General features: G+C 33.0%; 225 protein-coding genes (2 of these 225 running past the window's edge). 127 read left to right on the top strand and 98 right to left on the bottom strand.

From position 1 onward, the window contains the following. The 5 genes from priA to nadC form a co-directional block, all read right to left on the bottom strand. A protein-coding gene (gene priA, locus DMA14_RS08505; RefSeq protein WP_111424305.1) for a replication restart helicase PriA crosses the window boundary here: on the bottom strand, window positions 1-1,267 show its 5' portion. Its footprint begins 1,184 nt before the window's first position; 1,267 of the gene's 2,451 nt are visible here — the first part of the coding sequence; the start codon lies at window positions 1,265-1,267; its stop codon lies beyond the left edge, outside the window. Window positions 1,268-1,287: 20 nt separating this feature from the next. Continuing rightward, on the bottom strand, window positions 1,288-2,046 hold the full coding sequence (gene bla-B1-FLAV / locus DMA14_RS08500; RefSeq protein WP_111424304.1) for a subclass B1 metallo-beta-lactamase: 759 nt from the start codon (window positions 2,044-2,046) through the stop codon (window positions 1,288-1,290). A 10-nt stretch (window positions 2,047-2,056) separates the two neighbouring features. Then, complete coding sequence (locus DMA14_RS08495; RefSeq protein WP_111424303.1) at window positions 2,057-2,485, bottom strand: DUF2147 domain-containing protein; 429 nt, start codon at window positions 2,483-2,485, stop codon at window positions 2,057-2,059. A 1-nt stretch (window position 2,486) separates the two neighbouring features. Next, entirely contained in the window at window positions 2,487-3,410 is a 924-nt protein-coding gene (locus DMA14_RS08490; protein WP_111424302.1) for a YihY/virulence factor BrkB family protein, read from the bottom strand. Window positions 3,411-3,508: 98 nt separating this feature from the next. Further along, on the bottom strand, window positions 3,509-4,366 hold the full coding sequence (gene nadC, locus DMA14_RS08485) for a carboxylating nicotinate-nucleotide diphosphorylase (RefSeq protein WP_111424301.1): 858 nt from the start codon (window positions 4,364-4,366) through the stop codon (window positions 3,509-3,511). 204 nt (window positions 4,367-4,570) lie between these two features. On the opposite strand from nadC, the gene DMA14_RS08480 reads away from it, so the two are divergent. The 8 genes from DMA14_RS08480 (at window position 4,571) to DMA14_RS08445 (ending at window position 11,026) form a co-directional block, all read left to right on the top strand. After that, window positions 4,571-5,671 carry a DNA alkylation repair protein gene (locus tag DMA14_RS08480; protein ID WP_111424300.1) on the top strand — a complete coding sequence of 367 codons (1,101 nt, stop codon included), beginning with the start codon at window positions 4,571-4,573 and terminating at the stop codon, window positions 5,669-5,671. A 287-nt stretch (window positions 5,672-5,958) separates the two neighbouring features. Then, complete coding sequence (locus DMA14_RS08475) at window positions 5,959-6,840, top strand: pirin family protein (protein ID WP_111424299.1); 882 nt, start codon at window positions 5,959-5,961, stop codon at window positions 6,838-6,840. A 2-nt stretch (window positions 6,841-6,842) separates the two neighbouring features. After that, window positions 6,843-7,238 (top strand): OsmC family protein, encoded by a 396-nt coding sequence (locus DMA14_RS08470; RefSeq protein WP_111424298.1) that lies wholly within the window; start codon window positions 6,843-6,845, stop codon window positions 7,236-7,238. Window positions 7,239-7,243: 5 nt separating this feature from the next. After that, window positions 7,244-7,528 (top strand): GNAT family N-acetyltransferase, encoded by a 285-nt coding sequence (locus DMA14_RS08465; RefSeq protein WP_111424297.1) that lies wholly within the window; start codon window positions 7,244-7,246, stop codon window positions 7,526-7,528. Between the two features lie 343 nt (window positions 7,529-7,871). Further along, window positions 7,872-9,287, top strand: coding sequence for an amidohydrolase family protein (locus DMA14_RS08460; protein WP_111424296.1), 1,416 nt, complete (start codon window positions 7,872-7,874; stop codon window positions 9,285-9,287). A 173-nt stretch (window positions 9,288-9,460) separates the two neighbouring features. Further along, window positions 9,461-9,763 (top strand): antibiotic biosynthesis monooxygenase family protein, encoded by a 303-nt coding sequence (locus DMA14_RS08455; protein ID WP_111424295.1) that lies wholly within the window; start codon window positions 9,461-9,463, stop codon window positions 9,761-9,763. A 129-nt stretch (window positions 9,764-9,892) separates the two neighbouring features. Continuing rightward, on the top strand, window positions 9,893-10,366 hold the full coding sequence (gene rlmH / locus DMA14_RS08450; RefSeq protein WP_111283719.1) for a 23S rRNA (pseudouridine(1915)-N(3))-methyltransferase RlmH: 474 nt from the start codon (window positions 9,893-9,895) through the stop codon (window positions 10,364-10,366). A 189-nt stretch (window positions 10,367-10,555) separates the two neighbouring features. After that, window positions 10,556-11,026 (top strand): CHRD domain-containing protein, encoded by a 471-nt coding sequence (locus DMA14_RS08445; RefSeq protein ID WP_111424294.1) that lies wholly within the window; start codon window positions 10,556-10,558, stop codon window positions 11,024-11,026. A gap of 77 nt (window positions 11,027-11,103) precedes the next feature. On the opposite strand, the gene DMA14_RS08440 is transcribed toward DMA14_RS08445, so the two are convergent. Both DMA14_RS08440 and folP read right to left on the bottom strand, forming a co-directional pair. Next, window positions 11,104-11,736, bottom strand: coding sequence for a hypothetical protein (locus tag DMA14_RS08440; RefSeq protein ID WP_111424323.1), 633 nt, complete (start codon window positions 11,734-11,736; stop codon window positions 11,104-11,106). A gap of 165 nt (window positions 11,737-11,901) precedes the next feature. Next, window positions 11,902-12,726 (bottom strand): dihydropteroate synthase, encoded by an 825-nt coding sequence (gene folP, locus DMA14_RS08435; protein ID WP_111424293.1) that lies wholly within the window; start codon window positions 12,724-12,726, stop codon window positions 11,902-11,904. A 224-nt stretch (window positions 12,727-12,950) separates the two neighbouring features. Between folP and DMA14_RS08430 the strand changes: the two genes are divergently transcribed. The 6 genes from DMA14_RS08430 to tpiA all read left to right on the top strand — a co-directional run bounded on the left by DMA14_RS08430 (window position 12,951) and on the right by tpiA (window position 17,710). Continuing rightward, window positions 12,951-13,493: a DUF1599 domain-containing protein gene (locus DMA14_RS08430; protein WP_111283711.1), complete on the top strand. Its 543-nt coding sequence runs from the start codon at window positions 12,951-12,953 to the stop codon at window positions 13,491-13,493. Window positions 13,494-13,517: 24 nt separating this feature from the next. Continuing rightward, window positions 13,518-14,618 carry a BT_3928 family protein gene (locus tag DMA14_RS08425; RefSeq protein WP_111424292.1) on the top strand — a complete coding sequence of 367 codons (1,101 nt, stop codon included), beginning with the start codon at window positions 13,518-13,520 and terminating at the stop codon, window positions 14,616-14,618. A gap of 145 nt (window positions 14,619-14,763) precedes the next feature. Continuing rightward, on the top strand, window positions 14,764-15,216 hold the full coding sequence (locus DMA14_RS08420; RefSeq protein ID WP_111424291.1) for a hypothetical protein: 453 nt from the start codon (window positions 14,764-14,766) through the stop codon (window positions 15,214-15,216). A 194-nt stretch (window positions 15,217-15,410) separates the two neighbouring features. Further along, window positions 15,411-16,079 (top strand): alpha/beta hydrolase, encoded by a 669-nt coding sequence (locus DMA14_RS08415; RefSeq protein WP_111424290.1) that lies wholly within the window; start codon window positions 15,411-15,413, stop codon window positions 16,077-16,079. Window positions 16,080-16,395: 316 nt separating this feature from the next. Beyond that, window positions 16,396-16,905, top strand: coding sequence for a TlpA family protein disulfide reductase (locus DMA14_RS08410; RefSeq protein ID WP_111424289.1), 510 nt, complete (start codon window positions 16,396-16,398; stop codon window positions 16,903-16,905). Between the two features lie 52 nt (window positions 16,906-16,957). Beyond that, a complete protein-coding gene (tpiA, locus tag DMA14_RS08405; protein WP_111424288.1) occupies window positions 16,958-17,710 on the top strand; it encodes a triose-phosphate isomerase in 753 nt (250 codons plus the stop codon). Window positions 17,711-17,765: 55 nt separating this feature from the next. On the opposite strand, the gene DMA14_RS08400 is transcribed toward tpiA, so the two are convergent. Beyond that, window positions 17,766-20,102 carry a hypothetical protein gene (locus tag DMA14_RS08400; RefSeq protein WP_111424287.1) on the bottom strand — a complete coding sequence of 779 codons (2,337 nt, stop codon included), beginning with the start codon at window positions 20,100-20,102 and terminating at the stop codon, window positions 17,766-17,768. Further along, complete coding sequence (locus DMA14_RS08395) at window positions 20,089-21,114, bottom strand: hypothetical protein (protein ID WP_111424286.1); 1,026 nt, start codon at window positions 21,112-21,114, stop codon at window positions 20,089-20,091. Before DMA14_RS08395 ends, DMA14_RS08400 begins: the two co-directional genes overlap by 14 nt. 134 nt (window positions 21,115-21,248) lie before the next feature. Here DMA14_RS08395 and prmA point away from each other — a divergent pair, with 134 nt between their 5' ends. The 11 genes from prmA (at window position 21,249) to DMA14_RS08335 (ending at window position 30,481) form a co-directional block, all read left to right on the top strand. Continuing rightward, the gene (gene prmA, locus DMA14_RS08390) at window positions 21,249-22,082 is read left to right on the top strand and encodes a 50S ribosomal protein L11 methyltransferase (protein WP_111424285.1); all 834 of its coding nucleotides are present in this window, start codon (window positions 21,249-21,251) and stop codon (window positions 22,080-22,082) included. A 37-nt stretch (window positions 22,083-22,119) separates the two neighbouring features. Then, a complete protein-coding gene (locus DMA14_RS08385) occupies window positions 22,120-22,395 on the top strand; it encodes an ATP-dependent Clp protease adaptor ClpS (RefSeq protein WP_111376979.1) in 276 nt (91 codons plus the stop codon). An 85-nt stretch (window positions 22,396-22,480) separates the two neighbouring features. Further along, on the top strand, window positions 22,481-23,992 hold the full coding sequence (locus tag DMA14_RS08380) for a WG repeat-containing protein (RefSeq protein ID WP_111424284.1): 1,512 nt from the start codon (window positions 22,481-22,483) through the stop codon (window positions 23,990-23,992). Between the two features lie 109 nt (window positions 23,993-24,101). Then, window positions 24,102-25,373 carry a sterol desaturase family protein gene (locus DMA14_RS08375; protein WP_111424283.1) on the top strand — a complete coding sequence of 424 codons (1,272 nt, stop codon included), beginning with the start codon at window positions 24,102-24,104 and terminating at the stop codon, window positions 25,371-25,373. Between the two features lie 8 nt (window positions 25,374-25,381). Further along, a complete protein-coding gene (locus DMA14_RS08370; RefSeq protein ID WP_111424282.1) occupies window positions 25,382-26,068 on the top strand; it encodes a lysoplasmalogenase in 687 nt (228 codons plus the stop codon). Window positions 26,069-26,082: 14 nt separating this feature from the next. After that, window positions 26,083-26,529, top strand: a complete 447-nt coding sequence (locus tag DMA14_RS08365) for a 2-dehydro-3-deoxyphosphooctonate aldolase (RefSeq protein ID WP_111424281.1) — start codon at window positions 26,083-26,085, stop codon at window positions 26,527-26,529. Window positions 26,530-27,107: 578 nt separating this feature from the next. Continuing rightward, window positions 27,108-27,926: a 3-deoxy-8-phosphooctulonate synthase gene (kdsA, locus tag DMA14_RS08355; protein ID WP_111376987.1), complete on the top strand. Its 819-nt coding sequence runs from the start codon at window positions 27,108-27,110 to the stop codon at window positions 27,924-27,926. A gap of 21 nt (window positions 27,927-27,947) precedes the next feature. After that, window positions 27,948-28,853 (top strand): hypothetical protein, encoded by a 906-nt coding sequence (locus DMA14_RS08350; RefSeq protein ID WP_111424279.1) that lies wholly within the window; start codon window positions 27,948-27,950, stop codon window positions 28,851-28,853. 99 nt (window positions 28,854-28,952) lie between these two features. Next, complete coding sequence (locus tag DMA14_RS08345) at window positions 28,953-29,633, top strand: YiiX family permuted papain-like enzyme (protein WP_111424278.1); 681 nt, start codon at window positions 28,953-28,955, stop codon at window positions 29,631-29,633. Window positions 29,634-29,721: 88 nt separating this feature from the next. Continuing rightward, on the top strand, window positions 29,722-30,174 hold the full coding sequence (locus DMA14_RS08340; RefSeq protein WP_111424277.1) for a hypothetical protein: 453 nt from the start codon (window positions 29,722-29,724) through the stop codon (window positions 30,172-30,174). A 4-nt stretch (window positions 30,175-30,178) separates the two neighbouring features. Next, on the top strand, window positions 30,179-30,481 hold the full coding sequence (locus tag DMA14_RS08335) for a hypothetical protein (RefSeq protein ID WP_111424276.1): 303 nt from the start codon (window positions 30,179-30,181) through the stop codon (window positions 30,479-30,481). Window positions 30,482-30,732: 251 nt separating this feature from the next. On the opposite strand, the gene DMA14_RS08330 is transcribed toward DMA14_RS08335, so the two are convergent. The 13 genes from DMA14_RS08330 to dnaK all read right to left on the bottom strand — a co-directional run bounded on the left by DMA14_RS08330 (window position 30,733) and on the right by dnaK (window position 53,806). After that, window positions 30,733-32,124 carry a M20/M25/M40 family metallo-hydrolase gene (locus DMA14_RS08330; protein ID WP_111424322.1) on the bottom strand — a complete coding sequence of 464 codons (1,392 nt, stop codon included), beginning with the start codon at window positions 32,122-32,124 and terminating at the stop codon, window positions 30,733-30,735. A 165-nt stretch (window positions 32,125-32,289) separates the two neighbouring features. Next, the gene (locus DMA14_RS08325) at window positions 32,290-34,206 is read right to left on the bottom strand and encodes a discoidin domain-containing protein (protein ID WP_111424275.1); all 1,917 of its coding nucleotides are present in this window, start codon (window positions 34,204-34,206) and stop codon (window positions 32,290-32,292) included. A gap of 31 nt (window positions 34,207-34,237) precedes the next feature. Then, window positions 34,238-35,011 carry a glycerophosphodiester phosphodiesterase family protein gene (locus DMA14_RS08320; protein ID WP_111424274.1) on the bottom strand — a complete coding sequence of 258 codons (774 nt, stop codon included), beginning with the start codon at window positions 35,009-35,011 and terminating at the stop codon, window positions 34,238-34,240. A gap of 90 nt (window positions 35,012-35,101) precedes the next feature. After that, a complete protein-coding gene (bglX, locus tag DMA14_RS08315; RefSeq protein WP_111424273.1) occupies window positions 35,102-37,402 on the bottom strand; it encodes a beta-glucosidase BglX in 2,301 nt (766 codons plus the stop codon). A gap of 10 nt (window positions 37,403-37,412) precedes the next feature. Beyond that, window positions 37,413-38,036 (bottom strand): carboxylesterase family protein, encoded by a 624-nt coding sequence (locus tag DMA14_RS08310; RefSeq protein WP_238989931.1) that lies wholly within the window; start codon window positions 38,034-38,036, stop codon window positions 37,413-37,415. A 95-nt stretch (window positions 38,037-38,131) separates the two neighbouring features. Continuing rightward, on the bottom strand, window positions 38,132-39,508 hold the full coding sequence (locus tag DMA14_RS08305; RefSeq protein WP_111424271.1) for a glucoamylase family protein: 1,377 nt from the start codon (window positions 39,506-39,508) through the stop codon (window positions 38,132-38,134). Window positions 39,509-39,583: 75 nt separating this feature from the next. Further along, a complete protein-coding gene (locus DMA14_RS08300; protein ID WP_111424270.1) occupies window positions 39,584-41,044 on the bottom strand; it encodes a RagB/SusD family nutrient uptake outer membrane protein in 1,461 nt (486 codons plus the stop codon). Between the two features lie 4 nt (window positions 41,045-41,048). Next, complete coding sequence (locus DMA14_RS08295) at window positions 41,049-44,057, bottom strand: SusC/RagA family TonB-linked outer membrane protein (protein WP_111424269.1); 3,009 nt, start codon at window positions 44,055-44,057, stop codon at window positions 41,049-41,051. A gap of 244 nt (window positions 44,058-44,301) precedes the next feature. Next, window positions 44,302-47,046, bottom strand: coding sequence for a helix-turn-helix and ligand-binding sensor domain-containing protein (locus DMA14_RS08290; protein WP_111424321.1), 2,745 nt, complete (start codon window positions 47,044-47,046; stop codon window positions 44,302-44,304). Between the two features lie 104 nt (window positions 47,047-47,150). Beyond that, on the bottom strand, window positions 47,151-48,335 hold the full coding sequence (locus tag DMA14_RS08285; protein WP_111424268.1) for an acetate/propionate family kinase: 1,185 nt from the start codon (window positions 48,333-48,335) through the stop codon (window positions 47,151-47,153). Between the two features lie 163 nt (window positions 48,336-48,498). Then, the gene (pta, locus tag DMA14_RS08280) at window positions 48,499-50,592 is read right to left on the bottom strand and encodes a phosphate acetyltransferase (protein WP_111424267.1); all 2,094 of its coding nucleotides are present in this window, start codon (window positions 50,590-50,592) and stop codon (window positions 48,499-48,501) included. Between the two features lie 64 nt (window positions 50,593-50,656). Next, the gene (gene corA / locus DMA14_RS08275) at window positions 50,657-51,730 is read right to left on the bottom strand and encodes a magnesium/cobalt transporter CorA (protein ID WP_111424266.1); all 1,074 of its coding nucleotides are present in this window, start codon (window positions 51,728-51,730) and stop codon (window positions 50,657-50,659) included. A gap of 192 nt (window positions 51,731-51,922) precedes the next feature. Beyond that, window positions 51,923-53,806, bottom strand: a complete 1,884-nt coding sequence (dnaK, locus tag DMA14_RS08270) for a molecular chaperone DnaK (RefSeq protein ID WP_111377066.1) — start codon at window positions 53,804-53,806, stop codon at window positions 51,923-51,925. 475 nt (window positions 53,807-54,281) lie between these two features. Between dnaK and DMA14_RS08265 the strand changes: the two genes are divergently transcribed. The 7 genes from DMA14_RS08265 (at window position 54,282) to DMA14_RS08235 (ending at window position 59,340) form a co-directional block, all read left to right on the top strand. Further along, window positions 54,282-55,325 carry a hypothetical protein gene (locus DMA14_RS08265; protein WP_111424265.1) on the top strand — a complete coding sequence of 348 codons (1,044 nt, stop codon included), beginning with the start codon at window positions 54,282-54,284 and terminating at the stop codon, window positions 55,323-55,325. Window positions 55,326-55,328: 3 nt separating this feature from the next. Beyond that, complete coding sequence (locus DMA14_RS08260; RefSeq protein ID WP_111424264.1) at window positions 55,329-55,832, top strand: rhomboid family intramembrane serine protease; 504 nt, start codon at window positions 55,329-55,331, stop codon at window positions 55,830-55,832. Between the two features lie 95 nt (window positions 55,833-55,927). Continuing rightward, window positions 55,928-57,205 carry a Na+/H+ antiporter gene (locus tag DMA14_RS08255; protein ID WP_111424263.1) on the top strand — a complete coding sequence of 426 codons (1,278 nt, stop codon included), beginning with the start codon at window positions 55,928-55,930 and terminating at the stop codon, window positions 57,203-57,205. A 44-nt stretch (window positions 57,206-57,249) separates the two neighbouring features. Continuing rightward, complete coding sequence (locus tag DMA14_RS08250; protein WP_111424262.1) at window positions 57,250-57,717, top strand: hypothetical protein; 468 nt, start codon at window positions 57,250-57,252, stop codon at window positions 57,715-57,717. 54 nt (window positions 57,718-57,771) lie between these two features. Further along, window positions 57,772-58,233, top strand: coding sequence for an SRPBCC family protein (locus tag DMA14_RS08245; RefSeq protein ID WP_111424261.1), 462 nt, complete (start codon window positions 57,772-57,774; stop codon window positions 58,231-58,233). Window positions 58,234-58,307: 74 nt separating this feature from the next. Next, window positions 58,308-58,781: a DUF1203 domain-containing protein gene (locus tag DMA14_RS08240; protein WP_111424260.1), complete on the top strand. Its 474-nt coding sequence runs from the start codon at window positions 58,308-58,310 to the stop codon at window positions 58,779-58,781. Window positions 58,782-58,902: 121 nt separating this feature from the next. Continuing rightward, window positions 58,903-59,340 (top strand): acyl-CoA thioesterase, encoded by a 438-nt coding sequence (locus DMA14_RS08235; RefSeq protein ID WP_073409155.1) that lies wholly within the window; start codon window positions 58,903-58,905, stop codon window positions 59,338-59,340. 90 nt (window positions 59,341-59,430) lie between these two features. On the opposite strand, the gene DMA14_RS08230 is transcribed toward DMA14_RS08235, so the two are convergent. Further along, window positions 59,431-60,123 (bottom strand): hypothetical protein, encoded by a 693-nt coding sequence (locus DMA14_RS08230; RefSeq protein WP_111424259.1) that lies wholly within the window; start codon window positions 60,121-60,123, stop codon window positions 59,431-59,433. A 281-nt stretch (window positions 60,124-60,404) separates the two neighbouring features. Between DMA14_RS08230 and DMA14_RS08225 the strand changes: the two genes are divergently transcribed. The 7 genes from DMA14_RS08225 (at window position 60,405) to DMA14_RS08195 (ending at window position 66,557) form a co-directional block, all read left to right on the top strand. Further along, window positions 60,405-61,394 (top strand): alpha/beta fold hydrolase, encoded by a 990-nt coding sequence (locus tag DMA14_RS08225; protein WP_111424258.1) that lies wholly within the window; start codon window positions 60,405-60,407, stop codon window positions 61,392-61,394. A 119-nt stretch (window positions 61,395-61,513) separates the two neighbouring features. Further along, window positions 61,514-61,903, top strand: a complete 390-nt coding sequence (locus tag DMA14_RS08220; RefSeq protein ID WP_111424257.1) for a DUF1398 domain-containing protein — start codon at window positions 61,514-61,516, stop codon at window positions 61,901-61,903. A 14-nt stretch (window positions 61,904-61,917) separates the two neighbouring features. After that, complete coding sequence (locus DMA14_RS08215; RefSeq protein ID WP_111424256.1) at window positions 61,918-62,772, top strand: ThuA domain-containing protein; 855 nt, start codon at window positions 61,918-61,920, stop codon at window positions 62,770-62,772. Between the two features lie 57 nt (window positions 62,773-62,829). After that, window positions 62,830-63,615 carry a hypothetical protein gene (locus DMA14_RS08210; protein ID WP_111424255.1) on the top strand — a complete coding sequence of 262 codons (786 nt, stop codon included), beginning with the start codon at window positions 62,830-62,832 and terminating at the stop codon, window positions 63,613-63,615. A gap of 34 nt (window positions 63,616-63,649) precedes the next feature. After that, a complete protein-coding gene (locus tag DMA14_RS08205; RefSeq protein WP_111424320.1) occupies window positions 63,650-64,498 on the top strand; it encodes a sulfurtransferase in 849 nt (282 codons plus the stop codon). 199 nt (window positions 64,499-64,697) lie between these two features. Then, window positions 64,698-65,939 (top strand): ATP-binding cassette domain-containing protein, encoded by a 1,242-nt coding sequence (locus tag DMA14_RS08200; RefSeq protein WP_111424319.1) that lies wholly within the window; start codon window positions 64,698-64,700, stop codon window positions 65,937-65,939. Further along, window positions 65,940-66,557 carry a family 16 glycoside hydrolase gene (locus DMA14_RS08195; RefSeq protein WP_111424254.1) on the top strand — a complete coding sequence of 206 codons (618 nt, stop codon included), beginning with the start codon at window positions 65,940-65,942 and terminating at the stop codon, window positions 66,555-66,557. It abuts the gene before it with no gap. A gap of 219 nt (window positions 66,558-66,776) precedes the next feature. Here the strand turns inward: DMA14_RS08195 and DMA14_RS08190 are convergent, their stop codons facing one another. Beyond that, on the bottom strand, window positions 66,777-67,820 hold the full coding sequence (locus DMA14_RS08190; protein ID WP_111424253.1) for an RluA family pseudouridine synthase: 1,044 nt from the start codon (window positions 67,818-67,820) through the stop codon (window positions 66,777-66,779). Continuing rightward, window positions 67,810-68,430 (bottom strand): PASTA domain-containing protein, encoded by a 621-nt coding sequence (locus DMA14_RS08185; protein ID WP_111424252.1) that lies wholly within the window; start codon window positions 68,428-68,430, stop codon window positions 67,810-67,812. The genes DMA14_RS08190 and DMA14_RS08185 overlap by 11 nt, the downstream gene beginning before the upstream one ends. Window positions 68,431-68,750: 320 nt before the next feature. On the opposite strand from DMA14_RS08185, the gene DMA14_RS08180 reads away from it, so the two are divergent. The 5 genes from DMA14_RS08180 to DMA14_RS08160 all read left to right on the top strand — a co-directional run bounded on the left by DMA14_RS08180 (window position 68,751) and on the right by DMA14_RS08160 (window position 72,597). Further along, the gene (locus tag DMA14_RS08180) at window positions 68,751-69,722 is read left to right on the top strand and encodes a D-alanine--D-alanine ligase (RefSeq protein ID WP_111424251.1); all 972 of its coding nucleotides are present in this window, start codon (window positions 68,751-68,753) and stop codon (window positions 69,720-69,722) included. 92 nt (window positions 69,723-69,814) lie between these two features. Beyond that, window positions 69,815-70,468 (top strand): zinc ribbon domain-containing protein, encoded by a 654-nt coding sequence (locus tag DMA14_RS08175; protein ID WP_111424250.1) that lies wholly within the window; start codon window positions 69,815-69,817, stop codon window positions 70,466-70,468. A 45-nt stretch (window positions 70,469-70,513) separates the two neighbouring features. Further along, entirely contained in the window at window positions 70,514-70,972 is a 459-nt protein-coding gene (gene coaD, locus DMA14_RS08170; protein ID WP_111424249.1) for a pantetheine-phosphate adenylyltransferase, read from the top strand. A 52-nt stretch (window positions 70,973-71,024) separates the two neighbouring features. Beyond that, complete coding sequence (locus DMA14_RS08165; RefSeq protein ID WP_157957691.1) at window positions 71,025-71,918, top strand: hypothetical protein; 894 nt, start codon at window positions 71,025-71,027, stop codon at window positions 71,916-71,918. Window positions 71,919-72,018: 100 nt separating this feature from the next. Next, window positions 72,019-72,597, top strand: a complete 579-nt coding sequence (locus DMA14_RS08160; RefSeq protein WP_111424247.1) for a PhnA domain-containing protein — start codon at window positions 72,019-72,021, stop codon at window positions 72,595-72,597. A 269-nt stretch (window positions 72,598-72,866) separates the two neighbouring features. On the opposite strand, the gene DMA14_RS08155 is transcribed toward DMA14_RS08160, so the two are convergent. Together DMA14_RS08155 and DMA14_RS08150 are read right to left on the bottom strand one after the other, a co-directional pair. After that, a complete protein-coding gene (locus DMA14_RS08155) occupies window positions 72,867-73,313 on the bottom strand; it encodes a hypothetical protein (protein WP_111424246.1) in 447 nt (148 codons plus the stop codon). A gap of 213 nt (window positions 73,314-73,526) precedes the next feature. Continuing rightward, complete coding sequence (locus DMA14_RS08150; RefSeq protein ID WP_111424245.1) at window positions 73,527-74,888, bottom strand: DEAD/DEAH box helicase; 1,362 nt, start codon at window positions 74,886-74,888, stop codon at window positions 73,527-73,529. 241 nt (window positions 74,889-75,129) lie between these two features. Between DMA14_RS08150 and DMA14_RS08145 the strand changes: the two genes are divergently transcribed. Then, a complete protein-coding gene (locus DMA14_RS08145) occupies window positions 75,130-76,857 on the top strand; it encodes a M14 family metallopeptidase (RefSeq protein ID WP_111424244.1) in 1,728 nt (575 codons plus the stop codon). A gap of 355 nt (window positions 76,858-77,212) precedes the next feature. Here the strand turns inward: DMA14_RS08145 and DMA14_RS08140 are convergent, their stop codons facing one another. From DMA14_RS08140 to DMA14_RS08125, 4 genes are all read right to left on the bottom strand, one after another. Then, window positions 77,213-77,617 (bottom strand): hypothetical protein, encoded by a 405-nt coding sequence (locus tag DMA14_RS08140; protein ID WP_111424243.1) that lies wholly within the window; start codon window positions 77,615-77,617, stop codon window positions 77,213-77,215. A 615-nt stretch (window positions 77,618-78,232) separates the two neighbouring features. Beyond that, complete coding sequence (locus DMA14_RS08135) at window positions 78,233-78,814, bottom strand: hypothetical protein (protein WP_111424242.1); 582 nt, start codon at window positions 78,812-78,814, stop codon at window positions 78,233-78,235. A 9-nt stretch (window positions 78,815-78,823) separates the two neighbouring features. After that, window positions 78,824-79,963, bottom strand: coding sequence for a hypothetical protein (locus DMA14_RS08130; RefSeq protein ID WP_157957690.1), 1,140 nt, complete (start codon window positions 79,961-79,963; stop codon window positions 78,824-78,826). Between the two features lie 252 nt (window positions 79,964-80,215). Continuing rightward, a complete protein-coding gene (locus DMA14_RS08125; RefSeq protein WP_111424240.1) occupies window positions 80,216-80,629 on the bottom strand; it encodes a helix-turn-helix domain-containing protein in 414 nt (137 codons plus the stop codon). 178 nt (window positions 80,630-80,807) lie between these two features. Here DMA14_RS08125 and DMA14_RS08120 point away from each other — a divergent pair, with 178 nt between their 5' ends. Together DMA14_RS08120 and DMA14_RS08115 are read left to right on the top strand one after the other, a co-directional pair. Beyond that, window positions 80,808-81,038, top strand: a complete 231-nt coding sequence (locus DMA14_RS08120; RefSeq protein ID WP_111424239.1) for a DUF4287 domain-containing protein — start codon at window positions 80,808-80,810, stop codon at window positions 81,036-81,038. 57 nt (window positions 81,039-81,095) lie between these two features. Next, window positions 81,096-81,836, top strand: coding sequence for a DUF6882 domain-containing protein (locus DMA14_RS08115; protein ID WP_111424238.1), 741 nt, complete (start codon window positions 81,096-81,098; stop codon window positions 81,834-81,836). A 228-nt stretch (window positions 81,837-82,064) separates the two neighbouring features. On the opposite strand, the gene DMA14_RS08110 is transcribed toward DMA14_RS08115, so the two are convergent. Further along, complete coding sequence (locus DMA14_RS08110) at window positions 82,065-82,727, bottom strand: NUDIX hydrolase (RefSeq protein WP_111424237.1); 663 nt, start codon at window positions 82,725-82,727, stop codon at window positions 82,065-82,067. A gap of 7 nt (window positions 82,728-82,734) precedes the next feature. Here DMA14_RS08110 and pyrE point away from each other — a divergent pair, with 7 nt between their 5' ends. Next, on the top strand, window positions 82,735-83,379 hold the full coding sequence (gene pyrE / locus DMA14_RS08105) for an orotate phosphoribosyltransferase (RefSeq protein WP_012024670.1): 645 nt from the start codon (window positions 82,735-82,737) through the stop codon (window positions 83,377-83,379). 108 nt (window positions 83,380-83,487) lie between these two features. After that, window positions 83,488-83,880 carry an SRPBCC family protein gene (locus DMA14_RS08100; protein WP_111283220.1) on the top strand — a complete coding sequence of 131 codons (393 nt, stop codon included), beginning with the start codon at window positions 83,488-83,490 and terminating at the stop codon, window positions 83,878-83,880. A gap of 236 nt (window positions 83,881-84,116) precedes the next feature. Here DMA14_RS08100 and DMA14_RS08095 read toward each other — a convergent pair whose 3' ends face one another. Beyond that, a complete protein-coding gene (locus DMA14_RS08095; RefSeq protein ID WP_111424236.1) occupies window positions 84,117-84,845 on the bottom strand; it encodes a biotin--[acetyl-CoA-carboxylase] ligase in 729 nt (242 codons plus the stop codon). A 92-nt stretch (window positions 84,846-84,937) separates the two neighbouring features. Here DMA14_RS08095 and rsfS point away from each other — a divergent pair, with 92 nt between their 5' ends. From rsfS to DMA14_RS08055, 8 genes are all read left to right on the top strand, one after another. Further along, complete coding sequence (gene rsfS / locus DMA14_RS08090; protein ID WP_111366534.1) at window positions 84,938-85,309, top strand: ribosome silencing factor; 372 nt, start codon at window positions 84,938-84,940, stop codon at window positions 85,307-85,309. A 15-nt stretch (window positions 85,310-85,324) separates the two neighbouring features. Further along, window positions 85,325-87,250, top strand: coding sequence for an ATP-dependent zinc metalloprotease FtsH (ftsH, locus tag DMA14_RS08085; protein ID WP_111378460.1), 1,926 nt, complete (start codon window positions 85,325-85,327; stop codon window positions 87,248-87,250). Window positions 87,251-87,368: 118 nt separating this feature from the next. Further along, window positions 87,369-87,974 (top strand): lactate utilization protein B/C, encoded by a 606-nt coding sequence (locus tag DMA14_RS08080; RefSeq protein WP_111424235.1) that lies wholly within the window; start codon window positions 87,369-87,371, stop codon window positions 87,972-87,974. Window position 87,975: 1 nt separating this feature from the next. Beyond that, on the top strand, window positions 87,976-88,866 hold the full coding sequence (locus DMA14_RS08075) for a phosphatidate cytidylyltransferase (protein WP_111378462.1): 891 nt from the start codon (window positions 87,976-87,978) through the stop codon (window positions 88,864-88,866). Further along, entirely contained in the window at window positions 88,856-89,509 is a 654-nt protein-coding gene (locus DMA14_RS08070) for a phosphatidylserine decarboxylase family protein (RefSeq protein WP_111424234.1), read from the top strand. Before DMA14_RS08075 ends, DMA14_RS08070 begins: the two co-directional genes overlap by 11 nt. Next, window positions 89,510-89,779: an acyl-CoA-binding protein gene (locus DMA14_RS08065; RefSeq protein ID WP_111424233.1), complete on the top strand. Its 270-nt coding sequence runs from the start codon at window positions 89,510-89,512 to the stop codon at window positions 89,777-89,779. Window positions 89,780-89,786: 7 nt separating this feature from the next. Beyond that, entirely contained in the window at window positions 89,787-90,566 is a 780-nt protein-coding gene (locus tag DMA14_RS08060; protein WP_008462756.1) for a superoxide dismutase, read from the top strand. Between the two features lie 65 nt (window positions 90,567-90,631). After that, window positions 90,632-91,690 (top strand): glycoside hydrolase family 130 protein, encoded by a 1,059-nt coding sequence (locus DMA14_RS08055; RefSeq protein WP_111424232.1) that lies wholly within the window; start codon window positions 90,632-90,634, stop codon window positions 91,688-91,690. Window positions 91,691-91,750: 60 nt separating this feature from the next. Here DMA14_RS08055 and DMA14_RS08050 read toward each other — a convergent pair whose 3' ends face one another. Further along, entirely contained in the window at window positions 91,751-93,622 is a 1,872-nt protein-coding gene (locus DMA14_RS08050) for an alpha-amylase family protein (protein WP_111424231.1), read from the bottom strand. A 285-nt stretch (window positions 93,623-93,907) separates the two neighbouring features. On the opposite strand from DMA14_RS08050, the gene DMA14_RS08045 reads away from it, so the two are divergent. The 7 genes from DMA14_RS08045 to DMA14_RS08015 all read left to right on the top strand — a co-directional run bounded on the left by DMA14_RS08045 (window position 93,908) and on the right by DMA14_RS08015 (window position 103,158). Continuing rightward, complete coding sequence (locus DMA14_RS08045) at window positions 93,908-95,587, top strand: OstA-like protein (RefSeq protein WP_238989930.1); 1,680 nt, start codon at window positions 93,908-93,910, stop codon at window positions 95,585-95,587. A gap of 218 nt (window positions 95,588-95,805) precedes the next feature. After that, window positions 95,806-96,999 (top strand): aspartate aminotransferase family protein, encoded by a 1,194-nt coding sequence (locus tag DMA14_RS08040; protein WP_111424230.1) that lies wholly within the window; start codon window positions 95,806-95,808, stop codon window positions 96,997-96,999. A 264-nt stretch (window positions 97,000-97,263) separates the two neighbouring features. Then, window positions 97,264-98,658: a tetratricopeptide repeat protein gene (locus DMA14_RS08035; protein WP_111378468.1), complete on the top strand. Its 1,395-nt coding sequence runs from the start codon at window positions 97,264-97,266 to the stop codon at window positions 98,656-98,658. A gap of 2 nt (window positions 98,659-98,660) precedes the next feature. Next, complete coding sequence (locus tag DMA14_RS08030; protein ID WP_111424229.1) at window positions 98,661-99,413, top strand: shikimate dehydrogenase family protein; 753 nt, start codon at window positions 98,661-98,663, stop codon at window positions 99,411-99,413. Window positions 99,414-99,467: 54 nt separating this feature from the next. Next, window positions 99,468-100,220: a lipid A phosphoethanolamine transferase gene (locus DMA14_RS08025; protein WP_111424228.1), complete on the top strand. Its 753-nt coding sequence runs from the start codon at window positions 99,468-99,470 to the stop codon at window positions 100,218-100,220. A 249-nt stretch (window positions 100,221-100,469) separates the two neighbouring features. Continuing rightward, window positions 100,470-102,449, top strand: a complete 1,980-nt coding sequence (locus DMA14_RS08020) for a DUF349 domain-containing protein (protein ID WP_111424227.1) — start codon at window positions 100,470-100,472, stop codon at window positions 102,447-102,449. A gap of 289 nt (window positions 102,450-102,738) precedes the next feature. Continuing rightward, window positions 102,739-103,158 (top strand): OsmC family protein, encoded by a 420-nt coding sequence (locus tag DMA14_RS08015; RefSeq protein WP_111424226.1) that lies wholly within the window; start codon window positions 102,739-102,741, stop codon window positions 103,156-103,158. Window positions 103,159-103,219: 61 nt separating this feature from the next. Here the strand turns inward: DMA14_RS08015 and DMA14_RS08010 are convergent, their stop codons facing one another. Beyond that, window positions 103,220-104,488, bottom strand: coding sequence for a tetratricopeptide repeat protein (locus DMA14_RS08010; protein ID WP_111424225.1), 1,269 nt, complete (start codon window positions 104,486-104,488; stop codon window positions 103,220-103,222). A gap of 36 nt (window positions 104,489-104,524) precedes the next feature. Continuing rightward, on the bottom strand, window positions 104,525-107,167 hold the full coding sequence (gene gyrA, locus DMA14_RS08005; RefSeq protein WP_111424224.1) for a DNA gyrase subunit A: 2,643 nt from the start codon (window positions 107,165-107,167) through the stop codon (window positions 104,525-104,527). A gap of 258 nt (window positions 107,168-107,425) precedes the next feature. Between gyrA and DMA14_RS08000 the strand changes: the two genes are divergently transcribed. The 4 genes from DMA14_RS08000 (at window position 107,426) to DMA14_RS07985 (ending at window position 112,725) form a co-directional block, all read left to right on the top strand. Beyond that, a complete protein-coding gene (locus DMA14_RS08000) occupies window positions 107,426-109,972 on the top strand; it encodes an ATP-dependent Clp protease ATP-binding subunit (protein WP_111424223.1) in 2,547 nt (848 codons plus the stop codon). A gap of 140 nt (window positions 109,973-110,112) precedes the next feature. Then, window positions 110,113-111,480, top strand: coding sequence for a 30S ribosomal protein S6--L-glutamate ligase (gene rimK, locus DMA14_RS07995; protein ID WP_111424222.1), 1,368 nt, complete (start codon window positions 110,113-110,115; stop codon window positions 111,478-111,480). A gap of 28 nt (window positions 111,481-111,508) precedes the next feature. After that, window positions 111,509-112,126 carry a hypothetical protein gene (locus tag DMA14_RS07990; protein WP_111424221.1) on the top strand — a complete coding sequence of 206 codons (618 nt, stop codon included), beginning with the start codon at window positions 111,509-111,511 and terminating at the stop codon, window positions 112,124-112,126. Between the two features lie 80 nt (window positions 112,127-112,206). Next, window positions 112,207-112,725 carry a DUF421 domain-containing protein gene (locus DMA14_RS07985; RefSeq protein WP_111424220.1) on the top strand — a complete coding sequence of 173 codons (519 nt, stop codon included), beginning with the start codon at window positions 112,207-112,209 and terminating at the stop codon, window positions 112,723-112,725. 2 nt (window positions 112,726-112,727) lie between these two features. Here DMA14_RS07985 and DMA14_RS07980 read toward each other — a convergent pair whose 3' ends face one another. The 5 genes from DMA14_RS07980 to hutH all read right to left on the bottom strand — a co-directional run bounded on the left by DMA14_RS07980 (window position 112,728) and on the right by hutH (window position 118,324). Beyond that, window positions 112,728-113,726: a WG repeat-containing protein gene (locus DMA14_RS07980; protein WP_111424219.1), complete on the bottom strand. Its 999-nt coding sequence runs from the start codon at window positions 113,724-113,726 to the stop codon at window positions 112,728-112,730. 147 nt (window positions 113,727-113,873) lie between these two features. After that, entirely contained in the window at window positions 113,874-114,506 is a 633-nt protein-coding gene (locus DMA14_RS07975) for a hypothetical protein (protein WP_111424218.1), read from the bottom strand. A gap of 235 nt (window positions 114,507-114,741) precedes the next feature. Further along, window positions 114,742-116,085, bottom strand: a complete 1,344-nt coding sequence (locus DMA14_RS07970) for an inorganic phosphate transporter (RefSeq protein WP_111424217.1) — start codon at window positions 116,083-116,085, stop codon at window positions 114,742-114,744. Window positions 116,086-116,115: 30 nt separating this feature from the next. Beyond that, window positions 116,116-116,760 carry a DUF47 domain-containing protein gene (locus DMA14_RS07965; protein WP_008462731.1) on the bottom strand — a complete coding sequence of 215 codons (645 nt, stop codon included), beginning with the start codon at window positions 116,758-116,760 and terminating at the stop codon, window positions 116,116-116,118. Between the two features lie 49 nt (window positions 116,761-116,809). Then, window positions 116,810-118,324, bottom strand: coding sequence for a histidine ammonia-lyase (gene hutH / locus DMA14_RS07960; RefSeq protein ID WP_111424216.1), 1,515 nt, complete (start codon window positions 118,322-118,324; stop codon window positions 116,810-116,812). 643 nt (window positions 118,325-118,967) lie between these two features. On the opposite strand from hutH, the gene thrA reads away from it, so the two are divergent. The 8 genes from thrA (at window position 118,968) to DMA14_RS07920 (ending at window position 127,600) form a co-directional block, all read left to right on the top strand. Further along, window positions 118,968-121,415: a bifunctional aspartate kinase/homoserine dehydrogenase I gene (gene thrA, locus DMA14_RS07955; protein WP_111424215.1), complete on the top strand. Its 2,448-nt coding sequence runs from the start codon at window positions 118,968-118,970 to the stop codon at window positions 121,413-121,415. A gap of 144 nt (window positions 121,416-121,559) precedes the next feature. After that, a complete protein-coding gene (locus DMA14_RS07950) occupies window positions 121,560-122,480 on the top strand; it encodes a homoserine kinase (RefSeq protein WP_111424214.1) in 921 nt (306 codons plus the stop codon). Window positions 122,481-122,880: 400 nt separating this feature from the next. Continuing rightward, window positions 122,881-124,170: a threonine synthase gene (gene thrC, locus DMA14_RS07945; protein ID WP_111424213.1), complete on the top strand. Its 1,290-nt coding sequence runs from the start codon at window positions 122,881-122,883 to the stop codon at window positions 124,168-124,170. A gap of 273 nt (window positions 124,171-124,443) precedes the next feature. Further along, complete coding sequence (locus DMA14_RS07940; RefSeq protein ID WP_157957689.1) at window positions 124,444-124,791, top strand: hypothetical protein; 348 nt, start codon at window positions 124,444-124,446, stop codon at window positions 124,789-124,791. A 14-nt stretch (window positions 124,792-124,805) separates the two neighbouring features. Further along, entirely contained in the window at window positions 124,806-125,192 is a 387-nt protein-coding gene (locus DMA14_RS07935; protein ID WP_111424211.1) for a hypothetical protein, read from the top strand. A gap of 108 nt (window positions 125,193-125,300) precedes the next feature. Beyond that, window positions 125,301-126,602 (top strand): hypothetical protein, encoded by a 1,302-nt coding sequence (locus tag DMA14_RS07930; protein WP_111424210.1) that lies wholly within the window; start codon window positions 125,301-125,303, stop codon window positions 126,600-126,602. 142 nt (window positions 126,603-126,744) lie between these two features. Then, window positions 126,745-127,176: a hypothetical protein gene (locus DMA14_RS07925; protein ID WP_157957688.1), complete on the top strand. Its 432-nt coding sequence runs from the start codon at window positions 126,745-126,747 to the stop codon at window positions 127,174-127,176. A gap of 37 nt (window positions 127,177-127,213) precedes the next feature. Beyond that, window positions 127,214-127,600: a hypothetical protein gene (locus DMA14_RS07920; RefSeq protein ID WP_111424208.1), complete on the top strand. Its 387-nt coding sequence runs from the start codon at window positions 127,214-127,216 to the stop codon at window positions 127,598-127,600. A 129-nt stretch (window positions 127,601-127,729) separates the two neighbouring features. On the opposite strand, the gene DMA14_RS07915 is transcribed toward DMA14_RS07920, so the two are convergent. Further along, window positions 127,730-128,125: a helix-turn-helix domain-containing protein gene (locus DMA14_RS07915; protein ID WP_111424207.1), complete on the bottom strand. Its 396-nt coding sequence runs from the start codon at window positions 128,123-128,125 to the stop codon at window positions 127,730-127,732. A 255-nt stretch (window positions 128,126-128,380) separates the two neighbouring features. Here DMA14_RS07915 and DMA14_RS07910 point away from each other — a divergent pair, with 255 nt between their 5' ends. The 3 genes from DMA14_RS07910 to DMA14_RS07900 all read left to right on the top strand — a co-directional run bounded on the left by DMA14_RS07910 (window position 128,381) and on the right by DMA14_RS07900 (window position 130,576). Beyond that, window positions 128,381-129,208 (top strand): SMP-30/gluconolactonase/LRE family protein, encoded by an 828-nt coding sequence (locus DMA14_RS07910; protein ID WP_111424206.1) that lies wholly within the window; start codon window positions 128,381-128,383, stop codon window positions 129,206-129,208. 306 nt (window positions 129,209-129,514) lie between these two features. Then, window positions 129,515-130,021, top strand: coding sequence for a GNAT family N-acetyltransferase (locus DMA14_RS07905; RefSeq protein WP_111424205.1), 507 nt, complete (start codon window positions 129,515-129,517; stop codon window positions 130,019-130,021). Window positions 130,022-130,027: 6 nt separating this feature from the next. Beyond that, window positions 130,028-130,576 carry a HutD family protein gene (locus DMA14_RS07900; RefSeq protein ID WP_111424204.1) on the top strand — a complete coding sequence of 183 codons (549 nt, stop codon included), beginning with the start codon at window positions 130,028-130,030 and terminating at the stop codon, window positions 130,574-130,576. A 327-nt stretch (window positions 130,577-130,903) separates the two neighbouring features. Here the strand turns inward: DMA14_RS07900 and DMA14_RS07895 are convergent, their stop codons facing one another. After that, entirely contained in the window at window positions 130,904-131,476 is a 573-nt protein-coding gene (locus DMA14_RS07895) for a Crp/Fnr family transcriptional regulator (RefSeq protein WP_111424203.1), read from the bottom strand. A gap of 245 nt (window positions 131,477-131,721) precedes the next feature. On the opposite strand from DMA14_RS07895, the gene DMA14_RS07890 reads away from it, so the two are divergent. After that, the gene (locus DMA14_RS07890; protein WP_111424202.1) at window positions 131,722-132,840 is read left to right on the top strand and encodes a pectate lyase family protein; all 1,119 of its coding nucleotides are present in this window, start codon (window positions 131,722-131,724) and stop codon (window positions 132,838-132,840) included. A gap of 213 nt (window positions 132,841-133,053) precedes the next feature. Here DMA14_RS07890 and DMA14_RS07885 read toward each other — a convergent pair whose 3' ends face one another. From DMA14_RS07885 to DMA14_RS07875, 3 genes are all read right to left on the bottom strand, one after another. Beyond that, window positions 133,054-133,437, bottom strand: coding sequence for a DUF3037 domain-containing protein (locus DMA14_RS07885; protein ID WP_111424201.1), 384 nt, complete (start codon window positions 133,435-133,437; stop codon window positions 133,054-133,056). Beyond that, a complete protein-coding gene (locus tag DMA14_RS07880; protein ID WP_111424200.1) occupies window positions 133,427-134,206 on the bottom strand; it encodes a HipA family kinase in 780 nt (259 codons plus the stop codon). Before DMA14_RS07880 ends, DMA14_RS07885 begins: the two co-directional genes overlap by 11 nt. Window positions 134,207-134,565: 359 nt before the next feature. Beyond that, the gene (locus DMA14_RS07875) at window positions 134,566-135,414 is read right to left on the bottom strand and encodes an NAD(P)H-hydrate dehydratase (RefSeq protein ID WP_111424199.1); all 849 of its coding nucleotides are present in this window, start codon (window positions 135,412-135,414) and stop codon (window positions 134,566-134,568) included. A 374-nt stretch (window positions 135,415-135,788) separates the two neighbouring features. On the opposite strand from DMA14_RS07875, the gene gcvT reads away from it, so the two are divergent. From gcvT to DMA14_RS07850, 5 genes are all read left to right on the top strand, one after another. Beyond that, the gene (gene gcvT, locus DMA14_RS07870) at window positions 135,789-136,871 is read left to right on the top strand and encodes a glycine cleavage system aminomethyltransferase GcvT (protein WP_111424198.1); all 1,083 of its coding nucleotides are present in this window, start codon (window positions 135,789-135,791) and stop codon (window positions 136,869-136,871) included. Window positions 136,872-137,070: 199 nt separating this feature from the next. Continuing rightward, a complete protein-coding gene (locus DMA14_RS07865) occupies window positions 137,071-139,107 on the top strand; it encodes a S41 family peptidase (RefSeq protein WP_111424317.1) in 2,037 nt (678 codons plus the stop codon). Between the two features lie 331 nt (window positions 139,108-139,438). Beyond that, a complete protein-coding gene (locus DMA14_RS07860; RefSeq protein ID WP_026729302.1) occupies window positions 139,439-140,152 on the top strand; it encodes a YebC/PmpR family DNA-binding transcriptional regulator in 714 nt (237 codons plus the stop codon). Between the two features lie 133 nt (window positions 140,153-140,285). Further along, a complete protein-coding gene (locus DMA14_RS07855; RefSeq protein ID WP_111424197.1) occupies window positions 140,286-140,822 on the top strand; it encodes a hypothetical protein in 537 nt (178 codons plus the stop codon). A gap of 51 nt (window positions 140,823-140,873) precedes the next feature. Further along, on the top strand, window positions 140,874-141,257 hold the full coding sequence (locus DMA14_RS07850; RefSeq protein WP_111424196.1) for a hypothetical protein: 384 nt from the start codon (window positions 140,874-140,876) through the stop codon (window positions 141,255-141,257). Window positions 141,258-141,280: 23 nt separating this feature from the next. Here the strand turns inward: DMA14_RS07850 and DMA14_RS07845 are convergent, their stop codons facing one another. Both DMA14_RS07845 and DMA14_RS07835 read right to left on the bottom strand, forming a co-directional pair. After that, on the bottom strand, window positions 141,281-141,571 hold the full coding sequence (locus DMA14_RS07845) for a hypothetical protein (protein ID WP_111424195.1): 291 nt from the start codon (window positions 141,569-141,571) through the stop codon (window positions 141,281-141,283). Window positions 141,572-141,972: 401 nt separating this feature from the next. Continuing rightward, window positions 141,973-142,881: a LamG domain-containing protein gene (locus tag DMA14_RS07835; protein ID WP_203418274.1), complete on the bottom strand. Its 909-nt coding sequence runs from the start codon at window positions 142,879-142,881 to the stop codon at window positions 141,973-141,975. A gap of 356 nt (window positions 142,882-143,237) precedes the next feature. Here DMA14_RS07835 and DMA14_RS07830 point away from each other — a divergent pair, with 356 nt between their 5' ends. Next, complete coding sequence (locus DMA14_RS07830; RefSeq protein ID WP_111424193.1) at window positions 143,238-144,257, top strand: DUF481 domain-containing protein; 1,020 nt, start codon at window positions 143,238-143,240, stop codon at window positions 144,255-144,257. Window positions 144,258-144,361: 104 nt separating this feature from the next. On the opposite strand, the gene DMA14_RS07825 is transcribed toward DMA14_RS07830, so the two are convergent. From DMA14_RS07825 to DMA14_RS07815, 3 genes are all read right to left on the bottom strand, one after another. Further along, window positions 144,362-145,261, bottom strand: a complete 900-nt coding sequence (locus DMA14_RS07825; protein ID WP_111424192.1) for a LamG domain-containing protein — start codon at window positions 145,259-145,261, stop codon at window positions 144,362-144,364. 347 nt (window positions 145,262-145,608) lie between these two features. Next, a complete protein-coding gene (locus DMA14_RS07820) occupies window positions 145,609-146,649 on the bottom strand; it encodes a PLP-dependent cysteine synthase family protein (RefSeq protein ID WP_111378514.1) in 1,041 nt (346 codons plus the stop codon). A 71-nt stretch (window positions 146,650-146,720) separates the two neighbouring features. Further along, the gene (locus tag DMA14_RS07815; RefSeq protein WP_162536278.1) at window positions 146,721-148,856 is read right to left on the bottom strand and encodes a S9 family peptidase; all 2,136 of its coding nucleotides are present in this window, start codon (window positions 148,854-148,856) and stop codon (window positions 146,721-146,723) included. Window positions 148,857-148,925: 69 nt separating this feature from the next. On the opposite strand from DMA14_RS07815, the gene DMA14_RS07810 reads away from it, so the two are divergent. Further along, on the top strand, window positions 148,926-149,246 hold the full coding sequence (locus DMA14_RS07810; protein ID WP_008462685.1) for a YbaB/EbfC family nucleoid-associated protein: 321 nt from the start codon (window positions 148,926-148,928) through the stop codon (window positions 149,244-149,246). A gap of 132 nt (window positions 149,247-149,378) precedes the next feature. Here DMA14_RS07810 and DMA14_RS07805 read toward each other — a convergent pair whose 3' ends face one another. Next, a complete protein-coding gene (locus DMA14_RS07805; RefSeq protein WP_111424190.1) occupies window positions 149,379-150,398 on the bottom strand; it encodes a threonine aldolase family protein in 1,020 nt (339 codons plus the stop codon). A 151-nt stretch (window positions 150,399-150,549) separates the two neighbouring features. Between DMA14_RS07805 and prfB the strand changes: the two genes are divergently transcribed. The 8 genes from prfB to hemN all read left to right on the top strand — a co-directional run bounded on the left by prfB (window position 150,550) and on the right by hemN (window position 158,349). Further along, window positions 150,550-151,648, top strand: a protein-coding gene (prfB, locus tag DMA14_RS07800) for a peptide chain release factor 2 (protein WP_111424189.1) whose coding sequence is annotated in 2 segments (ribosomal slippage) — window positions 150,550-150,612 and window positions 150,614-151,648 — 1,098 coding nt in all. Because the reading frame shifts where the segments join, the coding sequence is not laid out codon by codon here. 91 nt (window positions 151,649-151,739) lie between these two features. Then, window positions 151,740-152,186, top strand: a complete 447-nt coding sequence (msrB, locus tag DMA14_RS07795; protein WP_111424188.1) for a peptide-methionine (R)-S-oxide reductase MsrB — start codon at window positions 151,740-151,742, stop codon at window positions 152,184-152,186. 330 nt (window positions 152,187-152,516) lie between these two features. Beyond that, on the top strand, window positions 152,517-153,515 hold the full coding sequence (gene lpxD / locus DMA14_RS07790; RefSeq protein ID WP_111424187.1) for a UDP-3-O-(3-hydroxymyristoyl)glucosamine N-acyltransferase: 999 nt from the start codon (window positions 152,517-152,519) through the stop codon (window positions 153,513-153,515). A 146-nt stretch (window positions 153,516-153,661) separates the two neighbouring features. After that, on the top strand, window positions 153,662-155,290 hold the full coding sequence (locus tag DMA14_RS07785) for an acyl-CoA carboxylase subunit beta (RefSeq protein WP_111424186.1): 1,629 nt from the start codon (window positions 153,662-153,664) through the stop codon (window positions 155,288-155,290). A 122-nt stretch (window positions 155,291-155,412) separates the two neighbouring features. Next, window positions 155,413-155,835, top strand: coding sequence for a DoxX family protein (locus tag DMA14_RS07780; RefSeq protein WP_111378521.1), 423 nt, complete (start codon window positions 155,413-155,415; stop codon window positions 155,833-155,835). Between the two features lie 97 nt (window positions 155,836-155,932). Continuing rightward, the gene (locus DMA14_RS07775) at window positions 155,933-156,280 is read left to right on the top strand and encodes a hypothetical protein (protein ID WP_111424185.1); all 348 of its coding nucleotides are present in this window, start codon (window positions 155,933-155,935) and stop codon (window positions 156,278-156,280) included. 107 nt (window positions 156,281-156,387) lie between these two features. Then, window positions 156,388-156,864, top strand: coding sequence for a hypothetical protein (locus tag DMA14_RS07770; RefSeq protein ID WP_111424184.1), 477 nt, complete (start codon window positions 156,388-156,390; stop codon window positions 156,862-156,864). Window positions 156,865-156,984: 120 nt separating this feature from the next. Then, complete coding sequence (gene hemN / locus DMA14_RS07765; protein WP_111424183.1) at window positions 156,985-158,349, top strand: oxygen-independent coproporphyrinogen III oxidase; 1,365 nt, start codon at window positions 156,985-156,987, stop codon at window positions 158,347-158,349. A gap of 19 nt (window positions 158,350-158,368) precedes the next feature. Here the strand turns inward: hemN and DMA14_RS07760 are convergent, their stop codons facing one another. The 8 genes from DMA14_RS07760 to DMA14_RS07725 form a co-directional block, all read right to left on the bottom strand. Continuing rightward, window positions 158,369-159,070, bottom strand: a complete 702-nt coding sequence (locus DMA14_RS07760; RefSeq protein ID WP_111424182.1) for a sulfite exporter TauE/SafE family protein — start codon at window positions 159,068-159,070, stop codon at window positions 158,369-158,371. A gap of 7 nt (window positions 159,071-159,077) precedes the next feature. Beyond that, on the bottom strand, window positions 159,078-159,527 hold the full coding sequence (locus DMA14_RS07755; RefSeq protein ID WP_008462668.1) for a FixH family protein: 450 nt from the start codon (window positions 159,525-159,527) through the stop codon (window positions 159,078-159,080). A gap of 12 nt (window positions 159,528-159,539) precedes the next feature. Next, window positions 159,540-160,958, bottom strand: coding sequence for a cytochrome c oxidase accessory protein CcoG (gene ccoG / locus DMA14_RS07750; RefSeq protein ID WP_111424181.1), 1,419 nt, complete (start codon window positions 160,956-160,958; stop codon window positions 159,540-159,542). Window positions 160,959-160,968: 10 nt separating this feature from the next. Beyond that, window positions 160,969-161,907, bottom strand: a complete 939-nt coding sequence (locus DMA14_RS07745) for a cbb3-type cytochrome c oxidase N-terminal domain-containing protein (protein WP_111424180.1) — start codon at window positions 161,905-161,907, stop codon at window positions 160,969-160,971. A gap of 2 nt (window positions 161,908-161,909) precedes the next feature. Then, entirely contained in the window at window positions 161,910-162,104 is a 195-nt protein-coding gene (locus DMA14_RS07740; RefSeq protein WP_111378528.1) for a CcoQ/FixQ family Cbb3-type cytochrome c oxidase assembly chaperone, read from the bottom strand. Window positions 162,105-162,111: 7 nt separating this feature from the next. Next, on the bottom strand, window positions 162,112-164,295 hold the full coding sequence (ccoN, locus tag DMA14_RS07735) for a cytochrome-c oxidase, cbb3-type subunit I (protein WP_111424179.1): 2,184 nt from the start codon (window positions 164,293-164,295) through the stop codon (window positions 162,112-162,114). A 2-nt stretch (window positions 164,296-164,297) separates the two neighbouring features. Further along, a complete protein-coding gene (gene ccoS / locus DMA14_RS07730; RefSeq protein WP_095930917.1) occupies window positions 164,298-164,489 on the bottom strand; it encodes a cbb3-type cytochrome oxidase assembly protein CcoS in 192 nt (63 codons plus the stop codon). Window positions 164,490-164,604: 115 nt separating this feature from the next. After that, window positions 164,605-166,992, bottom strand: a complete 2,388-nt coding sequence (locus DMA14_RS07725) for a heavy metal translocating P-type ATPase (protein WP_111424178.1) — start codon at window positions 166,990-166,992, stop codon at window positions 164,605-164,607. A gap of 202 nt (window positions 166,993-167,194) precedes the next feature. On the opposite strand from DMA14_RS07725, the gene DMA14_RS07720 reads away from it, so the two are divergent. After that, window positions 167,195-167,878: a Crp/Fnr family transcriptional regulator gene (locus DMA14_RS07720; RefSeq protein WP_111366650.1), complete on the top strand. Its 684-nt coding sequence runs from the start codon at window positions 167,195-167,197 to the stop codon at window positions 167,876-167,878. On the opposite strand, the gene mazG is transcribed toward DMA14_RS07720, so the two are convergent. The 3 genes from mazG to def all read right to left on the bottom strand — a co-directional run bounded on the left by mazG (window position 167,875) and on the right by def (window position 169,879). After that, complete coding sequence (mazG, locus tag DMA14_RS07715) at window positions 167,875-168,645, bottom strand: nucleoside triphosphate pyrophosphohydrolase (protein ID WP_111424177.1); 771 nt, start codon at window positions 168,643-168,645, stop codon at window positions 167,875-167,877. The genes DMA14_RS07720 and mazG overlap by 4 nt on opposite strands. A 97-nt stretch (window positions 168,646-168,742) precedes the next feature. Then, on the bottom strand, window positions 168,743-169,228 hold the full coding sequence (locus tag DMA14_RS07710) for a DUF5606 family protein (protein WP_008462651.1): 486 nt from the start codon (window positions 169,226-169,228) through the stop codon (window positions 168,743-168,745). A gap of 60 nt (window positions 169,229-169,288) precedes the next feature. Then, window positions 169,289-169,879 carry a peptide deformylase gene (gene def / locus DMA14_RS07705; protein ID WP_008462650.1) on the bottom strand — a complete coding sequence of 197 codons (591 nt, stop codon included), beginning with the start codon at window positions 169,877-169,879 and terminating at the stop codon, window positions 169,289-169,291. A 201-nt stretch (window positions 169,880-170,080) separates the two neighbouring features. On the opposite strand from def, the gene DMA14_RS07700 reads away from it, so the two are divergent. Beyond that, window positions 170,081-172,303: an FUSC family protein gene (locus DMA14_RS07700; protein ID WP_111424176.1), complete on the top strand. Its 2,223-nt coding sequence runs from the start codon at window positions 170,081-170,083 to the stop codon at window positions 172,301-172,303. Between the two features lie 39 nt (window positions 172,304-172,342). On the opposite strand, the gene DMA14_RS07695 is transcribed toward DMA14_RS07700, so the two are convergent. The 5 genes from DMA14_RS07695 to DMA14_RS07675 form a co-directional block, all read right to left on the bottom strand. Further along, window positions 172,343-173,836, bottom strand: coding sequence for a malate:quinone oxidoreductase (locus DMA14_RS07695; protein WP_111424175.1), 1,494 nt, complete (start codon window positions 173,834-173,836; stop codon window positions 172,343-172,345). Window positions 173,837-173,962: 126 nt separating this feature from the next. Beyond that, window positions 173,963-174,376, bottom strand: a complete 414-nt coding sequence (gene ruvX / locus DMA14_RS07690) for a Holliday junction resolvase RuvX (protein WP_111424174.1) — start codon at window positions 174,374-174,376, stop codon at window positions 173,963-173,965. A 42-nt stretch (window positions 174,377-174,418) separates the two neighbouring features. After that, complete coding sequence (locus tag DMA14_RS07685; protein WP_111424173.1) at window positions 174,419-174,700, bottom strand: type II toxin-antitoxin system RelE/ParE family toxin; 282 nt, start codon at window positions 174,698-174,700, stop codon at window positions 174,419-174,421. Further along, window positions 174,690-174,923: a hypothetical protein gene (locus DMA14_RS07680; RefSeq protein WP_111424172.1), complete on the bottom strand. Its 234-nt coding sequence runs from the start codon at window positions 174,921-174,923 to the stop codon at window positions 174,690-174,692. Before DMA14_RS07680 ends, DMA14_RS07685 begins: the two co-directional genes overlap by 11 nt. 136 nt (window positions 174,924-175,059) lie before the next feature. Continuing rightward, window positions 175,060-175,692, bottom strand: coding sequence for a PAS domain-containing protein (locus tag DMA14_RS07675; RefSeq protein ID WP_111378541.1), 633 nt, complete (start codon window positions 175,690-175,692; stop codon window positions 175,060-175,062). A gap of 262 nt (window positions 175,693-175,954) precedes the next feature. On the opposite strand from DMA14_RS07675, the gene DMA14_RS07670 reads away from it, so the two are divergent. After that, complete coding sequence (locus DMA14_RS07670) at window positions 175,955-176,770, top strand: 2,3,4,5-tetrahydropyridine-2,6-dicarboxylate N-succinyltransferase (RefSeq protein ID WP_111424171.1); 816 nt, start codon at window positions 175,955-175,957, stop codon at window positions 176,768-176,770. Between the two features lie 65 nt (window positions 176,771-176,835). Here DMA14_RS07670 and DMA14_RS07665 read toward each other — a convergent pair whose 3' ends face one another. Further along, entirely contained in the window at window positions 176,836-177,585 is a 750-nt protein-coding gene (locus DMA14_RS07665; protein WP_111424170.1) for a glycosyltransferase family 2 protein, read from the bottom strand. Window positions 177,586-177,711: 126 nt separating this feature from the next. Between DMA14_RS07665 and DMA14_RS07660 the strand changes: the two genes are divergently transcribed. Further along, window positions 177,712-178,776 (top strand): glycosyltransferase family 9 protein, encoded by a 1,065-nt coding sequence (locus DMA14_RS07660; RefSeq protein ID WP_111424169.1) that lies wholly within the window; start codon window positions 177,712-177,714, stop codon window positions 178,774-178,776. Between the two features lie 21 nt (window positions 178,777-178,797). Continuing rightward, window positions 178,798-179,568: a glycosyltransferase family 2 protein gene (locus DMA14_RS07655; RefSeq protein WP_111424168.1), complete on the top strand. Its 771-nt coding sequence runs from the start codon at window positions 178,798-178,800 to the stop codon at window positions 179,566-179,568. Here DMA14_RS07655 and DMA14_RS07650 read toward each other — a convergent pair. Further along, window positions 179,549-180,316 carry a lipopolysaccharide kinase InaA family protein gene (locus DMA14_RS07650; RefSeq protein WP_111424315.1) on the bottom strand — a complete coding sequence of 256 codons (768 nt, stop codon included), beginning with the start codon at window positions 180,314-180,316 and terminating at the stop codon, window positions 179,549-179,551. The genes DMA14_RS07655 and DMA14_RS07650 overlap by 20 nt on opposite strands. 60 nt (window positions 180,317-180,376) lie before the next feature. Between DMA14_RS07650 and DMA14_RS07645 the strand changes: the two genes are divergently transcribed. The 3 genes from DMA14_RS07645 (at window position 180,377) to DMA14_RS07635 (ending at window position 183,349) form a co-directional block, all read left to right on the top strand. Next, on the top strand, window positions 180,377-181,342 hold the full coding sequence (locus tag DMA14_RS07645) for a CgeB family protein (RefSeq protein WP_111424167.1): 966 nt from the start codon (window positions 180,377-180,379) through the stop codon (window positions 181,340-181,342). Window positions 181,343-181,499: 157 nt separating this feature from the next. After that, the gene (locus DMA14_RS07640) at window positions 181,500-182,663 is read left to right on the top strand and encodes an acyltransferase family protein (protein WP_111424166.1); all 1,164 of its coding nucleotides are present in this window, start codon (window positions 181,500-181,502) and stop codon (window positions 182,661-182,663) included. Window positions 182,664-182,788: 125 nt separating this feature from the next. Continuing rightward, on the top strand, window positions 182,789-183,349 hold the full coding sequence (locus DMA14_RS07635; protein ID WP_111424165.1) for an L-threonylcarbamoyladenylate synthase: 561 nt from the start codon (window positions 182,789-182,791) through the stop codon (window positions 183,347-183,349). Window positions 183,350-183,608: 259 nt separating this feature from the next. On the opposite strand, the gene DMA14_RS07630 is transcribed toward DMA14_RS07635, so the two are convergent. Beyond that, complete coding sequence (locus DMA14_RS07630; protein ID WP_111424164.1) at window positions 183,609-184,733, bottom strand: cysteine desulfurase family protein; 1,125 nt, start codon at window positions 184,731-184,733, stop codon at window positions 183,609-183,611. Between the two features lie 87 nt (window positions 184,734-184,820). Here DMA14_RS07630 and DMA14_RS07625 point away from each other — a divergent pair, with 87 nt between their 5' ends. Continuing rightward, on the top strand, window positions 184,821-185,804 hold the full coding sequence (locus DMA14_RS07625) for a hypothetical protein (RefSeq protein ID WP_111424163.1): 984 nt from the start codon (window positions 184,821-184,823) through the stop codon (window positions 185,802-185,804). A 150-nt stretch (window positions 185,805-185,954) separates the two neighbouring features. Here DMA14_RS07625 and DMA14_RS07620 read toward each other — a convergent pair whose 3' ends face one another. Both DMA14_RS07620 and DMA14_RS22900 read right to left on the bottom strand, forming a co-directional pair. Then, on the bottom strand, window positions 185,955-186,506 hold the full coding sequence (locus tag DMA14_RS07620) for a Smr/MutS family protein (RefSeq protein ID WP_111424162.1): 552 nt from the start codon (window positions 186,504-186,506) through the stop codon (window positions 185,955-185,957). A gap of 1 nt (window position 186,507) precedes the next feature. After that, window positions 186,508-186,681: a hypothetical protein gene (locus tag DMA14_RS22900; RefSeq protein ID WP_008462622.1), complete on the bottom strand. Its 174-nt coding sequence runs from the start codon at window positions 186,679-186,681 to the stop codon at window positions 186,508-186,510. A 108-nt stretch (window positions 186,682-186,789) separates the two neighbouring features. On the opposite strand from DMA14_RS22900, the gene DMA14_RS07615 reads away from it, so the two are divergent. Then, the gene (locus DMA14_RS07615) at window positions 186,790-187,074 is read left to right on the top strand and encodes a DUF2752 domain-containing protein (RefSeq protein WP_111424161.1); all 285 of its coding nucleotides are present in this window, start codon (window positions 186,790-186,792) and stop codon (window positions 187,072-187,074) included. A gap of 21 nt (window positions 187,075-187,095) precedes the next feature. Here the strand turns inward: DMA14_RS07615 and DMA14_RS07610 are convergent, their stop codons facing one another. Further along, entirely contained in the window at window positions 187,096-187,797 is a 702-nt protein-coding gene (locus DMA14_RS07610) for a DUF1003 domain-containing protein (protein ID WP_111424160.1), read from the bottom strand. A gap of 190 nt (window positions 187,798-187,987) precedes the next feature. On the opposite strand from DMA14_RS07610, the gene DMA14_RS07605 reads away from it, so the two are divergent. The 4 genes from DMA14_RS07605 to DMA14_RS07590 all read left to right on the top strand — a co-directional run bounded on the left by DMA14_RS07605 (window position 187,988) and on the right by DMA14_RS07590 (window position 191,357). Then, a complete protein-coding gene (locus DMA14_RS07605) occupies window positions 187,988-188,779 on the top strand; it encodes a serine O-acetyltransferase (protein ID WP_111424314.1) in 792 nt (263 codons plus the stop codon). 1 nt (window position 188,780) lies between these two features. After that, window positions 188,781-189,668 (top strand): cysteine synthase CysM, encoded by an 888-nt coding sequence (gene cysM / locus DMA14_RS07600; RefSeq protein ID WP_111424159.1) that lies wholly within the window; start codon window positions 188,781-188,783, stop codon window positions 189,666-189,668. A 143-nt stretch (window positions 189,669-189,811) separates the two neighbouring features. Then, window positions 189,812-190,798, top strand: coding sequence for an aldo/keto reductase (locus DMA14_RS07595; RefSeq protein WP_111424158.1), 987 nt, complete (start codon window positions 189,812-189,814; stop codon window positions 190,796-190,798). Between the two features lie 151 nt (window positions 190,799-190,949). Continuing rightward, entirely contained in the window at window positions 190,950-191,357 is a 408-nt protein-coding gene (locus tag DMA14_RS07590; RefSeq protein WP_111424157.1) for a hypothetical protein, read from the top strand. A 48-nt stretch (window positions 191,358-191,405) separates the two neighbouring features. Here the strand turns inward: DMA14_RS07590 and DMA14_RS07585 are convergent, their stop codons facing one another. Continuing rightward, window positions 191,406-192,281: a sensor histidine kinase gene (locus tag DMA14_RS07585; RefSeq protein WP_238989929.1), complete on the bottom strand. Its 876-nt coding sequence runs from the start codon at window positions 192,279-192,281 to the stop codon at window positions 191,406-191,408. A gap of 333 nt (window positions 192,282-192,614) precedes the next feature. Here DMA14_RS07585 and rlmD point away from each other — a divergent pair, with 333 nt between their 5' ends. Genes rlmD through DMA14_RS07570 form a run of 3 tightly spaced genes read left to right on the top strand, consistent with a single transcriptional unit; the run spans window position 192,615 to window position 195,388 of the window. After that, a complete protein-coding gene (rlmD, locus tag DMA14_RS07580) occupies window positions 192,615-194,027 on the top strand; it encodes a 23S rRNA (uracil(1939)-C(5))-methyltransferase RlmD (RefSeq protein WP_111424155.1) in 1,413 nt (470 codons plus the stop codon). A 7-nt stretch (window positions 194,028-194,034) separates the two neighbouring features. Further along, window positions 194,035-194,571 (top strand): DUF6452 family protein, encoded by a 537-nt coding sequence (locus tag DMA14_RS07575; protein ID WP_111424154.1) that lies wholly within the window; start codon window positions 194,035-194,037, stop codon window positions 194,569-194,571. Then, window positions 194,543-195,388, top strand: a complete 846-nt coding sequence (locus DMA14_RS07570) for a DUF6048 family protein (protein WP_111424153.1) — start codon at window positions 194,543-194,545, stop codon at window positions 195,386-195,388. The genes DMA14_RS07575 and DMA14_RS07570 overlap by 29 nt, the downstream gene beginning before the upstream one ends. Window positions 195,389-195,554: 166 nt before the next feature. On the opposite strand, the gene DMA14_RS07565 is transcribed toward DMA14_RS07570, so the two are convergent. The 3 genes from DMA14_RS07565 to DMA14_RS07555 all read right to left on the bottom strand — a co-directional run bounded on the left by DMA14_RS07565 (window position 195,555) and on the right by DMA14_RS07555 (window position 197,851). Next, window positions 195,555-196,247: an aspartate/glutamate racemase family protein gene (locus DMA14_RS07565; protein ID WP_111424152.1), complete on the bottom strand. Its 693-nt coding sequence runs from the start codon at window positions 196,245-196,247 to the stop codon at window positions 195,555-195,557. Window positions 196,248-196,259: 12 nt separating this feature from the next. After that, on the bottom strand, window positions 196,260-196,496 hold the full coding sequence (locus tag DMA14_RS07560) for a hypothetical protein (RefSeq protein WP_111378569.1): 237 nt from the start codon (window positions 196,494-196,496) through the stop codon (window positions 196,260-196,262). 191 nt (window positions 196,497-196,687) lie between these two features. Beyond that, window positions 196,688-197,851 carry a THUMP domain-containing class I SAM-dependent RNA methyltransferase gene (locus tag DMA14_RS07555; protein WP_111424151.1) on the bottom strand — a complete coding sequence of 388 codons (1,164 nt, stop codon included), beginning with the start codon at window positions 197,849-197,851 and terminating at the stop codon, window positions 196,688-196,690. Between the two features lie 135 nt (window positions 197,852-197,986). Between DMA14_RS07555 and DMA14_RS07550 the strand changes: the two genes are divergently transcribed. After that, entirely contained in the window at window positions 197,987-198,751 is a 765-nt protein-coding gene (locus tag DMA14_RS07550; protein WP_111424150.1) for a class I SAM-dependent methyltransferase, read from the top strand. A gap of 82 nt (window positions 198,752-198,833) precedes the next feature. Continuing rightward, on the top strand, window positions 198,834-199,502 hold the full coding sequence (locus DMA14_RS07545; protein ID WP_111424149.1) for a ZIP family metal transporter: 669 nt from the start codon (window positions 198,834-198,836) through the stop codon (window positions 199,500-199,502). A gap of 87 nt (window positions 199,503-199,589) precedes the next feature. On the opposite strand, the gene DMA14_RS07540 is transcribed toward DMA14_RS07545, so the two are convergent. From DMA14_RS07540 to DMA14_RS07530, 3 genes are all read right to left on the bottom strand, one after another. After that, window positions 199,590-201,974: an outer membrane beta-barrel family protein gene (locus DMA14_RS07540; protein ID WP_111424148.1), complete on the bottom strand. Its 2,385-nt coding sequence runs from the start codon at window positions 201,972-201,974 to the stop codon at window positions 199,590-199,592. A gap of 155 nt (window positions 201,975-202,129) precedes the next feature. Then, window positions 202,130-203,278, bottom strand: coding sequence for a helix-turn-helix domain-containing protein (locus DMA14_RS07535; protein ID WP_111424147.1), 1,149 nt, complete (start codon window positions 203,276-203,278; stop codon window positions 202,130-202,132). Between the two features lie 54 nt (window positions 203,279-203,332). Beyond that, the gene (locus DMA14_RS07530) at window positions 203,333-204,478 is read right to left on the bottom strand and encodes a helix-turn-helix domain-containing protein (RefSeq protein WP_111424146.1); all 1,146 of its coding nucleotides are present in this window, start codon (window positions 204,476-204,478) and stop codon (window positions 203,333-203,335) included. 168 nt (window positions 204,479-204,646) lie between these two features. Here DMA14_RS07530 and murQ point away from each other — a divergent pair, with 168 nt between their 5' ends. From murQ to DMA14_RS07505, 5 genes are all read left to right on the top strand, one after another. Then, window positions 204,647-205,462, top strand: coding sequence for an N-acetylmuramic acid 6-phosphate etherase (murQ, locus tag DMA14_RS07525; protein WP_111424145.1), 816 nt, complete (start codon window positions 204,647-204,649; stop codon window positions 205,460-205,462). A 75-nt stretch (window positions 205,463-205,537) separates the two neighbouring features. Further along, window positions 205,538-205,759 carry a DUF6095 family protein gene (locus tag DMA14_RS07520; protein WP_111424144.1) on the top strand — a complete coding sequence of 74 codons (222 nt, stop codon included), beginning with the start codon at window positions 205,538-205,540 and terminating at the stop codon, window positions 205,757-205,759. A gap of 27 nt (window positions 205,760-205,786) precedes the next feature. Continuing rightward, complete coding sequence (locus DMA14_RS07515) at window positions 205,787-206,017, top strand: hypothetical protein (protein WP_111424143.1); 231 nt, start codon at window positions 205,787-205,789, stop codon at window positions 206,015-206,017. Continuing rightward, a complete protein-coding gene (locus DMA14_RS07510) occupies window positions 206,002-206,316 on the top strand; it encodes a type II toxin-antitoxin system RelE/ParE family toxin (RefSeq protein WP_111424142.1) in 315 nt (104 codons plus the stop codon). The genes DMA14_RS07515 and DMA14_RS07510 overlap by 16 nt, the downstream gene beginning before the upstream one ends. Beyond that, on the top strand, window positions 206,304-206,876 hold the full coding sequence (locus DMA14_RS07505; protein ID WP_111424141.1) for a pentapeptide repeat-containing protein: 573 nt from the start codon (window positions 206,304-206,306) through the stop codon (window positions 206,874-206,876). Before DMA14_RS07510 ends, DMA14_RS07505 begins: the two co-directional genes overlap by 13 nt. 5 nt (window positions 206,877-206,881) lie before the next feature. On the opposite strand, the gene DMA14_RS07500 is transcribed toward DMA14_RS07505, so the two are convergent. Then, window positions 206,882-207,685, bottom strand: coding sequence for a DNA alkylation repair protein (locus DMA14_RS07500; RefSeq protein WP_111424140.1), 804 nt, complete (start codon window positions 207,683-207,685; stop codon window positions 206,882-206,884). A gap of 130 nt (window positions 207,686-207,815) precedes the next feature. Between DMA14_RS07500 and DMA14_RS07495 the strand changes: the two genes are divergently transcribed. The 8 genes from DMA14_RS07495 to DMA14_RS07460 all read left to right on the top strand — a co-directional run bounded on the left by DMA14_RS07495 (window position 207,816) and on the right by DMA14_RS07460 (window position 215,989). Then, a complete protein-coding gene (locus DMA14_RS07495; RefSeq protein WP_111424139.1) occupies window positions 207,816-208,166 on the top strand; it encodes a winged helix-turn-helix transcriptional regulator in 351 nt (116 codons plus the stop codon). Between the two features lie 11 nt (window positions 208,167-208,177). Then, window positions 208,178-208,753, top strand: a complete 576-nt coding sequence (locus tag DMA14_RS07490; protein ID WP_111424138.1) for a DUF1572 family protein — start codon at window positions 208,178-208,180, stop codon at window positions 208,751-208,753. 15 nt (window positions 208,754-208,768) lie between these two features. Further along, window positions 208,769-209,233, top strand: a complete 465-nt coding sequence (locus DMA14_RS07485) for a hypothetical protein (protein WP_111424137.1) — start codon at window positions 208,769-208,771, stop codon at window positions 209,231-209,233. A gap of 134 nt (window positions 209,234-209,367) precedes the next feature. Continuing rightward, on the top strand, window positions 209,368-209,739 hold the full coding sequence (locus tag DMA14_RS07480) for a DNA topoisomerase IV (protein WP_111424136.1): 372 nt from the start codon (window positions 209,368-209,370) through the stop codon (window positions 209,737-209,739). Window positions 209,740-209,943: 204 nt separating this feature from the next. Then, complete coding sequence (locus tag DMA14_RS07475; RefSeq protein ID WP_111424135.1) at window positions 209,944-211,863, top strand: DUF294 nucleotidyltransferase-like domain-containing protein; 1,920 nt, start codon at window positions 209,944-209,946, stop codon at window positions 211,861-211,863. 2 nt (window positions 211,864-211,865) lie between these two features. After that, entirely contained in the window at window positions 211,866-212,495 is a 630-nt protein-coding gene (locus DMA14_RS07470; protein WP_111424134.1) for a 3'-5' exonuclease, read from the top strand. Window positions 212,496-212,658: 163 nt separating this feature from the next. Then, complete coding sequence (locus tag DMA14_RS07465) at window positions 212,659-214,137, top strand: PhoX family protein (protein WP_111424133.1); 1,479 nt, start codon at window positions 212,659-212,661, stop codon at window positions 214,135-214,137. A 67-nt stretch (window positions 214,138-214,204) separates the two neighbouring features. Then, window positions 214,205-215,989 (top strand): cytochrome-c peroxidase, encoded by a 1,785-nt coding sequence (locus tag DMA14_RS07460; RefSeq protein ID WP_111424132.1) that lies wholly within the window; start codon window positions 214,205-214,207, stop codon window positions 215,987-215,989. A gap of 63 nt (window positions 215,990-216,052) precedes the next feature. Here DMA14_RS07460 and DMA14_RS07455 read toward each other — a convergent pair whose 3' ends face one another. The 16 genes from DMA14_RS07455 to DMA14_RS07380 form a co-directional block, all read right to left on the bottom strand. After that, window positions 216,053-217,891: a type VI secretion system baseplate subunit TssF gene (locus DMA14_RS07455; RefSeq protein WP_111424131.1), complete on the bottom strand. Its 1,839-nt coding sequence runs from the start codon at window positions 217,889-217,891 to the stop codon at window positions 216,053-216,055. Window positions 217,892-218,101: 210 nt separating this feature from the next. Next, on the bottom strand, window positions 218,102-218,389 hold the full coding sequence (locus tag DMA14_RS07450; RefSeq protein ID WP_111424130.1) for a hypothetical protein: 288 nt from the start codon (window positions 218,387-218,389) through the stop codon (window positions 218,102-218,104). 88 nt (window positions 218,390-218,477) lie between these two features. Next, a complete protein-coding gene (locus DMA14_RS07445; protein ID WP_111424129.1) occupies window positions 218,478-220,028 on the bottom strand; it encodes a hypothetical protein in 1,551 nt (516 codons plus the stop codon). A 3-nt stretch (window positions 220,029-220,031) separates the two neighbouring features. After that, window positions 220,032-221,840 carry a type VI secretion system Vgr family protein gene (locus DMA14_RS07440; protein ID WP_111424128.1) on the bottom strand — a complete coding sequence of 603 codons (1,809 nt, stop codon included), beginning with the start codon at window positions 221,838-221,840 and terminating at the stop codon, window positions 220,032-220,034. A gap of 37 nt (window positions 221,841-221,877) precedes the next feature. Continuing rightward, the gene (gene tssD, locus DMA14_RS07435) at window positions 221,878-222,273 is read right to left on the bottom strand and encodes a type VI secretion system tube protein TssD (RefSeq protein WP_111424127.1); all 396 of its coding nucleotides are present in this window, start codon (window positions 222,271-222,273) and stop codon (window positions 221,878-221,880) included. Between the two features lie 151 nt (window positions 222,274-222,424). Continuing rightward, the gene (tssD, locus tag DMA14_RS07430; RefSeq protein WP_029269192.1) at window positions 222,425-222,811 is read right to left on the bottom strand and encodes a type VI secretion system tube protein TssD; all 387 of its coding nucleotides are present in this window, start codon (window positions 222,809-222,811) and stop codon (window positions 222,425-222,427) included. Window positions 222,812-222,994: 183 nt separating this feature from the next. Further along, window positions 222,995-223,426, bottom strand: coding sequence for a GPW/gp25 family protein (locus tag DMA14_RS07425; RefSeq protein WP_111424126.1), 432 nt, complete (start codon window positions 223,424-223,426; stop codon window positions 222,995-222,997). Window positions 223,427-223,436: 10 nt separating this feature from the next. Then, window positions 223,437-224,150 (bottom strand): hypothetical protein, encoded by a 714-nt coding sequence (locus DMA14_RS07420; protein WP_111424125.1) that lies wholly within the window; start codon window positions 224,148-224,150, stop codon window positions 223,437-223,439. Between the two features lie 55 nt (window positions 224,151-224,205). Beyond that, window positions 224,206-224,733: a hypothetical protein gene (locus DMA14_RS07415; protein ID WP_111424124.1), complete on the bottom strand. Its 528-nt coding sequence runs from the start codon at window positions 224,731-224,733 to the stop codon at window positions 224,206-224,208. A 97-nt stretch (window positions 224,734-224,830) separates the two neighbouring features. After that, complete coding sequence (locus DMA14_RS07410; protein ID WP_111424123.1) at window positions 224,831-226,201, bottom strand: DUF5458 family protein; 1,371 nt, start codon at window positions 226,199-226,201, stop codon at window positions 224,831-224,833. A 20-nt stretch (window positions 226,202-226,221) separates the two neighbouring features. Beyond that, window positions 226,222-226,671, bottom strand: coding sequence for a hypothetical protein (locus DMA14_RS07405; RefSeq protein ID WP_012025252.1), 450 nt, complete (start codon window positions 226,669-226,671; stop codon window positions 226,222-226,224). 54 nt (window positions 226,672-226,725) lie between these two features. Continuing rightward, entirely contained in the window at window positions 226,726-227,238 is a 513-nt protein-coding gene (tssO, locus tag DMA14_RS07400; RefSeq protein ID WP_111424122.1) for a type VI secretion system TssO, read from the bottom strand. Between the two features lie 22 nt (window positions 227,239-227,260). Beyond that, window positions 227,261-228,430, bottom strand: a complete 1,170-nt coding sequence (locus DMA14_RS07395; protein ID WP_111424121.1) for a hypothetical protein — start codon at window positions 228,428-228,430, stop codon at window positions 227,261-227,263. A gap of 204 nt (window positions 228,431-228,634) precedes the next feature. After that, window positions 228,635-229,444: a hypothetical protein gene (locus DMA14_RS07390; RefSeq protein WP_111424120.1), complete on the bottom strand. Its 810-nt coding sequence runs from the start codon at window positions 229,442-229,444 to the stop codon at window positions 228,635-228,637. 103 nt (window positions 229,445-229,547) lie between these two features. Continuing rightward, window positions 229,548-230,525 (bottom strand): hypothetical protein, encoded by a 978-nt coding sequence (locus tag DMA14_RS07385; protein ID WP_111424119.1) that lies wholly within the window; start codon window positions 230,523-230,525, stop codon window positions 229,548-229,550. Window positions 230,526-230,628: 103 nt separating this feature from the next. Continuing rightward, a protein-coding gene (locus DMA14_RS07380; protein WP_111424118.1) for an SH3 domain-containing protein crosses the window boundary here: on the bottom strand, window positions 230,629-230,686 show its 3' portion. The gene runs 1,097 nt beyond the window's last position; 58 of the gene's 1,155 nt are visible here — the last part of the coding sequence; the start codon falls outside the window, past its right edge — the gene reads right to left on this strand; it ends in the stop codon at window positions 230,629-230,631.

Genomic DNA, 230,686 nt, shown 5'->3' with positions numbered 1-230,686 from the left:
CATCTCTAGCGTGGTATCTTGGTGCAGGATCTGTTTGTTTAAAAGTCTGCTCATGCTCTTCATCAACAATAAGCAATCCTAAATCATTAAAAGGTAAAAATAAAGCCGATCTCGCTCCAATTACAATTTGAGCTTTTGGAGAGTTTTCTAGCGTTTGCCTCCAAACCTCAACTCTTTCATTATTACTATATTTAGAATGAAAAACAGCCACTTTATCTCCAAAATGAAGACGCAGTCTCGAAACCAACTGAGTAGTAAGAGCAATTTCGGGAAGCAAATACAAAACCTGTTTTCCTGTCTGCAGATATTCTTCGATTAACTTAATATAAATTTCAGTTTTTCCGCTCGAAGTTACACCATGAAGCAGACACACTTCTTTCTCCAAAAAACTATTCTTAATTCCTGAAAAAGCTTTTTCTTGGGCTTCACTTAAATGCAGTTCTTTATCTGATTTCTCCCCATCAAACGTAACACGATCATGCTGTAAATAATATTCTTCAAATATTTCTTTTTCAACTAATGATTTTATCGCCGCCGACCCTGCGTTTGAGACTTCTGTAAGCTTTTTTACTGTAATTGGCTTCTTTTCTGATGCGCTAATTTGAAAATATGCCAAAACAATTTCTTTTTGTTTAGTAGCATTCTTCAACACCATCAGCAATTCTTCCAAACCATTATCAGATTCGTATTTGGAATGTAATTTTACATATCTCACCAATTTTGGCTTGTATGTTTCTTTTATTTCTTCATCTAAAAAAATAATATCCTTCGCAATCAGTTTTTGTAGAATCGGAAGTATATTTTTTTTATTTAAAATCGAAGTAATTTCCTGAACCTTTAACGAACTCTGATGGTGCAAAGCTTCATAAATTAAAAACTCATCATCAGAAAGTTCGCTGTCGTTTACCACAACATCAGGTTTATGCGAAATAATGGTTTCACTTTCCAGCAATAATCCGCTTGGAAATGCTCCACGATACACATCTCCAATGCCACACATATAATAATCCGCAATCCAAAGCCAATGTTTAATCTGGATTTCAGTCGCAATTGGTTTTTCATCTAAAATCTGATGAATTTCTTTCGCTTCATATAGAGTTGGAGCATTTTCATGAACATCTAAAACAAGTCCAGTATATATTTTGCTTTTACCAAATGGCACAGCAACGCGCATTCCTTTTTTAATGAAATGAAATTCAGCTTCAGAAATTCGGTAAGTAAATGTCTTTGCTAAAGAAAGCGGTAAAATGACTTCGATGAAATGCATGATTTTTTATAAGCCAGTAATTATTTTTGGCCAGTTTTAAGCGAAGCGTTTTTTGAAAGATTATAATCCTGAATCAGCTTCAAAGTATAATTTATAGATTTATTGGTTGTTCCTCCATCATGTCCCGGAATTACATACTTTGGATTTTTAAATTTTGACTGAACTCTTTTTATTGATTTCTCCCATTCTTTAATATCAGCGTCTCCTAAATATCCCAAATCTTTTGCTTCTTCACTTTTTATAAAACATCCGCCATAAAGAACTTTCTCTTTAGCAAACCAAGCTACAATGTTGTCTGGCGCATGTCCTTTTCCTGGATAATAGACTTCAAATTTATATTGCCCAACCGTAAAAGTAGTATCAGTTGGAATTATAAACTCAGCTCTTGGCTCATTCTTGTTTTTTAGAATCTCGTCAGTTAATTTAATTGAATAGGTTTTAATTCCTTTTTTTCTATAAAAATCAAATCCGCCCGCACGATCTTCATGAGAATGCGTTCCAAAAAGCATAACAACTTCTTTATTGTGTTTTGCTTTTATACTATCAAGCAAAGGCTGAAACTGCGTTTTATCCCAAGGGGCATCAAAAAGTACAACGCCTTTGTCTGTAACGACATACATGGCATTGGCAGAAATTAGCGTTCCATTATAATCATGAAACGTTTTATAAACATAAAAGTCACCCGTAAGATGACTTATTTGTAATGGTGAATTCTTAGATTGTCCAAAACTATTTGAAACTGCAACTAAGAATAAAATTATCGACGCTAATTTTCGCATTAGATTTTAATTAATTTTTTACTCTCGTCCAGTATTGCGTTCTTCCCATTAAAGAAATTCCAACATAACCGCGAAGTTTCAATTTATCTGCAGATTCCAAAGTAACATAACATTTGTATTTTTTACCACTTGTCGGATCCAAGATTGTTCCTCCATTATATTCAGAATCATCTTTTTTAAGTCCGTTTATAATGACCATTCCTAAAATTGGTTTATTCTTTTCAGCACCTTCACATTTCACACATACATCTTTTTTGTGGCTTTCGCGAAGTATATCTACAATCTTGCCATATATTTTTCCAGATTTCTCATAAATCTCTACAATAGATTTTGCTTCACCAGTTTCATCGTCGATTGTCTTCCATTTTCCAATTACACTTTGACTTTGCATGGTTAGGGCAAAGAAGAACACTCCGATAGTTAGCATCAAATTTTTCATATTATTTTTCTTTTTTTTGTTTTAATTTTCTGATAGAAGCATTCAATTCGAACCCTAAAAGCAGAATCATACAGTTTATCCAAATATAAAACATTAGAATTAATAATGTCCCAATTGAACCATAAAGTTCGTTGTATTTTGAAAATTTTATAACCCAAATTCCAAAAAAGAACGAAGATATAACAATTAAGACCGTTGTAAAAACAGAACCAATGCTAATAAAAGGCACTTTGTTATACTGCTTTGTACCATAACGCAATAATATTGAAGATGTTATCAAAATCATTAAGATAACGAATAAATATCGTCCTAAAATAATCAGAGGAATTCGGTCGCTCAACACATCTTGAATGATTGTTTTTTGAATAAAAACCTCAAAAACGACAATCGTTGCCACCGTAACAAATAAAATTATAGTCATTACAAGCGAAATAGCCAAAGCAACCAAATATTGATGCAAAAATCCGCGTTTGTCAAAAACGTGTTTTGAGGATTCAAAACCGCTTAAAATTCCATTAATTCCATTTGCCATTAAAAAAATCGAAAGCAAAAATCCAGATGATAATAATCCTGAGTGACTATTATTTAAGATATCGCTGATAATTTTACTAATTGCATCAAACGTGTTTGGAGGAACGCTTTGCTGCACAAACTGCAGGAAATCTTCCTGAAAATTATCTATCGGAATAAATGGGATTAAGTTTAGAATAAATAGAGCAAAAGGAAATAATGCCATAAAAAAACTAAAAGAAACAGCACTTGCATGATACGAAAAAGCACCATCAATAATTCCGATGGTATACATTTCCAGCAAATCGTACAATGAAAATCCTTCCAGCCAAGGCAGTTTTATTTTCTTCAAAAGTCGGGCTAATGACCGCACCACAGGCAGTTTCTCAATCCGATCTTCTATCTCTTGCGACATATTTTTTGATTTTAGATTTTAGAGTTCAGATTTTACATTCTTTAAGCAAATATTATAAAACCAAACTCATAACTTACAATTCAAAATTCATAACTCCATTAAAAAGCTTTCAAGCTCAAATCCATATTATATACAGAATGCGTTAAAGCACCTGATGAAATATAATTTACGCCACACAAAGCATACTCGCGAACTGTTTTTTCGCTGATATTTCCTGAAGATTCTGTCTGACATTTTGAACCAATCAAATTTACTGCCGTTTTCGTATCTTCATAATTAAAGTTGTCTATCAGAATTCTATGAACTCCATCGCTCAATAAAATTTCTCTGATTTCATCCAGATTACGAGCTTCAACAATAATTTTAAGATCAAGATTATTTTCTTTCAAATACTCTTTTGTTTTAGAAATTGCACGAGTGATACCGCCAGCAAAATCAATATGATTGTCTTTTAGCATAATCATATCATATAAAGCATAACGATGATTCTCACCTCCGCCAATTTTTACAGCCCATTTTTCTGCAACTCTAAAATTTGGAGTCGTTTTACGAGTATCTAGTATTTTAGCATTTGTTCCTTCCAAAAGCCCCATTAAATGGTTTGTTTTTGTAGCAATCGCTGACATTCTCTGCATCGTATTCAAAACTACCCTTTCGGCTTTCAAAATAGATTGCGAACTTCCAGAAACTTCAAAAACGATTTCACCATATTCCACACGTGTTCCGTCCTCTATAAAAGTTTTCACTTTTAGTTTTGGATCTACATGTTCAAATATCATTTTGGCTAGTTCAACTCCGGCAATGATTCCTTGATCTTTTACCAATAGTTTTGCCTTACCATGAGCAGTATCTGGAATACAAGCCAGCGAACTGTAATCGCCTTGTCCCACATCTTCTCTAATGGCATTACTGATTAAAAGTTGTAATTCTGCTTGAAATTGAGCTTCACTTATCATTTTTCTGTTTTTAATAATAATGCTAAATTAGGATATATTTTATGGATTTGAAAGTTCCTACAACATGAAAAATTATACAAAACATTAAATATCTCTTTTTTAACCATTAAGATATTCAGAAAAATAAAGTTACAATTCTTAACAAAACTTAGTCTAATAATAAGTATTCAATTAAATATCTTTGAAATTCAATCAAACAAAACTATGGGATTAATTAAAGACATTTACTCCGTTTCTTTTTACGAAAAATTTAGTCAAGCTGTTGCCGAAGTATATCCAGCATTCAACAAACATAAATTTATTGAAGCAATTTACGAAGGCGATTTTGCTCAAAAAGAATGGAAAGAAAGAATGAAACATACAACAGTTGTTTTTCATCAGTTTATGCCTCAAAATTTCCCTGGAGCCGTTGTTTTAATTGATAAAATCATAGAAAACCTAAAGAAAAACAACTTCACAGACAGCAATTTGGCTTTCATTTTCTTTGCCGATTATCTCGAAATGTATGGTTTAAACGATTTAGAAACTTCGAAGAAAGCTTTTGTTTCTATAACTCAATTTATAAGCTGTGAATTTGCCGTTCGTCCTTTTATTTTAAAATACAAAGAAAAAATGATTGGCGAAATGGTAAAATGGTCTCTACACGAAAATCATCATGTGCGTCGTTTAGCAAGTGAAGGTTCGCGCCCGAGATTACCGTGGGCGATGGCGATTCCGTTTTTGAAGAAAGATCCCTCTTCTATTCTTCCAATTTTAGAGAATTTAAAAAATGATCCATCAGAATATGTCCGAAGAAGTGTTGCTAATAATTTAAATGATATCGCCAAAGATAATCCCCAAATTGTATTAGAAATTGCATCGAAATGGAAAAACCAAAGCAAAGAAACTGATGGAATTATCAAACATGGCTCAAGAACTTTATTGAAACAAGGTCATCCTGAAATTTTAAGCCATTATGGTTTAGAAAGCACAAATATTGAACTTTCGTCTTTCGAAATCAAAACACCAATTGTAAAAATTGGAGATTATCTTCAGTTTCATTTTCACTTGAATAATAAAAACGAAGAACCAAAAACAGTTCGTTTAGAATACGCTGTTCATTATAAAAAATCAAAAGGGCATTTGGCGAAAAAAGTCTTCAAAATAAGCGAGAAGATTTATCATCCAAATCAGCTCACTAAGATTGAAAGAAACCAATCTTTTAAATTGATTACGACTCGTGTTTTTCATACAGGAAAACATAAATTGTCTATTATAATTAATGGAACTGAAAGTGAAGTTTTAGAGTTTGAGTTGGTTGATTAAAAACACATTTTTAATTCATCTAACGCTTTAACCGTTTAGTTTGTCATTTCGACGAAGGAGAAATCTCCACGAGTAGCTCCGCAACGAAAACCCAATCTTTGTAGAGTTTCTTGCGAAGATTTCTCCTTCGTCGAAATGACAACAAAACGTGACAAATAAACTAATTTGAAAAAACATACATTTTCCTTACTTTTATAGATAATACAAAAAACAACATTTCTTAATCTAAATTAAGTTACAGATTTCTATCACAACTGTAATTTTGTTTTCAAATCAAATAATACCACATGTCAAATATCAGTTTAATTATCGAAGAACGCGCTGCCAATATTGGCAATTTTATGGTAGGCAGATTATTGCCTTTCCGCGAAAAAAGAGCTGTCGGACCATTTGTTTTTATCGATCATATGGGACCTGCACATCTAAGTGATCATGAAAATATGGATGTTCCTCCGCACCCGCATATCGGACTTTCTACACTAACTTTTTTGTTTGAAGGAAGCATTATGCACCGTGACAGTTTAGGAACAGAATTAGAAATAAAACCAGGCGCTGTAAACTGGATGACCGCTGGAAAAGGAATCGTTCACTCTGAAAGAACTCCAGAATATTTAAGGCATACAGATAAAATGCTTCATGGATTACAGATTTGGGTTGCGCTTCCAAAAGAATTGGAACAAATGGATCCTAATTTTACGCATGTTGAAGCTGATGATATTCCAGCTTGGGAAGAAGACGGTGTTTCTTTTAAACTAATTGCAGGAGAAGCTTTTGGTAGAAAATCACCAGTTCCTGTTTATAGCCCATTGTACTTTATTGAAATTAAAAGCAAAGAAGCGAAAAAAATCAATATCGGGCATCATTTATTTGGCGAAAGCGGTTTATATATTTTAGATGGAAGCATTAAAAATGGCGAACATACTTACGATCCAAGACAAATCTTGATTACAACAGAAAGTTCTCTTTGCGAATTCGAAATTGCTGCAAATTCAACTGTTTATATCTTTGGTGGCCAACCGTTTCCTGAAGAACATTTTATCTTTTGGAACTTTGTTTCTTCTGATAAAAACCTCATCGAAAAAGCAAAACAGGACTGGACAGCTCAAACTTTTCCGAAAGTTCCAGGCGAAACCGAATTTGTTCCATTGCCAGAACCAAGAATCAAATAATTATGGATACAGTTTCAGCAAAAATAGACACCCGTTTGTATCGAACGGAAATCACATCTGCCAGCGGAAATGTCTTAATTTCTGATGAACCTCAGCAATTAGGAGGCAAAAACTTAGGTTTGAATCCAACAGAACTTTTGGCTTCATCTTTGGCTTCTTGCACCTTAATTACTTTACGAATGTACATTAATCGCAAACAATGGAACGTTGAAGAAATCAATATCAAGATTGATTTTGAAAGAGATTCAGAACGAAATTGCACCTCATTTACCCGAAGAATCGAAGTAATCGGTGAAGTTAACGAAGAGCAAAGACAAAGATTAGAAACGATTGCAAACAGCTGTCCGATACATAAAACATTGACACATGCAATCGAAATCAAAACCACACTAATATAATTATCATGGAAATTCAACAAATAAACGATACAAGAAGAGGCTATTTTGAAGCCGTAGAAGACGGAAAAGAAGCAGGAAAAATGACTTACACTTGGGCAGGAGATTCTAAATTCATTATTGACCACACTGAAGTAAGTCCTGATTTTAACGGAAAAGGTGTGGGTAAAAAGCTTGTTATGGCAGCGGTAGATTATGCAAGAGCAAACAACTTAAAAATTATTCCGCTTTGTCCTTTTGCTAAAAGCGTTTTTGATAAGGTTCCTGAAATACATGATGTACTTTTTTCTTGAGGCGCAAAGGTTCAAAGTTACAAAGGCTCAGAGGTTTTCTATCTTTGTCTAAAATTTTATTGTAGAGACGCACTGTTGTGCGTCTTTCGCATTTTATAAATGTCCTGTTTGTTATTTCAACGAAGAAGAAATCTCCATGAGTAACTATGCAATAAAAATCCAATCTTTGTTGAGCTTCTTGCTAAGATTTCTTCTTCGTTGAAATGACAAAAATTGCGAAAGACCACAATCTACTTAAAAAAAACTTTGCCCCTTTGAACCTCTGCCCCTTTGTCCCTCCAAAAACAAAATTTTCAAATTTCTCCGAAAACTCGTATATTTGCGCGTAATTTAAACTTAGAGTATGACAAGGATAATTACGCTTTTCTGTATTTTTATAGCACAAATCGGCTTTTCTCAATCGGCTGAGAGTTATTTAGAAAAAATCAGAAATAATGAAGCTCTCTTAACAGCTTTCTTTCAACAAATGCCAAAAGGAGGCGATTTACACCACCATTTTTCAGGATCAGTTTATGCAGAACCTCTTTTAGAAAGAGCTATTGCAGAAGACTTTTATTTGAATCTGGAAACAATGGCGGTTTCAAAAACCAAACCTGCAAACGGAAACTGGGAAAACTTTTCGTCTCTTAAAAACAAAGGAAAATTAGAATATTACGAGCAGCAAATTATGCAGACTTGGTCTGTTAAAGATTATAATGGTTCCGTTCCATCTGACGATCAGTTCTTTGATTCTTTTATGAAATTTGAGCCTACAATTCAAGGTCATTTTGCAGAAGGAATGCTCGAGTTAAAAAAACGCGCCATTGCCGAAAATGTAACGTATATCGAAACACAATTATCAACAATTCCGTGCGATATGAATGTTTCTGATTTAACTGATTTCAACACAAAACTTCGCCAGGCTGCAGAACAAAAAGATGAAAAAGCAGTTTTGAAACTTTTAGACGAATTGTATAAATCACTTCAGAAAAAAGATGCTAAAAAATATGCCGAAGATTTCAATAATAACTTCATTACAAAGCTTCATAAAGACTTAAAAATGGATGACGAAAAATTCACGATGCGTTATCAAAATTTTGTGCTTCGTTTTATGGAACCGGTAGACTTATTTAAGAATCTTGTTATAGCTTTTATTTCGTCAAGCGAAAGTAAACTTACTGCTGGTGTAAATATAGTTTCTCCAGAACATGGTGAAAATTCTATGAAGGATTACTGGCTACACATGGTAATGTTTAAATACTGCCACTCTAAATTTCCAGATGTAAAATACACACTACATGCAGGTGAATTGACTTTAGGTTTGGTTCAGCCAGAAGAATTGACTTGGCATATTAATGACGCCATTTATGTGGCAGGTGCTAACAGAATTGGTCACGGAGTGGATATTGCTTACGAAGCTAATTCGTATGATTTGTTGAAATATATGTCTAAAAATAATATTCCGATTGAAATCAATTTAGTGAGTAACGAATTCATTTTAAAAGTAAAAGAGAACAGACATCCTTTTACACTTTACAAAGAATTTAATGTACCAATTGTTATCAGCACAGACGATGCAGGAATTTTAAGAAGCAGTATGACAGAGCAATATGTTTTACTAGCAAAAAGATATCCTGATGTAAACTACGAAACAATCAAAAAGTATGTTTACAACAGTATTAATTATAGTTTCATTCAAGATGCATCGGTAAAAAAACAATTAATTAAAGATTTAGATAATCGTTTTAAAACTTTTGAATCGAAATTTTCTAAAAACTAAAACATCAATTTGCACGAAAGTTTCACGCAGATTTCAAACATATTTAAGCCGATAATCACAGATTCTTTTTAAACAAAACAATAAAAATAAAATCAGCCAAATCTGCTAAATCTGCGAGATTATAATTTTTTCCCGCAGATTTAGCAGATCAAGCAGATAAAATTCATTTAAATATGATTCTAGAAGCAGCATTTCTATATGTAAAACCAGAATTAGCTAATTCATTTGAAGCTGATTTTACAAAAGCAAGCCAATACATTTCATCAATAGATGGTTATTTAGGACATCGTTTAGAAAAATGTCTAGAAGTCGAAAATAAATATCTTCTGTTGGTTGATTGGAATACATTAGAAGATCATACAATCGGATTCAGAACTTCTGAAGCGTATCTGGAATGGAAAAAGATCCTACATCATTATTACGAACCTTTTCCTATTGTAGAACATTTCGAAACGGTTTTTGAGAATAAAAAATAGTTTTTTTTAGCCACAGATTTCACAGATTAAAAGGATTTTTTATTTAAATCTAATCTGTGTTTATTGATCAAATCTGTAGCAAAAATATTTTTAAATTAATTCGTGAATTCGTGGCAAAAAACAAAACAAATGAACATCAAACTAATCGCAATAGGCAAAACAGATAATAAATCGCTTCAAACATTAATTGACGATTACACGAAACGTTTGTCTTTTTACATCAAATTTGAATTGGAAATTATTCCAGACATCAAAAACGTAAAAAACTTATCTGAAAGCCAGCAAAAAGAAAAGGAAGGCGAATTGATTCTTTCAAAACTTTCTGCCACCGATCAATTAATTTTATTGGATGAAAACGGAAAAACTTTCTCAAGTGTAGGTTTTTCTGAAGAATTGCAAAAGAAAATGAATTCTGGTGTAAAAACTTTGGTTTTCGTAATTGGCGGTCCTTACGGATTTTCTGAAACGGTTTATAAAAAAGCCCAGGGAAAAGTTTCGCTTTCATTAATGACGTTTTCACATCAAATGGTTCGTTTATTTTTTATCGAACAATTGTATCGCGGATTTACTATTTTACGAAATGAACCTTATCATCATCAATAAGTCTCTTTTAATCTTTAGATTTCAAATTTAAAAATCTATAGCCTCTAAAATTCATAAAAATTTAATAATCAACATTTTAAACCTTAAAACAAAAAATAAAATCGTAAATTTATAGTGATTTATTAAATCTTAATAAAATTTAATAATTATAGTTTTTTGACCTTATTTCTAACCTAAAAGCATATAATTATGAAATCTTTATTTCAACTTTCGGCAATCCTACTGTTGCTTTTAATTGGAACTTCTTGTTCTAATGGGTATGACGACAATTACACACCACCTGTAATTATGACATTTACTGCTAATTTGACCCCAGTTGCAGGTGTGACTTCTTCAGCTTCAGGTAGTGCTACATTAAAATTAAATCAGACTGCAAAAACATTTGATCTTAAAGTAAATTTTTCAGGATTAGTGCCAATACATGGACATATACATGCAGCAGACGGTACAATTGTTATTCCGTTTCCTGATGCCAGTGTCTCTACCTCTCCAATATCTGTATCTGGTTCTATAACTGATGCACAAATTACTGAGCTGATGGCTAATCATTATTACGTTAATTTACATACTACTGCTTATCCTAATGGCGAAATCAGCGGTACTCTGACAAAAACTGACACTTCTGGCGGAGGCGGCGGAGGCGGTGGTGGTGGATACTAATCACTAAATCACAAAAAAGCCTTTCTTTTAATAGAGAAAGGCTTTTAAATTTTACCGTTTATTTTACTGCAAGGTATTTAGAAAATAAATTCTACCGGAAGCTTATCAAGATTGTAAGTCACATCTTTTTGCAATAGAATTTTGTATTGAATGTATTCTTCATAACTCATGTTCTTATCAAATAAAAATACCAAATCTGGCACTTTCTCAAACTTTATACTATAGAAATGCTTTAATATTTCTGATATTTTAATTTCTGTATTTCCCATGAAGACCTGTTTTTTTCCTTTTTTAAAGTAAACCACAAAACTTCCTGCAGTAGGTTTCTCTATTTTATAGAATACTTTCGTGAAAGGCAAAAAAGCTAGATTTTTCCCGATAGAATCTGCGTAAGAATAATAGTTTTCAGATTCTTCGTTCTGATGCATTTTCTCGTTACGCTTTTTTTCTTGCATTTTTATTACTTGTGGCATCACAGATTTCAAAGGCAAGCGTTTGTCTATATTGAAAATCCAATTGGTTGATATAATGGCACTTTTTCGATTCAAATCCGCGATTGTATCTTTTCCATCAACTTTAAAAAAGACGTAAATTGGCGAATGATCTTGCACGTCTTTTACAATTGAAATGTTTGATTTTGGCAATAAAACGTCTTCTTTTTTTCCGCAGGAGAAAAGTACGAAAGCTATAATTAGGGTAAAGTATTTCATATTTTTAAAATTCATTTTACACAAAGTTTGTCATTTCGACGAAGGAGAAATCTTCACAAGTAACTCCGCAACGAGAATCCAATCTTTGTCGATTTAGCAACGAAGATTTGCTTCGCCTGTTCGCTGTTGCTCGAGTCTCCTTCGTCGAAATGACAAAACTGGCTATTATAAACTCATTTTATTGAACAAAGTAACACATTCCACCGCTTCTTTCACATCATGAACACGAAGAATTTTAGCACCTTTCATCAATGCAATAGTATTTAAAAAAGTTGTTCCGTTTAAGGCTTCTTGTGGTGTTATATCAAGTGTTTTATAAATCATTGATTTTCTAGAAATTCCGGCTAAAACAGGTAATTCCAAAATATTAAAAAGTTCCATTTTCTGCATTACTTCATAATTCTGATCGGTTGTTTTAGCAAAACCGAAACCTGGATCTAAAATCAAATCGTTGATTCCTAAAGCTCTTGCTTTTTTTACTTTTTCAGAAAAGTAGAATAGCATTTCTTTTATAATATCATCGTATTCAGTCAAGCTCTGCATTGTCTGCGGATTTCCACGCATGTGCATCATAATGTACGGAACATTATATTTTGCAATAACATCAAACATTTTATCATCCAACTCTCCAGCCGCAATATCATTTATAATTGCCGCGCCACTTTCTATACTTGCTTTTGCAACCTCAGCTCTAAAAGTATCAATTGATAATAATGTTTTCGGAAAATGCTTTAAAATCAATTCAATTGCTGGAACAATTCTGTCAATTTCTTCTTGTTCCGATACAAACTCAGCGCTTGGTTTACTAGAATATGCCCCAATATCAATAAAGGTCGCGCCCTCAGAAAGCATTTTATCTACTTGCAAAATAATTTCGTCTTCGTTTTTATATTTTCCTCCGTCAAAGAAAGAATTTGGCGTAACATTGAGAATTCCCATTACTTTAGGAATTGATAAATCTATAAGTTCGCCTTTACAATTAATTGTCATTGCTTGTTTTATTTTGTTTCAGGTTTCACGTTTCAAGTTGATGCAGATTTCGCAAGTTCTAGAACGTAAAACTTGAAACCTGAAACTTGAAACATTTTTCTATTTCAAGTTGTCCGTTAACACTTTGTTTAGAAAAAACTTGAAACAAAGCGAACCTTAAACTTGAAACTCTTAAAAAATTATCCTTATTTTTGAAGAAATTTTAGCAAATATACAGCATATAAATGAAGAATACTTCCCAAGAGTTTGATAATGTTATCGCGGTTTGCCGTACGTTGTTTATCAATAAAATGAAAGATTATGGCAGTGCGTGGAGAATTTTAAGATTGCCATCGCTGACGGATCAAATTTTCATAAAAGCACAACGAATTAGAAGTTTGCAGGAAAATGAAGTCCGTAAAGTTGATGAAGATGAAAAAGGAGAATTCATCGGAATCATCAATTATTCTATCATGGCTTTGATTCAGTTAGAACTTGGCGTTGTAGATCAGCCAGATCTTGACGTAGAAAAAGCAACTGAATTATACGATGCTAAAGTAAAATTGACCAAAGACTTAATGGAAGCAAAAAATCATGATTACGGCGAAGCTTGGCGTGATATGCGCGTGAGTTCTTTAACCGATTTGATTTTGCAGAAACTTCTTCGCGTTAAGCAAATTGAAGATAATAAAGGAAAAACAATAGTATCTGAAGGAATCGATGCTAATTATCAGGATATGATTAATTACTCTGTTTTTGCTTTAATCTTAAACCCAATTACTAAATAAAATTCCAAGTTTTAAATATTCATTATGAAAAACATCATTACTCAATTTTCCCGATTATTTGTCGGTGTCCTATTTATTATTTCCGGATTAATCAAACTAAACGATCCTGTTGGATTCTCATACAAACTAGCTGAATATTTCAGTGAACCAGTTTTCAATATGCCGTTTTTAGAGCCATTGGCTTTAGGATTGGCGATCTTTTTAGTGATTTTAGAAGTAGTTTTAGGTGTAATGCTGTTGGTTGGCTATAAATCAAAACTAACGATTTGGGCTTTATTACTATTGATCATTTTCTTTACTTTCCTTACCTTCTACTCTGCTTATTTTGATGTGGTTAAAGATTGCGGATGTTTCGGAGATGCTTTACACTTGACACCTTGGCAATCGTTCACAAAAGATGTTGTTTTACTATTCTTTATCTTGATTTTATTCATCAACAAAAAACTGGTAAAACCTTTATTTTCTAAATTGGTTACCAACATTATCACTTTAATCAGCATTGTTTTATGTGTATTTATGGCGGTTTGGGTTATCAATCATAATCCAATCAAAGATTTCCGTCCATATAAAGTGGGAACAAACATCGAAAAAGGAATGGAAATTCCAGAAGGCGCTCCGAAATCAGTTGTAGAAATGATTTTTATTTATAAAGTAAACGGAGTCGATAAAGAATTTACTGAAAAAGATTTAATGAATATTCCTGAAGGAGCAGTATTTGTTGACAGAAAAGACAAAGTAATCTCTGAAGGTTACGTTCCTCCTATTCATGATTTTACCATGACAAAAGATGATTCTGATTACAAAGAAGAATTATTAAAAGAACCAAAACTGTTAATCTATGTGACTTACGATTTGAATCTATCAAATCCAGAAGGAATGAAAAAATTAGCAAAAGTTACTGCAGATGCAAAAGCAAAAGGTTACAAAGTAATTGGGATGACTGCTTCTGGAGCTGATGAAATTGCTAAAGCGAAAAAAGACTATGCTCTAGACATCGATTTCTATTTCTGCGATGGAACTGCTTTAAAAACAGTTGAAAGAGCAAATCCAAGTATTGTAGTTATACATGACGGAACTATCGCTCAAAAAGTGCATTATAATGATGTAGATGATTTGAAATTATAATGATTTAAAAATATAAATTTCAAAAGCGCCAATAAACAATACGTTTATTGGCGCTTTTTTATTCTAATTATTTTCATACAAAAACCATCTTTTATATTACGAATAATAATCCTACATTTGATCAAACCAAAAGCTTATTCTAATCATGAAAAAACTATTATCTATTTCATTACTTCTAGTTTTAATTTTTACTACGGGATGTGGATCAGATGTGCTCTGTTCTACTGGACCAGCAACTATTACTGTCGAATTTGTAGACAAAGATTCAGGAGAAAACCTGTTTGAAAACGGTACTTTCGATTCTAAAAAAGAGGTAACTATTACAGATTTAGATCAAAACAAAGTAATTGAATCTGCTTATGTGAATAGTGACAATTTAAACCGCCTCACTTTCAGCTTAGGATGGGAGTCAAAATCACTTAAATATGCTATAACTATTGAAGGCAAAAATGTTTGCGAAATATACGCTGTCACAGAAAAGAGAACAGGGGGCGAATGTTCATCAGTAGTAATAAAATCTGTAGAAATCAAAAATGCAGAATTGAAAAAAGATAATACAACTTGGGTATACAAAATTCTGATTAATACTAAAGACTGATTATTTTGACGAAATTTTAGCTTTACAAAAGATTGTTAAGTAAGGTAAGAAATATAAATTAAAAGCGCCAATTCGAGTGAATTAGCGCTTTTTTTAAAACATAATCGTCTTAAAATTGAAAGTAGGAAAAATAATAAAAATGATTGTTTTGTTTTTATATTTGTTTGAAACAATCAGATAAAACCATTCTTTTTATGAAACAATTTTCAAAGTTTTTTCTAACTTTTATTTTGAGTTTTCTTTTAAATCTTAATTGCTATAGCCAAGAAAAAACTGCTAGTAAGGACCAACGTTACATTTTCTTTTTTCATAACAAATTTGTAGAAGAAAACGATCTAAATGTAGCCCATCCAGAATATGGTAAAGCAGAATACAATGAGATTTTAGAATCTTATAGAAAAGATAACTTTATTGTTTTTAGCGAAAAAAGAAAGAAAAACACAAACGCTATAGATTATGCAGAAAAGATTGCTAAACAGGTAAAAGCATTAATTAAAAAAGGAGTTCCACCCAATCATATTACAGTAATTGGAACTTCAAAAGGTGGTTACATTGCTCAATTTGTTTCAACTTTTCTTTCAAATCCAGAGGTGAATTTTGTTTTCATTGGGTGCTTTAGAGATGTTGATATTCAAGAGATTCCGGATATTAATTTCTGTGGCAATATTTTAACTATTTATGAAAAATCAGATATTTACGGAGTTTCTGCTATTAAAAGAAAAGAAACTTCGAAATGCAAAATAGAGCATTTTAAAGAAATTGAACTTAACACAGGTCTAAAACATGGTTTTTTGTACAAAGCTGCAGACAATTGGCTTGTTCCTAGCAAAAAATGGGCAAATGGAAATTACGAGCTGAATTAGGTTTCAAAAAAAAATAAAAAGCGTTCAATAAAATTAAATTTGTTGAAGGCTTTTTTTTGAAATCTGACGTTTTTTTGCTTCATTTTTTTCGTTCCAAAACAAAAAAATTGCTTTTTATCCATTTCTAGATAAAGTGTTTCTACAAAATACATGATTTTCCAGCCAACTATTACGTTTTCAAAACACTTTTTTCAACCAAAAAACGCTGTTTTGTTACAAAATAAAGGACTCTTCAAATTTTGTTAATCTACAATTGGCATTCCATTTGTTTGTTTAACTTTGTGAATTCAGTATTAAATTTAAATTATAAACTTATATGAAACAATTAGCCCTAATCGTTATTGCATTTATTACATTTTCTTGTTCCCAAGCACAGAAAGCGCAGAAAACAAGTTTTTCACAAGAAGCGTTATCAGAAAAATTATTAGCCGCAGATGGAAGCCAAGTTGCTTTTAAAGACATTTTAAAAAAATACAAAGGAAAAAATCTAGTTATTGAAGTTTGGGCTTCTTGGTGTGGAGATTGCGTAAAAGCAATGCCAAAACTAAAAGAATTGCAAGCTGCAAATCCAAATGTATCTTATTTATTCCTTTCTGCCGATAAAACAGCGGACAAATGGAAGGCAGGAATTGAAAAACACGAATTAAAAGGAGATCACTTTATGATGAATGATGGTATGAAAGGTGTTTTCGGAAAAGCTATTGATTTAGATTGGATTCCAAGATATATTGTTATTGACAGATTTGGCACTATTGTACTATACCGCGCTATTGAAACTGATTTTGATAAAATCAATGAGAAGGTAAAAGAAACACAATATGAATAAGTCTCAGACATATTAAAAACAAAAAATTAAAAGAATAATAAAAACTACCAAAATGAGAAAATCGATTGTTGCAGGAAACTGGAAAATGCATAAAAACGCTGCACAGACTGAAGAATTATTAAACGAATTAATTGCTAAAATTCCAGCAAAAACAAATGCACAAGTAATTGTGGCTCCAACTTTTGTAAACTTACAAGCTGCTGCTACAAAATTAAAAAACACAACTATTGGAGTTTCTGCTCAAAACGTTCACCAAGCTGAAGGTGGTGCTTTTACAGGAGAAATTTCTGCAGATATGTTAACTAGCATTGGCGTTAATACAGTAATCTTAGGTCACTCTGAGCGTAGAGCTATTTTTCACGAAACAGATGCTTTAATCGCAGACAAAGTTGATACAGCTTTAAAACATGATATGACAGTAATCTTCTGCTTCGGAGAAGAATTAAAAGACCGTCAATCTGGAAATCACTTCAACATTGTTGAAAACCAATTACGTGATGGTGTTTTTCATATCGCTAAAGAATCTTGGTCTAAAATTGTTTTAGCTTATGAGCCAGTTTGGGCTATCGGAACTGGAGAAACTGCTTCGCCAGAACAAGCTCAAGAAATGCACGAATTTATCAGAGAAACTATCCGTAAAGCTTTTGGAGCAGAAATCGCTGATGAAGTTTCTATCTTATACGGTGGTTCTGTAAAACCAGAAAACGCTAAAGAAATCTTCTCTAAACCAGACGTAGACGGTGGTTTAATTGGAGGTGCTGCTTTAAAAGCTGATGATTTCTTAGCTATTGTTACTGCTATCTAATTTTTAGATTTATATAAAATGAAAAGCGTTCATAATTATGAACGCTTTTTTTATTTTAATTAATAAATTCTCGCAACAAAGGACAATTATATTTCTTAAATGTATCGGTGGATTTATAAACCGAATAGAAATTAATTAGCTCTTGAATTCCTTTAAAATTTCGATCGTCATTATATGGATAAAAGTATTCATAAAAAAGAGGATATCTATATTGCATATTAGATACAGGAAAATAATTCATTTGATAAGAATTAAAGCCTGTAGATTTATATTTAGCATATTTACATTTAAAAATCATCAAACTAGCTAAGGCTTTTTCATTTTTGTCCTGAGCCATTTTTAAAGCTTTTTCATAATAACTTTCAGCCATTGTTAAACAATAGTAATTATCGTTTTGATATTTTTTTTCATTCTCGCTTTTACTTTCATATCCAAAACCCTTAGACCAATAATAACTTACCATCATCCACGAATTACCATAAAACGAAACATTAAAATAAGCATGCCCAAGCAATAAATTGTTTTTAGCTGTATTTTGCTTTTGTAATTTGATAAGACTAGACAGAAATTCTGCTTTATTAAAATGATAATCATATTTACGGTCTTTAGTTTTTTGTAAAACCTTAGGTATAAATGGATCTTCGTTTAAGTGATCTTTAAATTCATATTTTTTATCCCAAAAATCTTTAGGAATATCAGCAAAGGTATTATACGCTAATTCTAAATTATTATCTCTAAAAGCAATTGTTCCTTTAACATCTTTTAAAAGATTAATGTCTTCTGGCATAGCACTAGAGCAAATAAACTTTTCAAAAGATGTTTTATTTTTCTTTTGTTTTAATTGAATTATTCGCTCCATATCATTTACTGTTGCATTACGATCAAAATAATCAATGATAGCAAAATCATAAGGAAATTCTTCTTCATTTTTTACATGCGATTTTAATGAAAATAAACCTCCATAAACAGCATCGCCACGTTTAAGGAATTCTTCGCTAGCAATCAAGTACAAGCTGTACATGCATTTATCTAAGCTATTATCCTTTTTTGCTAAACTTTCTATTGAATTAAAATACACCGCAAGCTGATCTTGCACTTCTTTGCTCTTCAAATTATCTTCTCTAAGAGATAGCAATGCCAGCTGTATATTTTTTTGCATTTGTATTGTGCTATTGGCATTACTAGAAATCATATTAGTATATTTTTTTCCTAAATCAATCCGATCGTCCATAAAAGAAAGATGCGCAATTGCAGATGCGATATAATCTTTTTGTTCTCCAGATGTCTTATTATAAATACTGATTAAATAACTTCGCAATTCTCTCAAATATAAAATATCCTTTTTGTCATTTTCTTTTTTTGACTGTTCGTAATTTTCCCAATCTATTTCATGTCCAAAACTCATTGAAGGACTATATTTGGTATATTGAGGCGTATAAATCCAATCTTCCAGCTTATTTATTTCTCTGCCAATTAAAAATCCCAAAAAAAGATTATTGGGACTCAATTTTGCAATCTGTTTAATTTCATTAAAACATGGAGCCGGATTTCGTAAATTATCAATAGCTAGAATTACACTTCGTTCATCATCACTTTTTGCTAAAGCTAATGTTTCCTCTATTAAATCCCATCTGTAATTTTGCAAAATGATGTACGTTTTATATTTGGCAGTGGTTAAAGTTTTACTTATCAAATAATTTGTAAAAGCTCCATTTTTAAAATAAGAAGATCTATAATTAAAAGCCCATATACTTAAAATTGTATTTGCGTTTTTTTCAAAATAAGTATTGTATAAACGAATAACTTCTTTAGAATTATCACCATAAAAATAATTTCTCAAAAGTAAAAATGCATATCGTTCTTTTAAAAATCTGTCATTTACATTCAGTAGTTTTTGTTTATTGTTTTCTATGTCTAATTTGTATTTAATTCCTAAATTCCAAGAACGATTATTGTATTCTATTTTTTTTGAAAATAAAATATAATCTAGAAATGCTTTATATCTTGATTGTGTCAGTATATTGACGAATGTGTTCTTTTTAAAAACGTTTCTTAATGAATTATTTTCATAAGCATCTATAAATTCTTTGGCTTTTGTTTTATACAAAATCAAATAAATATCTTCTACCTTTATTTGGCTATTTAGTTTTTTCTGCCATTCAACGCAATTTAATTTCTTATCAGCTCCATAATCGTAATTATTTATATAATCTTCTTCAGAATACAAATAAAAACGATCCGCCGAATAACGAAAAGGCATAAGACTAGAAAAACCATTTCGTTGTGCTTCAAAAATTGCGACTCTGGTATGTTCCGATGCATTTGGCCCCTCAATGCAGGCAAGACAAAACTGAAATGTCAGTACTAAAATTAAACTGCTAAAAATGCGCATAGTATTTTGATATATTTTGAATTTTATAATTGTTTATATATTTCTCATCGAAAGAGAAAAAAGATATTTTTGTTTTATTATCAATCTCTATTTTATTCTTTACAATAGAAATCATTTTTTCAAGCTCTTCATCCGAAATTTTTTCTATTCTAATTAAATCTCCATTTCTTAGATATGTTTTTCCTATCAAAATATCTTCTTTTAATAAATATTTATTTGGCGCAATCTCTTTCATTTTTGTCTGGCCATTTATCAATTGCTCATAATCGGAAATAATTCCTTTATACTGATTTCCTCTAAAAACAACTGCCCAGCTATAAAGCGGCAATGCAATATCTAGTTTGAGTTTGTATTTATTGTGTGTTATGTATTGTGACAATTCTCGGCTCGTACCAATAGAATTTTCTGTATTAAGATCGTTGGGTTTAGTAATGTTATAACACATTAATAAACCTCTATCAATTGGTGGAGTTCCTGCTTTAGTTGTGTATTTATATTGCCAAAGTCTTATCGTTGCAGAAAGTTTTGTTTTTGTAAAACTCTTTTTAATTTGTTTCAACAAGTAAAAATAGTTTTCGCGTGATTTCGGTGACCAATCACAATCAATTAAGATTTCTTGAAAATCATTTTTTGGAAGTATTTTTTCTCTTATTGCTATTTGGTTTATGCGTTTCATAATTCGCAAAGCCAGTGTATCCAATTGCCCTTTATTTGTTTTTAAAAAAACTTCATTAGTAATAAAAACACTTGGTGTAATTTCCAACTGACTTTTATTAAGTTTGACATTTCTAATATCAGCAACTGGCACAGGTTCATTATCCTGAGAACTCCAATCTACATCAAAAAAACGGATATATAAGTGCTTTACTTTTAATCTCTTAATAATAGAATCATCTTTTTTATCAAAGTTCAAATCGGTTTTCCAATAACAAAATGATCTGATTGTTTCATGTTTTTTATCGCACGAAACAAACAGAATAATAAGAATTAATAACAGTAAAAACTTTTTCATAATGGAAATGCAAAAATAAAGCAATTTCCTACAAATACAATGCCGAAATTTCATCTTTAATCGATCAAATAATCTTATACGTTTTTAGCATAATTTTATATTTCGGATTCTTACCTTTGCAAAAATTTTTATTTATGTCAAACATCTATTTAGGATATCATTTTACGATTGAGCCGAAAGAATTGGGTTCTGAAATTTTAGTGGCTGAATTGGGCGAAAAAGCGTTTGAAAGTTTTACAGAGACTGAAAACGGAATTTCGGCTTTTGTGAAGAAAGATTTATGGGATGAGAACATCTTAGATGATATTTATATTTTACAATCTGAAGAGTTTAAAATTGAATATACAATTGAAGAAATCGATCAGGTAAACTGGAACGAAGAATGGGAAAAGAATTTTGAACCAATTGATGTTGACGGAAAATGCCATGTTCGTGCTCCTTTTCACCCAAAAACAGATGCTGAATTTGATATTCTAATTGAACCAAAAATGAGTTTTGGAACTGGACATCATGAAACTACACACATGATGATTCAGCATTTATTAGAAATGGATGTAAAGGGTTTAAAAACGTTAGATATGGGATGCGGAACTGCCATTTTAGCTATTTTGGCAGAAATGAAAGGTGCTGAACCAATTGACGCCATTGATATCGACAACTGGTGCTACCTCAACTCTATCGAAAATGCTGAACGCAATAATTGCAAACACATCAGCGTTTATGAAGGCGATGCAGCATTGTTGGCAGGAAAAAAATATGATTTAATTATTGCCAATATCAACAGAAATATTTTGTTGAATGATATGCAGGCTTATGTTGATGCTTTAAATCCAAAAGGCATTATACTTTTTAGCGGTTTCTATGAAGAAGATATTCCATTTATTGACGCTTCTTGCGTAGAAAAAGGTTTAACTTATGTTAAAAAGCTTCAAAGAAATAACTGGGTATCCTTAAAATATGTAAATTAGATATTGATAATCAATTCAGTACAAAAACTATAACAATATGAGTACTAAAGAAAAAGTAAGAGAAAGAGTTCGCGAAAAAGAAGCCATTGCTTTTAATAACGAGATCATTGTTTACAATGATGATGTAAATACTTTTGATCACGTAATTGATACTCTTATGCGTGTTTGCAGCCATACGGCAGAACAAGCCGAGCAATGCTCTTTGATTGTACATTACAACGGAAAATGCACTGTAAAAACAGGCCCGATAGAAAAACTTAAACCTCAATGCACGCAACTTTTGGAAGCTGGTCTTAGCGCCGAAATTGTCTAATTGACCCATAATTTTAAAACGCATTCTGTTTTATTCTATACTAGAATTGAATAGAATGCGTTTTTATTTGCATTAATTACAAATCATGAGAAATATTCTTTTTTTTATAATTCTGTTATTGTCGTTTATGACGAAAGGCCAATCAAAATTTGAGGCGATTCGCAAACAATTGATCGAAAATAAGACTTACGAATATGTTTATGGTTTTGAAAATGATTATGCCGTTTTTAGAACCTTTAAAGGGAAAATGGGATTAATTGATTCTCTAGGCAATGTGATTCTTAAACCTAATTATGAATATATAGAGAACAGAAAAGATCTAAAAAACATATTTGAAGCGGGAATTATTGCAAATAAAAATTTCAAAAGAGGATATATTGATTTACAAGGCAATATTAAAATTCCTTTTGAATATGAAGATGTTTATTATTTAGGAAATAATCTAGTGAGAGTTTCAAAAAACAATAAAACAGGAGTTGTTGACACTAAAAATAAAATCATTTTGCCTATTAAATATACCAGTATAATGGGCAGTGACGGAATTTTGTTTGTGCAGAATAACAACAGTATTGATCTATTTGATGCAAAAGGAAAACAAATTACCAATTTTCAAGCTTTTGATATTGAGTATTTCCAACATGGCAGATCTATTGTCACACTTCAAAATAAAAACACTTTAATAATCGATACTCTCGGAAATATCGTTTTGAATCCAATCAAAAATCATCAGTTTGAGAGAATACTAGCTCAAGATTCTTTCCTTATTCTTAATACTATCACGAAGAAAAATGGAATTATTAATTCAAATGGGCAATATGAAATTGAATGTAGGTATGATGAAATTTATCCTTCAAATTCAGTTTATATCGCAAAAAACAATGGAAAAGACGGAATAGTAGACCGCAAAGATTCTGTTTTGAAACCTTTAATTTATGATAATGTTTATGCTGTTTTTTCTAAAGATAGCATCTCGTTCAAAAACCATTATTTCGCTTATAAAAACAATTTGCAAGGTGTTTTTAACCCTTATGAAGAAAAGGAAATCATTCCGATATCATATAAATATATTGATCCTTTTTCTCATTACTATATCATAACGAATCAAGAAAACAAAGATGGAATGCTTTCTAACAAAGGAGAAATTATAATTCCTGAGGAGTATGATTTTTATAGTATTGCCCAAAACAAAATTTTTGCTAGTAAAAACTCAAAAAAATACCTTCTTACAGTTGAAAACAATAATTACACTGAAACTGAAATCTTTGTTGATGAGTTCATAAAAAACAATTCAAATTTCAGAGGATTTTCTAAGAGTAATTATCAGATTTTTAAAGACAAAAACAAACTTGGAGTTTATAGCAATAAGAACAAGATTGCAATTCCGGCAGAATATGATGCAATTACAGAGATTTACGGAACAGGAGAATTTGTTGTTAAGAAAAATAATAAATATGGTGTTATAAACGCTGATAATAAAATACAATTAGAATTAAAATACGACTCATTTCAAATTATTAAAGAAGTGGTTCGATTTAATATAAAAACTCCAAAAACTGTGAAGTCTTATCCGGTGAAATATCCTTTTGAACCTCAATAATTTGTATTTAGATTTTGAATAAATAATACATTCATAGCGCTTTAATTGCAAATAATTCAAAATGCATTCGTTTTTATTATATATTTGAATGAAATAGAATGCATTTTTTATGGAAGAATACGGAAAGATATTGATTATTGCAATGCCTGTTTTTTTAGCTTTAATTGTTATTGAAAAAATCTACGGCATTTATAAAAAGAATGATACTGCTCCATTGATAGATAGCGTATCAAGCATCAGTTCTGGCATTACAAATTCGGTTAAAGATGTTTTGGGTCTTAGCGTTACTTTTCTCTCTTATGAATGGCTGGTTTCCAAAATTGCATTACAGCATTTAGACGCAAATGTCCTCTCCTACTGCATTGCCTTTTTTGTAATTGATTTTTATGGTTATTGGAGCCATCGTCTAGCACATCAGATTAATTTTCTCTGGAACAAACATGCCATACATCACAGCAGTGAAGAATTTAATCTTGCCTGCGCGCTCCGCCAGCCTATTGCTAGTTTAGTCAATTTGTTTACTTTTTTATTGATTCCTGCAGCTTTGCTTGGCGTTCCTGCTTCTGTAATTGCTATTACATTGCCTATTCATTTATTTTTACAATTTTGGTATCATACCAAGCATATCAAAAAAATGGGATTTATTGAGCATATTTTGGTAACTCCATCACATCATCGTGTGCATCATGCAATTAATCCAGAATATCTAGATAAAAACCATTCTCAGATTTTTATCTTTTGGGACAAACTTTTTGGTACTTTTCAAGAAGAATTAGATGATGTTCCTCCTGTTTTTGGGATCACAAGACCAGCTAATACTTGGAATCCGATTAAAATAAATTTCCAGCATTTAAGTTTATTAATAAAAGATGCTTGGCGAGCACCGAAATGGAAAGACAAACTGACCATTTGGTTCAAACCAACAGGCTGGCGTCCCGAAAACTTTGAAGAAAAATATCCTGTTAACAAAATTGAGAATGTTTTTAATTTTGAAAAATATGGCACGCAAAACTCTCAAAAACTTATATACTGGTCTGTTGCACAGGTTTTAATAACATTGCTTTTTGTAAGCTATCTGTTTGATAACATTGCCAAAATAGGTCTTCCAAATATTTTTATTTATGGCTTTTTTATTTTTCTAACAATATATAGCTATACAGAGTTAATGGATAAAAGTAAATATGCCGTTTTATGGGAAGGCTTCCGATTAGGAATTGTAATTTGTATTATTGGCTATTACGGAGATTGGTTTGGTTTAAATCGTGTAATTCCAAATAGTAATTATATTATTTTTACCTACCTGGTCTTATCTTTTTTAACCACATTTTATTTTGTTAATTTTAATTTTAAAACCTACCAAAACCAATATATCAATTCATAACCCCTATTATGAGAAACTCTTCTTTTTTTAAAATTTATGCTGCTTTTAGTATAGTGTACCTCATTATACTGCTTTCTGGATACGAACGTTTTGATATTTTTCTCAAACCTATCCTAATACCTATAATAGGGTTCGGAGCTTACTTTTACAGAAAATTTCAAAGTAAGAATATTTTATTGGCTGCACTTGTATTTTCATGGCTTGGAGATGTTATTTTACTTTTTACAGACCTTGGCGAGATTTACTTTATATTAGGATTAGTCTGTTTCCTAACAGCGCACATAATCTATTGCATACTTTTTAATAAACAGAAAAGAATTAGAAAAAAACAGAACAAACCTCTTTTTATATTTGGTAGCATTTTAATTGCATTTTACCTAATAGGAATGGTTTCTGTTTTAATGCCTCATTTAGGAGATCTTGAAATTCCCGTTTCTATTTATGCCTCTGTAATTTCAATCATGCTTTTATTTGCTTTCAATGGATTTTTAGTTTGGGAAAAACCAGGTAATAAGCTCGTATTTTTGGGTGCAGTTTTCTTTGTTATTTCAGATAGCATTCTGGCTTTAAACAAATTTTATATTCCGATTCCTAAAAGTTCCTTTTTTATTATGCTGACGTATCTTCTGGCACAATATCTGATTGTAGTTGGTACGCTAAAACTAAATCCAAAAAAAGTAGAACAGGCAGTTTAACACATATTTCAACCATGAAAAAAATAGCTTTTTTAATTGTTTTATTAATCAGTGCTTCTTCTTGTGTAAGTACCAAATCAACTTTAAAGAATGTCGATGACAACGCACCTGATTTAATTTTAAAGAAGGATAATACTTTTTCCATAACACAATTTGCTAAAGACAAAAAATACGGTTATGATCCTGACTATCCGATTAATATATTTTTCCAGAACACCAACAATGAGGCTTTAAACGAAACTCGCTTCTTAAACGCTTTGGCTGGTCCAAATGGCGAGAAAATAACGTATACCAGATTAGAAACCTGCTGTCCTTTCCCAACTAAAAGAAGCAATATGGGAGCTGGATTTTTAAATGTCTATGAACTAAAATGGGAAGGGCAAAAAAAGCCAGTTAAGCTTTATTTAAATATTTATGAAAAAGGAATTTTAATGGTTCCGATGGGATTGAGGCTGAAATAAATAGTGTCAATCCAAGGTTATGCTTAATATATTACCGTTGCTGCTTATTATTCTACCCGTATTATCACAATTAATATTGGGAACAATTTCTATATATAAACCTGCCTCATTAAAATTCAGCCGAATTTCCTGGATCAATTTTATTCTTCAAATTTCACTCTCCTTTGTGGCTTTTAATATTGCAGATTATAATCTTACAAAACTCTATGAACCAAATCCAGTGAGATGCGGAATGCCACTTGTTGGAACTGCCGTTGCTTGCTTCTTTTTCTTTTTTATTCTGATTTTGATAATTGTAATCCAATTTTTGATTAAGAGATGGAGAAAAAATCGATCAAAAAGCTAGATTAAAACAGCATTAAGCATAAAACTTTAGAACATGATAAATGTCATCTATTAGTTTAATTTCATGCTTTAATATTGCCTCGGAAAAAGCATTTAATCATTTAAAAGAAATTTTAGAAATTCGGTAATTCTACTAAGCTCCTAGTCAGTTATTAGAGTTCTTAAAATAATCTTAAATCTTCATCTGCTATTCATAAATCATAACTACCTTTGCATTGCAAAAAAATAATTTTATGAACTTACAACATATTCCACAAATTAAGCATACTGACAGCGGAAATTTCTTTTTATTAGCGGGACCTTGCGCTATTGAAGGAGAAGAAATGGCTCTTAGAATTGCTGAAAAATTAGTTGGTATTACCGACAATCTTCAGATTCCTTATGTATTTAAAGGATCTTTTAAAAAAGCAAACCGTTCTAGAATTGACAGTTTTTCTGGAATTGGTGACGAAAAAGCATTAAAAATCTTAAGAAAAGTTTCTGAAACTTTTCATGTGCCAACAGTAACAGATATCCATACAAATGAAGATGCTGATATGGCTGCGCAATATGTAGATGTATTGCAGATTCCTGCTTTCTTAGTGCGCCAGACTGATCTTGTTGTGGCTGCTGCTAACACGGGAAAAACGGTAAACTTGAAAAAAGGACAATTTATGAGTCCAGAAAGCATGAAACATGCTGTTCAGAAAGTTTTAGACTGTAACAATGAAAATGTTATGGTTACAGATCGCGGTACTATGTTTGGTTACCAAGATATGATTGTTGATTTTAGAGGAATTCCTACTATGCAACAATATGCTTCTACTGTTTTAGACGTAACACATTCTTTACAACAGCCAAATCAAACAGCTGGAGTTACGGGTGGAAGACCTGATATGATCGAAACAGTAGCAAAAGCTGGTATCGCAGTAGGTGTTGATGGTATCTTTATTGAAACACATTTTGATCCTGCTAATGCTAAGAGTGATGGTGCCAACATGCTGCATTTAGACTATTTTGAAGGTTTAATGAACAAATTAGTTGCTATCAGAAAAACTGTAAATGCCTTTTAATAATTATTATACTTAAGTTCTTTGAAAACAAAAATTTTATTTTTCTTACTGGCTTGTGTTTCATTAAACACATTTGCTCAGGAAGAAATACCAGTACAAAAATATGCTGCGCACAACAAAGGAAAATTCTTTGTAATGTGGGGTGGTAATAGAGAAAGTTACTCAAAATCTGATGTAAACTTTAGAGGTAAGGATTACAACTTTACTGTTGAGAATATGGCGGCTCATGACAAACCAAAAGGATGGCATGTAGATTATATCAATCCTGCAAATATGACTATTCCTCAAACTAATTTGAGATTTGGTTATTTTTTTAGTGATCATTACAGTGTTACAATTGGTGTTGACCACATGAAATATGTAATGGCTCAGAATCAAATTGCAAATGTTACTGGAAACATCAATTTGCCTGCGGATGATCCCGCATCAATTTACAATGGTAATTACAACAATACTCCTGTCGATATGTCTCAGGGAGGAGCTAAAGAAGGTGGTTATGGCAATGGTGAAGTAAATGTAAACGGTCCAGCTTTTTTAATGTATGAACATACAGACGGTTTAAATTACATTAATACTGAAGTTGCAAGATTTGATGATGTTTCTAAATGGTTTGGATTGCCAAATATTGACAAAGTTCAAATTAACTTAACTGAAGGTATTGGCGCTGGGGTTTTATATCCAAAAACTAATACTACAATTTTAGGTAAAGAACGTCATGATGATTTTCACGTTTCTGGTTATGGTGTTTCTGCAAAAGCTGGTTTAAATATTACCTTTTTTAAACATTTCTATGTTCAAGGAGAGTTAAAAGGTGGTTACATCAACATGCAGGATATTAAAACTACTACAAGCCCTGAGGATAAAGCTTCTCAGCACTTTACTTATTTCCAACGAATTATTGCTGTTGGAGGTATTTTTAGAATCTAATATTTCGCAAAATATATTTAGAAAATAGCTGTCATTTTATTTGGCAGCTATTTTTTTTATTATTTACTTTGTAACTCAAAGTACTTTAAATTATACTTTATGAAAATCAAAAAATATCTATTCCCGATCATTACTTTCTTTTTAAGTTTTGGATGTGCGCTATTTGTTGCTATAAAAGTTTTTCCAAATAATCCATTTACAGGAAACAAAGAAGAAAAAGAAAAAACAACGGCTTCTAAATTTAAAGATGGTGATCTTATTTTTCAAACTTCGGAATCTAAACAATGCGAAGCGGTTCGAATTGCAACCAATTCTAAATTCTCACATTGTGGCATTATTTACGATATTAACGGAAATTGGTTTGTTTTTGAAGCCGTTCAGCCAGTAAAACTTACTCCACTTGAAGATTGGATTAAACATGGAAAAGATAGCAAATATGTTGTAAAAAGGTTGAGAGACGATAACGTTTTAAAGCCAGAAGTTTTACAAAAAATGAAAGATTACAGCCAGCAATTTGACGGCAAAGAATATGATGCTTATTTTGAGTGGACTGACGATAGAATATATTGTTCTGAACTAATTTGGAAAATCTATAAAAACGCAGCAGGAATTGAATTGTCTAAACTTAGAGAATTGAAAGATTTTAATTTACAAGATCCGAAAGTTCAAAAAATACTAAAAGAGCGTTATGGCACTGATATTCCGTTAGAAGAAAAAGTCGTTGCTCCTTCTGATATTGCCGAATCTAATATATTAAAAACAGTAGTAGACAACTATTAATATTTTAAAAAGCTAGTTCTTTATTCATTCTAGCTTTTTTATTTGCTAATTAACTTTGAAATTCAAAGAACTTTTAAACCAATACCTTATGAGAGATTATTTGATTGAAAAACTGTATGAATGTTCTAAAAAACCGTATCAAAAATATTTTAAAAAGAATGAGCCGTGGAATATTGACAAAAACACTCTAATGGATTATCCTGAAGAAAGTCTAGGATTCGGCTTGGGAAATTTTCTTTACAAAAATCATTTTGATATTCAGGAAAAGCTCGAAGATCACGACATTATTCATGTTCTGACCAACACAGGAGTTTCTGTTTATGAAGAAATCGGCATGCAATATTATTTGCTTGGAAATGGAAAGAAAAGCCTGTATTTGTTTATGGTTATCACAACAGGAACTATTTTTTATCCGAAACGCATGAACTATTTCATTCAACAATTTAAAAGAGGCAAAAAGGCAAATGCGTTTCATTATCTCGATTTTTCAAAAATGCTTTTTATGCCAATTCAAAATATTCAGCAAACTTTTAATATTTAAAATCATGAAAACAATTCATAATCCTTCTGAAGAAAAACAATCTGTCGAATTGGCTGTTGGAACATTTATAATCAGCACAATTCTATTTATGCTTTATATTATTTCCAATGAGAATCCTACTGTTTTGGTAATTGCTTGGCCGTTTGCTTTAGCTGCCATTGTGGTTAATTTAATCATGTTTATTCATTTAATGGAAAGGTTTATTCATCTACCTCATCAACGAAAAGAAATTGGAATAAAAATACTGCTTCTTCTTTCTAACATTCCGATAACCTTTTTGTATTATTTGGTTGTAATGAAATCTTGATTTTTAAAATCATATTAATAAAAAAACACTATTGCAAACCCTAGAGGAGCAAAATATTTATAGAATTTCAATAAGAAAATGAAAAAAGCTCCAGAGGAGCGACATATAGTTTATATTGCAAAAAATATGTCGCTCCTCTGGAGCTTTATATTTGGAAACATTTTCCCTTTTCTATAAATATGCCGCTTCTCCGAAGCTTACGAAAAAGAGCTATCCTTTTGAGACAGCCCCTTTCGATTTATTATTTTGTCTTAATTTGCTTTTTTAGTCTCAATTCCGTTTTGGTCTAATAAATACATTAATGAAGTCATTGTTGCAGCACCAAGTTCTAATTCTCTTTTATTGATAGCATCAAATTTATCATTTGCAGCGTGGTGATAATCAAAATAACGTTGAGAATCTGGTTTTAAACCTGCTTTAACAATAGCTTGCGAAGTTAGATGATTAATATCTGAACCTGCATGGCCAATTGTAAAACTGTGTACCAAATAAGGCTCAAAAAGATCTTTGTATCCTTGAATCTTTTTCAAATTTGCATCGTCAGCTTCAATTGAAAATCCTCTTGGAGAAAATCCTCCTGAATCACTTTCTAAAGCAAAAATATGATTCTCTTTGTTTTGTTTTGAAACTTCTTCGTATTTAGCACCACCTTTTCCGCCATTTTCTTCATTCATGAACAATACTACACGAATTGTATTTTTAGGCTTATAATTTAAATTTTTCAAAATACGGATCACTTCCATACTCTGCACTACTCCTGCTCCATCGTCGTGAGAACCATCTGCTAAATCCCAAGAATCTAAATGTCCCCCTACAACCATGATGTTTTCTGGAGTTACACTTCCTGTCAATTCACCAATTACGTTATAAGACAAAGCATCTGGCAAAGTCTCGCAAGATTGTTTGAAGTAAAATTTCAAAGCAGGATTTGCTTTTAAAGATTTGCTTAATAATTCAGCTCCGTTTGTACTGATTGCCGCTGTTGGAATATACTGTGCTTTTGGCAAGTCACCATAACTTTGCGCTCCTGTATGAGGAAAATCATCTAGACGTAAATTCATAGAACGAACAATTGTTCCTACTGCTCCCAATTTTGCCGCTTCTTTTGCTCCTGCATATCTTTGGTCAACACAAGCTCCATAAGAAGTAAAAGTTTCAATGTTTTCAGGATTCATTGGTCTGTTATAGAAAACAATTTTTCCTTTTACTTTATCAGCCCCAAGTTCGTTCAATTCTTTTATTCCTTGAACTTCGATTATTTCCGCAGTAAGACCCGTTTTTGGAGTTGCTACTGAACCTCCTAATGCGCAAATTGGCACAGTGGTTTTTACTTTTCCGTCAAGGATATAAGCTGTTTCTTTTTCGCCACGCACCCAATGAGGCACCATAACTTCTTGCAAATAGACTTTATCTAACCCTAAACTTTCTAATTGTCTTTTGGTATAATCAACTGCTTGTTCTGCACCTTTAGATCCAGACAAACGAGCGCCAATATCATTTGACAAATATTCTAGCCATGTGTAGCATTTTGCTTCGGTTAAAGCTTTTTTGTAAAATAATTTAATGTTTTTTTCATCATTTGTCTGAGCAAAAGATGTCAATCCGTTTAAAACTAAAGCAGTTAAAAGAATCGTTTTTTTCATAGTTTCTGTAGTAATTTGGAGTTTAGTATACCAATGGTACATTCGCAAAGGAACAAAATTATCGACATTTCTGAAGTTTTTTTCTTAACCTTTTCTCAAAAAAAAACTCCAATTGCAAATTTTTCAATTTCCAATTGGAGCTTTTACACATTCTATAAATAAAAATTATTTTATTTCTATAATCTTATTTTTTATTCCAATACCATTTTCATTAAAAGGCTCAATGGTAAAATAATATTTTGTCCCCTTATCCAAACCTCTAAAATCGTATGTACTATCACCATAAACCATAATGCTGTTGTACAATTTATCAGGAGCAATTCCGTAATAAATATTATAACCAATTGCATCTGACTGTTTTTTCCATGAAATCATAGCATTTCTAGAATCTGCTTTATTTCTGTCCACTTTAAAAGAAGCTACCGATTTTGGTTTTGCTCCTAAACCGTTTCCAAAAACTCTAAAATCAGAAATCGCGAACAAACCTGAAGCGTTGTGAATATTTTCCATTTTAATGTAACGCGCTTTGATCGATTTTGAAAGTTCTACATAATCATGTGGCGCATCTTTATCATTTTTAGATTTATCAACCACCAAAGTCCAATTTTGAGCATCATCGGACATGAATATTTTATATTGATAATAAATATCCATTGCTTTATTAAACTGCGTTGCCTTATGATCTGCATAGTTGATTTGAAGAGCATTAATTTCCATCTGTCTTCCTAAATCCATTTGAAGCCATTCACCTGGATTACTTGTCTTTGCAGACCAATAGGTTTGAATGTTTTCATCTGTCAAATTTTCTGGTCCATAACAGAACTTCTCATACACTTTTTTACCGCCATTATCCATTCTATGAGTTTCCACTTCCATACATTCCTCAGAAGAAGAAACAGTAACAGGCTTTTTATATGAAAGCAACATCCATCCAGATGAAGCACCTTTAGCCTGATCACGCTCGCTAGTTGGCAATACAATTGGGAAATCTCCATAAGCAGTGATCGAATACATTACATCGTCTTTATCAAATCCTGCTGGAAACATATCTATACGACGCTCAAAACGATCTTTAATAGAAATTTTGCATGTTCCAGTATTCCAATAATTTCCGTAATTATCTGCAAAAGTATTTCCGTGTCCGGCTCCAATTACAAACCCGCCTGGTTTATATGACATTGGGTTGTGCTTTTGATACGTAAATGGCCCCAACGGATTATCTCCAACATGAACTCCATTTGCATATCCTTTAAACTCGGTTGCAGGAGCTCCATATTGCATATAATATTTTCCATTATGTTTAGTCATCCAAGCGCCTTCAATAAAATTTCCCCAAGGCGCTGGTTCCATATCGTTATTTGGCCCAAAACGCTCCCATCCGTGAGCTGAAGGATCTAAAATGGCAACTTCTTTAATTTGTCCATAAGGCTTCTGAATATCTTCAACTTCTGTCGCTTTGTACAATGTAGCATAATCAGCCTGATTTCCTTTTGGAAGCCAAGTTTTATAATCAACCTCAACACCTACTAGAGGTAATTTTCCGCTCGAACCATAGTACATGTATACTTTTTTATCATCGTCTTGAAAAATTGCAGGATCCCAAGTTGGAAGCATTGCTTTATCTACGTGACGTGTCCATCTACCTGATTTTGGGTCAGCTGTTTTCCAAATCGGATGATCTCTTTTCCAAGTTGAACCAACATAAAACAATGTGTCGTTTACAACCCAAGCTGCAGGAGCGCATTGATCGTCATCGCCTGGCTGCCTTTGGAAACTTCCGTAAACAAAATTCCAATCGGACATGTCTTTACTCCAAAAGAAACCTGCCTGATTGGTGGCAAATAAGTAATATTCTCCTTTATAAGTAATAATTACAGGATCGGCGCTTGAACGGCGAGATTCTGGAATTCCGTTATGATTGTGTGTTGTAAAATTGTACCCAATATTTATCGGATTACAATATGTTGTTGCAGGTCTGCTAGGGTCAAACCATTCTGTTTTACCAGAATTTTGCGCCAAAAGAGTACTTCCGAAAAGCATCGAAAACAAAATCGGCGTAAGTTGTTTATATATCTTTTTCATGGTTAGATTTCTTTAATAAAGTTTTAGAAGATTAGTTTTTAACTTCCTTTCTTTCCTTTAAAAGTTCAGGTTCATTTGTGGTGATGTAATTGAATTTATGAGCTATAATCCAATCCATATCTTTTACGTCATTAACAGTCCAAGCATTTAGAATAATCTTATTGTCTTTAGCTTCCTGTATCCATTCTGGATGTTTTTGAAAAACAGAATAGTGATAGTCAACTCCATTGATTTTATCTGCTTTTACTTCTTTTGGCGATTTATTTCCTTCTAAATATTGAAGAGAAGTTTTAGAATCTATTTCCCTTATTTTCTTTAGAATATCATAATCAAAACTGATGTAGCAGGTATTTTTATCGGCTTTTAATTTTTTAATGGTTTCGACTGCTGCTACACCCGTTTTTTGTCCTCTTTCTTTACTAATTTCTGAAGGTTTGATTTCACATACCAAAAGTGTGTGTTTATTATTACGCATTCCTTCTGAAATATATTCGTGAAGGGTTGGAAGTCTTTCTCCATTTGAAAGTTTAAATTTTATCAAATCTGCATAATTCGTCTCTTCAATAAGCAGTTTGTTGTAATGCGCATCATGATTGATTACAAGTGAATCATCTGCTGTTCTCCAAACATCAAACTCTGAACCTGGCAATTTTAAATCTATTGCATGTCTTAATGATGCAATTGAATTTTCTGGCAGATTATTCTTTTTCCAAGCTCCACGATGTGCCACAATTGCATTTTTTTGTGCATAGCTAGACGAAAAAGCAATAAGACAAACTGCACTAAATATTTTAAAAGTATTCATATAATCGTAGTTAAAAAATTACAAAAAGGTCTGTAGATTTAGAAAAAAAGCCCTCCAAACGAAGGGCTTTTCACTAATCAAATAAACCAACTATTTAGTTAACTCAAAACTAACTTTTTTATCGGCATTTGAATTTCCTCCAACGAAAATATCAAACTGCCCTGGCTCTGCTACAAATTGTAAATCAGAGTTATAGAATTTTAAATCTTCAACAGTAATATCAAAACTTACTGCTTGTTTTTCACCTTTTTTAAGTGCAATTTTTTGAAAACCTTTTAATTCTCTTACTGGTCTTGTTACTGAACCAACTAAATCTCTAATGTATAATTGAACCGTTTCTTTTCCGTCAAAATTTCCAGTATTTGTTACATCAACAGTTACTTTCAATTTTCCGTTTGAATCCATCTTATCAGAAGAAATTTTCAAGTTTGAATAATCAAAATTGGTATAGCTTAAACCAAATCCGAATGGGAATAAAGGCTCGTTTCTTTCGTCAATATAATTTGATCTAAATTTCTCGAATTTCCCTTCTGTGTTAGAAAGAGGTCTTCCTGTATTTTTGTGCGCGTAGTAAATTGGCAATTGTCCAACGCTTCTTGGGAAAGTTGAAGTCAATTTTCCTGAAGGATTTACATCTCCAAATAAAACATCAGCAATAGCGTAACCAGCTTCTGTACCTGCAAACCAAACATTTAAAATTGCTGGAACTGTTTTTTCTTCATCTGTAATTACTAACGGACGTCCATCAAATAAAACTAAAACAACTGGTTTTCCTGTTTTTAATAAAGCGTTTAATAAATCTTTTTGCGCTTGTGGAATTTCTAAGTTTGTACGGCTGCTAGATTCTCCGCTCATTTCAGCAGATTCTCCTAAAGCTGCCACAATTACATCAGATTGTTCAGCAACTTTTAAAGCTTCCGCTAATAATTCTTCTTTTGTACGAGCATCACGGTGTAACGTTTTACCGAACATTGTTGCATTCGTTTCAAAAGTTTCATCGTAATCTAAATTGCTACCTTTAGCATATAAAACTTTCGTTCCAGCTCCAGCAACTTCTTTAATACCTCTCAATAATGAAACGGCATTTTCCATTTTTGTAGCAACACTCCAAGTTCCTGGCATGTTTTCTTTAGCATCTGCCAATGGTCCGATTAAACCAATTGTTCCAGATTTTTTAAGAGGCAGCAACTGATTTTGGTTTTTTAATAAAACTAAAGATTGAGCTGCAATATCACGTGCTTCTTTTCTGCTATCTGTTGTAAAGATTTCAGTTTTTGCTCTCTTCTCGTCACAATATTTATATGGGTCTTGGAATAATCCTAAATCATATTTTGCTTCTAAAATAAGTTTTACAGCATTATCGATTGTTTCGATTTTTACTTTTCCTTCGTCTAAAGATTTTTTCAAAGTTCCTAAGAAACCTTCTCCAACCATATCCATTTCAACTCCAGCATTTAAAGCTAAAGCAGAAACTTGCTGTAAATCTCCCATTCCGTGAGGGATCATTTCAGGAATACCTGTAAAATCGGTTACTACAAATCCTTTGAAACCCCATTGTTTTCTTAAGACATCAGTCATTAACCATTTGTTTCCAGTTGCAGGAATTCCGTCAACTTCGTTGAAAGAAGCCATAACCGAACCTACACCAGCATCAACTGCCGCTTTGTAAGGAGGAAAATAGTCATTAAACATTCTGATGTGGCTCATATCAACTGTGTTGTAATCACGTCCTCCTTCTGGAGCACCATATAATGCGAAGTGTTTAACACAAGCTAAGATTGAGTTATTTTTAGTAAGATCATGCTGTTGGTAACCATTTACCATTGCTTTTGCAATTTGGCTTCCTAAATATGGATCTTCTCCTGAACCTTCAGAAACTCTTCCCCATCTTGGGTCACGAGAAATGTCAACCATTGGAGAGAATGTCCAGTTGATACCGTCTGCACTTGCTTCTTTTGCAGCGATTTGAGCACTTCTTTCAATTAAGCCCATATCCCAAGTACAAGATAATCCTAATGGAATTGGGAAGGTTGTTTCGTACCCGTGAATAACGTCCATACCAAAAAGTAACGGAATTTTTAAACGGCTTTTTTCAACCGCAATTTTCTGTACTTCTTTAATTTTTTGAACAGACTTAATGTTGAACAAACCGCCCACTTTTCCTTCAGCAATATTTTTTGCCACATTTGAGCTGTTTGCCTGTCCTGTTGTAATATCCCCAGATGTTGGCAAATTTAACTGGCCCAATTTCTCGTCTAAAGTCATTTTTGACATTAATTCCGCCACAAATTCAGACTTTGGTTTAATTTTCACTGTATTTTTAGCTGGCTTCTTTTGAGCATAACCCAAAACAGCGCATCCTAAAAAAAGTAAGACTAATTTGTTTTTCATTCTATTCTATTTATTTGTTTGTATTCGTTTTTCTTTGTTGCAACATCCAGTCGTAGATTTCTTGATTATCGTATACTTTTGTCCAGCTGTCATGACCTGCATCATCAAAAATGGTCAGCTTCACATCTTTAGCATTACATTTTTTTAATTCTTTGTAAATTGTGATTGCATAATTTACATTTACCACATCATCGAGTAATCCATGAAAAATCCTGGTTGGAATATTGGCTATTTCACATGCTTTTTCTAACTGAATCAAATCTACAAAGCCAGCGACAGGTACATTTGCGGCAAATAAATCTGGATGTGCAAAAGCCAAATTCCAAGAAGCCCAACCTCCTGAGCTCAAACCAGTAACATAAATTCTTTCTGAATCAATTTTATTCTCTTTCTGAATTTTTAGAATCAGCTGATAAATCGATTCAATATCCCAATTCTCATCTTCTTTACATTGCGGAGCCAAAACATAAGCGTCCAATTGATGTGTTTTTAAATATTTTAAAGGACCGTGAATCTTCACTTTCTCAAGATCAGTTCCTTTTTCTCCATCTCCAGAAATAAAAACTATTAGAGGCTTTTTCTCTTTTGTATTTGCCGGTTTATGTAAAACATAGCCAAGTTCATACTTTGCCATTATGACTGTATTTATTCTCCCAGTCGTTTCGCTTTGGCTAAAGCCTAAAAGTGAAAACAAAAAAGATAAAAAAGCTAATTTATATTTCATGCCAATTATTGAAGCCTGTATTTTCCAGATTTAAATCCAAGTTTTGTTAAACCTTGTTTTACTTCTGGCGCGTTCATAAACAATTTCCATATCAATCCTGTTCTGTAATTTTCAATCATTACAACTTCTGGACCTTGATCAATTGCTAAATAGCGTTTTGCAACCCATTTATTTCCTAAACTCAAAGCATCATAAAAACCGGCATCGCCCCAAGTTTCGTCTTTATGATTTTCGTATAAATTTCTAATCACAGCCATCGATTCTTTAGGTGTGTAAACAATTGAACTGATTGCAGCCGTTGGAGAAATTACACCTTGATCGTTGCTTGGCATGTGTGCATTGTATCCAATAGAACCATCAGGATTTCTAGAATAAGAAGCTGTTAAACCCCAATATTCTGGACCATAACCTGCATTTTTATTTGGATTTTGAACACAATACTCATAATTGATTTTAGTCTGATTTACATTTAAATCCCAATAATTAGCATATTTATCTGTTAATTGATTTGGATCTAAACCTACATAAGAATAGTGTGCCCAAAATAATGGACCACCAAATTCTTCTGCACCGTTGTGCTTTAAAATAAGTGGGATATTGTATTTTGTTTTTGAAGAAACTATGCCACCACTTCTCTCCCATCCTTCGTGATATGCTTTCGCATCGATTGTATGTGTTGGCGAAGACGCTGCCATAACGTAGGTAATAAGACATTCGTTATATCCTTGTAGTGGAAAATTCATTTGCCATCCGTAAGAAGGAGACCAATGCCAATATAATACGTTTTTGTTATTTGTATACCATTGCCAATCAACACCCTTCCAAAGTGCATCATATTTTTGTGCTACGGCTTTTTCTTTTTCAGAACCATCTTTAAGATATTCACGAACAGTAATCATTCCTGCAACCAAAAATGAGGTTTCAACTAAATCACCACCATTATCCTTGGTTCCAAAAGGCTTTACTTTTCCTGTGTTTCCGTCAATCCAATGTGACCATGCTCCGTGAAAACGATCTGCTTTGCCTAAAAAATCTGCAATTTTGTTAAGTCTTTCTACTCCTTGTTCTTTTGTAATATAACCTTGAGATATTCCTGAAACAAGAGCCATTAATCCAAAACCTGAACCACCTGTTGTAACGATATTCGAGTCATTTTCAGGATAAACTCCGTCAGGATGATAACGCTCCCTGGCTAATCCAGAATTTGGTTCTGCATAATCCCAGAAATATTTAAATGTTTGTTTTTGAACAGCATCTAAAAGCTGCTCATCTGTTAATGCAGTAACGCCAGAAGTATTTTCCTGTACATTTTCTTTTGACTTCTCTGTTTTTCCACAACTAAAAAAAGCAAAAGCTAAAAATAAAACTGAAATTCTAACCATTATAAAAATTTAAGATTTTTGATAAATAATCACTTCCCTCAGGAAATCTGAAGGAAGTGATTTTTAAGATTTTGATTAATAACCAGGATTTTGCTGTGAAAGTGCCCCTGCTTCTCTCATAAATGTAGTTGGAAGAGGCCATAATTCATGTTTTCCAACTATAAAAGTTTTACCATCTGCTGCCATAGCCGCTTCTGCTTGTCCGGTTCTAACGATATCAAACCATCTGTCGTGCTCAAAAGCAAATTCTAATCTTCTTTCTTTATAAATTGCTTTTCTAATATCAGTTTGAGAAGTAAAAGGAGTATCTCCTAAACCTGCTCTATGACGAATTTGATTTACTAAAGGAATTGCTGCAGCTGTTTCTCCTAATTCGTTTAATGCTTCAGCTTTCATTAATATAACCTCAGCATATCTTAAATATCTAAGATTTGTATCTGTAAATTCTTGGTTATAAAAAGATGATGAATATGCTTTATAATTATATCTTGGGTTCGCTACAGTTGATGGCACTTCTCTTCCATCATATAAAACTGAACCTCTGAAAATAATTGTAGCATTTTTTCTAACATCTCCTGCCTCATAAGCATTTGCTAAACCTTCAGTTGGTGTGTTGAATCCCCAACCCCAACCTCCAGCTCCACGAGGTGCTTGAGAAACGGTATAATTTCCAATTCCAAATCCAGGACTAGAAGTAGAACCTACTCCATTTATTTCGAAAATAGATTCTGGACCAAATTCTCCTTCTTTTTTATACTGTAATGCATAATCAGAAACTAAAGAATAACCTGTTACTTTATCGCAATTGTCTATTACTTTTTGCCAATTTTTTTGATATAGATTTACTTTTGCCAATAAAGCGTATGCTGCTCCTTTAGAAGCTCTTACAACATCTGCTCCTGTGTAAGCTGATTTTACAGGCAAAGCTTCAATTGCATCATTTAAATCTTGTTCTATAAAAGCATAAACTTCTGCTACTGATTTACGTGTCAATTGCATTTTTCTATCTTCTTCAGAAATTGGAACTGTAGCTAAATGATCTACAATAGGAACTCCACCGTATCCTTTAACTAATGTAAAATACATGAATGCTCTCATGAATTTTGTTTCTCCAACTAATCTTGCTTTTAAATCAGGTGATGCTTTATCCAATTTAGGGAACATTGCCAATGCCTGATTACATCTGTTAATTCCTGCATAATTTGCATTCCAAGTAGATTCAAATGATGCAGTTGAAGCATTATATGTCAAAGCATCAATAATATCTTTATCTCCTCCTGTATCTCCTGGGTCTGATCCTTTATCAGCATCATCTGAGATTATACTTGAGACTGCATTCCATCCAAAAGAAGACATTTCCCATCCTAAAAATTGATTGTAAATTGCAGTAACAAAACCTTTAGCTCCATCATCACTATTTACCAAATTTGGATCAGCTGGAATAGCTTCTGTTGGTTCTACATCTAAAAAATCATTTGAACATCCAGATAAGAATAATCCAGAAAGTACAAACATTGATATATATATTCTTTTCATGATATTAAAATTTTAAATTTGCACCTACAACAAATGATCTCAATGAAGGGTAAGCATCTAGCTCAACACCTTGAGTACCTTCAACTAACTTACCATCAGAAACTACATCTGGTGAAAATCCAGAGAATTTTTGTGTGATAAATGGGTTAATTGCATTTACATATAATCTACAATAGCTAATAAAGTTGTTTTCTCTTAATGGAAGTTTATATCCTAAAGTGATGTTATTGATTCTAAAGAAGTCCGCTGATTCTAAATAATATGTTGAAGCATAAGGAACTAAATTAGAAGGTGCTGGAATTGAAGATGTAGTATTCGTTGGTGTCCAAAAACCATTAGCCATAGTAGCTTCTACATTTTCTCCTCCAAATCTTTGTGCTTTTTTTCCATTATAAACTTTTGCTCCTCCTGTTCCATAACCATCAACAGAAAAATCAATGTTTTTGTAATTCAATCCTAGACTAACTCCATAATTAGAAGTTGGTAAAAGAGAACCAACATATTTTTTGTCTTTAAGTTCATCTAACCCTGTCTGAGCAACTTTAGACCCATCTGCTTTGTAGTATAACATTTGACCATTTGTTGGGTCAACACCTGCATACTCATACATGAAAAAACTTCCTAATGGCTGGCCTACAGAAGTATTATCAAGGATTTTAGTATTTTGACTATTTCCTAAACTTCCTCCAATAATTGGATTTAACTGAACATTTTTAAGGCTAGTAAGTTCATTTTTATTATGAGAGAAATTTCCTCCTACCCAGTAACTTAAGTTGTCGTTAATTTTATCATCCCAACGCAAAGAAATCTCATAACCTTTATTAGATACTTCTCCAACATGTGCAGGCGTAGCTAGTGTAATTCCAGAAGTTGAATAAGGTTTAACATTTAAAATTGTATTTGTTGTATTTTTATCATATACATCAAATGATCCTTTTAATCTGCTGTTCAATACTTCAAAATCAAAACCTCCTGAAAGTTCTTCAACTATTTCCCAAGATAAATTTGGATCTACTTGAGAGTTAATTGTAGTACCTGAACCTAAACCTGAATAATCCAATCCAGAAGTTAACAATTGTGTATTAAGAGGTACATTTTGATTTCCTAATCTACCCCAAGAACCTCTAATTTTTAATAAATTAATTGGCTCTACATTACTTAAAAAGCTTTCTTTTGAAACTACCCAACCTAAACCAACTGATGGGAATGTCCCCCAACGTTTGTCTTCAGCAAATTGTGATGATCCATCACGTCTTACAGTACCTGTAACTAAATATCTATCTAATAATTTATATTGAAAACGAGCAAAATAAGATGCTAATCGTCTTTCATTTAAAGCTTCATCTTTTAAACCTGTAACTGTACCTGCAACATTAACATCTTTTAAAGACCAATAATTTGAATTTGCATTTACATTCTTTCTGTCAATAGTTAACTTTTCTCTAGTACCTTGCACGTTCGCCTCAATACCAGCTGTAACTTCTACATCGTGAATTTCTGCAAATACTTTATTATATGTTAAATAGTTAGACAGGTTCCAATTAAAATATTGATCTCTGTTTCTTGTTAAAGTATTTTTATTTAAATCTGAAGGATACTTTTCTACCACACGTGTTGGATCAGCAGATAACCAAAGTGCTATATTGTCTACATAATTATACTGTTTGTAAGTATAAAACTCTCCGTTGAATTGTGAAGTAAATTTCAAAGATTTAAGAATATCCCAATCTAATTTTAATCCACCTTGTAAAGTTACAGATTGCTGTTGCTCATTTGTATAATCTAATTGAGCTACTGGGTTTCCAACATTATTAAAAGATGTACCCGTTTCAGATACTATTCCGTTTGAAATAAATGGCACTCCATATTTACCGTCAGCATAACGAACAGGAACTAATGGTGATTGTCTGTAAGCATTTGTAAATGCGCTCAAAGGCATTGGCGTATTTTTAATATTACTTACACTAAAATTTTGGCTCAACTTAACTTTTTCAGAAAGCTTAAACTCATTATTATTTCTGAATGTCGTACGTCCGTAATCAGAACCATTTAAAATTCCTTTTTCTTCATAATTTCCAACACTAAAAAAGTATTTTACATTTTCTGAAGATCCTGAGATTGCAATATTGTTCTGAGTATAAGACCCTGTTCTTGTAATTGCGTCTAACCAATTTGTGTTATATGGTTGATTAGCAGAGAATCTACCTTGTGGAAAATCGTTGCTATAAGCGGCGTTACTGTAACGAACATACTCATCAGCATTTGCCATTTTTACAGTTTTTAACGGAGATCTAACTCCTGCAAAACTTTCAACATCTACAGTAAGTTTTCCTTTTCCTGCTTTGGTTGTAATCATAATTACACCATTTGCACCTCTGGTACCATAAATAGCTAATGAAGAAGCATCTTTTAATACTTCGTAAGATGTAATATCATTAGTATTAATGTTATTAATATTGTCAGTAGGCATACCATCTACAACATATAGAGGATTTCTTCCTCCTAATGCAGTACCAGCTCCCCTGATCACAACTGAAGGTGTACTTCCTGGCGCATCTGAAGTAGATACCTGAACCCCTGCAGCTTTACCTTGAATGGCTTGTGAAGCATTCATTACTTTCATTTTGGTAATTTCTTCGGACTTAATTGAGCTAACCGCCGAAGTATTATCAATTTTCTTTCTTGTACCGTATCCAATTACAACTACTTCTTTTAAAGCAGTATCACCCGCTTCTTTTAAGGTAATTGTCATTGGTGCGGCTGTAGCCGGTACAGAAACCGCATCAAAGCCTAACATAGAGATTTTTAAAATATCTCCAGGTTTTGCATTAATTGTAAAGTTTCCGTCGAAATCTGCATCTGCAGTAGCTCTAGCATCAGCTGAAGCGATAATTGCTCCTGGAATTCCCATTCCATTACTGTCTACTACTTTTCCTTTAATTGCTTGAGCTTGCCCCATCATATATGTAGGCAGCAGCAAGAGCGCTAAAAAGCTAAAAATAAAATTTTTCATACAGTACGTAATCGTTTAAGTTAGTAGAGCCAAATTAAGCAATTACAACGTTGTAGTACATCAAACACCACTACAACATAGCTACATCAATGTGTTAAAATTTAATCCTATAACAATGATTATCAACACTATAAATGTTAATAAAATTCGTTTAACATAACATTATGATGTAGTAATGATGTATCGTAATTATATAAAAAATGATATGGAAAAATATAAATTCTGTAAAAAATAAAATGGAATCTTACAGAGTTAATAAAAACTTAGATAGATTTTCGTCCTGAGTAAGGTTTAGCTTCTTTCTAAGGCGATATCTATGCAGTTCTACGCCTCTAAATGATATATTCATCATAGGAGCAATTTCCTTAGAAGAAAGATTCATTTTAAGATAAACACATAGTTTGATATCCTTTGGAGTTAGGTGCGGATATTTTTTAGACAGATTAATAATAAACTCATTATGAATTTGATTCAAATTGGTTTCAAATGTTTCCCATTCGTGTTTATTTACTTCATTAATCTTAATAGCTTTTCTAATTTCATTTTTAAGTTTACTGAAGTCTTTTTCACTTTCCAAAATACCTTGAATTTTATCAATCATTTCAGTTTGTTTGGCAATTGATAATGATTTGCCAGCAACTTCAGAAGATTTTGCCTGCAATTCTAATTCCAAAATGTGTTTTTCGTATTCTTGGATATTAAGTTCGTTTTCTTTTTTCAATTCCATTTCAAGAATTTCTCTTTGATGTTTTAATTCTTCAGCCTGCAATTTTAATTTTTGCATATAACGAAGTTTGTTCCATTTATAATAAAAGAATAAAACTGCTCCAATAACTAGAAAATACAGCAAAATCATCCAAAATGAAAAATACCAAGGTTCGGCAACTTTAAATTTATACGAGGAAACTGCATCATAAGTAGCTCCATCGTGTTTGAATATTTCTACTGCATGATAACCACTGCTCAAATTATTCAAAACAATCAATCCGTCTGAAATTGGAATGAAATCTTTTTCTTTGTCTAGCTTATAAAATAAATTTGGCTTACTCGCTCCATAAATTCCGGAAATAACATTAATCTTTAATTCGGTATTGAATTTAATTTTCTCTTCGCTCGGAACTAAAACATCATTACTAAATGCTTCAATTTTTACTTCTGAATTTTGTTTGTTTTCGTATTCGAGTTTAAGAGAAATAAAACCGTCATCTAGATTAAACAAATAATAATTGTCCTTTTTGAAAATTCTTAGATTTTCATTAATCAATTTTCCTTTATAATATTTCTCCTGAATAATATTCCAGACGAATTTGTTTCCTTGAGCATAAATATGATACAAGATTCCATTTTGCAAAACCATAAAATGATCTTCGTCTATGGAAACTACATCTGTTACATTTCTGAAATTTGTATTAAACAATTCATTTTCTTCCAATTTATTAGATATAGAATTATATGTGTACCAAGAGTTATTAATTAGAAAAAGTATTTCTTTTCTAAACTCAAAAATCTTTATTCCAAAATCATTTTGTATTTTGCTTTGCTGCGTGACATTTTCAACTTTTAATGTATTATAATTATCATCTAGCAAAACACGGTACAAGCCACGATAGTTATCGGCAGCCCAAATTTCATTTTTCTTGTTTTGAGCAACATACTTTATAGGTTTTGCCAGATCTTTGATAATCTTATAATGGGACATGTTTGATGGATCATCATAAACTAAAATACCGCTATAAGTCGATTGAAAATAAGTATTGTTGATACTACTTTTAGACATATTCCAGCCTCCGCTAACACCATTTATTTTCGTTAGAGTATTATTTTCGTATGAAAAAGTACCATCATTATGACCAATAATATATTTTCCATCAATTAGAGAAATATTCCAGCCTTGCCCTTGCGTAGTAGGCATCATATTAAATTTCCCTGCACTATACTCAAAAATACCGTGATTTGATGCAATTAAATAACCTTTATTAATTGCCGCTACAGCGTAAACAGAACCTAAAAGACCAGAATTATCATAAAAGAAAGAAATAGGAGAATTAACCTCAATATGAGCAATGCCATTATCTAAACCAACCCACAAATCGTTTTCTTTATCCAATCCTATACTCAGGACCGAATTATTCATTAAAACATTATTGCGCTCAATATTTTTATAGGAATTATTTTTCAAATCTAAAATGTAAATTCCGCGATTTCCAGTTCCAATAATCAGCTTATCATTTTTGACAAATTTTGCCACGTTGATGGTTGCAGCTTTTAAAGTTTCATTTATTGGATGTTCCCAGCTTCTCAATCCATTTTTTTCTACAATGAAAACACCTTTTTTTTGTGTAAAAATATAAGTCGTATTTTGAAACTTTTCTATAGCGTGAACAACGGTATTTTTTAAAACATCCCATCCTTTTGGATTGGAAATGTACTTACCGTTCATTTTATAAATTCCATCTTTAACAGAAGCAACGTATAAATTTTTATCTACTCCAAAACAATATGAAATAAGAAAAGGAAACTTAATTTTCTTAACTGTTTTTCCATTATAAATAAAAACATCATTAAAAGATTGAAAATAGAGAGAGCCATTAAATCTGAAAATTTTCCAAATCTCTTCATTATCTTTTTCATCAAATAATCTGAGATTTTTGGTAATAGAAACATAATGCATGGTACCATCTTTTCTGTACCAATAACCAAATTCTTTATATGACCCAGAATATATTTTATCTCCTTCAATCAGAATTGATCGAATAATAGTTTTATTTGGAAGTGTATATTTTTCCCATTTTACGCCGTCGTAACGAAGCAAATAATGGTTATTTGCAAAATACATGGCATTATCGTTTCCTTGCACAACATTCCAAATTTGATTATCTCCCTGATAATCAGATTTACTGTAATTTTCAACAAAGGGAAGTAATTCTTGTGCTTGAAGTTGTAAAGCGATGAAAAAGAAGAAAACGGATTTTAAAATTATCGATTTCAAGATATTATTTTTTAAATTCAAAGATACTGACAAAAAACTTAAACTGAAAGCATAAAAAAGGCTCCATAAGAAAGGAGCCTGTAATTTAGTTAGGATAAAATATTCTAATTTTCAAGCAATTGAAAAACCTGATTTGCAATTTCATATTCTTCGTCCGTTGGAACAACCAAAACTTTTACAATAGATTTTTCCGAATTTATTTCTCTTAATTCTTTAGAACGCAGTTCATTTTTTCCTGTGTCAATTTCAATTCCGAAATAATCCATATCGGTACAAATCAAATTACGCATATAAGATGAGTTTTCTCCAATTCCTGCAGTAAAAACAATTGCATTTAATCCATTCAGAGCTGCGGCATAAGCTCCAATTGTTTTTCTAATTCTATAAGCATTCATTTGTAATGCCAATTGACAGTCTTTGTTTCCTTTTTCAGCTTCCGCTTCAATATCACGCAAATCACTGTAACCTGTAAGCCCAAGCATACCGCTTTGTTTCAACAAAACAGCATTTACTTCGTCTGGAGTATACCCCAAATTTTTAATCATATAAAAAACAACAGACTGGTCAATATCACCGGCACGGGTTCCCATAATCAAACCGTTTGAAGGTGAAAACCCCATTGAAGTATCAATACATTTTCCGTTTTTCACTGCAGCCATACTGCAGCCATTTCCTAAATGAATGGTAATTATTTTAGAATTATCTTTTAAATAATTAATTGCTTTTTCAGAAACATATTTGTGGCTCGTTCCATGAAAACCGTAAACACGTACTTTGTTTTCTGTTAAAAGATAATTCGGAATCGCATATTTATATGCTACTTCTGGCATAGTCTGATGAAAGGCAGTATCAAAAACAGCAATTTGTTCTGCAGAACTAAATATTTCTTCCGCCACATTAATTCCTTCTAAATTGGCAGGATTGTGCAAAGGCGCCAATTCAAAAAGCTGTTTGATTTTTTCCTTAACTTTTTCATCAATTTTTACTGTTGCGCTAAAATCGCTTCCGCCATGCACTACGCGATGCCCGACAGCAGCAATCTCTGAAGTCGATTTAATTACTCCTTTTTCAGGATCTAAAAGCATATTGGCTACTTTCTGCAAACCTATTTTATGGTTCGGAATCGCAAGCGTTTCTTCTCGTGAAGCAACAGCAGTTTTAAAAGTAATATTTGAAGTTTCTAAGCCAATTCGGTCAATCATTCCAGAACAGATTACTTCGTTTTCTGGCATTACCATTAATTGGTATTTAATTGAAGAACTCCCTGAATTTATAATTAGTATTTTCATTTTTTTTAAAGGTACTAAGATGCTAAGTTTCTAAGGTGTTGAGTTTTTTTTAAGACTCAAAACTTTTTATTTTATAATTTTTATATCTCGAATTAAAATTGAAATAAAAGCAAATTTTAAGGCAAAGTAAATTCATAATTTACCATTAACAATTCACAATTATTTACATTCCTTGTGCTTGGATTGCTGTAATGACAACTGTGTTGATAATATCATCCACAGTACAGCCACGACTTAAGTCGTTTACAGGCTTGTTTAAACCTTGTAGCATTGGACCAATTGCCAAAGCTCCCGTTTCTCTCTGAACGGCTTTATATGTATTATTTCCTGTATTTAAATCAGGGAAAATCAATACGCTTGCTTGTCCTGCCACTTCTGAATCTGGCATTTTGCTTTTTCCAACACTAAGATCGACTGCTGCATCATACTGAATTGGCCCTTCGATTTTTAAATCTGGTCTTTTTTCTTTTACAATTGCTGTCGCAGTTCTAACTTTATCAACCTCATCTCCTTTTCCTGATGATCCAGAAGAATAAGAAAGCATTGCTATTTTTGGTTCAATTCCGAATGCCAAACTCGATTCTGCTGAGGAAATTGCAATTTCTGCCAATTGTTCTGCTGTTGGATTTGGATTAATAGCGCAATCTCCAAAAACAGAAACCCTATCTTCAAGACACATAAAGAATACAGACGAAACTACAGATGAATTAGGTTTAGTTTTAATGAATTGTAGTGCTGGTAAAATCGTATGCTGTGTAGTGTGAGCCGCTCCAGAAACCATTCCGTCTGCATGGTCTTTGTACACCATCATGGTTCCGAAATACGAAACATCTTCCATTAAATCTCTTGCCATTGTAATACTTACGTTTTTGGCTTTTCTAAGCTCGTAGTACGTATTAGCATAATCCTCATACATTTCAGATTCGATCGGATTAATGATGTTTACTTTAGAAAAGTCAAATGTAAGTCCAAGTTCCGCAACTTTACTTTCTATTTGTTTTTTATCTCCAATAATCGAAATATCTACCACATCCATGTCCAATAATCTTGATGCTGCTGTAATAATTCGGTCATCGTTTCCTTCTGGCAATACAATATGTTTTCTGTGCTGTTTGGCTCTTTTAACCATGTTGTACTGAAACATTTTTGGCGTCATACCTTCAGGCTGAAAAGTAATTACTCTTTGCGATAAAGCTTCAATTTCGACGTACTTTTCAAAAGTATTAATTGAGGTTTCAATCTTATGCGTATTGTTGGCGTAAATCTCCGATTTTATAGAGCCTATTTTATTTGTAATGTGGTAAGTCCCTCCATCTACAGCAATAATCGGAACAATCGCCGAAAGTCCTTCAATAAGCTTTAAAATACTTTCTTCTGGAACAATATTTCCTGTCAGGATAATTCCTGAAATCGTCGGGTAATTTGCCGATTCATTTGCCTGTAATGCTCCTAAAATGATATCTGAACGATCTCCTGGAGTAATTACAAGAGCATTATTGTGCAGATGCACCAAATAATTATGAAGTTGCATTGCCCCAACACTGTAATGTCCGATCTCGTTATTCAGATAATTTTCTCCAAACAAAACTTTGGCATTCAATTCGTTTACAATTTCCTGCATGGTTGGATTATTCAAACTCGAAATAAGCGGAATTGTATTTATTAAAACATTTGATGGCAAACTTTTTTGCAAACTTTTTGTCACCAGTTCAATATTCTCGGGCTGTACTTTATTCGCAAAAACAGATAAAACTTCAACCTCTTTTACTTTAAAGGAATCATAAACTAAATACAAACTATCTAAAAGTTCTTCTAAGGTTTTACCAACTCCAGAACCGACAATTATAGTTGGAATTCCGAGGTTTTTGGCAATCAAAACATTCAGATCTAATTCGATTGAAGTTCCTTCTCCCGTAAAGCTGGTTCCTTCAACCAAAACAAAATCAAATCGTTCTTCCAGTTTTTTATACTTCTCAATAATCAGATCCAGAACCTCTCCTATTTTACCTTTATTTTTTTTCTTGATTAATCTGCTTTTGGTAATAGCATAAGCATCTTCAAACGCAATATCAAGGTTAAAATACGACAAAACGGTCTCGATATGATTATCTACTTCACCATCGACAAAATCTTCAATTATAGGTCTAAAATACCCTACTTTGGCAGTTTTACCAATTAAGATACTCATCAACCCGAGCGTGATAATTGATTTACCGCTATTATGGTCACTAGTGGCTATATATATTGCTTTACTCATAATTATTTATTTTATTCTAAATACCAAATTTACAAAAATCAAGTTTTTCAAATGTGAAACAGGACTAGAACCAACGTCGTTTTTTGAAATAAATGATTAGGGCAATTACCAGCAAAAACATTACGCCCATGACTATAAAATAGCCATTCTGCATTTTGAGTTCTGGCATGTTTTCAAAGTTCATTCCGTACACTCCAACTATAAAAGTAAGCGGAATAAATATAGCTGATATAATGGTCAGCGTTTTCATGATTTCATTCATTTTTCGGCTTTGTTCCGAAAAATAAAAATTAGAAGCACTCTCTAAAGCGCTCATATCTGATTCTATTTGATCCAAAAGCTCCAAGCTTTTTTGATGTAGTCTAATAAAGAAGTTAAAAGTTTCCTTCTGGATTAAACCATTATCTTCGTCATCATCTTTCTTCGTTTTCAAATAATAAAGTGAATCTCGAAGTGGCACAATAGAACGTTTTAAGAAATTCAAATTATCACGATGATTTTCAATTTTCTCCAAAATAACTGGTTTAGCCTCTTTTTTAGTCAAATTGATTAAGTCTTCGATTTTATCTTCTTCATCTTCCAACGTAATGTAGAAATTTTCCATTACAGCGTCTAAAAGCAAATACAAGAGATAATCTACCTTTTTGGTTCTAACTATTCCTGCATGCGTACGTAAACGTTCTCGGATATGCGTAAAGAAGTCGCTTCGTTTTTCTTGAAAAGAAATTAAGATTCCGTCTTTCAAAATAAAGCTTAATTGTTCAACACTAATATTATCCGAATATTCAGAAGGAAGAAGTGATTTTATATTGAAGAACAAAATCTCTTGCTGATCTTCTAATTTGGTTCTTTTGGTAGTATTTAAAATATCAGCAAGAAGAAAATCATCTAACTTAAAATGAGCACCAATCGTTTTTATAAGATTAATATCATGAAGTCCATGAATATTGAGCCAATTATTTTTTGTGTAATCAAAACAAGAATTTAGAGCCAAGACAGTAAACTTATCGTATTCGACAACATCTGCGTCATTATATACAAAAAGCTGCATCTCTGTTTCGTGCTCTCTATGCGTGCCAGTGTACTCTAAAGTAATATGTTGCAGCTTGCGTCCTTTCTTGTATTTAATCTTTCTCATTCATGAAAATTTACAATAGTAATATTACGAAAAAGAATCTGAATGGGAAATGACAATTATCAGTTTGTGGAAAACCTAGAGTTAGACGCACTACAGTGCGTCTCTACACAAAACTATACCATAAAAAAACCGAGTCATTTCTGACTCGGTTTCTATCTTAATACTTTGTACTAATTACTTAATACTAAAGAATTATTTTACTTCTTCGAATTCAACGTCTTCAACGTTATCTCCAGAAGACTGCTCTTGTTGTGGAGCAGCTTGTTGTCCTTCACCTCCTTGAGCGTACATTGCTTCTGTAGCTGTTTTCCAAGCTGCATTTACATTGTCTAATCCTTTTTGGATTGCATCAAGATCTTGAGATTGGTGAGCCATTCTCAATTCAGTTAAAGCATATTCAATAGCTGTTTTTTGATCGTCTGTTAATTTATCTCCTAACTCTTTCAATTGAGATTCAGTTTGGAAAATAGTACTGTCAGCTTCGTTCAATTTCTCAGCTCTTTCTTTTGCGATTCTGTCAGCATCAGCGTTAGCTTCAGCATCTTTTTTCATTTTTTCGATTTCTTCAGCTGTTAATCCAGAAGAAGCTTCGATACGGATATCGTGAGATTTTCCAGTTCCTTTGTCAGTTGCAGAAACTTTGATGATACCATTAGCATCAATATCGAAAGTTACTTCGATTTGAGGAACTCCTCTTGGTGCTGGTGGAATACCATCTAAGTGGAAACGACCGATAGTTTTGTTATCAGCAGCCATAGCTCTTTCTCCTTGTAATACGTGGATTTCAACAGATGGTTGAGAATCAGCAGCAGTAGAGAATACTTGAGATTTTTTAGTTGGGATAGTTGTGTTAGACTCGATTAATTTAGTCAATACACCACCCATAGTTTCGATACCTAAAGAAAGAGGAGTTACGTCAAGTAACAATACATCTTTTACATCTCCAGATAAAACTCCACCTTGAATAGCAGCTCCAATAGCAACAACCTCATCAGGGTTAACACCTTTAGATGCTTTTTTACCGAAGAATTTTTCAACTTCGTCAGCGATTCTTGGCATACGAGTAGAACCTCCTACAAGGATTACTTCGTCGATATCAGATGTAGATAAACCTGCATCTTTTAATGCTTTAGCAACTGGCTCCATAGAACGTTTTACTAAAGAATCAGATAATTGCTCAAATTTAGCTCTAGATAATTTTTTCACTAAGTGTTTTGGTCCAGAAGCAGTAGCAGTTACGTATGGCAAGTTGATTTCTGTTTCAGCAGAAGATGATAATTCAATCTTAGCTTTCTCAGCAGCTTCTTTCAAACGCTGTAAAGACATTGGATCTAAACGTAAATCAATTCCTTCTTCAGATTTGAATTCGTCAGCTAACCAGTCAATAATAACTTGGTCAAAATCATCACCACCTAAGTGAGTATCACCATTTGTAGATAATACTTCAAATACACCGTCTCCTAATTCAAGAACAGAGATATCAAAAGTACCTCCACCTAAATCGTAAACAGCAATTTTTTGATCATTTCCTTTTTTATCTAATCCGTAAGCAAGTGCAGCAGCAGTTGGCTCGTTGATGATACGCATAACTTTAAGACCAGCGATTTCACCAGCTTCTTTTGTAGCTTGACGCTGAGCATCGTTAAAGTAAGCAGGAACTGTAATAACTGCCTCAGTTACTGTTTGACCTAAATAGTCTTCAGCAGTTTTTTTCATTTTTTGAAGTGTCATTGCAGACAATTCTTGAGCAGTGTATAAACGACCGTCAATATCCACACGTGGAGTATTGTTGTCACCTTTTACAACACTGTAAGGAACTCTTTTTGCTTCTTCTTGAGTTTCAGCAAAAGTGTGTCCCATAAAACGTTTAATAGAAGCAATCGTTTTTGTAGGGTTAGTTACTGCTTGTCTTTTTGCAGGATCACCTACTTTAATTTCTCCACCTTCAACAAAAGCGATGATAGATGGTGTAGTTCTTTTTCCTTCTGCGTTAGGGATAACAACTGCTTCGTTACCTTCCATTACAGAAACACAAGAGTTCGTCGTACCTAAGTCAATTCCGATTATTTTACCCATTTTTTATATATTTAATTTTTGATTTTATTTTAATAACTCAGGTGGCATAAGTCAATCTTTGTGCCAATATAAAAAACCAAATAAAATTGTCAGTTTTAGCGTCAGTGCCCTAAAAACAATCTGACAACATGACATTTTTAAAACCTGACAATCATGGCATGACCTATTTTTTCATGTCATTATGAAGTAATTATGAAGCTATTTCCCGCTAATCGCTATATCTTTTATGCCGAACCCCGGCACAAAAGGATGTCGCTTCTATCGGGGCTAGGCATCTGTTTTCATAAGAACTATAGACGATCCTTTCACAAATCTTCATCCTAAATATAATTAAAACAAAACCTCTACCATATTTCAAATAAGAAAAACATATTATTTCAAAATTTAAAAACCATAGATAAAATAATAAGAAAAAGACTATTTTTGAAGATTCATTGAGATTTGGATTTTAAATAGTTATATCGAATAAAATTTTATGAATAAAAATATAATACAGAAACTCAAAATACTGTATATCCCTTTTCTAATTATTTCAATTGCCTTTTGTAGTTTTTATACTTTTTTTAATTGGTTTTTACTGACCAAATTGCAATTATTTTCTGTAAAGGAAATTATTGTTGAATTTGGTATTCCATTTATACTTCCACTAATTCCTGTATTATTCTTTTTTCGACCACGATTAAAAATTTTGAAACTAAAGAACTCCAACGGAAAAACATATAACGACCTTTATTTATTGATTCTTTGGCTTGCTATTGCAGGCCCTACTCTAATAGCCCAAGATTATTTAAAAAACTCAACAGGAAAATTAAGTCAAATCGATTTTATCAGCCAAATTTCAAAACAAGAACCTGCAAAATACTATAAAGTCAAACGTTTCTATTTAGACAAATCAAAAATCGGAACCCATACTACTTTTGAAACTGGCGGAAGAAATAACGACATATATATAAACTTATCTGTAGTGGTACCCATTTTTGATAAAAAAAATGATATAACAAATACAAGTTGCAAATATTGGTTAGGAGTAAAATATGAAGACCGTATGAGCAATAGACTTGATGAAAGAGACAAACAAAAAAGATATGAGGAATTCTTAAAATTTAGTCAATATGAATTTGACAAAAAGGATTTAAGTGATTTCGTTTATTTGGAAAGAGTTGGCAATTCCGATATTGGTGATGGTTACAAAATGGCACTAAAAAAAATCACAAAAATAAATACCGAAGGTTCTATCATTTTTATCTCAAACAATAAACCATTTGAAAACAGAAAGGGAGATACTCTTTATTGGCTTATTGGAACATTTTTAATTGGTAATATTGTTTGGTTATTAATGGTATTAATTCCAAAATGTAATGAAATAGAATTAAGACGCTTTAAAAATGGAACATCTAAAGATAAAGATTTGAAAGAGTTTTTAGATTTTTTAAAACCGCGAGAAGGCTACTTCATCACGCCAATTTTAATATATGTAAACATCCTGATTTTTTTAATAATGGCTATAGCGGGTTTATGATTTATATCTTTTAATGGACAAGATTTATTAAACTGGGGAGGAAACTTCAGACCATTTACAATCAATGGGCAATGGTGGCGACTTTTAACAAACATTTTTCTTCATGGTGGTTTAATTCATCTAGTATCAAATATGTTCGGACTCTTGTTTATTGGCTTATTCATTGAACCTGTATTAGGTAAAACAAAATATCTAGTCGTATATTTGATTACTGGTATACTTGCAAGTTGTGCGAGTATTTGGTGGCATGAAGCAACGGTAAGCATAGGTGCTTCAGGTGCTATTTTTGGGCTTTACGGTTTATTTCTTAGTTTATTATTAAGAAATGTATTTCCTCCAGATTTTAGCAAAACATTTTTAACTACAACATTAATTTTTATTGGCTATAATTTAATTATGGGATTAGCTGGCGGAATTGATAATGCGGCTCATATTGGTGGTCTTCTGAGTGGTTTTATCATTGGAATAATAATTAGTAAATCTATGAAAAACAAAATCGAGCATTAAGAGCAAGACAAATCAAGTGCATAGAATCTTTTCTGTCAAGCAAATAAACAGTTGAAACAATATTTTTTACATTAGCCTTTCTCAAAATTAAAAGAATGGAAAACTACAGCCTTATCATCTTTATTCTCGCCATCGTAATAGGACTATCAGCTTTTGCAGACAAAGCCAAACTTCCCTACCCGATTCTACTTGTAATTGTTGGAGTTGCCATTGGATTTATTCCAACGATCAATGAAATAGAAATCAATCCTGAAATCATTTTTCTGATTTTTCTTCCTCCGCTTTTATATGATGCTTCTTTTAATATTTCGCCAAAACACTTTAAAACCAATATAGGCACAATTAGTTCACTAGCAATACCATTAGTTTTTTTCACTACTTTTTGGATCGCAGTAGTTTCCCATTATATGATTCCCGGCATGATATGGCCTTTATCGTTTGTACTTGGAGCTGTACTTTCAGCCACCGACGCTGTAGCTGCCATAAACATTACAAAAGGACTCGGAATACCTCAAAAAACTTTAACCATACTCGAAGGCGAAAGCTTAATAAACGACGCCTCAGCATTGGTTGCCTATCATTTTGCAGTTGCTGCGGTTATGGGTGCTACTTTTGTAATCTGGAAAGCCGCTTTTCAATTTGTTTTCTTATTGGGAGGAGGTTTTTTGGTAGGTGCGGTAATGGGGAAAATATTAGGGATCATACTAAGAACGGTCAGAAACAACACTAATGTCGTTGTGAGTTTTATGCTTTTAATGCCTTTTGTCACCTATCTTGTTGCCGAGCATTTACACGTTTCTGGAGTTATAGCAGTTGTTTTCTTAGGTTTGGCAATGGCGCGTTTAAGCAATAAAGTTTTTCCTGAGCACTTAAAAAACAGTTCCAAAAGTCTTTGGGACGTTGTTATATTTTTACTCAACGGATTGATTTTTATCTTAATCGGACTCAATTTCAGATATGTATTAGAAGATATAGAAAGTGATATGATTTTGCCTTATATTGGTTATGCAGTAATAATAACAATTGTAGCATTGCTCACGAGAATGGTCCGAATATTTCTTCAAAAAATAAACCTTCAGAAGGCCTTTAGAAATAATGACAAGAAAAAGCGAAAAGTAAGCGAAAATGCTCTTCTCGACTTCGGAAACAGCTTAATTATAAGCTGGTCAGGAATGCGCGGTATTGTTTCGTTGGCCATTGCAATTGGATTGCCAAAATTCTTAGAAGATGGAACGCCATTTCCGCTCAGAAATGCTATTATTTTCATTTCTATTGCAGTTGTACTTCTTACTTTAATTGGCCAAGGATTGACACTCCCATGGATTGTCAAAAAAATAAACGAAATAGAAGAAAAAAGACAGCTTAAAAATTAAACTCAAAATATATCTAACCAATCGATCTAAACCAAAAACAAACTATGGAACAAGAATTAAAGAGCAATTTTGATGAATTTGAAAAACCAGAAATAATAAGACGTAAACTTCTGCCTTGGTGGATAAAAGTTTTCTGCTGGATTTTTATGTTTATGGCTATATGTGCAATAGGCTCTCTTATTACAAATCTTTTTGTTCCAAACGTAAATTTATCTCTTTACGGATTCGCAACCGATACCGCTTATTCTGGAACCGGAATTTTTATAATTTCTATTATGCTCTTAAAAGGATTTGCAGCATATTCTCTTTGGTTTGAAAAGCCCAACGCCATCATGATTGCTAAAATAGATGCCATAGTTGGGATTGCAATATGTATTGCTTCTCTTTTTATACTCCCTTTTAGTGCAGGAAAAGATCATTTTTCTTTTAGACTAGAAATTCTGCTGTTAATTCCATACTTCATGAAAATTAATAAAATAGAATACGAATGGGACAATCTTGAAAGTATTTAAAAATAGACGTAATTTTATAACCGTGAATTTTTGTTTAATTTAAAACTTAAAAAAATGACTTCAGAGATTCTTTCGACAACCCCAGATTCAGAAATTGTTACTACGCGTATTTTGAATTTCCCTCAAGAACTTGTTTTTAAAGCATGGAGCAATCCTGAACATTTGAAAAATTGGTGGGGACCAAAAGGTTTTACCAATACGTTTCATGAATTTGATTTTCGCGAAGGCGGAAGATGGAAATTTACCATGCATGGCCCAGAAAGGGGAAATTTTGAAAATGAATGCGAATTCATAAAAATAGACAAGCCCAATCTTATTGCGTGGAAACGCCATTCGAAACCGCTTTTTCAGATTCTGACAACATTTGAAGCCATTTCTGAAAATGAAACCAAAGTAGTTTTCAAAATGCTTTTTGAAACTGAAGCTGAATGCCAAAAACTCAAACAATATGTAGTTGATAAAAATGAAGAAAACTTTGATAAGCTTGAAGTTGAATTAGCTAAAATGACATTATAATACGTCAATTAAAAACATAGCAAGATTTGGATTTTTTTGCTTCCTAACAAATATGATTTTTGCTTAAAAAAATTATGGAAGCAAATTTTAAAATCAAGTCTTTAAATCATACAGAATTTTCAGGCTACTTCGAATTAACAGATTTAGAACTAGAAAAAATCGGCGCAATCAGAATGACAGTCGATAAATTCCCAGGTTTTCCCTGCAGAGTTAGCTTAGAAGATGCTCAAATAGGCGAAGAAGTCATTCTATTGCCATACAAACATCATCAAACAACCTCACCTTATCAAGCAAGCGGACCAATTTTTATACGAAAGAAAGTCACTACACCTGCATTCGAAATGAACCAGATTCCGCTTATGTTTAATCATAGATTACTTTCGCTGCGTAGTTACGATAAAAATGGCATAATGAAAGAAGCGTCTGTAGTTGAAGGAAATACTCTCAAAGAAAGCATTATCAAAATTTTTGAAAACGAAAAAATAGATTACATCCATATTCACAATGCGAGACCTGGCTGTTATAATTGTTTAGTAGAAAGAGCGTAATTGGAAAATGTTTCTTTTCACATCTAAATGAAGAAAAAAAAATATGCACGCATAGTAATTTTATGATATTCGTTTATTTTTTATTCGTAATTTCGGTTTTTCAATAAAATCAATATTAAAAATGGCTTCATTTATAAAAGAAATATCTTTCCGCTGGTCAGATCTTGACCCAAATTTTCACGTTCGTCACAGTGCTTATTACGATTTTGGTGCGCAGCATCGTATCGAAATTTTAGAAGAATTAGGCTTAACTTTAAAAGTAATGCAGACACAAGGTTTTGGGCCTGTTTTGTTTAGAGAAGAATGTGTTTTTAGAAAAGAATTAAAACTTTCAGACAAAATATTCATTCATACCAAAACTTCAAAAATGAAAGCTGATGCTTCACGCTGGTCTATCATTCACGAATTTAGAAGAGAAGATGATACACTTTGCGCTACAATTACAGTAGACGGAGCATGGATGGATACCAAACTTAGAAAATTGGCTTCTCCTACTCCAGAAATTGCAATTCAAGCTTTGAGTATTTTCCCAAAAAGCGATGATTTTGTTGGGCTATAAACCAGCAATAACCTAATAAAAAATCCCAGAAACAATTGCTGATATTGTCTTTGGGATTTTTCTCTTAACCAAACTTTATTTTTAATTTCGTTACTCAAACTTTAATCCAAAGTTTACTCTTTCAAAAGTGGTACTGCAGGAAATTGCAAAACGTCCAACGTTCAAAGTTCCGAAAATCCCTCCAAACGAATGTCCAGAATAAAATCCTCCCGCAGAAAATCGGCGAACCTGATATTTTAAAGCAATATCATTTACTCTCGAACTCAATTGTCCAAAAGCAATCACATGTGGAATAATCTCATAACTTCCAAAAACTTTGGGAACCAGTTTTTTATAATAATCAAAACTTTCGTCTGTATCATAATCAATTATTGACGAATGTAAATTTTCTAAGTTTCCACCGATATAAGTATTTTCAGAAAAATGCCATGAAATGCTAAAACCCGTAAAAGTTCCCTCATAACCGCTTCTAGAATCGACATATCCTATACCAATTGTAGCTCTAAATTTATCGCAAATCTTACCGATATACCCCACATAGGTACGATCGATTTCAGATTTGTCAATTCCGGCGCCAAAAATAATATCGTCTTCACACAGCGTAAGAGCGTACTGAAAATAAGCCGAATATTGATCTTGATTTGCCGCGACAACGCTCCGGCCTTTATCGAGGTCAATATTTGCAGAAATTAAGGTCGAATTTATAACGGCGAAATCAAAAGTATTGAGTTCTTGGGCAAATGTGGGGACTGTTAGCAGGAGCAAAAGTATTGTCTTTTTCATAATACTAATATTTAAGGCTTACAACATTCTGATACTAAATTACATACATTTTTCCTATTAATAAAAGAAGTCCCTTGAAGTGCTACATTATTCGTTAAAATACATTATTTTCATAATCAGCATCATTTAATCGGTAAAATTTTAATAAATCATCGATTATTGACATTAAAAACAACAAAATCATTTCAAAAGTTATTTTTCTGATAACTTTAAGATTTTAAGCTTTGTTTTAAAAATGGTTAGGTTTAATTTTATAAATCATAAAAACAATTGCCTCTCGAATGAAAATACTGAAATTATTATTTATACTAATTCCCTTCTTAAGTTTTGGCCAGCAGGGAAATATAAAAGCACTGGACATTAATTTAAGTAACTACGAATATCCTTTCCCTGTTCATTTTATCGAATTGAGCAATCAGCGCCAATACTTGAAAATGAGTTATATGGATGTTATTCCAGAAAATTACAATCAGAAAAATATTGTCTTACTTCACGGAAAAAATTTCAACGGCGCTTATTGGGAAACTACAATTAAAGCACTAACAAAAGAAGGTTATCGAGTAATTGTTCCCGATCAAATTGGTTTTGGAAAATCAACAAAACCAGATCATTTTCAGTACACTTTTCAGCAGCTGGCAGAAAACACCAAGAAGCTTTTAGATCATTTAGGAATTAGCAAAACCACTATTCTAGGACATTCTATGGGAGGAATGCTGGCAACGCGATTTGCATTGATGTATCCAGAAACAACAGAAAAATTAGTTTTAGAAAATCCGATTGGCTTAGAAGACTGGAAATTAGTCGTGCCTTACAAACCTGTTGATTGGTGGTACGAATCGGAATTAAAACAGAATTACGAAAACATTAAGCAATACCAAATGGCAAATTATTATGACGGAAAATGGAATGCCGATTATCAAAAATGGGCTGAACTTGGCGCAGGCTGGACCACTGCAGCAGATTATAATATTGTTGCTTGGAATTCGGCTCTTTTATACGATATGATTTTTACGCAGCCCGTTTTGTATGAATTTAAAAACATAAAATGTCCAACATTATTGATTATCGGAACAAGAGACAAAACCGCTTTGGGAAAACCATTAGTTTCTGAAGAAGTGCGAAAAACAATGGGAAATTATGCTGAATTGGGCAAAAAAACTCAGAAAGCAATTCCAAATGCAAAACTCGTTGAAATTCCAAATACAGGACATTTGCCACATATTGAATCTTTTGATTCATTTATAAAATCATTAATCGTATTTTTGAAATAATTTTTTTTCGCCACGAATTTCGCGAATTGACACTAATTAATTTTCCGAAATTTTTAAATAAAAAATTCGTGTAAATTAGTGCAATTCGTGGCAAACCCTAACTTAAAAATCATATAAACATGTTTACAATAAAACAAATAAAAGAAGCGCACTCGAAAGTGAAAACTGGAGCAGATTTTCCAAATTATATTCAAGATTTAATAATCCTTGGTGTCAAAGGATATGATACTTATGTACACGATGGAAGCGTTGTTTATTACGGATTAAACAATTACACAGCCGCAGCAGAAGAGAAATATCCTGAAATTAAAATTGCTGATTTTCCAAACAAAGAACTTTTTATCGAAAATTTGGTAAAACACCAGCATGGCGAAACCGATTATATGACTTTCTGCAATCACTGTGCACAAGCTGGAATTGCAAAATGGCGTGTTGATATTGTCGAAATGACTTGCACTTATTTTGATAAATCTGAACATGAAATTTTAATCGAAAAAATTCCTCTATAATTCATTAGACATAAATGACTATTTTTAACCAAAACCACCAAACCATTTTCAAAAGAAGCATTTTAATTCTCTTTTTTGTTATTTCATTCATTGGCTTTTCACAGAACAAAAAAGATCCAAAATTTAAAGTAATTGCTTTTTATACCGCAAAAAACGATCAGGCGCATATTAGTTTTGTGCATGAAGCTAATAAATACTTTCCGAAATTAGCCGCAGAAAATCATTTTCAATACGATTCGACCAGTAATTGGGATAATTTAAATGCTAAGTTTTTGGCGAAATATCAAGTTGTTCTCTTTTTAGATACAAGACCCGAGAAAAAAGAACAGCGCGATGCTTTTCAAAAATATATGGAAAACGGTGGAGGCTTTATTGGATTTCACTTTTCAGCATTTGCTTTAAACAATTCGAGCTACAATCAAGATTGGAACTGGTATCACAATACTTTTTTAGGTTCTGGCGAATACGGAAGCAATACTTGGAAACCGACTTCAGCAGTTTTAAGAGTAGAAAATCAGCATCCCGTAACCAAAAATCTGCCTAAAACTTTCTCTTCTGCTCCAAACGAATGGTACAGATGGTCTAACGATTTAACCAAAAATCCAGATATTGAAATTTTATTGGCTATTGATGAATCTAGTTTTCCATTAGGAACTGGCCCAAAAGCACATGAAATCTGGCACAGTGGTTATTATCCTGTTGTTTGGACCAATAAAAAATACAAAATGCTGTACGTAAATATGGGACACAATGATATCGATTATGAAGGCGGAACAAACAAAACTTTATCATACACTTTTGAAAACAAAACACAAAGTCAGTTAATTTTGAATGCTTTGCTTTGGCTTGGTAATTCCAAGAAAAAATAAAGCACACAAACAACCAAAAACAAATCCTTTATAAAACTAAAAAACATTCCTTTTTTTATGAAAATCAAAATTGCTTTCGTTCTTCTTTCACTAGCTTTATTTTCATGCAACTCAAAACAGCAAGAGAAAATCACCAATAAAAAAGAAACAGTACACGAAAGTAGCAAAGCAAATAAAACTTCTGACACAATTCATTATCAGATTTCCGTTTATGACGATTCTAAATTAGCAGACAGAATTTCAGAAAACAGAGAAAGTTTAAAACGACTTTCTGAAAAACAGCTTTTTTCTAAAGTCAATTCTAAAATGACAGAACAACTAGACGAAAAACAAAACCAATTTTTCAAAACAAACCATGATTACGAATTGCTTTCTTTTGCAAAAGGAAATATATTTCAAACAAGTAGCGAAGATTATATTTTTGCAGTTTATGATATAAAAAGCAACAGATTGAAATTTTTGCTTTTTAATGGAGCAACAAATATATATTCTGAACTATTTAAAGACATAAAAGTCGAAAACGGTTTAAATGATTGTGGCAGTTATTCTTTTGGAACGCTTGATTATCAATTTGCCCAAGAAAATTTAATTATGAATGAAGACGCTATTGAAATAAATCCAGGATACTATCTCGAGGCGCCTCCAGTAAAAGTTGCCGATATCTCAAAAGACGAAAATTTTGCCTTGAAAGATGGATGTTTTTCAAAGAAAACTTCCAAAACAAACTTAGAAAACACACTTTGCATTTCAACAAGTCCTGTTTACAATAATTGGGATTGTCTGAAGTATAACAAAACAAATAATACTTTTTTAATTTTTTACAGTCAGGCATTTGCTGACTAAGCAACTGAAAATAAATTATAAAAACGATTTCAACATGTCTATTACATTTTCACCTATTATAAACGTTGAGGAATTATTAAAGATTCAAGATTCAATTATCTTAATTGACGCTAGGGCTGGCGCAAACACTTTCGAAAATTATCAAAAAGAACATTTAAAATACGCTCGTTATATTGATTTAAATCGTGATTTGGCTGCAATTCCAGAAAATCCAGCCAATGGAGGAAGACATCCATTACCTTCTTCTGAAGATTTTTCAAAAACCCTATCTTCATTAGGAATTTCACCTTCAGATCATGTTGTCGTTTACGATGATAAAAACGGTTCCAATTTTGCAGCTCGATTCTGGTGGATGATGCGCGCGGTTGGTCATGAAAAAATTCAGGTTTTAAATGGAGGTTATCAAGCGGCAATTCAAGTAGGATTTCCGACTAATTCTGGAATTGAAATTTTTGAAAAAACAGCCTATCCTTCTCACGAATGGAAACTACTTTTAGCGGATATTGACGAAGTCGAAAAAGCTCGTAAAAACGATCAAAATATTGTAATCGATGTTCGCGATAAAAACAGATATGATGGTTTGGTAGAACCACTCGATTTAATTGCAGGGCATATTCCTGGAGCTGTTAATGTTCCGCTAACGGAAAATCTGGATGAAAACGGATTCTTTAAACCTGCAGACGAATTGGCTGAAAAGTATAAAATCGTTTTAAAAGATATAAAAGCAGAAAATACAATCGTACATTGCGGTTCTGGAGTTACAGCCTGTCACACGTTATTAGCGATGGATTACGCAGGACTTCCAATTCCTAAATTATATGCTGGCTCTTGGAGCGAATGGTCAAGAAATGACCGCGAAATGGCAACTCAACAAACAGAATAATTTTTAGCCACAGATTTCACAGATTAAAGTGATTTTTTTAGCCACGGTCCGAGCGATAGCAAATAGGCGAAGCAATTTCACGAATTATAAATGATAAAAAATTCGTGCGAATTCGCGAAATTCGTGGCAACACATTTTTTTTCAATCCTTTTAATCTGCGAAATCTGTGGCAAAAAAAATAATACAAATAAAAATTACCATGCAGCACTGGGATATACTTTTATCAAATCAAGTAAATAAAAAGAAATTAATAGACAATATATTAAATGGCGAAGCAACTGGAGAATTAGCCGTTTTTAACAATCAAAAAGGAATACTTTTTTCTGACATAGCCATTGAAAAATTTATAGAAAAAGAATTTCAATATGACAGCGTTGAAGCTTCGCCAGATTCGCATAGACAGCTTCGAACATTTTCTTCTGGCGAACGTAAAAAAGAGTTTTTAAAATACTGTATTAATCAAAAACCCGATTACATTATTTTCGACAATCCTTTTGATCATTTGGATCAAGCTTCGCGAGTAGTTTTAGCCAATTCATTAAAGGACTTAACCAATGATATTGCAATTATCCAGCTTTTAAATCGTACGGTTGATGTTCTTGAATTTGTGCCAAATAAAGCTCAAATTAAAGACAACACATTCGAATTGCATCCATTTAAAAAAGCCGAAAATCATTTCAAAACGTTAAATACAACTGCAATTCCAAAAGCAACAGAAACTCATACTTTTCCGGGAAACGAATTAATCAGACTTGAAAATGTTTCGGTAAGTTATGACGAAAGAAAGATTCTTAACAACATTTCTTGGGCAATCAAACAAGGTGAATTCTGGCAGTTAGTCGGTCCAAATGGTTCCGGAAAAAGCACTATTTTATCCTTGATTACAGGAGACAATCCAAAGGGCTTTGGACAAAATCTGGTTTTATTTGGAAGAAAAAAAGGAACCGGAGAAAGTGTTTGGGATATAAAGAAACAAATCGGGATTTACGCGACCTCTATGATGGATTTGTTTCAAAAAGGACATACATTGGAGCAAATGATCCTTTCAGGATTCTTTGACCAGATTGGGCTTTATACTGAACCAACAACACATCAAAAGAATATCGTGACGCAATGGCTTGAAGTTATCGAAATGACACATTTACGCAAAAAACGTTTCATTGATCTTTCTATCGGACAGCAGCGTGTTGCATTAATTGTTCGCGCCGTTTTAAAACATCCGCCATTATTGATTTTAGATGAACCTGTAGAAGGTTTAGACGACGAAAATGTAGATTTGGTAATTCAGCTTATCAACACCATAAAACAAGAAACTAACGTTTCTATACTGTATGTTTCACATCGTATAGAATCGGGCCTTGCTCCTACTTCTGTCTTTGAACTTTTAGCAACTGAAACTGGTTCAATCGGAAAAATAAAATATCACTCAGAATTAAATTAAATGAAAATAAAATTTGCCGTATTTCTCCTTTTACAGTTAATCTTGATTTCGTGTTCTGGCACAATTTCAACAGTAAAAAAAGAATATACTTTAAGTACATCAAAAGAAATAAAATCTGATTGGACAATTAATTCTAAAGAATGGATTCTAAAAAATGACACTCTTACAGGAAATGGTTCTCTTTCGCCTTGGGGAGTTTTGGTTTCAAAAAAACAGCTTCCAAAGAATTATGAAATCAATTTGAAAGTCAATATGACCAACGCATCTTTATTCGAAATCATGCTCAATTTAGATAAAGGAAAATACATTAGAACCTACTTATATCAAATTGACAAAAACATTGTAATTGGCGATGGAGTCTATGATAAAAAAGACGATTCGTATGGAAAAAGAGGCGGAAAAACCTTATTTAGAAAGCCAATGCAATTAGAAAATAATAAATGGTATTCTGTAAAAATTAGAGTTCAAAACAGCCAATTATACTTTTCTGTTGACGATAAAACAAGTTTAGAATGCTCTCTTGAAAAAAGCAATCTAAACCAAAAAGGAAAATTAGGTTTCATAAGCAATGGAGAAATCAAAATAACCGATTTAAAAATCAAATATATTAAGAATTAAACTGATAAAAACAAAATTTACCATATCGTATAATAAGACAAAGTATATCTGTAGAGACGCACCGCAGTGCGTCTAACGTATTGTAGATATTCGTTGCGGAGACGCACTGCAGTGCGCCTCTACAGAATATTGGAACGATAAAATAAAAAAAGCTCCTTTCGGGAGCTTTTTTTATTTTATATAAGAATTATCTAATTTTCTAATTGCCAAATTATCTAATTAATTTTCATCTTCCGTGTTATGCGACTTCACATAATTACGCCATTTCTCGATACAATCTTGAAAATCCTGAGGCAATTCTGTATCAAAACGCATTAATTCTCCCGTATTTGGGTGAACAAATCCAAGCGTTTTAGCATGCAGCGCTTGACGTGGTAAAGCTTTAAAACAATTCTCAATAAACTGTTTGTATTTTGTAAAAGTTGTTCCTTTCAAAATCAAATGACCGCCGTAACGCTCATCATTAAATAACGGATGACCAATATGCTTCATATGAGCACGAATCTGGTGTGTTCTTCCTGTTTCCAATTTACAAGAAATAAGAGTTACATAACCAAAACGCTCCAAAACTTTATAATGCGTAATAGCAGGTTTTCCAATTTCTGGATCATCAAAAACGGCCATTTGCATTCTGTCTTTCAAATGTCTTGCTAAGTTTCCTTCAATTGTACTACTGTCAGCCACAACATTTCCCCAAACTAGAGCAATATACTCACGTTCAGTAGTTTTAGCTTCAAATTGCTTTGCTAAATGCGTCATAGCAGCTTCCGTTTTAGCCACAACCAAAAGACCAGAAGTATCTTTATCAATTCTATGAACCAAACCTGGGCGCTCGCTACTGTTCATTGGCAGATTTTCAAAATGAAAAGCCAAAGCGTTCACCAACGTTCCAGTATAATTTCCGTGACCTGGGTGTACTACCAATCCCGGTGGCTTATTGATAAGCAATAACGCATCATCCTCATAAACAATATCCAACGGAATATCTTCTGGATCTACCCTATTCTCAAACGGAGGATGCGACAACATAACCGTTATTACATCAAAAGGTTTTACTTTGTAATTTGATTTTACCGGAATATCATTCACAAAAATATTTCCGTTAGTTGCCGCATTCTGAATCTTATTTCGTGTGGCATTCGGAATCAAATACATCAAATATTTGTCAATACGCAAAAACGCCTGACCTTTTGGGACTTCAAATCTGTAGTGCTCAAATAATTCGTCTTCCAGATCTAAATTTTCTTCAATATTATTGTTCATCATTTGGGGTTTCTGCAGGCACCGCAGTACTATCTGTCGCCTGACTATCATCTACATAACTTGCTTTTCCGTCTCCTAGAACCAAATCAATTTTAGAAGCTTTAAGCACTCTATCACCTACTTTTAAGTTTCTTCCTTTTAAACGCATTTCCAAAACCATATCTTTTCCAAGGTTCGGAATATACGTAATCGTTCCTGGCTCAAGACCTAGCGCTTTTAACGTCGGCACAGCCTCACGATATGTTTTCTCGATCAAATCTGGAATTTTCACAGAAGAAAAACCAGAAGCATTAATCTTGATATAAATTTTTCTACCCACTTTTACCATTGTTCCTGGCAACGGATCTTGCTCAACAACACTATATTTAGGGTATTCACTTCTGTAATCAACACTATCCAAAAGAACGTAATCCAAATCCAATTCGTCCAATTTGTTTTCCACTTGTTCCTCAGTCAATTTAGACAAATTCGGAACTGCAATTTCGTGTCCGTGATCAGTCGTAAAAGTTAACCAATGCATAAATAAATAACCAATAACCGCAATAATAGCTGCGGCCGCAAGCAATTGCAAGAAAAAAACTCGGCTTGTTAAATACTGACGTAAACTCATAAATTTATTTTTAATAGCGACAAAGATAAAGTATTTCGTTTCAAAAAAAATGATAATTTTGTTTAAAACAAAGAACTTTGGAATTTGGAATTTTTAAAATTCTCGATTTCAAATTTCAGGAGCCATTTCCTGCTATCCGCTGTATCTTTTGCGCCGAACCCCGGCACAAAAGGATGCCGCTTCTATCAGGGCTAGGACAATCTATTTCATAAGAACGTTATTTATTAAAAAATCATATATTCAATAAAGTTTCAAAACAGATTTGAACGATTTACCGCAAAACCTGAAACTTGAAACAAATTAAAACCTGAAACAAAAACATGAAAAACATTGCCATCATCATGGGCGGCTATTCCAGCGAATACAAAATATCTTTAATTAGCGGGAATGTCGTGTATCAATATCTTGACAAAACAAAATACAACGGATTCCGTATTCACATTTTCAAAGAAAAATGGGTTTATGTAGACGAAAATGAAGCCGAATTTCCAATTGATAGAAATGATTTTTCAGTTACAGTAAACGGTGAGAAAATCACATTTGATTGTGTTTTCAATGCCATTCACGGAACTCCAGGCGAAGACGGATTAATGCAAGCGTATTTCGAATTAATCGGAATGCCACAATCTTCTTGCGATTATTACCAATCGGCCTTAACATTCAATAAAAGAGATTTATTATCTGTTTTAAAACCATACGGAATCAAAACAGCAATTTCTTATTATTTGAACAAAGGTGACGAAATCAATACTGCAGAAATCGTTAAAAAAGTAGGATTGCCATGTTTCGTAAAACCAAACAAAGCAGGTTCTAGTTTCGGAATCTCAAAAGTAAAAACCGAAGCAGAATTACCAATTGCAATTGAAGTAGCGTATAAAGAAGACAACGAAATCATCATTGAAAGCTTCCTTGACGGAACTGAAGTTTCTGTGGGAGTTATCAATTACAAAGGAGAAGTTATCGTTTTACCAATTACAGAAATTGTATCAGACAATGATTTCTTCGATTACGAAGCCAAATACGAAGGAAAATCACAAGAAATTACGCCAGCCAGAATCTCTGACGAACTGACTAAAAAAGTATCAGAAACTGCAAAACGTGCTTACGAAGTTTTAAAAATGAGAGGTTTCTCAAGAAGCGAGTTCATCATTGTAAACGGCGAACCACACATGTTGGAAATGAACACTATTCCAGGTTTAACAACAGAAAGTTTGATTCCGCAACAAGCAAAAGCAGCCGGAATTTCTCTAGAAGATCTATTTACAAATGCAATTGAATTAGCTTTAAAATAGATGCTAAGATACTGAGGTGCTAAGATTCTAAGATTTTAGCACCTTATTTTTTTAAATAATTTAATTTTTACCTCTCTGAACCTTAACAAAATATGCTTTTTCTAGTAGGAACTCGGGATTCAAATGTAAAAAACGGGGTAATTTCAAATGAAAAATGTCCCAAATGCGAGATTGAAAACACATTGCATTTTAGTATATACAAAAAGTATACTCATATTACTATGATTCCTCTTTTTCCTGTCGGGAAATATGTAAATATACAATGTGGTAACTGTCAAACTTTATTTGATTACGATGATTTATCTTCCAGCGCACAAGAAAAATTACAGAATGAAAAATTAGAAAATTCAATTTGGATGTTTTCGGGAAGCATTATAATGCTTTTAGTTATTATTTATGGCATAAACGTTTATATTAACAACAATAAGAAAACTGCAGATTTAATAAAAAAACCAGAAGTTGGAGATGTATATAATTTAAAATTTTCTAATGGTTATTATTCAACCATGAAAATAGATAAAATAACAACCGACAGCATTTTTACAACACATAATGATTTTGATGCTTATCTACCTTATGAAGTAGATGATTTAGATAAAAAAGAAAACTATTCAGTTCGAAAAGTATCTTATTCAAAAAAAGCAATCATTGAACTTTATGAAAATAATGAAATAATAAAAATCAGACGAGCTAAATCCCCATTGGAAGCTGAAGAATTTGAATACAAAATTCCAGTAACAAAATAAAAACTTAGTATCTTAGAATCTTAGCAACTTAGAATCTTAAAAAAAATGCGAAAAGCCATATTCCCAGGATCATTTGACCCAATTACATTAGGTCACGAAGACATCATTAAAAGAGCTATTCCTTTATTTGATGAAATTGTAATTGCCATTGGTGTCAATGCCGAAAAAAAATACATGTTTTCACTAGAAGAAAGAAAACGTTTCATTGAAGAAACCTTCAAAGACGAACCAAAAGTTTCAGTTATTACTTATGAAGGTTTAACAATTGATTTAGCAAAAAAACTAAAGGCCAATTTCATTCTAAGAGGTCTTCGCAACCCTGCCGATTTCGAATTTGAAAAAGCTATCGCGCATACCAACAGAAAACTTTCGAAAATAGAAACCGTTTTCTTGCTGACAGCTGCAAGTACCTCATTTATCAGTTCGAGCATTGTCCGCGATGTATTGCGTCATGGTGGTGAATATGAGATGCTGGTTCCAGATGCGGTTAGGGTTAAGAAATAAATTATTCAAAAACCGATACAATACAGATAAATCTTATATTTTTACCAAAAAAATGAAAAAAATATTTTTTGCATTACTATTACTTTCTGTTAGTAATAATTTATTATCTCAAAGCGTACATGCAACAGTTTCTAGTGGCGCTCATTTAGTAGCAACAACTGATTGGTCTAAATTTAATACTAAAAACATATTGGTAGAAAAAGTAGATGGAACCAAGAAAAAAATATACACCTCCCCTTTTAGAGCTTTTAATCCAACTGCAATGCTAGTCGAAGGAATAGATAGTGATTTTGAACAAGGTTCTTACGTTAAAGTTTATGTATTGAAACCAAAAAGAACTGAACTAATATCCACTCCTATACAAGCTACAGTAAATAGTGGTCCTCATCTAGAAAAAACAACAGATTGGTCTATATATAGTGGAAGAAATATATTGGTAGAAGAAATTAATGGAATGAATCAAAATGTCTATAAGACTACAACCAGCTGGAATTATAATCCAAACGCAATGGCAGTTCCCTCATTAGAGAATGATTATCCTCAAGGAACTGCTGTTAATGTATACATAATTGAGGACCTTAACTTTCTGAATAATAATGTTGGTATTGGCACCAACGTACCTGCTTATAAACTAGATGTGTGCGGGACAATAAGAGCCAAAGAAATAAAAGTTGATTTACAAGGCGGATGTGATTTTGTTTTCGAAAAAGATTATAAATTATTGGAATTAAATGAACTCGAATCTTATGTTACAACCAATAAACATCTTCCCGAAATAGATTCTGAAAAAACGATGATTGAAAATGGACTTAACATGAAAGATTTTCAATTGAAATTATTACAAAAAATAGAAGAACTGACACTTTATACAATTCAGCAAAATAAAGAAATAAACAATCTAAAAAAGAAGGTTAGTTCATTAGAGTCCAAAAATAAAAGAAAATAATTTTTTAGTTTTCTATTGTCTATCTCAGTTATTAAAACAACAAACTTGCCAGCGAAGCAAATTATAAGTAATTTCGCATTTTTAAAACAAACAACAAATAATGAGTATCGAGAGAGAATTAAGCAAACGAAGCGGATCTAAATGTGAACTTTGCGGTAATGAAGAAAATTTAAAAGTTTATCAAGTTTTGCCAACTAGAAAAGGCGGAATTGACGAAGCTGTATTAGCCTGTAACACTTGTATTGACCAAATTGAAAATCCAGATAATGTAGATTTAAATCACTGGAGATGTCTTAACGACAGCATGTGGAACGAAAATATCCCTGTACAAGTAGTAGCTTGGAGAATGTTAAGCCGTATGCGCGCTGCAGGATGGCCACAGGAGTTACTAGATATGATGTATCTTGATGACGAAACTCTAGAATGGGCAAAAGCAACTGGAGAAGGCGAAGATGACGAAAACAAATTAGTTCACCGCGACAGTAACGGCGTAGTGCTACAACATGGTGACTCGGTTGTTTTAATCAAAGATCTTAAAGTAAAAGGATCAAGCATGGTTGCCAAACAAGGAACTGCTGTGAGAAACATTCGTTTAGACCACGAAAATGCTGAATACATTGAAGGAAAAGTAGACGGACAACAGATTGTAATTATCACGCAATATGTGAAGAAGATTTAATTTTTTAAGTTGCTAAGGTTCTGAGATGCTAAGATTCTAAGTTTTTTTAAAATACTAGCAATTTAACCGCAAAGCACACAATGATTTACGCAAAGTTCGCAAAGTTTTGTCCACAAAGCTTTGCGAACTTTGCGCTTTTATAAAGCCTTATATAAAAATACTTTGCGCACTTTGCGCTAAAACTATACATAAAGTACATATAAAACTTGACACAAAAAAAGCCCGCTCATAAAACTGAACGGGCTTTTTTATATTATTCTAACAATAAACTATTTCTGGAATAATTTACTGATTTGGTCTTTTACGAATGGCTCAGAAACATTGTTTGTATCTGCGTCTCTTTCTTTGCTAGAAACCATAAATTGTACAGTTGCTTTGTCTGGAACAACGTTTCCTGTGTAGTGTAACCAAATGTAGTTATTTGGCAACTCTAATTTGATATCATACAAAGGCGTTGCTGTAAATCCTCCAACAATAATATTGTAAAGGTTGTTGTAGGCATTATCGATGTTTTTGAAAGAGAATTTTCTTAAGTTAGAAGAGTCCTCATCGCTTTGGATAATAGTATAATATACCGTGTACTCATCTCCAATTTTTTGGATGTAATTGTTATTCACTTTTCCTAATTTCTCAACAGGAACTGTCTCTAGAACTTTAACTTGTCCAAATGATACAAAGCTAACGAACAGAATGGCAAGGGTAATAATGTTTTTCATACTGAATTTGGGGTTTACAATTTTACTGTAGCAAAAAAACATAGAATTATTGAAAAAACACCTATCAAATCATTATTTTTTTAACATAAAATTGTAAAACTTAGCCGCACAATTCTAAACTACTGAAATACAATAAAATAAATATTAAAAATCTAAATTTCAATCTCCATATCTACATCTTGCTTCTTACATCTTTACTCTAATAATCAGAAATCAGTACTTCCCTCTCTTCTCATCTTCTTCTTTCTTGATGACATTACGGGCAACTTCGATTTTAAACTTCTTGCCTTTCATTTTTTCATCTTTAATATTTTTCAAAAGATCTTTTACTTTATTGTACTTTACAGCTGCAAACGAAACAAAATCTTTAACTTCAATCAAACCTAAATCGTCTTTTTCCAGTTTTCCTTTTTGAGAAAAGAATCCAACGATATCAAATTTGTTCAGTTTTGTTTTCTTTCCGCCACTGATATAAATAGTCTGAAATTTAGGCGGACTTGGAAGCGAAACTTTTCCTTCCACATCAAAAACCTCCATTTCGTAATCAATGTAATCCAATTGTTTTTCACTTTCGTGAATGATAATGTAAGCCGTTCCCGTTGCCTGCATACGTGCTGTACGCCCATTACGATGCGTAAACTCGTCTTCTTTTAACGGAAGATGATAATGGATAACATGTTTCATTTCAGGAATATCCAAACCTCTCGCCGCCAAATCTGTAGTAACCAAATACGTCACACTACCGTTTCTAAACTGAATTAAAGCTCTCTCACGCTCATCCTGATCCATTCCGCCATGATAATACACCGAATAGATTCCTTTTTCGTTTAAAGTATCGCTGATACGTTCTGCAGCATCTCTGTGATTACAAAAGATAATAGCCGATTCTGATTTCAGAGAACAAATCAAATTGAATAAACTCTGCAGTTTATCTTTTGCTGGCGAAATCACCATTTTCATAGAAAGATTTGCCTTTTCTTCTTCCTCTGGAATAAAATCTAGAATAGTTGGATTTACGACTCTCGTGTATTTCGGAATCTCAATATCTGAAGTTGCTGAAACTAAAACTCTTTTATTGACTTTTGGCAATCGGCCAATAATAAAAGACATCTGTTCATGAAACCCTAATTGAAGCGATTTATCAAATTCGTCCAAAATTAAAGTCTGGATTTTATCGGTTCTAAAAGATTCTCTGTCAATATGATCGGCAATTCTTCCAGGCGTTCCAATTAAAACCGCTGGCGGATTGCTTAAATTTTTCATTTCGGTTTCAATCGAGTGTCCACCGTAACAAATATTTACTTTGTACTGCGTTCCCATTTTCTTCCAAACCTGTTCAATCTGAAGTCCCAATTCGCGTGACGGAACCAAAATCAAACATTGAACAGATAAGATTTCTGGCTGCAATAATTCTAAAACTGGAAGCAAAAATGCTAATGTTTTTCCAGATCCTGTTGGAGAGAGCAACAAAACGTTGTTATCATTCAGAATAACGTCATGAGCAGTTTCCTGCATCTCGTTGAGGCTCTGAATCCCTAAATTCGAAAGTATATCGTTGGAATGGTGTTTTTTCATGCTGCAAAAGTAGACAAAAATAGTGGGCAGTTTACAGTTTTTAGTGTTCAGATTTGAATGCTGTTGAATTTTGTTTCTCGCAGATTTTGCAGATCAAGCAGATTAAATCCCAAATATTAAAATAAAAAATCCGCAAAATCTGCAAAATCTGCGAGACAAAAATAACTGCAAAGCATATCAACTTGAAACCTGAAACTTGAAACAAAAAACTTTATATTTGATTCCTATTAAAACCAAAACCATGAAACTTTTTATATTTCTCTTTTCACTTTTCACGATAACTATTTCTGCTCAAAACAACAAAAAATACGATACGTTTTTTGAGAAAGGAAACGGAAATCAATCTGCTTCTTATCAGGAAACTATCGCTTATTGGAAGATGCTGGCTGCTGATTTTCCAACCATTCAAATGAAAGAAATGGGATTGACCGATTCTGGCGAACCTTTGCACATGATTACCTTTAATCCTGACAAGGAATTTGATTTTGATAAGATCCAGAAAACCAAAGCTGTTTTGTTTGTAAATAACGGAATCCACGCTGGAGAACCTGACGGAATTGACGCCACAATGCAATTCTACAGAGATTTGGCAACAGGAAAAATGAAAGCGCCAAAAAATACTGTTTTGGTTACCATTCCAGTTTATAATATTGGTGGTGCTTTAAACCGAAATTCGACAACGCGCGCCAACCAAGACGGACCAGAAATTTATGGTTTTAGAGGAAATGCTAGAAACTACGATTTGAACCGCGATTTAATGAAATCGGATACTCGAAATACGAAGAGTTTTGTAGAAATTTTCCAGAAAATAAACGCCGATGTTTTTATCGATAATCACGTGAGCAACGGTTCTGATTATCAATACAAACTGACGTACATCATGACACAGCACAACAAACTGGGAACGGTTTTGGGTGATTTTATGAATAACGAAATGATGCCAGCTGTGGTAAAAGATCTTCAGAAAAAGAAAATCGAAACTACGCCTTATGTCGATTCGTTTAAAGATACGCCAGACAAAGGTTTTGGGCAGTTTGTTGATAGCCCGCGATATACAACGGGTTACACTTCTTTATTTAATACGATTGGTTTTGTGGTCGAAACACACATGTTGAAAAAATATGGCGAACGTGTAAAAATGACCTACGAATACATGAAATCGACTTTGGATTTTACCGATGCGAACTATCAAAAAATTAAAGATTTAAGAGTAAAAAACTTAGAACAATATCAGCCTAAAAAATCATACACTTTAAAATGGGAATTGGACAGCACAAAAGCGACCACTTTTTCGTTTTTAGGTTATGAAGCAGGTTATAAAAAAAGCGACGCTACAACTGGAAATCGTTTGTATTATGACCGAAGCAAACCGTATAAAAAAGATGTTCCGTACATCAAAGAATTTAAATCGCTTAAAGAAGTTATGATTCCTACGGCTTATATTGTTCCGAGAGGGTATTGGAATATTATTGATCTTTTGAAAAACAATAATATCTCATTTAAACCAATTAAAAACGATACGATTATAGAAGTCGAAAGCTACAGAATTGCCGATTATAAAACCGTTCCGTCTGCTTACGAAGGACATTATATACATAGAAATACAACCGTAACTTCTAAAATCGTTAAAATGGCTTTCGCCAAAGGAGATTACATCGTACCAACCAACCAAAAAGGCGTAAAATATCTTGTAGAAGCTTTTGAACCAGAAGGCGTAGATTCGTTCTTTAACTGGAATTTCTTTGATCCAATTTTACAGCAAAAAGAACATTACTCTGAGTATATTTTTGAAGATACTGCCGGACAACTTTTAAAAGAAAATCCAACTCTAAAAGCAGAATTAGAAGCTAAAAAACAATCCGATTCTGCGTTTGCTAAAAATCCTGAAGCACAATTGGATTGGATTTACAAGCATTCTGTTTATTATGAAAAGGCGCATATGCAGTATCCTGTTTATCGAGTTTTGTAGATTTTTTTTAACGCAAAGTGCGCTAAGTTTTTTTAATTAAAAACCTCGAAAGTAAATTCGAGGTTTTTAATCTATAAATAATTATCCTAACTTTTCTTTGGTTCTTTTGTAAAAATAAATGGCACTTCCAACTATCAAAACAATCAGTATTGGGTAAAAATAATTTATGACATAATATGTGTCACCTATATTTAAGTTAAAAAGTAATCTGAGAAATAAAAATAAACAAAAAGCACGATGCCAATTGTTAAGAACACTAAAAATCTATTCTTCATTTTCTGTCATTATTAAATTATTTAAAAAAGCATTAAACATTGTAAACTAACCAAATTCTTTATCTTAAATAGCTGACAAGTTAAGAAACTTTGATATCCCGTTTTTGTTTTTTCACTATTGCTATGACGTAAATTGATGATATTACAAACACGGTTAAAGGGAGTAAAAAAGCACTGTGTATGTTCTGGTAATTATTCACAAGTCCTGTAACGTAAACCTGATAAACCAATAACAATACAAAACAACCCAAGAGAACTTTATAATTCCTACTTATTAAAAACAAAATAAGCAGAAAAAATACAGGTATAATTGATAACCCTTCCCAAAATATTCCAAATGCCATGCTACTGAAAAGGTCGTTCAAAAATTGGTAGAAATAAATCAGCAGCAGAGCAATGGTTGGAACCCCATTCTCTTGAACCCCGAAGATTAATAGAAAAGAAATCATTGCGATGAATCTTGCAACTTTTAAATTTATTGACATGTTCTATTTGTTTTAGGTGCGTTAGCTGTTGTAATAATATAATTTGTAGGCGTAATTAATATGTCAGCGACCATCGCGAACATAATCTAACCCACTCTAATACAAAAAGATCACGAACGAGACGCTCGCATCAGCAGCGGAAGCAAACTCGATTATATCAACTTTGTAGTTTTAGCAAACAAACAAAATCAATTCGATTATAACTGACAACAAACAACTTGAGTGGTTAAAAGGTCAGAAAAAAATTAACGGCGTTCTTATCGGTTTTACAGACTATACCTCCCTATTCAAAAAAAAGCAGCTAGTTAAAAAACAATAGACCTTAAGAATATTCTCAAGGCCTATTGTTTTTAATTAATCACTACCTCTCTATTTATAAAAATATACTATACGTACGGTTTTAGTTAATCCGTTTTTCTTTTAAAAAATAGTGTGGTAAAAAATACTAGACTACCAATTAATAGAAAAAATAAACTAAAATAAAAGTAGTTTATAATGTAATAGTTTTCGTAGTAAGGAATAATGTAAAAATATTCATTACTAAAGAAAAAATAAACTGTAAGAATAATACAGACACTCACAAACGCAACATAGAATTTAGTTGTTGTTCTCATTTTATATTATACTATTATTAAAAAATGCATTAAACATAGTGAAATACCCTAAATAGATGTCACCGAAACTTATATCATTAATTACATTATTCATTAACACATGAGGCATTTTATTATACAAAAGCTTTTCTTCAACAATTATTTCGATATCACTAATTAACTCATCAATCGTTCGTTTATCTAATTTTGCCTTTTCTAATTCTTCAATTTGCGATTTAGAAAAAAAAGGTTCAGGTGGATGCCAACCTTTTCTAATTGCATAATAGGGCACTAAAATACTAAGATATAAAGTAATTGAGTATAATTCTCCTCCTTCAAAAACATTTAAATAAAAAGTGTAACACCTATCTTGATTGGAGTCTAACCTTGAAAAGTCCTCAAAATCTTTCAAAATTATATCTTTTTCAAACTCTTTTTTTATATTCTCTCGAATAGCTAAATTAGTTTTAGAATCAAAAAAATCAATTAAAGATTGTAACCTTTTAAATTCTGAGGTCTGCAAATATTTTTCTTTCTCATTCCAAGGGCAAATATTCTTCGGGTAATAAAGATACAATTGCCTTAATAAAATCTCATTTATCATATTTAAAATTTAGTCACAAAGCCCAGTTGCACTTGCATTTGTTTTATAATTTGTTGCTGGCAGTGGAGATGCACTATTGAAGTTCACAGTACCACCATTAGTGTAAGTTCTGTATTCTGATATCAACAATTGCTGAAACTCCAGGCGCAAAGTTAAATCAGATACATTTGTTCGCCCATACTTTTTTACAATTTCTCCCATAACTTTATCAAGTACCATTGCAGAAACCGTTGCTGCGGCACCCCCACTTATATCGCCATTTCCTTTATTCAAATTTATTGGCATTCCAAAAAGAATTGGTTGAGGATAAGATACTACGTGATTAATTGTAAGACCTTTATTGTCTAGAAGTATTACTCTAAAATATACATTTTTAACTAAAGATTCTTGCCAATTTGCTCCAACCTTAGATGTAAAATTAAAACTTTCACAACTAGGAGGTGTATCATCATCTACTGTCGGTGTTGATGGAGTAGAGCCACCAGCAACACCACCACCTGTTGTTGGGCCTCCACTTGGTGGGGCATCACTTCCTCCACTGCAATATAACAATTTTATTGGTGTAAAAGTACCTCCCTCGCTCCAATAACCTATAAAAGTACAGTCGTAAAATTCTTCACGCATTTTCGAAGTCGTTGCCAGCCTAACATTTTTTCCATTCTTATATTCTATTGCTGTAGCATTCTTGGTAAGCAAATCTTGAGTGAAAATTTTACCATTAAAATTATTTGCCACACCATTAAAAGTAGAAGTTTTGTCTAAACTATCAGGATTCTCATTAGCCGCGAATATCTGAACATAATACGTTTTAAAGTTATTAGGATCATTTTTTATAAACACCAAACGGTGATGAACATTGTTTAATGTTCCATTTTCATTTGAAGTGCTTAAATTTTCTTTGAGTGTAAAAGGCACTTCAATTACCTCTCCATCCTTGCCGTTTGACACTATGGCATTTTCCCACTGCAAATTGTCAATGTATTGCAGAATCGAAGCATTGTATTCTGACTCATGATTATTGAACCAACTTCTTGCTTCGGCTGATGGCTCGACATTTCCATTAATACTGCTGCCTTCAAAGGTACAGCTTGTCATTAAAAGGATGCACACTAAAAGCATGCCGCCTATTAGGCTTGTAAATTTTTTCATAACAATATGGTTAAATAGTTTAATTCCTACAAACATAAATTTTATTTTTAAATATTAAGAAAAAACTTATATTATTTTTATGAAATTTATTAAAACCCCACGCTAGCGCGAGCGTCCCGCTCGTGAACGCAATCTAAGTCAAAACTAAAATGTACGAGCAAGACGCTCGCGTCAGCGACAATAAACCAAACAAAAAAGCCTAATAAAAACAACTTTTATTAGGCTTTTCTATATTCCAGAAAGAATAAAAACTTATTTATCCTTCAATACTTTTTCTAAAAACTCCACTTTATCTTTTTCTGCTTGAACCAAACGTTCGTAAAGTTTTTTATTTTCTTCGTAAGCTTCAATCAATTTATCTAAAGGATTAAAAGTGCAATTATTATTAGTTCCGAAATTAGTCCCGTTACTATTATCATAGAAATTATTGAAATAATTAATTGCTGCTTCTTCTGAAAAGTTTTTAAGCGCTTCAACATTTACTCCCAAAGCTTTTGCAATCTGTTTTAGCTTTTCATCATCTATCGTTTCACTATTTTCTAAAGCAGATATAGCTTGTTGGTTTGTTCCTAAAGCCTGTGCCAAAGCTTCTTGCTTCATGTCACGAAGTTCACGAATACGGCTTATTTTTCTTCCTATATGGCTTGGTTTTGATAGTGTGCTCATAATTGTAATGTATTGCTTATTAAACAAAAGTACGATTTTTGAGATATGAAATTAAAATAGTTTCTAAGTTTCTGAGATTCTAAGTGAAACTTTGTCAAATTAAATAAATCTAAAAAACCGAATACTAATCCTACTTTAATTTGTATTTTCGTTTTACTTAACTTCTAACTTATATTTTATGTCATTTCAAGGATACCTAAAAACAATCAAAGAAAAAACAGGAAATGGTCCAGCTGAGTTTAGAACTCTAGCTGAACAAAAAGGATTTACCGCAAACGGAGAATTAAAACCAGAAGTAAAAGCTGGAGATATTGTCAATTGGCTTAAAAATGATTTTAGCTTAGGGCAAGGGCATGCAATGGCAATTTACGCACTGCTTAAAGGCATTAAAAACGAAGAAAGCGAATAAAATTTAAGTAAAAAAAATCAAGAATTTTAATTTTATAATTATACAAGCCACAAAGAAATGGGACTATTCGATAATCTTTTTAAAAAGAAAGAAGAAAAAACAGAATCAACTACTAATCAGCAAAATGTTGGTAAACATTTTACCTCTGAAAATGATTTTTTAGAGAAATATGGAGCATCGGCTTTAGAAAAACAAAGAAATCTCTATGCGGTAACAGGCGGACTTTCTTGGAATGTTAATATGGATGCTGAAGAAATTACTTTTGGTGATGATCTTACTTTTCCAATGCAAGTTTTGGGTTCATTTTCACATTCTTCGGAAACTTGGCTTTGGCTTTGGGACAACAAAGCGGGCGGTTATGCAGAATCTGTTATGCAACAAGCACTTTCATTAAAAAAATACGGGGAAGAAAATAATATTGATTTATTGAGTGTTGGAAAATTTGACGCTGTTCCGAATGATTTACATCTTATTGGAATGGTTGCTACTACAATGTTTGATTTGAGCGGTTATTATCTTGGAAATTACGGTCAAGGAACAATGGTTGTCACCCTTAAAGATGATTCGATTGACAATACTAAAAGTGAGGAATTCGCTAGAATTTTGACTGTTTTCCCAGAATTGATTTCGACTTTTGAAATTCAAAATCATAAAAATGCTTTTACCAATTATCTTTCTCAAAAAGGTTTTGAATTGAGTTCAAACGGAAATGAAATTAAAGCCGAAAAGAATGGAAATGTTATTAATGCTGTTTTTAATGACGATAATCTTTTGACAAGCTTAAATGGTAATTCTTAAAACTCAGAATAACTAAATAACATAAACGATCTTCTGAAACCGAGTGCCCGCGTGAGGGATAGAAGCAGGCTACCGAAGTAGCGCGGATAGCCCGACAGCAATAAAAAAAAGACCCAATGAACGCAAAGTTGATTGGGTCTTTTTTTTATTGGTGGCACGCCCAAATGAATTGTTAATCTTCAATTTTTAATCCCGATAGCTATCGGGACAAATTCTAATTTAGAAACTTTAAATATCTTTTATTTTGGAATCTGGACCTGAGCGATAAGCAATTGGCGCACCGATTTTTTCTATTGTTTTATTTTCTTCTTCAAACAATAATTTTATGTTTTCGTAAGAGTTTTTAAGTGCTTCTTTGATTTGTTCTGGGTTTAACCACGCTACTTTTTCGATTCCTTCTTCTAATTGTCCGTGTGGTGTTCCTTCAAAATCGGAAAACATTTCGAACCAATGCGTGATTTTAAGTTTGTATTTTCCGTTGCGTTTAAAGATATGATAGGTTTTTTGAAGTTTATTCGTAATACGAAGCTGGTTTACTCCTGTCTCCTCCTCTACCTCACGCATAGCCGTCGTTTCGATGTCTTCCCCTTTCTCGATTCCGCCTTTTGGCAGATCCCATTTTCCGTTTCTAAAGATAAACAAGACTTCGCCTTTCTTGTTATAGACAAAGCCTCCGCCCGCTTTATTTACCGGAATCTTGGCTTTTAGGGTTTTCATCATCTCACTTTCGTCGGGATGATATAGAATGGCTTTTTGAATTTTATTTTGAAAAATTTTTATAATAAGCTGTTCGATATCAATACTCTCCAACAAGAACAATTGGAAATCTGTTTCTTTCGAGATTTCATTTGTCAAAAAAAGTGGTTTGTCGTTTACAAAAACTTTATACATTTGTATTATGATTTTTAATAAAGATACTGCCGAAAAAACAGCCGAATTGCTTTTGCAAATAAATGCAATTAAATTGAATCCCGAAAATCCTTTTACGTGGGCTTCTGGTTGGAAATCTCCTATTTACTGTGATAATAGGTTAATTCTTTCATTTCCGAGCATCAGAAACTATGTTCGTGATGAGTTTGCTAAAAACATCGAAAAACAATTTGGAAAACCTGATGTGATTGCTGGTGTTGCTACTGGAGCCATTGGAGTTGGAATTTTGGTTGCCGAAAGTTTAGGTCTTCCGTTCGTATACGTGCGTCCAGAACCTAAAAAACATGGTAGACAAAACCAAGTTGAAGGTTTTTTACAAAAAGGACAAAATGTTGTAGTTGTCGAAGACTTAATCAGTACTGGAAAAAGCAGTTTGCTGGCTGTTGAAGCTTTAAGAAACGAAGGTGCCAATATTAAAGGTATGGCAGCTGTGTTTACTTACGGTTTTGGCGTTGCCGAAGAAAACTTCAAAGAAGCTAATGTTGATTTATTTACATTGAGTAACTACGAAAACCTATTAGACTTAGCAGTTCAGAAACAATACATCACAGAAGATCAGCAATCTACTCTTCAAGAATGGAGCGTAAGCCCATCTACTTGGGGACAGGAGTAAGATTTTAGATTTTAGATTTTAGATTTTAAAGTCGCTTTGCTCCTTTTGGAATTTGGGATTTTAAAATTGGAATTTAATTTAACTTAGAAACAAAACAAAAAACACTATATGAACTTAGAAAGTCCAAAAGTTACAGTTCAGAAATCAGCTCAAGATTTGTTCGATCAATTGACTGACGTAAAGAATTTCGAAAAATTAATGCCTGACAATATCGCTAAATTTGAAGTGACTGGCGAAGACGCTTTTATTTTTGGATTGAAAGGGATGCCAGAAATCAAATTAAAAATGAAAGATAAAGTAGCGCCAAACAAAATTGTTTTGGGTGCTGCAAGTGATAAACTTCCGTTTACACTAACTTCAAACATTGACACTGTTTCTGATTCAGAAAGTGCTGTTCAATTGTTCTTTGAAGGAGAATTCAACGCTATGATGGCGATGATGGTTAAAGGTCCAATCAGTAAGTTTATTGAAACTTTAGCAAACAATATGAACAAACTTTAATAATGGTAAATTATTAATTGTGAATTATAAATTAAAAGTCCAATCTAACGATTGGACTTTTTTGTTTTTGTCATTTCGAGGAACGAGAAATCACACTAGTAGCTCGACAAAGTATTTCCTAATCCATGCGGAATCCCGCGTGTGATTTCTCGTTCCTCGAAATGACAAATAGTACGGTTTATTCACTTGGAAGAAAAAAAACCTTAGCATCTTAGCATCTTAGAACCTTAGTGCCTTTAATAAAGCATTTTAACCTCCTTAATCTCAAACTCTGCAACAGAATCATCTTCTAGCAAAACTTGCAGTTTTCCGACTGGAGAAACACCTTGAATGATTCCCATAAAATCGTTGTTATTATTATCTCTAAATGCTGTTGGAACTCCTTTTTTAAACAAAAAATTAAAGTAATCGTCCCAGAAAATGTTTGCTGAGGTATTCCACAATTGAATTTTCTCTTTTAGCTTTTCAACTATTAGAACTGCTAATTCTTCTTTATTGAAAGCCTTACCAGCAATTACTGACATAGAAGAAGCAGTTGGCAATTCGGTAAAATCAGTTTGGTTAACATTGATTCCGATTCCGGCAACTGACACGATCCTGCCATCACTTTTTAAGGTATTTTCGATTAATATGCCAACTAACTTCTTATTATATGACAGAATGTCGTTTGGCCATTTAATACAAATATCAGGAATATTTAATGTTTTTAAAACCTCTGCAACAGATAACGAAACAACAAGGCTTAAATTGAAAACTTCATCATTGGTAAACAGGAAATCTTTAACCAAAACGCTCATAGTTAAGTTTTTACCTGCTTCAGTCTTCCATACACCACCTACTTGCCCCTTCCCTTTTGTCTGATTTTCAGCTGTTACCGTTGTAAAATTCTCTAGTTCATCCTGACTTGCTAAAGCCTTCAGAAAGTCATTTGTAGAATCTATGGCATCGAGTTTGATTAGTTTCATTAAATAATTTAAATATCTTAATTTAATATTTTGTTAAGGTTCAAAAATAATCACAAAATTTGGTAACTTTACAAATTCATATAAAATAATTCATGGCGAAAAAGACTATTAATAATGATGTTCTACTGGCGAACATAATCAAAGGGATTGAGGAAGTAAAAGGAAATGATATCGACATTCTTGACTTAAGAGATATAGATACTGCTGTATGCGACTATTTTGTTATTTGCAACGGTAGCTCAAACACCCAAGTTAACGCCATCGTAAACTCAATTCAAAAAATTGTATCAAAAGACTTAAAAGATAAACCTTGGCACGTAGAAGGAACCGATAACGCAGAATGGGTTTTAATGGACTATGTACATATTGTAGTACACGTTTTCCAGAAACATATTCGCGAATATTACAACATCGAAAGCCTTTGGGGCGATGCCAAAATAACTTCAATCGAGAACAAATACTAAAGAAACTTTCATTAAATGGCTAAAGATAATAATCCAAATCCGAATAAATTTAAAATAAGTCCTTGGTTAATATACACCGCAATACTTTTAGTTTTTTTATTCATAAGTTTTGCCACAGGAGGATCAAGCTTAAGCGAACCTGCTCAATTAACTTCTTCTAAATTCAATACCCTTTTAGAAAAAGGCCAGATTGAAAAAGTAATTGTTTACAATAAAGCAGAAGCTGAGGTATATTTGAATGCTGCGGCTCTTAAAGACCCAGCAAATAAAAAAGTAGCTGAAGATATTTTCAAACAGCCAAACAAAGGTCCACACTATACTTTGGAAATTGGTAATGATCAAATCTTTCAGACTAAACTTGAAAAAGCAGTTAACGAACATAAATTGAAGGATTATAATTTCCTTCAAAAAAATAACTGGAGCGATATTTTAATCAGCTTACTTCCTATCATCATCATTGTTGGTGTATGGATTTTCATTATGCGTAAAATGTCTGGCGGAGGCGCTGGAGGTGGCGGACAGATCTTCAATATCGGAAAATCTAAAGCTAAATTGTTTGATGAAAAAACAGATATCAAAACTACGTTTAAAGATGTTGCTGGTTTAGAAGGTGCTAAAGAAGAAATTCAAGAAATTGTTGAATTCCTTAAGAACCCAGAAAAATATACAAATCTTGGAGGTAAAATTCCAAAAGGGGCTTTACTTGTAGGGCCTCCGGGAACTGGTAAAACTTTACTGGCAAAAGCTGTTGCTGGTGAAGCGCAAGTACCGTTCTTCTCTCTTTCTGGTTCAGATTTCGTAGAGATGTTTGTTGGAGTTGGTGCTTCACGTGTACGTGACTTATTTAAACAAGCTAAAGAAAAATCTCCTGCTATTATCTTCATTGACGAGATCGATGCTGTAGGTAGAGCAAGAGGAAAAAGCAATATGTCTGGCGGAAACGACGAAAGAGAAAACACATTGAACCAATTACTGACAGAAATGGACGGTTTTGGTACAAACTCTAATGTAATTGTTTTGGCAGCAACCAACAGAGCTGATGTTTTAGACAAAGCTTTAATGCGTGCAGGACGTTTTGACAGACAAATCTTTGTTGACTTACCAGACATTCGCGAAAGAGCTGAAATATTTAAAGTACACTTAGCTCCTATCAAAAAAGTTGAAGGTCTAGATTTAGATTTCTTAGCAAAACAAACTCCAGGGTTCTCTGGTGCTGATATTGCTAATGTTTGTAACGAGGCTGCTCTTATTGCAGCACGTAACAACAAAGCTGCAGTTGACAGACAAGATTTCCTTGATGCTGTTGATAGAATCATTGGTGGTCTTGAAAAGAAAAACAAAATCATTACTCCAGACGAAAAAAGAGCAATTGCAATTCACGAAGCGGGTCATGCTACTGTAAGCTGGATGTTAGAACATGCTGCACCACTTATTAAAGTAACTATTGTACCACGTGGACAAAGTTTAGGAGCTGCATGGTACTTGCCAGAAGAGAGACAAATCGTTAGAACTGATCAAATGTTAGACGAAATGTGTGCTACAATGGGTGGTAGAGCTGCTGAAAAAGTAACTTTTGACAGAATTTCTACTGGCGCATTAAGCGATTTAGAAAAAGTAACGCGTCAAGCTCGTGCAATGGTAACTATATACGGATTGAACGATAAAATAGGAAACGTGACGTATTACGATTCAACTGGACAGAGTGAATACAATTTCTCTAAACCATATTCTGACGAAACAGCAAAAATTATTGACAAAGAAATTTCAGATTTAATCGAAGGTCAGTACCAAAGAGCGATTCAGATATTAGAAGAAAACAAAGACAAGTTAAACCAACTTGCTGATATTCTGATTGAAAAAGAAGTAATTTTCAAAGATGACTTAGAAAACATCTTCGGAAAACGTACTTTCGACAAAAATTTAGAAGAGGTAGTTTCATAAGAAATCACCAAATACATAATAATATTTTTCAAAATCTTAATTCAAAAGTCCCTTTTGAATTAAGATTTTTTTATCTTTGAACGTTTTCAATTAACATGTAAAGTATTTCATATAAAAAATGAATTTTTTCAAAAAAATATTTGGCTCTAGTGAGGCCGCTTCTGACGAAGCGAACGAAAGCGAATATGCAGGGACTTCTGCGCAGAACAGTCATTTATCCTTAGATGAGCAATTTATTTTCAATTTCAAAAAAAATGGAGGTAAATTCTTGTACTGCGAAAACATGGGAGAAGTTTCTGAGCAGTTTGAAAACATTCTCGAAGAAAACGACTGGTTTGAACAAGAAGTTTTGTGCTATGAGCCTGCTTTATTTAGCTTATTGGACGAAAATAAATTATTTTACATCGCTCCTGTTAAACCAAAATTCTTATTGGCAAGCTGCGAGAACCTTATTGCCGATGAAGGTTCCATTTTATTTTCATCAAAACAAATTAGACAAAACAAACCAAACGAATTACCTGCAAATATTGTCATTATAGCCACTACCAGCCAAATCCTACCAATGAAAAGCGACGGATTGAGTGCTATAAAACGTAAATATGAAAGAGACATACCTACTAATATCACTACCATAAAATATTTCGAAAAAGCGAAAGACGAAGATTTTACTCAATACGGAAGTGTTGCAAAAAACCTTTATTTACTGCTTTTAGAAGACCTTTAAGATGAACGAAACGCTGAAGAGAACCATTTCTGGTGCTGTTTATATCGCTTTATTATTAACTTCGATATTGTTTTCTACAGAAAGCTTCATTACCCTTTTTGGTGTTTTCCTGATTATCACGATATATGAATTTTCTAATATCGTAAACCTGAACAAAGTATTTTCTATTCTCTTTGGGACTTTAGTCTATGCTACAATTATTCTTGTAAGCCATTACAACAAACAGACAACAAAATTTATAAACGATACATTCAATTCTAATATCAGTTTAGAAACCAATATCAAACAGCTAGATTTAGTTCTTCTAGCCGTAACAATTGTCGTTTCTATAAAATGTATCATATTTTTATTTTATGATTCTGTACAAAAAGTAAGCACTTCTTCAAAATACCTATATCTTCTAGGATATATTACGCTCCCTTTTGTATTTATTGTAAAAATCTCTTTTGGAACAAATGATTATAATCCGAAAATTATCTTGGGATTATTTGTTTTGATTTGGACGAATGACACTTTTGCTTATTTGGTTGGAAAATCAATGGGAAAACACAAATTATTTGAACGAGTGTCCCCTAAAAAAACAATTGAAGGCTTTCTTGGAGGTGTTGTATTTGCTGCTTTTGCCGGTTTTTTAATTTCCAAACTCTATATTCAGCCTAAACCTGAATTTAGCAATACATCGATCTTAATCTGGACGATTATCGCATTAATTGTCAGCATTTTTGGAACTATAGGAGACTTAATAGAATCCAAATTTAAACGAATTGCAGGCATAAAAGACAGCGGTTCCATAATGCCAGGTCATGGAGGTATTTTAGATCGATTAGATAGTGTTATATTTGTAGCACCAATTATATTTTTATTTTATCAAATTTTATATTATGTTTCATAAAGAGGGAGGCCCGTCCATTTTACTAGGTACTGTATTTACTGTAGCTGTACTTTTAATTGCTGAAAGATTTATAGATATCAATTGGCTTAGAATGCTTATTCAAATTGCAGCGGTTGTAATTTTGATTATTATTTTACAATTCTTCAGAAACCCAAAGAGAATTGCAGTTAGAAACAGCGATCACATCCTAGCTCCTGTTGATGGAAAAGTGGTGGTTATCGAAGAAGTTTATGAAGGAGAATATTTTAAAGATAAACGTTTACAGGTTTCTATTTTTATGTCACCAATCAATGTGCACGTAACACGTTACGCTATGGATGGTATCATTAAATTTAGCAAATATCATCCTGGTAAATTCTTAGTTGCTTGGCACCCGAAAGCAAGTGAGGAAAACGAAAGAACAACTGTAGTAATCGAAAACGAAACTTTCGGTGCTATTTTATACAGACAAATTGCAGGTGCTTTGGCACGTAGAATTGTAAACTATGCTAAAGAAGGAATGCAAGTTGTTCAAGGAACTGACGCTGGTTTTATTAAATTTGGATCAAGAGTAGATTTATTTTTACCCTTAGGCACACCAATCAATGTTGAGTTAAATCAGAAAGCAATTGGCGGAAAAACAATTATTGCTACAAAAGCATAAATGGCTGATAAAGATTTAGATATTCGCTTTGCTAAGGCCGTAGAAGTCGCAATGACAATGACTCAGGCTACGCTGCCACAAGACGTGCAGTTAAGACTTTATGCTTTTTACAAACAGGCTACCTTTGGAACAGCAGTTTACAATCAATCTCAAAATTTTGATTTACGAGATGCTTTTAAAACTAATGCCTGGATGCAGATAAGCCATATGTCTGTAGACGAAGCCAAAGAAAATTATATCGAGATCATCAATTCACTAACATCAAAATAAAAACATTATGAAGAAAAACGTTGTTCTTTTCAGCACTTTAGCTTCATTTTTACTATTATTTTCCTGTAAAGAAGATAAGCTGGTTGAAGTAGTTGAAGTTCCTCTTCCAACAAAAGAAGAAAAAATAACTATTGGCTCACCAAATGATGTTAAAGCCGATCCTGGTTCTTTTGAAATGACAAAATTGCCATTTAATTATGATGCACTTGCGCCAGACATTAGAAGCTTAACTTTAGAAACACATTATTCTAAGCATTATTTGTCGTATACAAACAATTTCAACAAAGAAATTCTTTCGACTGAGTTTGAAAACATGCCTATTGAGGACATTTTAAAAAAAATGCCCCTTACCAATTTAAAACTTCGTCAGAATGCAGGCGGGTATTATAATCATACTTTGTATTTTAATATTCTAAGTCCGAAAGAGCAAACTCCAAAAGATACTCTAGCTGGTTCGATAAATAAAGAATTTGGTTCTTTTAACAATTTGACGAATCAATTTAAAGCACAGTCAGAAAAGCAGTTTGGTTCTGGATGGGTTTGGCTAGTTGTGGACCGTTATGGCAAATTACAAATCACAACGACAGACAATCAGGATAATCCATTGATGAAAAATGCTTTGATTCCGGGAACTCCAATTATGGGAATCGATCTTTGGGAACATGCTTATTATTTAGATTACCAAAACCGAAAAGGCAGTTATATTGATGCCTTTTACAATCATATAAATTGGGAAAAAGTAAACGAATATTACGTTGAAGCACTCAAAAAGGTTAAAAAAGTATAGAAAAAAAGCTGATGCAATTAAGTATCAGCTTTTTTTTATACCTTTTGAGTACTTAAACGAAGATCATGAAAGACATTGCCAATCGTTTTACAGAAAACCCTTTATTATCGCCGTCAGATATATCGCCAAGCAGAGAAGGCTTAGAAGTTACTTGCCTATTGAATCCTGGCGTATTTCGGTTTCAAAGCAAAATCTGGCTGGCTGTACGTGTTGCCGAAAGACCAAAACAAAGCGAAAACATCATCTCGTTTCCAATTCTAACAGAAACAGGAACAATCCAAATTATTGAAATTCTAAAAAATCATCCCGAACTTATTGCAACAGATGCACGCGTAATCAATTATCAAGGCATTGATTACTTAACTACATTATCCCATATTAGATTGTTGTGCAGTGAAGATGGAAAACAGTTTTATGAACCCGAAAATTATCCGCATTTAGTTGGAGAAGGAATATTAGAAACTTTTGGGATTGAAGATTGTCGTGTTTCTTTAATTGAAGGTAAATACTACCTGACTTTTACTTCTGTTTCTCCTAGTGGCGTAGGCGTCGGTTTACGAACCACTTCTGATTGGAAAAATTTCCAAAAACACGGAATCATCTTCCCACCTCACAATAAAGACTGTGCTATTTTTGAAGAAAAAATAAATGGATTATTCTATGCGCTGCATCGTCCGAGCAGTGTCGATATCGGAGGAAACTACATTTGGATAGCTTCTTCTCCAGATGGCATTCATTGGGGGAATCATAAATGCATTATCAAAACCAGAAAAGGAAACTGGGACAGCAAAAGAGTCGGCGCTGGTGCAGCTCCCATAAAAACAGAATTAGGCTGGCTCGAAATTTATCACGGAGCCAATGAATTTCACCAATATTGTTTAGGTGCTTTTTTGTTAGATTTAGAAGATCCTTCAAAAGTGATCTCAAGAACTGAAACACCAATTATGTTTCCGAAAACAAATTATGAATTAAGCGGTTTCTTCGGAAATGTCGTTTTTACAAACGGTCATATTCTTGATCCTGATAATGACACACTAACAATTTATTATGGCGCTTCGGACGAGTTTGTCTGCGGAGCAACATTTTCTATAAAAGAGATTTTTTCTTTGCTAAAAAAGGTCTGAAAACAAAAAAACTTGTCTAGAAATTACTAAACAAGTTTCTTTTTTAAAACATTTTCCTCGTCAATTCACTTCATAAATAAATGATTCAGAAGGCTTTATTTTAACTCTTGCAGAACCTTCTCCATTTTTAACTGTAAAATAAGTTTTACTCGCTGAATATATTTTATCTACAAGCACATAAGAACCATCTTTAAGATTCCACTTTGAAATAATAGATGAAGGAATTTTCAAATCAAATTCGCTTTCTTTTTCTGAAGAGAAATTAGCAATTACAATTAATTTTTGACTCTCTGACCAACGAACATAACTATATAATAACGCATCATAATTAGAATTACCTTGGCGATTTACAGTCTGAATTTCTTCAAAACTTCCCATTAGAGCACTACTATTAATAGTAAAGTTCAATAATCGTTTGTAAAAATCGCGAAGCTGTTTTTCGGATTCTGAAAGTTGTCCTCCATCAAATTTACCTCCGTTCATCCAGCGCTGATGATTAGGAACTCCGATATAATCAAAAATTGATGTTCTGGAACGTTTTCCAAAACCTGCATTTTCGTTTCCAGCCTCTCCTACTTCCTGTCCGAAATAAATCATAGTTGGTGAAGTACTGATTGTTGCCGAAACTACCATTAAAGGTTTTCCCCTTTCCGGCGTTCCAGCAAATTCCGGACTTGCCAAACGCTGTTCATCATGATTGTCAAGAAAATGAAGCATATGATGTTCTATATCTGACATTCCATTTTGGATTTTTGTTAATTCGTCTGGAGAAGATTTCCCGTGAATAATATCTTTCAGCTTATCATAAGTCTCCACTTTATCATACAGATAATCCATTTTCCCTAAACGAATATAATTGCGATATTCATTCGGATTATAAACTTCGGCCAATAAAAACGCATTCGGATTTTTCATTTTGATAGAAGAGTTCATGTAACTCCAAAACTCATACGGAACCATTTCTGCCATATCATAACGGAATCCGTCAACACCTTTTGCTGTCCAATACAACGCAATATCCCTAAATTTCTTCCAAGAATCAGGAACATCTTTATCTTGCCAAAAAGCGAAATGTTCTTGATAGGTCTTCTGGTCAAAACCAGCAGGAAGTTCAGGAAAATCTTTAGTCCCGTCGGGACGCACTCCGTAATTTACTTTTACCGTTTCGTACCAATCATTTTGATCTGGTTTAATTTTACGAGAGCCATTTCCAGTCCATTTCGCAGGATTTTCATCAAATTTTCCATCAATAAGCGGATTTTTCTCTCCGTTTAAAGGAATATCTCCATCTGGAATTTCGAAATGCTGCTGTGGAATATAATAGAAATTATTGTTACGTTTATATTCAACCGAAACATCATCATCTGCTCCAAAATCTTTTACTCCTTCCGGATTTGTTTTTCCTTCATATTTTCTCGCAATGTGATTTGGAACAATATCAATGATCACTTTCAAACCTGCATTATGAGTTCGTTTGATTAAAGCTTCAAATTCTTCTAATCGTTTTGCAGGATCTACAGCCAAATCCGGATTTACGTTGTAGTAATCTTTTACCGCATAAGGAGAACCAGCACGTCCTTTTACTACTTCTGGATCATCATTTGAAATTCCATACGCCGTATAATCACGCACTAGAGCATGATGTGGAACTCCTGTATACCAAATATAATTAACTCCCAAATCTTTTATTTCATGAAGAGCTTTGTCTGTAAAATCATTAAATTTTCCGACACCATTTTCTTCAATAGTTCCCCAAGGTTTGTTGTTTGTATTTTTGTTTCCAAATAGGCGCGTAAAGACTTGATACACCACAATTTTTTTATTCGCAGTAGTTTGTTCTTTTGCTGTGCTCATTTTTAAATCTTTTGTTTTACAGGCTGAAAATAATAACGTTAATGTTATTCCGGCTGCAATTATTCTTTTGCTTATCATATATTTTAGGCTATTCTTATCTTACTTTTTTGGTTTCAACGCCAAAAGCGTCAAAAACAATTTTCTAAAAATAGCTCATTTTTTAAAACTCCGAAAACGACTTATCTAATTTACACCGTTTTTAGCTTAAAATACAACTACTACAACGTGAGAGTTTGACATTTTGTTGAAAAAATAATTGACATCCAAATTCAACATTAGACTGTTGATGACTTATTATAAATTAATGCTAATATCGGCGAGAGGTTCTAACCTTTTTTATAAATTTGACAAAAATTTAATCAGTTGAAGAAATCACTCTTTTTCATATTTATTTGTCTGTCTTTTTTAAGCGTTCAATTCACTTTCGCACAAGCAAAAAAACCTGCACAATCTCCGAAAACAATTGTCATCGAGAATGCTGACTTTTCTGATGTAGATCAGGTTAATGTACCTGATGCGCTTTTACTTACTGGAAATGTAAAAGTAAACCACGATGGAGTTGTATTAACTTGCAATAAAGCTTATTTTTTTCAAAAAGAGAATTATCTAAAAGCATTCGGAAATGTACAATTAGTACAAGGGGATACTTTATTTCTGAATAGTAAATATGCTGAATATAGCGGTAATGCAAAAAAAGCTTTTGCCACAGGAAATGCCGTCTTAACTTCGCCAGATGCTACTCTGCAGACCGACACTATTAATTTTGACAGAAATGTTCAGGAAGCATTTTACAACACCAAAGGTACTATCATAAACAAAGACAATACATTGGTAAGTAAATCTGGAAGATATTTTGTAAAAGAAAAGAAATTCCAGTTTTTGACTGAAGTTACAATTACGAATCCAAAATATGTGATTAAATCAAATCATTTGGATTATTACAGCAATTCTGGTCACACCTATCTTCTTGGTCCCTCAACGATTACGAGTAAAGCCAATTACATTTATACTGAAAAAGGTTTTTATGACACTAAGAAAAACTTAGCACATTTTCTACGAAAATCTTACATCAAATATGATGACAGGCGTATAGAAGGCGACAGTTTATTTTATAATCGAAATACCGAATTTGCTTCGGCAACCCGAAATGTAAAAATCACCGATTCTATCAATAAAGGAATTGTAAAAGGCCATTATGCAGAGCTTTACAAACTGAAAGACTCGATGTTTGTAACCAAAAGGGCTGTCGCTGTAAATCTTGTTGAGAATGATTCGGTTTACATTCACGGACAAAAATTAATGGTTACAGGAAAAGAAGGAGAAAGAATTTTGAGAGCTTATAAAAATGTTCGTTTCTACAAAACCGATATGAGCGGTAAATGCGACTCGATACATTCTGATTCTAAAATAGCCTTAACAAAATTGATTGGAAATCCGATTCTTTGGAATGGTGACAACCAGATTACAGGAGATGTAATGCATTTGATTGGCGATAATAAAACAAGGAAAATTGACTCTTTGAAAGTACTCAATAATACTTTCGTCTTATCTAAGGACACGCTCGGAACAGGATTTAATCAAGTCAAGGGACTCAATTTGTTTGGAAAATTCCGAGATGGAAAACTTCATGATGTTGATGTTATCAAAAATACCGAAGTAATTTATTATATGCGGAACGATGCCCATGAACTAATCGGGATTAATAAAAACGTTAGCAGTAAAATCAATATGATATTGGAAAACAATGCTATTGAAACGATTACGTTCTTCAACAAAGTCGACGGAGATATTTTTCCTGAAGATGAACTTCCCGAAAATGCTCGTAAACTAAGAGGGATGAATTGGCGTGGCGACGAAAGAATAAAATCGAAAGATGATATTTTTACCGCAGAAGAAAATGAAGAAAATGACAAACTGATTAAACAAGGAAAAGACGAAGAAGAAAAAGGTAAAAACGTTCCCTTAAAAGTCAGGAAAGAGACCTTAAATTACGATAAAAAGAAACCTACTGCTAAGACAGACACGAAAGCCAAAAGCAAGTAGTTTTTGGTCTCAGTGACAGTTTTCTGTCGCGGTCACAGTTTACAATGCTTTGCGATTGTTTAAACCACAAAGTTAACTTAATCGTAAAGTCAAAAACCTTAGAACCTCAGTACCTTTGCAACTTAACCTAAAAAAGTTTTCAGTCGCGGTCACAGTTTACAGTTAAAAACATAGAAGCTCAGAATCTTAGTATCTCAGCAACTTAGAAGCTAAAAAAAATGAATCCAGATTTTATAAAATACCAAGCGCAAACCTCTCCTTACCCACTCGGAATGGAAGTTTCGCATGCCATTGGCTCTTACATATACGACACAAGCGATAAAAAATATTTAGATTTTGTTGCTGGAGTTTCGGCTTGTACTTTAGGACATCAACATCCGAGAGTAAATCAAGCCATAAAAGATCAGTTAGATAAATATTCGCACGTAATGGTTTACGGAGAATATTCTCAGAGTCCAGCTGTCCAATACTGCAAAATGATGGCTTCTCTGCTTCCAGAGTCTTTAAACAAAACCTATTTGGTTAATTCTGGTACAGAAGCGATTGAAGGTTCGCTAAAATTAGCCAAACGCGTTACAGGACGCAGCCAACTTATTTCATGTCACAATGCTTATCACGGAAACACGATGGGTTCTATGAGTGTTATGGGATTTGAAGAACGCAAACAAGCTTTTAGGCCTTTGCTTCCAGACGTTGATTTTATCACTTTCAATAACGAAGATGATTTACAGAAGATAACTACTCGAACAGCAGCAATTCTTTTAGAGACCATTCAAGGTGGTGCGGGATTTATTCAGCCTGAAAACAACTTTTTGCAAAAAGTTCGTGAACGTTGTGATGAGGTTGGAGCTTTAATGATTGTTGATGAAATCCAGCCAGGTTTTGGAAGAACAGGAAAACTTTTTGGCTTCCAGAATTACGATGTTGTTCCCGATATTGTGGTTATGGGTAAAGGAATGGGTGGCGGAATGCCTGTTGGTGCTTTTACTGCTTCTGCCGAAAAAATGGATCTTTTAACTGAAAACCCAAAATTAGGACATATAACCACTTTTGGAGGTCATCCTGTCATTGCGTCAGCTTGTTTAGCTACTTTGCAAGAATTAACTGAAACAAATTTAATGGCAGAAACGCTAGAGAAGGAAAAACTCTTCAGATCGCTTTTGGTACATCCTTTGATTACAGAAGTTAGAGGAAAAGGATTAATGCTTGCCGCTATGACAGAATCGGCAGACATTACCAACGAAGTCATTTTAAGCTGTCAAGACAGAGGACTTATTTTATTCTGGCTTTTATTTGAAGGATGCGCAATTAGAATTACACCTCCTTTGACTATTTCTGAAGACGAAATTAGAGAAGGCTGTGCGATTATTCTAGACGTGATGGATGAAATAATGAAGAAGAACAACAACTAACTTATAAAATTATTTGAGCACTATTTTTAATAAACCTGACAGAAATTAATGCTCAATTTATATTTCAAAAAAGTCTTCCGGTACAAATAAAAAAATGACAAAACCGAAGCTAATCCCTTAATAATAAAGGAGATTTCTTCCCAAAATAGAATAAAAAACGCCATATATTGTTAATTAAATTGTTCAAAACAATTAATTTCCTATCCTTACAGCGATTATATGGTTGCCTAAATTTATAACAGGCTAATTTCAAATATACGAAGTATGCAATTAAGCAACGAAGAAGAAGATTATAACCTATCCCTATCCAAATTTGAGTCAATGTTAAAAACTAACAAAGTACTCTTTTTTGATTCTGAAGAATTCGAAGAAATAATTCTTCATTATTTAGACATAGGTAAGGCTAATTTAGCAAAAAAGGCCTTAAAACTTGCATTAGACCAGCATCCAAAATCTACAGGCTTAAAATTAGTACAAGTAGAAATGCTAGTTTATGATGACAAACTCGAGATCGCTGAAAAGCTTTTGAATGAGTTATACGCAATTGAACCTAACAACGAGGAAATCTACATCCAGAAAGCCAATATCTGTTCCAAAAGAGATCAGCACGAAAAAGCAGTTGAACTGTTAAAAATCGCGCTTCAATACACTGATGATTATGCCGATGTGTACAATTTAATTGGTATGGAATATCTTTTCATGGATAATCTCGAGCTGGCAAAGGAGAGTTTTATCAAATGTCTTGAAGAAGACTTAGAAGATCAATCTGCTCTTTATAACGTAGTGTATTGTTTTGAATTTTTAGATCAGAACCAAGAAGCTATTGTATATCTTAACGAATATATTGACAGAAATCCGTACAGTGAAATCGCATGGCATCAGCTTGGACGTCTGCATTATGGCGTAAAAGAGTATGAAAATGCAATTCGCGCATTTGATTATGCAACGCTGATTGACGATGAGTTTTTAGGGGCCTTTATGGAAAAAGCAAAAGCCTACGAGCGCCTAAAAAAATACAATGAAGCAATTGAAAGCTATAACAGAACCATCGAATTGGACGATGCGACATCGTATGCATTACTTCGAATTGGAAAATGTTATGAAAAACTTGGAAATTTAGCCAAGGCAATTCAATATTATAATCAGACTGTTCACGAAGATCCGCTTTTAGATAAAGGCTGGATTGCGATTACAGATTTTCATCTTCGCCAGAAAAACTATCAGAAAGCATTGTTTTTTGTCAATAAAGCATTGGCAATCGATAATCAGAATCGTTTGTACTGGAAAAGATATGCTACAATCAACAAACAAATGAATTTCTTTGAAGAAGCCGAATTTGGTTTTAGAAAAGCGGTTGAGTTTGGAGATTATGCATTAGATACTTGGTTATTTTGGGTTGATATTCTTCAATTTTTAGGAGAATTTGAAACAGCTATCCAAACTTTATTGCAGGCTACAGAATACTTTCCTGAAGAAAATGAAATCGAATACCGTTTGGCAGGATTGTATTTTATGATTCAAGACAACACAAAAGCTAAATTTCACTTAAGCAATGGTTTACGCCTTAACTTTGACAACTATATCCTAATCGAAGATTTGTTTCCTGTAGTTTGGGCAAAAAAAACAGTAAAAAATTATATAGAAAAACATCGTAAATAAGAATGGTTGATATTTTATTAAGAAGACGTTTTGGACTATTAGGACGCAACATAAGCTACTCTTTTTCAAAAGGTTATTTTACAGAAAAATTTAATAATGAAGTTTTTGCTGGCAACAGCTATGAGAATTTTGACATTTCTGAGATTAATTACTTCACAGAATTAATTAAAAACAATCCTGATTTAAAGGGATTAAATGTTACAATTCCGTACAAAGAACAAGTTATTCCTTTCTTAGATAAATTATCAAAAAAAGCCACTCTAATTGGCGCTGTCAATACAATTAAATTTACTAAAAGCGGTAAATTAAAAGGCTACAACACCGATTATTACGGATTCAAAAAGTCTTTAAAACCATTATTAGAACCACACCATAAAAAAGCCCTAATATTAGGAACAGGAGGCGCTTCTAAAGGTGTTGCTTTTGCTTTGGATGAATTAGACATTCCATACACTTTTGTCTCTAGAGAAGCAAAAGAAAACATCATTGATTATGATTTGATTAACGCAACTACTTTTGATAATTTTCAAATTATAATTAATTGTACGCCAGTTGGAACAAGCCCTAATATTGAAGCTTGTCCGACTTTACCATACGAGTTTTTTACAGAAAAACATATTGCTTACGATTTAATCTATAATCCTGCAGAAACTACTTTCCTGCGAAAAGCGAAAGAAAAAGGCGCTGTTATTAAAAACGGGCACGATATGCTCATTTTTCAAGCTGAAAAAGCTTGGAAAATCTGGAACAAATAAAAATAAAATGTTAAAGTAATTTTCGTAAATTAGTCTACTCATTTGCAGATAGTTATGAAAAAACATTTACTTTACTTTAGCATTTTTTTTCTTATTATAGCTCGTGCAACAGCCCAAGACGAAGATATAGACAGAAGCAATAGTCCGTTTGCTGAACCTCGATATCATTACTTTCTACAAACCATTCTATTATACAATGAGTATTTAGACACTAAGAATGGCTCGTACAATACTACCAATTTGCGTGTTTTACAGCCAATTGGCAACAAAGCTTGGAATCTGAGATTTGATTTGCCTTTAATCTCAACCAATTCTAATTCTATCAATCAAACCGGGCTTGGTGATGTAGGTGTTGGGCTTAGTTTTATCCCTTATTTTAAAAAAACCAGTGGAATTGGTCTTAGAACCCGTGTTATCTCAAATTCTGCTGCAGACCCAAGTTTTGGTACAGGGAAATGGGTAGTAATTCCAGCAGGTATCTTTGCAAAATATTTCAATCAAAAGAAATTCTTATGGCTTGCAACTGTTGAGCATTCCCAAAGTTTTGCGGGATCAAGCAACCGAAGTGATGTGAGCGTAACTCTTTTAGAAAACAACTTATTATGGTTTTTTGGAAAAAATTGGATTGCTACAGATGTAGGTTTTAGATATAATTATGTTTTGGATGGCTTTCAAAACAATGCTTTTATGGAATTTGGTCGAAAAATCACCCCAACAAATTTAGTTTATGTACACCCTAGCGCAGCTTTTGGAGGTGAAAAATCATATAATTTTGGAATGGAAGTAGGTCTGCTAATTCTATTTTGATGTGAAACAAACTATTGATTCAGCTTCCCTTTTTATGATTATTTTCTTTTTTCATTGAAAAATCGCAAAAAATATTATTTCTATCTTATCAATTAAAACGACAAAAATTAATATATCATACTGGTTAATTGAATTAAACAATAAGAATTTCACCGTAAATTAGCGTATAATCAAAGGATTTATTTTGTATTTAGAAACACCTTTACTATCTTTCGCACTGTTTAGAATAAAAACCTTATACATTTTAAGATGTTAGAAGAAAAGAATGATAACCTGCATGAAGCAGACGGAAAAACTGGAATCGAAGTAAATGATTCTATAGCAAATGATGCAATTGAAACCTCAGATTCTGAAACTCTGACCGAAGATTTGATTCCAGAAACTGAAAATGAATTAGCTAATCAAGGTGATGCTCATCAAGAAGCATTAGACGTTATTACCAATTCGAACGCTGCCGAAAGCGAAGACGAAACGCTAAAGGAACGTCACGACATTCCTATGCAGGATTACAATACATTCTCTCTAGATGCTCTTGTTGATGAACTTAAAAAACTGGTGAATATAGACAAGGTAATGTCTGTAAAAGATCATATCGAAGAAATCAAAAAAGCTTTTCTGTTACAATATCACCATCTTATAGAGGAGAAAAAAGAAGAATTTTTAGCTTCTAATCCAGATCCTAACGAAGAGTTTGAATATCATCTGCCTCTAAAATCAAAATTCGATGAGTATTATAGTATTTTTAGAGATAAAAGAAATGCGCATTTTAAACATTTACAGACTAATTTAAAAACTAATTTAGATAATCGTCTGGCTATTGTTGAAGAATTAAAGGAACTAATTAATCCACAGGAAAATATAAAGGACACTCTTAAACATTTTAATGAATTAAGAGAAAGATGGAAAAATGCAGGAGCTATTCCGAAAGACAAATACAATCACGTTTGGAATAATTACCATTTTCATGTAGAAAACTTCTACGATTACCTTCATTTAGACCGTGAGGCTAGAGATTTAGATTTTAAACACAACTTAGAATTAAAACAAAAAATTATAGCTCGCGTTGAAGAATTGGTAAACGATGCTGATGTAAGCAAATCTTTCCGTGAATTACAGGATTTACACAGAATCTGGAAAGAAGAAATCGGACCAGTTTCTAAAGAGCACCGTGACGTCATCTGGAATCAATTTAGTGAACTAACCAAGAAAATACACGATAAGAGAGAACTTTTGTTTGAAAGCCAAAGAGCAAATGAGCAAAAAAATCTTGAAGCCAAAAAAGAAATTATTGCCAAAATTGAAGCTCTTGGAAGTGAAAAAGTAAACTCTCATTCGCAATGGCTTGTTCAGATTCAAAAAGTAGAAGATTTAAGAAATGAGTTTTTTGCTGCTGGAAAAGTTCCTTCTGAAGTTAATGAAGAAACTTGGGCTGCATTTAAAACTGCCGTTAGAAATTTCAATGCTTTCAAAAATTCGTTTTATAAAGACATTAAAAAAGATCAAAACGATAATTTAAATAAGAAACTGGCTCTTGTTGCAAAAGCTAAAGAATTACAGGAAAGCACAGACTTTCAAGCTACAACTCCTGTAATGAAACAAATCCAGGAAGAATGGAAACAAATTGGCCACGTTCCTAAAAAATATTCAGACAAAATCTGGAAAGAATTTAAGGATGCCTGCAACCATTATTTTGACAAATTAAAAGAACATAAATCTGAAGAAAACAGCGAAGAAGTAGCAGCTTTTGACAATAAAAAAGCTTACTTAGATGTTTTAAGAGCTTTCCAATTAACTGGAGATCATAAAACAGATTTAGATGCAATTAAAGCTCATATTGAAACTTGGAAAGGATTCGGAAAAGTTCCTTTTTCGAGAAGACATATCGAAGGGAAATTCAATAAAATCTTAGATGCTCTTTTCGAAAAACTAAGCTTAAGCAAAAAAGAATCTGAAATGATGCGTTTTGCAAATCGCCTTGATTCTTTATCTGACAGCAATGATACACGTAAATTAGACAATGAAAAAATCTTTATTATGCGTAAAATTGAAGAAGTTCAAAATGAAATTTTCCAATTAGAAAACAACATTCAGTTCTTTACCAATACAAAAAATGCTAAAAAAGAGAATTCAATTGTTACAGAAGTACGCAAAAACATTGCTATTCACAAAGAAAGCCTTGACGTATGGAAAGACAAATTGAAGCAACTTCGAAACTTAGGACAAGAGTAATTCTAGTCGAATTCTAAAAATAATAAAGTGTAACGAACAATTGTTACACTTTTTTTTGTACTTATTTTTTAACGCAAAATCTGCAAAGATTTACTTAAAGACATTGCAAACTTTGCGCAAATCTTTGCGCCCTTTGCGGTTAAAACTCACTCCAACCTTAAACCCTAAACTTAACAATCTCATTAAATTTTACAAAATTATTCTGCAAAATATTGATTATATTTGAGTTACCACTATTATCTGGCAACTAAGCAAATAACATTTAATACTAATTTTAAATAAGAAGAATATGAAATTTACAAGAAAAGCACACGCCAACTGGAAAGGAACCGGTATGGAAGGAAAAGGAACAATCAGCACACAAAGCACAACTTTAGATAATGCACAATTGTCTTTTAAAACAAGATTTGCTGACGGTGTGGGCACAAATCCAGAAGAATTGGTTGCTGCAGCTCATTCTGGCTGTTTTACAATGCAATTAAGCTTTTTACTTAACGAAGCTGGTTTTACCGCCGATGATTTAACTACAGAAGCTACAGTAACTTTTGAAGATGGTTCAATTACTTTAATTCATTTAGATCTAAAAGGCAAAGTTCCTTCAATTTCTGCTGAACAATTTGCTGCAACAGCTGCCAAAGCAAAAGAAATCTGCCCTATTTCAAAACTGCTAAACACAACCATTACTTTATCTGCTGAACTAATCGGCTAAAACATAAAAAAAACCATTCACCGCGGTGAATGGTTTTTTCTTTATTTTAAAAAGCTATTAATTACATTTTTGCTTTTAAAGCTTTAGCTTCTGCAGTCATTTCAAGAGCATTGTAAACTCCTAATAATGTTTTAGAAACATCCTCGTTTTTAGGATCTAATTCATTTGCTTTTTTAAGGTAAGGAATTACCCCTTTGAAAACTGATTCTCTTTGCGCTTTTAAAACATCATAACGTTTCATATCTTTAGCAGAAGTTCCCAATTTATTCATTTCGTCAATAATTGGTTTTTCAGCTTCTAATTTTAAAGCAGCAAGATTTAAGTAAGCATTTGTGTAATCAGGGTTGATTTCGATTGCTCTTAAGTAATATTTTTCTGCGTCAGCAGTATTTTTAGCTCCAGCACTAATTACTCCTAAATTAAATACTAAATCAGCATTTTTAGGATCTTTCTCTAAAGCCTCATTAACTAATTTTTTGTACATATCGAAGTCTTTAGTCTCTAGATACAAATTAGCCTCTGTCAAAATTAAAGAAGTATCGTCTGGATTTGCTTTTCTAGCATCAGCGATTGCTTTTTTCGCATCTTCTGTACGTCCTTTTTGCACTAAGATTAATGCTAAGTTTTTGTAGATTTCACCTCTTTTAGAAGGAATAGCTTCAGTTTTAGGTTTTTCGTGAGTTCCTAATTTAACAGCTAGATCTCTTTCTTTAGCATTAGCAAAGTTATCTTCGTTTCCATTAGCTTTGTTTGAAGCCAAATACAAAGTTCCTTTCCCTGAGTAGTTTAATTTTTTCAACTCCTCATACATTGGCAAAGCAAGATCATAATCTTGTGAATTTACAGCTGTAGAAGCCGCATAATACAAGTTGATAGTATCTTTTTTGTCCAATTCATATGCTTGGTACAATTTTTTTGCGCCATCAACATGTTTGCTTGCCTGTGTATCTGCAATTGCAGAATTGATCAACAATCCTTTAATTTCAGTAATTGATGCTGCTGCTTGCGTAGAATATTTTTGCTTTCCAGAAGTTTTCTCTACATCAATTAATTTTTTGTAGCTATCTGCTGCTGCTAACAAGTTTTTACCTTCTTCAACTTTTTTGTTTGCAAGCTCAAGAAAAGCATTTCCTTGAACGAAATAATATTGAGCCTGCTCAGTATCTTTAGCATTTACAATTAAATTCTCTGCATCTTTTAATTGAGCAAGAGCACCTTGCGCATCTCCGCCCTTTAATGCCTTTTCAGCATTTTTAATTTGATCTTTTTGAGCAAACGTAGCTACAGAGATCAGTAATGCTGATGCAAGTATTACATATTTACTTTTCATAATGGTATTTATTTGTATTTAATTTTTTGTTTTTACTTATTCTTCAGACTCTTCATCTTCTCCTTCAGCATCGTCTTCATCTTCTACTTCATCATCAGAGTCTTCGTCCTCTTCTACAGATCCGTCATCTTCAAGAACTTCTAGATCTGGCTTAACTCTTTCAATTACAGTTTCGATAACATTACCGTCTTCATCAACAATAACTTCTTCAGCGTCGTCTTTCATTACCGTAGTTACAGCAGCGATAGAATCTTTACCTTTAAGGTTAATCAATCTAACACCTTGAGTAGCACGTCCCATAACACGTAAATCTTCAATTGCCATTCTAATGGTTAATCCAGATTTGTTGATAATCATTAAATCATCTGCATCTGTTACCGCATTAATAGAAATTAGTTTACCTGTTTTCTCCGTGATGTTAAGCGTTTTAACCCCTTTACCTCCACGGTTTGTAATTCTGTACACATCTTCTCCGTCTTCGTCAACTAATTTAGTACGTTTTCCGTATCCATTTTCAGTTACAACTAAGATTTGAGATTCGGTAATATCATTTTTATCCACTGTAACCATTCCGATTACTTCATCAGTTTCATCTTTCAAGGTAATACCTCGAACTCCAGAAGCCGTTCTTCCCATCGGACGTGTTTTAGTTTCTTCAAAACGAACTAATTTACCAGATTTAACTGCTAAGATAATTTGGCTCTCTCCGTTTGTTAACTGAGCCCCAAGCAACTCATCTCCTTCTTTAATTGTAATAGCCGCAACTCCATTTGCTCTTGGTTTAGAATATTTCTCTAAAGAAGTTTTCTTCACCTGACCTTGTTTTGTCACCATTACAAGATTATGCGTATTGATATAATCTTTGTCTTTTAAATCTTGTGTACAAATGAAAGCTTTTACTTTATCATCGCTTTCAATGTTTACCAAGTTCTGAATTGCTCTACCTTTTGCGGTTTTACTTCCTTCTGGAATTTCATAAACACGCATCCAGAAACATTTTCCTTTTTGGGTAAAGAACATCATATATTGGTGGTTTGTCGCCACGAACATGTGCTCTAAGAAATCTTGATCTCTTGTACCAGCGCTCTTCTGTCCAACTCCACCTCTGTTTTGAGTTTTGTACTCAGATAAGTTTGTACGTTTGATATAACCTGCGTGCGAAATAGTAATAACTACATTTTCGTCAGCAATTAAATCTTCAATACTTACATCTCCACCAGAATACTCAATTTGAGAACGACGGTCATCACCATATTTATCACGGATTTCCGTAAGCTCTTCTTTGATTAAATCAATTCTTAAATTTACATCTGCCAATAAAGCTTTCAAATGTTCAATTAACTTCATCAATTCATCAAACTCAGCTCTTAATTTATCTTGCTCCAGACCTGTTAACTGACGTAAACGCATCTCAACAATTGCACGAGCCTGAATATCTGATAATTTAAATCTTTCGATTAATTTCTCTCTCGCTTCGTCCGTATTTTTAGACCCTCTAATTAACGCAATTACTTCATCGATATTATCAGAAGCAATAATTAATCCTTCTAAAATATGCGCTCTTTCTTCAGCTTTACGCAATTCAAACTGCGTTCTTCTTACTACTACATCATGACGGTGCTCAATAAAGTAGTGAATCATATCTTTCAGATTCAATAATTGAGGACGTCCTTTTACTAATGCAATATTGTTTACACTAAAAGAAGACTGAAGTTGAGTGTATTTGTATAAAGTATTTAAAACTACGTTTGGCGTAGCATCACGTTTTAAGATGTAAACGATACGCATACCGCTTCTATCCGACTCGTCACGGATATTGGCAATACCTTCGATTTTTTTCTCATTAACCAAATCAGCCGTACGTTTGATCATTTCGGCTTTGTTAACCTGGTATGGAATCTCGGTAACGATGATGCATTCTCTTCCGTCAACTTCTTCAAAACCAACTTTAGCACGCATTACAATACGTCCTCTACCCGTTTTAAAAGCTTCACGAACACCTTCGTATCCATAAATAATACCTCCAGTAGGGAAATCTGGAGCTTTAATATGAGTCATTAACTCATCTACTTCAATATCGTTATTATCAAGATACGCCAAAGTACCATTGATAACTTCAGTTAAATTGTGTGGCGGCATATTAGTCGCCATACCAACTGCAATACCTGTTGCTCCATTTACTAATAAAGTAGGAACTCTTGTCGGCATTACTTTTGGCTCATATATGGTATCGTCAAAGTTCAATTGAAAATCAACTGTTTCTTTTTCGATATCTGCCATAATCTCTTCAGAAATTTTGCGCATTCTGGCCTCAGTATAACGCATTGCTGCAGGACTGTCTCCATCGACAGAACCAAAATTACCTTGTCCGTCAACTAATAAATAACGCATACTCCATTCCTGCGCCATACGCACCATTGCGTCATAAACAGAGGTATCACCGTGCGGGTGATACTTACCCAGAACCTCCCCTACAATTCTCGCAGACTTTTTGTGGGCAGATCTTGATGTTACACCTAAATCATACATTCCGTAAAGAACTCTTCGATGCACTGGTTTCAAGCCATCTCTAACATCAGGAAGTGCTCTCGATACAATTACTGACATCGAATAATCGATGTAAGCTGACTTCATTTCATCCTCTATGTTAATAGGAATTAACTTTTCTCCTTCAGACATAAGTTGTTATATTAAATAATTATATTAGTTTTCAAAGCGTGCCAAGATACGTTTTTTTGAAATTTTTTCAGCTATTTCCTTACACTTATTTCAATGATTTATTAACAACTTTATTTTGTCTTTTAGTTAATAAATTAAACGTTTTTTAACTCTTTTATTGTCTATTTTTTCGTCTATTAGCTGACAGGAGATTTCGAAGGGTACGGTTTTTGTTTTTAAAACTGTAATTCACTAAATTTACAATACCAATTATATATTATGGATGATAATTTTTCACCAAGAGTAAAAGATGTTATTACGTACAGTAAAGAGGAAGCTCTACGTCTAGGGCACGACTTTATTGGTACAGAACATCTTATGCTAGGTATTTTAAGAGATGGTAACGGAAAAGCTATTCATATACTTAATAACCTAGCTGTCGATTTAGATCATTTACGCAGAAAAGTAGAAATACTGAGCCCTGCCAACCTGAGCGTTGAAGTAAATGCAGAAAAGAAAAACCTTCATCTTACCCGACAGGCCGAAAGAGCCCTGAAGACCACTTTTCTTGAAGCAAAAGTATTTCAAAGTTCATCGATTAGCACGGCACATTTGCTGTTATGTATCTTGAGAAACGAAAACGATCCAACAACCAAGCTGCTGAATAAACTAAAAATAGATTATGACGTAGCTAAAGAACAGTACTTAAATATGACTCCAAACGAAGAAGAATTCTTAGAAAACTTGCCAAGAAACGAATCGTACAATGACGATTCAGGACAAGATGACAGTCTAAAAGAAAGCAGCTTTAATAATCCCGCCAATAAGTCAAACAAAAAATCAAAAACTCCTGTTTTAGATAATTTTGGGAGAGATTTAACAGAAATGGCTGAAGAGGGAAAATTAGACCCTGTTGTAGGACGAGAAAAAGAAATTGAGCGTGTATCGCAAATTTTAAGCCGTAGAAAAAAGAACAATCCGCTTCTTATTGGAGAACCTGGAGTTGGTAAATCTGCTATTGCAGAAGGACTTGCTCTACGCATCATCCAAAAGAAAGTGTCTCGTATTCTTTTCCACAAACGTGTTGTTACTTTAGATCTTGCAAGCTTAGTTGCTGGAACTAAATACAGAGGACAATTTGAAGAAAGAATGAAAGCCGTAATGAACGAGCTTGAGAAAAACGATGATATTATTCTTTTTATAGACGAGATCCATACTATTGTAGGAGCTGGAGGAGCAACTGGTTCGCTTGACGCTTCAAACATGTTCAAACCTGCATTAGCTAGAGGTGAAATCCAATGTATTGGTGCTACAACTCTTGACGAGTACAGACAATATATTGAGAAAGATGGTGCTTTAGAAAGACGTTTTCAAAAAGTAATTGTTGAGCCAACTTCTGTTGAAGAAACAATCGCTATTTTGAATAACGTAAAAGATAAATACGAAGATCACCATAACGTAAGTTATACTCCAGAAGCTATTGAAGCCTGCGTTAAGCTAACGAACAGATATATGTCTGAGCGTTTCTTACCAGACAAAGCGATTGATGCTATGGATGAGGCTGGTTCACGCGTGCATATCACTAACATCGATGTTCCGAAACAAATTTTGGATCTAGAACGTCAGTTGGAAGAAGTTCGCGAAATGAAAAATATGGTTGTTAAAAAACAAAAATATGAAGAAGCGGCCAAACTTCGCGATGATGAAAAACGTATCGAAAAAGATCTTGCTTTAGCACAAGAGCAATGGGAAGAAGATTCTAAAAACAACAGAATTGAAGTTACAGAAGATAATGTAGCCGATGTTGTTTCTATGATGACTGGAATTCCTGTAAACAGAATTGCACAAACAGAAAGCAACAAATTGGCCCAATTACCTGAATTGATTCAAAATAAAGTAATTGGTCAAAATGAAGCAGTTCTTAAAATCGCTCGTTCTATTCAACGTAACAGAGCTGGACTTAAAGATCCGAACAAACCAATTGGTTCATTCATTTTCTTAGGTCAGACTGGAGTTGGTAAAACACAATTGGCTAAAGTATTAGCAAAAGAATTATTTGATTCTGAAGATGCTTTAGTTCGTATCGATATGAGTGAATACATGGAGAAATTTGCGATTTCTCGTTTAGTTGGAGCGCCTCCAGGATACGTTGGTTACGAAGAAGGTGGTCAATTGACTGAGAAAGTTCGTAGAAAACCTTACTGTGTGGTTCTTTTAGATGAAATCGAAAAAGCGCATCCAGATGTGTTCAATATGATGCTTCAAGTGTTAGATGACGGATATTTAACGGATAGTTTAGGTCGTAAAATTGACTTTAAAAACACTATCATTATCATGACCTCTAACGTTGGTGCTCGTCAGTTGAAAGATTTCGGACAAGGTGTTGGATTCGGAACTGCAGCGAGAACAGCTCAGGCTGATGAAAACTCAAAAAGCATTATCGAAAACGCACTGAAGAAAACTTTTGCTCCTGAGTTCTTAAACAGAATTGATGACGTAATTGTATTCAACGCACTAGAAAAAGCTGATATCGATTTGATTATCGAAATCGAATTGAAAAAACTATATTCTCGTATTGCAGAGTTAGGCTACAAATTAAGCTTAACTGATAAAGCAAAAGCATTTATTGCCGAAAAAGGTTTTGACAAACAATTTGGAGCAAGACCGCTTAAAAGAGCAATTCAGAAATATGTTGAAGATTTGTTAGCAGAAGAAATCATCACTTCAAAAATACATTCTGGTGATGAAATCATGATGGACTTAAAAGATGATTCGCAAGAATTATCAGTTGAAATCCATAAAGCCGAAGAGCCAACGAATCAATAAATTAGTCAAAATTTATAACATTCATAATATGCCCGTTACGTTTTCATAACATAACGGGTATTTTTTTTATTAAAAATCACTATCTTTAGTAAAAGCAAATAGCTATTTTTGAATTTAAATTCTATAATAAAAAACAAAATATGCTTCAAAACAAAGTCATTTTAGGCAGCGAAGAATGGTGCTCATTTCCAGAACTTGGAATCCCGACAATTAAGGCTCGTGTAGATTCTGGTGCCAAAACTTCGGCAATGCACGCTTTAAACATAGCGCCTTTTATAAAAAATGATGCTAATTGGGTTAAATTTGATATTAATCCGATTCAGAATAATATCAAAACCATTATTCATTGTGAAGCACCTTTGGTTGACAAGCGAATTGTAAAAAGTTCGAGCGGATTTAGAGAACATCGTTATGTAATCCAAACTAGCTTAAAGATCGGCGATGCCAAATGGCCAATCGAAATGACTCTCACTAATCGTGATTCTATGGGATTTAGAATGCTTTTAGGGCGCGAAGCCATGAGCGGAAGGGTTTTAGTTGATCCCGAACAAAAATATCTTTTAGGACAGCCTACAGCAGAATCTTTAAAAGAATTATACCAAAATTCAGAAAAAGCAAAAACAGGTTTGCGAATTGGCCTCTTAGCTAGCAATCCAGAACTATATAGCAATAAAAGAATTATGGAAGCCGGCGAAATGCGTGGGCACGAAATGCATTTCCTAAATATCAAGGAATGCTACATGAAACTGGACGCTAAAAAACCAGAGATTCATTACAGAGGGGGAAAAATCTTAAATGAGTTTGATGCTATTATTCCGAGAATTCGTCCGAGCATTACTTTTTATGGTTGTGCTTTGACACGTCAGTTTGAAGCCTTAAAAGTATTTGTACTAAATTCAGCTACAGCCATAACGCAATCGAGAGATAAGCTATATTCTTTACAATTGTTACTGAATAGCGGAATTGATATTCCAACTACAGGATTTGCTAATTCTCCACTTGATACAGACAATCTTATCAAAATGGTTGGCGGTTCACCTTTAATTGTAAAATTATTAGAAGGAACACAAGGAAAAGGGGTTGTTTTGGCCGAAACCAAAAAAGCGGCAGAAAGCGTTATTAATGCTTTCAAAAGTTTAAATGCCAACATTTTAGTTCAAGAATTCATCAAAGAGGCCAACGGAAAAGATATTCGTTGTTTTGTAATCGACGGAAAAGTGGTTGCCGCAATCCAGCGTGAAGCTATGCCTGGCGAATTTAGAGCAAACATTCATCTTGGCGGAACTGCATCTGTAATCAAAGTTACGGCCGAAGAGAAAAAGATCGCTATAAAAGCGGCAAAGGCAATGGACTTAAAAGTAGCTGGTGTTGATATTATTCGTTCTTCTAAAGGTCCGTTATTGCTTGAAGTAAACTCTTCCCCTGGTCTTGAAGGAATTGAAGGTGCAACCAATAAAGATGTGGCAGGAGAAATGATTAGAGCGATTGAAAAGAATTTTAAATTATAATTAATTAGCCTTTTTCAGTATTTCATCAATGAAAAAAATCACAATCTTTCTAATTTTAATTATAACAAGTTGCAGTAAAAATGATTGCTCTGATAATGAAAAAATTAGAAAGATTGAAACTGATAAAATCGTAGAAACTTTTATTAAACAAAACCGTATTGAGAATTCTAAAAACTCTTACGCAGTTTGCAACAGTTTTAAGAAACTTAAGATCAGTACCGAGGACATATACGCAGAACCAACAAAACCATCAGTGGTAAAACTTCCACCAAGGTTGCCAATTATTCTCCAAAACACGGAAATTTATATCCAAATGCTATTAAACACCAATTTAAAAGGAGAAAAAATATTCAGTAGCAGGGATTCTATAAACTTTGCAGAACAAAACAATTGTTTTTTAACATACACATTACCGCGAAAGATATCAAAAAAGTTAAAAACAATTTCCGTCTCAAAAATTGACAAGGCTGAGGAATATATAATATTATCAATCCCAATATTTTCAGAAGACAACAAAAAAGCCTACATGCAAGTTGATTGCTATCGAAAAGAACTACCTTATGGAATTTCAATATTCTTAGAAAAAAAAGAAAATGTTTGGCAAGTAATTCACACTAAAGATATTTGGGTTAAATGTGCTGGTTAAAAAAAACAATTTTTACTTAGTAGCTTTTTCAAAGTTTAAACTTTGGCAAAGCTTTTTTATTTAATTTTAAAATAAAAAACATGACTTTTCCTTATTTAGATATAATTATTCGAAGTGTTGCCGTTTATTTCTTCATGACAATTGCGCTTCGCGTTTTTGGCAAAAAAGAACTTTCGCAATTAAATACTGCCGATATTATCCTTATTTTATTAATAAGCAACTCTGTCCAAAATGCGATGGTTGGTCCTGACACAAGTTTAATCGGAGGACTAATCGCAGCATTGGTTTTGTTTTCGATCAACTTTGCTATTAAGAAGCTGACAAAGAGATTCAAAACTCTTGGCGATTTACTACTTGACAAACCCGAAATCTTAATTCATGACGGTATATTAGATTTTAAAACTTTAAGCAGATTAGATGTTCCGCACGAAGAATTAAAAGAAGCCGCTCGTGAACATGGCTTAGAACATTTAACCGATATTAAACTCGCCATGCTTGAAATTGACGGAACAATAAGCATCATTTCGAAAGATCAAAAACATCTTAAACAAACGCATTACAAACGAAAACACAATCATAAGAATCTTCAAAAGTTTTGATTTTATTTTCCGACTTGAATTCTAACAGCACCTAAACCATCTTTAAAATCATCTGCTTTTTCATATTTCGGTGTTACGATTTCTTTTCCTTCTTTATCAATAAAACCATATTTTCCGTCCGACTTTATCACGGCAATTCCGTCTTTAAAAGATTCAATTGCATCATATTTAATTGGAGCAACTTCTTTTCCTGTTTTATCAATCAATCCGTATTTATCACCTGATTTTACCTGAATTAATTCATCATTTAAAACCATAAAATCGTATTGTATTGGCACGATTTCTTTTCCTTCGTTATCCAAAATACCATATTTATTTTCCTGCTTTACAATTGATACATTATCCTTAAAATAAAAATTCATATCGTACTTAATAGGAACTACAATTTTCCCCTCTTCACTAATTACTCCAAACTTATTATTAGATTCTACTACTGCAAAACCTTCTTTAAAATTTTGAACTTGATCATAAATTGGAAAAACAACCTCTTTCCCAATCTGATCTACAATCCCATATTTTCCATTTAGTTTCACAACTGCAAATCGATCTGCAAAGTCAATTATTTCGTCATATTTTGGAGTTATTTCTTCTCCAACCACATCTATAAACCCCCATTTATTATTCAGTTTTACAGCAGTTATTTCATGTGACAAAGTTTTTGCTTCATCGTATTTTTTAGTGAGTAAAACATCGGAAGATTTAACCAAATACTGAGCTTTAGCATTTTTATTGCTTACTATTATCCAATTCTTTTTATTCTGTATTTCATCATAAATACAGCGAATAACTTCTTTTCCGGTTTTATCAACTACGCCACTTTTGCCTTTTAATTTTACAACGGCAAAACCATTCTCGAAAGCAACAATATCGTCGTATTTGCAAGGAACTATTTCTTTTCCTGTCTGATCGACAAAACCATATTTAAAAGCCTTTTCTTTTGATTGAGCAAAACCAGTTTTTACAATCAGCATTAAAACCAATACAATTATTCTCTTCATCATTTAAAAAAAATTAGACTATCAACAAAAGTATACAAAATGGGTTGTTAACATAACCTCTAAAAGCTTTTATACTTTTACTTTAAAACAAATTAAAACAAATTAAAACAAAAAAAAACCGATTTCAAATTTGAAATCGGCTTTTGCAAATTATTTCACAGCACTAATCTTAAAAGGCGGATTTGCCATTCTTTTAACCACCCAAAATAAGCAAGCTATGGTCAACAGAACTGTTATGATTAAAAAAGGATAATAACCAACCGCTTTTGCAATCTTTACAAAAATATAAACGTACCATTTTACCACTCTCGTTCGTTGTGATTCATAGTCTTGAAGACCGTATGCAAACCAAGTAAACAAACCTCCTACGATTGCTATAAATAAAGTTATTAATCCTGGAGTAACAGCAGCCTGAGTGGCAGTAAGTTGTTTTTCTTCTCTTTTAAAACCTAGTCTTTTAAATTGTTCTTTAATCAATTTTTCAGCTTCTTTCGCAACCTCTGCGTTCTGAAAATCAATTGTAACATACGATTTGCCTTCGCTGTTTTTTACTCCAAACATTATATGAGAATCGATATCTGGTTCAAACTCATATTCAAAAACTTCTTTTATTTTAATAATCGAATCAAATCCAGAACCATCAAAAACTTCTTTATTTATATTGCCAATGCATACATCGCTTATTGCTGAGGTAATTTTACCAACAATAAAATCACCATAAACAAGTACTACATTATCATCTTCTCCATTAAAAATCATTGGATTTTCAAAAATTTTTTCCATTTCTTAAGTCTTTTTAAAAATTGTTATCGCAGCTAATTATGTGAATAAATAATTTGCAAAGGTCTTTTTAATAGATTCTTTTATTAGGCAATAAAAGTTTTAAATGTGGTAGTTTAGGACATTTTTTTATTTTCTAATAGACATAAAAAAGAGGCTAGTTTCTGTAGAAACTAGCCTCTTTTTTATATTTAAAAATGTGAATTATAACTTATCACATTTTATAAAAATCATCTTATTACGAAATAAACACGCTCAAAACAAAGTAAACCAAACCTGCTAATAAAGCTGAAATTGGAATAGTTAAGATCCAAGCCCAGATTAAACTTACTGTAACTCCCCATCTAACGGCAGAAACACGTTTTGTTAATCCAACTCCAATAATAGATCCTGTAATCGTATGCGTTGTACTTACTGGAATTTTTAAGTGCTCTGTAAAGTAAAGTGTCAAAGCTCCAGCTGTTTCAGCAGCAACACCTTCAAATGAACTTACTTTAGTGATTTTAGAACCCATTGTTTTCACAATTTTCCATCCACCGCTTAAAGTTCCCGCAGCAATCGCAGAATAACACGCAAGAGGAATCCAACTTGGCATTACACCTTTAATACCTGCGTCGTCATTAGGAAGCACAACATCTAACCAAGCATCCATATGAACTCCTGGGTTTGTATTGATATAAACCGCTACAGCTGCAGCAATAATACCCATTACTTTTTGAGAATCGTTTCCTCCGTGACCTAAACTAAATGCCGCAGAAGACAATAACTGCATTTTCTTTAAAGCAGCATCGGCCTGATGAAGATTTAAACTACTGAATATTAAACAAAATCCGCTTACAGTTAAGACAATGAATGCAACTAAGAACCATTTAATATTATGAGAATCGAATACTACACTCCAAAAATGAGATTCAAAACGAGGTTTTCCGTGTTCTAGAATTTCGTCATAAGAAACCATCTGATAGTATACGAAAACAACAGTAGCAATCATTAAAGCTACAGTAAAGACTTTAGGCCCAATTGTTTTACGAGAAGCATTTAAAAGCCAAATCGAAATTAAATAAGAAGCAAGCGCTCCAATTAATGGTGCTAAAACGATAAATGCAATGATAATAAGAACCCCCGAAGGCATTCCACCATCTTTACCAGCCTTATACCAGCTTACAATTTCATACCAGTAGTGAGTTGCTCCATCTTCTCCAACATAACCAGAAAATCCGTGTACAGCGATAGCATGCGCTACTGCAGCTCCAGCAAAACCTCCAATTAATGTATGTGAAGAACTTGAAGGAATTCCTAACCACCAAGTCAATAGATTCCAACAGATTGCAGCAATAACTCCAGCTAAAATAACAACTAAGTTAATCTCCATGGTGTGTGCTGTTTTAGCAACAGTATCTGCAACACCAAATCCGAAAACCCAATACGCCAGAAAGTTAAAAAATGCTGCCCAGACTACCGCCTGAAAAGGTGTCAAAACCTTTGTTGCAACAACAGTCGCTATAGCATTTGCCGCATCATGAAAACCATTGATGTAATCAAAAATTAAGGCAAGTACTATAATTAATATAAGTATAGTCATAAGATTATAACTTCAGATTGAAAGATTGAATTAAGAATGTTTTACAGAAATAGATTCTAGTATGTTCGCAACACTCTTACATTTGTCTGTTGCTGATTCTAAAACAGATAACACTTCTTTATATTTAATAATATTTTTAGCGTCTGTTTCGTTTTCAAAAATTTCAAAAACTGCTTTGTTATAAACGTTATCAGATTTGTTTTCTAGTTTGTTAATTCTAGCACACGCATCTTTAATAACTTTAAAGTTTTGTAAGTTTCTCAACTCTTTTACTGCACTGTCAATGTTTTGACAAGCTTCAAGGTTGATTTCTGTCATCTTTCTGATAGATTTTGTAATCTTATCAACTTGATACAATCTCATACGGCTAGATGCACCGTGAAGGTAATCTGCAACGTTGTCAATTGAAGTAATTAACGTGTGAATGTCTTCTCTATCAAACGGAGTAATAAAGTTTCTGCTCAACTCTAAGTTAGTCTGACGAGTAATGTCTTCTCCTTTTTGTTCTAATTCGTCAATCTTTTGAAAAAGAATTTCTCTTTCTTTTAATGGTAAATTTACAGCTTCGTGTAAGTTAGAAGCTAATTCAATTAAATTGCTAGAAGCCTCTTCAAAAAGTGGAAAGAATTTTTTGTCTTTCGGCACTAAAAATTGGAAAATACTGTTTATTGACATTGTTTTATTTTTGATAGTGCAAAATTACCTTCAATAACACGTTTCAGTGTTAAGCCATTGTTAACAAATCGTTTTCAATTTGAAAACTCTCAAGGAATAACACCGTGTTTTCTATGTCATTATGTAAGATTCTGTCTTCTTTTACCAAAGGCACCACTTCTCTATAACTGTTTAAGAACATTTCGATAAAATCACTTGATTTTAAAGGCTCTCTGTAAGCAATTGCTTGTGATGCATTCAACAATTCAATAGCCAAAATACGCCCTAGATTATCTAAAACACGTAAGGCTTTTGTAGCTCCGTTTGCTCCCATGCTCACGTGATCTTCCTGACCGTTACTTGAAACTATACTATCGATACTAGCAGGTGTCGCTAATTGCTTGTTTTGACTTGCAATACTTGCTGCAGTATATTGCGGAATCATGAAACCTGAATTCAATCCTGGATTATCAACCAAAAATGCTGGTAGATTACGTAAACCAGAAATCAGTTGATACGTTCTTCTTTCAGAAATACTTCCTAATTCGGCCAAAGCAATTGCCATAAAATCTAAAGCCAAAGCTAAAGGCTGTCCGTGGAAATTTCCTCCAGAAATAATCTGATCGGCTTCTATAAATATATTAGGATTATCAGTTACCGAATTGATTTCTGTTTTGAATACTTTTCTAACATAATCAATTGCATCTTTTGAAGCTCCGTGAACCTGTGGCATGCAACGGAAAGAATAAGGGTCTTGAACGTGTTTCTTTTCTTGAGTGATAATTTCGCTTCCGTCTAAGAATTCTGTAATTCTTTGTGCAGTTACGATTTGTCCTTTGTGCGGACGTATATAATGTATCAATTCGTTAAATGGCTCAATTCTTCCATCAAAACCTTCTAAAGAGATAGTTCCGATTAAATCTGCCAAATACGAATATTTATAAGCTTTAATTAAAATGTGGGCTCCGTAAGCGCTCATAAACTGAGTTCCGTTCAATAAAGCCAAACCTTCTTTTGACTGCAAAACGATTGGTTCCCAATTAAACTGCTTCAAAATTTCGGCAGAAGCCACTTTTTTTCCTTCAAAAAGAACAACTCCCTCTCCTATTAAAGGTAAAGACAAATGTGCCAAAGGCGCTAAATCTCCAGAAGCTCCAAGTGAACCTTGAGTATATATTATTGGAAGAATATCATTATTGTAAAAGTCAACCAAACGCTGTAAAGTAATCAATTGAACTCCTGAATGTCCATAGCTTAAAGATTGAATTTTAAGCAACAACATCATTTTTACAATTTCAGCAGGAACTTCCTCGCCAGTTCCGCAAGAGTGCGATTTTACTAAGTTTTCTTGAAGCTTAGATAAATTCTCGTTAGAGATTTTCACACTATATAAAGATCCGAAACCTGTATTGATACCGTAAATTGGTGCAGTATGCGATGCCATTTTCTTATCTAAATAATCGCGGCATTTCTGAACATTTACTTTAGCTTCTTCAGATAATTCAAGTATTTTATTTTGGCTTAAAATTTCTTGTAATGTTTCTAAAGTAATCGTTTCCGAACTTATATAATGGATCTCTCTCATGATGATTGTAAATTTTAAACGCCAAAATTCAACAAATCAATATTAAAAAGCAACATTTTATCACAATAATTAAGATTTCTATAAAAGCTCTTAACATACTTTAAATCGCTATTCAAATCAAAACATCTCTTTTTTACCCGTTTTTCATGTCTTTTTAAGCTAGACATCAATCCTTTGCAAAGGTTTAATCTATAAAAATAGCTGTTCAAAATATGTCAAAACATCAATTTAACATATTCAATTTTAACAAATACTCAATATTGATTTATAGAGATTTGAATTATTAAAATATTCGTAAAAAAGCTTTTTGGGTTTTTAACTCTTGCAAAAAGCTGTACTTTTGAAAAATCAAAAATGAAAAGTAACAGCATAAAATATCAATCTACAATTATTACAGCTCAAACAGGAGTTGCAATTGCTGCTACCATTATTACTACTACAACAACTACTACCCCTTAGGGGTATACATTTTTACATATAATCCTAGGTTACCTATACTTTTTTCTTGAAAGAAGAGAGTTATTGGATACATAAAAAACATTTACAAAAAAAAGTCGCAGTTTTCAGTTTCAGTTCACAGTTGATAACCTTTGAACCTTTGTTACTCAAAACCTTTGCACCTTATTAAAAAATATCACATAAAATGAAAGTATTAAAATTTGGCGGAACTTCGGTTGCCAATGCTCAAAATATAAAACTCGTTCTCGACATTGTAAACCAAAAAGCAAAACAAGATCAATTAGTTGTAGTAGTTTCTGCTTTAAGCAAAGTAACAGATTTACTGCAATTGGCAGCCGCAAAAGCAGCGGCAAATGACGAAAGCTTTAGAGAAGTTGTGGCTGAAATCGAGAAAAAACACCTTGACACACTTAAAGAACTGATTCCGGTAAGCGAACAAAGCAGTTTGTTGAGCCACGTAAAAAGAATCATCAACCATTTAGAAACTTTATTGGACGGCTGTTTCTTGCTTGGCGAATTATCTCCAAGAACTGCCGATACTATTTTAAGTTTTGGAGAATTGCTATCGTCATTCATTATTGCTCAGGCATATCAGCAAATCAGTAAAGATGCGGTTTACAAAGACAGCCGAGAATTAATTAAAACAGATAATAACTTCGGAAAAGCTGTTGTTAACTTCGAAGTTTCTAATAAATTAATTCAGGAATATTTTGGTTCGAATGAAGCGAAAATCAATATCATGCCTGGATTTATTGCACAGACTCTTGACGGAATTACTTCGACTTTAGGACGTGGAGGTTCAGATTACACTGCAGCTATTATCGCTGGAGCAATCAATGCGGAACAATTGGAAATCTGGACAGACGTAAACGGAATGTTTACTGCAAACCCAAAAATTGTAAAACAAGCACAGCCAATTGCAAATATTTCTTATCAAGAAGCGATGGAATTGTCTCACTTTGGTGCAAAAGTGTTGTATCCGCCAACGATTCAGCCAGTTTTAAGAAAAAACATTCCAATTTTAATCAAAAATACTTTTGAACCAGAAGCTGAGGGAACTTTAATTTCGAATCAGGTTTCATCGAAAGATACTGTTGTAAAAGGAATTAGCCATATCGATCATATTTCGCTTTTAACTCTTGAAGGTCCAGGAATGATCGGAGTTGCAGGTTCGTCAAGAAGATTATTCGAAGTATTGTCTCAGGAAAAAATCAACGTTATTTTTATTACTCAAGCTTCTTCTGAGCATTCAATTTGTATCGGAATTTTAAATTCGGATGCTGATAATGCCGAAGCTGCGATTAATAGAGCTTTTGAAATCGAAATTTCACAAAACAAAATCGATCCTTGTTATGTAGAAAAAGACCTTTGCATTATTGCTCTAGTGGGTGAAAACATGAAAAATCACCAAGGTCTAAGCGGAAGAATGTTCAGCACTTTAGGAAAAAACAACGTAAACATTCGTGCAATCGCGCAAGGTGCTTCTGAAAGAAACATTTCGACTGTAATTAACGAAAGAGACGTTAAAAAAGCACTGAATACTTTACACGAAAACTTCTTCGAAGAAAACACAAAACAGCTAAACTTATTTGTAATGGGAGTTGGAAATGTGGGTGAAAAATTCATCGAGCAGATTCACAACCAAAGAAAGTTCTTAAAAGATAATTTAAAGATCAACGTTCGCGTAATTGCTTTGTCTAATTCTAGAAAAATGGTATTTGATGAAGACGGAATTTCTTTAAAAAATTGGGATGCCGCTTTAAGCGAAGGTCAACCAGCAAGCATTGAAGAATTTATCAAAAAGGCAAAAGAACTGAATTTACGTAACAGTATTTTCGTAGACATCACTGCAAATGCAACGGTTTCTGAAGCTTACGAGAAATTCTTAAAAGAAAGCATTGCCGTTGTAACTTGTAATAAAATTGCTTGTTCTTCTGCTTACGACAATTATAAAAAACTAAAAAGCTTATCTCGTCAATACAATGCTCCTTTCTTATTTGAAACGAATGTTGGCGCGGGATTGCCAATTATCGACACAGTAAAAAATCTGATTGCATCTGGAGATAAAGTGCATAAAATTCAAGCAGTTTTATCTGGAAGTTTGAACTTTATTTTCAACAATTTTGACGAAAACAACTCTTTCCACGATGTGGTAAAAGAAGCCGGAGTTCAGGGATTCACAGAACCAGATCCAAAAATTGACTTAAGCGGAATCGACGTAGCGCGTAAAATCCTAATCCTAATTCGCGAAAGCGGTTACGAAATGGATATTGACGCCATTGCAAACGAATCGTTCCTGCCAGCGGAATGTTTAGCTACAACAAACAACGAAGATTTCTTTGCTTCGTTAATCAAACATGCTTCTCATTTTGAAGGTATTTATAAAGAAGCTTTAACCAAAGATTCAAGATTGAAATACGTAGCGCAATTCGAAAACGGAAAAGCGAGCGTTGGCCTGCAATTCATTCCAAAAGATCATCCTTTCTACAATTTAGAAGGAAAAGATAATATCGTGCTTTTCTACACAGATCGTTACGTAGATCAGCCTTTATTAATCAAAGGAGCTGGTGCAGGAGCAGCAGTAACAGCATCAGGAATTTTTGCGGATGTAATTAGAATTGGAAATATCTAAAGAGGTACAAAGGCTCAAAGGTGCAAAGGGACAAAGTTAAAAACCTTTGAACCTATGAACCTTTGCCACTATGAACCTTAAAAAACAATAAGTAGTAAAGCCTCTGAACCTTTGAACCTTTGCCACTTTGAACCTTAAAAGAAAATGGAAATAAAATTATTCTGTCCCGCTACAATTGCCAACCTCTCATGCGGATTTGACGTACTCGGACTTTGCTTAGACAATGCGGGCGATGAAATGATTGTTCGAAAAGTCGATCAAAAAGGAGTTCGAATCACTAAAATTGTTGGTGCCGATTTACCTTTGGAAACCGAGAAAAACGTTTCTGGAGTTGCCGCTTTGGCAATGTTGGAAACTTTGGGCGAACTGGATTTTGGATTCGAAATCGAAATTTATAAAAATATAAAAGCTGGAAGCGGAATCGGAAGCAGTGCTGCAAGTTCTGCTGGAGCGGTTTTCGGAATTAATGAATTATTAGGAAGACCGTATTCTCGTAAAGATTTGGTTCAGTTTGCGATGCAGGGCGAAAAATTGGCCAGCGGAAACGCGCATGCCGACAACGTTGCTCCTGCCCTTTTAGGCGGATTTACGTTGGTAAGAAGTTATTCGCCTTTGGATATTATCAGAATTGATAGTCCAGAGGAATTGTACGCAACGGTAGTTCACCCGCAAATTGAATTGAAAACTTCCGACGCCCGTTCGGTTTTAAAACAAAACGTTTCCCTAAAAAGCGCCATCATGCAATGGGGAAATGTGGGCGGATTGGTTGCAGGTCTCTACACCAAAGATTACGAATTAATCGGACGTTCGCTTCATGACGAAATCGTTGAGCCTTTAAGAAGTGTTTTAATTCCAGGTTTCGATCAAATCAAACAAACAGCTTACGAAAACGGCGCTTTAGGTTCTGGAATTTCAGGTTCTGGTCCATCAATCTTCGCTTTAAGCAGAGGAAAAGAAACCGCTGACCAAATCGCAAAAGCCATGAGCGACGTTTACGAAAAAATGAATTTACCGTATGAAATTCACGTCTCGAAGATAAATCCAGATGGCGTAAGAGTTTTGTAGAAAAGTATTAAGTACGAAGAATTAAGTATTAAGACAAAGTTTGTCAGGCTGAGCCCTTCGTTCCTCAGGATAAACTCCGTCGAAGCCCACGTAAAGTATAATCGCACAGTTTGTCATCCTGAGGAACGAAGGATCACACGAGAAGCTCGACAAAGAGTAGACACAAAGCATAGCCATGCAGTTTGTCATTTCGACGTAAGGAGAAAACTCCACGAGAAGCTCGACAAAGATTGGATTAACGTTGCGGAGTTACTTGCGAAGATTTCTCCTTACGTCGAAATGACAAAAATGCTTAAAAATAACTATTGAATAAAAAATATAACCACAAAGCTTTGCGCTCTCTGCGTTTTCAAAAGAAACCAATTCCTTGCGTGCTTTGCGGTTAAATAAAAAACAACCAATGAAATACTACAGTTTAAACCATAATGCCCCAAAAGTTTCTTTTCAGGAAGCTGTTATACAAGGATTAGCAACTGACAAAGGATTATATTTCCCAGAAAGCATTACACCGCTTGATCCTTCTTTTTTTGATAAAATCGAAAGTTTAAGCCACGAAGAAATCGCTTTTGAAGCGATTAAACAATTTGTTGGAGATGAAATCCCAGCTTCAACACTAAAAGAAATCATTGCCGAAACTTTAGTTTTTGATTTTCCGGTGGTGAAAGTCGAAAACGGAATCTATTCGTTAGAATTATTTCACGGACCAACAATGGCTTTTAAAGACGTTGGAGCACGTTTTATGTCGCGTTGTTTGGGTTGTTTCAATAAAGACAAAAAAGACTCTAAAAACACCGTTTTAGTAGCAACTTCTGGAGATACAGGCGGAGCTGTTGCAAGCGGATTTCTTGGCGTTGACGGTGTTGATGTTGTCATTTTATATCCGTCAGGAAAAGTGAGCGATATTCAGGAAAAACAATTGACTACTTTAGGTCAAAATATTAAAGCACTTGAAGTTGACGGTGTTTTTGATGATTGTCAGGATATGGTGAAAAAAGCATTTTTAGATGAAACTTTAGCGCATAAAAATCTGACTTCGGCGAATTCTATTAATATTGCGCGCTGGTTACCGCAAATGTTTTATTTCTTCTTTGCTTACAAAGCGTTGAAAAGCCAAAACAAACCTTTAGTTTTCTCTTGCCCAAGCGGAAACTTTGGGAATATCTGTGCGGGAATTATGGCAAAGAAATTAGGTTTGCCAATTGAACATTTCGTTGCATCTACAAACGTAAACGACACCGTACCAAGATTCTTAGAAAACGGAAAATACGACCCAAAACCTTCTAAAGCAACAATCTCAAACGCCATGGACGTTGGAAACCCAAGTAACTTTATTAGAATTCAGGAATTGTACAACAATGACTTAAAAGCTTTCGAAAAAGACTTTTCTTCTTATAGTTATACTGATGAAGAAACGCTTGAAGCGCTAAAGAAAATCTACAAAACAGACGGTTATATTGCAGAACCACACGGTGCTGTTGGTTATTTAGGTTTAAAAAAAGAACTTGAAAAACACCCGAACGCAATTGGTATTTTCTTAGAGACGGCACATCCTATTAAATTCTTAGATGTTGTCGAACCTGCTTTAGGAATTACACTTCCTATTCCTGCTCAAATTGAGAGTGTTATTAATGAGGAGAAAGTTAGTGTGAAGATTGGGACTTATGAGGAATTGAAAGCTTTCTTAGATTAAAAAACATATAATAAATGATTAAAGCGAGTAAAACATTTTTGCTCGCTTTTTTATTGGCTTATCATTAATTATTTTGAATTAATAAATAAAAATAGCAAGTAAGGAAATCCGTAAAAATTGGCAAGAAAAAATACATATATTTGAAAAGCAAGAAAACGAAACAGAACTTCGCTTATCCATCCAATTTTAGGTAATGCAAAGGTTTGTTCGCATATAAATGAGTTATAGCCAATGCTAAAACATTGTGCTAAAAACCAACTAATAACTAATATTATGAGAAAAAAAGATTCAGAAAAAATTGTTAACGATTTGAGAGAAGTCATTAAAGGAAAATTATTAGACAATTATAAAAATCAGAATGGACGTCTGATCGATTCTGTTGAAACTTTAAATATATTAGCTTTTGAAATAGACGAAGAAAATGAAGATCGTGACAAAATAATCGTTACCAAAATCATAGCAACGGCAAGAGTTTGGGTTAAGTTTGTAGAAGATTCTAGAAGTTCAGATAATATACAGTTACGTAATAATAAGTCTGTTGAATTTATCTATAACAAAGAAGCAGACGAATTTGAAATGGTCCCAAACGATGTTGTATTCTATTTGGATTCTCTTTACTAGCTAAATCAAGAAATATGATTGAATTAACAATGGAAAATTTAATCCAAATTCCTTCAAAAGCTGGAGTCTATAGAATTTTTGCTTTGAGAAATAAATTACCAATTTCTATAAATAGATTTGCGAAAATTGATAACACGGGTTTGCTTTATATTGGACAAACTTCTGGACAAACTTTAAGAAAACGAGCATATAATTTTCTAGCGACTTCCAGATCTAATTCTAACACTACAAATCATAGTGGTGCATTAAAGTATAGATTACTTCCAATCATTCAGCAAATTCTAGCCGATCACAAACTATACTTTGACTTTGAGATTTGCGAAAATCCATTATTTAGAGAAAGAGAATTAATTGGTAATTATAAATCAATTTTTGGCGAATGTCCGATACTTAATAAATAAAAGCACTGTAACGTTGGGCGTAATTAGCATCGCAGGAAAATTGAAAGTACAGGTTAGTTGCGAAAATTGAATTTTATATAAAATCAGTAACACCAAAACAATAATAAAATGAATTCAACTTTACAAGAATTATGTGATTCTTTAGATGATTTAGCAAACGATATTCTAGCTGCTTCCTCAAGTAATCAAACTTTAACAGAACAGTTTGGTTGGAATTGTCCAGCATTAAATCGTTTAGATGTTGCAAATTTAGCAAGTGATATTTCAACTAAAATAAAAAAGTTAAATCCAGATAAAATAGATGAAAATTTAGCTAAACTAATTGAATTAATTCCTGCGAAAATTCAACTATTAAAAACACACACGCTTCCTCAAATGTTCAATTCAAACTGCGTTAATGCAATTCAATCTTATATGGCATTAATCCAATGGATTAATATTATTATTGAACCGATTTTTAGTTGGGAAGTTTTACAAGATAATAAAGCGTTGCCAACACAACTTACCAGAAAACTTCGATCAATACAACTTGAAATTGATAATATTGTTCCCGATAAATTAAAAATTGAATCACAAATTAAATTGATTCAAAATGCAACTGAAGCTGCTGAATCCCTACCTACTGATTTAGAAAGTTTAAAAGAAGCAAGAAAAAAAGTTGATGTGTTTTCAAGTGATTCTGCAAAACTATTTGGCAAAATTGAAACTTACCATACAGATATTCAAGAATTATCAAATAACATATTAGATAAGAAAAAAGAAACTGATTTATTAGTTGAACAATGCGAAGAAGCGTATAGAATTACAACAACTAAAGGTTTAGCTTCATCATTTGAACAAAGAGCAAATAAACTTTCTAACACAATGTGGATTTGGGTTGTTGGCCTAATTCTAACTTTAGCTGCAGGAAGTCTAATTGGCACTTCAAGATTTGAAACTTTAACAAAAGCATTAAAAGACTCCAATCCTAATTGGGGAATAATTTGGATTGACATTACATTATCAATTCTTGCTTTGGCTGCACCCATCTGGTTCGCTTGGATCGCTACAAAGCAAATAAACCAAAGATTTAGGTTAGCTGAAGATTATGCATTTAAATCATCTGTAGCAAAAGCGTATGAAGGTTATCGTAAAGAAGCTTCAAGAATTGATGAAGCATTCGAAGCTAGACTTTTTAGTTCTGCATTATCAAGACTTGAAGAAGCTCCTTTAAGATTAGTTGAGAATGAAAATCACGGTAGTCCTTGGCAAGAGTTATTAAGTTCTCCTGCTTTTTTAAAGGCAATGGATATTGTACCAGACTTAAAAGAAAAATTTATTTCAATAGCGAAAGATGGTTCAGAAAAAATTGAAACCATAATTAAAACAAAATCACAATTGAAAGAGAAAGAAGAAGAAGAAGAAATATAACTATTTTCCTTCCCCCGCTAGCGCGATCGTCCCGCTCGTGAACGTTCCCATTGTTTTTTAATTTCTTGTTCGCGAGCGAAACACTCGCAAGGAGGAATTAGCTTGCAACCAAAAATAGAATAAACAAACGAATTCTTAATTGATGAATAAATATATTTTACTTCTTCTACTTTCAATCTTGATTAGTTGCAAATCTGAATCAATCTTGACTGGTAGAAAATATCAAACCGATTCCGTAAATGAAGGCATATATACATTTGATATGAAAAGTCATAATTATTCTGAGAAAAGGGTTAGTGGAACAATTGCAAAAGGAAAATTCAAAACTTTCGTGTTAAGCTCCGAAAAAACTTTAATTGTTTGTAGTGATAAAAATTGGAAAAAAACTAGTGGTGATATTAAAGAAATGAATAAAACTGGCGATTCGGTTGCTGTAGGCGTGTTTGATGGATATAAAAATCTAGGATCAACAATTTTTGAAATAACTTCACAAGGAAAAAAAATATCATTTCGAAAAACGTATTTAAATCAATTACAACAAACCGAAAGTGAAGGAATTTTAATTAAAAAATAAATCGAATATTGCTGTTTAACAAATTTAAATTCATGATATGAAAAGAATCTTATTTTTTATAATTATTGTTTTAACATCAATTACAGCTTTGGCTCAATCAGATGTTCCTACTCAAAATATTTCTACAGATAGTACAGTTGAGTATAGACTTTTTTCTACGAGGAATATGTATACATTCATCAAATTGAATACAAAAAATGGAAAAATGTGGCAAGTTCAATGGGGTACGGATAGTAAATATAGATTTGAAAATATACTTTCTGATATTTCTCAAGTAAATAAAGATCAAGAAAAAAATGGAAGATTTTTCCTTTATCCAACAACAAACATTTACAACTTTATTCTACTAGATCAAATAGACGGCAGAACTTGGCAAGTACAATGGGGAAAAGAAGAAGACAGAATGGTGTCTAGGATATTTTAAAGAATATTGCCAATGGTTAAATTAAGATATTAATTGCCCCGTTAACTCTAGCAATTAAGTAATCAAAAGAACAAAAAAAAAGAGACCTCATCAAAGGTCTCTTTTCAATTTAATATATCTTCAAAACGTTTACTTCCCGTTCAATAATTTCTCCAAATACTCAACCTTATCTTTTTCAGCTTGCACCAAACGTTCGTAAAGTTCAACAACTTTGTCTAAAGGATTAAAAGTACAATTGTAATTACCTGTTACAGTTGAAAGCGTTCCGTTATCTTGAATGGTATTTCCAATAATATTAAAAACCGCTTCTTCCGAAAAGTTTTTAATTGCTTCAACAGAAACTCCAAGGGCTTTTGCAATCTCAATTAATCTTTGCTCGTCAACCGTTTCGCTGTTTTCAATATTCGAAACCATCTGCTGACTTATGCCTAAAGCCAATGCCAGTGCATCCTGCTTCATATCTTTAAGCTCTCTGATACGGCTTATATTTCTGCCGATATGTTTTGGTTTTGTTGCTGTACTCATAATTCAAAGATATTTAAAATTCTTAAATAAAAATAAATTCCTGTAAAAAACAAAGTTGTTTTTGTAAGATACGCTTTTCAATTATATATTTGAACGTAGATTAAACAGATTTACTTTTTCAATCTCGATAGCTATCGGGAGCGATTTACACGGTTTACAATTTTAAAATCCGTATTAATCCGCGTCTTCGTGATAACGAATCCGTTAAATCTGCGTCCAATTCGTAAACACAAATAAATTCAAAAGCCAATCAAAATGAAAAAAAATGTTTATTATGTTTTAGTGCTATTTATAATAAGTTTTTCGAGTATTGCTCAACATTCTTTAAATAGAATTTGGATAACCGATAGTATTTTGCCAATTCCTGAATCTGTATTATTCGACAAAACAGATCAGATTTTATACACTTCTTTAATGGATGGTTCGCCGGCTGAACGTGACGGAAAAGGAAGCATAGGAAAATTAACTGTCGATGGAAAAATCATTAATTTAAATTGGATATCAGGTTTAAATGCTCCAAAAGGAATGGCAAAATTCAAGAATAAGTTATTTGTAGCCGACCTAACAGAAATTGTAATTATAGATATCAAACAACAAAAAATACTCAAAAAAATAACCGTTGATGCTGCCAAAATATTAAACGATGTGACTGTTGATAAAAAAGGAGTTGTTTATGTTTCAGACCCAAAAGTGGGTAAAATTTTCAAATTAGAAAATGAGATTGCAACTGTTTACTTAGAAAACCTAAACAAACCTAATGGCCTAAAATTTATAGATACTGATTTGTATTTTTTAGACAGTGGATCATTATACAAAATAGATTCTAAAAAGAACAAACAACTTTTGGCAGAAGGCATGGATGAAAACACAGATGGAATTGAGCCAATAGCAGACAATGCGTTTATTGTGAGCTGCTGGACTGGAGTTATTTATTATGTAAATAAAGATGGCTCAAAAGAAATTCTTTCAGATACCAGAAAAGAAGAATATTACACAGCTGATATAGGACTCGACAAAGAGAAAAAAATAGTCTATGTGCCTTCTCTTTTCAAAAAAACCATAGCTGCATATTCGCTTAAATAAAACAATAATAAAAGGCTGTATTTCCTTTTTAGATTATCAATTTTAGAAGCCCAATGAATAATTGAACATGTTTATGACTAATAAACTTTAAAATATTACAAAAAAATCAAAATTTTCAATTGCCTCCAGCTTTAGCTGGAGGTTTACTTTTTGAACAAGATTCGGCTTTAGCCAAAAAACTCAAAAGATTAGGCTAAAGCCATTTTCTAATGTAATTTTGCTTCTCCAGCTAAAGCTGGAGGCAATTCAAATATTTTTCCATTTAAGACTGGAAACCATTTATATTCATAATACAATCAGCTTAACATGATTACAAAAGCAACGATAGAAGACATTCCAGCATTAACTATCTTAATAAACTCAGCATACAGAGGTGAAACTTCTAAAAAAGGCTGGACAACCGAAGCGCATTTACTAGAAGGAAAAAGAACCGACGAACAGGAAATGACTGAAATTTTTCTTGATCCAAAAAATACAATTCTGAAATTTACAGAGAATGACAAGATCATCGGTTCGGTTTTATTGGTTGAAAAAGGACATCAATTGTATTTAGGAATGCTTACCGTTTCGCCAGAACTTCAAAACAGCGGAATCGGAAAAAAACTGTTGGCTGAAGCCGAAAATCATGCAAGATCTCTAGGATTGTCAAGTATTATCATGACGGTAATTTCTGTTCGTGAAGAGCTTGTGGCATGGTACAAACGTCACGGTTATGTAGATACAGGAAAACGTGAAGCTTTCCCTGAAAGTGAAATTCATACTACAGTTTCTGAAGTTCCTTTGGAGTTTATTTATTTAGAGAAAAAGATTTAACTAAAAATGAATATTAGCCTTCTCACTAAAAAAAGCACTAACCCCTCTATTTGGAGTGGCGGATTGACATATGAATATATAATCTATCCAAAAACCGCAATTTATGCTGATAGAGATTTTGGGTTTAGAATAAGCAGTGCTACAATAGAGGAAGTGCCTTCAGAGTTTACCAAATTTAAAGGCTATCACAGATATTTGGTTATGCTTGATAACGAATTAGATGTTGAGATAAACAAAGAAAAAAAGGCATACGAGAAGTATGAAATCATGGAATTTAATTCAGATGATGAAGTAACTTCTTTCACCAAAGGCACTGATTTTAATTGGATGGTTTCTGAGAAAATATCCAATCATAAACTGGAAATAGCAAATGGCAATCAGAATTGTAATGCTGAAATAGTGATTTTATTTTCTTTGCATTCAACAATTATTACAATTAATGAGAAGCCGTACCATTTAGAACCTTATGATGCATTGGTTGTTGAAAATGAAGAAAAGGAAAATGTAAGTCTTCATTTTTCTACTGAATGCCTTTTTGGGGCGTTGGATTTTTAATTCTTGCCACGATCCCGATAGCTATCGAGAGCAGAGGCGGGAAGATTTTATATAAAGTTCCCATACAGTTTGTCATTTCGACGAAGGAGAAATCTTCGCGAGAAGCTCGACAAAGATTGGATTATCATTGCGGAGTTACTTGCGAAGATTTCTCCTTCGTCGAAATGACAAGATTGCGTATAACTTTGAGATAAAAACTTTGCGCCTCTGCTCACGATAGCCATCAGGATTGCGAGATTTTTTTTAAGCAACATGAGACGCACCGCAATGCGTCTCTACAGAAAAACCTTTGTACCTTTGAATCTCTGCACCTTTGAACCTCAAAAACTAAGAAACCGTTCTCTTAATCTTCGAAAGAAACTCGTGTGAAACACCCAAGTACGAAGACAAATTCTTATTATTTATAGAACTTACCTTTTGCGGATAACGCTCTTTAAAATCCAAATAACGCTGTTTTGAGGTTTTATGCAGAACATCTAAAAGCCTTTGCTGAATGGCAACATTGGCACGTTCAATCATTAAGACATGAAACTTTATGAGTTTTGGAATCATAGCAAACAGATACGCTTTTTGCATTTTGCTAATAACTACTATTTCGCTGTCTTCGATGGCTTTAATGTTGTATGTTGTCGGTTTCTGATGGTAGAAACTTTCCAAATCGCAAATCCATTCATTTTCGAATGAGAAGAAAATGACGGTTTCTGTTCCGTTCTCATTTAAAATGTAGGTTTTGAATGATCCTTTCAAAATAAATCCTTCGTAACTGCTGTTTGAATTCTGGACTTGTAAGAATTGATTTTTTTTAAGTTTAATGCGTTCTGCTTTTGAGACAATAATATCCCATTCTTCATCTGTGAGCGGAATCTTTCGCTCAATGTTTGCTCGTAGTAGGTTGTACATCTTGTGGTTTTTGTGGTTTTTTGTGAGGTCTAAATTTGTTTTTTCAACTCATTATTAATTAAGGGCTTAAATTAATGTAATCGATTACGTAAAAATAAACATAAAATGCATTTTTGTAAATTTAGAAGTGTTAAAAAAACATATTTAATAGATTTTTTTATAAAAGTTTGAACTTGTTCAACTTTTTTCCTACAAATAATATTGAGTTTTGCGTTGTTAACTTATTAAATAACCAAACTTTAATTATGAACTTAAAATCAACACTTTCAATGTTCGCTGCAGCATTGATTTTCGGATTTACTGCATGTAATTCTGAAGAAATCGCTTCAAACACAGAAGCAAGTATTCAACCAACAAACGAAACAGCGATTGATGCTTCTGCAACCAATCCGACTGCTAAAATCGGAAACTGCGCTGAGGTTCCTGGATGGGCTTCTCAAAACGGAGGAACAACCGGAGGAGGTTCTGCAGCCGAAACTACAGTTACCACTTACGCTCAACTAAAATCGGCTGTAGAAAACACGGCTGTAAAAGTGATTAAGGTTTCTGGAACAATTACAATTACAGCTAGATTGTCTTTTCAGGATCAAACTGGAAAAACTATTTATGGCGCAAGCGGCGCAAAATTAGTTTCTACTGACCAAACTAAAGATGGTTCTGGAATTTTCAACATCAAAAGATGTAAAAACATCATCATCAGAAACTTGATTTTTGAAGGTCCTGGCGCTTATGATACTGACGGATGGGATAATGCTGTTCTAGACGAATGTACAAACGTATGGATTGACCACTGCGAATTTAGAGATGGCGTTGACGGAAACTTTGACATCAAAAACAAATCAGATTATATTTCGGTTACGTACACTAAATTTCATTATCTAAAACCTCCAAAAGCGGGCGGTTCTGGAGGATCAGATGATCATAGATATTCAAATTTAATTGGTTCAAGCGATGGCGCAACTGCTGATCGCGGAAAATTGAGAATCACTTTTGCAAGATGCTGGTGGGCTCCAGGCTGTAGAGAAAGAATGCCAAGAGTGCGTTTTGGACAAGTGCATATTGTAAACAGTTTCTTTAACAGCACCGTAAGCAATAAATGTATTGCAGCAGGATTTGAAGCAAACATTCGCGTAGAAAGCAATGTTTTTGAAGGCGTAAAAAATCCAATCGAATTAATGACTGGTTTTACTGCAGTTACATCAACTGATAATGTTTTTACAAGTGTAACAGGAACTCAAGCTGGAAGCGGAACTGCTTTTACTCCGCCGTATTCTATCCTAAAATTGGCTAATACTGCGGTTAAAGCTGATATTTCTGCAAATGCAGGGCCTACTTTGGGAGGTAATGTTTGTGGTTCTTTCTAAAAGAAATCACATTTAAAAATAAGTTATTTTCTAGTTTTTAAACCACGGATTGCAGAGATGTAGTTCGTGGTTTTTTGTTTTTTTCTGCCACGAAGACACAAAGATTAAATGTAGAGACGCACTGCAGTGCGTCTTACACAAAGTATGGACAATTGGAGCGTAGACGCACTGCAGTGCGTCTCTACAGAAAAACCTCCGCCCCTTTTAACCTTCTTAAAGAACTAACTCTTCAAACAATCTCTGAATCGTTTTCTCCAAATCCTGAGTCAATCCAGGATGAGGTCTTGAGGTTTGAATTGCCGAACTTCTAATAGCCGTTAACCATCTAAAACGCTCTGGAATCTCAAATTCGGCAATTGGACCGCCATCTTTTGCTCCGTTTGCAATTTTTACTAATGATGTTAAATTACATTCTAATTGTTCGATGTCGAAATCGGCAGAAAGGGCTTGAATTTTTTCTTTGTTTAAATGAAATAAAACCTTTATAAATTTGGCTCTTTTGCAAAACAAAATGATTCCGATATTCAGGAATTCTTCGCGTTCTACCCTTGGCACAACACGAATCACAGCATATTCGTATAAGTGGTTATCTTGCATTTTGCGCCTGATTTACAAATATTTCTGAATTCTCTAATCTTGTCTTTAAAAACTGCAAATAAACGTTTCGCAATCCTTCTGGAGTTTCGTCTGCATCTTCCCATTGCAGCCAGTCTAGCGGAATTGTATTGACAATTTCTTCTAAAACTTCTGGTGTTAAAATCGCTTTAAATTCAGCATCAACTTCTTTTAAAAGCGAGGCTTGTGGCAATAAAACGTGATCTTTTATCAATGCAAACGGACTTTTAGCATGCTGTTCCCAGTTGTGCCAAGAATGATGAAAATACAAACATGCACCATGATCGATCAGCCATAATTCTTTATGCCAAATCAGCATATTGGTGTTTCTGAAAGTTCTGTCTACGTTTGTGATATAAGCATCTAGCCAAACAATCTGAGAAGCTAATTTAGCATCTACGGTTGTTACAGCTGGGTCAAAAGTAATGGCTCCTGATAAAAAATGAAGCGCTAAATTTAATCCTTGGCTTCCTTGCAGTAAATCCTGAATTTCTTCATCAGCTTCGGTTCTTCCGAAAGCTTCGTCTAGGTTTGCGAATACTAATTCTGGCAGTTGTAGTTTTAAGGCTTTTGCTATTTGTCCGCCAACTAATTCGGCGATTAAGGCTTTTACGCCATGTCCGGCACCTCTAAATTTTAATACGTATTTAAAGTCGTCATCGGCTTCTGCTAAAGCGGGTAAAGAACCGCCTTCGCGCAGTGGCGTTATGTAACGCATGACATTTACTGTTCTTAAGTCGAAATTTTTCATATTACAAACTTACAATTTTTGATTTTAGATTGTAGATTTTAGATTTTTTCTTCTTGTAACGTTTTTTGTAACGCAAAGTTCGCGGAGGTTTACGCAAAGTTTGCAAAGTTTTTTTTGAATTTGCTTTGCTTTTTAAGTTCACAAGGTTTTAATTACATAGTAATGCATTCGGCTTGTCACCATGAGCGAAGTCGAAGGGATACAAATAGCTGGACAAAGAAACTAAACTTTGAGGAATATCTTTGCGTTCCTTCGACTTCGCTCAGGATGACAAAAATGAGAATAATTCTTTGTGTTCTTAAAAAGCAAAGCAAACTCAAAAAAAACTTTGCAAACTTTGCGTTACAATAACTTTTGCTTTAAACTTCTAAACTTAAAAAAGCTTTTCCTAAATACTTAATAATCGTAGAAGCCGTAAAAGATTCATAACCTGTTTTGGGTAAAGCTAAATCAGCTGTCAAACCGTGGAGGTAGACGCCCATTTTGGAAGCATACTTTGGTTCATAGCCTTGTGCAAGAAGACTTGTGAGGATTCCGGTTAAAACATCGCCACTTCCTGCGGTTGCGAGTGCAGCGTTTCCGCTTGTGTTTTCGTATACTGAAATTCTGTTGATAATGTATGTTGGTGCGCCTTTCATGACCACAATGACTTTGTATTTTTCTGAAAAAGCGATTGTTTTTTGGAATTTCTCGGCTTCTGAATTCCACTTTCCTATCAAACGTTCTAATTCTTTTGGATGTGGCGTTAAGATGGTATCTTCTGGAACTAATTCTAGCCAAGATAAATTTTCTGAAATAATATTTAAAGCATCTGCATCCAAAACCAAAGGAGCTTTGTTAACTCTTAAAAACTCAAATAACGCTTTTTGTGTTCCAAGCTCCTTTCCTATTCCTGGGCCAATTCCGATCGCTTGCGGAATTAATGGCAGATGAATATTAGTAATAAAATTGGTATTTTCATCTGTTACGGTCATTACTTCGGGAATGGAGATTTGAAGGATTTGATAACCGCATTTGGGTATAAAAGTCGTTACGAGTCCGCAACCTGTTTTGAGGCAGGATTTTGAAGCTAAAACCGCTGCTCCTATTTTGCCGTAACTTCCTGCAATAATCACCGCATGACCTTGTGTTCCTTTGTGGGTTTGAGGATTTACAGGTTTGTATAATTTCTGAAATTCTTCTTTATTAATTAAATACGGTGATTTCATTCTTTAGTTGGTGTTAATTTTAAACACATAGAATCATAGTTTTACTTTACGAATAAAGGCGTTTCACTTGTTTTAATAAACATAGCGAAACTTGAAAAGCATGATTTTATATAAAATTACATAAAAAATTGAAATCATAACTCGTCATTTGAAACTGTTAGCCCTAGCCCTGATTACTTCACTATATTTTTATTTTTTATAGGAGTTCAGTGAACTTCGTTTGAAGCGGCATCCTTTTGCTTTTTTCTTTAAAAAGCAAAAGATATAGCGGATAGCAGGAAATAGCTCCAAATTATTGCGAAATTTATAATTTAAGGTCTTTTAATTTGATATTTTTTGAATAGATTTGCAAAACAATTTTATAAAACAACACAATGAAAAATACTGCGCTTACGCACATACATGAAGGTTTAGGAGCGAAAATGCTTCCTTTTGCTGGTTATAATATGCCTATCACTTATGAAGGGGTTAATGCTGAACACGAAACGGTTCGTAATGGTGTCGGCGTTTTTGACGTTTCACACATGGGTGAATTTTTATTGACGGGTCCAAATGCACTAGCTTTGATTCAGAAAGTGACTTCAAACGATGCTTCTACTTTGACAATTGGAAGAGCACAATATTCTTGTCTTCCAAATAATGAAGGCGGAATTGTTGATGATTTGATTATTTATAAAATGAAAGAAGAAGAGTATTTACTGGTTGTAAATGCTTCTAATATTGAAAAAGACTGGAACTGGATTTCTTCTCACAATGATTTAGGAGTTGAAATGAAGAATCTTTCTGACGAATATTCATTATTGGCAATTCAAGGGCCAAAAGCGGTTGAAGCTATGCAGTCTTTGACTTCTGTTGATTTGTCTGCTATTGTTTATTATCATTTTGAAGTAGCTGATTTTGCAGGATTCAACGATGTTATTATTTCTGCTACAGGATATACAGGTTCTGGCGGATTTGAAATTTACTGCAAAAATGCTGATGCTGAAGCTATCTGGAACAAAGTTTTTGAAGCTGGAGCTGCTTTCGGAATTAAACCGATTGGTCTTGCTGCTCGTGATACTTTACGTTTAGAAATGGGATTCTGCCTTTACGGAAATGATATTAACGACACTACTTCTCCACTTGAAGCTGGTTTAGGATGGATTACAAAATTTACTAAAGATTTTACTAATTCTGAGGCACTTAAAAAGCAAAAAGAAGCTGGTGTTACAAGAAAATTAATTGCTTTTGAAATGCAAGAGCGTGCTGTGCCAAGACATGATTACGAAATTGTTGATGGTTCTGGAGCGGTAATCGGAATTGTAACTTCTGGAACTATGTCTCCTTCTATGAATAAAGGAATTGGTTTAGGATATGTAACCGTTGCAAACAGTGCGGTTGACAGCGATATTTTTATTAGAATCAGAAAAAATGATGTTCCAGCAAAAGTGGTTAAATTACCGTTTTACAAGAAATAAGTTTTGACTATATAATGTACAAAATGCGTTACGGTTGTAACGCATTTTTTTTGCTTTAAAATAAACCAATTCAGGTTAATTTATTTGATGCCTATTCGTTTAACGGTTAAATGCTTTTCGTTGTCGATATTTTGCTAAAAATACTACAATTTGTAAAAAAATTAGTGTAACTTTAATCATGAACCATGAATTTCCATTTATGAAAAAGATTTCACTACTCCTTTTTTTGCTGACATCAACTATATCTATTGGTCAGAACAGCGCAGAAACTTGTGAAATATTAAACAAAATAAATGCGCTTATTCAAGCAGAACATTTAAGGCCAAAACCAGTTGATGATAGTTTATCTGTGTTCGTTTTTGACAACTTAATTAACGAACTTGACCCTTCTCGCAACATATTTTTTAAGAGCGAATATGATGAATTGGCTCAGAAATATCGTTATAACTTAGATGATCTAATCCTGAAGAACGATTGCAGTTTTCTTACCGATATAAAAGCCAAATATGTAAATGGTCTTTTACGCACCAAAAAAGTCTTAGAAAAGATCCAAACAATCCCGATAGATTATACCAAAAAAGATACGATACGTTTTTATAAAAAATCTTTTGCTTTTTATTTAAAGAAAGAAGATATAGAGAAGGTTTGGACAAAAAAACTGCGCTATCAGATTTTAGATGATATTGCTGAAATGAGCGAAAATTTAGATTCTTTAAAAACGAATTTTAAATCGATTGAACAAGCTTCTAAAAATCAAATCGTTTCAAATGAAATCTGCCGTTTTAGCACATTATTAGAGACTAATGCTAAACAGGAAGAAAAACTCTATAATTTTTTCTGTACGTATTTTGATCCTCATACTGCCTATTTCAGCGATGATTCTAAAACCAGCTTTGTGGCTTCTTTATCAAAAGAACATTTATCGCTTGGAATGACGGTAAACCTCAACGAGAAAAACGAAATCATTATTGATGAGGTAGATCCAAACGGCCCTGCGTATCAGACTGGACAAGTAAAAAAAGGCGATCAGATTATTTCTATTTCAAATCAGAAAGAAACGCTTCAGGTTTCTTGTGCTTCTCTAGAGTCTATATCATCAATGATTTTATCTGAAAGCAACAAACACATTACACTTACTTTAAAACGCAATTCAGGCAAAAGTTTTGATGTTTATATTGAGAAACAGATGATGAAGGATGAAGAAAATTCGGTTTTCAGTTTTATCATTGGCAAAGACAGCAAAATTGGTTATGTAAAAATTCCGAGTTTCTATGCAGATCTTGATGGCTCCAGCAGAAAAGGCTGTGCCGACGATGTTGCACGTGAGGTTATAAAACTGCAGAGAGATAGTATAAAAGGTCTTGTTATTGACCTTATTGACAATGGCGGCGGTTCTATGGAAGAAGCCATAAAACTGGCTGGAATGTTTGTAGATTATGGTCCGCTTTCTATTGTAATTGACAGTAAAAAGGAGAAATCTGTAATTAATGATCCTTTCAAAGGGGTAATTTACAGAGGTCCAATTGTGGTTTTGGTTAATAGCAATACGGCTTCGGCAAGTGAATTTTTTGCTTCTATCATGCAAGATTACAATCGTGCACTTTTGTTAGGAAGCACTACATTAGGAAAAGCTACAATGCAGACTATTCTTCCGCTTGAAGAAGAAAAAAACACTGATTTCTTAAAGATAACCATCAATAAATTCTACAGAATAACGGGTAAAAGCCATCAATATATTGGGGTAAGGCCAGATGTTGTGCTTCCTGAGTTTTATGAAGATATTTACCAAAAAGAAAGTGATTTTCCGACGGCTATAAAAAATGATAGCATCGAACCTTTCTTAAAATACAAAACATATGTGAAGCGAAATCTGATAGACAAAATTGCTAAAAACAGCTCGGCGAGATTATCAGACAATTATTTTTTCGATAATATCAAAAAGATCAATCTTAAAATAGATCAGATTGTAAATGCTCCAAAAGCAGAAATTCCTCTTACATTAACTGCAGTTTTCAATCAGAAAAAAACATTAAATGCACTTTGGAAAGAGATCAATACTTTTAATGACGAAAACAATCCACTTGATGTATACAATTCGAGTGTTAATCAATTTCTTCTAGGAGCTTATCCAAATGATAAAACGATAAACCAATATCAGATGGATAATCTTAAAACCAATCCATACCTCAACGAAGCTGTAAATATTATTAACGAATTTAATGGAGGGATTAAGTAGTTTGTTTCAGGTTTCAGGTTTCAGGTTTCAGGTTTCAGGTTTCAGGTTTCAGGTTTCAGGTTTAACTGGATGAGATTTTTTTACCGCAAAGTTCGCTAAGGTTTATGCAAAGCACACAAAGAAATTTTTAGGTTAAGGCACAAAATAAAAAGTTCCCAAAGTTATATAAATAAAACTTTGCGAACCTTGCGTAAACCTTTGCGAACTTTGCGGTTAAATTCAATACAAACCAAGTAACTTAAAACCTGAAACCTGAAACAAAAAAGAACAATTTTGTTTTTGTAAAAATTAGGAAAACCGTATTTTTGCATCACAAAACTAAAAATTAGAAATGGGAAGAGCGTTCGAATTTAGAAAAGGAAGAAAAATGAAACGTTGGTCAGCAATGGCCAAAACATTTACCAGAATTGGTAAAGATATCGTAATGGCTGTTAAAGAAGGCGGACCAAACCCAGACGCCAATTCTAGATTAAGAGCTGTTATTCAAAATGCAAAAGCCGCAAACATGCCTAAGGATAATGTGGAGCGCGCTATTAAAAATGCAAGTAATAAAGATACTGCCAACTATAAAGAAATTTTGTTTGAAGGATATGCTCCTCACGGAATTGCAATCTTAATTGAAACTGCTTCTGATAACAATAATAGAACTGTAGCTAATATTCGTAGTTATTTCAACAAATGTAACGGGACAATGGGAACTCAAGGTTCTGTTGAGTTTATGTTTGACCATACTTGTAACTTTAGAATTGCTAACAACGGACTTGACGCTGAAGAATTAGAATTAGAACTTATCGATTTTGGTGCTGAGGAAGTTTTTGAAGACGAAGACGGAATCTTAATCTACGCTCCTTTTGGAAGTTTTGGTGCTTTACAGAAAGAATTAGAAAACAGAGGTCTTGAAATCCTTTCTTCTGGTTTTGAGCGTATTCCGCAAATTACTAAAGAATTAACTGAAGCTCAAATCGCTGACGTTGAGAAACTAATCGAGAAAATTGAAGAAGATGATGACGTGATGAACGTTTATCATACCATGAAAGAAGAATAGTCTTTCTATAAAATATATTTTAAAAAAGCTCTGGATTCTTCTAGGGCTTTTTTGTTTTGAGAAACTTTTACTTTTCAAATACAAATAAAAAATTATATTTGTTTATAGAGCAAATGATAACCAAATCTTCCAAATGAAACTAATAGAAAACTTCTACTGTATCCAATCTGAAATTTTTGGTGACGGAACCACAAAAAGTGTTGAAGAAATAAGTTCTATCAAAATGGAATTAGTAAGGCCCTCAATAAAATTATTAGACGTAGAATATTCTGAGAAAAAGACTTATACAAAAAATTTAGTCGCTAAATCATGCGCAACTTCTGATGAAGATTTTACTTTAGGTGAATTATCATTTTTATCAAAAACATACGGATTCGAAATTGAAGAAGACAATAATTTAAAAGGATATCATAAAAGCGTTTTAAAAATTCACAAACTGTATGACTGCCCTGGTTATATCACTTTAATGAAATTAGATGAAAAAGAATATTTAAGGATTGAATTTCTTCGTTGGCAATTTGACTGTCAACCTAGAGGTGCGGGAGAAGATATGCTGGGAGAAGATATTACTTATATTCTTGGCATTTGGGAGTCTCCATTATTAACAGATGAAATAGTGGCCAAATTAAAGAAGCCTAGAGGAATTTATTATAAAGAAATAACCATTTAGAATGTTCGCCTTTTGCGTTTCTCCTTGTTTACAAATTGTTATCCACCCAATATGCCCAAAATTTCAATTATTAAAAAAATACAATTAGGTGGCAAAAAATCATTTCCGACCGAAACACCTGATTTTGAAATACCTTTTAGTTTTTATTGCGGAAACGGAAGAATAAAACATGAAGCCATAATTTCATTTCAAAACTCTAATTTTTTAAATTCATTAATCGAAACGGGACAAATCACAAATAAGGACCTGGCTCAATTTCATATTACTAAACTAGAAAATTTAGAAGATCCAAATAGAAAATTTCTGTATCGATATCAAATTTGCAATTTTAAAGATTGCCAGAACACTTATCTTTTAATTTTTGATATTGATGAATACAGAGGTTATTACGGCTGTTTTATATATGGAGTTTTAGAGATAGAAAACATCACTTAAAACTAAAAACAAAAGATTTTTATTCATAAAATGTTCGAAAAATCATTATTAGCGTAATAATAGTTTTTAAAAAACAAAAGCAAATCTTCTGCTTCAAGCAAAGATTTATTTTTGTTTAATGTAGTGCTGACAATATCGTTATCTTCGATTTTTTCTATTTCCCAAATGCCATCTTCATTAACCAATAATAGAAAAATCCATTCGTTAAGATATTTAGAACAGAAAGTTATTCTCTCTTTCTCGTCTCTCTTTTTCTTATCCAAATGGACAAAACCTGTAAATCCAATCATTAGAAATTTTTCTTTTATTGTCATGCTTATTTTAAAATATTAAAGGTTTTAAAACTAAAATAAAAAATGGTAAGATGATTATTTGAATTCATTTTAAACTAAGATTAAATACCTCTAAAGATAACATTTCGATTATATTTGCAACACCTCAAATATAATTTAAACTAAAAATGCAAACATCAAAAATCACTCGAATTGCTGTAGTAGCGCTAGTCCTTTTGTTCTTAGTACTTAGCGTGATCAGCTGTAGTACACATGTACACACTCACGCTCCTGCTCCGTCAGGAAAAAAAATACCACCAGGACAAGCCAAAAAAATGAATGGAGATCAAAGCGCTAAAGCTTATGCGCCAGGTCAACAGAAAAAAAGATAATTTACAAGCCTTCCAAAATCTGGAGGGCTTTTTTTTGAAGGAAAAGTGAAATTACTTTTTGTTTGAATTAATTACCTTAATCAAATAAGTCCCTTCGGGTAAATCGGTAATATTAGAAGCATTAGCACTCATAATTTGTCTTCCTTGAGAGAATACTTCAATAATTTTAGCACTTTTCTTAGTTTCAGCTGGGGCTGCAGGTAAAGAAGTTTTTCCAGCTATAGGTGCTGCAACAGCTTTTTTTGACGTATTTGAAGCCAAAGAATTTGAAACAGATGCTGTTTCGGCTACAGTCACATCATTTTGTTTCGAACTATTATAAGCTTCCTTAACTTGCTCATCTGTCATAGCAACACTATACAATCTTAAATCGTCAATATCTGCGTTAATACTTGTTGAGGTATTTAGCTTTCCAAGATTCAAAATATAACCTTTTGCAGAACGTTGAATTCCTCCCATAGATTTTAGCAATTCGCCATTGCGATATATTTTTGATATATTTCCATCATAAGTGATACTATACATGTACCACGTTTCTTTTACTAACGGAACAGAAACTATAACATTATTGTTATCTCCCCAACCTACCAAACTTAAATCTGAATTGCTTCCAGACACAGGCTGTTGCACTAATCCGAAATACTGTCCGTTTACTGCTGCTCCATAACCCAAAATATAATTAGGAATATTTATGCCATTAAATTTTACCCAAACCGATATTGTTTTTGGTTTGTTATCCTGAGGAAGCTCTCCTATTACTGCCTGATAAGCTTTATTTGTAAGTCGCAAAGCACTTTTAGGCATTCCCATTCTATCGTTTACAAAAACTGGAGCACCTAAAAAAGAAATAGTATTATCGGCACTGTTTAAATTTCCATTGAAATTAAATTCCTGTACCGGATTTTGCGCATTCGCAGTTAAAAAATTTACAAACAATAAAGTGAGTAATATTTTTTTCATAGTTATAGCTTTTATCAGAATCGTTTTGGTTTAAGGCAATTAGCAATTTATTGCAAAATTTATATTTTATAGATTTTACAATTTCAAAATTTCATTTATTATTTTTAGAAAATTTGTTAAAACTATAATTAAAATTCAACATCTCCAAACAATTCCTACACACAAATACATAATTCTCACAAAAAACACTTTACAGCTCAAACAACATTATATCTAAAAACTTTTCAATTAAACCCCTTCTTACTTGCAGAATTTGACTGCATTACAACAGGATTTTTTTTTGATTCTGTCTAAAATTATGTTTTTATTTCTAACTTTAACATTATAAGCTGTAAATCAAAGAAATAAGCCTTAGCATGAAGAAAACCTTACTCTTATTTTTTCTTTTATTTTTCTTAAAGATCAATGCACAGATTTCTGATACTCTTGTTCTAAAAAATAATGATATTATTATTGGCGAAATAAAGACAATGAATAAAGGTATTCTACAAATAGAAACCGACTACAGCAAAGAGGATTTTAAATTAGAATGGAAACATGTTAAAAATGTTAGTTCAGATCGAATTTATATTATAAATCTTTCTAACGGCAATTTACTAAACGGAAAAATTCTCAAAATTGAAACTCCTGGAAAATGTGAAATCACCAATATTGAAACACAAACCAAAAGCATTATTGATCTCACTGATATTGTACGAATTAAACCTGTTGACGAGAGCTTTTGGGGAAGACTTGATGCTAGTTTCGACGCAGGAATCAAATTGACTAAAGCACAAAGCTTACAGCAACTAACTATAAACGTGAATTTAGGCTATACCGCAAAAAAATGGTACGGAACTGCAACATACAAACAAATTCAGTCAATTCAAGATGATAGCGATCCTATACGAAGGATTGATACTGATGTCAGCTATATTCATTTACTGCCAAAAGACTATTTTATTCCATTATCAGTTGTTACTTTGAAAAATACAGAGCAAGATATTGATCTTCGTATTGTTTCAAAGGCAGGTTATGGAAAATATCTAATACATAGCAATAAAAAATATTGGGGAGTTGCTTCTGGATTATCTTTTAACCATGAACGTTTTACAGGAGTATCAGAAGCAAATAAAAGTTTGGAGTTATTCTTGGGCAGTGATCTAAACTTATATGATATAGGAGATTTTAGCATTCAGTCTAAAGTGAATTTTTTTCCGAGTTTAACAGAAAGCAAAAGAATTCGTACCGATTTTTCTGTAGATACAAAATATGATTTGCCTTTAGATTTTTTCATCAAATTATCATTTATCTACAACTATGACAATAAACCTAAAGAAGGAGCATCAAAAGATGATTATGTATTTCAGACTACTTTTGGATGGAAATTAGACTAAAAAAAGCTTCCTGAACACAGAAAGCTTTCCTTACTATTCCAAAAACTCAATTGCTTACGCAATAAAAAAACTAACTAACATTTAAAAACAAACTAAAAAACCATTTATTTTGAGGTAATTTTTTTTGACGGAGTACTGGTAATTTTTAATAAATAAGTCCCTTCTGGAAGATCTGCTATGTTTGTCGCATTGCTTCCCATTAGCTTTTGCCCTTGCGAATAAACTTCTACACTTTTTGTTGTACCGTTAACTTCATTTGAAGTTATAATGGTTTCAGTTGCAGTTTTTGCTTTTAAAGGTACTTTAGGTGTTTTAGACTCTACGGATGCCACAGACAACACATTAGAGCTTTTTTCGCTATCATATAATTCTTTTACCTGATCTGGAGTCAAAGCTATATTATAGATCTTTAAATCGTCTATATCAGCATTAATTCCAACCATTGTATTGATTTCTCCTAATCTAAAAATGTTTCCATTTGTGTATCTAGTCATTCCCTCGAGATATTTCAACAATTTACCGTCACGATATATCCTAGAAGTAGTGCCTTCATATGTAATAGTGTAATTATACCAAATATTCTTTTCAAGCGGCGTAGATACAATAACATCATTAGAAGAGCCCCAAGCAGCTAAACTTAGATCAGAGTTAGAAGAAGTTGTTCCTTGCTGTAATAAACCACAATATTGGGCATTTAGAGGATTTCCGTAGCCCCAGATATAGTTTGGATTTGAAATATCATTGAATTTAACCCAAATACTAATTGTTCTTGAACTTTTTCCTTGAGGCAGATTATCTATAACAGCTTCTAAAGCTTTATTATTTAATCGCTGAGCTCCTTTTAAAACTCCTGCTCTATCAGCTACAAAATTATTTGTTCCAATGAATGAAATCGTATTTGCTGAATTGTTTAAAGTACCATTAAAATTAAATTCCTGAACTGGTGTTTGTGCATTCACATTCAAAAAACTTACAAACAATACTGTTAGTAGTATTTTTTTCATAATAGTAGATTTTAGGGATTAAATAACTTTCGTTATCTTAATACCTCAAAACTAGACTATTACAATATTCACAAGAAAAATTTCCGACAAAATACCTAAAAACTCGTTAAAATAACATTTTCATGCATTTTGAGGGCAAAAAAAATTAAATAAAATTTAAAAAATTAATTAAAACATTAAACTTAAACTACCAAAAGCAACAATTTCTTACGTACAAATACGGTATATTAAAAAAATAGTGATTTTTAACTATCACAAGAAAAACATCCACAACTCAAAAAAGTTTATCCAAAAAAAAACTCCATTCGTTTTCGAATGGAGTTTTTATATTTTGAAAAGCACTTTTATTACTTCACGAATTCAATTTTTTGAGCTTCTTCTTCGTTAACACTGTCAAAGAAACCTTGCTCGTTCATCCAGTCATCGCTGAATACTTTACTCATATAACGAGAACCATGATCTGGGAAAATAGCAATAATATTACTGTCTTTTGTAAATTCTCCTTCTTCAGCATACTGTTTAATAGCTTGCATTACTGCTCCTGAAGTATACCCTACAAATAAACCTTCTTTTCTAGTAACCTCTCTAGCAGAGTGAGCGCTTTCTTCGTCGGTTACTTTCATGAATTTATCAATAATATCAAAATCGGTAGCCGATGGAATTAAGTTTTTACCAAGACCTTCTATACGGTAAGGGTAAATTTCTTTGCTGTCGAATTCTCTTGTCTCGTGGTATTTTTTCAATACAGATCCAAAAGCATCAACTCCTAAGATTCTAATATTTGGATTTTTTTCTTTTAAGAATTTTGCAGTTCCAGAGATAGTTCCTCCTGTTCCGCTGCAAGCAACTAAGTGCGTGATTTGTCCTTTTGTTTGTTCCCAAATCTCTGGACCTGTAGTGTTGTAGTGAGCATCAATATTTAATTGGTTGAAATATTGATTAATATAGACAGAACCTTTTGTCTCTTCGTGCAAACGTTTTGCTACATTATAATAAGATCTTTCATCATCTGCAGAAACGTGAGCCGGACAGACATACACTTTGGCGCCTAAACTTCTCAACATGTCAATTTTGTCTTTAGATGATTTTGAACTTACAGCCAAAATACAATTGTAACCTTTAATAATGCTTACCATTGCTAAACTAAATCCTGTATTACCAGAGGTTGTTTCGATAATGGTATCTCCCGGAGATAAAATTCCTTTTCTTTCGGCTTCTTCAATAATATATAATGCTATTCTATCTTTTGAGGAATGACCTGGGTTGAAAGCTTCTACCTTTGCGTAGAAATTTCCTTCTAACTCTTCGGTAATTTTATTTAGCTTAATAAGGGGGGTATTTCCTATTAACTCTAAAACATTATTATAAGCAGTTATTTCTTCTTTCATAAAAAAATAGTTAATCAAAGGCCTTTTTAAATTAACCTTGATAGGTTGCAAATTTAACAAAAAATTTCTAATTAGCTTTTAATTTTTTCTAAATCTAATAAAAAACTAAATTCCTTTGCTAAGTCTTTTAAAGCCTCAAAACGTCCCGAAGCCCCACCATGACCTGCATCCATATTAGTATCTAAAAACAAAAGTTTATTATTTGTTTTTAAATCCCTCAATTTCGCAACCCATTTAGCTGGTTCCCAATACTGTACCTGCGAATCATGCAATCCGGTAGAAACATACATGTTAGGATATTCCTGCGCTTTTACATTGTCGTAAGGCGAATACGACAACATATAATCGTAATATTTTTTATTGTTTGGGTTTCCCCATTCGTCATACTCTCCAGTTGTAAGCGGAATACTGTCATCCAGCATCGTGGTAATTACGTCTACAAAAGGCACCTGAGCGATAACGCCATTATATAATTCAGGAGCTTCATTTACGATTACTCCCATTAAAAGTCCGCCAGCAGATCCTCCTTCTGCATACAAATGTTCAGGAGAAGTATACTTTTGGTCTATTACAAATTTAGAGCAATCGATGAAATCTGTAAAGGTATTTTTCTTTTTTAACAGTTTTCCGTCCTCATACCATTGTCTTCCTAAGTCTTCTCCTCCTCTAATATGTGCGATCGCGTAAACAAATCCGCGATCTAAGAGTGATAGTCGTGTTGAAGAAAAATAAGTATCCATTGTAATTCCGTACGAACCATATGCATATAACAACAACGGATTTTTACCATTTTTCTCTAATCCTTTTCTATAAACCATAGAAATTGGCACTTTTACGCCATCTCTAGCCGTTACCCAAACTCGTTCTTCAATGTAGTTGTTTTTATCAAATTTCCCACCTAAAACCTCTTGCTCTTTTAAAATTTCTTTGGTTTTAGTCTTCATATTAAAATCAATCACAGAAGACGGAGTTGCCAATGACTGGTAGCTGTAACGCAAAATATCGGTATCAAAATCAACATTGGTTGTTGTGTACGCATTATAGGTTTCACTGCCAAAAGGAAGATAATAATCCGGTTCTCCATTCCAAGGCATGATTCTAATGTGATTCAATCCATTAGAACGTTCTTCTACAACTAAATAGTTTTTAAATATCTCAATATCTTCCAACAAAACATCTTCTCTGTGCGGAATAAGATCTACCCAGTTTTTCTTTCCTGTTTTGTTTTCAGGCGTTTTCATTAACTTGAAATTCGTCGCCTTATCTTTATTGGTTAAAATATAAAATGAATCTTCATAATGAGAAATACTATATTCTAATCCACGTACACGTGGCTGGAAAACAACAAATTCCCCATCTGGATTGCTAGAATTCAAAATTCTATATTCAGTTGTCAAAGTACTTCCAGAACCAATAACAATATATTTTCTTGATTTTTCTTTACTGATTGATACATTAAAAGTATCATCAATTTCATCAAAGACCAAAACATCCTTTTCAGATGCTGTATTTAATTTATGTCTAAAAACCTTATCAGCTCTTAGTGTTGTTTCATCTTGTCTAACATAAAAAATAGTATTATTATCATTTGCCCAAACAGAAGCTCCTGTAACATTTTCTATTTTATCCGCTAATATTTCACCAGTTTCTAAGTTTTTAACCTGAATCGTATATATTCTTCTCCCTACAATATCTACCCCGAAACTAGCAAATTTATTGTCGGGACTAATACTTAAACCTCCTAATTTGAAATAAGCATGTCCTTTTGCCATTTCGTTACAGTCAAAAAGAATTTCTTCTTCTGCAGAAAGACTTCCTTTTTTTCTGGCAAAAATTGGGTAATCCTGACCTGTTTCGAAACGTGTTATATAAAAATATCCATTGTAGAAATAAGGAACTGAAGAATCATCTTCTTTAATTCTCCCTTTCATTTCTTCAAACAGATTATCTTGCAAAGTCTTTGTATGAGAAGTCATGCTTGCATAATAAGCATTTTCCTGATTTAAATAATCGATTACTTCTGAATTCTCTCTGTCATTAAGCCAGAAATAGTTGTCAATTCTAGTTTCTTTATGTTTTTTTAATGTCTTTGGAATTATTTTAGCCTTTGGAGCCGATATATCATTTTGCATTGATTGAGCATTAATTTTTAAATATGAAGACGCAAAAATAGCACAAACACAACAGAACAAAATTAATTTTTTCATAAAATATTCTATTGAATTAACACAGCAATATACTAATTTTGTCTGAAATAATTTAAAAAATCAACAAAAATGGATTTAATGGGAATGATGGGTAAACTTAAAGAAACCCAACAAAAAATTGAAGATACAAAAAAGCGTTTAGATACTGTTTTGATTGATGAACAAAGCGCTGATGGATTATTAAAAGTTACGATTACAGCTAGTAGAAAAATAAAATCACTTTCTATTGATGATTCTCTTTTAGAAGATAAAGAACAACTAGAAGATTACTTAATCGTAACGTTAAATAAAGCGATAGAAAAAGCTACAAGTGTAAACGAAAGAGAATTAGATGCTGTGGCTAGAATGGATATGCCGTCTATTCCTGGAATGGATAATTTGTTTAAATAATAAGGGACAAAGGTTCTGAGTTGCAAAGGTTCAGAGATTTCTTTCTTTGGCATAAAAAAAGAGGATGTTTTTACATCCTCTTTTTTTTAGAACCTCTGTCCCTCTGAACCTTTGCCACTTTGAACCTCTCTTTCAAAACTTCAAAAGTGTTTCCAACACATACGTATGCATAACCTCTTTGTAATCTAAATGTGTTACAATCCTAAGCTTATTATGCCCTAAAGAGCTTATTAGTATATTTTTCTGTTTTAATTTCTCAATTAATAATTGATCGCTATAACCTTCTGCAAGCGAAAAAATTAAAATATTAGTTTCTACAGGTTCGATAGATGCAATCCAAGGTTTTGTGCTTAGGATTTTTGCTATTTCTTTTGCTCTGCGGTGATCTTCCGCCAATCTTTCGATATTATGAGCCAAAGCATACAATCCTGCTGCAGCTAAATAACCAACTTGACGCATTCCCCCACCTAATATCTTTCTGATTCTCAACGCTCTGTGAATATCAGCTTTGCTTCCAAGCAATACAGAACCAATTGGAGCACCTAACCCTTTAGACAAACAAACCGAAATTGTATCGAAAATTGCTCCGAATTCTCTAGGATTCTGTCTTTTAGCTACTAAGGCATTCCAGATTCTAGCTCCATCCAAATGAAACTTCAGATTATGAGCGTCACATACTTTTTTTATTTCTCTTAAATCTTCCAATTCGTAACACGCTCCACCTCCTTTATTGGTTGTATTTTCAACACAAACCAAGCTTGTTAGCGGACTATGATAAAACTCTGGATCGTTTATTGCGGCTTTTACTTGGGCAGCAGTTATCATTCCGCGGTTTCCGTCTACTAAACAACAAGAAACACCGCTATTAAAAGAAACTCCTCCACCTTCATAATGATATACGTGAGCATATTTGTCAGCTATTAGCTGTTCGCCAGGCTGCGTATGCAGTTTAATTGCAGTCTGGTTTGCCATAGTTCCAGACGGAAAGAAAAGACCAGCTTCCATACCAAAAAACTCTGCTGTCCTGTTTTCCAATTCAATCACCGTTGGGTCCTGTTTGTATACATCATCGCCAACATGAGCGTTAAACATATACTGCAGCATTTCATAAGTAGGCTTTGTTATGGTATCGCTGATTAAATTTATTTCCATATTCTAAAAACTATATCTTATTTTTGTATGCAAAATTACGTATTACTTATAGTTATTCTCAGCAAGTTTTGGTAAAATTTAACTCGCTGGTTTCTCTAGACCAAATTAACGTAATAATTCTAAAAAACATATAAAACCTAGTAATTAATTTATGACAACAGCCGAACAAGTAAAAGGTATTGTGGAGCGCCTTGGTGCGTTGAGGAGGTATCTTTGACGTTGATGCCAAGCTAATCGAAATCGCAAACGAAGAAGAAAAAACTTTCGCTCCTGATTTTTGGAACAATCCAAAAGAAGCAGAAAACATTGTGAAAAATCTTCGAAACAAGAAAAAATGGATTGAAGATTATGATAAAGCAGTCTCTCTTACAGAAGAATTACAGCTTGCTTATGATTTTTACAAAGAAGGAGAACTTTCTGTAGACGAATTGGATGAACAATATGAGGCCGCACAAGCACATATTGAAAATATCGAATTCAAAAACATGCTTTCTGATGAAGGCGACAGTTTAAGCGCTGTGGTTCAGATTACAGCAGGTGCTGGAGGAACCGAAAGTTGTGATTGGGCAGGAATGCTAATGCGTATGTACATGATGTGGGGAGAAAGTTATGGTTACAAAATTAAAGAACTTAACTTTCAGGAAGGTGACGTTGCCGGAATTAAAACTGTAACTTTAGAATTCGAAGGAGATTATTCTTTCGGATATTTAAAAGGAGAAAATGGTGTTCACCGTTTGGTTCGTATTTCGCCTTTTGACAGTAATGCAAAACGTCATACTTCTTTCGTATCGGTTTATGTTTATCCATTAGTTGATGATAGTATTGAAATCGACATTAATCCTGCCGATATCGAAATCACAACTTCTCGTTCGAGTGGTGCGGGTGGACAGAACGTAAACAAGGTTGAAACTAAAGTTCAGTTAGTTCACAAACCAACTGGAATCCAGATTCAATGTTCTGAAACAAGATCTCAGCAAGATAACAGACAGCGTGCTATGCAAATGCTTCGTTCTCAATTGTATGAAATTGAATTAAAGAAACAACAAGCGCAACGTGCTGATATTGAAGCTGGAAAAATGAAAATTGAATGGGGTTCGCAAATTCGTAATTACGTTATGCAACCTTATAAATTGGTAAAAGACGTTCGTACAGGCTACGAAACAAGTGATGTTGACGGTGTAATGAACGGTAATATCGATCCATTCCTGAAAGCCTATCTTATGATGATGGGACAGAAAGAGGAAGAATAGTATCCAGTGTTCAGTTTTTTTAGTGTTCAGTTTTCGTTTGCGGTCACAGTAAACTTGAAACCTGAAACTTTAAACTTTAAAACAAAAAATTATGATAAAATGGGCAGACGTAATTCATTTTACAAATAAAGGAAATCCAACTCCAGATAAAAGAGTGGAGAAAACGGAGGACGAATGGAAACAGATTCTAACTCCAGAAGAATTTCAAGTTACACGCTTAAAAGGAACTGAAAGATCTTTTAGCTCTGAATTATGCAGTTTATTTGATCCTGGAATTTACGAATGTAAATGCTGCGGAACGGTTCTTTTTGATGCAAGCGAAAAATTTGAATCAGGAACTGGCTGGCCTTCTTTTACACAGCCAATTAAAGAAAATGCAATTGGTTACCACGCCGACAAATCCTACGGAATGATTCGTGTTGAGGTTGTCTGCAATGTTTGCGATGCACATTTAGGCCACGTTTTCCCTGACGGTCCGCCACCAACTGGTTTACGTTATTGCATTAACGCAGTTTCATTATCAAAAATTAAAGAATAATTTATAAAAAGCGGTTCATTAAAACGAACCGCTTTTTTTTATCTTCTCTCAATAAATGATTTAACAAAACAAATGTAAGCTATAACCTAGCAATTAAGTTATTTATGTTTTCCATCAAAATTTTAATTCATTTTAGGCAAAACCACCAAGTTACTGCTATTCAATTTATTAAAAAAACTTCATTAAATTAATATCCTAAATGTTAATTTTGTAAAAATCCCCGTATTATTTTAAACATTTATTAAGAAACGCGAAAAAATAATTAGGTAATTAAAATCTAATTCATTTTATTTGGCAAAAAATAACCTTTTAGTCGATTAAAATTTGTCAATGAGATCCTATTCTATTCAAGAAATTAACGAAGTTATTAATGGCGTAATTTACGGCAGCACTTCACAAAGCATAACTGCAACAGAACAATTAGAAAAAGCAACAACTTCGGAAATCTCATTTATCGGAAATAAAAAATACGAAAAATACTGGTCGACATCTAACGCTTCAATAGCAGTTGTAAATGAAGATATTTCAATAGAGCCTGGAGAAAACCGTGCTTTTATAAAAGTAAAAAATGCCGATTTGGCAATGTCACAAATCCTTGCCCTTTTTGCTCCCCCTGCCCCAATCTTCCATAACAATATTCATAAAACAGCCACGATAGACGAAACCGCTATACTTGGTGAAGGCGTTAAAATTGGTGCCGGATGTTACATTGGTCCAAAAGTTGAAATTGGCGCTAACACTGTGATTTATCCGAATGTGACCATTTTAGATGAGTGCACAATTGGAAGAAACACAACTATCTGGTCTGGGACTGTTGTTCGCGAACGTTGCCATATTGGAAACGAATGCATCATTCACCCAAATGCAACAATTGGTGCAGATGGTTTCGGATTTCGTCCATGTACAGAAAAAGGCTTGGTTAAAATTCCACAAATTGGAAATGTCATTATTGGCAACGGTGTAGAAATTGGAGCAAATTCTTGTGTGGATCGCGGAAAATTCAGTTCTACAATTCTTGGTGATGGCTGTAAAATCGACAATTTAGTTCAGATTGGACATAACAGTAAATTAGGCAAGTTCTGTATTATGGCTGGAAATAGCGGTTTAGCAGGTTCTGTAACTTTAGGAAACGGAGTCATTATTGGAGGAAGTGCTTCTATTAAAGATCATACAATAATTGGAGATGGTGCCATAATTGGTGCTGGCTCTGGCGTTACTGGAGATGTTCCTGCTGGAAAAACTATGTTGGGATATCCTGCTGTCGAAGCTCGTGATGCTTTAAAACAATGGGCTTTGCTAAAACAAATGGTTTGTGGTCCTAAAAAATAATCTCAATTAAAACACTAATAAAGAAGCATCCGCTAAAATGGATGTTTTTTTTTATTTAATACTTTTCTTAATTCATAAAGCAACTCGTTTATTTCAATTGATTTTGTAAATTAGCCAACACTATTTTATCAAATCAATACTATATCATGGATTTAAACTTCAATAAAAACGAAGATCACAATAAATTACTTCTTTCTGAACTAAAACAAAAATTAGCAAAAGTTAAATTAGGCGGAGGCGAAAAAAGAATCGAGAAATTGCATTCTGAAGGAAAAATGACAGCTCGCGAAAGAATTGCTTATTTATTGGATGAAAATTCTAAAAGTATTGAAATTGGAGGTTTTGCCGGTGAAGGAATGTATCCAGAACATGGTGGCTGTCCTTCTGGAGGTGTTGTAGTAAAAATTGGCTACATCAGAGGGAAACAATGTATCGTGGTTGCCAATGATGCTACTGTAAAAGCTGGAGCTTGGTTTCCGATAACAGGAAAGAAGAATCTTCGTGCGCAGGAAATCGCAATGGAAAATCGACTTCCTATTATTTATCTTGTAGACAGCGCAGGGGTTTATCTCCCAATGCAGGATGAAATTTTTCCAGATAAAGAACATTTTGGACGAATCTTTAGAAATAATGCCCAAATGAGCAGTATGGGAATTACCCAAATCGCTGCCGTTATGGGAAGCTGTGTTGCTGGAGGAGCCTACCTTCCAATCATGAGCGATGAAGCATTAATCGTTGACAAAACAGGAAGCATTTTCCTTGCCGGAAGTTATTTAGTAAAAGCTGCAATTGGAGAAACTATCGATAATGAGACTTTAGGCGGAGCAACAACGCATTGCGAAATTTCGGGTGTTACCGATTATAAAGCTAAAGATGATAAAGATGCTTTGGACAAAATCAAAAATATTGTAGATAAGATTGGTGATTTTGATAAAGCAGGATATAGCAGAATCAAGTCGGAAAAACCTGCTTTAGATCCAAATGAGATTTACGGAATTCTTCCAAAAGCGAGAACCGAACAATACGATATGATGGAAATTATCAAGCGTTTGGTTGATAATTCAGAATTTGAAGCCTACAAAGAAGGCTACGGACAATCTCTTATTACAGGTTACGCCAGAATTGATGGATGGGCTGTAGGAATCGTTGCTAATCAGAGAAAAGTAGTAAAAACCAAAAAAGGCGAAATGCAATTTGGAGGCGTAATTTACTCTGACAGTGCTGACAAAGCCACTCGTTTTATTGCCAATTGCAATCAGAAAAAAATTCCGCTGGTATTTTTACAAGATGTTACCGGCTTTATGGTTGGTTCAAAATCTGAACATGGCGGTATTATTAAAGACGGCGCCAAAATGGTAAATGCTGTGAGTAATTCTGTTGTTCCTAAATTCACAGTTATCATCGGAAACTCGTACGGAGCAGGAAATTATGCTATGTGCGGAAAAGCCTATGATCCTCGATTAATATTCGCTTGGCCAAGTGCAGAACTTGCCGTAATGGGCGGAACTCAAGCTGCAAAAGTATTAGCGCAAATTGAAGCTTCTTCACTTAAAGCAAAAGGAGAAAAAGTTGATGAAGCAAAAGAAACCGAATTATTCGATAAAATAAAAGCCCGTTACGATGCACAAACATCGCCATACTACGCCGCTTCTAGACTTTGGACAGATGCCATCATTGATCCACTCGAAACCCGCAATTGGATTTCTATGGGAATCGAAGCAGCAAACCACGCTCCTATTCAAAAACCTTTTAATCTGGGAGTCATTCAAGTGTAACGATTTAAGAATTCTCAACAAGGCGTTAAATAAAAAGCAAAAAACTTATTTTCAAGGTGTTAAAAATAAATATTTAATTAAAAATTAGTAACTTAGTATATAATTTTTAATCACACAACATCATGGAAAATGTAAAAAGTTTGAATAAATGGGCAAATTCGCACACTTATTTACCAGTTGATTTAGTACGTATTGTTTTGGGTGGATTTTTATTTATGAAAGGTGTCTCTTTCGTCACCAATATTCAATACCTGCATGATTTGATTTCCCCTATCGATAAGTATGGAGGAGGCATGTTTATGCTGCATTACATTGCTCCTGCCCACATGATTGGTGGTATAATGATTATTTTTGGGCTTTTAACCCGATGGGCGATCGCGGCTCAATTGCCAATTTTATTTGGTGCCGTTCTTGTCAACTCTATGGGAAGAATGCATTCTGAAAGTTTAGTTCTAGCTATAGTCGTTTTATTAGTCTGCATATTCTTTCTGTTTTACGGAAGTGGCAAACATTCAGCAGATTATTACTTTAAAATGCAACAATAACCTCATAAGTCCTCAGTTAAGTTGAGGACTTTTTTTTGAGTGTTAATTAATTCTATAAAATTTCTTTAATTGCGTTTTATGACTTAAATTCGCCGACATGAATTGGATTCGTAAAACCGTTATTCTTATTACACTTATACTTGCAGGACTGTTTGCTTATCAGGCAGACCAAGCTTCTATGCACGTAATTGAAACGGAAAAATCCGATACTAATTTCTGCAAAGACATTCCTGATTCATCTGCATTTATACAGCCACAAGGAAGTTATCAACTTGCAGCAAATATCAAAACAAATCCATCTGGGATAATTAAATGTTTCGATACGCTTTTACCGCTTATTCCACAACATCAAACTGTTTCAGTTAGTACAGCATATACTAAACTCTTTACGACTCAAAGTAAGAAGGTTTTAGTCATACTTTATGCTTTCCATTTTTTCTGGTAAATAAATACTTGATTTTTCATTAGAAGACTTATTCTTCAGCACGCACTTAGCCGTTTTCAAACCGAAAACTGTTATGCATATCATTTATTTATTACATTAAAAACATTATGGAAACTACTACCACAATAATGGGTATTGTGATTTTAATTATTGTTGCTATCCCTATTTATTTTTCAGCGCGTTCATCAGCTGCAAGCAAATCAAGAATTTTAAATATCAAAAAAAGATTCAATCCAACTCATCCAGAAGATTTTGATTTGACAGAATCAATCAACAATAAGACTTTAACGATTGATCAGAAAAACAACAAGTTCATTTTGATGAATTTCAATCCGAATCAACAAGAGTCAATATATGTTGATTTAAACACAATTGGTTCATGCAAATTGGTTCCAACAACAGACTCTAGCTCAGATACTATTATTAAGATAGATTTTGAATTTCAAGAAAAAGAAACATCTAAAAAATTAATAATTCCATTCTATGATTTTGATGACGATCGCATCAAGCAGATTAGCGTATATCAAGATCATCAGTTTGCGAAAAAATGGCTTAAAATCATCCAAGATTCTATATCACGTTAGTTATTTAATTCAGAAAAGAGACTCAATTTTGGGTCTCTTTTTATTTACAACTTATATGATATTTGTCATTTTCTATCTTGACTTGAAGTTTTAATTTTGATGTAAACTAAATCCGTCATTATGAAAATTTCTTTGACTCAAAAGTACAACGTCTCAGGTCCAAGATATACTAGTTACCCGACAGTTCCATATTGGAATGAAGCTGACTTTACATCCGAAAAATGGATTACTACTTTAAGGCAATCATTTTCTGAAAGCAATTCAAGAAACGGAATAAGTTTATACATTCATCTTCCTTTTTGCGAAAGCATGTGCACTTTCTGTGGATGCAACAAGCGTATTACCAAAAATCATTCAGTAGAAGAAAAATACATTCAAGCAGTTCTTAAAGAATGGAAAATGTATTGTGATTTGCTTCCTGAAAAACCCGTAATTAAAGAAATTCACTTAGGTGGAGGAACTCCTACATTCTTTTCAAAAGAAAATTTAGAATGTCTTATTAACGGAATTTTTGATCATGCTGTAAGAGCAGAAAACCACGAATTTAGTTTTGAAGGACATCCAAATAACACAACTCACGAACAGCTTAAAAAATTATTTGATTTAGGCTTTCGCCGAGTAAGTTTTGGCGTGCAAGATTATTCTCCTACAGTTCAAAAAGCAATCAATAGAATTCAGCCGTTTCATAATGTTGCCAAAGTAACTTTTTGGGCTAAAGAAATTGGCTATACTTCAATAGGGCACGATATAATTTTTGGACTTCCATTTCAAACCATAGAAGATGTCGTAGATACAGTCGAGAAAACCAATTCCTTAAAACCAGATAGATTAGCATTTTACAGTTATGCGCACGTGCCTTGGATAAAAGGAAACGGACAACGCGGTTTTAATGACGAAAACCTACCAAAAGATGCCGAAAAGAGAAAACTGTATGAAATTGGTAAAAAGCTTCTAATTCAAAACGGTTACCACGAAATTGGTATGGATCATTTTGCTTTAAAAGATGACAGTTTATACAAAGCTGCGCATAATGGAAATCTTCATAGAAATTTCATGGGCTACAGCGCTTCTAAAACTCAAGTTATGATTGGTTTAGGTGTTTCTTCAATAAGTGACAGCTGGTATAGTTTTGCTCAAAACACTAAAAGCCTAGAGGAATATTACGAGATTATAGAATCCGATAAACTTCCTGTTGTAAAGGGACATATTCTAAACAATGAAGATCTTATTATTAGAAAACACATTCTGAATTTAACCTGCGAACTAGAAACTTCCTGGAATGCAGAATCTTTAAATTTTACAGAACTTCCTGAAGTGTTAACTGCTTTGAAAGAAATAGAAAATGATAATTTAATTGTTATTGAAAACAATAAAATTAAGATTACAGAAGAAGGAAGACCTTTTGTCCGCAATATCTGCATGGCATTTGACTTACATCTAAAAAGAAAGTCACCGGAAACAAATCTGTTTTCGATGACTGTATAATAACTTAAAATATATATTTCTAGTGGCAGTTTGGAGTCTGCTGTACAAACAAGCTCATGTTTGAAGGAGAAATATATGGAATTCCCAATCCTAATCCACGAAGGATAAATAAAACGCCAATTATAACCGCCACATATGGAATTGCCTTTTGGATTTTGTTTCTGAAAGGCAGTTTTAATAATGAGTTGACATAAACCACAACTGTCATTAACGGTATCGTTCCTATTCCAAATAAAAGCATATAAAGAACTCCATAACCTGCACTTTGCATTGCAATTGCTCCAAATAAAGCAACATAAACCATTCCGCATGGCAAAAATCCGTTTAGAAGACCAATTGTAAAAATAGATTTATAGCTCTTATTTTTAAACTGGCTTCCTAGATTAGCTTTAACTTTTGAAATGATTTTGTAAACAGGCTTAGAAAAATTGTATTGAGCAAATTTTTTCTCAGGAATCAAAACCACAATAATCATAATTACACCAATAATTATAGACATTTTCTGTTGTAGTCCAGCCAGAAAAAAACCTCTTCCGAGTAATCCAAAAATCAACCCAATTATTGAATAAGCTGTTAGTCGACCGAGGTGATATGTCATAATCTGTGTTGCTTTTTTAGCTTCATTTTGCCTGTCTACGGGAAGCATCATGGCAATTGGCCCGCACATTCCAACACAATGCAGACTACTAATTAACCCTAAAAAGAAAGCAGAGAATAACATTTTATTTTCAGTTTACGTAAATAACTTCTTTAGTTAGATATTTTTTACCTTCATACTGCCATTCCATATTAACATCCCAGCGTCCTTTTATTAATTTTTTCTGCGGAATAATTATTTCTGAATTGGTTAAGGCAATTTGAGTATTAAAATCGAATTTTTTGTTTGAAGGTCTGTACAATTGAATATTTCCTTTTACTTTATCACTTTCAAATCCTGCAGGAAAAATTACAGCTACACCTTCTCCTGTGTATTTAATAGATGGCTTATGCTGCAAATCATGCGCATTTTGAATTCTTGCCATTTCTTCTTGAAAGTGCGTATCATGTTTGTAATATTCTTCTACAACCAAATCATTATCGTATTTAGAATTTGACTGCACTTCAAAAACAAAATATAAAATAAATGTCATAAACAATCCGAATGCAATGACAATTCCTGTTCCCCAATTAAATTTCATGATATAAATGTTTTAATTAAAACTGCGTGGCCCTAAGAAATTTGTTGATGTAGTTTCTATGAGTTCAGAACCATTATAAACTCCTATTTTTACTTTAGTTTTATCACTTTCCAATAAAACTTCATCAATTTCGATAAACAATGTTCCTTGAGAAATTCCTTCTTTTGGAACTTTAAAATGTCTTTTACCAACATTTTTTATTTCACCTTTTTGATCGATTAATTCGAAATGAATATCGTTGTAATCTTTCATTGTTTTGTTTACAATTTTATAAGTGTAAACATTACTGATTTTTTCTCCATTATGCTGGAATAACTGACCAGGCAAACGTAGTACAACTGCCTGAACATCTGTTCTTAAAAACAGCATTCCAACAAAAATACTCAATAAAATAAATAAAACCGCTGTATAACCTTTCATTCTTGAAGTAAACTTGAAAGGTTCTTTTTTTGCAATTTCATCTTCAGATGCATAGCGAATAAGACCTTTTGGCAAACCAACAGATTCCATAATATGGTCACATTCATCAATACAAGCTGTACAGTTTGTACATTCTAGCTGCGTTCCGTTTCTAATATCTATTCCCATCGGGCAAACATGAACGCATTGCAGACAATCAATACAATCTCCTTTTCCTGTTAATGCTCTGTCTTCATTCTTTTTGAATTTTGCGCGTCCTTCTTCTTTTTCTCCACGTACAAAATCGTAGGCAACATTTATTGATTTATTGTCTAAAAGAACACCTTGTAATCTTCCGTATGGACAGGCTATAATACAAACCTGTTCACGAAACCATACAAAAACAAAATAGAAGATTCCAGTAAATATAAGCAGTGCGATAAAATTACTAGCTTGAGCAATAGGGCCTTGTTCTATCATTAAGAACAAAGTATCGCTTCCCACTAAATAAGCAAGAAAAATATTGGCAATAAGGAAAGAGATCAAGAAAAAAATAGTCCATTTTAGAACTCGTTTTCTAATTTTCTCACTATTCCATTCCATTCTTGCTAAACGAGACTGAGAACCACGATCTCCATCAATCCAATATTCTATGCGACGAAAAACCATTTCAAGGAAAATAGTCTGCGGACAGATCCAACCACAAAATATTCTTCCGAAAACAACAGTAAATAAAATTACAAATACAACGCCGACAAGCATTGAAATTACGAAGAGATAAAAATCCTGAGGCCAGAAAGGGAATCCAAAAATATTAAAACGACGTTCCAAGATATTGAACATCATAAACTGATTCCCATTAACCTTAATAAAAGGATTTATGAATAAAATTGCCAATAAAACATAGCTGACAATTTTCCTATAATCATAAAATTTACCAGACGGTTTTTTAGGAAATATAAATTTTCGTTTCCCACCTTCATCTATTGTTCCAATGGTATCTCTAAAAGCTTCGTCTGGTAAATTTGACATGATATTCTAATTATTTTTTAACTTCTGTGGTATCTTTTGGGGTTGCAGAGGCTGCATCTGTTTTGGGAGCACTATCATCTACCCAAACTTCTCCCTCTGCTTCTTTTGGATCTTTCGGATTGCTTCCTTGTAAAGACAGAATGTAGCTTGCCACTTTTTGTATTTCTTTTGGCTTAAGAGTTCCTTTCCAAGCAATCATCCCTTTACCGTCTCTACCTCCGTTTGTAATGGTGTGGAATAGATTTTTAATTCCTCCTCCTAAAATCCATTTATCATCTGTTAGGTTTGGTCCAATCTGTCCTCCTGCATCGGCACGGTGACAGGCTGCACAATTTGTTGTAAAGATTTCTTTTCCTGCTGCTAAACTTGGTTCGTCAGTTAATAAAACAACCGTTTTTTCATCCATCAAATCTGGAGCAGTTTTCATATATTCTTCAACATCAATTTTTGCCTGCGCCATTTCTTTTTTCAATTCCATTTCCTGATCATCCGCTCCTAAAACATCGTAACGAACTACATAAATTACTCCGAAAATGATACAGATGTAGAACAAATACACCCACCATGGCGGTAAATTATTATCCAGCTCTTTGATTCCGTCATAATCATGATCCATCAATAAATCGGCTTCTTTTTCAATTGGTTCTGTTTTAGTCAATTTGTGCATTAGGTTTTTAAACCAAGTGCTTTCTTTGAGGCTTAAACTTTCTTCAAGTTCTTTTTGAGCTTTTTCTTCTGGCGATAATAATTGATACATCACTCGATTTACAGCACTAAGCGTAATCTCGATAGCAATTAGGATAAATAAAAAGACAAATAAAAAGAGTGACACCATTGGAAATTTTACAAAAGCCGGCTTGTCACCAGAGTCTATAAAATATTCCATCAAAGCAAATACGATGAAGAAAATCAACGGTACTCTAACATATACTGGGAAAAACTTTTTCATTTTTATCTATCTTTTGTGATTACACTAAGTCCTTCATCTAAAGGTATATTACTCATTTCTTGAATTTTTTCTTTTCTATAAGAGAACACCCAAATGCCTAATCCTACAAAGAAGAAGAAGAAAATTAAGAGGGAAATAATCGGGTATAATTCTACACCCGATATTGTTTCCATATTGTGTTTTATCTGTTCAAACATAATGCTGTTATTTAGTTTCTTTTACTTTAATATCAGTACCAAGTCTTTGGATATAAGCGATCAAAGCAACGATTTCTCTCTCATTCATCGGAATAAATTTCTCGCCTTTTGCTGCAGCTTTTTTACGGCTGTCTTCATAACTCTTAACAAAATCAGGATCGCTTTCTAAACTTTTTTCAATCTTAACAGCCTGCTCTCTTAATGTTCTTTGCGCATTTTCAACTTCTTCTGGCGTATATGGCACCCCTAGAGAAATCATTGCTTGCATTTTTTTCTGAGTCAATGAAATATCCATCGGCTTGTTATCGAACAGCCATTTATAACCTGGCATAATTGATCCAGCAGATGTACTTTGCGGATTCCACATGTGGTTAAAGTGCCAGTTATCATTGTACTTACCACCTACTCTTAACAAGTCTGGCCCTGTACGTTTTGATCCCCACAAGAATGGATGGTCATAAACAAACTCTCCAGCTTTTGACTGAACTCCGTAACGTTCTACTTCACTTCTAAACGGACGAACTGACTGCGAGTGACATCCGACACAACCTTCTCTGATATATAAGTCACGCCCTTCAAGTTCTAGCGGTGTATATGGTTTTACACTTGAAATAGTTGGAATATTTGATTTCACCATAATTGTTGGCACGATCTGAATAATACCTCCAATTAAAATTGCGATTGTAGCTAGAATAGTTAACTGAATTGGTTTTCTTTCTAACCAAGAGTGGAATTTCTCTCCGCTTAATCTACCGCTTTTTATAGTTTGTAATGCTGGAGCCTGAGCCAATTCATCTTCAATTGTATTACCAGCTTTAACCGTCATAATAATATTATAGACTAATGTCAGCATACCAATCAGATACAAACTACCTCCAATAGCTCTCATCCAATACATTGGCATAATAGCAGTTACTGTTTCAAGGAAGTTTCCATAAGTTAAAGTACCATCTGGATTAAACTGTTTCCACATTGATGCTTGTTGGAAACCTGCCACATATAATGGAATTGTATAAACAATAATACCTAAAGTACCAATCCAGAAATGGAAGTTTGCTAATTTCTTAGAGAATAACTCCGATTTTGTCATTCTTGGAATTAGCCAATAGATAATACCAAACGACATGAAACCATTCCAAGCTAAAGCTCCTACGTGTACGTGTGCTACGATCCAGTCAGTATAGTGCGCAATAGCATTTACATTTTTTAAAGACAACATAGGACCTTCAAAAGTTGCCATACCGTAACCAGTAATCGCTACTACGAAGAATTTTAAAACTGGTTCTTCACGAACTTTATCCCAAGCTCCTCTTAATGTAAGAAGACCATTGATCATACCTCCCCAAGATGGAGCAATTAACATTACTGAGAATGCAACTCCTAAATTCTGAGCCCAGTTTGGCAATGCAGAATATAATAAGTGGTGTGGTCCTGCCCAGATATAAATAAAGATTAAAGACCAAAAGTGAATAATAGATAGTCTATATGAGTAAACAGGTCTGTTAGCTACTTTAGGGATAAAATAATACATTAAACCTAAGAATGGAGTTGTAAGGAAGAATGCCACCGCATTGTGCCCATACCACCATTGTACAAGCGCATCCTGAACACCAGCATACACAGAGTAGCTTTTTAAACCTGAAACTGGAATTTCAATATTATTAAAGATATGCAATACTGCTACCGTTACGAATGTTGCTAAATAAAACCAGATTGCAACATACAAGTGACGCTCTCTACGACGCAGCATAGTACCAATCATATTAATTCCCATTACAACCCAAATCAAAGCGATTGCAATATCAATTGGCCACTCTAACTCTGCATATTCTTTAGAAGAAGTATAACCTAGTGGAAGTGTAATTGCTGCAGCTACAATAATTAGCTGCCATCCCCAGAAGTGAAGATTACTAAGAAAATCACTAAACATTCTGGCTTTTAGCAATCTTTGCAGCGAGTAATACATACCGGCAAAAAAGGCATTACCCACAAAGGCAAAAATAACCGCATTAGTGTGTAACGGTCTTAATCGGCCGTAACTCAGCCACGAAATCCCATCTGTCATGTTGGGAAAAAGGTACATTACCGCCAAGGTAAGTCCCACTAACATACCTACAACTCCAAAAAGAATTGTGGCATAAATGAATTTTTTTACAATTTTGTTGTCGTAATAAAACTGTTCCATTTCCATAATTATACTTGTTTTTCTTCGATTGGTGAATTATTATTTTGGGAATTAATTTTTGTTTCGTCATCAAAAAGAATTCTGACTGAAGGAGTATAATCATCATCGTACTGTCCAGATTTGACAGCTGCGATAAAGGCAATAAAGAAACAGATTGCCACAAAAATACTTACTGAAATTAAAAGATAAATAACACTCATACCTTAGATTTATATTAACAAAATTACTTCGTTAAGGGCGCATAAAATATGATAATTATCATAGACAGATAGAATATGTTAAATTTAATAAAATATATTCTTCAATAATTTATAATCATTCTAAATTTCTGTTACTGAAATAGTTAGACATAAAAGTCACAAAACTTACAATCGTAATTGTACTCAATGGCATGATGATCGCAGCAACCAGTGGCAATAAGTTTCCTGTAACCGCAAATGCAAGTCCGACAACGTTGTAAAGCAATGAAAGTCCAAAACTCATTTTAATAATAGAAATCGCTTTATGTGAAAGCTTTAGAAAGTAGTTTAAACGAGAGAATTCTGTTGCATCTAGAATTGCATCACACGCAGGCGAAAAGACATTTACATTCTCAGAAATAGAAATCCCAACGTTGCTTTGCGCCAGCGCTCCAGCGTCATTCAGTCCGTCACCAACCATCATTACATTTTGTCCTTTTTCTTGAAGCTGTTTGATGTATTCGAGTTTTTGTTCTGGTTTTTGATTGAATATCAATTCGGTACCATGTGGCAGAATGGCTTCCAGATTTGACCTTTCGCCATCATTGTCTCCAGAAAGTACTTTTATTTGGTAATCTTTGCTCAGATTGCTAAAAAGTTTTTCTAAACCTTCTCTATATTGATTCTGGAACGTAAACTTTCCAAAATACGTCCCTCCTATCTTAATATGCAAAGCTGTTTTTTCAATTTCTGAACCATCCGCAACTATATCATTAACAAATTGCCCAGATCCAATTTTTATTTCTTTCCCATCAACAGTAGCCAAAATTCCTTTTCCTGTAATTTCTTGGAAATCTTCAATATTAATACGTTTAGTTTCTGGAAGAAAATCATAAAGCATTCGACTTAATGGATGATTTGAACCTCGCAATACATTTTTAATCAATACAGTATCTGAATCTGAAATAGGATCACCTTCATACATTATATTTGATTTCTTGTTGGTCGTAATTGTTCCCGTTTTATCAAAAACAATGGTATCGACTTTGGCAAGCTGTTCGATTACGACGGCATTTTTTAAATAGAATTTCTTTTTACCTAAAATTCTTAATATGTTTCCAAAAGTAAACGGAGCAGTTAGCGCCAATGCACACGGGCAAGCTACAATCAATACCGCTGTAAAAACATTAAAAGCAATATTTGCATCAATAAAAATCCAATAACCAAAACCAGCAAATGCAATTAGCAATAATATGGGGGTAAAATATCGACTTATTGCATCTGTTATGGTTTTGTGTTTCTGGTCTACTTTTTTCTGAAAGATTTCGTTACTCCATAATTGGGTTAAATAACTTTGAGAAACGGAGTGTAAAACTTCCATTTCTATAACTTTTCCAATCTGTTTTCCTCCTGCAAATACTTTATCACCAGACTTTTTTGTGATTGGTACTGCTTCACCTGTAACAAAACTATAATCTATTTCGGCGCTTTCGCTAATTAAAATTCCGTCAACAGGAATAAGCTCTTGATTTCTAATCAATAAACGATCTCCCTTTAAAACATCATAAATTGCAACATTTTCTTCTGAAGCATCTTTATTAATTTTGGTAACAGCAATTGGAAAATAAGATTTAAAATCTCTCTCAAAACTTAAAAAACTATACGTTTTAATTTGAAACATTTTGCCAAGAAGCATAAAAAATATCAAACTGGCCAAACTGTCAAAAAATCCTGGACCGTGATCCATCAGCATATCATAAGTACTGCGAATAAACATCACGATAATTCCTAAAGCAATCGGGATATCAATATTAAGCATTTTGGTTCTAATACTATGATATGCAGAAACATAATACCCACTTGCTGAATATAAAAAAGTTGGTAAAGCTAGAAGAAAAATAAGTAATCTAAAAAACGGTTTATAACTATCTAGCCAGAATTCTTTCATCTCAAAATATTCTGGAAATGAAAGCAGCATAATGTTTCCGAAACAGAAAAATGCAACACCCAATTTATAGGTTAAACTTCTGTCGACTTTTGTTTTTGCAGATCCGTAATTTTCTAAACTAATATAAGGTTCATAACCTATAGAACTAAGGAGATACACTATTTCTTTTAAAGAAACGACATCAGAATTAAAAGTAATTCTAACTTTCTTTTCATGAAAGTTAACTTGAGAGGTGTTAATTCCGGACTGAAGACGATGTAGGTTTTCTAAAATCCAGATGCAAGAACTGCAATGGATATGCGGAATATTAAGTGAAACAATCGATGTGTTTCCTTCTTGAAACTCTAAAACTTTTGCAAGTATGGTTTCATTTTCTAAAAAATCATATTTTCCTTTGATGTCTTGCGGAGTGGCGCCTGGAGACTTTTCAAAATTATAATAAGATGTCAGGTCATTGATGCTGAAAATTTCGTAAACAGTTTTACAGCCAGTGCAACAAAACTTTTTATCATCAAAATCAATTTCTTCATTTTGTTCAATAGTTAAACCACAATGAAAACAACTTTGCTCCCTCATAAACTTGTTTTTATTTGCCACAAATTTCCAATTAAAGCACAATTATTAAGATGATAATTGTCATGTTATTTTGAAATTGGATTCCTAAATTTATAAAATAAAAAGCTCAAATGAGAGCAAACCCTAATTTATAATAATTTTACCTTATTATCGTGGTTAAAACCCCTAAATATCCTTATTTTTGCAGCAAACAAATATTGTCATGAATAAATGTGATCAATGCATTGTACGCCAGTTAAGCTCACTAAAAGCCCTTAACAAAGAAGAAGTTATTAAATTAGCCAGCAGTAAAACGACTTACAAAATTAAAAAAGGTGAAGCTCTTTTTGAAGAAGGCGAAGTAACCAATGGTGTTTTCTGTGTAAAGGACGGAGTTGGAAAACTTTCAAAACTGAGCGCAAACGGAAAAGATCAAATTGTAAAATTGGTCAAATCTGGTGAACTTCTTGGACAACGCTCTATGATTAGCAATGAGCCTGCAAATTTGACTGCAAAAGCGATTGCCGATATGGAAGTTTGTTTTATTCCTAAAACTGAAATAATCAATTTCTTTAATAACAACAATCAGTTTTCTTTAAATATGATGCAGTCTGTATGCGAAGATTTAAAGGAATCTGAGAACGAAAAAATTGCCTTAGTTCAAAAAACTGTTAAGCAAAGACTTGCTGAAACCTTATTACATTTACATGATGAATTTGGCGAAGATGCTGATAAAACACTTAAAGTTCAGCTAACAAGAGAAGAACTTGCGGGTATCATTGGTACTGCAACAGAAAGCTGTATTCGTTTATTATCTGATTTTAATAAATTAGGATTAATAGAGTTAGTTGGTAAAAAAATTATGCTTAAAGATGTTCGTGCTTTAAAGAAATTGGCCGACAACTAAAGTTTTTTAGCCTCGTTCCAAAAGACATCCATTTCTGTTAGCGTCATATCCATTAACGGTTTCCCTAATTCGTTTGCTTTACTTTCCAGGTATTGAAAACGTTTAATGAATTTTTTATTGGTTCTTTCTAAAGCATCTTCTGGATTTACATTCAAAAATCGAGCATAATTAATCATCGAAAACAAAACATCTCCGAATTCATCTTCGATTTTGTCTTGATTTCCCGATTTTACTTCGTCTTGCAATTCCTGCAATTCTTCTTGCACTTTATCCCAAACCTGATGAGGTTCTTCCCAATCAAAGCCCACACCTTTAACTTTATCTTGAATTCGGCTTGCTTTCACTAAAGCAGGAAGACTTCTCGGAACACCTTCTAAAACAGATTTTTTACCTTCTTTTAGTTTTAGTTTTTCCCAGTTTTGTTTTACTTCTTCTTCATTTTCTACTTTTACGTCTCCATAAATATGAGGATGACGATGAATTAGTTTCTCGCAGATTTCATTACATACATCAGCAATATCAAAATCGTTGGTTTCACTTCCTATTTTGGCATAGAAAACAATGTGAAGCAGTAAATCTCCCAATTCTTTTTTAACTTCATTTAAATCATTATCCAAAATGGCATCTCCCAACTCATACGTTTCTTCGATTGTTAAATGTCTTAATGTCTGAAGGGTCTGCTTTTTATCCCACGGACATTGCTCACGAAGTTCATCCATGATATTCAATAATCTCTCAAATGCTTTTAACTGGTTTTCTCTACTCATTTTGAAGTTTCTTTTGATTTAAACTCGATTCTGTAAAATTAAAAAATCCTGTCAAGAAAACATCTTAACAGGATTATATATGTTTAAAGAAAAACTATTATTCTTCTTTTTTAGCTTTTGCTTTTTTAGCTGCTGGAGCTTTTTTTGGTTTTTCAGCAGCAACTGGAGCTTCTTCTTTTGGTTCTTCAGCTGCAGGAGCTAAATCTGTAACTAAACCTTTTGCTTGAAGCGTGTTGTACCAGCTTAATACTTTTTTGATATCCGATGGATAAACTCTTTCTTCGTCGTAATCAGGAAGGATTTGTTTAAAATATGCTGACAAAGTAGCATTATCTTCTTTATGAGAGATAGCTTGTCCTTTGTTTTCTTTAACGGCAATCTGCTGCATTACTTCAGTTAACGGTTTTTCGCCTTCATAAGTATAAATCGAAATTTCAGACAATAAACTTACATTGCTTTTTAGATTTACAGTAATCTTCTTCCCATCAATTAATGATTCCGCCACAAAACCTGTACGAGTTTGTACTTTTAATTCGTATAAACCTGGTTTTCCTGAAATGGCTAAAATTTTCGTTAAATTCATTTTTATTAAAATTAGTATTAAGAATTTTATTTATTTTTTGTTTCTAAGTATTTAGAAAACTTATCTTGCTTTTTTAGCTGCAAAAAATTTCATTCTATATTCTTGAGACGTTTTTCCTTCAGTAATATTTTTCAATTTCTTTTGGATTAAACGTTTTTTAAGAGAGGAAATCTTATCTGTAAACAAGATTCCTTCAATATGGTCGTATTCGTGCTGGATAACTCTTGCGATTAATCCGTCAAAAACTTCCGTTTTCATTACGAAATCTTCTTCACAATATTCGATTGTAACAGTTGGTTTTCTGTAAACGTCTTCACGCACATCAGGAATACTCAAACAACCTTCATTAAATCCCCACTCTTCTCCTTCTTCTTTAACGATTTTAGCATTGATAAAAGTTTTCTTGAAACCTTTCAAATCTTTTTGTTCCTCTGAAGGAAGATCCTCATCATCACTAAAAGGCGTTGTATCTATCACAAACAAACGAATTGGCAGTCCAACTTGCGGTGCTGCAAGTCCAACTCCATACGCATTGTACATCGTCTCGTACATATTTGCGATCGTTTCTTTTAGGTTTGGATATTCTGGTGTAATATCCTGCCCTACTTTTCTTAAAACAGGATCACCGTATCCTACAATTGGTAAAATCATTTGTTTTTATTTATGTTTTAATGTGCTGAAAAACCAGAATTAAAGTTCTGATATTTCAGCTGGCAAAAATAGTAAAAAATAGTCAATGAATAATTCTTATACGGCATTATATCATATTTTTTACCTGTTACTAAAAATCTCATCCATAATTATGCCAAAATCACTCCTACAATTCTTACCTTTGTTAGTAAACCTCTTTTTATGATTGATAGAATTTCGAAATTTACTAACAGTACTTCCTTTCTCAATGCTTCTAAAGTAACTATTGCTTCTGTTGTTCCTGTCTTAGTTCTAAATTTTCTCGGTCATTTCGAAATTGGTTTTACAATTGCGCTTGGTGCTTTTTATACTTATCCCAGTGATATTCCGAGTTCTCTTAGTCATAAAATAAAAGGATTAATCGCTGCTTCTTTTATTGTTTCTGGAGTTAATCTTTTGGTAAATCTTGTTTACCCATTTCCTTTACTTTTTTACATCTTTTTAGGCTTTCTACTGTTTTTATGCTCTATGATTTCGGTTTACGGACAGCGAGCCACTTTGATTTCCTTCTCTGCCTTATTGTCGATTTCCTTATCCTTCGGACATTTGCACGAAGGTTGGGAAGCTTTTGAATATTCAGGTTTCATTTTTATTGGAGGAATTCTGTATTTAATTGTGTCTCTGGTTTTCCATTTTGTACAGCCTTATAAATATGTAGAATTACAGATTGCTGAAGGAATAAAACTTACTGCCAAATATTTAAAACTAAGAGGTGATTTATGGAGCCCTGAAGCTAATAGAAAAGCAATTATAGAAAAACAGCTGGCTGTACAGGTAGAATTGAATCTTATTCATGAAGATTTAAGAAAAATGCTAATTGGAAACCAGAATGCCTCTGGAACTACGAGCCAGAACAGAAAAATGCTTTTGGTTTTTATCACATTAGTTGAAATTCAAGAATTAGCACTATATACTTCTTTCGATCACAGTAAACTTCATGAAAAATTTGCCAAGCATCCTGATGTTTTAAGAACATATCAGAATGTTGCGTACAAATTGGCCTCAACTCTAAAAAAGCTTTCAAAAAATGTCAGTCACATTAGCGTTTATGTTGACAAACATGATTTGAAAAACGAATTGGATGCGCTTGAATTTGCCATTTTTGATTACGAAAAATCATTAGGAAAAGAGGAAGCTGCAGAAGGTGTTTTAATGCTGACCAATATGCTGAAATATGCTAAAAATCAGGTTGGAAAAATTAAAACGATTCAACGTGCGCTTTCTTTGGCAATGCAGTCCTATAAACTAAAAGATCAAGATAAAGAGCTCGAAAAATTCTTGACACCGCAATATTATCCATTACGAACTTTAATCGAGAATTTAAGCTATTCCTCTTCTATTTTCAGACATTCGATACGATTAACAATTACTATTTTGATTGGTTTTTTTCTTGGACAGGTTCTGCCATTTCAAAACGTATATTGGATTCTCCTTACTATTGTAGTAATCATGCGTCCTGGTTATGGTTTAACCAAAGAACGATCGTATAACAGAATGTTTGGAACTATTTTAGGAGGAATTATAGCTTTCGGAATCGTCTCTGTTATTCAGAATCACGTTGCACTAAGCATCTTCTCTATTGTATGTATGCTTCTTGGAATTTCATTTACCCAAATCAATTACAAGATTAGCGCGACATTTGTTACAATGTATGTCGTTTTTATCTACGGAATTTTAACTCCAGACATCAATGAAGTTATTCAATACAGAATATTAGATACGCTCGCAGGAGCAACTTTAGCTTTTATTGCCAATCAGTTTTTATGGCCTGCTTGGGAATTCATCAACACACCTATTCATATTGAGAATACAATTCGCGCCAATAGAAATTACCTAAAAGAGATTGCCGATTTTTATAATAAAAAAGGTGAAGTACCAACTTCATATCGTCTAGCGCGAAAAAATGCCTTTGTTGAAATAGGAAATTTAATGACTTCTTTTCAGCGTATGATGCAGGAACCTAAGTCGAAACAAAAAACAATGCCTTTGGTAAATAAATTAGTAGTTTTAAATCACTCGTTATTATCTGCTTTGGCATCGCTATCAACTTATATTCAGTCACACCAAACAACATCTGCATCAGATTCTTTCAATTACATTATCAAAACTATTCTAGCCAATCTCGATCATTCGATTTCTGTTTTAAGAAATGAAGTTGTTATACAAGATACTTTTTTCGAAAAAGAAGATGTGACTTTACAATTTGAAGAATTAAAACGCAGACATTTTACACGTTTAGCCGAAGATGATGATTTAGACAAAGAAACCCGTCAGGCCAAAATGCAAGAAGCACAAATGGTTATTGAACAATTAATCTGGATGAGTAATCTGGCAGAAAAAATTCTAAAAAACACAACCGACTTAAAAGCAACAAATCCAGATTAATTCATCTGGATTTGTTTTTAATATTGAAATATGAGAAGCTTAATTTAATTTTAAAACTTCTGCTGTTTGTTTTCTAAGCTGTTCCAAAAGTTCCGGCTTATCATTTAAAGTTTGTCCATAAGACGGAATCATTGTTTTTAATTTCGCTTGCCATTCTGGTGTTTTGATTTGATTTGTAAAACATCTGCTTACCAAATCAACCATAATTGCTACAGCTGTAGAAGCACCTGGAGAAGCACCCAATAAAACTGCTAAAGTTCCATCATGCGTATTGATAACTTCTGTACCAAATTCTAAAACCCCACCTTCTTTTTCATCTTTTTTGATAACCTGAACACGCTGACCTGCTTTTTCTAATTTCCAGTCTTTTGAGCGCGCTGTTGGAAGATATTCGCGTAAAGCTTTCATTCTGTCTTTTGGAGACTGACGCACCTGCTCGATCAAATATTTCGTTAAAGGAATATTATGATATCCTGCCGCAAGCATCGGAATTAAATTGTTTGGTTTAATAGACATTGGCAAATCTAAATAAGAACCATTTTTTAGGAAACGTGTTGAGAATCCTGCAAATGGACCAAAAAGAAGTGCTTTCTCTCCATCAATTACACGAGTATCAATATGAGGAACAGACATTGGAGGAGCTCCAACACTTGCTTTTCCGTATACTTTTGCTTGGTGTTTTGCAATTACTTCTGGATTTGTACATTTCAGCCATTGTCCGCTTACAGGGAAACCTCCATATCCATTTCCTTCAGGAACATTTGCTTTTTCTAATAACGGAAGAGAACCTCCTCCTGCACCAATAAATACAAATTTAGTATAGGCTTTACGAGTATTTCCTGTTGACAAATCTTTAATTTTAATTCTCCACGATTTGTCTTCACGCTGTCTTAGCTTTTTAACTTCATGATTGAAGAACAAAGAAACACCGTCTAGCTTTTCTAAGTAATTAAACATACTTCTTGTTAAAGCTCCAAAATTGACATCGGTACCAATTTCCATATGTGTTGCTGCTAATTTCTCATCAGCATTTCTGCCTTCCATTACCAATGGCATCCATTTTTGAAGCTGTTCAAAATCGGTGCTAAAAGTCATGTCAGCAAAGATTGGATTGCTCTGAAGCGCTTCGAATCTCTTTTTTAAATAATTTACGTTTTTATCTCCCCACACAAAACTCATATGAGGTACGCTTTTAATAAAATTATCCGGAGACGGCACTTTATTTTGCTGTACTAAGTAAGACCAAAACTGGCGAGAAATCTCAAATGATTCTGCTATGCTTATTGCTTTTTTAGGATCTATGCTTCCGTCTGCCTTTTCTGGAGTATAATTTAGTTCACAAAAAGCAGAGTGTCCCGTTCCTGCATTATTCCAAGCATCAGAGCTTTCTGCTGCAGCAACATCTAATCTTTCGTAAATTTCAATTTTTATATCTGGTTGTAATTCTTTCAAAATTACTCCAAGAGTGGCACTCATTATTCCAGCGCCAATGAGTACTACATCACTATTTGAACGTATGGTTTCGTCAGGCATAACAGTATTTTTATTTAAAGTGCAAAGGTACTTTTTTAATTGCAAAAAAAAACTAATTTTTAGATGATAAAAGTTAGGATTTTCTAAAAACCATTAAATTATAAATAAAAAATACGGCGAACAACGCTATTTTTTTGCGGAAAGATAATCCTGAAGCAGAATTGTGGCAGAAATTTCATCTATTAAACCTTTGTTCTGACGCTGTTTTTTACTTAAACCGCTGTCGATCATGGTTTGGAATGCCATTTTTGAAGTAAAACGCTCATCAACACGAATCACTTTCATGTCTGGAAAAATATTCGAAAAGTGAGTTACAAATCCGTTAATCACAGAAGCACTTTCAGATGGCTGTCCGTTCATCTGTTTTGGTTCGCCAATCAAAACCGCTTCGACTTTTTCTTTAGCAAAATAATCTTTCAAAAAGTCAACCAAAGTATGAGTAGGAATCGTTGTTAAGCCTGAAGCAATAATCTGCATTTCGTCTGTAACTGCAATTCCTGTGCGTTTTTGTCCGTAATCTATAGAAAGGATTCTTGGCATGTTTTAAATTTTTATAAAATATAGAAAGTAAAATTATAATCTTTAAAGAGAGTCTTTATATTTTATAAAACTGAAAACGAAAATAATGTTTTTATCGACATCAACTTCATAAACAGAAATGTAACCTTTAAAAACATAATCCCTAATATTTTCATTATCAAAATACCTTGATTTTTTAAAGAGAAAGGGATGTTTTAAATCTTTTTTAATATTTCTAAGCAAATCTTTCCTAAACTTTAACGCTGCTCTAGGTTTATCTTTATAAATATAACGAACTTGTTCTTTTAATAATTCTAGAAATTCATTCGAAATTTTAATTGTCATATTCCGAAAATGTATTGTCTAAAATTGAATCTGCTTCATCTACTGAATACAACTTTTCATTACCACTTTTTAATTTAGCATAAGCGGCATGCACCTTTCTCTTATCATTTTCAAAATCAGAATCTTCTTCAATAATTGTCAATTCAGAAGGAGAAAATTCACTTAATAACTTAAGCACTTTCTCTCTAATTTCTGGTTGAAATTCTAATCTAATCGCTTCCATAATGCTTTCATTTTACAATACAAATATAAAGCTTTTTAGATTCATGTTTTTTAAATTAAACTTAAAAACAAAAATCCGCCTTGAAAACTCAAGACGGACTTTTATCCAAATATTCAAACCTAAAAAATAACTCAATTTATCTTCCGAACAAACGGCTGAAAAAACCTCTGTGTTCTTCTTCCTCTCCTGCATCCTCTTCTTCAGAATAATTAGCAAACTTAGATTGTGACTTTTCATGTTCGTAAATCAGCTCCTTAATATATTCAACGTAAGTTCTCTTTTTCTCTTCTAAGAATCCGATCAAGTACTTTTCGCTAAATTCTACACCGCTTGCAGCTTCGATCTGCAATAACTTTTTATACAAAGGTTCAATATGCAATGCAATTACTTCTTGCGGTACAGCTTGTCTTCTACCAAAAAAATTTACAATAACGTCGTTTTCATCGCGGGCAATTTCAAAATCTGTAATTACCCAATAGTATCTTCCAGACTTTGCAAGATTTTTTACAATAGCATGAAAGTTTTTTCCGTTTTTAAGATTTTCCCAAAGCACTTTAAAAATTACTTTCGGCATATCCGGGTGACGTATGATATTATGAGGCTGCCCCATTAACTCATAGTCTTCGTAACCGCAAACATCTACAAATACTTCGTTGGCGTATTCTATAATTCCGTATGCGTTTGTTTTACTCATAATAACCTGAGTTTTATCCCAGCTTACTTCTTTGTCTATAATTACTCTGTTTTGAAGGTGATTTTCTTGATTCATATTTTACTGCTTATATGATTATTTATGGAATGGAATGTTGATCAACACTGCGAAAGTAAAGCGAAGAAAAAGCAGAAATCCTGACTTTTGTCATATTTTGATATAAAAAAAACTTTTAGTGGTAGTAACATTAATCAAAAACACATATCAACTTTATTAACTCTACAAATAAGAAACAAAAAGTTAAATCTGTAACATTTTCAACTAGTTTTGCTTTTTTGCATTTCTACAAATACGTTATCTTTGCCAAAAAATTAAACGTATGAATTCTTTACAGACTATAATTGAACAAGCTTGGGAAAACAGAGCTTTATTGCAAGAAACTACAACTACTAATGCCATTAGAGAAGTTATCGAATTGGTAGATGCAGGAAAATTACGTGTTGCTGAACCAGTTGGTGACAAATGGCAAGTAAACGAATGGGTTAAGAAAGCAGTTGTGATGTATTTCCCGATTCAGAAAATGGAAACATGGGAATCTGGTATTTTTGAATACCACGATAAAATGTTGCTAAAAAGAAATTATGCTGAAAAAGGAATCCGTGTGGTACCAAATGCTGTTGCACGTTACGGAGCTTACATCTCAAGCGGTGTAATCTTAATGCCAAGTTACGTAAACATTGGTGCTTATGTTGACGAAGGAACAATGGTTGACACTTGGGCAACTGTAGGAAGCTGTGCTCAAATTGGTAAAAACGTTCACTTAAGTGGTGGTGTTGGTATTGGTGGTGTTCTTGAGCCATTGCAAGCCGCTCCAGTAATCATTGAAGATGGTGCTTTTATCGGATCTCGTTGTATCGTTGTTGAAGGTGTTCACGTTGGTAAAGAGGCAGTTCTTGGAGCTAACGTTTGTTTGACAGCATCTACTAAAATTATCGATGTTACAGGTGACGAACCAGTTGAAATGAAAGGTTATGTACCAGCTCGTTCTGTAGTTATCCCTGGAAGCTACACTAAGAAATTTGCTGCTGGAGAATACCAAGTTCCTTGTGCATTAATCATTGGAACTCGTAAACCATCTACAGATTTAAAAACTTCTTTGAACAATGCGCTTCGTGAGTACGATGTTGCTGTATAGGTTTTAAAAGATCTAAATATTAAAAATCCAAATTCCATTTTTATTATTGGAATTTGGATTTTTTTTTACTTGTTATTTTTTTGAAGTTTTATAAGCTTAGCATATTTCATATAGGAGAAAAAAGCCTGAATCATTGCGATTGACAATCCGTCGAGACCATTGAAGATTCCTTTCTTGAAGAAATAACAGCGAACAAAAGCTACAGTTCCGTTAAGGACAGGCTTAAACGCGCCAATTCTTTTTCCTTGATCGTATAATTGTTGTGCATGCCATCCCGAATATTGATTCTTTTTAGCAATAATTTGATCAAAAGAATCCCAGCCGTAGTGTAAAATATGTACAGCAACTTTTTTCTCATTTTGAGCAACAATTTTCTGATGCACTTTAGATTCTGAAGGATGAGCTGTTTGTTTGTTAAAAAAACGAACTTTATGATCTGGATACCATCCTGAAAAATCAATTAATTTATCTGCCAAAAAGTTTTTTACTCTAAAACTCATGGCATCATAGTTTCCTTCCAGATATTTTTTCTTTAGAATAAATTCTTCAGCGTCTTTATCTAGAAACTCATCTGCATCAAGATTTAAAATCCAGTCGTTTTTACAAAAAGGCAATCCGTGTGTGCGCTGCGGACCGTCTCCTAAAAATGTTTGCTGAATAACTTGTGCTCCTTTTTCTTGAGCTATTTCTACCGTACGATCTTTACTAAAAGAGTCTACAATAATAACTTCGTCACAAACTTTAAATAAGGCATCTATACATTTTCCAATGTTTTTTTCTTCATTGAATGTAATAACCAAACCACTAATTCCCATTGTTCATTTTAATTTGTTGAGCACAAAAATATAACTTTTTAATTTAGTTTAATCTTATTAATACCATCACTTGTACACTTCATAAAATAGTTTGTATTTTAGCCTTCTAATTGAACAAATACCCAAATGAGAATATTAGTCATTCAACAAAAAAGAATCGGAGACGTCTTAACAAGTACAATTATCTGTAACAATCTTAAAGCCAAGTTTCCTGACTCAACAATTGACTATATGTGTTATCCTAATTCGATTGATGTTCTTTTAGAAAATCCGAATATTGATAACATTATACCAGTGACTAATAAAATCAGAAAATCGACTTTTGGGTTTATTAAGTTCATTTTTGAGATGCGAAGAAAAAAATACGATGCTGTAATAGATGTTTACAGTAAGTTAGGAACTAGTCTAATCACATTTTTCTCTGGCGCAAAATATAAAGTTTCGTACCATAAATGGTATTCTAATATTTTTTACAATTATAGCTATCAACGTTTTGATGCTATAAAATCAGAATTTGGTCTGGCGATTGAAAACAGACTTTTATTGCTTAAACCTTTTTTCTCTGAAAAGATAACAAACGTAAAACCGAAAATCTTTTTAAAAGAATCTGAGATTACCGAAGCAAAAAATATTTTAAAAAGCTATAATGTAGATTCTGAAAAACCATTGATCATGTTTGGAATTTTAGGAAGCGAGCACTATAAAACTTATCCGCTTGACGGAATGGCAAAAATTATTGATTTTACTGTAGCCAAAACAAACGCAACCATTCTCTTTAATTATATTCCAAACCAGAAAGAACAAGCTTTGGAGGTTTACAACCATTGCTCTGAAGAAACAAAAAAACATATTATTTTTGATTTATACGCTACCGATTTACGTCAGTTTTTAGCATTGCTTTCTCAATGCGAAATGCTGATAGGAAACGAAGGTGGCGCTGTAAATATGGCAAAAGCGCTTGAAATTCCAACCTTCTCTATTTTCACTCCTTCTGTTAGAAAAGAAACTTGGCAATTGTTTGAAAATGAAGCAAAAAATGCTTCTATCCATTTAAAGGACTTAAAACCTGAAATCTACGAGAAGCATACAGAGCAATACATAAAAGAGCATACTTTTGAATATTATGCTGAATATCCGTTGGAATTAATGCTTCAAAAGCTAGAAACTTATTTTCAAGAATATAAAAATTGAAAAAAGTAAAAGGAATTTCCAATGAATAGTGAAAAGCAGAAATTATCAGTTCTGATTATTACGCTTAACGAAGAACATCATATAAAATCTCTTCTTGAAGATGTTGATTTTGCTGATGAAATCATTGTTGTTGATTCCTATAGCACCGATAAAACAGTAAGTATCGTTGAGTCTTTTGCCAATGTAAAACTAATTCAACATCATTTTACCAATTATACTTCTCAGCGAAATTTTGCCTTAGATCAAGCCAAAAATCAATGGATTTTATTTATTGATGCTGATGAAAGACTAACATCTGAATTAAAATCTGAAATCGTTACAGCAATTAATTCTAAAAATGCGGCAAGCGCTTATTTTATCTATCGCATTTTTATGTTTAAAAATAGCCGGCTGAATTTCAGCGGCTGGCAAACCGATAAGATTTTCAGACTTTTTGATAAATCAAAGTGCCGATATAATGAGGAAAGAACCGTTCATGAAAAATTAATTGTTGACGGAAAAATTGCTTCTTTAAAAAACAAAATCATACATTATTCTTATTCTTCTTATAACGATTATAAATCAAAAATGTATAATTACGGAATCCTTAAAGCGAATGAAAAATTTGCAAAAGGAATAAAACCTTATTTCTTAATGCAACTTTTCCACCCTTTATATACTTTCATGTATCAGTTTATAATCCGTTTTGGCTTTTTGGATGGCAAAAAAGGTGTAGTTATATGCTATCTCAATGCCTACAGCGTTTATATTCGCTATAAAGAATTAAGAAGAATTACTTCTTCCAGAATTTAAGCTTCTTTTTCAAGCGTTTTTTTCTGTAAAACTTCTCCTGAAAATCTGAAGTATATTTCCATAAAGTCTCAAAAATCTTCTCTTCGGATTCTGCTTTATAATATTTAGCATATTCATTACTCATTGTTGCCACCATTTCTTCTAAAGGCGTTAAACGACAAAGGTTTTTCATACGCATTTCAAAAGACATAGAATTGTGAAATTCCATTCTGTTTAAGTCAACCAAAAAGAAATCATAATTTCCGCTGGCATTCTTTTTAATTAAAGTATTTCCTGGAGAATGGTCCAAAAATTCAATTCCTTTTTCGTGAAGATCGAAACTAAATTTAGTAAACTGCCTTAAGATATTTTCGCGATCTGGAAAATCAGGTATTTCCACCAACTCTCTATACGTGAGATCACATTGTAATTGCTCACTCACGTAAAAGCTCTTTTCTAAACCTAATATTGATGAAAATTCGGTAAATGCAATAGGTTTTGGAGTTCCAACACCCAAATCCAACAATTTGTTTGCAAACTCAAAAGAGCGTTTTGCTTTTGATTTTCTGAAGTATTTATAAGCGATTTTATTGATAAAGTGCGGAACTTTAAACGATTTTATGTTTATTTTTTTATCGTCTAAATCAAAAAGTTTTATCTGATTGCGCTGGCCAATTACAAAGTCCTCTCCTTTTGTATCGAAAAAACGAATATATTCAAGAAGAATATTTTCAAATTTTTCATATCCGCGATTTAATCTTAAAATCATAAAAATTGTTTCAGCAAATTTAGCTAGTTTTACCAACTAATAAAAACTATTTCGTAGATAATGCATATTACTCTTATAAGTTTAGACAACTGGGGACTTAACAAACATATAGCGGCAGAATTAGAAAAACAAGGCCATACGGTTCGTCATATCGATTTTAATACTTTCAAATATAAATACCCTTCCGTATTTCATAAAGTATATAATGTAATCTTAAAAGCGTTTTTCAAAACAAATTTGAAACATCAGCATTACGGAAAAGAAATCATCAATGAATTAAAGAAAAATAACCAGATTCAAGATGTGATTTTAACTATAAAAGGCGATTTTATAACTCCTAAAAGCATTTTAGAATTTAAAAATTACACCAAAAAATCGATCGGTTTTTTTAATGACAACATTTATCGTTGCCCAAAAATCAAACGTGTTCTTCATTGTTTTGATGAGGTTTTCTCATTCGAAAAAGAAGACTGCGAAAACTTCAATTTAAAATTTGCTCCAAACTGGATTTATAATTCAGAAAACGCAATCCATAATAATCAATTTGAATATGATGTTTTCAATATCAGTTCAATTGATAAGCGACTTCCAATACTTAAAAGAATTGCGGCTAATTTAGCTTCGCAGAATTCAAAATTCAAATTCATTGTTTATGATAAAAAACAGAAAGACAATGACGAAAATATCACTTACATAAAAAGCCACATGCCTTTGAGCGAAGTAAATGATTATATCAATCGCTCGAAAGTGCTTTTAGACATTAATCGACTTGGTCAAATCGGACTTACTTTCAGAGTTTTTGAGAGTTTGGGTTTAGATAAGAAGCTGATAACTACCAATGCAGATATCAAAAACTACGATTTTTACAATCCGAATAACATTTTGATTATTGACGAAAAAAATCCTGTCATACCTGCAGCTTTTTTTGAAAATGAATATGAGAAGATTCCAGATTCTATTTTGAGTAAATACACCTTAAATGGCTGGACAAATCGTGTTATTTTTAAAGACAACCTTACTTCATAATTAATAATAAAACACCATTTTGTTCTTGTAAGGATTCGTATTTTGTTTAGGATAATTTTAACCATAATATTTTTGCAGTTGAAAATGTTTCCTATTTTTGCCGAAATATTAAAAATCTGTTAAAAAATATCTCAATAAAAAGCTATCCTCTCAAAAAATGACATTAACCTTCTTGCTTTGTTCTTTCCTCATCTTATTTGCTCTAGTTATTTCTGTGGTATTTACTAATAGAACGGTAAAAATTCATGTGCAAGAAGTTCGTTTTCCAGAAATTGATGGTTTAAGAGGTTATTTAGCATTTTTTGTTTTCTTACACCATAGTTATATCTGGCGTTATTTTCTTCAAAAGGGCGAATGGGAAGAACCAAAATCAAATTTATTCAATCACTTTGGACAAACTACGGTTGCTTTTTTCTTTGTGATTACGGCTTTTTTATTTACTCTAAAATTAATCTATAGTAAAAACAAGCAAATCAATTGGTCTGCATATATCAATGCCCGTCTATATAGACTTTTCCCGATGTATCTTTTTTCAGTTGGGATTATTTTTTTAATTGCAGGTTATTTAACCAATTTCAAATCCAAAATTCCTTTTTCAGAAAACTTACTGGCCATACTTTCCTGGATATTTTTCAATGTTAAAAAGGGATTAAACATCAACGGATTAGAAGATAGCTTCTTGCTAAATGCCGGTGTAACTTGGACATTGCCATATGAATGGGCTTTCTATTTTTTACTGCCTCTTATTGCACTATTTTTCAAGATTAAAGTAAATCATAAAGTCATTGTGTCATTTACCATTGCAGCCGCTCTTATAATGATCATCAATGGCGCATCCTTGAGACACTTCCTGCCTTTTATTGGAGGTATTATTGCCGCTTTAGTAATTAGCAAAAATGTATTTGACACTATTTTAAAACAAAAAAAATATACAGTTTTAGCTATTTTACTAATTGTATGCTCCGTTTATTTTTTCAATAGCGGAAGAAAACCAATTCCAATTATTATCACTACAATCGTATTTATAATCATTGCTTCTGGAAATAACTTTTTTGGCATTCTTTCTAGTACTTTTTCACGAAAATTTGGACAAATAACATATAGTATTTATTTACTTCATGGTACATTGTTATTTATCCTTTTTCATTTTATTATTGGTTATGAAAGAGCTAAAGAGTTAACAGATTTTGAATTTTGGTCTATCATTGCTATATCTATTTTACCATTAATTCTTATCAGTCAGCTAACATTCAAGTACATTGAGCACCCACTTATGGAATTTGCAAAGACGAAATCAAAATCGACCTCTGTAAAATCATAAGCATTTCCTTTCTTCAAAACACTTTTTAAAGCTTTATAATTTCCATTTACAAAGCCTTTAGAAAAACAATTACAAGTAAAATTTATAACTTTGCGGTCTTAATGAAGTAAATTATAATTTGTAAAATGAACGAGGAAATCATCAACGCATACGAAGCAATTAAAAACGGAGGTATAATTTTGTACCCGACTGATACCGTTTGGGGAATTGGCTGTGATGCTACAAATGCAGAAGCTGTTGCTAAAATCTATAAATTAAAACAGCGAGCAGAAACCCAAAGCATGATTGTTTTAATGAACAGCGAAAAAATGATGTATAATGTTTTTAAAGACATTCCTGAAGTTGCATGGCAAATTATGGATTTATCTGAAAAACCAACTACTTTAATTTTGGATGATGCAAGAAATGTTGCACCAAACATCATTGCTGCCGACAAATCTCTTGGAGTTAGATTAGTTAAAGAACCTTTCTGCTATAAATTGATGGAAAGAATGAAAAAACCTTTGGTTTCTACTTCAGCTAATATTTCTGGACAGCCAACACCGCAAAGTTTCAAAGACATAAGTCCCGAAATTATCAATGGCGTCGATTATGTGGTAAAATTAAACCAAGACAAAGTAAACGGAAAATCTTCAACCATTATCAAATTGACCAGAGATTCGCAAGTAAAAGTAATTCGTAAATAGTTTTTTTGTTTCAGGTTTCGGGTTTCAAGTTTCAAGTTTCAAGTTTTTGAAAAAACTTTGAGTATAGTTTTTACCGCAAAGTACGCAAAGAAGATTTTATGAAGAATCTAAATAGAGCTAAAAAAAGTTCGCAAAGCTTTATCAAAATAAGCTTTGCGAACTTTTTCATTTTAATGGCTCTAAAAAATCTTGGCGACCTTTGCGTAATTCTTTGCGCACTCCGCGGTTAAAAAAATTAGAACCTTAGTACCTTAGCAACTTAGACCGTTTTCAAACTCTCAATCAGCCAATCAACATCTTCTTTGGTGTTATAATGACTAAATGAAATTCGGAGATTTGGTAATTTTAAATCGCTCTCCGAAAGCATTTCGTTTAAAACATGCGAAGGTTTTATACTTCCAGATTGGCAAGCGCTTCCTCTAGAAACTGCGATTCCTTTCATATCTAAACTAAAAAGCAGCATCGAAGTTTTGTCTGATGAAAAAGGCAGAATAATATTGATGATATTATAGAAATCATCTTTTTTTCCGTTGATTCTAAAATCTGGAAAATGAATTTCTAACTGCTCAATCAGATAATTTTTTATTCCTAAAATATAGGCTCTTTCTTCATCTAGTTTTTCGTATGAAATAGATAAAGCTTTTGCCATTCCAGCAATCTGATGCACAGCTTCCGTTCCCGCACGTAATCCTTTCTCTTGTTCACCTCCAAAAAGCAAAGGTTGCAAACCAGAATTTTTTCTGATAAAAGCAAATCCAATTCCTTTTGGTCCGTGAAACTTATGCGCACTAGCCAAAATAAAGTCAACAGGAGTCTTTTGCAGGTCAATTTCGGTTTTCCCAATAGACTGAACCGTATCCGAATGAAACAAAGCGTTATACTGATTGCAAATCAAGCTAACGCGATCTAAATCTAAAATAGTTCCCGTTTCGTTGTTTACATGCATTAAACTTACTATTGTCTTTTTTTCATCAGACAATAAATTTGACAAATGCGTTAAATCTAGACTTCCGTCTGCGTTTACATTAACGTAATCAACCTGAATATTGTATTCTTCCTGAAGCGCCCAAACGGTGTGTAAAACCGCATGATGTTCAATCTTTGAAGTAATAATCCTTTCAACTTTTAAATCTTCCACAGCAGAACGCAAAATCCAATTGTCGGCTTCAGTTCCGCCAGAAGTAAAAATGATTTCTTGAGCAGTACAATTTAAATGTTTTGCAATACTCTTTCTTGAAAGTTCTAATATTGTTTTACCGTTTCGCCCAAAGCTATGTGTAGACGATGGATTTCCGTAATCCTCAAGCATTATTTTTGTCATTTCCTGAATTACTTCAGGACGCATGGCAGTTGTTGAGGCATTATCTAGATATACTTTTTTCATTGCTGCAAAGTTAAGAAATATCAATTGTCAAATCTTAAATATCATTTGGCAATTTTTTCACTATTTTTGACCCAAATAAATTTTACGATGAAAAAATATGCTGCCCTCCTATTATTTGCTCTTTTCTTAAACGGATGCGATGATGGAGATTTGACTGTAGATAAAATAGATTTTGAAGATATTGCAGAATCTCAAGCTTGCGATGTTACAACAAATACCTTGCTTTACAAACTTAAGCCTCAGGAAGCTTTACTACTTCAAATGCCAGAAGGATCTATTAAAAATGATCCAGGAGACTACACTTATACTATAGACGCAAAAGCATATAATGTTGTTTATAGAGCTTATGACGGAGCTGTTGCAAAAGAAAATATTTGCGGTTTAATTCCTCCAAGCACTCCAAAAGTAACTGAGGAATGGCTTGGAACAAATGGTATAATTGAAATTTCGACAACTCAAAATGAAGAACCAAACAAGACTGACGATGGTACAAGAATAACAGGATATACGCATAGTATAATTTTTAAAAATATAACTTTTCAAAAACCTGCTGGAGATCAGATTGAACCAAAATTTGAGTTTGGATTGTATAAAACTATAGTAACACCAGCCAATCTTACTTTTAGAACAAACCCAAATGGTTCGGCTTATGAGTGTGACGAAGTTGCTAGAGTTTACAATTACAACAATACATTTTATTTATCTATTGACGATATCGATCCAACATTGTTTGCAGAACCCATTACTCCAGGTCAGTCTCGTACAAGTTTAATAACTGCAACACAGAATAAAGTATTTTACAAAACTGCAAAAGAAGGAACTGGATCTATAACACCAGCTTTTGTTTGTTCTAAAATACAGCCATCTGCACCTGCAATTGAAGAAACATGGACAGGCCAACTTGGAGTTGCTAATACAAGTGGAATTATAGAAGTAACCACTACATTAACTGGACAAGTTTATGAGCACACAATCGTGCTTAAAAATGTAACTTTACAAAAAGGAAACAGCAGCTTCAAATTAGGAAGTAGTTTCGTTCTTGGAAAAATTACCAGACCAAAAACAATCTAAAAAAAGAGATTTTCTGAAAAGAAATCTACAAAAATAATTCTTACAAAAAAATGTCTGTTTTTTGAGATGATTTTATAACTAAATCGAATCAAAAAACAGACGTTTTTTTTATGCTTTACAGTAAGCTGTTTTATGCTTTTAAAAGCTGTTTTATTTATTGTTTTGTCTTATATAAACTTCAGTAGCTCCAAGTCCATATTTCTGATAATTGGCATCTTTAAAATCAATTCCGTCATAACGGCCCAATAAAAAATCAAGTTCGGCTTTTAAAATTCCTTCACCAACACCATGAATAAAAACGATTTTCGGAATACGGTTTCGCATCGCAAATTCGATATGTCTTTTTGCCGTTTCTGTCTGTAATGTCAAGATATCATAGTTTGACATTCCGCGTTTATTTTTAACCAATTTTTCGATATGCAAATCAAATTCTGGAACGCCAACATCACGCTTTTCTTTCTTTTCTTTGACGAAACTTCTCGGTTTGGGTTCGGTTTTCTCTTTTGAAACCTCATCTAAATTAATTCTTTTAATAGAATTCATTAAATTACTGGTTTCTTGAATCTTAAGTAGTTCATTGACTAAAAATGTCATCATAAAACCATCTTCAGTTTCAATTAAAACTTCGTTATTTTTAACCGAAACCACCGTTCCGTTTATGGCTTCATCTAATACTGAAACCTTATCTCCTTTTACCAGCATCCTACTCCTCTTTATCGTTATTTTTACTTGGTGTTTTTGCACTCAATTGCATCATTCCGAACATGAAAACTACAATTGCAGCAATCATGATATAGATGTTTTTTTCTTCCGAAACCTGTTCGTATAACGCAACCGAAATCGCAAGAATCATTATTATAATTTTAAAAGTTTTCATCCTTTCTTTTATTTTGAGATTTCAAAAATATAAAACTTTCAGATAGCGCTTCAATACTGCCCAAACGTTTGTCATATTTTTTTAGTAAAATTGCAAAAAAGATCTGCCATGAGTTTAGAAAAATATATGCTTCCTTGTATGTTCAAAACCGTATTTGGTTATGACTGTTTAGGATGCGGTTTTCAGCGTTCTCTATTCTTACTTTTTCAAGGCGAATTTTTGGCAGCTTTTAAAATGTATCCCGCCATTTATACTTGCCTTTTACTCTTCGTTTTTTCAGCATTTCATTTCTTAGATAAGTCCAGAAATTATAAAAAACTAATTTGGAGAATGGCCATTATAAATCTATTTTTTATGCTTGGCGGTTACTATTTCAAACACTTTTATTTTTAGATTTTAGATTTTAAATATCTTTCACTTCTTAATCTGATCCAAAATATCGTTCATCATTTCTATTTGAACTTTTTGAATTTCGATTAATTCTTGCTGCTGATGCATAATCAAATGATCAATTTTATCGTGAATCAATCTAATCTCCAATTCTGATTTTAGATTAATCATAAAATCTTTTTTAGCACGATTACGATCCTTCTCTTCCTGACGGTTTTGACTCATCATAATTACGGGCGCCTGCAAAGCTGCCACACAAGACAAAATTAGATTTAAGAGGATAAACGGATAGGGATCAAATCCTTTGTTTAAAAAAATAAAAACATTTGAGGCAATCCAAACCGTAATAAAAACCACGAAAGAAATAATAAAAGTCCAGCTTCCTCCAAAATCAGCCACTTTATCGGCTACTATCTGCCCTAGATTTCTCGTCTCTTCCTCTTCTTCTACAATGCTTACAATCGATTTATCTTCCTTTAATGAAGAAATAACATTCTTCTCCATTGCAGAAAGTGCTCCAATTTCAGAAGAAAGATAATTTGATATATATTTTTGACGGTAAACATTTAATTCATTTATAGAAATACAGTCTTCAGCATCAAAATCAGGATATTCTTTTTTAATTAATCCCAAAATAGGATCGTGAATTGCCCTTCCGTATATTTTTTCATTTTCAGGAAAAGAAATGCCAGAAATGTCACTTTTAAATGTTTGATTGTTTTTCATTTTAGTATATTTTAAAAGCTAATTTACGCAATAAACTTCTTAAGAATTGCATAAAAAAGAACAGTTTACAATTCGTTTTTTATCACAAATCAAACCTTGTAAAGAAAATTTCTTTAGTTAAATCGTGGTTTTATTTCCAAAAAACGCCTTACTTTTAACGTTCCAAAATTATTCACTCATTTTTACCATTGTGACAAAAGACAATATCATACAAAACATAAGAGCTTTAAAGAGCCATTCACACATAAATTACGGCATTAAAACCAAAACGGAAGACTTTACAGAAAAGCTTTTTTACACGCTATTTGATTCTAATGCTGCGTTGGACGAGAGCATTGACGAATTAGAGTTTCGTTTTAAAGAAATTGCGGTTTTGGCTTGCAAAAAACCTCAAAATTTATGCGAATCTATTTGGGATCGTTTCTTAGAAAAACTTCCAGGAGTTTTAGAAAAATTAAATCAGGATGCCGAATATATACTTGAAAATGATCCCGCTTCAAACAGCATTGATGAAGTTTATCTGGGCTATCCCGGATTTTATGCCATTGCAATTTACAGACTAAGCCACGAATTATATCATCTCGATTTATTGCTTTTTTCTCGACTAATGAGCGAATACGCGCATAGAATCACAGGTACAGATATTCATGCTGGTGCCGATATTGCATCGCCATTTTTTATTGATCACGCGACAGGTATTGTAATTGGAGAAACCTCAGTTATTAAAAAACATGTAAAAATCTATCAAGGGGTTACGCTTGGCGCATTAAGCGTAAGCAAAGAAATGAAAAATGCCAAAAGACATCCAACTGTAGAAGCCAATGTTTGCATTTATGCCAATGCAACAATTTTAGGAGGAGAAACTGTAATTGGAAAAAACAGTATTGTTGGAGGAAACGCCTGGATTACAAAATCGATTCCTGAAAATTCTATTGTAACCAACACTACTACCACTGAAGTCAAAATAAAAGAAAAAAAATAAAATGAATTCACATAAATTATTAAACCTAATTGGCAATACTCCGTTAATGGAAACTGTCAATCTAGTTAAAAATAAAAATGTAAAACTTTTACTAAAACTAGAAGGAAACAATCCAGGAGGAAGTGTAAAAGACAGGGCTGCATACAACATGATTGCTGCGGCACTGGAACGTGGCGACATCAAAAAAGGAGATAAATTAATTGAAGCAACCAGTGGAAATACAGGAATTGCTTTAGCCATGATTGCACAGTTATTTGGTATTGAAATCGAATTGGTTTTACCAGAAGATTCAACCAAAGAGCGTACTCAAACTATGCGCGCTTATGGCGCAACTGTGATTCTTACGCCTGCAAACGAAGGAATTATAGGTTCTAGAGATTATGCAGATAAAAAAGTCGCTCAAGGCGGATATTTGATGCTGAATCAGTTTGCTAATGATGATAACTGGAAAGCACACTACAAAACAACGGGTCCTGAAATTTGGAATGATACCGATGGAACAGTAACACATTTCGTTTCTGCTATGGGAACAACTGGAACCATTATTGGAACTTCTACTTATTTGAAAGAAAAGAATCCAAACGTACAGATTATCGGCGCACAGCCAAGCGATGGTTCACAGATTCCAGGAATTCGTAAATGGCCACAAGAATACTTACCGAAAATATTTGATGCTTCTAAAGTGGATACCGTTATCGATGTAAGCGAGGAAGAAGCGCGCGCAATGACTAAAAGACTGGCTCTTGAAGAAGGTGTTTTTGCAGGAATGAGCAGCGGAGGTTCTGTTGCTGTTGCCTTAAAAATCGCCGAACAATTAGAATCCGGAGTTGTGGTTGCTGTAATCTGCGATCGCGGTGATCGTTATTTGTCTTCGGATTTATTTGATTAGCAAAGATGCTAAGTTGCTAAGACTCTAAGCTTCTAAGTTGAAAAAACAACAAAAACTTAGTCACTTAGAGTCTTAGCAGCTTAGAAACTTAAGAGAAAAAACTTAGAATCTCAGCAACTTAGAACCTTAGAATCTTAAAAAAAATGATCTACAGAAAACTAGGAAAAACAAACTTTAATATCTCTGAAATTTCGCTTGGCACTTGGCAGGTTGGCGGAAAATGGGGATCGGGTTTTGACGATAAAACGGCTGATGAACTTTTGAATACAGCTATTGACAATGGCGTAAACTTTATTGACACTGCCGATGTTTATGAAAACGGATTAAGTGAAACTGCCGTTGGAAGAGTCGTTCGTTCTCGTTCTGAACGAATTTTTGTTGCCACAAAATGCGGACGCCAGATAAATCCGCATGCTAATGAAGGATATACTCCAAAAGTGCTTCAGAAATTTGTTGAAGACAGTTTAAAAAGAACTGGGCTAGAAACATTGGATTTGATTCAGTTGCACTGCCCTCCTACAGAGGTTTATTATCGACCAGAAATATTTGAACTTTTTGACCGATTAAAAGATCAAGGGAAAATTCTTAATCTTGGAGTAAGTGTTGAAAAAGTTGAAGAAGCTTTAAAAGCTATCGAATATTCGAATGTAACTACAGTTCAAATTATCTTCAATTTATTCCGTCAACGTCCGTCTGAGCTGTTTTTCTCAGAAGCTAAAAAGAAAGATATTGGAATCATTGCAAGAGTTCCATTAGCAAGCGGACTTTTAACGGGTAAATTTGATTCAAAAACTACTTTTGAACCTCAGGATCACCGTAACTTTAATCGTAACGGAGAAGCGTTTGATAAAGGCGAAACTTTTTCTGGAATTGATTATGAATTAGGTTTAAAAGCTGTTGAAGAACTAAAAGCTTTATTTCCTGAATCAAAAAATCTGGCAGCCATTGCCCTTCAATGGATTTTGAGTTTTGACGAAATAAGTTGCATTATTCCAGGTGCTTCAAAAACTGAACATGTTTTATCAAATTTATCAGTTTATGATACTCCAAAATTGACTTTAGAACAGATTGCTGCTATGAATAAAATCTACAACGATTTGATCAAATCTTCTGTTCATCAGATTTGGTAAACTAATATTTTAAAAAAAATGCTGGGATTTACTTTAATCTCAGCATTCTTAAAAGATTAAAATGCGGGAGAAATAATTTCTTACAACTTTCACGCAACCTTTTCTATATTAGCACATCTAATAATAAAACTAATCATAAAAATCACTAACCATGAAAAAATTAAGTTTTATATTATTCGTTCTATCACTAACATTCATTTCTTGCAACAGCGACGATTCTTCAACTACTCAAGAACAAGAGAAAGCAAAGTTAGACCGAATGTATGAGGAAATCGCACAGCTTTCTGGCAATAATACTCAACAGTGTACAGATCCTAATGATTGGGGTTTTACAACTATTGCTCCATTAGCTTGCGGCGGAAATAGCTACATTGTTTACTCTAAGAAAACAAATACGACAGTTTTCTTAGACAAAGTAAAAGCATACAACCAATCTTATGCTGACTTTAATAAAAAATGGAATATTCTTATACTTTGCGATAATATGGTTATACAGCCAACAGGCGTAAAATGTGTTGATGGAAAACCGCAATTATCGTACGATCCTGTATTGTATTAAAAAATTTAAAAAGGCTGTTAGACTAAAATCTTAACAGCTTTTTTTCTTTTAAATATCAAATTCAATTCTAAACTCTGCGCCTTTATTCTTTCCTTTACTTGATGCTGTCAATTGTCCTTTATTTCTTTCAATGATTTTTTTGCACAAATAAAGTCCAATTCCCGTAGAACCTTCGCTTGCAGTTCCAAGTCGACTCATTTTTGTGAACTTTTTGAATAATTCTTCAATCTGATTTTTATCAAAGCCTATTCCGTGATCTTTTACTGTTATAATCAATCTTGAATTCTCTGAAAAGATTCTGACTTTTATTTCACTTTCAAAATAAGAGAACTTAACTGCGTTGCTGATTAGATTTACCAAAACCTGAATTAAAAGTCCCTCGTCTATTTTCAGTTTAGCTTCTGAACATTCTATTACCAAATCTAGTCTTATATTTTTATCTAATAATCGTTGTTCTACTTGTTCATTAATAAAAGGAAGAATATTATAAAACGAAATTATCTTAACCTCTTGACTTACTTTTACGACATCGTCTTGTTCTTTGAGCAGCTTAATAAAATTCTCTATATATCTAAATTGAAGATCAGTTGACTCGCAAATCAATTCGGCCAGATTCTTAACCGATTCTGATGGGTTTTCGCTAATAATCAATTGCGCTAAACCTTGCGGATTTCCGGCAAAATTTTTTAAATCATGCGAAAGCATATAGATTAAATCCTGTTTCTCATTAATAAAATTCTCAGCTTCATTAATAGATTCTTGTATGTTGCATAAAAGCAATCCCGCTTCATCTGCATATTCTGTTGGCAAAGAAGACACTTTCCTCGAAGTTCTATAATCGTCCAAAGCTTTTGAAGCCGTAGCGATGGGTTTTATCAGTTTATTTAAAACCAAAAGCGTTATTGCCGTTGCCAGCAATGTCATGATTAAAGAAAAAATAAGAATTGAAGTTGATGACACCTCATGCTCAAAAAACAAAACAAAAAACAAAATTCCAATTAAAGGAATATGAATACCAATAAAAGCAACAAACAAAAATTTGAATGCGTAACTTTTTTTAAGAAAGCTGATTTGCGAGAGTTTATGATACAACTTCATAAAAAGATGAGAATAAGCATAGGTTAATAGCTGTTTTTACTGGGGTAATTGCTTAAACAAAATTAACTTTTATAGCCAATTAAACTAATATTTTGAAGAATTTCTAAATTTTTTCAAAAATTAAATTTGTAAAAGTTTTCAAAGGCTTATTTTTGCGCTATGGGAAGAAAAAATACAGACAAAGTTGTCTTTCATCAAATTCAAGTTCTTGATGCTGGTGCAAAAGGCGTTTCAGTAGCCAAAGCACCTGACGGAAAAGTTATCTTTATTCCGAATGTGGTACCTGGAGATGTTGTGGACGTACAGACATTAAAAAAGAGAAAAGCATATTACGAAGGTAAAGCTGTGAAATTTCATGAATTATCCGAATATAGAGTAGATCCGATCTGCGAGCATTTTGGAGTGTGCGGAGGCTGTAAATGGCAAAATATGAAATATAGCCAGCAGCTTGCATTTAAACAAAATGAAGTTAAAAATCACTTACAAAGAATAGGGAAAATCGAACTTCCAGAATTTGAAGATATTTTAGGTTCTGAAAAACAGTTCTTTTATAGAAATAAAATGGAATTTTCTTTTTCTAACAGTCGTTGGCTTACAGAAAAAGAAATTGGAAGCACTGAAGATTTAGGAAACAGAAACGCTTTAGGCTTTCATATTCCGAAAATGTGGGATAAAATTCTAGACATCAACAAATGTCATTTACAGGAAGATCCTTCAAATGCTATTCGTAACGAAATCAGAGCTTTTGCTAACGAACATAATTTAGCGTTTTTTAATCCAAGAGAACATTCTGGATTATTGAGAACTGTTATGATTCGTACTGTTTCTACAGGAGAAATTATGGTTTTAATTCAGTTCTTTGAAGATGACAAAGAAAACAGAGAATTAATCCTTGACCATTTATACGAGAAGTTCCCTCAGATTACTTCATTGCAATATGTAGTAAACGGCAAGCAAAATGACACTATTTACGATCAAGACGTTGTTCTTTATAAAGGAAGAGATTATATCTTGGAAGAAATGGAAGGTTTAAAATTCAGCATTAATGCTAAATCTTTTTACCAGACAAATTCTGATCAAGCTTACGAATTATACAAAATAACACGAGATTTTGCTGATCTTACAGGAAACGAAACTGTTTATGACTTATATACAGGAACAGGAACAATTGCCCAATTCGTTTCTAAAAAAGCTAAAAAAGTTATTGGAGTAGAAAGTGTTCCAGAAGCTATTATTGATGCTAAAGCCAATGCAGAACGCAATAATATTACAAATTGCGAGTTTTTTGTTGGTGACATGAAAGTAGTCTTTAATGAAGCTTTTATTGCACAGCACGGAAAACCAGACGTTATTATTACAGACCCGCCTCGTGACGGAATGCACAAAGATGTAGTAGAGCAAATTTTAAAAATTGCTCCAAAAAGAATAGTTTATGTAAGCTGTAATTCTGCAACTCAGGCTCGTGATTTGGCTTTAATGGATGAAAAATACAAAGTAACGCGTGTGAGACCTGTAGATATGTTTCCGCAGACACATCATGTTGAAAATGTTGTACTTTTAGAACTTCGATAAAAAATAAATGAAAAAACTAATTTCTCTTCTACTGCTCTTTACTTTTGGCTTATCTAGCTGCGAGAAAGATGATATCTGCGATGCCAATACGCCAACTACGCCTAGATTGGTGATTACATTTTATGATATTGCCAATCCGACAAAAACTAAAAATGTAAGCAACTTAAAAGTTATTGGCGACGAAATGAAAGAAGGGATTGTTTTTAATGAAAGCCTTGCTGTTGACGATTCATTACGATATGTAACCAATGCAAGCACTGTCATGATTCCGTTAAAAGTAAATGACAGTACAGTTACCTTCAAGTTTATTTACAATTCATTAAATCCCGCGGCGATTAATACAGATGTGATTAAATTTAACTATAGTACACAAAATGTATATGTTTCTAGAGCATGTGGATTTAAAACTATTTTTCAATTAAGAAACGTCCTTCCTTTTGTTCAAACTGATCCAGACGGAGATAGCATCTGGATGACCGACGTTATTTTAGAAAACCCTAACATTGAATCTGAAAATGAAACACACATTAAAGTTTATTTCTAGTCTTTCATTATTGTTTTCAATGTTTTTAGGTTACGCTCAGGATGTTCCAGAGATTTCTAAAAATTTGAAAGACACAGTAACGACTAAAAAACCGAAAACAGAAACTGTAAAAACGGTAAAACCAGAAATTCAGGAAGCTCAAGCTCCAAAAGATAGCGTTGTAAAAACTGACCGCTACGGACTTCGTGTTGGCGTTGACTTATACAAACTAACCCGCGGACTTTATGATAAAAATTATAAAGGAGTGGAGTTTGTTGGAGATTGGCGTTTGACGAAAAAATACTATATAGCGGCAGAATTAGGCTATGAAGACAAAACTACAGAAGATGACCGATTAACATCTGCAGCAAATGGAACTTATCTAAAAGCAGGTTTTGATTATAACTTTTATCAAAACTGGCTAGATATGGAAAACCTAATTACGATAGGACTACGTGGTGGTTTTAGTTCTTTTAGCCAAGAACTGATTAATTACAAAATCTACAATCCGAATCCGTATTGGGGAGAACTGCCTCCTATAACAGAAGGTCAAAAATACAACGGACTTACAGCAACGTGGCTCGAGGTTGCAATGGGACTAAAAGCGCAAGTTTTTAGGAATGTCTTTGTTGGTTTCGGCGTACAGCTTAAACTTCTTACAACCAATAAAGAGCCAAATAATTTTGAAAACCTTTACATTCCAGGATTCAACAGAACTTACGATGGAAACTTCGGAATTGGTTTCAACTACACGGTTTCTTACTTTATTCCTATTTACAAGAAAAAAACCATGGCATCTGAAATGGCAAAGAAAGAAGAGCCTAAGAAGAAGAAATAGTTTTTTTTTTAGGGGCTGAGGGGCTAAGATGCTAAGGTTCTAAGGGTTCTAAGGGTTCTATATACTAAACATAAAAAAAGCGGTAAATTCAAGTTGAATTTACCGCTTTTTATATTATTAAGATTAAAACTTAGAACCTTAGTAGCTTAGAACCTCAGCACCTAAATTAACTTAACTGAAAATTAATTGCTGCTTGCGTATGTATTAAAGTGGTATCAAAAATTGGAACATTTAAATCTCCTTCTTTTATTACCAGCGGAATTTCAGTACATCCTAGAATGATTCCTTCTGCTCCGTTTTGAATTAATTCATTTGCTATTTCTAAGTAACGTTTTTTCGTTTCTTCTGTTGCGATTCCTCTTCCTAACTCTTCAAAAATTGTGTAATGAATAAAATCCTTCACTTCTTCATTCTCAGGAATTATAGTTTCAATTCCTTTTTCAGCCAGTTTATCTTTGAAGAAATCTAGTTCCATTGTAAATTTCGTCCCTAATAAGCCTACTTTCTTCAGCTGTTTGTTCTGAATTTGAATTGCTGTTTGTTCTGCAATATGAATAAGAGGAATATCAATAGCCTGCTGCAATCTATCAGCAACGAGATGCATGGTATTGGCACATAAAAGAATCGCTTCTGCCCCGCCCGATTTCAAAACTTCTGCTGCTTTCAAAAGCATATTAAAAGTCGAATCCCAATCGTTGCTGTCGTTATTCTTTTTAATATCGGCATAATTAAAAGAGTAAATTAGACATTCGGAGAAATTTAACCCGCCGAGTTTTTCATTAATTCCTTTATTAATCAAAGTATAATAATCAGATGTAGAAACCCAGCTGATTCCGCCAATAAGTCCAATTTTCCTCATATATGTTTTAGATTATCCAATTTCTTTAATTCCTTTTATAAAAAGCCATTTCATAAAAAGCTTTTCACCGTCTTTGGTTCTCACAGCTTGAAATTTAGGTCCAATAATAGTCCCGATTACAAATGCCGTCATCGGAATCCAAATTCCAGTTAATCCTGTATAAGCTGCAATCAAATATCTAAATAGAAGAAATAAGACCGCAAAAGCTGCCAATTGGTATAAAAAAGCTCTTAGTTGTAGTTTTGACATTATTTTGTTTTTAAGGTTCAAAGTTGCAAAGGCTCAAAGCTGCAAAGTTTTTTGACTTTGCGGTTTCAAAGCTTTTTCTTTGAACTGATAATCAAATTATATTTTTAATACTCTTTTTCTAGGTTAAAGTTTCAGTTTTCTAGATGACAAAGCATTTCACTTTGTCCCTTTGAACCTTTGTTACTTTACACCTATTCAGAAACCTGAAACTTCGTTCTCTTGCTTCCTTCGTACATTTCATATTTTACCAAACGTGCTTCAAGACTTCCGTTGAAAAGTTTGATTTTTCTTGAAGGTTTTAATCCAACGAATTTTAAGGCTTCTAAGTTTGCTGTAATAAACCAAGCGTTTGTTCCTGGATAATTCTTCTTTAATGTATCTCCAATACTAGCATAGAATCTTTCCATATGAATATCTAAACGCTCGTCATACGGCGGATTAAAAACAATATGGAGTTTTCCTTCTGTTTCTTTTTCCGTATCAAAGAAATTCTCTTCGTAAACTTTAATATAATCTTCTAAATTGGCATTTCTGATATTGTCTTTAGCTTTACTAACCGCACTAGGCGCTTTATCAAAACCTTTAATTGTATAATGAAACTCTCTTGTTTTTTTCATTAAACTGTCAACAATTGTATCAAACAAATCGTTATCCCAGTCTTTCCATTTTTCGAAAGCAAACTCTTTTCTGTTGATGTTTGCCGGAATATTGCAGGCAATCATAGCCGCTTCTGCCAAGAAAGTTCCTGAACCGCACATTGGGTCAAGAAAATCGCTTTGTCCGTCCCAGCCTGACAATAAAAGAATTCCAGCTGCTAACACCTCATTAATAGGAGCAATATTCGTAGCCGTTCTATAACCACGTTGATGAAGTGAAGCTCCAGAAGTATCCAAAGCTACAGAAACTTGATCTTTATCAATATGAATATTAATACGCAAATCAGGATATTGTTTATCAATACTTGGCCTTTGCCCCGTTCTTTCTCTAAACTGATCTACAATCGCATCTTTACATTTCTGAGAAACAAATTCAGAATGATTGAAATAAGTAGAATGCACAGTTGTATCGATCACAAAAGTCTGGTTCGCATTTAAATATTTTGACCAGTTTAAACCCGAAATACCTTTGTACAAAGCCTGCTCATTGTTTGCTCTAAAAGAATAAATTGGTTTTAAGACTTTAAGAGCCGTGCGTAAAGACAGATTGGCTTTATACATAAAACCTTTATCTCCTTTAAAGCTTACCATTCTCACACCTTTTTCAACATCCTGAGCGCCAAGTGTGCGTAATTCCTTTTCTAATATTTCTTCAAAGCCAAAAAAACATTTGGCAATCATTTTAAAATTTTCTTCCATTTTTTTTCAATTAAAAAAAGCCAATCGCCATAACATTTTATTATACTGGTATAAATACGTATCGGAGCGAAATAGTTATTTTTCGGCAAAAATACACTAAATTTGCCGGACTTTGAATTAATTGAAATAGAATAAATGTCTCAAGAACCTAACGCATCAATCACGAATCACGAAGACGACAATCAAAACTGGTATTCTTCATGGTTTGACACGCCATATTATCACATTCTCTATAAGGATCGTAATTATCGTGAAGCTCAGGTTTTCATGGACAATTTAACGCATTACCTTAATCTGCCTGAGAAAGCAAAAGTATTGGACTTAGCGTGCGGAAAAGGCCGTCATTCTATTTATTTAAATCAGTTGGGCTATGATGTTTTAGGGGCAGATTTGTCTGAAAACAGTATTGCCGAAGCCAGCAAAAACAGCAACGAAACACTGCATTTTAAAGTGCACGATATGCGTGAGCCTTTTGAAGAAAAGTTTGATGCTATATTCAACCTTTTCACTAGTTTTGGCTATTTTGAAAGTGACGACGACAACCTGACTACTTTAAAAGCAATCAAAGAAAGCTTATCTGAATATGGTTTTGCAGTTATCGATTTCATGAACGTGGCAAATGTTATTGAAAACCTTGTACCTGAAGAAGTAAAAACCGTTGACGAAATAGATTTTCACATCAAAAGATATGTTGAAGACGGACATATTTTTAAAGAAATTGATTTTGAAGACAAAGGCAGGAAATATCATTTTACAGAAAAAGTAAAAGCACTAACTTTGAAAGACTTTCAGGACTTAATGGACGAAGCTGGAATTTTCCTTCTGGATATTTTTGGAGACTACAAACTCAAAAAATTCCATAAAACCGAAAGCGAAAGATTAATCATGATTTTTAAATAAATTGGTTAATCGTTTAATTGTTTAACCGTTTAATCGGCAAGCAAAAAAACGATTAAACGAATCAACGGTTAAACAAATATAAATGAACTATTTATTACCCTTATTTTCTGTACTTTTAGGATATGGCGCGGCTTTGTTTATAAAACCTGAAAACAAAACCAATTTAAAATTACTGCTGGCTTTCAGCGGTTCTTTTTTATTGTCATTAACCGTAATGCATCTTCTTCCAGATGTTTACGAATCGCATAACCACAATATAGGAATCTTTATAATGGTCGGAATTTTATTTCAGATCGTTCTTGAATTTTTCTCAAAAGGCGCCGAGCACGGACATGTACACGGACACGCAAAAATGTCTCAGATTCCGTGGCTTTTGTTTATTAGTTTATGTATTCATGCTTTTTTAGAAGGTTTCCCTGTGAGTCATCATCACGGTTTGGCTGTCGGAATTGCCATTCATCATCTGCCAATTGCCGTTATTCTAACAACATTTTTTATCAATGCCGATTTAAACAAAAAAGCCATTTTTGTTTTCATGCTAACCTTTGCTATCATGACGCCGCTAGGAACTGTAGCATCTGAATATTTGCCTATTTTAAGTAAATTTTACACCGAAATAACGGCAATCGTAATTGGTATTTTATTCCATATTTCATCAACTATTATTTTTGAAAGCAGCGAAGGCCATAAATTCAATATCGCCAAAGTTTCCATGATTGTTCTCGGAATTTTATTGGCATTCTTCTTATAATGTGTCAATTAGATAATGTGTCAATTAGATAATGTGCCAATTAGATAATGATAATTTTCTAATTGGCACATTTTTTAATTATCTAATTTAGTTAGCTCTCTTTTTCTCTTCCTGATTTCCAAAAGCATGTTCTTTTACGTTTATCTTTTTATTTCCAAAATTATAAACCACAGACAAACGAACAAATCGATTACTATTGTTTTGATCGTAAACCTGTTTCACACCATTTACAACCGAAGTAAAATCTTTTAAGTAAGAAGTATTAAAAATATCATTTGCCAAAAATGCGATTTGCATTGTTTTATTAAACAAATCTTGTTTAAAACCAATATCAAAACTTGACGTATACCCTATTTTGTATAAACCGCTTTCATAAGGTGGCGTGTAGCTAAAATCAATTTGAAGCTTAGAATTTTTCCCTAAAACAAAAGTATTATTTGTAGAAAAATCTATTTCTAAACTATTTGACGGAGTTGCATTGATATCTTTTATAAACTCTGTTTTTGCGCCTAAAAAATACAAAGAATTTTCGCTTGTCCACCAATCTGCAAAAGTTGCCGAATATGTTTCTCCAACTCCATAATTCAAACTTTTGAAATAATTATCTCTTGTTACAATTTGTGTATTAGTTTCTGGATTTGAGGTAAACAAAACGCCATAGCCGTTTGTAATTGCATTGACAAAAACTGTAGTTCTCAAAATTTCTTTATAAGAATATCCAAACTCAAAATTGTCACTAAACGAAGGCTGCAAAAACGGATTTCCTTCTGAATAACTATTACTACTTATATAAATTCGAAACGGATTCAATAAATCAAAACGTGGTCTGTTTATTCTTTTTCCGTAATTTAAAGTAAAAGTATTGTTGTCGTTTTTCTTATAAGATGCAAAAACCGTTGGAAACAATTTCAAATAATTATTAACCGTTTCCTGATTTAAAGTTTCAGAGAAACCTTTTGTCTGCGTATTTTCCAATCTCAAACCAACTTGAAAATTCCATTTTTCATTGATTTTTTTATCTCCGTTAACATAAAACGCCTGATTATTTTCCGTGTAATTAAATCGGTTTGATTGTAAAGGATCTAATTCTGGAGTACCTGAAATCGTATTATAATAAAGTAAATCGCTTACACTGTTTGTAAAACTCATTTTCGCACCATAAGATAAATTCAGGGCTTGAAGTGGATGTTCCATATCAGCCTTAAAACTCCAATTATGAATATCTTGGTTTGAGATATTTCGCCCCGACTGATTCACATCAACAAAAGTTCCATCTGCCAAATAGTCGTTTGCGATAAACTCGCGATCAAATTTTGAATTGTAGTTAAAATAATCTACATCAAAAGACAACTTTCGGTTCAGCGAATCCAGTTTTGTTATCAAATGCGCATTATACGTTAAACTTCCCGATGCTCTGTCTGCGTAACTTTTATTGATTGTATAATTTTTTAATTGATTCTGAGTATCGTATCTGTCTATCACAATATCCGATTGAAAATCCGGATTATTTCTGTCGTTTATAAATTGAAAACCCGCTGTTGTTTTTTCTGAAAAATCATAATCTAAAGCAAATTTCCCTGATAAATTTTCATTTTTCATTTTTGTCGTAGCCCTCATATTTGAAATTCCGTCTTCAAAATATACTTTTGAAATTTCATCTATATTCATATACCCAGTTTTTCCGTTGACGCTTGCTGAAAGACGAAACTTATTTTTGCTATAAAAGAAATTATCTCTCAAAGTATAAATTCCGTATTTATTTTGATCGTAAGAAGCTGTCACAGTATTTTTCCACGAATCTCGAACTCCTTTTTTCATTATTATATTAATCAAACCTCCAGTTCCTTCTGCTTCATACTTTGCTGGCGGGTTACTTATAATTTCTATATTTTTAATATCGATTGCCGAAATTGATTTCAAGAAATTATTCAATTCTTCACCTGTTAATTCAATAATTCTTCCGTCTATCATTACTCGCGATGTTCCTTTTCCCAGAATTGTAATTGCATTATTTTGCACCACAACCCCAGGTGCTGTATTAATGGCGCTCAAAGCATCACCTCCAACATTTGCTACATTATTTTCCAGATTGTAAACCAAACGATCGGCCTTTTGTTCGACTGTTTTCTTTTTTGACTCAATAACAACTTCAACCAAATGAGTTTCACGTTCCTTCAAAATAATGACTCCCAAGTCGATATTTTTTTCTATTGAAATTTCTTTCTCGAAATCGACAAATCCCAAAAGGCTAACACCAATTTTATACGTACCCTTTTTTAAGTTTATTTCAAAAGTTCCATCTTGTTTAGATGTAGTTCCGTCAATAATTTTTCCTTCTGAATTTGAGATTGAAATATCTGCCCATTCTAAAGGAGTTATTTCACTTGTGATTTTTCCTTTTAATTTTAATGTTGTCTGTGCTAAACAAAATAAAGGCAATAGTAAAAAGATAAGGAGGTTTGCTTTTTTCATGATTTCTAATTTTAAAACTTGTTTCGATTAATTTGAAGCAAAGTTGCCTTAGAAATTTTGAGTATGCGACCGACAAAAAAAGTCGAACCATTTTCTCTTAAAGAAATTGGTTCGACTTTATTAGGTCCTAAGTACGACTTTTTACAAGGCCTTTATTATGAAGCGTTTCGGTACGCTGTCGGTGTCAAATTAGTGTACTTTTTAAAATATGTATTAAATGATGATTTTGAATTAAAACCTACTTCATATAAAATTTCTAAAACGGTCAAATCATTTTTTAAAGGATTTTTTAAAATACTCATGGCTTTTTGAATGCGATATTCATTCACAAAATCAAAAAAATGCTGATCGATATGATGGTTAATCAAAATTGATAAATCTCTAACCGGAATATTGATCTGGTTAGAAAGTTCCAGAATGGTAAGCGACGGATCAAGAAAAGGTTCTTTCTCTGTCATATATTGTTTCAAAACAGCTATTTTAGTCGTAATTTCTTCGTTTTGATTGTCTTTTACTTCGTCATTACTTTCATGATTATCATGAACAATATCTCTTGCTAATTGCAATTTTGAATCGATACCTCTAAAAAGCTCAGGATGATTCAGTGCTTTTAAAACAAACCAACAGGTTATTGTTAAAACGAAAACCTGCATTATTACATTTGCCCAAATCCATAATATTTCAAGATCAATATACCTTAAAGTGTTCTTAGCTATTGATAAATAATACAATACAAAGAGCGCAGTTGTTATTTGAAATAACCATTTAAAAATAGAAGTTTTAGGATTCGCATAATTTTCCTGATAAAGTTCTTTATACTTTTTTAAAACCAAAAATATGGCAATGCTATAAAACACAATTTGCACAACTAACATCAATTGGAAACCGTATAATTCAGGCCTTTGATTGCGATGGTCATAAAATTGCATTTTCTCTGCATCAGTTAAAAAGTACAATCTGAATAGAAAAACTGCATTTGTAATTAGAAATGGAAGAGCATGGAGCAAATGTTTAGGCTTCAACCGAAAACCATTAAAACAAACGGATAGAATATACAGATAAAAAATAGGAATAATCAAAGCGCACGTACTCCATCTGAAAAATTCAAAATTAAAATGATTTTTGATGAAATCATCATTAATAAAAATTCCGACATTATCAATTGCAAAAAATATCAAGTAGAAAGCAAATAAGCGATTTGCTAATTTATTTTCGATTTTTACCGTGAATAGAAAAAAAGCCAGCAATAATGAAACAAAAACCGACATTCCGCTCAAAACACTTATAAGGCCATGTATATTCATTGTTTTTTGATTATTTAAGAAATATAATATTTTAGTTCTTTATCAATTCATTTATTACGAAGCATTTCGATATGCTGTAGGCGTCAAATTTGTATATTTTTTAAAAGAAGTATTAAAAGAAGATTTGGAGTTAAAACCAACTTCGTACAAAATTTCCAAAACTGTAAGCTGATTTTTCGATTTATCTTTCAAGATGTTCATCGCTTTCTGGATACGATATTCATTTACGAAATCAAAAAAATGCTGATCCATATGATGATTAATCAAAACAGACAAATCCCGAACTGAAATTTCAATTTGATTGGCCAGTTCCTGAATCGTAAGCGACGGATCAAGATATGGCTCCTTCTCAATCATATAATTTTTTAATTCTGAAATCTGAGCAGAAACAGCTTCATCCTGATTATTTGCAATTTCGATGGTTTCATTATTTTCTTTAGGAAGTAAGTCTTTAGTTAACGTCAATCTTGAATTAATTCCTCTAAAAAGTTCCGGATGATTTAATGCTTTCATCACAAACCAGCATATTACGCTTAAGGCCATAATCACCATAAGAACATTTCCCCAAAGAAAAGTATCTCTGGAAGCAGTATAACGTAACAAATTTTTTGAAGCTGTAATACTATGCATTACCGCAAAAACACAGTTCATCTGAAAAAGCCATTTGTAGGTAGAGGTACTCGGATTTGTATAATTTTCGAGGTAGATTTTCTTGTATTTTCTTAAAATCAAAAATATGCTGACAATATAAAACCAATATTGGCATTCGATTAAAATCTGAAAAAAATACACTTCAGGCATGTTACTGAAATTGGCCAAAAAATGTTCTCTTGCAATACCTGATTCTAAATAAAATCGAGGCATTAAAACTAAATTCATTACTACAAATGGAGTTGTATATATTAAGTGTTTCCATTTTAATCGAAAATCAGAATAACAGACTGCTAAAACGTACAAATAAATCAGAGGCATTTCCAGCAAACAAAATGTACTTCTCAAAATCGTTAAATAAATATATTCTGTCGGAAATGAAAAATCAAGAAGGCCACTGAAATCAATTGCTGAAAAAGTTATAAAAGAGGCAAATAATCGATTTGCTAATTTATTCTCTGTCTTTACGGTAAGCAAAAAAAGTGCAAGCAGTAACGAAACAAAAACAGCAATACGGGCAACGCTATCTAAAAATCCTAATTTATCCATTTATCTTTTTATATTAAACAAATATAATATTTTAGTTTATGTAACAAAGTCACATTTTAACCGTCTTTATGCAGAAAAAATAGAAGAAAAAAAATGATTTTAAATCTCTGAGACTTTGCAAGATTGATATAAAATATATTAATTTTGACGAGTCTAAATAACGATAAAATGACATTTACGAAAACTACTGAACAAGCATCAAAATATGAACATTTAGAGAAAATGTCTGTTCATGAATTGTTATCTAATATTAACCAAGAAGACAAAACTGTTCCTTATGCAGTAGAAAAAGCTTTGCCACAAATCGAAGCTTTGATTCCTCAGATAGTTGACAAATTAAAGCTGGGTGGTAGATTGTTTTATATTGGAGCAGGAACTTCTGGCCGTCTTGGTGTTGTTGATGCTTCAGAATGCCCGCCTACATTTGGTGTTCCTTTTGATTTGGTAAATGGTATTATTGCTGGTGGCGATACAGCGATAAGACGTGCAGTTGAAAATGCCGAAGACAGTACAACCAACGCTTGGATCGATCTTCAAAATCATAATATCCATTCAAATGATGTCGTAATCGGAATTGCAGCTTCTGGTACAACTCCGTATGTTATTAGTGGTTTAGAAGCTTGCAATGCAAATAACATTGTTACAGGATGCATTACTTGTAATGCAGGAAGTCCGTTAGCATTGACAGCGCAATTCCCTATCGAAGTTGTAGTTGGACCTGAATTTGTTACGGGAAGTTCAAGAATGAAAGCGGGAACTGCACAGAAATTGGTTTTAAACATGATTTCGACCGCCGCAATGATTCAGCTTGGAAAAGTGAGAGGAAACAAAATGGTTGATATGCAGTTAAGCAATGTCAAGCTCGTTGATCGCGGTGTAAAAATGATTATGGACGAGATTTCAGTTTCTTATGAAGAAGCTTCTGAATTATTGAAAAAATACGGCAGCGTGAGAAATGCTGTTGATAATTATAATAATAAGTAAAAAGTTTTCTGTAAAACGTGAAATGTTGTTTCAAACTGCAACTTTAAACAAAGAAAACTTTAAACAAAAAACAAAATGGCAACAAACAAAGAATTACTAAAAAAAGGAGTGAAATATTTATCAGGCGCTTTACCCTTAATGTTTCTCGGGCCAACATTGATTTATAATGCTTTTCAAAATCAAGACAACAACTGGCACTATCTTGTTTTAGGAATCGGAATTGTGGCTTGTCTCTCTTCTATGCTTTTAATCTTTTTAGGATTGAAAATCATTATGAAAGGTATATTTAATGACTAATTTGTATCTTTACTAAAATTCTTTGTTATGGATATACAAGCAGAAATAAACTGGATTCATCAAGAAATTGATAAAGTAAAAGACCCCTCTTTTGTAGAAAAATTAAAACACCTTTTACAATCAATAAATAATACCGCAATTGATTCGGATGCAGCTTATAATTTAGATATTGAAAATGCCTTAGACGATATTAAAAAAGGCAATTTTTATACTGAAGATGAAGCTAAAGAAATTGCAAAAAAATGGGGAAGAAAATAATTTGGACAAACAGTGCTTTGGGCCAATTAGAAGATATTCATTTTTACATTTTTTTTGAAAGTAAATCACTTACGATTGCTGATAAAGTAGTTAATACTATTTTTGAAAGCACTGAAATACTTAAAACACAACCTGAAATTTATAAACTTGATAAACAAAAAACCAACAATGATGGCTGTTTTAGAGTTTATTCTGTTTACGATTACGCTGTCTCTTATCAAATAACGAAAGAGAGCATCTCTATACTTCGAGTGCGTCACAATGCACAAAAACCAAAAAAACATTCATGGAAAGTCTAATTCACATTCAGAAAACATTTGAGAAAGTTGTTTACATCGATAAGAAAATAAACAATCGGGAGTTCGAAGATTGTGTATTTAAAAACTGTGATTTTTCCAATAGCAATTTCAATTCCAATACTTTTCTTGATTGCGAATTTATTGATTGTAATCTCTCTATGACGAGTTTGGCAGGAACAAGTTTAAAAAATGTCACTTTTAAAAACTGTAAACTTCTCGGAATTGCTTTTAATGAATGTGACGATTTCTTATTTCAGGTTTATTTTGAAGATTGCGTTTTAGATTATGCCCTTTTTTCGAATAAAAAAATGCCTAAAACCAAGTTTATCAATTCTTCTGTGCGCGAAGTGACTTTTATCGGAACTAATTTAACAAATTCTGTTTTTGACAATTGCAATCTTGATGGCGCTATTTTTAACGAAACGCAATTAGCGGGAGTTAACTTTAAAACAGCTTACAATTATAAAATCGATCCTGAATTTAATCCGATGAAAAAAGCGCAATTTTCTACTGATGGAATTATTGGATTATTGGATAAATATGATATTAAAATTATATAAATAAATTATTTTTTTATTGTTCTGAGCGCTTTTTTAATGATAAAAAGTGTTTCTTTTGTTGGACTTTGTTTCTCCCATTTTTTACATAAATCTTTTACAAAATCTGGTCTTGTTTTACTGGCATCATTTAGCCAATTTCCAACACTGTCTTGCACATATTTTGAAGGATCACTTTTTAAAGAATCTAGAATTTTTAAAGCCAATTCTGGTTCTTGTTTTAGTTTTTGGATATGCTCGCACCAAACCCCTCTTGGTCTGGTCGCTTCGGTTGCAAAACGTCTTATATTCTCATCTTCACTAAAAGTCCATTCTAATAAAATTTCAAGACTTTCTTCTAAATTGTTTATAATATTAGATCGAATTGCTAACCATGAAATTTCTCTGACACCAAAATGCTTATCGGCTGACAGAAACTGTATTTCCTTTAAAATTGCTTTAATTTTAAGCTCTTGTTTTTTTCCAATTGTATAAGCAAACCAGCATCTCACTACATCCGATTTGTGTCTCGCCATTATTGAAAGTATATCAGAATCATTATTAAGAATTGATTCTGTCAATATTCCTGTTCCAATTGTTTCATTTATGGTGTTGACTGTTTGTTTTTTCAAATTTCTGATATCTGTCAAAATAGGTTCCAAATATTGAATTCTATTACTTTCTTTCAATAGATTCCCTAAAAGCGCCGTTTGATTCACTGCAAGCCATTCTACAAGATTCGCAGTTTCAATTTCTCCTTTATTGAGCTGTTCTAAAACAGAAGCAGGAATATCTTTTGCCGATCTAGCTCCTTTACGTTTTATATCTTCCATAGTTTTTACTTTGATACAATTGATCTTTTATTATGCTTAAAATTTTGATTATTTTTGTAAAGATCGGAAAGCCTGATAACACTGGCAATACCGCATATTTTTATCCCATAGGGATATAAAAGTCAATTTTATGCAAACAAAGGAACGAAACGCCGAAAATAAAATTTGTCCATTAGAAATTGCTGTAAATTCCATTAGCGGAAAATGGAAAATTCCGATTGTCTGGCAGATAAATGATGGCAAAAAAAGACCTAGTGAATTTTTACGTGGCATTGCAAAAGTGGACCGACGTGTTTTAAATCAGCAGTTAAATGAAATGGTTGAAGATGGTATATTGATAAAACATTCATTTAACGAACTTCCTCCGCGGGTTGAATACACTTTGACCGAAACTGGAAAACAATTAGTAGAGATTCTTTGGAAACTAAATGACTGGGGAAAAATATTGATTCAGGAAAACAAAATCGAACTTCAATCTTAAAATAGCAAATCATGAAAGCTGATGAATCTTACCTAGAAAGTGTCAAAAAGCAATTTTTATATTATAAAATGCTTGGCGAAAAGGCAATCGATCAGATCGAACCTGAACAACTTTTTGTTTCTTTTAATGACGACACCAACAGTATTGCAACAATCATAAAACATATTTCGGGTAATATGCTTTCGCGCTGGACTGATTTTCTAACTTCTGACGGAGAAAAAGAATGGCGAAACCGTGATGCCGAATTTGAAAACGATTTACAATCTAAAGAAGAGGTTTTAGATATCTGGAATAAAGGTTGGAATTGTCTCGAAAATGCTTTAGAAAACTTAAAAGCAGATCAGCTTTCTGATATTATTTACATCAGAAATGAAGGCCATACGGTTATTGAAGCCATTAATCGTCAGTTGGCACATTATCCTTACCATATTGGGCAAATTGTTTTTTATGCTAAACAGTTGAAAAACAGCGAATGGAATAGCTTATCGATTCCGAAGAATAAATCGGGAAATTATAATGCTGAAAAGTTTGCTAAAGAAAAAGAAATCAAGAACTTTACCGATGATGAATTAAAGAGATTGAAATAATCTATCTTTCTAAATATGAAATCAAAAGATAACGAAACGCATCACTTTTTACCAAGCGGAGAATGGGAAGGATTTTATTGCTATTCTAATTCGCCCTCACAACATAAAATGTCTATTGAATTAAGTTTTGCAAATTCAATTATTACGGGTTCTGGAATTGATGATGTAGACTCTTTTCGATGGAATGGTTCTTATAATTTGGAACATTTTAAACTTAAAATGGTTAAAACCTATCCAACACATATCATTAATTATGCTGGAGATATAGACGAAAATGGCATTTGGGGTGTTTGGGATAATCCTGAAGACTTGAGTTTTTTTGCTGATTTTTCGCCAAACGTTCTTCAACAAATTAAAGCGATGACAAAAGGAGGTTTTCATATCTGGCCAAAAGCAAACAAAAGTGAGTCTAAAGAAGAAATGAGAGAAGAAGTGAAAGAATCTAAAAAACTGAAAGAGTTTTATATTCAAAAAGTTTAAATTATATTCAAGTGTTTCTTGTTATCCTAATGCCCTAGCCCCGATTGCAATGGAAATCCTTTTTATTTTTTCTTTAAAAATAAAAAGATTGAAATGGAAAGCGGGATTAGCTCCTAAAAAACAACTTAATTAAAATGAAAAAAATAGTATTCTTATTTCCGGTACTGGCTTTAGTATCTTGTTATAACGCTGAACACAATTGCAAGGATTTTAAAACTGGAAAATTCAAATTTGAGACAGAAGTCAATGGCGAGAAAAAAACAACTTATTTTGAACGCAAAGACGATATCGAAATCGAAACTTTTGAAGGCAAAACAGATACCGCAACCATTCGCTGGGTAAGTGACTGTGAATATGTACTACAGAAAAAACATCCAAAAAACATGGCTGAAGAAAAAGCCATCAGCATGAAGATTTTGACAACTTCTAAAGATTCTTATACTTTTGAATTTGGCTTGGTTGGTTCTGAAGAAAAACAAAGAGGAACCGTTTACAAAGTTGATTAAAACTTAAAATATTGAAGGCTCCAATTTTGGAGCTTTTTTTATTGCAAAACTTTGTTGAGCTACTTACGGAGATCCCTCATTCCTCGGGATGACAAAACGGTGCAGAAAAACCTTTGTTCCTTTGTTTCTTTGCAACTCAAAAAACAAAAATGTTTCTTTTACATTTCTATTATAAATAGTACATTAGAACTCTAATCTAACCAAATGAAAAATACCATTTCGCAAAGAGTTGCAGACTTTTTAAAAAATTACCCGCCGTTTAATTTTCTGCATCAGAGAGATTTAGAAAAACTATCTGAACAGATTTCTATTATTTATAAAGAAAAGGATACTGTGATTTTTTCCGAAAATGACAAGACGCACGATTCTTTTTATGTCGTTCATAAAGGCGCTGTCGCTTTGAAAAAAAGCACTAAAAATACGGTTTTAGACATGTGTGATGAAGGCGATATTTTTGGACTTCGTCCGCTTTTGGCGCAAGAAAACTATATTATGGAAGCTGTGGCGCATGAAGAAAGTATTCTTTATGCTATTCCAATTTCCGTTTTCAAGCCTTATGCATTAGAAAACAGAAACATTGGCAATTTCCTGATTGAGAGTTATGCGTCGAATACTCGAAATCCGTATTCAGATATTCATAAAGATAAATTATATGGTGATGATCAGCTGAATGAAAATCTGCATTCGAGCAATCATTCTTTCGATTTAGCACCAATAAAATATTCTAAAAAAATCGTTACCTGCAGTCCGTCAACAACAGTTAAGGAAGTCGCAAAGATTATGAATAAAAAGAAAGTCGGTGCTATTCTGATTGTTGATGAAATGCTTCCAATTGGTATTTTGACCGATAAAGATCTTCGAAATAAAATTGTGACAGGCGATTTTCCGATAACAACAACTGCAGAAACGATAATGACAAAACCTGTTATTACGTATCCGAAAAAAATGACGGTTACTGAGGCGCAAATGGCAATGATGAAAAGTAATATCAGCCATTTGTGCTTGACAAAAGATGGAACGGTAAATACTAAAGCGGTCGGAATTTTATCGAAACACGACGTTATGGTGGCGCTTGGAAACAATCCTGCGGTTTTAATAAAAGCGTTGAAACGCACTAAAAAAATCAAGGAAATAAAACCAATTCGTAACCGAATCATGCAATTGCTTCAAGGTTATTTGGATCAAAATATTCCGATGACTTTGATTACCAAAATCATTACAGAATTGAACGAGGCCTGTACAACTCGAGTTATCGAAATCTGTTTAGAAAAAATGAGCAGTCCGCCGCCTGTAAAATTTGCATGGTTGGCACTTGGAAGCCAAGGACGAGGCGAGCAAATGCTGCATACCGATCAAGATAATGCGATTGTTTATGAAAATGTAAATGAAGTTTTTAGAGATGAAACTAAAATCTATTTCTTAAAATTTGCGGGGCTTGTCAATAAAGGTCTATTTGAAATTGGTTACGATTATTGTCCTGCTGATATGATGGCTTCTAGCCCAAAATGGTGTATGAGTCTGGATGAATGGAAAGCTCAGGTGCATCATTGGATTACAAATCCTGGCAAAAATGAAGTCTTGCTTTCATTCATTTTCTTTGATTATAGCAAAACTTATGGCGATTCTGAAATCGTTAATGAACTGTCTGATTCCATTTTTGAAAACGTAAAAGCAAATCCGATTTTTTATATGCATTTGGTGAGCGGTGCTTTGCAAAGTCCCTCTCCTACTGGATTTTTTAGACAATTTTTAGTGGAACAAGATGGGGCAAACAAAGATAATTTCGACATTAAACGAAGAGCTTTAATGCCATTGACTGACGCTGCACGTGTTTTAATTTTATCGCATTCGGTAAAAGGGATCAGCAATACGGCTGAACGTTTTGAGAAATTGGCTGAACTGGAACCAAATAATAGAGAATTGTATTTATCATGCTCTTATTCGTTTAAAGCTTTACTGAAATTTAGAACCAAACAAGGATTGTTGCATCATGATTCTGGTCAGTTTATCGAGTTGGAGTCTTTAACCAAAATGGAAAAAATTAAACTGAAACGTACTTTTAAAACCATAAAAGAACTTCAGGAACTTATTTCAGTACGTTTTAATATTTCAAATCTGGTATAATTATGAGTTTATTCAATTTTTGGAAGAAAGAAGAAAATAATCTATTCGATGAAAATATTACGATCGAAGAAACTCGTTTTGTGGTTTTAGATACCGAAACTACAGGTTTTGATTATGATAACGATCGCATTTTATGTATCGGCGCACTGGTTCTCCAAAACGGAATCATTAATGTTCAGGAAAGCTTTGAAGTTTATCTGGAACAAGATCATTATGATAAATCGACCGCTCAGATTCATGGTATTCTAAAAGATCTGCTTGTCAAACGTCCGACAGAATTAGAAGCTTTACAGCAGTTTTTAGACTTTTTAGGAGATTCTATAATCATTGCTCATCATACCATTTTTGATGTTACAATGATTAATAAGGCTTTGGAACGAAATGGACTTCCACATTTAAGCAACAAAACTTTAGATACCGCTTATTTATATAAAAAGACTTTAATTCAGTCGCATTTATTTGAAAGGAAAGATCATTATACTTTAGACGATTTGGCCGATAAATTTGATATTTCAAAGAAAGATCGTCACACTGCTTTGGGTGATGCTTATATTACTGCGATCGCTTTCCTCAAGATTGTTAAAAAACTGAAAGAGAAGAAAGCAACCAATTTAAATCAGCTATTCAAATAATTTTAAGTTTTTTTTAGGAGTCTTAAATTTACATTCAAAACCTTTAATTTACTTTTTCATAATACAAGACTTACATTTATTAGCATTAAGAAAAAATTAACATAACGTGTACTTTGTTTTAGAGAGATAGCTTTGCCTTAATCAAAAAAAATAAAAAACACTTATGAAAGCTAACTTTTTAAAATCAATTACCTTGCTTGGACTTGCCGGTCTTTCTGCAATAAGCTGTCAAAATGATGACAAAGATTCAAAAAACGATGTAAACGCAAGTATCGATTTTACTTCACATTCAAAAGTACCTCCTTTTGTCTATGCTCAAACAGGTTTCGAAAACTTAAAAATCAGTACTTTAATTACAAGTGCAGATGTTCTTCCAAATTCACCTTCTTTTGTTTATGGAGCACAGCCAGATGGAGCTGGATTAATGAAAGATCCAAATGGTGACGGATATATTATGATTACTAACCACGAAATTATTCAATCGGTATCAAGAGTATATTTAGATAAAACCTTCAAACCTGTAAAAGGAGATTATATCGTTGATGGTGTTGGAGGTCTTACTCGTTTATGTTCTGCTACTTTGGCAACTCCAGAAATCCACGGATTTGGACCAATCTTTTTAACTGCTGGAGAAAGCGGTCAAGAAAGTATGGTTCACGGAATTAATCCTCTTGGATTATCTACTGATAAAGCTAGAACTGATAGAGTTTTACCAGCTTTAGGAAAAGCAAGTATGGAAAACGCTGTTCCGCTTCCAAAAGAAGCTTATCCTGGAAAAACAGTTATTTTAATTGGTGAAGATCAATCGTATGCTACTTCTCACGTAAGTGCTGGTCAGTTAATTATGTATGTTAGTACAGTTGGCGATTTGTCGAATGGAAAATTATACGCTTTAAAAAGAACTGACGGAAATCAAGTTGAAACAACTATGACTTTAAACAATTCATACCCAGTTGAATTTGTTGAAATTCCGAATGCAAAAAACTTAACTGGTGCTGTAATCAATACAACAGTTAATGATTTAAAAGCAATTCGTTTCTCAAGAGTTGAAGACGTAGATTACAGAAAAGGAAGTGCAAGCAACAATAGAGAAATCTATTTTACTGCAACTGGTCAGGCAACTAACAATGCTCCTGTTGAAGGATATACAATGTGGGGAAGAGTTTATAAAGTAAAATTAGACGCAACAAACCCGTTAAAAGGAACTTTAGAATTAGCTGTTGAAGGTGACAGTACTCCTGGAACTGGAATCATCAATCCTGATAACTTATGCGTAACTGAAAACTACGTTTACATTCAAGAAGATGGTGATAGTTATTATGCAGATGCAAAACACGATTCATACATCTGGCAATACAATATTGCTACAAAACAAAACAAACCGTGGTTAAATATGAACCACAAAAGAACAGATACAGCTTGGAACACACTTTATAACCAAACTGGCGAAATGAGATTTGGAAGCTGGGAATTTGGAGCTATGCAAGACATTTCAGACATCATTGGTGTTCCAGATACTTTCACGGTAAATATTCACCCTCATACTTGGCAAAGTGATGCATTTAAAAATGCTGATGGTTCAGGAACTCAAACTAACAAAGAGGGCGGACAAACTGTAATTATTAGAAACGTACAACGCTAATAATTCTACCAAAATCTATTGACAACCCTTATTTTCCGATAAGGGTTGTTTCTATTACAACTCCACTATGAAATTAAAATATCTTACTTTTCTATTCCTACTGTTTTCTTTTTTCTATTCATGCAAAGAAAGCGAAACCTCAAAACCAACGGTCAAACAAGAATTACTTGTAGACTTAAGTAAACTTAGTAATGAAATCGCAAAATTTCAAAAGCTCGTAAAAAGTAATTCTTCGGCAAAAGAAATTGTAGAGCAATTTAAAAAGTCTCGTCTGGCATACAAAAAAGTCGAATGGGCAATTGAATATTTTATTCCCGAAACTGCCAGATTTATGAATGGTCCTGCTCTTGACGAAATGGAATTGGAAGAAAACCGATCTTTTGAACCTCACGGTTTTCAGGTTATGGAAGAAATGATTTATCCTGAATACAATTCTGAAAGCAAAGAAGATTTAACGAGAGAATTGAATATTTTTCAATCAAATATTAAACAGCTTAAAAGCACCTTTGAAGTTATTACCATTAGCGATGATTATGTTTTAGATGCTATACAGCAGAATGTTTTTAGAGTTATTGCTTTAGGAATAACAGGTTTCGACAGTCCGATTTTGCAGTCTTCAATTCCAGAAGCTGGACAGAGCTTAATCTCAATTCCAGAAACGCTTGAAAAGATTGATGCTGATAACAAATCGGTATCTGAATTAAGAGAATTAACCAAAAATGCACAAAAATACTGCACTGAAAATAATAATTTCAATGCTTTCAATCGTGCCATTTTTATAACTGAATATCTAAATCCGATTTCGAAAAAACTGAAAACTTTTCAGAAAGAAGAAAATATTAAAAATGTAAAGAAAAGCAGTCCGCTGAAACCAACAATTGAAACTTTATTTGACAAAAATGCCTTTGATGTAAATGCTTTTGTGCTTTCTAAAGAATATAATTTTACTAAAGAAAAAGCCATTTTAGGCGAAAAATTGTTTTATGACACAAGTCTTTCCAAAAACAATGACCGAAGCTGCGCAACTTGCCATAACCCAGAAAAAGCTTTTACTGATGGATTAAAAACTAATGTTTCATTAACGGGAATGAATTTACCAAGAAACACTCCTACTCTAACCTATGCTTCTTTGCAGAATGCTCAGTTTTGGGATATGCGCCAGTTGGATTTAGAAAAACAAAGTGTTGATGTAATTCAGAATAAAGATGAAATGCATGGCTCTATGGAAAATATTCATGCTAAAATTCAACTTGATAAAGAATATGTTAAGCTATTCAAAAAAGCTTATCCAAAAATATCAAAACCAGAAGCTTGGCAGATTCAAAATGCCATTGCTAGTTATGTGCGTTCTTTAAACTCTTTTGATTCGAGATTTGATGAATACATGAGAGGAAATAAAAACATTCTGAACAATGAAGAAATTGAAGGAATGAACTTATTTATGGGAAAAGCAAAATGTGCCACTTGCCATTTTACACCTTTATTTAACGGAACGGTTCCTCCAAGTTATTCCAAAACAGAACATGAAGTGATCGGAACTCCAAATGAGCCTTCAGGGAAATCTTTAAGTCCAGATAAAGGCCGTTACATTTATAACCAAATGCCTCAGTTAATTGGCGCTTTTAAAACGCCAACTGTTAGAAATGCTGCAGTTACGGCCCCGTACATGCATAACGGAGTTTTCAAAACGTTGGAAGAAGTGGTTTCTTTTTACAATAAAGGCGGCGGAATTGGTTTAGGCTACGAAGTAGAAAATCAAACACTTCCTTTTGACAAACTAAATTTAACGGTAAAAGAAGAAAAAGCTCTCGTTGCCTTTATGAAAACGCTTACAGATAAAAAATACCAGTAAAACCAAAATAAATCTCTATTAAACAAAAACGCCGAAAATTACTTTTCGGCGTTATTTATTTTTTTATTCTTCTATGAAAAGTCGATAAGGAAATACATTTGATGATCTGTTTTTTAAGTTCTTTATAAAACTTTCGCACAGATAATCCCATTCTGTAGCCAATAAATAATTTCTCTCTGTTGCATTTATTTTTAGATAAATATCTACTGTTCTACTAAAACCTGCTTTTACAGAAATTTCTTTTCGCGTTCCTTTTTCTATTCTAATATCTGCTACACAGCTTTTAAAATGATTAAATCCAAACGCTTTTATATCTGCAAATGTTACGATTCTACCACGAGTAAGCAAAGCATTTCGATAAGCCAAAATACGGTCTTTATTGTTCTGCTTGTTCATACCGCCAACAGTATTGGTAACCAAAACTGCCTCTTTACTTACAAACAGCAAATCCTCTTTAGATTCTAAAATAGTTCCGGCTTTGATATCGTTTCCTTCTTCTGCGCAAGTAGACCAATAATGTATACTAAATGACTTTCCTATAGATTCATCAATCTTTGGCTTAATCATCAGGTAAGGATCATTATTTTTAGAAAAACTGCTTTCTCTTGCCTGTTGCTCTACAGAAGCTAAAAGCTGATTTATTTCAACCAAAGAACTGTTCATAAAGTCTTTACCCAAACCTGCAAAAGAAGAGCTTTCATCCTTTAGCAAGTCTAATACATTTTGAAGTAATTCTGAAGCACTTCTAGAATCGAATCTAGAAACACCGCCTGTTCTTAATACGGCATTTCCTTCTTCAAGCACACCATCTTTAAATTCTTTTATTTCATAATGATTATTGAATCCATCGATGACGGTATCAACATCCAGATAGAAATTATTGTCTGTTTCTAATGCGATATATGACAAGAAATTACCCAGCGTTTTATTGATAATATGCTTCTTTTTATTAATTACAGGAAAGCAGTTTGCCGTAAAAGAAACATTATCTAATATTTGAGGAATTAACGATTCTGGAAAAATCATTTTTACCCAAATAATCGGATTATCATTTCTTTCTGTTGCAGCTTCAAAGCATTTATATTCTGAACTGTATTCATTAAGAGGTTTATACTTTAAAGACCCTTTCAGCGTATAAAAATTATCAAAGTAAAACTCGTTTACTTCCTGCATAATTTCACTCAAATGCGTGTAATTGCGATTGATGATATTCTCAATATCAATATTGTTTACAGGAACATTGTAACCTTCTTCTACATCAATTTGCACATCATCCTGAAAGCATTTCATCTGTTTTAAATAATAATGAAACATCTCTTTCTGATGTATATTTTTAATGTCAATATATAACATTAAATCTTCGATGTCTTCAACTTTCGGATTTGTTAATTCAATCCCTAAAAACACGACGCCAGAAGGTAGTGAATTCTTATAATCTCTTATGGAATCTTTGTAAAAAAGATTCGAAATCTCAAACAAATTACGCTCATACGCGACATATTTTACCTCTGCAGACGAGAGCTTTACTTCTAATGTTGGCGACAGCGCAATTTCTTTAGTAATTGGCGCTAAAGGATTGTAAATATTATGAATTCTTCGATTTGCCGACATCTGATTCTGCAGCGAAACTTTCATATTATTCTCTATTGGCAAAGCATGCAAAATTGCTCTTGCAGGTTTTACTCCTGTCGTAACTTCGGGAAACATAATTTCCAGAACCCTTTCTACAACTCTCGTTTTAGAGTCTTCAAGTTCATGGGCTACTTTCTCCAATTCGTAAGACAATGCATTAAGCATCATTGATACCACAGGATCAAAAGATGTCTCCATCTCAACGTCTGAAAAGCCCCATGATCTAGCTGCTCTTTTTAGCACTCTGTCTTTTATTCGATCTTGTCTCATTGTGTTATTTTACTTCTACTTTTGTAATAAACATAATATTTTCACAAAATACTTTTCAGTAAACTGTATCGTTTCTAAAAAATCTATGTTAACTAATTCTGCATTGGTTCTTTTTTGAGGTTTGACATTTTATAAACAAACTGCTCACGAAAAGCAGTAAATTTTTTTTAAAGTTCAGAAAGAGTAAAACAATTTCTATTCATACTTAAATTAATTATACTTATTAATCCACATTATTATATAAATGCCAAGTAAAAGCACAATTGTAATAATAGCTAGTAAAATAGGAGCTAACCAAATACTCAACTTAACATCTGCTTTAAAATATAAAAAATAAGCTAAAATTAACACTCCGATATTACAAATAGCCAAAATATTCAATTCAATAAAATCTGCTGGATATTGTCCACTTCCCTGTTTATGAGTATAATATAAATGCCCAAAGCTTATTAATTGAATTACTGTTATTATTATTGGAAAAATTATTAATTTGTTCATCTTCTAATCTATTTATAGTATAATAAAAAGTTTATTTTTTAACCTTTAGGCCTACTTCGATTTTGCCTATATTTTTATTTTGGAACTATTATTTTTTTATTTCCTTTTTATACGCATCTAGTGAACCTCCTGCCTTTACTCCTCCTCGATTTGGAGCTAAAACATATACCTCAGTACGCAAATACTTCTCTAAAACAGGAAGAAAAACTTCTGGTCTAACATCCGTATGGCTTTTTGCTTGCTTATAAGAACTTAATATCCAAGTTGAAGCTACAAATGCATCCTGAACACCCTTTGCACCATCATCTTCATCTGGTTTACCATGTTTATCAGCATCTTGATCTTCGTATCCTTGAAACTGAATTATTCTATTGCTACTATCTCTGTAAACATGAGATAGTGAATATGAATCTTGAACCATATGGAGTAATTTACCTACATGAAACAATCCATCATCTCCCTTATTAAAAAATCCATCATTTACTTTTATCTCTAACCCTTTTTTAAACCACTCTTTGGCTTGTATAACAATTAAATCTACAATTTGTTGATTTGTATGATTCCCTGTTGGAGCCATAGAATGCCAATATTGTTTTGTTCCATGATGAGACTCGTACGCTTTTGTTCCCTTTTTATGCTCATTACTCCAAGTATTATAATAGCATGTTTCTATTGAATTTTCATCTTCACAGGGAACATCAGGCCACGCACAACCTTCATCTAATCTCGAATCATATTTTAACCCAGCTGCAGTCGCTGCTCTTTTAGTAATTGATTCATGAATAGCTCCTGCTCCTCGAATTTTAAAAAATTCAACTTCTACTTTTTTACCTGATTTTAATGTTACTATCCCATGATCATCATCTTTTGATGCTACAAATAATAAATCTTTAGCTTTTTCTTCCCTATTTGGTTTTCCATATAATACCTTAGGTGAAAACTCTCTAATACTTCCATTCTCACATTGAATTTTTACTTTTGCAAACTCAAAATCTTTTAATAATAATTGATTAAACTTAATGAAATCAGCAGTAAATAAGACCCCTTCATCCTTCGGATCATCTCCTCCAATATTGTCATACGTATTTCTTAATAAATCATCAATATAATGTCCTATTTCTTCCATTATAACTCTGAATAATAACCATGCTTTATTAGAATCTTTTTCCGAATCTTGTATTAGTTTTGGATTCAAGCTAATAACCCCATCATAATAGTATCCTCCTTGAGAAAAAGATAATGTATCATCAATTTCAAATTTAGGACGAGGCAATGTATTATTAATTAAATCTTTCATTAACTTTTTCGCTGCAGTATGTTTAATATCTCGCCCAAAAATTAATCTTATCCCTGCAATAAAAGGCTTAGAACTCTTAAATTTTAAAATACTTGAGACATCAAGATAAGGAATTTTTAATTCCTGATTATTATGCATATAAAGCTCTGAAGATATACTTACAACCTTCTCTTTAGTTTTTAGAGGTGGAATATCTTTCGGCTCTCCATAACTAATACCTACATCACTTGTTAAACTAACTGACCTACCAGAATTATAAACAATATTCCCTTCCGAATAAATATTATGATCTCCTCCAGTAGTTTTTGTTATAGTGCCTCCTACAATTCTTATTCTGCTCATACATTAATAAGATTTAGATTTTTCGGCACTATTAACTTGCATTTCTTTTTTAGAGTGTTTATTTATTCCGCCTTCACTACTATTATCGATTCCTTTAACTCCAACTTCCTGTCTTTCTTTAGCAGTATGTGATTCCAGATTTCCCTCAATATTTTCCATGAAATTCCCTGTAACCGACAACATACTGTCACCTCCAACAGTTACATTATGCATCATTCCAATTGTGGTCGACTTATCAACTCCAGCGCTCTCTCTTATATTCATTCCCGCAGATAAACTAATATTTTGAGAAGCATTCATAATAATATCAGTCGCTGTCATAGTTATTACTTTTGGTGCAGTAATATTTATGTTTCCACCGACAGTATCTAAATGAATTTCGTTGCCAATTTTATCAGTTATGGTAATACTTTCATCCTCAGTGAATTTAATAATATGTCCACTACGAGTATGAATAGCTTTTATATTATTCTGTGCATCGGCATAACCGCTTGAATCTTGTCCGTTATACTGCGCTCCAATCACATACTGATTCTGCACATTATTGCCTTCAAAACCAATTAAGACTTCTTCTCCGATTTCAGGAATGAAATAAAATCCTTTTCCAGGACCAGTATAAGGCTGTACCATTCTTATCCAATCTGTTATAGCTGTACCGCTTGCACCGTAAAATTCTACCTTTATACGTCCTAATCCTTCTGGATCATTATTATCTTTTACCTGTGCAGGCTGCGTTTCTGCTTTACTGTAAACAGATACATCAGTATAATGCGGCGCAGATACATCTGCAGGAATTGCTTTAAATTCACAAGAATAATTTCCGTGCACTTGAGAATGATGTATAACTTCAACAGCTATTAATTCATGCTGAACTGTTTGATTTTGAATTGTAAATACCTGTCCTAAACCAATTGGGAAATAAGAAATACCGCTGTAATATACACTGTTGGCATCACTGCCTGCAGTTTGCAGTTTTATCATCTCATCAAGGTCGTCTTTATTTATAGCGTTTGTAGTATATGCCCCATTGTTTAAATCCGAATTTGCTACAGTTCCTTGATTGTAACCTACAATAGCAGCAAAACTGTCTTTACTACCAGATGAAGTTTTAGCCGCTGCTTCGCGAAGAGTCGATACGTTTTTATAGTCGTAACCGTTCAGCGAAATTTTATGCGAACTCATATTAGCTTGTATCTTAAAGCTATGCAGAGAAGCGCCATTAATCAATTTGGTCTGGCTATTTTTTGTCTGTCCGAACTGCATACGCATTCCATCAAAATAAAACCATTGCCCATAACGAGTCGCCAATCTTTTTAGAAACTCAAAACTGGTTTCGTTGTATTGCAAAAGATTCTTAAATTCTTTAAGATAGGTTGATTTAATAGATTCTCTTTGATAAAACTCTCCTGGTCCTTCAGCAAAAATACTCAGTACGATATCATCCATACTGCGGTCTTTAAATGTTCTTGCTTTTTTCATGTCATCAATAACGATACTGTGACTTACGCCAGAAACATGCAATCCTGCTGGGCTTCCATCAACATCAATAGAAGAAAGTTCTGTAATTATACCTTTACTCATTAGTCTAATTCCTGTAAGACTTTTAAAAGTAAAAATTACCTCATCTCCAAGATAAGTTCTAAGTGCCTTGGCTTGGTCAGCAGGGTTAATTATTGCTTTACCAGTATATTGCCAAACGAAAGAAAAATGATGATGGTCGGCCATTTTTTGAGATAGCTTTAGATCATAATAAACAACATTTTGGGTAAAACCGCCTATAGTTATATGTACTTGTTCAGAAAAATGTGCCATAATAATGTGTCCTTGTTTTTAATTAGCTTTTAAACAATTAATCTAAAGCAATCCAATTATTTGAGAATTTAGCATCTCCAAAAGTCAATTCTTTTGCCACTAATTCCATAGTAATTCTCATTGGAATTTCGGTAGTGCTTGTAAACTGCTCGTCATAACCAACACAAAATGCTTTCGTAAACGTAAGTTCTTTCATTTTACTCAATGCATCTCTTCTATAAAAAACAATTTTACCGTCTTTGGTCAAATCACCATTTAACATCCAAGATAAAAAATGACTGTTTTGACTTGCTTCAATTATCATTTTTATTACTCCACCTTTAGCATTTCCTGTAGGTTTGCTTGTTGTGTCAATTTCTTGTTTAAAACCAATATTAAATTCAAGAACATTAAATTCTTCTCCGTCTATATGTAATTTAGATAAAAAACTCATTTGTAGATTTGTTTAGATAATTAATTTAGGAAGTGCGAAAATCCAATTCATAACAATTGAAAACTGGATATTTCAAAATAGAAAAACAAAAAAGGAAGTCCAATTATTGGACTTCCTTTTAGTTTAATAAAGATTGATAAAGTCCAAAGGATTATACCCAAGCATTATCAAATTCTCCTCCACCCATCGAAATTTTGCGAGCAGAAATCATAAAAGTTTCAGTTAATGGATTGTCACTGTTATGATCAAAGTTTTCTTTGTACTTAACCATGTAAGCTTCTGTAAACTTTAGCTCTTTTAAAGTAGCATTTGAATCACGTTTGATGAATTTTACTGACCCGTCTTTTCTTTCGAAATTGTTAGTCATCCACTCAAACAATTCAGTACTTCCAGTTGATTCAACCTCAATCATAATTCTTCCTCCACGTGTTACTGTAGATGGACGCCCAGAAGCATCTGTTTCTTGAGCTAAATCATAACTAACGTTTAATACTTTGTAATCTTTTCCTGCTACTGTTAATGATGTTAAAAACGACATAATGAAAAATTTTTAATTATTAATTTATTTATTTATCCTGTAAATATATAAATAAAATCTTATATTAATATATTTTTTAATAAAACTTTATTTACAATATGTAATTATCATGATATCAAACCTTTAAAAAACAAATAAATTCTTTTGAGGACTATTGAAATAAAAATATTACTAAAAAAACGTCTATTTATAGGATAGCGGTCCAACAAAAAAGTAGCCTCTAAAGTCAAAGTCACGATTTGTACTTTTTATTGTGGCTTCTATTATTATATCAACTTTCTTTTTTGATCTGCTGACATCATCAACAAAATACCTTGTTTCTGATAATTCAACGATAAGCTCTTTTACTTTTATTCTCTTTTCATGAAAAGCCAAAGACTGTTTCATTGTTTTTGAAATAATTTCTTTTAATGTATTTTCATTCATCAGTAAATCAAAGTCGATTTCCCATATTTTTGATCCAAACGTTTCGTCAAACTTGCACTCACCAAATGTTGTAGTGGCCAGTAAAATAATCTGTTGTGCGATAGAATGCTCAATTGAAGTTTTTTCTAGCTCTTTTTTTTGCATTACGCTATTAAAATCTATCGGAAGTTTGTAAAATGCTCCTTTCATATTTTACTTTTTAAATATAAATCAACTTATTAGCTCGGCCTTTTTTATCTGTTTCCATTTCCTTAGAAACCTTCTTGCGTTTTATGATATGCAGTTTAACTGATGGCGTGAGTTTTAGAAATTTTTCTCTGTACAATATATCGCCAATAAACCTCTGCCCTTTTTTCTCATCAACAATTACAAAATAGCTTATTCCTTTCTCCACTTTTAGTGTATTAATATCACCTGCAAAAAGCTGAATATTTTGTTCTCCTTTTTGAAAAGTATAGGTAAGTTTATCTTCATTTAACTGTCTGTATCTTGAAATATCATACATTTCCATTTCTTCTTTTAAAGGTTCGAAAGGAATATTTTCAAAAAGAAAGTTATTTGGAGCTAAGAATTTTAAACCCAGAAAACTCCACAATCCTTTTTTCTTTGTCTGTTCTTTATAGAAAAAAGTATCACGGGTAACTTTATATACTTCTTTCTCGTTTGTTTTATCGTCTGAAACTATCATTTGATAAACCGGAACTTCAATTTCAGCAGGAATTTCGACACCTTCCAAATGCGTATTCAAATAAACCGATCCAACCTCTTGTTCTGAAATTGTGATAGTGATACTATGCTTTTTTAAAGCAGAATCTGTTTTTACAATTACTTTTCCTTCTCCGCTTCCTGCATAGAAAACAGAACCATCGTTATCTGTAAGTCCTAATGAAAGGTTCAATTCTGGAAATGGCATATTTTGTTTTTTTAGAGATTATATTTTAGGTGATATCAAATTCCCACAATTTATTTTATTTTTTCTTCCTCACTTTATAGAGCTTTAAACAGTGCAGATAAAACCTTATATTTTGATTGTCAACTTCTGTGGGACTAAATTCATAGTCCTTTTTAAGCGTAAAAAACTTTATTGTATTTATGGAGTTAGACATTAACTTTTTAATATCCTTTCTTCTAAGCTGTAAAGCTGCAGTTCCGTCACAATTAACGTTAAAACTATTTTTTAATAAATAGCGATCTCCGTTTTTAAAATACAACTCTAGAGGTTGTGCCTGTTTTACACAGACATTATCTGTAAAAATTTTAAAATATAGATAGATGCTGCTTTTTCTTTTACCTAACTGAAAAACAGCATATTCGTAATCTTCGTTGTATACACGAAGTAAAATTGGTGTCGCACTTGCAAATAACTTTCCTGAAAGCAACAAATCATTTTGCGTAATAGGACAGCTTAAAGTATCAATCTGATTTACTTTTTGTGCTTTAATCGAATTTGATATTGAAAACAAACCGACTAAAAGTAAAATTTTAAGTACGTTCATGAATTTGAATTATTTGGTTTGATCATTCAAAAGATCAATGTTTTGTTGAAAAAGGAAGCACAATTTTATGTGCTTCCTTTTTTTATTTACTGTACAATTATTTTTGCTCGTAATCTGTATCCCATTCTGTTCCGTCATCACCTTTGTGACCATCCATTTTAATAAGGAAGTTTTTAGCAGGGAAATACGGTTTCATATGGATATCCATATAGATTCTGTCCTTTTGAATTGGATCTTGTTCAAATCTGCGGATTTCAAAATTCTCAATTAATTTATCTGGACCAGTGATTCCGTCAAGGAAAGCAACGATCTGATTCATAATCTCTTTACGCGTTTTAGCAGTAAAGTTTTCGAAAGCACGACGGTTAAGGAAATCCATTAACACTTTAGTCACATAATCAAAAACACGAACTACAGAATACGTTTGCAATCCTAAGTTATCTCCACTGAATAATGTTTTAGCAGAGAAAGCCATTACTTTACCGTATTCATTTACCATCGGAACCAATCCTAAGTTTTCAAGATTAGCAATTTCGCTTTTCTTAAGATCAAATTTCACTCCGTCAACTTCATTAATTCCTCCGAATTTCTTACCAGCAGTAACCTGAGACATTAATGTTTTGTATATTTTTCCAGCTAATGCCGCAGAAGGCGCAACGTGCAAATCTTCGTTTTCTCCAATTTGATCAAATCTGCCACGTCCAACAAGCCAGTTGCAAGTCATGATTACGTTAGAACGGTATACATCTCCTCCTGTTAAAGAAGCAGCGTCGAACATTTCCATTACATCATCCGGTTCATCAAGGTGTTCGAAATCTGTAACCAACATTACTTTGTTTTCATGCGCAATTTTCGCCCATTTTTCGATTACTTTATTTGATCCTAAATATCCTGGAATTACCAAAATACCATAGTTGTTTTTAAGATCTAAACGATCGTAATTATCTACTAATTCTGAGTGAATGGCATCAATAAAACGAGTATTGTCAAGATCTTTTAACTGATCTAATTCTGCGTTTACAATCGTAACATTTTTTACTTTATCAGATTCTGTATTTTTAAAGAATAAAGCCAGTGTTCTGTAAGCAGCTTCAATTTCTCTTGTATCTTCTACAGCTTTTGCAAGGTTCTTTTGCAATAAAGCTTCAGATTCTTTGCATTTGTCTTCACTTTGCGCTACCATATCAGTCAAAGCTTCATTGTTGCTTAAAACCGAAGACCAAAGTTCTAAAGTCTTTAAAAGTGTTTCTCTTTCTTTTGCTTTATTTACTTCCCCTAAAAAGATTTTTCTTCTTGCTTTTCTGTCTGGGTTAAGGTTTTGAACTCCTTCAATTGCCATTTCCAACAAATCAAAACCGCCATATTTAGCCAGTTTTTCAACATTCTTTTCAATTGAAATTCCTTTAACTACTTTTGGTTCTAATACCGCTGTATCCAGATCTCCTTTATATGCTTCTTTAGTTGACATATTTAAAATATTTTAATTTCTTATTTGTTTTCTTTTAACTCATTGATCAATGCTCCAAGGCTTTCTAACAAAGCTTGTTTTGCTTCTCCGTCTTCTAAAGCCGCTTTTAAAATCTTATTTGATTTTAACTGACGAATAATTTTTTGGTACTGATCTTTTTCTGTTTCAAGATCAGATAAAAAGCTGCTTTGTGTTGTGATTCCTTTTATACCAAAATCACCTAAGTTTTTAAAGTTTAAAGGCTCAACTTTAGTAGCACCATCAGCAGTTTCAAAATTTACTTTTACTTCTGGTTTAAAGTGTTCGAATGCTTTTTCGATGCTTGTGATTCCTTCTACCAATTCTGGTTTTACCGGAGCATCTACTGTTAATTTTTGAGCAACAAGTGTTCTGTTCTGAGGGATTGCAGTGATCGCTTCATCTGCATCAATTTTTACTTCATTACCTCCAATTCCATAGTTTGACAACATAATTTCAAATTTTTAAATGATTAGTTTATTAATTTCTTTATTCTAAATTTCTAATTATTGATTTTGGTAAACCTGACGGCATACATCTAAGTCTCTGCTTACTTTTTCTAATTCTTCTTTGTACGTTTTAGCTGACTGATTCAAACTATCTATTAAGTGTGAGTTGTGCGTAAGGCTTCTGATTTGTTTTTTGTAATCAATGATATTCTTGTAGGCCAGAATAACATTGTTATACAATTTTTTGTTTTCAGTAGTGTCTTTGGGAACTTTTTGATAAATATTGGCGATCATAACATTTGCCAGTCGCTGCTGAAAATCGTTATCTACTTTTGGCGAATTGATTGAATCGATTGTCATTCTGATACTGTCAATTTTAACCGAAAAATTAGTTTGATAATCGTATTCTCTTTTCATCATTTCATTTTCTGCTTTCAGCATTTTGTTTTCTGCTACGGGCATGTAAAAGTTGAACGAAACTGCAATCAGCATAACTGAAAAAGTCAGGATAAAGGCAATTAAAAAAGCAATAAATGCTTTTTGGCGCTCCTGTTTATTTAATACTTCCATAATTATATTACTATTTTATTTTTTAGTCTTTTATAAAGAAACCGTGACGTTTCGGGTTGTGAACGATGTCTTTTTTCTCTGTTTCGGCAACAAACAATTCGATGTTTTCTTTTTTCTTACCGATGTAATCCAGTTTGCTTAGTGTTTCGAATAATCTCTCTATTCTGTTTAAAGCATTTATAGCCAATGAAGCCGTTTTATCGATATGCACGTGATCGTAACCAGCATTTATAAGGGTCGTAAACAATATTTCGAAATCTCCTTGTGAAATATCACACCATTCGGCAAAATAGTTTAACAGCTCTTCTTTTCCTGCTCCTGATTTTGAATCGATAAAATTCTTCATCACTCTAGCAAATGCTACCACTGTGCTTAACATCGAAGCTGGATGCTGGTGCAATGAAAACCAACGGAACTGCGTTAAACAGCTACCCAAATAATATCCCGTATTGTCAGCCAATTGCATTACGGTTTGCGGTAAAAGTCCTGTCTGCTGTCCTCTGTTTATTTTTTGAGAAATCTGAACTGAGTAAATCTCAATCTGACCAAACGAACGGGCAATTTGTGCCTGCATATCAACCAGTTTTGGATGACAGGATACTGTTACAGAAGACGGAATATAGTCTTCGTCTAAAACTGTTGTATCTCCAATAAGGATTTTACCAATTGCAAGATAGAAACCACCGTATCCAATTCCTGAACGGAATTCTTCGGCTTTAATTAAATGAAGTTTGTATTCTGGCTGTGTGTACGGATATCTTGGCGGTACTTCATCTGGATCTGGTTCGCCAAAAGGGATTCTTTTTTTAGAATTAACCGAAATACAAGCCAATAAAACCAATTGTTCGCCGTCTTTTATTTCATAAGTATCTTCTGGATATGGAATCTGAAGATCTAATGTGTCTGTATTGCTTTTACTGATTTCGATTCTAGATCCGTTTGGTGTTATGGCGTGGCATTCTTCTACACGAACACGTAGCAATTTGTGATTATCAATTCCTAAAGTGATTTTTGTGGCCTCTTTGTTTTGGTTTCCAGAATCCAGTAGACCATAACTTATAGGTGTGGTATGAATACCAATTGCATCATTTACCAATTCAGAAACGTTGTCCTGAATAGATAAAAAATGACTCTTATTTATCTTCATCCCGTCAATCCAGTTTACGGGAAAATGACTTAATTTTTCTATCATAATTCTATAGTTTTTTATTTTGAAATGAGAATCTTTCGTTTCTCTTTTTGTTGGGTTAGATTTTGATTATTAATGTAATTTTACTATTATAACAAGATTTTACGCGTTAAATAGATACAATTATGCGCACTGAGCCAGATTTTCAGTTTCTCTCTTGGATTTATATTTTAATTCTAAAAAGCATAAAGCTGTTACACATCTTAATTAAAAGTTACTTATATCATTATCTCCAAACTGTTCAATAACGCTATCAAAATTGAATTCTTTAAGAGATACTTCAATTTGTTTGGTCCTTTTTTCTTCTCCAGTTGGCAAACTTTTAAAATATGTAACTGAGTTAGAAACCCAATTTTCTCCTTTTTTATAAAATTCTATATCAATTGAGTTATGTCCGCTTATAATAGTTAATGGCAAACCTGCGGTTTTTATATGATTAATTTTTACATTACAATTATCAAAACATCTTTCAATAATTAAATTTTCTTCTTTGTCTAATAATGATATACAATTATCATCCTCTACTAAAAGAACATTTTCGTCATTAAGATTAAGAGAATCATATACAGAATCGCCAACATCATCATTAGAGACACAATCAGCTTTTTTACCTTTTATTTTTTTTATTCTATGAGCACTAACCTCATTTACAAAATATTTAATAACAATTGGTAAATCATAATTTTTAATTTCCCATTTGGCAAGACCTTTTTCTTTATTTACAAACAAAAATTTATAATATGTTTTTTCCGTTTTATCTGTAAACAATGATATTCCTGTTTCATCTTCTTTTATATGATCAATCTTTGCTTTAGTACTTTCCATTATACCATTCTCAAAAATTGAATCATTAACAATTTTTATATCTTCACCTTTATATCCACAATCAATAATCAAAAATTCATTACCTCTTTTCTGTACCTCAATCCATGTTCCTTTAAAATCTTCTTTACTATCCTGAGATTTGCAGGATAACAATAAACTTAATAGTAACAGACCAAAAACTATTTTTCTCATATTTTTTATTTTATCATCTATGAATTAATAAAAATCACATATTTACCAGTCGAGACTTTTTCTTTTCATTATTATAAAGAAGGTGCATGTGAACTAATTTTAATTATTTAACAACCACAATTAAGCCATTCTCATTTATTCTAAATCTTTCAGTTTTTGTGACTTTAAAATCATTCTCCGTTTTTGATTTGGTCTTTAGTGTAAAAACATAATCTTTATCTATTTCAAATTCTGTTAGTTCAGATATTGCATTTGGTTCATCAGTATCTTTAGCAAAACCAATATCTTTCTTTGTAATAACTTTATCATTTTTTATCGTTACTAACGTATAGGTAAAATCATCAAAATTGAAATTTGCTATAATAAAAACCTTAATATCTTTTATGTCTGGTAATCTTAAATAATCTTTAGTTCTTAAATTGGCTATATTACAATCTAGTTGATTCCATACATTATTACCATTAATAATTTTATTTGTTATAGGTAAATTTGTAATCTTAGTCTTTGAATAACAATCACTTTGATGATTGCCATTTTGCTTTTTAAAAAATACCAGATAGTCATCAAATGTTATAATAATTGTATTATCAGCAATAATTAATTCGTCCCAAGGAATTTCACAAGCCTTTTCAGGATATAATGATTGATAAACTGTAATTTCATTTCCAAACTTTATTTTGTTTTTTATAAATATATCCTCATACAGTTTAGCCGTTTTAGTGCTTTCATAATATTCTGTTAGGGTTTTATTACTTTTATAATAATCATAAATACATGATTCTCCTATTTTTACTTTCTTTTCATCAATTTCTATTTTAACATTTTTAAATTGACTTACAATTTCATCTTTCGTCATTTTAGATGTTCCTGAGATTGAATTTTCAGAAATTTTATAAAACAACCAATAATTCCCTGCTAAACCATTATCACTTAACTCTTTGCCCTGACTTGGTGCTAATTTAGAAACTCTTTGTATTGAATCTTCTTTTAAGTCTTTTCCTAGACTACCATTGATTTTTGAATCTTCTTTACAGTTTACAAACAATAAAGTCAAAATTGCAAAACTTAGTATTTTTTTCATTTTATTTAATTTAATAAATTCCCTCAGCTAACAAAAGCGTAAAACTCCTGCTAGCTGGGGCTTTTCTTTTCAATATGTCAAGGAGCATATATGCTTTTTTATATTATTCAGATTTAATTTTGGTTTTATAAACATATCCCTTATTTCCAGAACTTGTTTTG

The sequence above is a fragment of the Flavobacterium sharifuzzamanii genome, assembly GCF_003254585.1.
GTDB classification, from domain to species: domain Bacteria; phylum Bacteroidota; class Bacteroidia; order Flavobacteriales; family Flavobacteriaceae; genus Flavobacterium; species Flavobacterium sharifuzzamanii.
The sequence above is the reverse complement of the archived record's forward strand: the minus strand, read 5'-3'. Positions and strand labels throughout refer to the sequence as shown.

What these genes read in the sequence shown, in the direction of transcription:
- bla-B1-FLAV (WP_111424304.1), bottom strand. Translation starts at nt 2,046, where the DNA reads ATGCGAAAATTAGCGTCGATAATTTTATTCTTAGTTGCAGTTTCAAAT.
- DMA14_RS08495 (WP_111424303.1), bottom strand. Translation starts at nt 2,485, where the DNA reads ATGAAAAATTTGATGCTAACTATCGGAGTGTTCTTCTTTGCCCTAACC.
- DMA14_RS08490 (WP_111424302.1), bottom strand. Translation starts at nt 3,410, where the DNA reads ATGTCGCAAGAGATAGAAGATCGGATTGAGAAACTGCCTGTGGTGCGG.
- nadC (WP_111424301.1), bottom strand. Translation starts at nt 4,366, where the DNA reads ATGATAAGTGAAGCTCAATTTCAAGCAGAATTACAACTTTTAATCAGT.
- DMA14_RS08480 (WP_111424300.1), top strand. Translation starts at nt 4,571, where the DNA reads ATGGGATTAATTAAAGACATTTACTCCGTTTCTTTTTACGAAAAATTT.
- DMA14_RS08475 (WP_111424299.1), top strand. Translation starts at nt 5,959, where the DNA reads ATGTCAAATATCAGTTTAATTATCGAAGAACGCGCTGCCAATATTGGC.
- DMA14_RS08470 (WP_111424298.1), top strand. Translation starts at nt 6,843, where the DNA reads ATGGATACAGTTTCAGCAAAAATAGACACCCGTTTGTATCGAACGGAA.
- DMA14_RS08465 (WP_111424297.1), top strand. Translation starts at nt 7,244, where the DNA reads ATGGAAATTCAACAAATAAACGATACAAGAAGAGGCTATTTTGAAGCC.
- DMA14_RS08460 (WP_111424296.1), top strand. Translation starts at nt 7,872, where the DNA reads ATGACAAGGATAATTACGCTTTTCTGTATTTTTATAGCACAAATCGGC.
- DMA14_RS08455 (WP_111424295.1), top strand. Translation starts at nt 9,461, where the DNA reads ATGATTCTAGAAGCAGCATTTCTATATGTAAAACCAGAATTAGCTAAT.
- rlmH (WP_111283719.1), top strand. Translation starts at nt 9,893, where the DNA reads ATGAACATCAAACTAATCGCAATAGGCAAAACAGATAATAAATCGCTT.
- DMA14_RS08445 (WP_111424294.1), top strand. Translation starts at nt 10,556, where the DNA reads ATGAAATCTTTATTTCAACTTTCGGCAATCCTACTGTTGCTTTTAATT.
- DMA14_RS08440 (WP_111424323.1), bottom strand. Translation starts at nt 11,736, where the DNA reads ATGAAATACTTTACCCTAATTATAGCTTTCGTACTTTTCTCCTGCGGA.
- folP (WP_111424293.1), bottom strand. Translation starts at nt 12,726, where the DNA reads ATGACAATTAATTGTAAAGGCGAACTTATAGATTTATCAATTCCTAAA.
- DMA14_RS08430 (WP_111283711.1), top strand. Translation starts at nt 12,951, where the DNA reads ATGAAGAATACTTCCCAAGAGTTTGATAATGTTATCGCGGTTTGCCGT.
- DMA14_RS08425 (WP_111424292.1), top strand. Translation starts at nt 13,518, where the DNA reads ATGAAAAACATCATTACTCAATTTTCCCGATTATTTGTCGGTGTCCTA.
- DMA14_RS08420 (WP_111424291.1), top strand. Translation starts at nt 14,764, where the DNA reads ATGAAAAAACTATTATCTATTTCATTACTTCTAGTTTTAATTTTTACT.
- DMA14_RS08415 (WP_111424290.1), top strand. Translation starts at nt 15,411, where the DNA reads ATGAAACAATTTTCAAAGTTTTTTCTAACTTTTATTTTGAGTTTTCTT.
- DMA14_RS08410 (WP_111424289.1), top strand. Translation starts at nt 16,396, where the DNA reads ATGAAACAATTAGCCCTAATCGTTATTGCATTTATTACATTTTCTTGT.
- tpiA (WP_111424288.1), top strand. Translation starts at nt 16,958, where the DNA reads ATGAGAAAATCGATTGTTGCAGGAAACTGGAAAATGCATAAAAACGCT.
- DMA14_RS08400 (WP_111424287.1), bottom strand. Translation starts at nt 20,102, where the DNA reads ATGCGCATTTTTAGCAGTTTAATTTTAGTACTGACATTTCAGTTTTGT.
- DMA14_RS08395 (WP_111424286.1), bottom strand. Translation starts at nt 21,114, where the DNA reads ATGAAAAAGTTTTTACTGTTATTAATTCTTATTATTCTGTTTGTTTCG.
- prmA (WP_111424285.1), top strand. Translation starts at nt 21,249, where the DNA reads ATGTCAAACATCTATTTAGGATATCATTTTACGATTGAGCCGAAAGAA.
- DMA14_RS08385 (WP_111376979.1), top strand. Translation starts at nt 22,120, where the DNA reads ATGAGTACTAAAGAAAAAGTAAGAGAAAGAGTTCGCGAAAAAGAAGCC.
- DMA14_RS08380 (WP_111424284.1), top strand. Translation starts at nt 22,481, where the DNA reads ATGAGAAATATTCTTTTTTTTATAATTCTGTTATTGTCGTTTATGACG.
- DMA14_RS08375 (WP_111424283.1), top strand. Translation starts at nt 24,102, where the DNA reads ATGGAAGAATACGGAAAGATATTGATTATTGCAATGCCTGTTTTTTTA.
- DMA14_RS08370 (WP_111424282.1), top strand. Translation starts at nt 25,382, where the DNA reads ATGAGAAACTCTTCTTTTTTTAAAATTTATGCTGCTTTTAGTATAGTG.
- DMA14_RS08365 (WP_111424281.1), top strand. Translation starts at nt 26,083, where the DNA reads ATGAAAAAAATAGCTTTTTTAATTGTTTTATTAATCAGTGCTTCTTCT.
- kdsA (WP_111376987.1), top strand. Translation starts at nt 27,108, where the DNA reads ATGAACTTACAACATATTCCACAAATTAAGCATACTGACAGCGGAAAT.
- DMA14_RS08345 (WP_111424278.1), top strand. Translation starts at nt 28,953, where the DNA reads ATGAAAATCAAAAAATATCTATTCCCGATCATTACTTTCTTTTTAAGT.
- DMA14_RS08340 (WP_111424277.1), top strand. Translation starts at nt 29,722, where the DNA reads ATGAGAGATTATTTGATTGAAAAACTGTATGAATGTTCTAAAAAACCG.
- DMA14_RS08335 (WP_111424276.1), top strand. Translation starts at nt 30,179, where the DNA reads ATGAAAACAATTCATAATCCTTCTGAAGAAAAACAATCTGTCGAATTG.
- DMA14_RS08330 (WP_111424322.1), bottom strand. Translation starts at nt 32,124, where the DNA reads ATGAAAAAAACGATTCTTTTAACTGCTTTAGTTTTAAACGGATTGACA.
- DMA14_RS08325 (WP_111424275.1), bottom strand. Translation starts at nt 34,206, where the DNA reads ATGAAAAAGATATATAAACAACTTACGCCGATTTTGTTTTCGATGCTT.
- DMA14_RS08320 (WP_111424274.1), bottom strand. Translation starts at nt 35,011, where the DNA reads ATGAATACTTTTAAAATATTTAGTGCAGTTTGTCTTATTGCTTTTTCG.
- bglX (WP_111424273.1), bottom strand. Translation starts at nt 37,402, where the DNA reads ATGAAAAACAAATTAGTCTTACTTTTTTTAGGATGCGCTGTTTTGGGT.
- DMA14_RS08310 (WP_238989931.1), bottom strand. Translation starts at nt 38,036, where the DNA reads ATGGCAAAGTATGAACTTGGCTATGTTTTACATAAACCGGCAAATACA.
- DMA14_RS08305 (WP_111424271.1), bottom strand. Translation starts at nt 39,508, where the DNA reads ATGGTTAGAATTTCAGTTTTATTTTTAGCTTTTGCTTTTTTTAGTTGT.
- DMA14_RS08300 (WP_111424270.1), bottom strand. Translation starts at nt 41,044, where the DNA reads ATGAAAAGAATATATATATCAATGTTTGTACTTTCTGGATTATTCTTA.
- DMA14_RS08295 (WP_111424269.1), bottom strand. Translation starts at nt 44,057, where the DNA reads ATGAAAAATTTTATTTTTAGCTTTTTAGCGCTCTTGCTGCTGCCTACA.
- DMA14_RS08285 (WP_111424268.1), bottom strand. Translation starts at nt 48,335, where the DNA reads ATGAAAATACTAATTATAAATTCAGGGAGTTCTTCAATTAAATACCAA.
- pta (WP_111424267.1), bottom strand. Translation starts at nt 50,592, where the DNA reads ATGAGTAAAGCAATATATATAGCCACTAGTGACCATAATAGCGGTAAA.
- corA (WP_111424266.1), bottom strand. Translation starts at nt 51,730, where the DNA reads ATGAGAAAGATTAAATACAAGAAAGGACGCAAGCTGCAACATATTACT.
- dnaK (WP_111377066.1), bottom strand. Translation starts at nt 53,806, where the DNA reads ATGGGTAAAATAATCGGAATTGACTTAGGTACGACGAACTCTTGTGTT.
- DMA14_RS08265 (WP_111424265.1), top strand. Translation starts at nt 54,282, where the DNA reads ATGAATAAAAATATAATACAGAAACTCAAAATACTGTATATCCCTTTT.
- DMA14_RS08255 (WP_111424263.1), top strand. Translation starts at nt 55,928, where the DNA reads ATGGAAAACTACAGCCTTATCATCTTTATTCTCGCCATCGTAATAGGA.
- DMA14_RS08250 (WP_111424262.1), top strand. Translation starts at nt 57,250, where the DNA reads ATGGAACAAGAATTAAAGAGCAATTTTGATGAATTTGAAAAACCAGAA.
- DMA14_RS08245 (WP_111424261.1), top strand. Translation starts at nt 57,772, where the DNA reads ATGACTTCAGAGATTCTTTCGACAACCCCAGATTCAGAAATTGTTACT.
- DMA14_RS08240 (WP_111424260.1), top strand. Translation starts at nt 58,308, where the DNA reads ATGGAAGCAAATTTTAAAATCAAGTCTTTAAATCATACAGAATTTTCA.
- DMA14_RS08235 (WP_073409155.1), top strand. Translation starts at nt 58,903, where the DNA reads ATGGCTTCATTTATAAAAGAAATATCTTTCCGCTGGTCAGATCTTGAC.
- DMA14_RS08230 (WP_111424259.1), bottom strand. Translation starts at nt 60,123, where the DNA reads ATGAAAAAGACAATACTTTTGCTCCTGCTAACAGTCCCCACATTTGCC.
- DMA14_RS08225 (WP_111424258.1), top strand. Translation starts at nt 60,405, where the DNA reads ATGAAAATACTGAAATTATTATTTATACTAATTCCCTTCTTAAGTTTT.
- DMA14_RS08220 (WP_111424257.1), top strand. Translation starts at nt 61,514, where the DNA reads ATGTTTACAATAAAACAAATAAAAGAAGCGCACTCGAAAGTGAAAACT.
- DMA14_RS08215 (WP_111424256.1), top strand. Translation starts at nt 61,918, where the DNA reads ATGACTATTTTTAACCAAAACCACCAAACCATTTTCAAAAGAAGCATT.
- DMA14_RS08210 (WP_111424255.1), top strand. Translation starts at nt 62,830, where the DNA reads ATGAAAATCAAAATTGCTTTCGTTCTTCTTTCACTAGCTTTATTTTCA.
- DMA14_RS08205 (WP_111424320.1), top strand. Translation starts at nt 63,650, where the DNA reads ATGTCTATTACATTTTCACCTATTATAAACGTTGAGGAATTATTAAAG.
- DMA14_RS08200 (WP_111424319.1), top strand. Translation starts at nt 64,698, where the DNA reads ATGCAGCACTGGGATATACTTTTATCAAATCAAGTAAATAAAAAGAAA.
- DMA14_RS08195 (WP_111424254.1), top strand. Translation starts at nt 65,940, where the DNA reads ATGAAAATAAAATTTGCCGTATTTCTCCTTTTACAGTTAATCTTGATT.
- DMA14_RS08190 (WP_111424253.1), bottom strand. Translation starts at nt 67,820, where the DNA reads ATGAACAATAATATTGAAGAAAATTTAGATCTGGAAGACGAATTATTT.
- DMA14_RS08185 (WP_111424252.1), bottom strand. Translation starts at nt 68,430, where the DNA reads ATGAGTTTACGTCAGTATTTAACAAGCCGAGTTTTTTTCTTGCAATTG.
- DMA14_RS08180 (WP_111424251.1), top strand. Translation starts at nt 68,751, where the DNA reads ATGAAAAACATTGCCATCATCATGGGCGGCTATTCCAGCGAATACAAA.
- DMA14_RS08175 (WP_111424250.1), top strand. Translation starts at nt 69,815, where the DNA reads ATGCTTTTTCTAGTAGGAACTCGGGATTCAAATGTAAAAAACGGGGTA.
- coaD (WP_111424249.1), top strand. Translation starts at nt 70,514, where the DNA reads ATGCGAAAAGCCATATTCCCAGGATCATTTGACCCAATTACATTAGGT.
- DMA14_RS08165 (WP_157957691.1), top strand. Translation starts at nt 71,025, where the DNA reads ATGAAAAAAATATTTTTTGCATTACTATTACTTTCTGTTAGTAATAAT.
- DMA14_RS08160 (WP_111424247.1), top strand. Translation starts at nt 72,019, where the DNA reads ATGAGTATCGAGAGAGAATTAAGCAAACGAAGCGGATCTAAATGTGAA.
- DMA14_RS08155 (WP_111424246.1), bottom strand. Translation starts at nt 73,313, where the DNA reads ATGAAAAACATTATTACCCTTGCCATTCTGTTCGTTAGCTTTGTATCA.
- DMA14_RS08150 (WP_111424245.1), bottom strand. Translation starts at nt 74,888, where the DNA reads ATGAAAAAACACCATTCCAACGATATACTTTCGAATTTAGGGATTCAG.
- DMA14_RS08145 (WP_111424244.1), top strand. Translation starts at nt 75,130, where the DNA reads ATGAAACTTTTTATATTTCTCTTTTCACTTTTCACGATAACTATTTCT.
- DMA14_RS08140 (WP_111424243.1), bottom strand. Translation starts at nt 77,617, where the DNA reads ATGTCAATAAATTTAAAAGTTGCAAGATTCATCGCAATGATTTCTTTT.
- DMA14_RS08135 (WP_111424242.1), bottom strand. Translation starts at nt 78,814, where the DNA reads ATGATAAATGAGATTTTATTAAGGCAATTGTATCTTTATTACCCGAAG.
- DMA14_RS08130 (WP_157957690.1), bottom strand. Translation starts at nt 79,963, where the DNA reads ATGAAAAAATTTACAAGCCTAATAGGCGGCATGCTTTTAGTGTGCATC.
- DMA14_RS08125 (WP_111424240.1), bottom strand. Translation starts at nt 80,629, where the DNA reads ATGAGCACACTATCAAAACCAAGCCATATAGGAAGAAAAATAAGCCGT.
- DMA14_RS08120 (WP_111424239.1), top strand. Translation starts at nt 80,808, where the DNA reads ATGTCATTTCAAGGATACCTAAAAACAATCAAAGAAAAAACAGGAAAT.
- DMA14_RS08115 (WP_111424238.1), top strand. Translation starts at nt 81,096, where the DNA reads ATGGGACTATTCGATAATCTTTTTAAAAAGAAAGAAGAAAAAACAGAA.
- DMA14_RS08110 (WP_111424237.1), bottom strand. Translation starts at nt 82,727, where the DNA reads ATGTATAAAGTTTTTGTAAACGACAAACCACTTTTTTTGACAAATGAA.
- pyrE (WP_012024670.1), top strand. Translation starts at nt 82,735, where the DNA reads ATGATTTTTAATAAAGATACTGCCGAAAAAACAGCCGAATTGCTTTTG.
- DMA14_RS08100 (WP_111283220.1), top strand. Translation starts at nt 83,488, where the DNA reads ATGAACTTAGAAAGTCCAAAAGTTACAGTTCAGAAATCAGCTCAAGAT.
- DMA14_RS08095 (WP_111424236.1), bottom strand. Translation starts at nt 84,845, where the DNA reads ATGAAACTAATCAAACTCGATGCCATAGATTCTACAAATGACTTTCTG.
- rsfS (WP_111366534.1), top strand. Translation starts at nt 84,938, where the DNA reads ATGGCGAAAAAGACTATTAATAATGATGTTCTACTGGCGAACATAATC.
- ftsH (WP_111378460.1), top strand. Translation starts at nt 85,325, where the DNA reads ATGGCTAAAGATAATAATCCAAATCCGAATAAATTTAAAATAAGTCCT.
- DMA14_RS08080 (WP_111424235.1), top strand. Translation starts at nt 87,369, where the DNA reads ATGAATTTTTTCAAAAAAATATTTGGCTCTAGTGAGGCCGCTTCTGAC.
- DMA14_RS08075 (WP_111378462.1), top strand. Translation starts at nt 87,976, where the DNA reads ATGAACGAAACGCTGAAGAGAACCATTTCTGGTGCTGTTTATATCGCT.
- DMA14_RS08070 (WP_111424234.1), top strand. Translation starts at nt 88,856, where the DNA reads ATGTTTCATAAAGAGGGAGGCCCGTCCATTTTACTAGGTACTGTATTT.
- DMA14_RS08065 (WP_111424233.1), top strand. Translation starts at nt 89,510, where the DNA reads ATGGCTGATAAAGATTTAGATATTCGCTTTGCTAAGGCCGTAGAAGTC.
- DMA14_RS08060 (WP_008462756.1), top strand. Translation starts at nt 89,787, where the DNA reads ATGAAGAAAAACGTTGTTCTTTTCAGCACTTTAGCTTCATTTTTACTA.
- DMA14_RS08055 (WP_111424232.1), top strand. Translation starts at nt 90,632, where the DNA reads ATGAAAGACATTGCCAATCGTTTTACAGAAAACCCTTTATTATCGCCG.
- DMA14_RS08050 (WP_111424231.1), bottom strand. Translation starts at nt 93,622, where the DNA reads ATGATAAGCAAAAGAATAATTGCAGCCGGAATAACATTAACGTTATTA.
- DMA14_RS08040 (WP_111424230.1), top strand. Translation starts at nt 95,806, where the DNA reads ATGAATCCAGATTTTATAAAATACCAAGCGCAAACCTCTCCTTACCCA.
- DMA14_RS08035 (WP_111378468.1), top strand. Translation starts at nt 97,264, where the DNA reads ATGCAATTAAGCAACGAAGAAGAAGATTATAACCTATCCCTATCCAAA.
- DMA14_RS08030 (WP_111424229.1), top strand. Translation starts at nt 98,661, where the DNA reads ATGGTTGATATTTTATTAAGAAGACGTTTTGGACTATTAGGACGCAAC.
- DMA14_RS08025 (WP_111424228.1), top strand. Translation starts at nt 99,468, where the DNA reads ATGAAAAAACATTTACTTTACTTTAGCATTTTTTTTCTTATTATAGCT.
- DMA14_RS08020 (WP_111424227.1), top strand. Translation starts at nt 100,470, where the DNA reads ATGTTAGAAGAAAAGAATGATAACCTGCATGAAGCAGACGGAAAAACT.
- DMA14_RS08015 (WP_111424226.1), top strand. Translation starts at nt 102,739, where the DNA reads ATGAAATTTACAAGAAAAGCACACGCCAACTGGAAAGGAACCGGTATG.
- DMA14_RS08010 (WP_111424225.1), bottom strand. Translation starts at nt 104,488, where the DNA reads ATGAAAAGTAAATATGTAATACTTGCATCAGCATTACTGATCTCTGTA.
- gyrA (WP_111424224.1), bottom strand. Translation starts at nt 107,167, where the DNA reads ATGTCTGAAGGAGAAAAGTTAATTCCTATTAACATAGAGGATGAAATG.
- DMA14_RS08000 (WP_111424223.1), top strand. Translation starts at nt 107,426, where the DNA reads ATGGATGATAATTTTTCACCAAGAGTAAAAGATGTTATTACGTACAGT.
- rimK (WP_111424222.1), top strand. Translation starts at nt 110,113, where the DNA reads ATGCTTCAAAACAAAGTCATTTTAGGCAGCGAAGAATGGTGCTCATTT.
- DMA14_RS07990 (WP_111424221.1), top strand. Translation starts at nt 111,509, where the DNA reads ATGAAAAAAATCACAATCTTTCTAATTTTAATTATAACAAGTTGCAGT.
- DMA14_RS07985 (WP_111424220.1), top strand. Translation starts at nt 112,207, where the DNA reads ATGACTTTTCCTTATTTAGATATAATTATTCGAAGTGTTGCCGTTTAT.
- DMA14_RS07980 (WP_111424219.1), bottom strand. Translation starts at nt 113,726, where the DNA reads ATGATGAAGAGAATAATTGTATTGGTTTTAATGCTGATTGTAAAAACT.
- DMA14_RS07975 (WP_111424218.1), bottom strand. Translation starts at nt 114,506, where the DNA reads ATGGAAAAAATTTTTGAAAATCCAATGATTTTTAATGGAGAAGATGAT.
- DMA14_RS07970 (WP_111424217.1), bottom strand. Translation starts at nt 116,085, where the DNA reads ATGACTATACTTATATTAATTATAGTACTTGCCTTAATTTTTGATTAC.
- DMA14_RS07965 (WP_008462731.1), bottom strand. Translation starts at nt 116,760, where the DNA reads ATGTCAATAAACAGTATTTTCCAATTTTTAGTGCCGAAAGACAAAAAA.
- hutH (WP_111424216.1), bottom strand. Translation starts at nt 118,324, where the DNA reads ATGAGAGAGATCCATTATATAAGTTCGGAAACGATTACTTTAGAAACA.
- thrA (WP_111424215.1), top strand. Translation starts at nt 118,968, where the DNA reads ATGAAAGTATTAAAATTTGGCGGAACTTCGGTTGCCAATGCTCAAAAT.
- DMA14_RS07950 (WP_111424214.1), top strand. Translation starts at nt 121,560, where the DNA reads ATGGAAATAAAATTATTCTGTCCCGCTACAATTGCCAACCTCTCATGC.
- thrC (WP_111424213.1), top strand. Translation starts at nt 122,881, where the DNA reads ATGAAATACTACAGTTTAAACCATAATGCCCCAAAAGTTTCTTTTCAG.
- DMA14_RS07940 (WP_157957689.1), top strand. Translation starts at nt 124,444, where the DNA reads ATGAGAAAAAAAGATTCAGAAAAAATTGTTAACGATTTGAGAGAAGTC.
- DMA14_RS07935 (WP_111424211.1), top strand. Translation starts at nt 124,806, where the DNA reads ATGATTGAATTAACAATGGAAAATTTAATCCAAATTCCTTCAAAAGCT.
- DMA14_RS07930 (WP_111424210.1), top strand. Translation starts at nt 125,301, where the DNA reads ATGAATTCAACTTTACAAGAATTATGTGATTCTTTAGATGATTTAGCA.
- DMA14_RS07925 (WP_157957688.1), top strand. Translation starts at nt 126,745, where the DNA reads ATGAATAAATATATTTTACTTCTTCTACTTTCAATCTTGATTAGTTGC.
- DMA14_RS07920 (WP_111424208.1), top strand. Translation starts at nt 127,214, where the DNA reads ATGAAAAGAATCTTATTTTTTATAATTATTGTTTTAACATCAATTACA.
- DMA14_RS07915 (WP_111424207.1), bottom strand. Translation starts at nt 128,125, where the DNA reads ATGAGTACAGCAACAAAACCAAAACATATCGGCAGAAATATAAGCCGT.
- DMA14_RS07910 (WP_111424206.1), top strand. Translation starts at nt 128,381, where the DNA reads ATGAAAAAAAATGTTTATTATGTTTTAGTGCTATTTATAATAAGTTTT.
- DMA14_RS07905 (WP_111424205.1), top strand. Translation starts at nt 129,515, where the DNA reads ATGATTACAAAAGCAACGATAGAAGACATTCCAGCATTAACTATCTTA.
- DMA14_RS07900 (WP_111424204.1), top strand. Translation starts at nt 130,028, where the DNA reads ATGAATATTAGCCTTCTCACTAAAAAAAGCACTAACCCCTCTATTTGG.
- DMA14_RS07895 (WP_111424203.1), bottom strand. Translation starts at nt 131,476, where the DNA reads ATGTACAACCTACTACGAGCAAACATTGAGCGAAAGATTCCGCTCACA.
- DMA14_RS07890 (WP_111424202.1), top strand. Translation starts at nt 131,722, where the DNA reads ATGAACTTAAAATCAACACTTTCAATGTTCGCTGCAGCATTGATTTTC.
- DMA14_RS07885 (WP_111424201.1), bottom strand. Translation starts at nt 133,437, where the DNA reads ATGCAAGATAACCACTTATACGAATATGCTGTGATTCGTGTTGTGCCA.
- DMA14_RS07880 (WP_111424200.1), bottom strand. Translation starts at nt 134,206, where the DNA reads ATGAAAAATTTCGACTTAAGAACAGTAAATGTCATGCGTTACATAACG.
- DMA14_RS07875 (WP_111424199.1), bottom strand. Translation starts at nt 135,414, where the DNA reads ATGAAATCACCGTATTTAATTAATAAAGAAGAATTTCAGAAATTATAC.
- gcvT (WP_111424198.1), top strand. Translation starts at nt 135,789, where the DNA reads ATGAAAAATACTGCGCTTACGCACATACATGAAGGTTTAGGAGCGAAA.
- DMA14_RS07865 (WP_111424317.1), top strand. Translation starts at nt 137,071, where the DNA reads ATGAAAAAGATTTCACTACTCCTTTTTTTGCTGACATCAACTATATCT.
- DMA14_RS07860 (WP_026729302.1), top strand. Translation starts at nt 139,439, where the DNA reads ATGGGAAGAGCGTTCGAATTTAGAAAAGGAAGAAAAATGAAACGTTGG.
- DMA14_RS07855 (WP_111424197.1), top strand. Translation starts at nt 140,286, where the DNA reads ATGAAACTAATAGAAAACTTCTACTGTATCCAATCTGAAATTTTTGGT.
- DMA14_RS07850 (WP_111424196.1), top strand. Translation starts at nt 140,874, where the DNA reads ATGCCCAAAATTTCAATTATTAAAAAAATACAATTAGGTGGCAAAAAA.
- DMA14_RS07845 (WP_111424195.1), bottom strand. Translation starts at nt 141,571, where the DNA reads ATGACAATAAAAGAAAAATTTCTAATGATTGGATTTACAGGTTTTGTC.
- DMA14_RS07835 (WP_203418274.1), bottom strand. Translation starts at nt 142,881, where the DNA reads ATGAAAAAAATATTACTCACTTTATTGTTTGTAAATTTTTTAACTGCG.
- DMA14_RS07830 (WP_111424193.1), top strand. Translation starts at nt 143,238, where the DNA reads ATGAAGAAAACCTTACTCTTATTTTTTCTTTTATTTTTCTTAAAGATC.
- DMA14_RS07825 (WP_111424192.1), bottom strand. Translation starts at nt 145,261, where the DNA reads ATGAAAAAAATACTACTAACAGTATTGTTTGTAAGTTTTTTGAATGTG.
- DMA14_RS07820 (WP_111378514.1), bottom strand. Translation starts at nt 146,649, where the DNA reads ATGAAAGAAGAAATAACTGCTTATAATAATGTTTTAGAGTTAATAGGA.
- DMA14_RS07815 (WP_162536278.1), bottom strand. Translation starts at nt 148,856, where the DNA reads ATGAAAAAATTAATTTTGTTCTGTTGTGTTTGTGCTATTTTTGCGTCT.
- DMA14_RS07810 (WP_008462685.1), top strand. Translation starts at nt 148,926, where the DNA reads ATGGATTTAATGGGAATGATGGGTAAACTTAAAGAAACCCAACAAAAA.
- DMA14_RS07805 (WP_111424190.1), bottom strand. Translation starts at nt 150,398, where the DNA reads ATGGAAATAAATTTAATCAGCGATACCATAACAAAGCCTACTTATGAA.
- msrB (WP_111424188.1), top strand. Translation starts at nt 151,740, where the DNA reads ATGATAAAATGGGCAGACGTAATTCATTTTACAAATAAAGGAAATCCA.
- lpxD (WP_111424187.1), top strand. Translation starts at nt 152,517, where the DNA reads ATGAGATCCTATTCTATTCAAGAAATTAACGAAGTTATTAATGGCGTA.
- DMA14_RS07785 (WP_111424186.1), top strand. Translation starts at nt 153,662, where the DNA reads ATGGATTTAAACTTCAATAAAAACGAAGATCACAATAAATTACTTCTT.
- DMA14_RS07780 (WP_111378521.1), top strand. Translation starts at nt 155,413, where the DNA reads ATGGAAAATGTAAAAAGTTTGAATAAATGGGCAAATTCGCACACTTAT.
- DMA14_RS07775 (WP_111424185.1), top strand. Translation starts at nt 155,933, where the DNA reads ATGAATTGGATTCGTAAAACCGTTATTCTTATTACACTTATACTTGCA.
- DMA14_RS07770 (WP_111424184.1), top strand. Translation starts at nt 156,388, where the DNA reads ATGGAAACTACTACCACAATAATGGGTATTGTGATTTTAATTATTGTT.
- hemN (WP_111424183.1), top strand. Translation starts at nt 156,985, where the DNA reads ATGAAAATTTCTTTGACTCAAAAGTACAACGTCTCAGGTCCAAGATAT.
- DMA14_RS07760 (WP_111424182.1), bottom strand. Translation starts at nt 159,070, where the DNA reads ATGTTATTCTCTGCTTTCTTTTTAGGGTTAATTAGTAGTCTGCATTGT.
- DMA14_RS07755 (WP_008462668.1), bottom strand. Translation starts at nt 159,527, where the DNA reads ATGAAATTTAATTGGGGAACAGGAATTGTCATTGCATTCGGATTGTTT.
- ccoG (WP_111424181.1), bottom strand. Translation starts at nt 160,958, where the DNA reads ATGTCAAATTTACCAGACGAAGCTTTTAGAGATACCATTGGAACAATA.
- DMA14_RS07745 (WP_111424180.1), bottom strand. Translation starts at nt 161,907, where the DNA reads ATGAAAAAGTTTTTCCCAGTATATGTTAGAGTACCGTTGATTTTCTTC.
- DMA14_RS07740 (WP_111378528.1), bottom strand. Translation starts at nt 162,104, where the DNA reads ATGTTTGAACAGATAAAACACAATATGGAAACAATATCGGGTGTAGAA.
- ccoN (WP_111424179.1), bottom strand. Translation starts at nt 164,295, where the DNA reads ATGGAAATGGAACAGTTTTATTACGACAACAAAATTGTAAAAAAATTC.
- ccoS (WP_095930917.1), bottom strand. Translation starts at nt 164,489, where the DNA reads ATGAGTGTTATTTATCTTTTAATTTCAGTAAGTATTTTTGTGGCAATC.
- DMA14_RS07725 (WP_111424178.1), bottom strand. Translation starts at nt 166,992, where the DNA reads ATGAGGGAGCAAAGTTGTTTTCATTGTGGTTTAACTATTGAACAAAAT.
- DMA14_RS07720 (WP_111366650.1), top strand. Translation starts at nt 167,195, where the DNA reads ATGAATAAATGTGATCAATGCATTGTACGCCAGTTAAGCTCACTAAAA.
- mazG (WP_111424177.1), bottom strand. Translation starts at nt 168,645, where the DNA reads ATGAGTAGAGAAAACCAGTTAAAAGCATTTGAGAGATTATTGAATATC.
- DMA14_RS07710 (WP_008462651.1), bottom strand. Translation starts at nt 169,228, where the DNA reads ATGAATTTAACGAAAATTTTAGCCATTTCAGGAAAACCAGGTTTATAC.
- def (WP_008462650.1), bottom strand. Translation starts at nt 169,879, where the DNA reads ATGATTTTACCAATTGTAGGATACGGTGATCCTGTTTTAAGAAAAGTA.
- DMA14_RS07700 (WP_111424176.1), top strand. Translation starts at nt 170,081, where the DNA reads ATGATTGATAGAATTTCGAAATTTACTAACAGTACTTCCTTTCTCAAT.
- DMA14_RS07695 (WP_111424175.1), bottom strand. Translation starts at nt 173,836, where the DNA reads ATGCCTGACGAAACCATACGTTCAAATAGTGATGTAGTACTCATTGGC.
- ruvX (WP_111424174.1), bottom strand. Translation starts at nt 174,376, where the DNA reads ATGCCAAGAATCCTTTCTATAGATTACGGACAAAAACGCACAGGAATT.
- DMA14_RS07685 (WP_111424173.1), bottom strand. Translation starts at nt 174,700, where the DNA reads ATGACAATTAAAATTTCGAATGAATTTCTAGAATTATTAAAAGAACAA.
- DMA14_RS07680 (WP_111424172.1), bottom strand. Translation starts at nt 174,923, where the DNA reads ATGGAAGCGATTAGATTAGAATTTCAACCAGAAATTAGAGAGAAAGTG.
- DMA14_RS07675 (WP_111378541.1), bottom strand. Translation starts at nt 175,692, where the DNA reads ATGAATCAAGAAAATCACCTTCAAAACAGAGTAATTATAGACAAAGAA.
- DMA14_RS07670 (WP_111424171.1), top strand. Translation starts at nt 175,955, where the DNA reads ATGAATTCTTTACAGACTATAATTGAACAAGCTTGGGAAAACAGAGCT.
- DMA14_RS07665 (WP_111424170.1), bottom strand. Translation starts at nt 177,585, where the DNA reads ATGGGAATTAGTGGTTTGGTTATTACATTCAATGAAGAAAAAAACATT.
- DMA14_RS07660 (WP_111424169.1), top strand. Translation starts at nt 177,712, where the DNA reads ATGAGAATATTAGTCATTCAACAAAAAAGAATCGGAGACGTCTTAACA.
- DMA14_RS07655 (WP_111424168.1), top strand. Translation starts at nt 178,798, where the DNA reads ATGAATAGTGAAAAGCAGAAATTATCAGTTCTGATTATTACGCTTAAC.
- DMA14_RS07650 (WP_111424315.1), bottom strand. Translation starts at nt 180,316, where the DNA reads ATGATTTTAAGATTAAATCGCGGATATGAAAAATTTGAAAATATTCTT.
- DMA14_RS07645 (WP_111424167.1), top strand. Translation starts at nt 180,377, where the DNA reads ATGCATATTACTCTTATAAGTTTAGACAACTGGGGACTTAACAAACAT.
- DMA14_RS07640 (WP_111424166.1), top strand. Translation starts at nt 181,500, where the DNA reads ATGACATTAACCTTCTTGCTTTGTTCTTTCCTCATCTTATTTGCTCTA.
- DMA14_RS07635 (WP_111424165.1), top strand. Translation starts at nt 182,789, where the DNA reads ATGAACGAGGAAATCATCAACGCATACGAAGCAATTAAAAACGGAGGT.
- DMA14_RS07630 (WP_111424164.1), bottom strand. Translation starts at nt 184,733, where the DNA reads ATGAAAAAAGTATATCTAGATAATGCCTCAACAACTGCCATGCGTCCT.
- DMA14_RS07625 (WP_111424163.1), top strand. Translation starts at nt 184,821, where the DNA reads ATGAAAAAATATGCTGCCCTCCTATTATTTGCTCTTTTCTTAAACGGA.
- DMA14_RS07620 (WP_111424162.1), bottom strand. Translation starts at nt 186,506, where the DNA reads ATGCTGGTAAAAGGAGATAAGGTTTCAGTATTAGATGAAGCCATAAAC.
- DMA14_RS22900 (WP_008462622.1), bottom strand. Translation starts at nt 186,681, where the DNA reads ATGAAAACTTTTAAAATTATAATAATGATTCTTGCGATTTCGGTTGCG.
- DMA14_RS07615 (WP_111424161.1), top strand. Translation starts at nt 186,790, where the DNA reads ATGAGTTTAGAAAAATATATGCTTCCTTGTATGTTCAAAACCGTATTT.
- DMA14_RS07610 (WP_111424160.1), bottom strand. Translation starts at nt 187,797, where the DNA reads ATGAAAAACAATCAAACATTTAAAAGTGACATTTCTGGCATTTCTTTT.
- cysM (WP_111424159.1), top strand. Translation starts at nt 188,781, where the DNA reads ATGAATTCACATAAATTATTAAACCTAATTGGCAATACTCCGTTAATG.
- DMA14_RS07595 (WP_111424158.1), top strand. Translation starts at nt 189,812, where the DNA reads ATGATCTACAGAAAACTAGGAAAAACAAACTTTAATATCTCTGAAATT.
- DMA14_RS07590 (WP_111424157.1), top strand. Translation starts at nt 190,950, where the DNA reads ATGAAAAAATTAAGTTTTATATTATTCGTTCTATCACTAACATTCATT.
- DMA14_RS07585 (WP_238989929.1), bottom strand. Translation starts at nt 192,281, where the DNA reads ATGACATTGCTGGCAACGGCAATAACGCTTTTGGTTTTAAATAAACTG.
- rlmD (WP_111424155.1), top strand. Translation starts at nt 192,615, where the DNA reads ATGGGAAGAAAAAATACAGACAAAGTTGTCTTTCATCAAATTCAAGTT.
- DMA14_RS07575 (WP_111424154.1), top strand. Translation starts at nt 194,035, where the DNA reads ATGAAAAAACTAATTTCTCTTCTACTGCTCTTTACTTTTGGCTTATCT.
- DMA14_RS07570 (WP_111424153.1), top strand. Translation starts at nt 194,543, where the DNA reads ATGAAACACACATTAAAGTTTATTTCTAGTCTTTCATTATTGTTTTCA.
- DMA14_RS07565 (WP_111424152.1), bottom strand. Translation starts at nt 196,247, where the DNA reads ATGAGGAAAATTGGACTTATTGGCGGAATCAGCTGGGTTTCTACATCT.
- DMA14_RS07560 (WP_111378569.1), bottom strand. Translation starts at nt 196,496, where the DNA reads ATGTCAAAACTACAACTAAGAGCTTTTTTATACCAATTGGCAGCTTTT.
- DMA14_RS07555 (WP_111424151.1), bottom strand. Translation starts at nt 197,851, where the DNA reads ATGGAAGAAAATTTTAAAATGATTGCCAAATGTTTTTTTGGCTTTGAA.
- DMA14_RS07550 (WP_111424150.1), top strand. Translation starts at nt 197,987, where the DNA reads ATGTCTCAAGAACCTAACGCATCAATCACGAATCACGAAGACGACAAT.
- DMA14_RS07545 (WP_111424149.1), top strand. Translation starts at nt 198,834, where the DNA reads ATGAACTATTTATTACCCTTATTTTCTGTACTTTTAGGATATGGCGCG.
- DMA14_RS07540 (WP_111424148.1), bottom strand. Translation starts at nt 201,974, where the DNA reads ATGAAAAAAGCAAACCTCCTTATCTTTTTACTATTGCCTTTATTTTGT.
- DMA14_RS07535 (WP_111424147.1), bottom strand. Translation starts at nt 203,278, where the DNA reads ATGAATATACATGGCCTTATAAGTGTTTTGAGCGGAATGTCGGTTTTT.
- DMA14_RS07530 (WP_111424146.1), bottom strand. Translation starts at nt 204,478, where the DNA reads ATGGATAAATTAGGATTTTTAGATAGCGTTGCCCGTATTGCTGTTTTT.
- murQ (WP_111424145.1), top strand. Translation starts at nt 204,647, where the DNA reads ATGACATTTACGAAAACTACTGAACAAGCATCAAAATATGAACATTTA.
- DMA14_RS07520 (WP_111424144.1), top strand. Translation starts at nt 205,538, where the DNA reads ATGGCAACAAACAAAGAATTACTAAAAAAAGGAGTGAAATATTTATCA.
- DMA14_RS07515 (WP_111424143.1), top strand. Translation starts at nt 205,787, where the DNA reads ATGGATATACAAGCAGAAATAAACTGGATTCATCAAGAAATTGATAAA.
- DMA14_RS07510 (WP_111424142.1), top strand. Translation starts at nt 206,002, where the DNA reads ATGGGGAAGAAAATAATTTGGACAAACAGTGCTTTGGGCCAATTAGAA.
- DMA14_RS07505 (WP_111424141.1), top strand. Translation starts at nt 206,304, where the DNA reads ATGGAAAGTCTAATTCACATTCAGAAAACATTTGAGAAAGTTGTTTAC.
- DMA14_RS07500 (WP_111424140.1), bottom strand. Translation starts at nt 207,685, where the DNA reads ATGGAAGATATAAAACGTAAAGGAGCTAGATCGGCAAAAGATATTCCT.
- DMA14_RS07495 (WP_111424139.1), top strand. Translation starts at nt 207,816, where the DNA reads ATGCAAACAAAGGAACGAAACGCCGAAAATAAAATTTGTCCATTAGAA.
- DMA14_RS07490 (WP_111424138.1), top strand. Translation starts at nt 208,178, where the DNA reads ATGAAAGCTGATGAATCTTACCTAGAAAGTGTCAAAAAGCAATTTTTA.
- DMA14_RS07485 (WP_111424137.1), top strand. Translation starts at nt 208,769, where the DNA reads ATGAAATCAAAAGATAACGAAACGCATCACTTTTTACCAAGCGGAGAA.
- DMA14_RS07480 (WP_111424136.1), top strand. Translation starts at nt 209,368, where the DNA reads ATGAAAAAAATAGTATTCTTATTTCCGGTACTGGCTTTAGTATCTTGT.
- DMA14_RS07475 (WP_111424135.1), top strand. Translation starts at nt 209,944, where the DNA reads ATGAAAAATACCATTTCGCAAAGAGTTGCAGACTTTTTAAAAAATTAC.
- DMA14_RS07470 (WP_111424134.1), top strand. Translation starts at nt 211,866, where the DNA reads ATGAGTTTATTCAATTTTTGGAAGAAAGAAGAAAATAATCTATTCGAT.
- DMA14_RS07465 (WP_111424133.1), top strand. Translation starts at nt 212,659, where the DNA reads ATGAAAGCTAACTTTTTAAAATCAATTACCTTGCTTGGACTTGCCGGT.
- DMA14_RS07460 (WP_111424132.1), top strand. Translation starts at nt 214,205, where the DNA reads ATGAAATTAAAATATCTTACTTTTCTATTCCTACTGTTTTCTTTTTTC.
- DMA14_RS07455 (WP_111424131.1), bottom strand. Translation starts at nt 217,891, where the DNA reads ATGAGACAAGATCGAATAAAAGACAGAGTGCTAAAAAGAGCAGCTAGA.
- DMA14_RS07450 (WP_111424130.1), bottom strand. Translation starts at nt 218,389, where the DNA reads ATGAACAAATTAATAATTTTTCCAATAATAATAACAGTAATTCAATTA.
- DMA14_RS07445 (WP_111424129.1), bottom strand. Translation starts at nt 220,028, where the DNA reads ATGAGCAGAATAAGAATTGTAGGAGGCACTATAACAAAAACTACTGGA.
- DMA14_RS07440 (WP_111424128.1), bottom strand. Translation starts at nt 221,840, where the DNA reads ATGGCACATTTTTCTGAACAAGTACATATAACTATAGGCGGTTTTACC.
- tssD (WP_111424127.1), bottom strand. Translation starts at nt 222,273, where the DNA reads ATGAGTTTTTTATCTAAATTACATATAGACGGAGAAGAATTTAATGTT.
- tssD (WP_029269192.1), bottom strand. Translation starts at nt 222,811, where the DNA reads ATGTCGTTTTTAACATCATTAACAGTAGCAGGAAAAGATTACAAAGTA.
- DMA14_RS07425 (WP_111424126.1), bottom strand. Translation starts at nt 223,426, where the DNA reads ATGAAAGGAGCATTTTACAAACTTCCGATAGATTTTAATAGCGTAATG.
- DMA14_RS07420 (WP_111424125.1), bottom strand. Translation starts at nt 224,150, where the DNA reads ATGCCATTTCCAGAATTGAACCTTTCATTAGGACTTACAGATAACGAT.
- DMA14_RS07415 (WP_111424124.1), bottom strand. Translation starts at nt 224,733, where the DNA reads ATGAACGTACTTAAAATTTTACTTTTAGTCGGTTTGTTTTCAATATCA.
- DMA14_RS07410 (WP_111424123.1), bottom strand. Translation starts at nt 226,201, where the DNA reads ATGTCAACTAAAGAAGCATATAAAGGAGATCTGGATACAGCGGTATTA.
- DMA14_RS07405 (WP_012025252.1), bottom strand. Translation starts at nt 226,671, where the DNA reads ATGTTGTCAAACTATGGAATTGGAGGTAATGAAGTAAAAATTGATGCA.
- tssO (WP_111424122.1), bottom strand. Translation starts at nt 227,238, where the DNA reads ATGGAAGTATTAAATAAACAGGAGCGCCAAAAAGCATTTATTGCTTTT.
- DMA14_RS07395 (WP_111424121.1), bottom strand. Translation starts at nt 228,430, where the DNA reads ATGATAGAAAAATTAAGTCATTTTCCCGTAAACTGGATTGACGGGATG.
- DMA14_RS07390 (WP_111424120.1), bottom strand. Translation starts at nt 229,444, where the DNA reads ATGAGAAAAATAGTTTTTGGTCTGTTACTATTAAGTTTATTGTTATCC.
- DMA14_RS07385 (WP_111424119.1), bottom strand. Translation starts at nt 230,525, where the DNA reads ATGAAAAAAATACTAAGTTTTGCAATTTTGACTTTATTGTTTGTAAAC.